We start from the raw sequence: 190,409 nt of genomic DNA on the forward strand, positions 1-190,409 counted from the left end.
CGCCGACGACTTCGCCCGCTCGCATCCCGCCGGTGCGCTGGGCCGCCGCCTGCTGCTGCACATCGCCGACGTCATGCACACCGGCGACGCGGTGCCCCGCGTGCCCGCGGATGCGACCGTCAGCGAGGCCCTGGCCGAGATCAGCCGCAAGATGCTGGGCATGACCGCGGTGGTCGACGGCGACGGCCGTCTGCTCGGCCTGTACACCGACGGCGACCTGCGCCGCAGCCTCGACGCCGGCATCGACGTGCGCGCGACGCCCATCGCCGAGGTGATGACGCGCAGCCCGCGCACCATCGGCGCGGACGCGCTGGCCGCGGAAGCCGCGCAGCTGATGGAGGCGCACAAGATCGGCGGCCTCGTGGTCGTGGACGAGGTGGGCCGCGTGGTCGGCGCCCTCAACATTCACGACCTGTTGCGCGCACGCGTGGTGTGATCCCGCGTCCATGCGCCCCACCGACCGCCCCGCCCCGTCCCCCGAAGTGCTCGCGCGCGCCGCGCGCATCCGGCTGGCCTGTTTCGACGTCGACGGCACCCTGACCGACGGCCGCCTGTACATCGCCGCCGACGGCACCGAGACCAAGGCCTTCCACGTCCACGACGGCCTGGGCCTGTCGCTGCTGAAGCGCGCCGGCATCACCGTGGCCTTCGTCACCGCGCGCACCAGCCCCGCGGCCGAGATCCGTGCCCGCGACCTCGGGGTCGAGGCGCACACCGGCATCCGCGACAAGCTCGCCTGCGTCGAAGGCCTGCGCGCGCGCCTGGGCCTCGCCGCGGACGAAGTGTCGTTCATGGGCGACGACCTCACCGACCTCGCCGTGCTGGCCGCCGCAGGGCTCGCCGCGGCACCCGCCGACGCGCAGCCGGCGGTCCTGGCGCATGTCCACTGGCAGTCCGTCCACCGCGGCGGCGAGGGCGCGGCGCGCGAATTCTGCGAACTGGTGCTGGCCGCGCGCGGCGGCGCGGGCGTCGACGCCGCCGGAGCCCGGCAGTGAACTGGCGCGGCGTGCTCATCCTCGTGCTGCTCGCGGCGGCGATCGCCAGCGGCTGGTCGGCCTGGCGCCAGGGGGCCAGCGTGGAAGAGACGACGGTCGCCAGCGACCGCTCCGACTACGTGCTCGAGGACTTCGAGCTGGTGTCGCTCGACGACGAGGGCCGCGAGGCCTTCACGCTGCGCGCGCCCTGGCTGCAGCGCGACCCCGCCGATGAAACCCTCGCGCTGCGCGAGCCCGTGTTCCTGCTGCCTGAAGAGGGCGGCGAATACTACTGGGACCTCCGTGGCGCCACCGGCTGGATCAGCGCCGACAGCAGCGAGATGCGGCTGGAAGGCGACGTGGTGGCGGTGTCCGACCCCGCCGGCGACCGTGCGATGCGCATGGAGACCGACGCCCTCCAGGTGTTCCCGGAACAGCGCCGCGCGCGCACCGACGCCGCCGTGACCATCACCCAGCCCGGCACTACAATGCAGGGCACGGGCATGGAAGCCGATCTGGCCGGCAAGCGCTTCCAGCTCACCTCCAAGGTCCACACCCGCTATGTCCCCACGCGCCGCTAGCCTCACCACGCTCCTCGCCCTGGCCGCGGCCCTGGCGGCCGCGCCCGCCTGGGCGAAGTCGAGCGACCGCAACCAGCCGATGGACCTCACGTCCAACACCCAGGACTGCATGCTCGCCGACGACGGCGGCCCCTGCGTGTTCGCCGGCAACGTCCGCATCGTGCAGGGCACGCTGGACGTGCGCGCCGCCAAGGCCGACGTCCGCCGCGGCGGCGGCGACATCCAACGCGTGATCCTCACCGGTTCGCCGGTGCGCCTGAAGCAGCAGCTCGACGACGGCGGCACGATCGACGCCAGCGCCGCCAACGTCGACTACGACCTGCAGACCGAGACCGTGGTCTTCACCGGCAACGCCGAGATCAACCAGCCCGGCCGCGGCACCATGGCCGGCGGCCGCATCGTCTACAACATGGCCACCGGCCGCGTGCAGGGCGGTGGCCAGGACGGCGGCCAGATCCGCACCCGCATCCTGCCCAAAGGCGCCAAGGCCGACCAGGGCGGCAACTGATGCTGGTCGCCGAGGGTCTCCGCAAGAGCTACCGCCAGCGCGAGGTGGTGCGCGAGTTCGGGCTCACGCTCGACGCCGGCGAGGTGGTGGGCCTGCTCGGCCCCAACGGCGCCGGCAAGACCACCTGTTTCTACATGATCGTCGGGCTGGTGCCGGCCGATGCCGGGCGCATCGTGCTCGACGGCCGCGACATCACCGGCGAGCCGATGTACCGCCGCGCGCGCCTGGGCGTCGGCTACCTGCCGCAGGAGCCGTCGGTATTCCGCAAGCTCAGCGTCGCCGACAACATCATGCTGGTGCTGGAGCTGCGCGACGACCTGGACCGCAAGGGCCGCGAAGCCGAACTCGCCTCGCTGATGGACGAGCTGCAGATCACCCACGTCGCCGGCCAGGCCGGGGCCAGCCTGTCGGGCGGCGAACGCCGCCGCGTCGAGATCGCCCGCGCGCTGGCCGCGCGCCCGCGCCTGATCCTGCTCGACGAACCCTTCGCCGGCGTCGACCCGATCTCGGTCGGGGAGATCCAGCGCATCGTCCGCCACCTCAAGAACCGCGGTATCGGCGTGCTGATCACCGACCACAACGTCCGCGAGACCTTGGGCATTTGCGACCGCGCGTATATCCTCAACGATGGCGGCGTGCTCGCGCAGGGGGCTCCGGACGCGCTGCTGGCCGACCCGGACGTGCGCCGGGTGTACCTCGGGGACTCCTTCCGACTGTAAGCCGGGGGCGCGTCCCCGCCGACAGGGGAACGTCGTGAAGCCTCGTCTTCAGACATCGCTGGGACAGCAACTGGTCCTGACGCCGCAGCTGCGCCAGGCCCTGCACATGCTGCAGCTGTCGATGCCGGAGCTCGAGGCCGAGATCAACGACGCGGTCGAAAGCAACCCGCTGCTGGAGTGGGACGACGCGCCGACGCTGTCGACGCCCGGCGAAACCCGCGACGCCGACGGCGACGCCCCCGACGCGCACAGCGACGCTCGCTCCGAAGCGCACGACGACCATTGGGACGACCACCGCGACGCGGCCTGGGCCGAAAGCGGGCGCGGCGGCGGCGAGGATCCCGACGGCGACGCGTCCGAACGCATCGCCCAGTCCGAGACGCTGCGCGACCACCTGTCCTGGCAGCTCAACCTCAGCCACCTCTCGCCGCGCGAACTGGCGATCGGCGAAGCGCTGGTCGACGCCATCGACGACGACGGCTACCTTCGCGAGCCGCCATCGGCCATCGCCGAGGCGCTGGCGCCCGAGCTGGAATGCAGCGACGCCGAGATCAGCCTGGTGCTGAGCCGGGTGCAGGGCCTGGACCCGACCGGCGTCGGCGCGCGCGACCTCGGCGAATGCCTGCTGCTGCAGCTCGACGCGCTGCCGCCGGAAACACCGGCCCGCGACATCGCACGGCGCGCGGTCTCGACCCTGATCGAACGCCTGGCGCGGCTGGGCGAGGCGGGCGTGGCCGACGCCCTGGGCTGCAGCCACGAAGAGGCCGCCGCCGCGCTGCAGCTGATCCGCGGGCTCGATCCGCGCCCGGGTGCCCGCATCGGCGGCATGCCGCAGGACACCTACGTGGTGCCCGACTGCGTCATCACCCGCCAGGGCGGCATCTGGAAGGTGTCGCTGGCCGGCGGCCGCCATTCCCGCCTCACCATCCACCGTGGCTACGAACAGATGCTGCAGCACGCCGCCGGCGCCGACGCCGGCTACCTGCGCGGCCGCCTGCAGGAAGCGCGCTGGCTGCTGAAGAACATCGAGGCCCGCGGCGAGACCCTGCTCAAGGTGGTGCACTGCCTGGTGCGCGAGCAGTCCGGCTTCCTCGAGTTCGGCGCCAAGGCGCTGCGCCCGCTCACCCTGCGCGAAGTCGCCGCACAGATCGGCATGCATGAATCCACCGTGTCGCGCGCGGTGGCGCGCAAGTACGTGCACACCCCGCGCGGCACCATGCCGCTGCGCGCGTTCTTCGCATCGGGCATCGACACCGGCGGTGGTGGCGAAGCGTCGAGCACCGCCATCCAGGACATGATCCGGCGGATGGTGGAGGCCGAGGATCCACGCAAGCCGCTGTCCGACGCGCGCCTGGCCGAGCGCCTCAAGGAGGGCGGCGTGCCGGTCGCGCGGCGCACCGTGGCCAAGTACCGCGAGGCCCTGAACATCCCGTCCTCGCACGAGCGCGTGCGCATCGCCTGACTGCCGGCTGGACGCTTCCCGCCCTCCGGGGGCTGGGTTAACCTGTCCATGACATCCCCCGCATCGCCATGCGCGATGCTGTGGACCCCACGAGAAAGGAGGTTGCGATGCTCATCGAGACCCACGGCCAGCAGATGGACGTCACGCCCGCGCTGCGCGACTACGTCGAGACCAAGCTGGGCCGCCTGTCACGCCTCTACGATCCACCGCTGCAGCTGCGCACCCAGCTCAGCGTCGACAAGCCCGACCACGTCGCCGAGGCGACGGTCAGCGTCGCCGGCAAGACCCTGCACGCCGACGCCCGCGCGGTCGACATGTACGCGGCCATCGACCTCCTCGCCGACAAGCTCGACCGCATGCTGGTGAAGGAGAAGAAGAAGATGATCGACCAGCATCGCCGCGGCGGGAACCCCGTGCGCGACGGCGAGTTCGGCTGACGCACCAGAAGGGGGAGCCACATGCCGTACACCGACCTGCTCACGGCCGGTCGCATCGTGCAGGTCGTGGAGCCGGGCGGTCGTGACCAGGTGCTGGACGCGGCCGCCCGCCTGCTCAGCGGCGGCTCCCCGGACTGGACCCAGGCCATCGGCGACGGCCTGCGCGCGCGCGAGGCGATCGGCAGCACCGCCATCGGCCGCGGCGTCGCCATCCCGCACTGCCACAGCGCTGCCTGCAGCGCGCCGGTCGCGGCTTTTTTGAGGCTGGCCGCGCCGGTCGATTTCCGCGCCCATGACGGCTGTCCCGTCGACCTGGTGTTCGCGATGGTCGTGCCCCAAGGACAGGCGCAACAGCACCTCGACACCCTGTCCGAGCTCGCCGGCCAGTTCGCCGATGCGGGATTTCGCGACGCGGTCCGTGCCGCGCGCGACATCGCCGCGCTGCGCGCGCTGCTGCTGCGCCTCGACCTGCCGGGGGCACGCAGCGCATGAACGCGGCGATCACCGCCCGGGAGCTCTTCGAGCAGCTGCGCGGACGCCTCGGGCTGCGCTGGATCGCCGGACAGGCGGGCGCCTCGCGCCAGCTCGAAGCCGTCGACACCGTCGCCCGCCGCCCCTCGCTGGCCGGCTACCTCAACATCATCTATCCCAACAAGGTGCAGATCCTCGGCACCGAGGAACTCGCCTGGCTGGACGGCCTGGAGCCGCGGCAGCGCTGGGAGACGCTGGAGAAGATCCTGCAGTTCGGGCCGCTGGCGCTTGTGGTCAGCAAGGGCCAGCCCTGCCCCGAGGACCTGATCGAGATGGCGGAGGAATCCGGCATCGCCCTGTGGTCGTCGCCACGCCGCGGCCACGAGCTCTACAACGTGTTGCAGTACCACCTCGCCGGCGCGCTGGCGCGGCGGACCACGCTGCACGGGGTGTTCATGGAGATCTACTCCATCGGCGTGCTGATCACCGGCGAATCCGGCACCGGCAAGAGCGAGCTCGCGCTGGAGCTGGTCACCCGCGGCCACCGCCTGGTCGCCGACGATGCCCCCGAGTTCGCGCAGATCGCGCCCGACGTGCTCGACGGCACCTGCCCGGAGCTGCTGCAGGACCTGCTCGAGCTGCGCGGCCTGGGCGTGCTCAACATCCGCGAGATGTTCGGCGACACCGCGGTGAAACGGAACAAGTACCTGCGCCTGATCGTGCACCTGGCGCGCCCCGAGGACAGCCGCGAGTCGCGCGATGCCAGCGGCATGGTGCGGCTCACCGGCGACCTCGGCTCGCGCCGCGTACTCGATCTGGACGTGCCGATGATCACCCTGCCGGTGATGCCCGGCCGCAACCTCGCGGTGCTGACCGAAGCCGCGACCCGCGTGCACATGCTGCGCGCCAAGGGCGTCGATCCGGCCGCCGCCTTCCTCGCCCGCCACTCGCACTTCCTCGAACGGGGCACGCCATGAACACGACCGGCAACGGCGGCACCGGCAACGCGCTGGTCATCGTCAGCGGCATGTCGGGCAGCGGCAAGACCGTCGCGCTCAACACCTTCGAAGACCTCGACTTCTACTGCGTCGACAACCTGCCGGCGGAGCTGCTGCCCGAATTCGTGCGCAGCGCCACCCATCCCGAACGCGCGTCGCAGAAGCTCGCCGTCGGGATCGACGTGCGCAGCCGCGGCGACCTCGCGAACCTGCCCGAGTGGCTGTCGGCGGTGGGCGCGCTGGGCTTCGACCCGAAGCTGGTGTTCTTCGACACCGCCGACAACGTCCTGCTCAAGCGCTATGCCGACACCCGGCGCCGGCACCCGCTGACGCGCCTGGGCCTGGCGCTCTCGGACGCCATCGCGCTGGAACGCCAGGTGCTGCGCCCGCTGCGGCAGCTGGCCGACGTCACCATCGACACCAGCGACCTCAACGTCCACCAGCTGCGCCATCGCGTGCTGACCGAGCTCGGGCTGGCGATGGACTCGTCGCTGTCGCTGCTGTTCGAGTCCTTCGCCTACCGCCGCGGGCTGCCGCCGGACGCGGACTTCGTGTTCGACGCCCGCGCCCTGCCCAATCCGCACTGGGATCCGCGCCTGCGCCCGCTGTCGGGCCGCGACGGGCCGGTGCGCGAGTACTTCGAGGCGCCGGAACAGGCCGACGTCGCCGCGTTCCTGGGCCAGGTCAACGCCTTCCTCGACGCCTGGCTGCCGCGCATGGACTCGTCCACGCGCAGCTACGTGACCGTAGCCTTCGGCTGCACCGGCGGCCGCCACCGCTCGGTCTACCTGGCCGAGGCCGCCGCGGAACACGCCCGCAGCCGCGGCTGGAGCGAAGTCGCCACGCACCACCGCGAACTCGACTGAATCCGCCGACGCCGGCCGCAACGCGCACGCGGCGCTTCCGGACCGTCATGCCGCTCTGCTAGTTTGTGCCGATGGCCGTCGGAATCCTGCTCGTCACGCATCTCGGAATCGGCACTGCGCTCGCCGCGGTGGCCGGCCGGCTGCTGGGCACGCTGCCGTTGAAGGTGGAAGTGTTCGAGATGTCCTACGACGCCGACCCCGGCGCGGCCCTGCCCGCCGCCAGCGCCGCGCTGCGCCGTGCCGATGGCGGCGACGGCGTGCTGGTGCTGACCGACCTCTACGGGGCCACGCCGGCCAACCTCGCCGCGCGACTGGCGCAGCTGGGCACGCCGGTCCGGCGCGTGTCCGCGCTCAGCCTGCCGATGCTGCTGCGGGTCCTGAACTATCCCGAGCTTCCGCTCGACGCGCTGCCCGCGGTGGCGGCGGCCGGCGCGCGGAACGGAGTGCTGCACGATGACGCATGAGGTGGGCCGGCCATGATCGAACGCGAACTGCTCGTGTCCAACCGGCTCGGCCTGCACGCGCGCGCCACCGCGAAGCTGGTGCAGCTGCTGTCGGGCTATGACGTCAACGCGACCCTGACCGCCAAGGGCCGCGAGATCAACGCCAAGAGCATCATGGGGGTGATGCTGCTCGCGGCCGGGCACGGCACCGCGGTGACCCTGCGGGTCGAAGGCGGCGACGAGGCCGCCGCCGCCGACGCCGTCTGCGCCCTGTTCGAGCGGCGATTCGACGAGGACAGCTGATGCGCCGGCTGTACCCCGGCCACGGCGCATCGCGGGGCAACGCCCTGGGCCGAGCGCGCGTGCGCCAGCCGCATGCGCTGGAAGTCGCCGAGGAGCGCATCGCGCCACACCAGGCCGCGGCCGAGGTCGCGCGCCTGCACGAGGCCATCGACACGGTGCGGGCCGAGCTGCGCGACCTGCGTTCGCGCCTGCACGGCGCGCTGGCGCACGAGGTCGGCGAGTTCCTCGACCTGCACGCGCTGCTGCTCGACGATCCGGAGCTGCTGCAGGGCCTGGATGGTCTGATCGCCAACGAGCTGCACGGCGCCGACTTCGCGCTGCGCGTGCAGCGCGACCGCCTGGCCGCGGTGTTCGAAAGCATGGACGACCCCTACTTTCGCAGCCGCGTGGAGGACATCGACCACGTCATCGGCCGCATCCACTCGGCGCTGCACCGGCACGACGCGCAGGTCACCGGCGTCGCCGGCGAGATCCTGGTGGCCGACAGCCTGGCGCCGTCCGAGATCGCGCGCCTGCACACGCGCGGCGTGCTCGGCATCGTCACCGCGGGCGGCAGCATGCTCTCGCACACCGCGATCCTGGCGCGCAGCCTGCACCTGCCGCTGGTGGTGGGCTCGCCGCAGGCGCTGACGCAGGTCAACGACGGCGACGTGCTGATGATCGACGGCGCCACCGGGCTGGTGATCGTCGATCCGGACGCCGACGACCTGCGCGCCCACCGCGAGCGCGTGCGCGAGGGCAAGCGCGAGCGCCGCCAGCTGCACCGGCTGCGCCGCGAGCCGTCGCGCACCGTCGACGGCGTCGACATCCGGCTCTATGCCAACGCCGAGACCCGCGAGGACGTCGCCGAGGCGCACGCGCTGGGTGCGGCGGGCGTGGGCCTGTACCGCACCGAGTTCCTGTTCCTGCAGCGCGACGAACTGCCGTCCGAGGAGGAACAGTTCGTCGCCTATCGCGACCTCGTGCTCGGCATGACCGGGCGCATCGCCACCATCCGCACCCTCGACATCGGCGCCGACAAGGCCGACGGCAGCGGCCTGGCCCTGCCATACGAACCCAATCCAGCGCTGGGCGTGCGCGGCGTGCGCCTGGCGCTGCGCCGGCGCGAGGTGTTCACCAGCCAGCTGCGCGCGATCCTGCGGGCCTCGGGCTACGGGCCGATCCGCATCCTGCTGCCGATGGTGGCGCGCCGCGAGGAACTGCTGGCGGCGCGGCGCCTGGTGCGCACCGTCGCCACCCGCCTGCGCCGCGAAGGCCACGCGGTCGCCGACGGCATCCCGCTGGGCGCGATGATCGAGGTCCCGGCCGCGGCGATCGCATTGCCTGCGATCATCGACCTGGTCGACTTCGTCTCCATCGGCACCAACGACCTGGTGCAGTACCTGCTCGCCGCCGACCGCGGCAACGACGCCCTGGCCGATCTGCACAGCCCGCTGCACCCGGCCGTGCTGCAGCTGCTGCACCAGGTGATCACGACGGCACGCACGCACGGCCGGCCCGCCGCGGTCTGCGGGGAAATGGCCGGCGATGCGCTGTTCACGCCGCTGCTGCTGGCGCTGGGGCTGGAGGAGTTCAGCCTGCATCCCGGCAACCTGCTCGAAGTGCGCCGTGCGATCCGCGCGCAGGAGCTTGCTGCATTGCGCACGGCCGCACCGGCGCTGCTGCGCGCGCGCGACCAGGCCGGCATCGAACGCTGGCTCGCGGCGGTGGCGGCGGCCTGATCGCCGTGCGCGGGGTGTGCAGCAGCGTCGGCGCGGGCGATAATCCGCGCATGAACGCCTGACCCTGTCGCGCTGATGTCGCGCGACGCGCTCCTCGGAAGCATTCCATGGCCGAAGCCGTCCGCCACGACAAGACCGCGCGCCAGCTGCGCCTGCTCTCCGATGCGCTCGACAGCGGCCGCCTCGGGCCCGTCCGCCGGCTGATCAACACGCTCGCGCCGGCCGAGATCGGCAACCTGCTGGAATCGCTGCCGCCCGACCGCCGCATGGTGGTCTGGGGCCTGGTCGACGCCGAGGACGACGGCGAGGTGCTGGTCCACGTCGGCGACGAGGTGCGCGAAAGCCTGATCGCGGACATGGATCCCGACGAGCTGGTCGCGGCGGTCGAGGACCTCGACATCGACGACCTCGCCGACCTGGTCGAGGACCTGCCCGAGGCCGTCACCGGGCAGATCCTGCAGTCGATGGACCGCGAGAACCGCGAGCGCCTGGAGCAGGCGCTGTCCTACGAGGAGGACACCGCCGGCCGCCTGATGAACCCCGACGTGGTGACGGTGCGCGCCGACACCACGGTGGACGTGGTGCTGCGCTTCCTGCGCCTCAGGGGCGAACTGCCCGAGAACACCGACCACCTGTACGTGGTCAACCGCCGCCACCAGCTGCTGGGCTGGGTGGCACTGCAGAAGCTGGTGACCAGCGAGCCCGGGGTGCCGATCAACAAGCTGATCGACGACGAGCTGACCGCGATCCACGCCGCCGAGTCGGCCGAATCCGTGGCCCGGCAGTTCTCCGACCATGACTGGGTGTCCGCGCCCGTGGTCGACGAGGGCAACGTGCTGCTGGGCCGCATCACCATCGACGACGTCGTTGACATCATCCGCGAGCAGGCCGAGCACCAGGCGCTGGGCGCCGCCGGCCTGGACGAGGACGAGGACCTGTTCTCGCCGGTGAAGCGCGCGGTGCGCGGCCGCATCGTGTGGCTGGGCGTGAACCTGGCCACCGCGTTCCTGGCGGCGGCGGTGATCGGGCGCTTCGAGGCCACGATCGAGAAGATCGTCGCGCTTGCGGTGCTGATGCCGATCGTCGCCGGCATCGGCGGCAATGCCGGCATGCAGGTGCTGACCCTGATGGTGCGCGGCCTGGCGCTGGGCCAGGTGGGCGCGAGCAACGCCGGCGTGCTGCTGTGGAAGGAAGTGCGGGTGGCGCTGATCAACGGGCTGCTGATCGGTGGCTTCGTCGGCCTGGTGGCGTTCGCGTGGTTCCAGGACTGGCTGCTCGGCGTAGTCATCACCGCGGCGCTGGTGATCAACTTCTCCTGCGCGGCGCTTGCCGGCGTGCTGGTGCCGCTGGCGATGAAGCGCGCCGACGTCGACCCGGCGGTGGCCGGCGGCGTGGTGGTGACCGCAGTGACCGACGTGGTCGGCTTCTTCAGCTTCCTCGGCCTGGCGACCGTCATCCTGCTGCGCTGAGCGCCGGGCCACGCCTCGTTCCTGGTTCCTGCGCCTCCTGCGTTCCCCGTGCTTCTGTAGGAGCAGCTACAGCTGCGACCGGCCACGGACCCCGGCTGCGATCACGGGCCGCCGCATGCCGGGGTCGCAGCTGTAGCTGCTCCCACGGAAAATCAGGACGCGGGAAACGGGGAGGGGCGCGGGATCGCGGATCACGCCAGCAGGGCTTCGAGCACCGCCATGCGCACGGCCACGCCGTTGGCCACCTGCCTCAGCACCAGCGACTGCGGGCCGTCGGCGACCTCGTCGCTGATCTCCACGCCGCGGTTCATCGGCCCCGGGTGCAGTATCACCGCGTCCGGCGCGGCGCGGCGCAGGCGCGCGGCGGTGAGGCCGTAATCGCGGTGGTAGGCCTCGAGCGAAGGCACCAGGCCCTCCTCCATGCGCTCGCGCTGCAGGCGCAGCATGAACACCGCGTCGACCCCGTCGAGCGCGGCATCCAGGTCGCCCCCGACGCTGCAGCCGGCCAGGGTGGCGTCGTCGGGCAGCAGGCTGGCCGGGCCGCAGGCGCGGATCTCGCCGATGCCCAGCGCGCGCAGCGCGTGCAGTTCCGAGCGCGCCACGCGCGAGTGGCGGATGTCACCGACCACCGCGACCTTCAGCGCGCCGAAGTCCGCGCCCTTGGCCTGGCGCAGGCTCAGCACGTCGAGCAGGCCCTGGGTCGGGTGCGCGCTGCGGCCGTCGCCGGCATTGACCACGGCGGTCCCGGGCTGCGCGGAGGCGGCCAGCATCGCCGCGGCGCCGTCCTCGCGGTGGCGCACGATGAATCCGCGCACGCCCATGGCCTCGATGTTGCGGAAGGTGTCGAGCGCGGTCTCGCCCTTGCTGGTCGACGAGGTCGAGGCGTCGAAGGCCAGCACGTCCGCGCCCAGCCGCTGGGCGGCGCGCTGGAATGACAGCCGCGTGCGCGTGGACGGCTCGAAGAACAGGGTGCAGGCCGCGACCCCGGCCAGCGCGGTGCGCGGGTCGGCGGCGCCCTCGCCGTCGATGAAGGCCTGGGCGCGGTCGAGCAGCGCCACCAGGGTCGCGCGCGGCAGGCCCTCGAGGGTGAGCAGGTGGCGCAAGCGGCCGTCTTCGGTGGTCTGCAGGCTCATGCGGAAGCGTCGTGCGAAGGTGGATCGGGGTCGATGGCGACGGCGTCGGCGGGGGATGCCAGCCAGCGTTCGACGATGATCGCCGCGGCCACGGCGTCCAGCGCGGCGGCGTCGCGGCGGCGGCGGCGGCCCTCGGCTCGGTCGACGGCGAAGCGCTGCGCGGCCTCGACCGAGCTGGAGCGCTCGTCGACCATCACCACCGGCAGCCGGAAGCGGCGCACGAGTTCGCGCGCGAAGGCGCGGGCGCGCTCGCGGATCGGCTGGTCGCCGCCGTCGAGGGTCATCGGGTCGCCGACCACGCAGCCGTCCGGACGCCATTCCTTCAGCAGGCGCTCCACCGCAGCCCAGTCGACGTGGTCGGCGTGCACATCGACCACGGCCAGCGCGCGCGCACCGTGCCCGAAGGCGCTGCCCACGGCCACGCCGATGCGGCGTGCGCCGACGTCGAAGCCGAGCACGGTGCCGTCGGCGCGGATCGTGGCCATCAGGCGTGCCCGGCGTAGCCCGGCATGTGCGCCATGTCGACGCCGATGCGGCCGGCGGCGGCCTGCCAGCGCGACTCCAGCGGCAGCGCGAACAGGATCTCGCCGTCGGACGGCACCGTCAGCCAGCTGTTCTCGCCCAGCTCGGCCTCGAGCTGGCCGGCGCTCCAGCCGGCGCAGCCCAGGGCCACCACGACCCGGGCCGGCCCTTCTCCGCGGGCCATCGCCTCGAGCACGTCGCGCGAGGTGGTCACGCGCAGGTCCTCGGCGACGCTGAGGCTCGACTCCCAGTCGCGCGCACCGTCGTGGATCACGAAGCCGCGCTCGGGATGCACCGGGCCGCCGGCGAGCACCGGGGTGGCGCACAGCGCGGCGTCGTCGCAGGCGATGCCCATCTGCGCGAAGATCTCGCCCAGGGTGTAGTCGGAGCGGCGGTTGACCACCACGCCCATGGCGCCGCCGGCGTCGTGCTGGCACAGCAGCGACACGGTGCGCTCGAAGTTCGGGTCGGCCAGCGACGGAAGCGCGACCAGCAGCTGGTTGGCGAGCGGTGTGGGCTGGGCGGACATGGCGCCATTCTAGCCAGTGCCGCGGCATCGCGCCCGGCCGCGGCTACCATGGCCGCCACGCCAACGCCGCGAACCCGCCATGTCGACAGCCACCGAACTCCCGCGCAACGAACGTGCCTTCATCGTGCTGCTCGCCGTGCTCCAGGGCGGGCTGATGTACCTGGCGCAGAAGGGGCACGCGGCGGGCTGGTGGCCGTTCGCGGCGCTCGGCGGACGGGTCTGCTGGTACAGCCTGGTGCTGGCGGTGCCAACGATGATGGCGCTGGGCGTGGTGCGCCTGCGCGATGCGCGCTTCTGGCAGCACGCAGCGGGCACGGCGCTGGTCGTTGGCGGGCTGGCGGCCTGGGCGGCCTGGAACGCCACCGGCGGCCCGGCCGTGCAGGCGGACAGCGTGCTCGGGCCCTTCGGCGCCTCGCTCGCCATCGGCCTGTTCGTGGCCCTGCCCTGGCTGCAGTGCCGCCTGGCGCATGGCCGCTGGCGCGCGCCCTATGCCTGCCTGTTCGAACACGCCTGGCAGAACACGCTGACGCTCGCCCTCGCGGCGCTGTTCACCGGCATCTGCTGGCTGGTGCTCTACCTGTGGGGCGCGCTGTTCGCGCTGGTGAAGGTCGAGTTCTTCCGCGAGCTGTTCCGCGAGGATGCCTTCGTGCATCTCGCCACCGGCGCGATGGCGGGCCTGGGCGTGCTGATCGGCCGGACCCAGCACCGCGCGGTGATGGTCGCGCGCCAGGTGCTGTTCGCGATTTTCACCGGGCTGCTGCCGCTGCTGGCCTTCATCGCCGCGCTGTTCGTGGCCAGCCTGCCCTTCACCGGCCTGGAGCCGCTGTGGGAGGTGCGCTCGGCGGCCGCGACCCTGGTGACCGTGGTCGCGCTGCTGGTGGCCTTCACCAACTCGGTGCTGCAGGACGGCGAAGGTGCCCGGCCCTACCCCGCCTGGCTGCGCCGCCTGGTCGACGCCGGCCTGGCGCTGCTGCCGGTGTATGCGCTGCTCGCGCTGTACGCGCTTTGGCTGCGCATCGACCAGCACGGCTGGACCGCCGACCGGGTCTGGGCCGTGCTGCTCGCGCTGGTCGTCGCCGGCTACGCCTTCGGCTATGCCTGGGCGGTGCTGCGCGGCCGCGACGGCTGGCTGTCGGCGATCCGGCCGGTGAACCGCGTGATGTCGCTGGCGGTGGTGGCGCTGGCGGTGCTGGCCAACACGCCGCTGCTGGATCCGCACCGGATCAGCGTGTCCAGCCAGCTGCAGCGCCTTGCCGACGGGCGCACCGCACCGGACGACTTCGACCTCGAGTGGCTGCGTTTCGACAGCGGCCGGCGCGGTTGGGAGGCGACGCTGGCGCTGCGCGCGCATCCGGCCTGGGCGACGGATCCGGAACGGCTGGCGGAACTCGAGCGCCTGCTCGCCCGCCAGAACCGCTGGGGCGACTGGCGGGCCGACGCGCCCGCGGACGCGCCCGAGCGCGACGCGGCCTCGCTGCGCGCACAGGTGCGCCTGGCCGAGGGCGCCGTCGCACCCGGGGATGACTGGTGGAACGCGCTGGCCGCGGGCATGGGCGAACGCAACTGCGCCGCGGCCTCCGACGACTGCATCCTGCTGATGCCCGAGCTCGACGGCGACGGCGCGCCCGATCCGATGCTGTGCACGCTCGGCAACGGGCCCGGCGCCTACTGCGTGATCCATGCGCGCGGCAAGGACGGCACCTGGGCGCCCGCCGCATGGTTCGAACTCTGGCCCGAAGGCAGGTCGGAACAGGCCTGGCGCCGCGCGCTGCGCCAGGACCTGCTGGCCGGACGCGTCGAGCCCATGCCACGCAGCTGGCCCGACCTGCGGATCGGCGACGGCAACCGGCGCCGGCTGGAGATCATCGAAGACGACGCGGACGCGCCCGGGACCAGGTAGCCGTCCGTGCCCCTGCGGACCGCTCGCGTGCCGCCGATCCGGCGGCGCCCGGCTCAGCCCAGGCCGAACCGGACCTCGTCCGCCGTCGGCACCCGCACCGCCAGCACCTCCAGTTCGGCGCGCACGCGGCGCCCGGCCAGCGGATGGTTGCCATCGACGGTGATCGTGTCCGCCGCCACTGCCGTCACCACCACGTCGAGCGGGCCCTTCGCGGTCGTGGTCTCGAGGCGGTCACCCACCTTCGGCTCCGTGGCCGCGCGCCACATGCTGCGCGGCAGGACCTGCACCAGCGCGTCGTGCCGCGGGCCGAAGCCGTCCTCGGGCGGCACCACCACCTCGAATCGCTCGCCGGCGCTGCGCCCTTCCAGCGCCTGCTCCAGCCCGCGCGCGATGCCACCGGTGCCGTGCATGTAGGTCAGCGGCTCGTGGCCGCGGGTGCTGGTGATGGGCGCGCCGCTGTCGGCGTCGGTCAGCGTGAAGTGCACGGTGGCGATGCGGCGGTCTGCAATGTCCATCGTCGGCGGGATCCTCGGCGGGTATCGCCGCATCCTCGCCAGCGCGCCGCGCGCGCGCAAGCCCGCAGGCGCGGCGACGTGACCGGATTCGCAGCCGCGGTGCCGCGCCCGCCGTCGATGCCCGCCACGGCAGGCGGCCCGCCCGCCGGAAACACGAAGCCCCGCGCGTGCGGGGCTTCGTGCGTGGACCGGATGCGCTGGCGTGATCAGCCGGCGACGGCGGCTTGGTAGCGGCGCTCGACCTCGTTCCAGTCGACGACGTTGTAGAACGCGCCGATGTAGTCCGGGCGACGGTTCTGGTACTTCAGGTAGTAGGCGTGCTCCCACACGTCCAGGCCCAGGACCGGGGTATTGCCCGAGCCGATGCCCTTCATGAGCGGGTTGTCCTGGTTGGCGCTCGACTCGACCGAGAGCTTGCCGGCCTTGTCGACCGACAGCCAGGCCCAGCCGCTGCCGAAGCGGGTCAGCGCGGCCTTGGTGAAGGCTTCCTTGAAGGCCTCGAAGCCGCCGAGGTCGCTCTCGATGCGCTCGGCCACCTTGCCCACCGGCTGGCCGCCGCCCTCGGGCGACATCACCGTCCAGAACAGGGAGTGGTTGGCGTGGCCGCCGGCGTTGTTGCGCAGCGGACCGCGCTTGTCCTCGGGCAGCGCGTCGAGGTTGGCGATGATCTCCTCGGCGGACTTGTCGGCCCACTCGGTACCTTCCAGCGCCGCGTTGGCGTTGTTGATGTAGGTCTGGTGGTGCTTGGTGTGGTGGATTTCCATCGTCTGCGCGTCGATGTGCGGCTCGAGCGCGTCGTACGCGTAGGGCAGCTTGGGCAGGGTGAACGCCATGGCAGGTCTCCAGTGGTGGATGTATCGGCCCGCCATTGTCTCCCGCGGCAGGTAAAAAGTGCGCAAAAGGAAAGGTTCTCCCCAACCGAGGGGAAGAACGCGGCGGGGCATCGCGGTGCTTCTACGCGTGGCCTGCTGATGCAGGCCGCCGGAAAGGTGGTCGTGCTGCGGTGCGATGCCTGCTGCCGCTCATGTCCCCCGGCTGCGGCCTGCGGCCACAGCCTCCTCCTTGACTTCCCGTCAGCAGGCATCGCACCGCAGTCCGGAACAGTGCCGCCGGTCCAAGGATGGTGGAAGCGTCGCCCCCGGAGCCGCTGGAGAAGGGCAGAACGTTGACGCGCCTCGCGGCTCACGCAAGGGCCAATAGCCCACGCCGCGTTTTTTCCAACGGCCCGCCGGGGCCTTGCACGCTTCGGCGCGTGGCCTGCTGACGGGAAGTCAAGGAGGAGATGCCGGCCCCTGTGGGGCCGGCATCGGGGGACATGAGCGGCAGCAGGCCATGCGTCGAAGCGCCGCGATGCCCCCACCCCCACCCGCGCTCTTTCCCTCAGCCGGGAGAAGAACCAGGGAAAAGGGCGCCACGCGGGCGCCCTGTCCTGGACACGCGAAACGCTGCGTCTCAGGTGACCTCGGCCACCTCGACCCCGTCCAGGCCCTGCGACAGCGTGCGCGCATCGCCACCCTGGGCCAGCTTGATGCGCAGGCGCACCTCGTTGGCGGAGTCGGCGTAGCGCAGCGCGTCCTCGTAGGAGATCTCGCCGGCCTGGTAGAGCTCGAACAGGCTCTGGTCGAAGGTCTTCATGCCGAGATTGGTCGACTCCTTCATGACCTCCTTCAGCTTGTGGATCTCGCCGTCGCGGATGTAGTCCTGCACCAGCGGGGTGCCGAGCATGATCTCCATCGCCACCCGGCGGCCCTTGCCGTCGGGCGTCGGGATCAGCTGCTGCGCGACCACGCCCTTGAGGTTCAGCGACAGGTCCATCAGCAGCTGGCCGCGGCGGTCCTCGGGGAAGAAGTTGATGATGCGGTCCATCGCCTGGTTGGCGTTGTTGGCGTGCAGCGTGCACAGCACCAGGTGGCCGGTCTCGGCGAAGGCGATGGCGTGGTCCATGCCCTCGCGGGTACGCACCTCGCCGATCATGATCACGTCCGGCGCCTGGCGCAGGGTGTTCTTCAGCGCGTTCTCCCAGCTGTCGGTGTCGATGCCGACCTCGCGCTGGGTGATGATGCAGCCGTCGTGCTTGTGCACGAACTCGATCGGGTCCTCGATGGTGATGATGTGCCCGGTGGAGTTCTGGTTGCGGTAGCCGATCATCGACGCCAGCGACGTCGATTTACCCGTGCCGGTGGCACCGACGAAGATGATGATGCCGCGCTTGGTCATCGCAAGCGTCTTGATGATTGGCGGCAGGTTGAGCTCTTCGATCGACGGGATCCGGGTTTCGATCCGGCGCAGCACCATGCCCACCTGGTTGCGCTGGTAGAAGCACGACACGCGGAAGCGGCCGACGCCGGACACGCCGATGGCGAAGTTGCACTCGTGGGTGCGCTCGAACTCCTCGCGCTGCGGCGGCGTCATCACGTTCAGCACCAGGTCGCGCGCCTGCTGCGGGGTGAGCGGGTTCTGGGTGATCGGCGAGATCTTGCCGTGGACCTTCATCGACGGCGGCATGCCGGCGGTGATGAACAGGTCCGACGCCTTCTGGTGCGCCATCAGCTTGAGGTAGGAGGTGAAGTCGATGGCGCTCATGGAATGCTCCGGTTACTCGAACAGCCGCTTGTCCTTGGCATAGTCCTTCGCCTGCGCGCGCGTGATCATGGCGCGCTTCACCAGGTCCTGGAGGTGCTGGTCGAGCGTCATCATGCCGTGCTGCTGGCCGGTCTGGATCGCCGAATACATCTGCGCGACCTTGTCCTCGCGGATCAGGTTGCGGATGGCGGGCACGCCGACCATGATTTCCCAGGCCGCGGTGCGCCCGCCGCCGACCTTCTTCAGCAGCGCCTGCGAGATCACCGCGCGCAGCGACTCCGACAGCATCGAGCGCACCATCGGCTTCTCGCCGGCGGGGAACACGTCGATGATGCGGTCGATGGTCTTGGCGGCCGACGAGGTGTGCAGGGTGCCAAACACCAGGTGGCCGGTCTCGGCCGCGGTGAGCGCCAGGCGGATGGTCTCGAGGTCGCGCAGCTCGCCGACCAGGATGTAGTCCGGGTCCTCGCGCAGGGCCGAGCGCAGCGCCTCGTTGAAGCCGTGGGTGTCGCGGTGCACCTCGCGCTGGTTGATCAGGCACTTCTGCGCGGTGTGCACGAATTCGATCGGGTCCTCGATGGTGAGGATGTGCCCGTACTCGTTCTTGTTGATGTGGTCGACCATCGCCGCCAGCGTGGTCGACTTGCCCGAGCCCGTGGGGCCGGTGACCAGGATCAGGCCCTGCGGCTGGTCGATCAGCTCCTTGAAGATCCGCGGCGTGCCGAGGTCCTCGAGCGTCAGCACCTCGGACGGAATGGTGCGGAACACCGCGCCCGCGCCGCGGTTCTGGTTGAAGGCGTTGACGCGGAAGCGCGCCAGGCCGGCGATCTCGAACGAGAAGTCGACCTCGAGGAACTCCTCGTAGTCGCGGCGCTGCTTGTCCGACATGATGTCGTAGACCAGCGCGTGCACCTGCTTGTGGTCGAGCGCCGGGATGTTGATCCGGCGGACGTCGCCGTCGACGCGGATCATCGGCGGCAGGCCTGCGGACAGGTGCAGGTCCGACGCCTTGTTCTTGACTGAAAACGCCAGAAGTTCGGCGATATCCATGCATGCTCCCCAGCGGCAGTGCAAGTTGTTGTCGAGACGCCGGACCGGGTCGCGGCTGGCGCCAGAGTACTCCCCGGGGGCAGTATAGCCCCGTATCCGCGTCACAGAACCAGCGCGGCAGGAGGAGCTGGCAGATGCCGACGGGACCCCTCGCGCGCGTCCTCGACTCGATGGAAAACGCGGCCGCCGACGTGGCGCGGCCAGCGCCGCGCCTGGTCGCCGTGGGCAAGACCCGCTGCGCCGGCGAGATCGCCGCGCTGGCCGCGGACTGGGCGCGGCTGCGCCCGGGCGCCACCCTCGCCTTCGGCGAGAACTACGTGCAGGAGGCCGCGGCCAAGGTCGCCGCGCTGGACGGCAGCGGTATCGAATGGCACCTGATCGGACACCTGCAGTCGAACAAGGCGGCGCAGGCCGCGGCGCTGTTCGACTGGGTGCAGTCGGTCGACCGGCCGAAGCTGGTCGCCGCCCTGGCCGCGGCGCGCACGGAGTCGCGGCCGCCGCTGAACGTGCTGGTCCAGGTCAACGTCGACGGCGAGGCCGGCAAGCATGGCTGCGCGCCCGGCGACGTCCCGGCGCTGGCGGCGGCGATCGCGGCGCAGCCGCGGCTCGCGCTGCGCGGGCTGATGGCGATCCCCGAACCGCATCCGGACCTCTCGCGACGCCGCGAGGCCTTTGCCGCCATGCGCGCGCTGCACGAGGCGCTCCGCGCCGACCATCCCGGCGCCGACACGCTGTCGATGGGCATGAGCGCGGATTACCCGGAGGCGATCGCCGAGGGCGCGACCATGGTGCGGATCGGCACCGCGCTGTTCGGGCCACGCGCGAAGGCCTGAACCGGCCGCGACGTCGCCGGCGGCGACGCAAGGCCTGGAGGCGTTCGCGGGCACGGCCCACCCGGGCGACAATGCCGCCCTGTCCATCCAGAGAGGCCGCGCCATGCCCCGTCCCGCATCCACGTTGGAAGACACCACCGCCTTCATCGGCGGCGGCAACATGGCGCGCAGCCTCGTCGGCGGCATGGTCGCGCGCGGCGCCGACCCCGCCGCCATCCACGTGGCCGAACCCGTGGACGCGCTGCGCGAGGCGCTGGCGCGCGACTTCGGCGTGCGGGTGCATGCCGACGCCGGCGACGCGGTGGCGGGCGCCGGCACCTGGGTGTTCGCGGTCAAGCCGCAGGTGATGCGCACGGTCTGCGAAGGCCTGGCCGCGCGCGCGGGCGACGCCCGTCCGCTGGCGGTGTCGATCGCCGCCGGCATCACCACCGCGCAGCTGTCGGCGTGGCTGGGCGGCGACGCCGCGGTGGTCCGGGCGATGCCCAACACCCCGGCCCTGCTCGGCGCCGGCGTCACCGGCCTCTACGCCAACGCCGCCGTCGACGCGGCCGGGCGCGAACGCGCCGCTTCGCTGCTGTCGGCGACCGGCGAGACCGTCTGGATCGCCGACGAAGCGCTGATGGACGCGGTCACCGCCGTCTCCGGCAGCGGGCCGGCGTACGTCTTCCTGCTCGCCGAGGCCATGGAGGACGCGGCCCGCGCCCAGGGCCTGCCCGCCGACGCCGCGCGCACGCTCGTGACGCAGACCCTGCTCGGCGCCGCGCGCATGCTCACCGAAGCCGGCGAGCCGCCGGCCGGACTGCGCCGGCGCGTGACGTCTCCGGGTGGCACCACCCAGGCCGCGATCGAGGCCTTCGAGGCCGGCGGCCTGCGCACGCTGGTCGCCGAGGCGATCGCGGCCGCGACGCTGCGCGGCCGCGAACTGTCCGCCGCCAACGACTGAGGCCGCGCCTCAGTTCTGGTTGATGCCGTAGCGTCCCGGGCCCAGCAGGGCGATCGCCACCGCGGTGCCGAGGAACATGCCCTGCAGCTCCAGCGCCCAGCCGCCCTGGCCGTTGAGCTGGTCGAGCTGGCCCATGTGCGCCAGCACGATGGCGACGACCATGTTGATGGCCACCAGCACCGCGCCGATGCGCGCGTGGACGCCGAACACCAGCATCAGCGGCGCCAGCACCTCGCCGATCAGCACGCCATATGCCAGCACGCCGGGCAGGCCCGCCGCCTCGACCATGCCTTCGATGCCCGACATGCCGCCGCGCAGCTTGGCGATGCCGTGCAGCAGGATCAGAACGCCGAGGGTCACCCGCAGCAGCAGCTTGCCGAGGTCCTGCATCGCAGCCTGGTTCATGTCGCGCTCCCCGCATCCGTGGTCGAGGCGGCGATGATGACAGAGGAGGTGGTCGCAGCTGTAGCTGCTCCCACAGAAGCAGCCGCCCCGGCCGTAGGAGCAGCTATAGCTGCGACCGACTCCCCCGCTCCGCTGCGCCTCCGTCCCGCCGCGCCGCCCAGCCGTGGACGATGCCGGCCAGCGCCTGCACGCCATCGGTCAGCGCCGCGGGCCCCGGCTGCAGGATCAGCGGCGACTTCACCTCGTGCAGCTCGCCGTCGCGCACCGCCGGGATCGCGTCCCAGCCCGGCCGCGCCGCGACCCGGTCAGGGCGGAACTTCTTGCCGCACCAGGAGCCGATGATGATGTCGGGCGCACGCCGCACGACCTCGCCGGCGTCGGCCAGGATGCGCTGCTTCGCGAGCGGCTCGGCCGCGTGCTCGGGGAAGACATCGTCGCCGCCGGCGATGCCGACCAGCTCCGAGACCCACCGGATGCCGGTGATCGGCGGGTCGTCCCATTCCTCGAAGTAGACGCGCGGGCGCCGCGACAGCGTGGCGGCGCGCGCTGCGACCTCGTCGAGCCCGCGCTGCAGCCCGTCCGCGTACGACTCCGCGCGCGCCGACGCACCGACCAGGGCACCCAGCCGGCGCACGTAGTCGAGGATGCCGTCGACGCTGCGATGGTTGCTGATCCACACCTCCACGCCCCGGCGCACCAGCTCGGCGGCGATGTCGGCCTGGATGTCGGAGAAGCCGATCGCGAGGTCCGGCGCGAGCTTCATGATCTCGTCGATCTTCGCGCTGGTGAAGGCGCTGACCTTGGGCTTCTCCTTCCGCGCCCGTGGCGGGCGCACGGTAAAGCCGCTGATGCCGACGATGCGGTGGTCCTCGCCGAGCGCGTACAGCGTCTCGGTGGGCTCCTCGGTCAGGCAGACGATGCGGCGCGGGCTGCGAAGGGGCGTCGGTGCCACCGCACTCACGGATACAGCATCCGCTTGCTGCAGTCGCCGGCGAGGTCGCGCTCATACAGCCAGCGCTCGTGCCAGCGGTATTCGGCGGCGTACCAGAACTCGATGCGCTCGGGATCCACGCGCAGGCCGGTCCAGCGCGGCGGGCGCGGCACCTCGCGGCCCTCGAACTCGCGCTCGGCCTCGGCCAGGCGGCGGTCGAACTCGTCGCGCGACTCCAGCACCTCCGACTGCAGCGAGGCCCAGGCGCCAAGCTGGCTGCCACGCGGGCGGCTGGCGAAGTAGGCGTCGGCCTCGGCCTCGTCGACGATCGCGACGCCGCCCTCGACGCGTACCTGCACGCCCAAGCGCACGCGCGGCCAGTGGAACAGCAGCGCCGCCCGCGGATTGGCCTTGAGCTCGCGGCCCTTGCGACCGTCGAGGTGGGTATAGAAGACGAAGCCGCGCGCGTCGTACGCCTTCAGCAGCACCGTGCGCAGCGAGGGCCGGCCATCCGGCGTGGCGGTGGCGAGCTGCATCGCCGTGCGGTCGGGCTCGCCCGCGGCGAGGGCCTCGTCGAACAGGGTGTCGAAGGTCTGCAGGGCTTCGGCGTACAGGTCGTGCATCGGCAGGGGTGCTCCGCTGGGTTCCGGTGCGCAGGCCGGGCCCGCGCCTGGGCTATCGTGCCCGGATGGCGACGCGCTTGCACACACGGGGCTTCGATGCGCGGCTCGTTTCGGCGGTCCTCGACGACGCGCTCACCGCCGGCGCCCGCGTCTACGGCATCAGCGGCCTGCAGGGCAGCGGAAAATCCACGCTGGCCGCGCAGGTGGCGGCCGAAGCCGGCCGCCGCGGCCTGCGCTGCGCGGTGCTGTCGATCGACGATTTCTACCTGCCGCGCGCGGAACGCATGCGCCTGGCGCGCGACGTGCACCCGCTGCTGGCCACGCGCGGCCCGGCGGGCACGCACGAGGTGGCGCTGGCGATCGGGATCCTCGACGCCCTGCGCGCCGGCGAGGGCGCCGCGCTGCCGCGCTTCGACAAGCTGGCCGACGACCGCCTGCCGCGCACGCAGTGGCCGCGCGTGGACGGCGCCGACCTGGTGCTGTTCGAAGGCTGGTTCCTCGGCACGCCCGCCGAGGACGCATCGGCGCTGGACGCGCCGCTCAACGCGCTCGAGCGCGACGAGGACGGCGACGGCCGCTGGCGGCGCTGGTGCAACCGGGCGCTGGCCGATGCGTATCCGGCGCTGTGGCGCCGCATCGACCGCCTGCTCCTGCTGCAGGCGCCGTCGTTCGAGGTCGTGCCCGGCTGGCGCCGCGAGGCGGAGCGGGCGCTGGCCGCCGCGCGCCCGGGCATGCCGTCGATGGACGATGCCTCCCTCGACCGCTTCGTGCAGCACTACGAGCGCACCAGCCGCCAGGCGCTGCGCACGCTGCCGGGCATCGCCGACCGCGTCGTCGCGCTGGATGCGCGGCGGCGGCCGGTCCCGCCCGGCGGCCTCAGTCGACCACGAAGCTGATCCGCAGGTTCACCCGCCACTCGGTGATGTTGCCGCCGCCGTCAGTGACGACCTTGGTTTCGTTGATCCACGCGCCCTTGATGTTCTTCACGCTCTCGGCGCACTTCGCGAGTCCCTTGCGCACCGCGTCCTCGACGCTGGTGGGCGAGGAGGCGTTGATTTCGATGACCTTGGCAACCGACATGACGTGCTCCTTGTTTGCTGGCGCCGCCCACCCGGGCGGCAGGAACGCGCATGCTGGGCGACGCGCCGTTAAGTTGGCGCATCGCCGCCGCGCCGGGCTGCTAGCATCGTCGCGCTCCCCCGATCGAAACCTCCGCGCCATGACTCCAGCCCGCCACCTCGTGCTCGTCGGCCCCATGGGCGCCGGCAAGACCTCGATCGGACGCTGCCTGGCGAAGCTCTTCGGGCTGCCCTTCGTCGACAGCGACCACGAGGTCGAACAGCGCACCGGGGCCACGGTCCCGACGATCTTCGAATGCGAGGGCGAGGCCGGCTTCCGCGCGCGCGAGCGCGAGACGCTGGCGACGCTGCTTGCAGGCCCGGCGGCGGTGCTCGCCACCGGCGGCGGCGCCGTGCTCGATGCCGGCACCCGCCGGCTGCTGGCCGCGAACGGCTTCGTGGTGCACCTGCACGCGGACGTGCCGACCCTGCTCGAGCGCCTCGCCCGCGACCGCAGCCGTCCGCTGCTCGCCGCCGGCGACCGCGAGGCGACGCTGCGCCGCCTCGCGTCCGAACGCGACCCGCTGTACGCCGAAGTCGCCGACCTGGTCTTCGACACCGCTCATCTCGCTCCGGCCGAGGCGGCACGCCAGCTCGCGAGCGAGCTGGACCGATGCTGGCAGCCCTCGCACGGCCGCCCGGTGGCGACGGAGCCCGCGGCATGAGCGCACGCCAGCGCATCGACGTCGGCGGCGCCGCGCCCTACGCCATCCACATCGGCCCGGGCCTGCTGGCCGACGGCGAAGCGCTCGCCGCACCGCTCCGCGGCCGCCAGGCGCTGCTGGTCAGCGACAGCCACGTCGCGCCGCTCCATGCCGACGCGGTGCGCGGCGCACTCCTCGCCGCGCGCCCGGACGCGCGCATCGACACCTTCGTGCTGCCGGCCGGGGAGGCCGCCAAGACCCTGGCCGGGTTCGGCGACGCCATCGCCGCCCTGGCCGCGCTCGGCGCCACCCGCGACGCCTGCGTCTACGCCCTCGGCGGCGGCGTGGTCGGCGACCTGGCCGGCTTCGCCGCGGCCTGCTGGATGCGCGGCATCGACTGCGTGCAGCTGCCGACCAGCCTGCTGGCCATGGTCGACTCCTCGGTCGGCGGCAAGACCGCGGTCGACCTGCCCCTGGGCAAGAACCTGGTCGGCGCCTTCCACCCGCCACGTGCGGTGTTCGCCGACACCGCCGTGCTGCGCAGCCTGCCCGACCGCGAGCTGCGGGCCGGGCTGGCCGAGGTGCTGAAGTACGGCGCCATCGCCGACGCCGGCTTCCTCGACTGGCTGTCCGGACGCGCCGGCGCGCTGCTGGAGCGGGAGGACGCGGCGCTGGCCGGGGCCATCGCGCGCAGCTGCGCGCACAAGGCCGCGATCGTCGAGCGCGACCCCTTCGAACACGGCGAGCGCGCCCTGCTCAACTTCGGCCACACCTTCGGCCACGCCATCGAGACCGCACAGGCCTACGACGGCCTCAACCACGGCGAGGCCGTGGCGGTGGGCATGGTGCTGGCCGCGCGGCTGTCGGCGCGCCTCGGCCATGCCAGCGAAGCCGATGCGGATCGCCTGCAGGCGGTCCTGGAACGCTTCGGCCTGCCGGTGGCCCTGCCCGCGGGCCTCGACCCGGACGCCCTGCTCGCGCACATGCGCCTGGACAAGAAGGCCCAGGCCAGCGGCCTGCGCTTCGTGCTGTGGGACGGCATCGGCCGCGCGCGCGTGGTTGCCGGCGTGCCCGCGGACGCGGTGCTCGCGGTCCTGCGCGGCGCCTGAGGCCCCGGACGGGCCGGTGGCGTAGAATCAGCGGTCCATGCGCCTGCTCCTGCAACAACGCCCCGATGGCCACGAAGCCCCGCGCTTCGTGCAGCTGATGCTGCAGCCCGACCTTCTGGGGGGCTGGACCCTGCTGCGCGAGACCGGGCAGATCGGCGGCCGCAGCAGCGTGCGCCGCGAGCAGTTCCTCGACCAGGCCTCGGCCATCGCCGCGCTGGAACAGGCGCGCGACCAGCAGCTCAAGCGCGGCTTCCAGCTGATGTTCGCGCAGGGCGCCGACGCCGCGCGCCGCTGAGCGCGCGGCGCCACCCACTTCGATACAGGACCAGAGACTTGTCGCAGACCCTCCGCAATGACCGCTTCCTCCGCGCCCTCCGCCGCGAACCCGTTGACTGCACGCCGGTGTGGCTGATGCGCCAGGCCGGGCGCTACCTGCCGGAGTACCGCGCCACCCGCGCGAAGGCCGGCAGCTTCATGGCGATGGCGACGAACCCGGAGCTGGCCTGCGAGGTCACCCTGCAGCCGCTGGAGCGCTTCGAGCTCGACGCCGCGATCCTGTTCTCCGACATCCTCACCATCCCCGACGCCATGGGCCTGGGCCTGCACTTCGTCGACGGCGAGGGCCCGAAGTTCGAGCGCCCGGTGCGCGACGCGGCGGCGATCGCGAAGCTCGGCGTGCCCGACATGGAAACGGAGCTGCGCTACGTGATGGACGCGGTGCGCGTGATCCGCCGCGAGCTCGACGGCCGCGTGCCGCTGATCGGCTTCTCCGGCAGCCCCTGGACGCTGGCCTGCTACATGGTCGAGGGCGGCGGCAGCAAGGACTTCGCGCGCATCAAGGCGATGGCGCACAACGACCCGGAGGCGCTGCACGCGCTGCTCGAGGTCAACACCAGGTCCGTCATCGCCTACCTCGCCGCGCAGCGCGCGGCCGGCGCCCAGGCGCTGCAGGTGTTCGACACCTGGGGCGGGGTGCTGTCACCGGCGATGTACCGTGAGTTCTCGCTGCCCTACCTCGAGCGCATCGCGCGCGAGCTCGAACGCGGCGAAGGCACGGAGCGCACGCCGCTGATCGTGTTCGGCAAGGGCAACGCCGCCTACCTCGGCGAGCTGGCCGGCATCGGCGCCGAGGGCGTGGGCGTGGACTGGCTGATCGACCTGGGCGACGCCGCCCGCGTCACCGGCGGCAGGGTCGCGCTGCAGGGCAACCTCGACCCGACCACGCTCTACGGCTCGCCCGACGCCATCCGCCGCGAAGTGCGCCGCGCGCTCGACAGCTACCGCGACGGCAACGGCGGCTCGCGCGAAGGCCACGTCTTCAACCTCGGCCACGGCATGTCGCCGGGCATGGATCCGGAGCACGTGCGCGTGCTGGTGGACGAGGTGCACGCGTACAGCCGGCGCTGACCGGCCCCCGGCACAGCCGGGACCGACGCCCGGACCAGGCCGGACCGCGACGGCGCGGGCCTGCGCACGCCACGCCTATCGGCCGTCATCCACCTGCGTGCGCAGCGCATCGATCGTCGCGCCCAGCATCGCCGCGGTCACCGGCTTGCGCAGGAAGGCGTCGAAGCCGGCCTCGCGGGCCAGCGGCTCGGCTTCGGCATCGGCGCGGGCGGTGACCGCGACCAGCGGCGCAGAAAAGCCGCCCGCGCGCAGCTGGCGGGCCAGCGCCATCCCGGTGATCCCGGGCAGGTCGAGGTCGAGCAGCGCCATGTCGAAGCGCGTGTTCGCCACTTCGGAGAGCGCCGCCAGCCCATGGGGCACGTGGGCCACGTCGTGGCCGAGCGCGCGCAGCAGGCCGGCGACGACGTCGGCGACGGTGGGGTCGTCCTCGACCAACAGCAGCGACAGCCCGCCCCCGGCGGCCCGCGCCACGGCGCCGGCGGGTTCCTTCGGGGCGGCCGGCGGAGTCGACTCCGGCAGCGGCAGGTCGAGGGTGAAGTCGGTGCCCTGCCCGGGCGTGCTGTCGAGCTCGATGCGTCCGCCCATGGCCACCGCGAGCTCCTGGCAGATCGCCAGCCCGAGCCCGCTGCCGCCGTAGCGCGCCGCGGTGCGCGCGCCGTCGGCCTGTTCGAAGCGGCGGAACAGATGCGCCTGCTGCTCCGCGTTGAGGCCCGGCCCGGTGTCCGAGACCACCAGGCGCACGCCGCCGCTCGCGATCGGCGCGGCCTGCAGCGACACGCTCCCGGATTCGGTGAACTTCACGGCGTTGCCGAGCAGGTTCAGCAGCACCTGGCGCACGCGGCCGGGATCGCCGAGCAGCCATCGCGGCGTGTGCGCGTCCACGTGCCGGCGGAACGCCAGCCCGCGCCTGCGCGCCAGCGGTTCGACCAGGCCGGCGACTTCGTCCAGCAGCTCCACCAGGTCGAACGGCTGCGCGACCAGCTCCAGCTTGCCGGCCTCGATGCGCGCGAGGTCGAGCGCATCGTTGACCAGCCGCATCAGGTGCTCGCCGGCGTGGCGGATGGCGTCGGCATAACCGCGCTGGCGCGGATCCAGCTTCGTGCCCAGCAGCAGCTCGCTCATGCCGAGCACGCCGGTCATCGGCGTGCGCACCTCGTGCCCCAGCGTGGCGAGGAAGCGCGTCTTCGCCAGCGAGGCCTGCTCGGCGAGCTCGCGCTTCTCCTCGTTGAGCTGCCAGGCATGGCGGCGCTTGAGCCGCAGCCGGTAGGCATGGGCGCCCCACAGCAGCAGCAGCGCACCGGAGACCGCGTACACCACCATCGCCAGCGGCGATGTCCACCACGGCGACTGCACGTGCAGCTGGATGACCTGGGCCGGGGTCCACTCGTCGTCGGCGGTGCGCGCCTGCACGTGCAGCCGGTACGGTCCCGGCTCCAGGCGCGCGAACACGCGCTCGCCGGCCGCGCCCGTCTCCACCCAGCCCGGGTCGTAGCCCTCCAGCCGGAAGCGGTAGCGGTGCGCGTGGGCGTCGGTGAACGAGAGCAGGCGCGCCACCACGCGCAGGTCGCGATCGTCGTGGCGCAGCGACAGCCCGGACTGTGGCGAGAGCGCGATGCGCTCGTCGCCGCGGCGCAGGTCGATCGACTCGATCGCCAGCGTCGGCATGCGCTGGCTCCACTCCACCTGCTGCGGATGGAACAGCAGCAGGCCGTCGGCGGTGCCCGCGGCGATGTAGCCCTGCGTGGACATCGCCACCGGGAATTCGCTGAACTCGTGGCTCGGCAGCCCGTCGCGCACGCCGTAGGTGCGCAGCCGCCCGGCCCCGGGATCGAAGCGCACCAGCCCGCGGACGGTGGTCAGCCAGACGATGCCGGCCGCATCGACCACGATCCCGCCCGGCGCGACCATCGGCAGGCCGTCCGCCTGGCCGACCCGCTGCAGCGGCTGCAGCGAGGCGCCGTCCCAGCGCCACGACGACAGCTCGCCGTACCCCGCCAGCCAGACCGTCCCGTCGCCGGCGATGGCCGCGCTGTAGGCGGCCGCGCCGGGCGCACCCGGCACCGGCGCGAAGACCCTCGCGCCGTCGTCCCAGGCCAGCAGGCCGGCCGACGTCGCCGCCCAGATCCCGCCATCGGGGGCCAGCAGCAGCTGCTCGATGCCCGTGGTCGCGTCCAGTCCGCGTCCGGTGCCGCGGTCGATGGTGTCGAGCACGCGCCCCCCGGCGTCGCGTAGCTGGATGCTCTGGTGGCTGGCCAGCCACAGCGTGCCGTCGCGCTGCTCCACGAACTGGGCGATGCGGCCGACCGGCGCGGCGTCGTCGCTGCCGTCGGCAAGCCAGCGCTGCTGTCGGCCGCTGCTTGGATCGAAGCGCACCAGGTGGTCCTGGCAACCCAGCCACACCTGGCCGTCGCGCGTCTCGACCACGCCGGTGATGAACAGCGTGCCGCAGGCGGAGGCCAGGCGATGTTCGACGCGCCCGGTCTCGGGATCGAGGTGGTCGAGCACGCCGCCGCTGCCGACCAGCCAGAGGCCGCGCCCCTGCCCGGCGGTGGACGGCGCGGCGCTGTACACGAAGGCGTTGGCCAGCGACGCCGGATCGCCCAGGCGCCGCTGCAGCACGGTGAAATTGCGCCAGTTCGCCGGCAGGTGCCACAGGCCGGCGTCGGTGCTCGCGAACCAGAGCCCGCCCTCGCGGTCCTCGTAGGCGCTCGACCAGGCCGGACGCACCAGCCCGCGGCTGGTGGTGCTGTACAGCGGGACGTTCGCGACGCGCTCGCCGTGCACCCAGGCCAGGCCGCTGCGCGTGTCCAGCCAGCGCGCGCCCTGCGCATCCTGCAGCAGCATGTTGAGCGCCCGCCCGCCCAGCACCGGATCGTTCCACGGCAGGGATTCGATGCGGCCGTCGGCATGGCGCACCCGGCCCTCGCCGTGGATGCCCATCCACAGGCTGCCGGCGTCGTCCATGGCCAGGCCGTCGACCATCAGCGTGCCGAGCAGCTCCGCCGGCAGCCGCGCGAAGCCGTCCCCGGTCCAGCGCGCGACGCCGCCCTTCGTTCCCACCCAGAGGCTGCCGTCGCGGCGGTCCACGACCAGGTGCGAGACGCCGTCCGACGGCAGGCTGTCGGGGTCGTCGGGATCGTACCCGTAGCGCCGGATGCGGCCGTCGGGCGACAGCCGGTGCAGGCCCCCGTCGGAACTCCCGAACCAGATATCGCCGTCGGGCGTGCCGTTGACCGACCAGATGTCGTTGCTCGCCATCTCCGGCCGCGTCGCACGGTCGTACCAGGTGAAGTGCTCGCGGTCGACGTCGAGCATGGCCAGGCCGGAGGTGGAGGTACCGATCCAGACGCGGTCGGCGGCGTCGACGTGCACCGACCAGACGAAGTTGTCGCGCAGCCCCTCGCCCACCCGCCAGATGCGGAAGCCGACGCCGTCGTAGCGGGCGAGGCCGTCGCGGGTGGCGATCCACAGGTAGCCGCGGCGGTCCTCCGCCAGCGCGTTGACGCGGTTGGAAGGCAGGCCGTCGAAGACGCTGATCTGCCGCGGCTGCGGCAGCTGCGGCATGGAAGTAGCGGCCACGCCCGCCGGCAGCCACAGCAGGCACAGCAGCAAACAGGTCCACCAGCCCCGCATCGAACTCCCCTCTCGCCCGCGTTGCCGATGGCATCCCGCGCCCCGCCGGCATCGTCGCAACGCCGCCGGGCCGGCGCAAGCTGCGCCACCGGAGCCCGGGCACTAGAATCGGCCGGACGCCCTGCCGGGCGCTGCAGGGCAACACCATGCGAGCCCACGGATCCCGTCTCCGCCTTTTCTCCATGGGCGTGCTGTGCGCGGCCCTCGCCGCCTGCGGCAGCGCGCCGCCGCGCCCCTTGCCCGCGGCCGACGGGCCTGCTCCGCTCCTGCCCGTGCCCGCTCCCGGTGCCGCGGTCTATTCCCTGGACCCGGTGCACACGCGGATCGCGATCGCGATCGACCACGCCGGATTCTCCAAAGCCATCGGCACCGTGTCCGGGACCACCGGCACCCTGCACCTGGTGCCGGACTCCTGGGAGGGCGCGCAGGTCGTGGCGGACATCCCGCTGTCGCGCCTCGACTTCGGCGACGGGGACTGGAACCGCGCGGTGGCGGCGGCCGGCCTGCTCGACAGCGGCCGCCATCCGACCGCGCGCTTCCGTTCGCTCCGCGTCGAACCGCTCGACGCCACGCGCGCGCGCATCCACGGCGAGCTGACCCTGCGCGGCACCACCCGCGAGGTCGTGCTCGAAGCCGTGCGCAACGGCCAGCGCCGGCATCCGCTGCCACCGTTCCGCCAGACCGCGGGATTTTCGGCCACGGCCACGCTCAGCCGCGCGGACTTCGGCAGCACCGCCTGGGGATCGGTGATCGGGGACGCGGTGGAGGTGCGGGTCGAACTGGAAGCCAGCCGCTGAGGGATCAGCCGAGGAAGCGTTCCAGGGCCGCGACGTCGAAGGGCCAGCCCAGTTCGCGCCCGGCACCGTCGCGCAGCACCGGCACCCGCTCGCCGTAGCGCGCCTCCAGCGCCGCGTCGCCGTCGATGAACACGCTCTCGAACTCGGGCGCGCGTGCGGCGGCGAGCACCTCGAGCGCGAGGTCGCAGAGGTGGCAGTCGTCGCGCTGGAACAGGACCAGGGGCATGCGCAGGGAACTCTCCGTGGGCGGCGCGCAGCGCGGGCGCGCGCGGGGCGGCGGCTATCATAGGCGCATCCACCAGCCTCCCCCTGGAACGCCATGGCCGTCAGCACGTTCGACCTCTACAAGATCGGCATCGGGCCGAGTTCCTCGCACACGGTGGGACCGATGCGGGCCGCGGCGCGCTTCGCCGAGCACTGGCTCGACGAGTCCGGCCGCCTGGGCGACGTGGTCCGCATCCGCGCCGAGGTCTTCGGCTCGCTGGCGCTGACCGGGCGCGGCCACGGCACCGACAAGGCGGTGCTGATGGGCCTGGAAGGCCACCACCCCAACAGCATCGACCCCGACATCATTCCCTCCGCGCTCGAGCGCATCCGCGGCGAGAAGCGCATCCGCCTGCTCGGCCGCCATCCGGTGGCCTTCGACGAGAAGCGCGACCTGGTGATGAACAAGCGCCAGAAGCTGCCGCACCACACCAACGGCATGCGCTTCACCGCCTACGACGCCAATGACGAGGTCATCGCCACGCGCGACTACTACTCGGTCGGCGGCGGCTTCGTGGTCAACCAGGACGAGGCCGCGGAGGACCGCATCGTCGCCGACACCACGCCGGTGCCGTATCCGTTCAACAGCGGCCGCGAGCTGCTGGCGCAGTGCGCCGAGCACGGGCTTTCGATCGCCCAGCTGATGATCGCCAACGAGCGCTCCTGGCGCAGCGAGGACGAGGTCCGCGCCGGTCTGCGCGAGATCCACGACGCCATGCAGGGCTGCATCCAGCGCGGCATCGCCAACGGCGGCACCCTGCCCGGCGGCCTGCGTGTCTCGCGCCGCGCGCCGGCGCTGTATGCCGAACTCTCCGAGCGCCCCGAAGCCGGGATGCGCGACCCGCTGACCACGCTCGACTGGGTCAACCTGTACGCGCTGGCGGTGAACGAGGAGAACGCCGCCGGTGGTCGCGTGGTGACCGCGCCCACCAACGGCGCTGCCGGCATCCTGCCCGCGGTGATGCGCTACTACGAGCGCTTCTGCCCGGGCGCGAACGAGCAGGGCGTGTTCGACTACCTGCTCACCGCCGCCGCCGTCGGCATCCTCTACAAGGAAAACGCCTCGATCTCCGGCGCCGAGGTCGGCTGCCAGGGCGAGGTCGGCGTGGCCTGCTCGATGGCCGCCGCCGGCCTGACCGCCGCGCTCGGCGGCACGCCCAGCCAGATCGAGAACGCGGCAGAGATCGGCATGGAGCACAACCTCGGCCTGACCTGCGATCCGATCGGCGGCCTGGTGCAGATCCCCTGCATCGAGCGCAACGCCATGGGTTCGGTGAAGGCGATCAACGCTTCGCGCATGGCGCTGCGCGGCGACGGCAAGCACAAGGTCACGCTCGACGAGGTCATCAAGACCATGCGCGACACCGGCCGCGACATGCAGGACAAGTACAAGGAAACCTCGCGCGGCGGCCTGGCGGTCAACGTCATCGAGTGCTGAGCGGGCCTCCGGCGCAATCCGTGCGGCCGGCGGCCACGCAGTCCGCGCGATTGTGCTTGAGCGCCAGGTCGCGGCCGACCTCGTAGCCCAGCCACGTCGACAGCACGAAGATCACGGCCACCATGGCGGCGATCCGCGTGCTGCGGCGCGCGAGGTAGTCGCGCGCTTCCGGGGTCTTGCCCGACAGCAACGCCACCGGCACTCCGAAGGCCCCGGCCAGGGCCTCTGCGACGCGCCTGGACGCCACGCCGCTGGCCTCGGCGTTTTCGAGGACCCCGGGTTCCAGGCCTGCGCGGGCGGGAAGCCCGGCCCGCGTCCAGCCGCGGTCTTCCAGTAGCCGCGTCAGCTGCCGGGGGTCGAGGACGATGTCGTCCGGGAGGGGGGCGTCGTGCATGGGTCACCTGTCCTGGCTGGAGGGAACCGCGATGTCCGCATGCGGGGCATGAGGGAACCACGCCGAGACCCGGACAGCCACACGACAACCACACGACAGTCCTTTCAATTCAATGCGTTGCGGCGACACGCGGGCCGCTTCGGGATCAGCGGCAGTCCGTACGGCCTGCCGCGATGCAGTCCTCCCGGTCGGCCTTGTCGGCGAAATCCCGCCCCACCAGGAAACCGACCAGCAGCGACAGCAGGAACACGATGGCCACGCCCACCACGATGATCGCGGTACGGAACTCCTGGTCCGCGGGCGGTGTGCCCGGCGCGGTGTCGCTCGCCGACCCGGCCGACCGGGGGGCGTCGGGATCCTCCATGCACAGCTCGGCCGGCGTCACCTCCAGCGCCGCGGCCAGGGCCATCCGCGTGTCCAGCGAAGCCCCGCCGCCAGTTTCGACGCGCTGCACGGTGCGCACGCTCAGGCCGGCGACCTCGGCCAGCTGCTCCTGCGACCAGGCGCGCCGCTCGCGCAGCGCGCGCACGGCGGCGGGATCGATCTTCATCGGGGTCGGTCATCCAGGGATCGGACCGCAATTCTGCAACACGTCGTCGAGCAGCGCCGCCGCGGTGACCTCCGCGCCGGCCCCCGGGCCGCGGATCACCAACGGCTGCGCCTGGTAGCGACAGCTCGTGATCGCCACGACGTTGTCCGTGCCGGTCCCGCTGCAGAGCGGATGCGACGGCGGCAGGGCCTGCAACCCCACGCTGGCGCCGCAGGCGTCCACGCGACCGACAAACCGCAGCTGCGTTCCGTCGCGCCGCGCCCGTGACAGCCGCGCGTGCATTGGCACGTCCAGCGCCGCGAGTGCATCGTCCACGTCCCCTGCCCTCGCGGCGGCAAGTGGTGCGGGCAGCAGCGGATCCAGCCGCACCTGCTCCGCATCCAGCGCGAAGCCGGCCGCACGCGCCAGGATCAGCAGCTTGCGGCGCACGTCCTCGCCGGACAGGTCGATGCGGGGATCCGGCTCCGCATAGCCGAGCGTGCGCGCCTCGCGGACCAGCGCCGAGAAGGGCTGGCGACCGTCGTGGCGATCGAGCAGCCAGGCCATCGAGCCCGACAGCACGCCCTCGACCGCCTCGATCCGGTCGCCGCCGGCCACCAGCGCCCGCAGGCTGCGCAACAGCGGCAGCCCGGCACCGACGGTGGCCGCGTCGCCGTGGCGCGCACCCGAAGCCGCCGCGGCCTCGGTGATGGCCTGCGCGCGTGCAAGGCCGGCGCCGGTGCCCAGCTTGTTGGCGGTGACGACGTGCACGCCACGCCACAGCCATTCCGCGTGCCAGCCGGCCACGGTGTCGCTGGCGGTGGCATCGACCAGGATGTCGCCGCGCTGCAGGCCGACCGCCTCGACCCACGGCGCCCAAGGACCGCTGCGCGGCGGCGCCGCGCGGACGCCGGCCAGCGCCGCGGCCGGGTCCTCCACCGCATCCTCCCGCAGCGCCCGCGAGTTGGCGATCCAGGCGAACCGTGGCAGCGCCACGCCCATGGCACGCAGCCGCGCGCAGCGCGCCACGAAGGCGGTCCCGACCACGCCGGTGCCCAGGAGCGCGAGGCGCGGCATGCGGCGCGGTTCCAGCACCGGGACCGGTGCCCGCCGCCCTGCGCCGGCCAGCGTGCTGACCACGCTCATGCGTCCAGCCCGGCCAGCACGGCGCAGGCGGCGACCGGGCTGGCATCGCCGGCCGCGGGGGATGCTGCTTCGGCACGCGCCAGTGCATCGGAGACGTCCGCCAGGAGGTCCGCACAGGCCTCGATGCCGATGGACAGCCTCAGCAGGCCCTCGGGAATACCGGCCTTCGCGCGCGCGGCGGGCGTCATCGCCGCGTGCGTCATGGTGGCGGGGTGTGCCACCAGGCTTTCCACGCCGCCCAGCGACTCGGCCAGCGTGAAGCAGCGCAGGCCACCGACGAAGGCGCGCATCGCGTCCTCGCCCCCGCGCAGCTCGACGCTCAGCATCGCGCCGAAACCGGCCTGCTGGCGCGCGGCCACGGCGTGCCCCGGGTGGGATTCGAGTCCGGGCCAGTACACCCGCGCCACCGCCGGGTGCGCGTCGAGATGGCGCGCGATGGCCTCCGCGTTCTCCTGGTGCACGCGCATCCGCGCATCGAGGGTGCGCAGGCCGCGCAGCGCCAGGAAGCTGTCGAAGGGCGCGCCGGTGATGCCGAGGGCGTTGGCCCACCAGGTGAAGCGCTGGTGCAGTTCGGGCGTCGCCGCCACCACCGCGCCGCCGACCACGTCGCTGTGGCCATTGATGTACTTGGTGGTCGAGTGCAGGACCGCGTCGGCGCCGAACGCGATCGGGGTCTGCAGCGCAGGCGACAGGAAGGTGTTGTCGACCGCGACCAGCGCGCCGGCCCGGTGCGCCGCCTCGACCACGAAGCGCAGGTCGGTGATGCGCAGCAGCGGGTTGGACGGCGTCTCCACCAGCACCAGCTTCGGCGGCTGCGCCAGCGCCGCGGCCAGCGCGCGCGGGTCGGTCAGGTCGACGGTGGCCAGTTCGAAGTGGCCCTTGCGCGCCAGCGCGTCGAACAGGCGCCAGCTGCCGCCGTAGGCGTCGTGCGGTACCAGCACGCGGTCGCCCGGCTCGAGAAGCGCGTGCAGCAGCAGCGTGACCGCCGCCATGCCGCTGGACGTGACCACGCCGCCCGCGCCGCCCTCGAGCTCCGCCAGCGCCTCGCCCAGCAGGTCGCGGGTCGGATTGCCGCTGCGGGTGTAGTCGTACTCGCGCTTGCCGCCGATGCCATCGAAGCTGAAGTTCGACGACAGCACCAGCGGCGGCACCACCGCGCCGAAGGCCGCGTCGTGGTCGATGCCGGCGCGCACGGCGCGGGTGGCCGGCGCGGGCCCGCGGTAGACGGCGCTCATGCCGCCACCTCCGCCGCCAGGGCATCGCGCAGGATGGCGTCGAAGCGGCCGTCGTCCTTGAGGAAGGCGTCGTGGCCGTGCGGCGAGCGCAGGACGCGCAGCCTGGCGGGTCCGGCCAGGCCTTCGACCAGGGCCACCGCCTCGGACAGCGGCACCAGCGGATCGCCTTCCACCGCGACCACGGTGGCCGGCACGTCGATGGCGGCCGGATCGACGCGATGGATGTCCAGCGACTCCGACAGCCGCTGCCAGGCCACCACCGGCGTCTTCGCCACGAAGCGCGCGCCGGCGGCGTCGAGATAGTCCTCGGCGGCCACGCGGACGCGGCCGTTCACCACCTCGGCCGGCGCGTCGAAGCGCTCGGCGAAGCCGTCACCGCTGCGGTAACCGAGCATCGCGAACTGCCGGGCCAGTGCCAGGCCCTGGCCGTCCGCACACTGCAGTTCGCCCAGCGCCACCGCGCGGCGCTGCAGGGCACGCCACGCCGCCGCCCATGGATGGGCGCGGTGCGCGCCGCTCACCGCCACCAGCCGTTCCAGCCGCGTCCCATGCCGCGCCGCGAACTGCAGCGCCACCGCGGCGCCGTAGGAATAGCCGACGAAGGCGCGCAGCCGCGCGATGCCCAGCGCATCGAGCAGCACCGCCGCGGCATCGGCCTGGTCGGTGGTGTCGATCACCGCGTCGAGACCCCCGTCGGCGCCGACGTGGTCGAAGGCCAGCAGGCGCAGGCGTGCCGGGTCCAGCGCGCGGCCTTCCCCGACCACGGCCCCGGCCCAGCCACGCTCCGGGAACGTCGCGCTGGCTGCGAGGTGGCGACTGGCGGAAATGCCGCCGGACACCAGCACGACCGGTGCGCCTTCGGGACCTGCGAGTTCGTAGGCCAGGCGCAGCGGGCGGCAGCCGGCATGGCGCATGGGCAGCACCACATCGACCTGCCCGCGCACGGCGGGATGGCCGCCGCCGGCTGGAGCGGCGATGGAAGGTGGCACGGCGGCGTCCGCCTGCGGGTCGCATGCGGACGGGATCACGGTGGAGGAGAGGGCGCGGTCTTCGAGGCTCATGGCGATATCCGGAGGAGGACAAGGCCATCGATGCCGCGGGGCATGCCGGTGCGATGGGCGTCGCCCGACGGCGGCGACGCGACGGGAACCGCCACGTGGGCGGTCCTCGGCCATCTTCCGGTGGACACACAGGTCCCCGCAGGACTTGGCACAGCGAACGGGGCTTGCGCCCCATCCAGTTGCCCCGGCGTCGTCGGGCCTGTCCCTCGGCCGGTCTCGATGGATGGCGTGCAGGTTGGCAGCGCCCGCGACGATTGTCAATCGCTTTATCCGGATAAAGCGATTGATCAGTTCCCGGCGCCACGGGCGCCCGCCGACCTCCCGCGGACGCGCCCGCGGCCGCATAATCCGCGCATGTCGAAATCCATCCTTGCAGCGGCGCTCGCCCTGGCCGTCGCCGGCTGCGCCAGCACCTTCCTGCCCGCGTCCTCCCCTCCTTCCGCCACCGTCCCGGCTTCGAACCTGGTGGCCGAGGCCTGGGTCTCCCCCGAGCTTCCGGACGAAGAACTCGATTCGATCGCCACCTGGGCAGACGGCGACGGCGGCACCCTCCTGCTGGCCACGGGCAAGTCGACCCACCGCCTGGCGCTGTTCGATGGCGACAGCGGCGCGCCGCTGCGCACGGTCGGCGCGCGCGGCAAGGCCCCGGGCGAGTTCACCCGGCCCAACGGCCTGGCCGTGTCCGGCAACATGCTGTTCGTGGTCGAGCGCGACACGCCGCGCGTACAGCTGCTGTCGCTGCCCGACCTCAGGCCCCAGGCCTCCTTCGGCGGCGACGAGCTGCGCGCGCCCTATGGCATCTGGCTGCGCGAATCCGCGCACCGCGAACTCGAGGCCTTCGTCACCGACAGCTTCATGTACGGCGAGCGCCATGACGTGGTCCCGCCGGCGGAGGAGCTCGCCCAGCGCGTTCGCCGCTATCGCCTGCGATTCGACGACCAGGGCCACCTCGACGCCACCTACGCCGGCTCCTTCGGCGAGACCGACGGCCCGGCACGGCTGAACATGGTCGAATCGATCGCCGGCGACCCGGTGCACGACCGCCTGCTGGTGGCCGAGGAGGACCGCACCAGCCCCTCCAACCTGCATGTCTACGGCTTCGACGGCGGCTGGAGCGGCCGCAGCCTGCCCGAAGGCACCTTCGCCGGCGAGGCCGAGGGCGTAGTGCTCTGGGCCTGCAGCGCGCGCAGCGGCTACTGGCTGGCGGTGGACCAGCAGGCACCGCTGACCTGGTTCCACCTCTTCGACCGCGAGACGCTCGCCCCCGCCGGCAGCTTCCATGGCGCGGTGACCGCGAACACCGACGGCATCGCCCTGCATGCCGCGACCACGCCGCGCTTCCCCGGCGGCGTGCTGTACGCGGTGCACGACGACCGTGCGGTGTCCGCCTTCGATCTGCGCGACATCGCCAGGCAGTTGGACCTGGATCCCGCCTGCGCGGACTGATCCGTGCGTGCCCGTCCTCTCCTCAGGGTGCGGTCAGCCGGCTTCGCCCTGGCGGTGGCGATCACCGTCGCGGCCCTGGCGGTCGCGTCGCCCGCCCTCGCAGCGGACGACGGCCCGGCACCGCTGGCGCGGCTGGACATCGTCGACCGCGGGCAGGGTCCGGAAGCCTGGGCGGAAAACCTGCTGTCGGGTCCGATCGAAGTGGTGCTGCGTTCCATCGGCCCCGCGCCCCCGGCGCAGCCGGCGCTGCCCGCACGCGCCACGGTCCCGGCTCGCGCGCGGGTGCTGGTCAGCCGCATCCAGCGCGCCGATGCGCAACTCGTGCTCGAGGTCGTCCCGGGGCATCCCGGCGCGCGTCCGCTCGACGTGGAGTACGCCTGGCCGCTGGGAACGCACGTGCTGCGCGTCGGCCAGGGCTGGGGCGGCGTTTTCAGCCACCGCGACGACGAGAACCGCCATGCCGTCGACTTCGCCGTGCCCGAGGGCACGCCCGTGCTGGCGGCGCGCGACGGCGTGGTGATGCAGGCCGAGGCCCGCTTCGCCGGCGGCGGCCTGCGCTCCACCGACGACACCGCCCGCGCCAACTTCATCCGCATCCTCCACGACGACGGCACCATGGCCCTCTACGCCCACCTCGCCCCGGGCGGCACCAGCGTCGCCGCGGGCGACCGCGTGCGCCGCGGCCAGCGCATCGGCACCTCGGGCAATACCGGCTACAGCGGCGGCCCGCACCTGCACTTCGTCGTCCAGGCCAACCGCGGCCTGCGCCTGGCCTCGATCCCGTTCCGGATGTTCGGCCCCGGCGGGATCCTGCGTTTCAGCGAGACTGCGGCGGGCGTGGAGTAAGGGCAAAAGATTTGCCACGGATGACGCGGATGGGCGCGGATTTACACGGATAAAGCAGAAGAGACGAAAAAGCGTCTTTGGCCGCGGATCTGCGCGGATCTGCGCCGATTGCGCGGATCCGGGCAAGGTGCCTTTGCCGCAGGGTCGCAGGGCTGGAGGGGGTCATGGCGTGGAGCACCCTTCGCCCTGGCTTGATCCGCGAAAATCCGTGTCATCCGCGTCATCCGCGGTAAAACGCCCGCCCTCACTCCCGCCGCAGCCCTACAGCCCCCCGTATAATCCCCGGCTTCCCCGTAGAGTCCCGGCGCCAGCGCGGCGGGTATCGCCATGCCCGACGTTGCCGCCGAAGCCCGCCGCCGCCGCACCTTCGCGATCATTTCGCACCCCGACGCCGGCAAGACCACGCTCACCGAGAAGCTGCTGCTGTTCGGCGGCGCGATCCAGATGGCCGGCTCGGTCAAGGGCCGCAAGGCCGCGCGCCATGCCACGTCCGACTGGATGAAGCTCGAGCAGGAGCGCGGCATCTCGGTCACCAGCTCGGTGATGCAGTTCCCCTACGGCGACCACATCGTCAACCTGCTCGACACCCCCGGCCACGCCGACTTCGGCGAGGACACCTACCGCGTGCTGACCGCGGTCGACAGCGCGCTGATGGTGATCGACGTCGCCAAGGGCGTCGAGGAGCGCACGATCAAGCTGATGGAGGTGTGCCGCATGCGCGACACGCCGATCATGACCTTCATCAACAAGCTCGACCGCGAGGGCAAGGACCCGATCGAGCTGCTGGACGAAGTGGAGACGGTGCTCGGCATCCAGTGCGCGCCAGTCACCTGGCCGATCGGGATGGGCAAGCGCCTGAAGGGCGTGGTGCATCTGGTCAGCGGCGAAGTGCACCTGTACGAGCAGGGCCGCAACTTCACCCGCCAGGATTCGACGATCTTCGCCTCGATCGACGATCCGCAGCTCGAGGCCCGCATCGGCGCGCAGATGCTGTCCGAGCTGCGCGACGAGCTGGAGCTGGTGCAGGGCGCGAGCCATGCCTTCGACCTCGACGAGTACCGCGCCGGGCGGCAGACGCCGGTGTTCTTCGGCTCGGCGGTGAACAACTTCGGCGTGCAGCCGCTGCTCGACTTCTTCGTCAGGCACGCGCCCTCGCCGCAGCCGCGCGAGACCACCGGGCGCGTGGTCGCCGCCGACGAACCGAAGCTCAGCGGCTTCGTGTTCAAGATCCAGGCCAACATGGACCCGCAGCACCGCGACCGCGTCGCCTTCATGCGCGTGTGCTCGGGCCGCTTCGAGGCCGGCATGAAGGCCTTCCACGTGCGCAGCGGCAAGGAGATGAAGCTCGCCAACGCGCTGACCTTCATGGCCAGCGACCGCGAGATCGCCGCCGAGGCGTATCCGGGCGACGTGATCGGCATCCACAACCACGGCACGATCTCGATCGGCGACACCTTCACCGAGGGCGAGCAGTTCACTTTCACCGGCATCCCGAACTTCGCGCCCGAACTGTTCCGCCGCGCGCGCCTGCGCGACCCGCTGAAGCTCAAGCAGCTGCAGAAGGGCCTGGAACAGCTGAGCGAGGAAGGCGCCACCCAGTTCTTCCGCCCGCTGATGTCCAACGACCTGATCCTGGGCGCGGTCGGCGTGCTGCAGTTCGACGTCGCGGCGTACCGCCTCAAGGCCGAGTACGGCGTGGACGCCATCTTCGAACCGGTCGGCGTGGCGACCACGCGCTGGATCCGCTGCGACAGCGAGAAGAAGCTGGAGGAGTTCCGCGAGAAGAACGCCATGAACCTCGGCCTCGACGCCGCCGGCGAACTCGTCTACCTCGCGCCGAGCCGCGTGAACCTGCAGCTCGCGCAGGAGCGCTGGCCCGACGTCCGCTTCGACGCCACCCGCGAGGCCGCGCACACCCGCCCGGAGGGATGATGACGCTTCGGCCGCGGTAACGCCCGCGTATGGCATGATCGTGGCGTCCTCCCCCGGGATTCCACCGTGACCGCGATGAGCCTGCGCGAAAAGCGCGAGGAGCTGGCCAGTGCGCTGACGCACGGGCTGGGCGCGACGGCCGCACTGGCCGGCGGGGCAGTGCTGGTGACGCTGGCGGCGGTCTTCGGCAATGGCTGGCAGCTGGGCGCGGCGATCGTGTTCGGCATCACCCTGCTCATGCTCTACCTCGCGTCGACGCTGTACCACGCCTTCCAGCATCCGGTGCTCAAGGGCCGGCTGAAGGTGTTCGACCACTGCGCGATCTACCTGCTGATCGCGGGCACCTACACGCCGTTCACCCTGGTCGGACTGCGTGGCCCCTGGGGCTGGGGACTGTTCGCCGCCATCTGGACGCTGGCGCTGGCCGGCGTGGTGTTCAAGCTGTTCTACACCGGGCGGTTCAAGCGCCTGTCGACGCTGGTCTACGTGGCGATGGGCTGGCTGGTGCTGGTGGCGATCAAGCCGGTGCTGGCCGCGCTCGATGCCTGGACCTTCGGCTGGCTGATCGCCGGCGGTGTGTTCTACACGCTGGGCACGATCTTCTACCACCGCGAGTCGATCCCCTACTCGCATGCGATCTGGCACCTGTTCTGCATCGCCGGAAGCGTCTGCCACTACGTCGCGGTGATGGCGCAGGTCACGCTGCCGGCCTGAACGGCGGCCATCACGTTCACTGCTGTTTTACCGCGTTCGCGGGAGGCTGGCCTCCGCATTCCACCGGAGCCGGCGCATGCCGACGGAGCCCACTTCCCCAGCCGGCCCGCGCGCCAAGGCGCTGCGGGCCATGCGGATCCATCCATGGCGGACGGCCACGGCCGTTGCGGCGGTCGCGCTGATGGTGCTGGTGCTGCTGTGGGACTGGAACTGGTTCAAGGGCCCGATCGAACGCATCGTCTCGGCGCGCACCGGCCGCAGCTTCGACATCGGCGGCGACCTCGACGTCGACCTCGGCCGCACCACCATCGTCCGCGCCGACCGCCTCGCGCTCGGCAACGCGGACTGGTCCGACAGCCCGGAGATGGCGACCACCGACCGCCTGGAGTTGCACGTCCGCGTATTCCCGCTCCTGGCCGGCCGTGTGCACATTCCGGAACTGCGCCTGGCCAGTCCCGACCTGCTGCTGGAAACCGGCGACGAGGGCGGCAACTGGATCTTCGAGGGCATGTCCGGCGAGGGCGAGGGGCCGCGCATCGACCACCTGCAGATCGACGCCGGCAGGCTGCGCTTCATCGACGCCGGCCAGCAGACCGACGTGGATCTCGCGGTCGCCAGCGAGGACAGCGGGGACCCGTCGTTGCGTCCGCTGTCGCTGCACGGCGACGGCCACTGGAAGGGCGAGCCGTTCGAACTCACGGGCGCGGTCGCGTCTCCGCTCGCGCTGCGCGAGACGGAGACGCCCTACGCCATCGACCTGCGCGCCTCCGCCGGCGCCACCCGCGCCCACGCGCGCGGCGCGATCACGCGCCTCCTCGGCCTGTCCGCCTTCGACGTCCAGATGGCGCTGTCGGGCAAGGACCTGGAAGACCTCTACCCGCTGCTCGGCATCGCGCTGCCGCACACGCCGGCCTACGAGCTCGACGGCCGCCTGGTCCGCGACGACGCGGTCTGGCGCTACGAGGGCTTCAACGGCAAGGTCGGCGACAGCGACCTCGCCGGCACCGCGAAGATCACCACCGGGCGCGAGCGCCTGCTGTTCGAGGGCGACCTGCGTTCGAAGCGGCTCGACTTCGACGACCTCGCCGGCTTCGTCGGCGGCGCCCCGGACAGCGGTGCCGGCGAAACCGGCAATGCCGAGCTCGAAGCCGAGGCGGCCGAGCGCGCCGCCGAGGGCAAGCTGATCCCGGACACGCCCTACGAGCTGGCCAAGCTCCGCACCATGGACGCCGACGTCCGCTGGAAGGCCGGCCGCATCGAGGCGCCCGGCTGGCCGCTGGACGACATGGACGTCCACATCCTGCTCGAGGCCGGCCTGCTCAGGCTCGATCCGCTGGACTTCGGCGTGTCGGGCGGCCGCATCCGTTCCACCGTGCGCATGGACGCGCGACAGGACACGATCCAGACCCATGCCGCAATCCGCGCGCGCGGCCTGGAGATCGGCCGGCTCTTCCCGGACGCCGAACTGGCGCGTGACGCCGTGGGACGCATCAGCGGTGACGTCGACCTGGCCGGCACCGGCAATTCGGTGGCGCGCATGCTGGCCACCGCCGATGGCGCCGCGACGCTGGGCATGGGCCGCGGCGCGATCAGCAACCTGCTGCTCGAACTCGCCGGCCTGGATATCTACGAGGCGCTCAAGTTCCTGCTCGGCAAGGACCGCAAGGTGGCGATCCGCTGCGCCTTCGGCGACTTCTCGGTGCAAGACGGCGTCATGGCCACCCGCGCCCTGGCCTTCGACACCGAGGACACCATCATCGTCGGCGAGGGCACGGTGGATTTGGGCGAGGAGCAGCTGGACCTGGTGCTGAAGCCCCGGCCCAAGGACCGCAGCATCCTGGCGCTGCGCTCGCCCCTGGTGATCGACGGCAGCTTCCGCGATCCGGGCTTCCGTCCCGACATGGGGCGGCTCGGCCTGCGCGGCGCGATCGCGCTGACGCTGGCCAGCATCACCCCGCCGGCTGCCCTGCTGGCGACGCTGGAGCTGGGCCCGGGCGAGGACAGCAACTGCGGCGGCGAGTACGCGCAGTAGCGCCGCGGCGCGGTCAGGAGGTGATGTAGCGCTGCAGGTGCTCGAGTTCGCGCTGCTGCTCCTCGATCACCGCTTTGACCAGGTCGCCGATCGAGACCAGCCCGACGACCTCGTCGCCGGCGACCACCGGCAGGTGCCGCACGCGGCGCTCGGTGACCAGCTGCATGCAGGCCTCGGCCACGTCGTCCATGCGCACTGTGGCGACCTCGGCGGTCATGATGTCGCGCACCGGCGTGTCCTTCGAGGAACGCCCTTCGAGGACGATCTTCCTGGCGTAGTCGCGCTCGGACACCATCCCGGCCAGCCGCCCGCCGGGCTCCAGCACCACCAGCGCACCGATCCCCTTCTCCGCCATCAACCGGATCGCGTCGATCACCGCCGCATCCGGCCCGATCGCGAAGACCTCAGGGCCCTTGGACTCCAGCAGTTGCCTCACCGTACGCATCGCAGCCTCGCTCGCTCGTGGGTGGCGTGGCCGAGCATACCCCTTCGGCCGGGCGCCAGCTGTCGACGAGATAGAGCGGACGCTGCTTCGACTCCTCGTACAGGCGCCCCAGGTACTCGCCGATCAGCCCCAGCGCCACCAGCTGCACACCGCCCAGGAACAGGATCACCGCCATCATCGTCGGCCAGCCCGCCACCGGGTCTCCCCAGAACAGCGCCTTGACGATGATCCACAGGCCGTAGCCGAAGGCCACCAGCGCGGTCGCCACGCCGGCGTAGGTGGCCATCCGCAGCGGCGCGGTCGAGAAGCTGGTGATGCCTTCCAGGGCGAAGTTCCACAGTCGCCAGGCGTTGAACTTGCTGCGGCCGGCCAGTCGCGGCTCGCGGCGGTAGGGCACGGCGATGCGGTTGAAGCCGATCCAGCCGAACAGGCCCTTCATGAAGCGATGGCGCTCGCGCAGCTCGCGCAGCGCCGCCAGCGCGCGCGGCGACAGCAGCCGGAAATCGCCGGTGTCAGTGGGCACGGGCGTCTTCGACAGCCGGTGCATCACGCGGTAGAAGCCATGCGCGGAGGCGCGCTTGAACCAGCCTTCACCCTCGCGCGCCAGGCGCGTGCCGTGGACGTCGTCGTAACCCTCGCGCCAGCGCGCCACGAACCGCGGGATCAGCTCGGGCGGATCCTGGCCGTCCGCGTCGAGGATCAGGGCGGCGCCATCGACGACGCGGTCGAGGCCGGCGGTCAGCGCCGCCTCCTTGCCGAAGTTGCGCGACAGCCGCATCAGCGAAACGCGCCGGTCGGCGGCGGCGAGCGACCGCAGCACCGCCCAGGTGTCGTCGGTGCTGCCGTCATCGACGTAGAGCACGCCGCCATCGACGCGATCGCCCGCGGCCATCGCATCGAGGACGGTCGCGAGGCGACGATGCAGTTCAGGCAGCGACTGCGCCTCGTTGAAGGCGGCCACCACCACGGTGAGACGATCGCGGGTCATCCTGCAATCCTATCGTGGCCGGGGTCACTCCAGCTGCCGCAGCCAAGCCTCCCCGCCGAGGTTGCGCATGTTGCGCTGGATCCACTGCGCGCGGCGCTGCACCCAGGGACCGGGCCGGTGGGCGCTGTAGCGTCGCGGGTTGGGCAGCACCGCGGCCAGGCGCGCGCTTTCTCCGGCCGTCAGCGCCGCGGCATCCTTGCCCCAGTAGCTGCGCGCGGCAGCCTGGGCGCCGTAGATCCCGTCGCCGAACTCGGCCACGTTGACGTAGACCTCGAGGATGCGCTGCTTCGGCCACAGGGCCTCGAGCAGCAGCGTGTACCAGGCTTCGAGGCCCTTGCGCACCCAGCTGCGCCCGCTCCACAGGAACAGGTTCTTCGCCAGCTGCTGGCTGATCGTGCTGCCGCCGCGGACGCGGCCGCCGCGGGCGTTGTGCTCCAGCGCGCGCTCGATGGCCTCCAGGTCGAAGCCGCGGTGGCGGGCGAAGTTCTGGTCCTCGGCCGCCACCGCCGCCAGCGGCAGCGACGGCGCGATGTCCTCGAGGTCGCGCCAGTCGTAGGCGACGCGGAAGCCGGTGTCGCCGGCCCGCAGCGCCTCGAACTGGCGGATCGCCATGAACGCGCTGAAGGGTGGATCGACGAAGCGCAGCGCCAGCACCTGCACGACGCTCAGCAGCGCAAGCAGCAGCGGCAGCTTCCACAGCCAGTGCCAGCGGCGGCGCCCACGCCTAGACGCGGCAGCCACCGGTGCCCCTGCATGCTTGTCCACGGCGCCCGCCATCCCCATCTCCAGCATTCGCCGACCGGCCGAAGCGCGATTATCCAGCCCCGGCGCACCATCACAACGCACACGGATCCCGAATGAGCCACGACGCCGACGCCCGCGACCACCTCACCCGCTTCCTGCTGCCGCGCGCCGGCGTGCGCGGGGTGCACGTGCACCTGGGCGAGACCTGGCAGGCGATCGCCGCCAGCGACGACTATCCGCCCGGCGTCCGTGCGCTGCTCGGCCAGGCGGCCGCGGCGTCGGCGCTGTTCACCGGCCACGTCAAGGTCGACGGACGCCTGTCGGTGCAGCTGCGCGGTGAACACGCGCTGCGCACGCTGTTCGCCGAATGCACGTCCGAAGGCACGCTGCGCGGCATCGCCCGGACGGCCGGGGAAGGCGACGACGTCGACGGCCTCGCGTCGCTTGGCGACGACGCGGTGCTCGCGATCACCATCGAGGGCGCCGGCATCGGCAACCGCGAGGCCACGCGCTACCAGGGCCTGGTGCCGCTGGACGCGCCCGATCTCGCGGGCGCGTTCGAGGACTACTTCACCCGCTCCGAACAGCTTCCGACCCGGATCCTGCTGGCGGCCGGCGACGACGCCGCGGTCGGCCTGATGCTGCAGAAGCTGCCCGCCGACCACGGCGACGACGACGGCTGGGAGCGCGCCGGGGCGCTGTTCTCCACCCTGGGGACCCGGGAACTGGCGGACACGCCCGCCGCCGAGCTCCTGCACCGCCTGTTCCACGAGGAATCGCCGGAGGAGGTGGGCGGACGCCCCCTGGCTTTCGGCTGCTCCTGTTCGCGCCAGCGCGTCGAGGCGATGCTGGAATCACTCGGCCGCGCCGAGGCGGAAGCGGCGTTGGTGGAAGGGACGGCCACCGTCCGCTGCGAGTTCTGCGGACAGGCCTACCGGTTCGACGGCGCCGACCTCGACGCGCTCTTCACCGACGCCAGGCGTCCAATGGCGGCCCCGCCGGGCCTGCAGTGACGGCGGCCGGGGATTGTTAAAGAAACATAAACGCACTAGAGTCACGCCTACGATCGGGCGGAACTTCCGCCTGTCCAAGGGGTCTACCAGCAGGCCATGAAGCCGCGTCTCGCCAAGCTCTCGCTGTCCCTGCTCCTCGCCTTCGGCGTGGTCGCGGGTGCGCATGCGCAGACACCGGCGGGCAAGCGCGACCAGGCCGTGCTGCCGGTGTGGAACCAGTCCAGCGGCAAGGTCGAGGCCCTGCTGCTGCTGGAACCGACGGGCCCGGGCTCGACGACCGGGTTCGACGGCAACGCCCTCGACGCCGCCTTCGGCATCGATGCCGGCAACTCCCTGGGCGTCTTCTGCGACCGCAAGACCGGACTGGCAAGCGCGCTGGGCAACCTGGCCAACAACTGCATGCTCGCGAGCTTCCAGGACGGCGCCGGCAAGCGTACGGGCGGGACCGCGGCGTTCAGGGCCGGCCACAACACCCGCGTCGGCGTCAATGCCGGCAGCGGCAGCGGCACCCTTCCGGCCTGGCTCGCGCCGGGCCAGCGCGGCGCCGCTGCCGCCACGGTCGACGTCAACGACCTGACCGTCTTCGCCCGGCACAACATCGGGCGCGAAGGCATGGTGTCGATCGCCGGCACCATGGCCAAGGCCACCCTGGTCACGCCCGCCGAGGCCACCCATCTGGGCATCGGTGACGCCTGGACCTCGCGCAGCCTGAGCATCGGCGGCGGCTACGGCCGCTTCAGCGCCAACATCGTCGGCCACGTCGTCGAGACCCCCGGGCAGCCCAACTGGGAAGGCCTGGGCCTCGGCCTGACCTGGCGCACGCCCTGGAGCGGACAGCTCACCGTGGGCGCCGACAACCTCGTCACCAAGGGCCGCAATCCCTTCGCCCCGGCCACCAGCGGCCGCGACGACGAAGGCACCGTGCCCTACATCCGGTACGAACAGGACCTCTAAGTCCTTATTTTTCATGGGTTTCCGCTCGGAAATCCATGATTATTAACAACACTTTAATTTTTGCTCCGGCAGGGCTACTATCGGCAACGGCCCTGCCGGGCTTGGTGTCGACCTTGACGCCACCGGTGGGCTCCCATGGGAATTACCCAAGACTCACTTGGAGAGAGAAGAGATGACCCTTAAGACCACCAAGCTCCGCGACGCGATTTCCTTCGCGCTCGTGTCCGGTGCGACCGTGATTGCCGGTACCGGCGTCGCGTTCGCGCAGGACAGCTCGGAACAGCAGGCCACCACCCTCGACCGCATCGAGGTGACCGGCTCGCGCATTCGCCAGGCATCGGCGGAAACCTCGCAGCCCGTCGTCGTCATCGACCGCGAAGAGCTGCAGAAGCAGGGCCTCACCAGCGTCGTCGACGTGCTGCAGAACCTGACCTCGGCGGGCTCGCCGGCGATCTCGCGCGGCGACGTGCTCGCGTCCGGCGAAAACGTGGGCGGCTACTACGTCGACCTGCGCAACCTCGGCGCCTCGCGCACCCTGATCCTGGTGAACGGCAAGCGCCTCGGCTCGAACACCACGGGCCTGCAGGACCTCAGCCAGATCCCGATGTCGGCGATCGAGCGCGTCGAAGTGCTGAAGGACGGCGCCTCGTCGATCTACGGCTCCGACGCCATCGCCGGCGTGGTCAACGTCATCACCCGCAGCCGCTTCGACGGCGCGGAAGCCAATGTCTACTTCGGCCAGTACAGCGAAGGCTTCGGCGACATCACCAGCGGTGACTTCACCCTGGGCGCGAGCTCGGACCGCGGCGGCGTCACCATGAGCGTCGAGTACTCCAAGGAAGAGCCGATCTGGGCCCGTGACGTGTGGTACTCGAAGGACGGCAGCCTCGGCCCCGACTTTCCCGGCGCGGGCTGGAGCCCGGTCAGCCAGAACGGCTCGTTCTGCGACCCCTGCTCGCCGGCCGCTGCCGCCCGGTGGTGGACGCTGATCCCGGGCATGGACCCGACCGATCGCGCCAGCTACCAGCTGCACACCGCCGCGTTCAACGCCAACAGCAACGAGGCGATGATGGCCCGCACGGGCATCGAGCGCCGCTCGATCTTCGTCGCCGGTGACTTCGACGTCACCGACAACGTCCGCTTCGTCGCCGACGCGCTGTACAACCACCGCACCACCACCCAGACGGTCGCGGGCTATCCGTTCCAGTCGCTCGCCTTCGGCATCCCGCTGTCGGCCGACAGCGTCTTCAACCCCATGCCCGGCGAGGACCTCATCATCCGCCGCCGCCTGTGGGAAGTGCCGCGCACCACCGAGAGCAGCCTGAGCACCTACCGCCTGACCTCGGCGTTCGAGGGCGTGTTCGACCTGGGCGAGACCTCCTGGAACTGGGACGCCGGCGCGACCTGGAACCGCAACGAGATGGTGAAGGTCGGTCGCGGCGACGCGAGCCTGCCGGCGCTCGAGGCCGCCATGGGCCCGTCGTTCATCAACGGCAACAATGAAGCCCAGTGCGGCACGGTCGACGACCCGATCGCGTTGGGCATCAACTACGGCTCCGGCGAGTGCACCCCGTGGAACCCGCTGCTGCCGTTCGGCGTGGGTGGCGCGAACTCGCTGAGCGACCCGGCGGTCCAGGCCTACCTGTTCCCGTACTACCACGACCGCGGCCTGACCGAGACCACCACGTACTTCGCCAACCTGGCGGGTACCGTGGTCGAGATGCCGGCCGGTCCGCTGGGCGTGGCCGTGGGCGTCGAGCACCGCAAGGAAGAGGGCACGTTCGTGCCGGACGCGTTCGCCCAGGCGGCGCTCCACACCGGCCTTCCGGCTGCGACCACCGCCGGCCAGTACTCGCTGGACGAGGTCTACCTCGAGCTGAACGTGCCGCTGCTGAGCGGTGTCGCCGGCGCCGAAGAGCTGTCGATCAACGTCGCCAGCCGCTACTCGGACTACGACACCTTCGGCGACACGATCAACAACAAGTTCGGCCTGACCTGGCGTCCGGTGGAGGGCCTGCTGGTCCGCGCCACCTATGCCGACGGCTTCCGCGCGCCTTCGATCGACAACCTGTACGGCGGCGTGGGCGGCAGCTTCGAGTCCTACATCGATCCCTGCGGCTCGACCGGTCCCGGCAACGTCGCGGGCGGCCCGGCCTGTACGGCGGCTGGCGTCCCGGCGGACTACGTCCAGCTCGGCCAGGGCCTTGTGCCCTGCGTCCAGTTCCCTTGCCAGACCCCGGACCAGTTCCTGTCCGGATCCAACGACAAGCTGACCCCCGAAGTGTCGACCAGCAAGACGGCCGGCATCGTGTGGAGCCCGGAATTCGTGGACGGCCTGGACTTCTCGCTTGACTGGTACCAGGTCGAGATCGAGAACCTTATCGCCTCCGACAGCGTGTCGGACATCCTCGAGGACTGCTACCTCCGCAACATCCCCGAGCGTTGCTCCACCATTGTCCGCAACCCGGAAACCGGCCACATCACCTCCCTCGCCTTCGGCCTGACCAACAAGGGCCGCCTGGAGACGGAAGGCTGGGACTTCGGCGTCCGCTACCGCATGCCGGAGACGGCGGTCGGCCAGTTCGGCATCGACTGGCAGACCTCGTACATCAGCGACTACCGCGTGTGGGCGAACAACAACTCCGACACCGTGCCGTCGCCTTCGACCTCGTTCGCCGGTACCTTCCGCACCCGCTCGAACGCGACCCTCGACTGGTCGTACGGCGACTTCGGCGCAAGCTGGACCTCCCGTTACTACTCGGGCATGAAGGAAGGCTGCGTGTCGCTGGATCCCGGCATGTGCAACAACCCGGACTACATCGCTCCGGACGTGCCGGATGGCTACCCGCTGCGTGAGGTGGGTTCCAACACGTTCCACGACGTCCAGTTCCGCTGGACTGCCCCGTGGAATGCCACCGTGGCCTTGGGCGCCAACAACGTGACCGACCATCGCGGTCCGATCATGTACACGTCTCCCAACAACCAGTTCGCCTACTACGGCGGCTTCGACATGGGTCGCGTGATCTACATGAAGTACCAGCAGCGCTTCTGATAAATCGGCACTGCAACTGCGACAGGACCACGGCCCCGAAAGGGGCCGTGGTTTTTTTGGTTCTTCTCCCAAGTGAGGGATCGCGCGCTGCGCTGGTCCTTGGCGCGTGCCGGCGGGAGGGTTGGTCGTGCTGCGGCGCGATGCCCCCGCCTGTGTTCCCCTCAGTTGGGAGAAGAACCCAAAAAAAACGGCCCCGCATGGGGCCGTTTTTCTTCCGTAAGGATCCGCCCTGGTCAGCGCGGCGGCAGGATTTCCTCCGGGACCCGCCCGAGTGATTCGAAGAACCCGGCCAGTTCGCGCCACTCCTCCGCATAGCCCGCCTCGTCGACCTCGAGCAGCGCCTCGATGGCCCCCGGATCGAGCCCGAGCCCCGACAGGTCCAGGTCGCTGGCCGTGGGCACCCGCCCGATCAAGGTGTCCCGCGCCCCCGCCGTGCCTTCGAGCCGACCGATGATCCATTCCAGCACACGCAGGTTCTCGCCGAAGCCAGGCCACAGGAAGCGTCCGTCGGCGTCCTTGCGGAACCAGTTGACGTGGAAGATCTTCGGCAGCTGAGCGCTCGGCCGGTCGAAGGACAGCCAGTGCGTGAAGTAATCGCCGAAGTGGTAGCCGCAAAACGGCTTCATCGCCATCGGATCACGGCGCACCACGCCCACTTGCCCGGTCGCGGCCGCGGTCGTTTCGGAGGCCATCGATGCGCCCACGTGCACGCCGTGCGCCCAGTCGCGCGCTTCGAACACCAGCGGCACCAGGGACGCGCGGCGGCCGCCGAACACGATCGCGCTGATCGGCACGCCCTGCGGATCCTCGGCATGCGACGAGAAGGTCGGGCACTGCTTCGCGCTCACGGTGAAGCGCGAGTTCGGGTGCGCGGCCGGGCCGCGGGCCGGGTCGAAGTCGCGCCCTTGCCAGTCCTTCGTCGGCACGCGCTTGTCCAGGCCTTCCCACCAGGGCTGGCCGTCGTCGGTGGTGGCGACGTTGGTGAAGATGGTGTCGCGTCCGATGGTGTGCAGCGCGTTGGGGTTGGACTTCTCCGAGGTGCCCGGAGCGACGCCGAAGAATCCGGCCTCGGGGTTGATCGCCCACAGCCGGCCGTCCTCGCCCGGATGCATCCAGCAGATGTCGTCGCCGACCGTCCACACCTTCCAGCCCTGCTCGCGGTAGGACTCCGGCGGGATCAGCATGGCCAGGTTGGTCTTGCCGCAGGCGCTCGGGAAGGCCGCGGCGACGTAGTGCACCTCGCCCTGCGGGTTCTCGATGCCGACGATAAGCATGTGTTCGGCCAGCCAGCCCTCCTGGCGCGCCTGGTGCGAGGCGATGCGCAGGGCGTGGCACTTCTTGCCCAGCAGCGCGTTGCCGCCGTAGCCGGAGCCGTAGGACTTGATCACCAGCTCTTCGGGGAAATGCATGATGAAGCGGCGGTCCGGGTCGAGCTCGCCGGTGGAGTGCAGGCCGCGCACCAGCGGCTTGCCCTCGGCGCCCTCGCGCTCGATCCGCGCCAGCGCCGCCGCGCCCATGCGGGTCATCAGGCGCATGTTGGCGACGACGTAGGGCGAGTCGGTGATCTCGACGCCGCAGCGCGCCAGCGGCGAGTCGATCGGGCCCATGCAGTAGGGCACGACGTACAGGGTGCGCCCTTCCATGCAGCCCTCGAACAGGGCGTCGATCTTCGCGTGCGCCTCGGCCGGGGCCATCCAGTGGTTGTTCGGGCCGGCGTCCTCGCGCTTCTCGTGGCAGACGAAGGTCAGGTGCTCGACGCGGGCGACGTCGTCGGGGTGCGAGCGATGCAGCACGCAGCCGGGATGGGTGTCCTGGTTGAGCGGCAGCAGGGTGCCGTCGGCCATCATGGCCTCCTGCAGGGTGTCCGCCTCGGCGTCGCTGCCGTCGCACCAGACCACGCGGTCGGGGCGGGTCAGCGCGGCGACCTCGTCCACCCACTGCTGCAGGGACGCAAGCCGGGTGCCGGGCGTCGCATTTGCGCCCTGCTGGGGAACTGCATTCATGTCTCGCGCCTCCGGAGTGCGCTGTTTTCAGGCTGGACCCGCAATTCTAGCCAGCGGGTCCCCTGCCGCCGTGCTGCATCGCGTCATCCAGCGGCGCGGGAATGCCGTTCAGCGCGGGACCAGGGTGTCCATCAGGTGTTCGACGTACTCGTCGAACTCCTCCTGCGGCATGCGCGCCTGGTGCAGCTGCAGGTTGAGCTGCAGGAAGCCGACGTAGGCGGCATAGGTCAGGCGGGCGCGGTGGCGGGCGTCGGTGCGCCCGAGCCCGGCCTGGCGGAACGAGGCCGTGAGGTAGTCGAGCCGGCGCTGCGAGACGCGGCCGATCACGGGCAGGACCGCCGGGTGGTCGGGCGCCTTCAGCAGCGCGCTGTAGACCACGTGCGACTTGAACTCGCGCGCGACCATCTGGAACAGCGAGCGCAGGCGCTCGGCGGGATCGGCCACCGTCTCCAGCTTGCCGAACAGCTCCTGCTCCTCGAACGCCTCCCAGCGCTCCAGCGCCGCCTGCAGCAGCGCGTCGCGCGAGGGAAAGTGCCAGTAGAAGCTGCCCTTGGTCACCCCGAGCCGCCGTGCCAGCGGTTCCACCGCGAGCGCGGCGACACCCTGTTCGGCGATGAGGTCGAGCGCGGCCTCGGCCCAGTCCCCGGCGCTGAGCCGGCTGCGTTCGCCCTTGGCGGCGGTGGTCTTCATGCAGGCGAGTGTATCCATACGCATGGGTGCGGGACAGCCTTGGTGCCCGCGTTGACAGGCCGCGGGCCGCGTGTCCATACTGCTCCGTATGGGCCAGTCCGGCGGACCCGTGCCGCAAGGCGGGTACACACTGGCCTCCACCAGCCAAGCGGGCGCAATGCCCGCGGAGACATGCCATGAGTATCGTCGTCCCCTTCCTCGTCCTGCTGCTGGTCGGCGCCTTCGCCGCCTACCACCGCATGCGCCTCGCCACCTGGGCCGCGATCACCGCCGCGGCGCTGGCCGCCTGCTGGCTGCTGGGCGCGAACCGCGCGGCCACCATCACCGCGATCGTGCTCGCGGCGCTGGTCGCCGTGCCGCTGCTGCTGCCCTTCCTCCGCAAGCCGCTCATCACCGCGCCGCTGCTGACCTTCTACCGGAAGATCCTGCCGCCGCTGTCGCAGACCGAGCGCATCGCACTGGAGGCCGGCTCGGTCGGCTTCGAGGGCGAGCTGTTCTCGGGCGCGCCGGACTGGAACGTGCTGATGTCGCAGCCGAAGCCGGAGCTGACCGCCGAGGAGCAGGCCTTCCTGGACGGCCCGGTCGAGCAGCTGTGCCGCATGACCGACGACTGGGACATCACCCACGTCCGCGCCGACCTGCCGCCGGAGCTGTGGCAGTTCATGAAGGACAATCGCTTCTTCGGGATGATCATCCCCAAGGAATACGGCGGACTTGGCTTCAGCGCGCTGGCGCACCACAAGGTGATCCAGAAGCTGGCATCGATCTCCAGCGTGGTCAGCTCGACGGTCGGCGTGCCGAACTCGCTGGGCCCCGGCGAACTGCTGATGCACTACGGCACGAAGGCGCAGAAGGACCATTACCTGCCGCGCCTCGCCAACGGCACCGACGTGCCCTGCTTCGCGCTCACCGGCCCCTTCGCCGGCTCCGACGCGACCTCCATCCCCGACTTCGGCATCGTCTGCAAGGGCGAGTGGGAAGGCGCCCAGGTGCTGGGCGTGAAGCTCACCTTCGACAAGCGCTACATCACTCTCGCCCCGGTGGCCTCGCTGATCGGCCTGGCCTTCCGCATGTACGACCCCGACGGCCTGCTGGGCGACGTCCGCGACATCGGCATCACCCTTGCGCTGGTGCCGCGCGGTGTGGAGGGCATGGACGTGGGCCGCCGCCACTTCCCGCTCAACTCGCCGTTCCAGAACGGCCCGGTGCGCGGGCACGAGGTGTTCGTGCCGCTGAGCCGGATCATCGGCGAGGAGAACGGCTTCGGCGAGGGCTGGCGCATGCTCAGCGAGTGCCTGTCGATCGGCCGCTCGATCACCCTGCCCTCCACCGCCAGCGGCGGCGCGAAGATGGGCGCGGTCACCACCGGCGCGTATGCGCGCATCCGCAAGCAGTTCGGCCTGTCGGTCGGCCGCTTCGAGGGCGTGGAGGAAGCGCTGGCGCGCATGGGCGGCAAGGCCTATGCGATCAGCGCGCTGTCGCAGGCCACCGCGGCCGCGGTTGACCGCGGCGACGTGCCGGCGGTGCCGTCGGCGATCGCCAAGTACCACTGCACCGAGATGGGCCGCGAGGTCGCCAAGGACGTCATGGACGTGATCGGCGGCAAGGGCATCATCCTCGGGCCGCGCAACTTCGCCGGGCGCGCCTGGCAGGCCTCGCCGATCGCGATCACGGTCGAGGGCGCCAACATCATGACCCGCAGCCTGCTGATCTTCGGCCAGGGCGCGATCCTCTGCCATCCCTGGGTGATGAAGGAGATGAAGGCCGCGCAGGACCCGGACGAGCGCGCCGGCGTAGACGCGTTCGACCGCGCGCTGTTCGGCCACATCGGCTACGCGATCTCCAACGCCGTGCGTTCGGTATGGTTCGCGATCACCGGTTCGCGCTTCGGTGCCGCCCCCGGCGACGACTACACGAAGCGCTACTTCCGCCGCCTCAACCGCCACTCCGCCAACCTGGCGTTGATGGCCGACGTGTCGATGCTGATGCTCGGCGGCAAGCTGAAGTTCAAGGAGTCGCTGTCGGGCCGCCTGGGCGACGTGCTGAGCCATCTGTACATGGCCAGCGCGATGCTCAAGCGCTATCACGACGAAGGCGCCCCGGCCGCGGACCAGCCGCTGCTGGCCTGGGCCTACCACGACAGCATCCACAGGATCGAAACCGCGCTCTCCGCGGCGCTGCGCAACTTCCCGATCCGTCCGGTGGGCTGGCTGATGTGGGCGTTGATCTTCCCGCTGGGCCGCCGCGCGGTGGCCCCGGGCGACCGCCTGGGCCACCGCGTCGCCGCGCTGCTGATGTCGCCCAACGAGGCGCGCGACCGCCTGGCGCGCGGCGTGTTCACCACGCCCGGCGCGAACAACCCCGCCGGCCGCATCAACAGCTATCTCGCCGCCGCGGTGGCCGCCGAGCCGGTCGAGCGCAAGTTCCTCAAGGCGCTGAAGAACAAGGGCATCGAGGCGCTCGATTTCGCCAGCCAGCTCGACGAGGGCGTGCGCGAGGGCTGGATCACCGCCGAGGAGCGGACCCAGCTGGAGGAGCTGCGCGCGATGACGCTCGACACCATCTCCGTCGACGACTTCGACGCCCACGAGCTGCGCGCGGCGACGTACTACGAGCGCTACCGCCCCGACGGAACCCGCGAGGCGGCCTGATCCGGAACACACCCCGAGGGCGCCCGACCGGCGCCCTCGTCATGTCAGGAGAACGCCATGGCCGCATCCATCCTCGACATCCACCGCCGCGCCACCCGCTGGCCCTGCGGCGGCTGGCTGTTCTCGAAGCTGGTCTGCCTGAAGGCGCCCTACTTCGCCAGCATCTCGCCGCGGATCGAGCGCCTGGAACCCGGGCGTTGTGAGGCGAGCCTGCGCCACCGCCGCCGCGTCACCAACCACATCGGCAGCGTGCACGCGATCGCGCTGTGCAACCTCGCCGAGCTTGCCGGCGGGCTCGCGACCGACGCCAGCCTCCCGCCGTCCATGCGCTGGATCCCGAAGGGCATGGAGGTTGAGTACCTGAAGAAGGCCATGGGCACGATGCGCGCGGTGGCCATTCCGGAGGCGGCGGTCGTGGAGGCCGCCGAAGGCTACGCGCTGCCGGTCGCGGTGACGGTCACCGACCCCGCGGGCGAAGCCGTGTTCCGCGCACGCATCTCGATGTGGGTTTCGCCCAAGCGCGCCCGGCCATGAGCACGCAGGCGCTGCTCCTGCTGTGCGCCATCCACAGCCTCGGCTTCGCCCTGTTCCACCTGGCGTTCTGGACCCTGTTCAAATGGCCGCGGACGCTGGCCGCCACCACGTTGCCCAACCGCGCGATCGTGCAGATCGCGAACGTGCAGCTGGTCTGGGTGTTCCTCCTGGTCGCCGTGCTGTGCCTGCTGTATCCACGCGAGCTGGCCGGCACGCCGCTGGGCCGCGCCTTCCTGCTCGGCATGTCGGGGTTCTGGGCATTGCGCCTGGCCACCCAGTTCGCGTGGCTGCGCGTCCACCATCCGGTGGTGCATGCGCTCAGCCTCGCCTTCGCGCTCGGTGCGATCGTGTTCGCGCTCGCGGCATCTGCCGCATAGGGCTGCCCGCGCACGGCGTTGCGGAACCACGGTGCCGCTGCGCCGAAGCCCGCCTTCAGCGACTCACGTCGGCCTGGGGGGCGCATGCGCAGGCTCCGTACGCGGGTCGTGCGGGAGCGTGCGCTCGGCGCGCACCACGCGCCATGCGCCGAACGCCATGCCCAGGGCGATGCCCAGCCCGGCCAGGAACACCATGCTCGACCCCAGCGTGGCAAGCGCCTTGTGCACCCAGACGAAGGTGAGGTCGCCGCCGCGGTACACGGCGGTGTCGATCACGGCCTTGGCCTTGTAGCGCTCCTCGCGGTCGACGCGCGTGTACAGCGTCTCGCGCGCGGGCTTGGCCAGGGAGAACTCGCTGGCGCGGGTCACGATCTGCACGATCGCCACCAGCATCGGCAGCGGCGAGGCCGACAGGGCCGCGAAACCCAGCATGATCGCGAACGCCGGCAGCAGCAGCAGCGGCGCGATGCCGTAGCGCTGCAGCAGGAAGCGCGTGAGCAGCAGCTGGATGGCGATGGTGAGGCCGTTGATCGCCCAGTCGAGCATGGAATAGAAGGCCGCCCGCTCCTCGGCGGTGGCAAAGGCGGCGCGTACGATCCGCGCCTGCTCGTTGTACAGCAGGGTGCCCACGCCGACGCCGAAGAACATCAGCAGCGCCAGCGCGCGCAGCAGCGGCCGCTGCCACACCAGGCGCAGGCCGGCCAGCATCGAGCCGCCCATGGCCCGGCCGTCGGCGCCACCTCCCTGGCTGCGCTCGCGCGCCAGCGCCCAGGGCCGCAGCTTCATGATGCAGAGCAGGCAGATGCCGAGGAAGCCGGCCGACACCAGCAGCAGGTTGGCCACGCCCACCGGCTCGACCAGGAAACGGGTGATCGCCGGGCCGACCAGGGCGCCGACCGTGCCGGCGGCGCCGATGTAGCCATAGAGCTGCTTGGCGTTCGCGTTGTCGAACACGTCGGCCATGAAGCTCCAGAACACGGTCACCGCGAACAGGTTGAACACCGCCACCCAGACGAAGAACGCCGCGCCGCGGCCGGGGATCGCGCTGTCGAAGGCCCACCAGAAGCCGAACAGGCAGGCGATGAAGGCCAGGTACACCGCCGGCAGGAACACCCGCCGCGGGAAGCGCGACACCAGCGCGCCGTACAGCGGCTGCAGCACGACCATGGCGATGAAGGTGGCGGTAAAAAGCAGCTGCAGGGTGAACTCGCCGAGCTCGACGCCGAAGCGCTCGCCCAGCGCGATCAGGCCGCGCGGGAACACCGCGGCGGCATCCGACGACGCGCCCATGGCGTCGCGCACGGGGCGCAGCACGTAGTAGCCGCAGAGCAGGCTGAAGAAATACAGCATCGCCCACCACAGCGGCGGCGCCGCGGACAACGCGGCCCGGAAGCGCCCCAGGCGCCGGTGGGCGCCCGCCTGCTCGCTGATCATCAAACCGATGCCTTCCGGTTGCCGCCCATCGCTGGCGGCACGTTATCCGATCGAAGGCCGCCGCCGCCACCTCGCCGTCGGGAACACAGCGTGGCCCGGGCGCTCAGGCAGCTTCCAGCCCCGGCGGCAGCGGGCAGTGCAGCACGCCGCAGATGGTGCGCAGCAGTTCGGATTCCGCCACCGAGATGCGGCCGTCATGGCTGGCGGCGGCAGTGACCGCCTCGACCATCAGCTGCTTGGCCAGCGGCTCGAGCGCGTCGAGCGCCGGCCAGACCTCGTCGAGCGCGAGTACGCCATTGGCCGGCGGCGCGTAGGGCAGGTGGTCGCGTGGCAGCACCCGCTGCAGGCCGGCGAGGTAGGCGCGCTGCGCGGCCGCGGGATCGCCTGGATTGCCGGCGTGGGCTACGACCGCGAGCAGGGTCGCGAACTCCCCGCGCACGTTGCCGGGCTTGCGCCGGCCGAAGCGCGCGTGGCGCGCCGGGTCGAGCGATTCGCGCAGCTGCACCTCGAGCAGGCGCCCCAGGCAGTACTCGAACAGCGACACCCGGCCGTCGCAGTGGACGATCGCGTGCACGGTGTCGAGCAGCGTCTCCAGCTCGGGGCGCGGTCGGCGGCGCAGCACGGGGAAGGCGAGCGCAGCCAGAGGCAGGCGCTGCATCGGGTGCAGCAGCTGCAGGTCGCCGCCGTGCAGGGCCAGCGCCTCGCGGGCGACCTCGTCGCCCATGCGCGCGGTGATCTCGGGCAGCTGCCGCCCGCGCAGTGCCGCCTCGTCGTCGAGCAGCAGGCCGAGCACCATCGGCACCACCGCCTCGCGCGACTGCGCCAGGGCGCGCAGCGCGGGCGGCATGGCGTGCACGATCGCATCGGCCCGTCGATAGTCGTCGGCCTCGGGGCTGCCGACCTGGGCGGCCACCATGGGCGGGGTGACGTCGAGCCGCGCGTCGCGGGGAGGCAGCGGCGCGGACTGCGCGTCCAGGCCCATCATCCGGTCTTCCTGCAGGCCCGAGGGCGGGGTCAGCGCCCATTGCCCGCGCAGCCGCTCCAGCTGTTCGCTGCGGAAGCCCGGTTCCAGCGCCTGGATGCGCTCGAGGATCGGCGGATGGGTGGCGAACAGGCCGCTGAAGCCGACGCCATCGCCGAACAGCATGTGGCTGGCCTCTTCGGCATCCGCGCGATCGCTCAGGCGCGAGCCATCGGAGAGTCCCGCGATCTTCTTGAGCGCGCCCGCAAGGCCCGTGGTCTGCCGGGTGAACTGCACCGCCGAGGCGTCGGCCAGGCGCTCGCGCGAACGGCTGACGCTGGCCTTGATCATGCGACCGAAGAACATGCCGATGCTGCCCACCACCAGCGCCACCAGCGCGGCCACCATCACCGCGGCGGCGTTGCGGTCGCGGCTGCCGCCCAGATACAGCACCTTGCGCCCGATCAGGCTGATCATGAGGATGCCGAACAGCACCCCCATCAGGCGGATGTTGAGGCGCATGTCGCCGTTGGCGACGTGGCTGAACTCGTGTGCGATGACGCCCTGCAGCTCGTCGCGATTGAGGCGGTCGAGCGCGCCGCGGGTCACCGCGATGGCGGCGTCGCTGGGCGAGTAGCCGGCGGCGAAGGCGTTGATCGCCGACTCGCCTTCCATCACGTAGAGGCTTGGGACCGGCACGCCCGAGGCGATCGAGATCTCCTCGACCACGTTGCGCAGCCGGCGCAGCGAGGCGTCGCTGGTGTCGTGCGGCACCGGCGTGCCGCCGAACTGCAGCGCGACGGCATCACCGCCGCCGCGCAGCGACGCCAGGCGGTACAGCGAACCGAGTCCGATCACCGCCAGCGTGGCCAGGGTGGTGAAGGCCAGCAGCGGCCAGTTCGTGCCCGCCACCAGCAGCACCGCCAGGTCGATCGCCAGCACCATGCCGGCCACCGCCAGCGCGAACAGCACCACGAGGCGGGTGCTGCTGCGGCGCGCCCTGGCCTGCTGCTCGAAGAAGTCCATCGAGCGTCAGAACTGGACCTTGGGCGCCTCGCGGACCTCGGCCTTGTCGGCCGGGATCTCCAGCAGCGCCGCGGCGTCGAAGTTGAACATGCCAGCGAGGATGTTGGACGGGAACACCTCGCGCTTGTTGTTGTAGGCCATCACCGAATCGTTGAAGGCCTGGCGGGCGAAGGCGACGCGATTCTCCGTGGAGGTCAGCTCCTCGGTGAGCTGCATCATGTTCTGGTTGGCCTTGAGGTCCGGATAGGCCTCGGCCACCGCCAGCAGCCGTCCGAGCGCGCCGTTGAGCATGCCCTGCGACTGCGCCAGCTCGGCCATCGCCGCCGGATCGCCGGGGCTGGCCTTGGCCGCGGCCAGGCCGGACACGGCGGCGCCGCGGGCGGCGATCACCGCCTCCAGCGTCTCGCGCTCGTGCTTCAGGTAGCCCTTGGCGGTCTCCACCAGGTTCGGGATCAGATCGAAGCGGCGCTGCAGCTGCACATCGATCTGGGCGAAGGCGTTCTTGAAGGCGTTGCGGGCGGTGACGAGGCCGTTGTAGATGCCGACACCCCATCCGATCGCGACCACGATCACACCCACAAACACGAGCAGGATCAGCAAGCTGGACATCAAAGCTCCCCTTGTTCATGCAATTGCGGAAGCAGGGGCATATGATCACCCCGCAGTCGCAGCATACGCAGGGGATACGCCCGATGAAAGACGCAGCGCGCACGCCTCGCCGCCTCCTCCTGGGTGCCGGCCTGTTCGCATGCCTGACACCGATGGCGGTGGGCACGGCGGCCCAGTCGGACCTCCGCTGGGAGCCGTCCTCCGGCGCGCAGGCCCCGCCGGCAGCCACCGCCGCCGTGGCAACCGGCCCCTCGCCGCTCCTGGCACCCGGCACGAAGCCGATGCCCCTGGCCGATGGCTTCGACGTGGCGCGCTTCGAAGCGATGGCGCAGGCGGTGGTCGCCAACCAGCGCGTGCCCGGCCTGGCGATGGCCATCGTGCACAAGGGCGAGGTGCTGAGCGCACGCGGCTACGGCATCACCGACGTCAGCAACGCCGAGCCGGTCGACGCGCACACCGTCTTCCGCCTGGCGTCGCTGTCCAAGCCGTTCGCCGGCACGATCACCGGGCTGCTGGTGGCCGAAGGCTCGCTGCGCTGGGACAGCCACGTGGCCGACTTCATGCCGGCGCTGCAGCTGGCCCGTCCGGACGCCGCCGCCAGGCTGACCGTCGCCGACGTGCTCAGCCACCGCGTGGGCCTGGGCCGCAACACCTACGACCGCGACATCGAGCGCAACGCCGACTACCGCAGCCTCGTGCAGCGGCTGGCGAACGCGCCCATGACCTGCGATGTCGGCGACTGCTACAGCTACCAGAACGTGGCCTTCAGCCTGGTGGGCGACGTGGTGTCGGCGGCGTCAGGGCAGTTCTTCAGCGAGGCGGTGACCGGACGCATCTTCAAGCCCCTGGGCATGGACGACGCGAGCTACGGCCTTGAAGGCATCCAGGCCAGCCCGCGCTGGGCGAAGCCGCACGTGCGTGCCGGCGGCGGCTGGCGCTCGCTGATGCCCAAGCCCACCTACTACCGCGTCGCGCCGGCCGCCGGCGTCAACGCCAGCATCAGCGACATGGCGCAGTGGCTGATCGCACAGTCCGGACGCCGGCCCGACGTGCTGCCGGCGCCGCTGCTGGCGACGCTGCATCAGCCGCTGGTCTCCACCCCCGGCGAGATGCGCAGCTCCGGCTGGCGCCGCCAGCGGCTGGGCGATGCCGGCTACGCGCTCGGCTGGCGCGTCTATGACTATTCCGGACACCGCGTGGTGTTCCACGCCGGTGCCGTCCAGGGCTACCGCGGCCTGATGGCGATGATGCCGGAGCGCGACCTCGGCGTCGTGGTGCTGTGGAACGGCGAAAGCAGCCTGCCCACCGGCCTGCTGCCGACCATCCTCGACAGCGCCATCGGACTGGCTCCGCAGCACTGGCTCGACGTCGATTTCGATGACGTCGAGGACCTCATGCTCGCCAACGCGGCCGAAGACGCCAGTCCGGTGCATGGCGCCGGAGCGGCCGCGGCCGGCAGCGGCAGCGGCGGCAGCGCGGCGTCCACCGCCAGGCCGGAGTAGTTCCCGCCCGGGCACACGCCCGGATCGACACGTCCCCGCCTCCAACGAAAAACCCCTCCCCCCGCCTGGGCTGCGGGAGAGGGGCCTGATTGACGGCTGTCGGGGTTGCTTACATCAGCGGCGCGGGCGCGGCCGGAATGGAGACGACCGGAGCCTTGGCCTTGCGGGGCGCGCGCTTCTTCGCCGCCTTCTTGGCGGTCTTCCTGGCGGCCTTCTTCGCAGGTGCCTTCTTCGCCGCCTTCTTGGCGGTCTTCTTGGCGGCCTTCTTGGCGGGGCTCTTCCTGACGGCCTTCTTCGCGGCCTTCTTGGCCGTCTTCTTCACGGCCTTCTTCGCGGTCTTCTTGACGGCCTTCTTGGCGGTCTTCTTCACCGCCTTCTTCGCCGTCTTCTTCACGGCCTTCTTGGCCGTCTTGCGGGTGGTCTTCTTCGCCGCCTTCTTGGCGGTCTTCCTGGTGGCGGCCTTCTTCGCCGTCTTCCTCACGGCCTTCTTGGCGACCTTCTTCTTCGCAACCTTCTTGGCGACCTTGCGCGGCGCTGCCTTGCGCGCGGCCTTCTTGGCGGTCTTCTTCACCGCCTTCTTGGCGACCTTCTTCTTCGCGACTTTCTTCGTGGCCATGGGATGGCTCTCCTCGTCAGTGGGACTTGCAGGTACTACTGCCCAGTACGAAACACATCGCGGGTATCGGACCCGCGATCAACCGACGACGCGCTGGGCGCGTCGCACCGGATCCTGTGCCCGGGCCATCCATGCCCGTCGTCATCCGGAAGCGCGAACGCTCCCGCCGTGCCGGTCCCTCGGCACTAAAAAACCCGCTGCGCATCGCGCCGCGGGTTGCTCGCATCCACTGGCCTGGAGTTTTCGCGGGGAAGACAACGCCTGAGTCCACCATGTCGACCATCCGGGCGGAGGACTGAGTTGTATCGCGCGTTGTTGTCCGGGTCGCACTCACTCGCTTCTGTGGCCACGTCTTGTTGGGCGAAACCTAATCACGGTTTTTTTTGCTGTCAACACCCTTCGTCGCGTGCTCGTCACGCCGCGTCGCGCGACGAGCGGCCGCGACGACGACTATCGCGCGCGTCAGCGCGCATCGATGCCGGACGATGCAACCCGCGCACAACAGAGTGCCGTTGCCAAATGGCTTGTTTTAAGTGCTTTGCGCTCAAACGCACCGCATGCGCGCGGCACGCGCCCGATCATCCACGGCACCACCCGTGCCGGTGCGCGTGACGACCCGAGTGTTGGAAACAGACGTGCGGAGAATGCGCGACGCGATGCTTCGCATGCGTGCCCGAAGCTCGATTTGCGCGAAAGTGCGCGAAGCTTCGCGACGGCTGCGGCGTCCGGAAACGCGAACGCCGGGCAGTGCCCGGCGTCCGTTTCGACCATGCCGCGCAGTGCGCGGCGAACGGTGCGATCAGCCTTCGTCTTCGACCAGCGCCGCATAGGCGTCGGGATCGAGCAGGTCGTTCGCCTGCTCCGGTTCGCTCGCCTCGATCACGAACAGCCAGCCTTCGCCGAACGCGTCCTCGTTGATCGTCTCCGGCTTGTCGGCCAGCGCGGAATTGACCGCGACGATCGTGCCCGACATCGGCGCGTAGATGTCGGAGGCGGCCTTGACCGACTCCACCACCGCGCAGGCGTTCCCCGCTTCGACGCTGTCGCCGACGCCGGGCAGGTCGACGTAGACCAGGTCGCCGAGCAGGCCCTGGGCATGGTCGGAGATGCCGACGGTGACCTTGCCGTCGCCTTCGACTCGGGCCCACTCGTGGGACTTCATGAACTTCAGGTCGCCAGGGATGTCACTCATGTCTGCTGCTCCGGGATCGCCGTGGTTGGGAGGTGGGGGACTAGTGTAGCCAAGCGCCGTGCCGGTGGATCAGATCCCCTCGCGCGGCTGGCCGTCGCGGACGAAGGGCCAGGCCACCACGCGCACCGGGACCTCGCGGCCGCGGATGTCGACGCGCACCTCGCCGGGCTCGCCGGCCGGGATCCGGGCCAGCGCGATCGACTTGCCGATCGTCGGCGCGAAGGTGCCCGACAGGATCTCGCCCTCGCCGCTGCCGGCAAGCACCTTCTGGCCGTGGCGCAGCACGCCCTTCTCGTCCATCACCAGGCCGACGACCTGGCGGGCATCGCCGCGCGCCTGCTGGGCTTCGAGCGCGGCGCGGCCGTTGAAGTCGCGGCCTTCGTCCAGCGAGACCGTCCAGCCGAGCCCGGCCTCGTACGGCGTCGCCGACTCGTCCATGTCCTGGCCGTACAGCGGCAGCCCCGCTTCCAGGCGCAGCGTGTCGCGCGCGCCCAGGCCCGCCGGCTTCACCCCCGCGGCCACCAGCGCGTCCCAGAACGCCACCGCGTGCTCTTCCGGCAGCGCGACCTCGAAGCCGTCCTCGCCGGTGTAGCCGGTGCGAGCGATGAACAGCGGGGCACCATCGCCCGAGCGCGCGTCGCGGCTGGCGAAGCGGCCGAGCTTTTCGATCGCGGCGCGGTCGTCCGCGTGCAGCAGGTCGATCACCTTGTCGCGCGCCTGCGGACCCTGCACGGCGATCATCGCCAGGTCGTCGCGCACGCGCACGTCGATGTCGAAGCCCTCGGCCTGGGCGTTGATCCACGCCAGATCCTTGTCGCGCGTGCCGGCATTCACCACCAGCCGCTGGAAGTCGTCGCCCAGGTGATAGACGATCAGGTCGTCGATCACCCCGCCCTGCCCGTCGAGCATGCAGGTGTACAGGGCCTTGCCCTGGACCTTGAGCTTGTCGATCGAATTGGCCAGCAGCCTGCGCAGGAACTCGCGCACGCGAGCGCCGTGCAGGTCCACCACGGTCATGTGCGAGACGTCGAACATCCCGGCGTCGCGGCGCACCGCGTGGTGCTCCTCGATCTGCGAGCCGTAGTTGATCGGCATGTCCCAGCCGCCGAAGTCGACCATCTTCGCGCCGAGCGCGCGGTGGGAATCGTTGAGGATCGTTTTGCGGGTCACGGCGGGCGGGCTCCTGTGGGCGGGCCCGCCATTATCGCCGACCGAAGCCCCCGCCTGCTTGCAGGAGCAGCTACAGCTGCGACCCCGGCACGCGACAAAGGACGGTCGCAGCTATAGCTGCTCCTACAGGCGGGCCGCAGGCGACAGCCGGACCGCAGGCCGGGGGCAGCCGGGACGCAGGCCGGGGCGACGCGACGGCTGTGGGCCTCAGTCGACCGCCTGGACCTCGAGCACCATGCCGTTCGCGGCGATGATCCGCACGCGCGTTCCGGCCTCCAGCTCCGGCCCGCTGACCAGCCAGTAGGCGTCGTCGATCTTCACCCGGCCCTGGCCTCCGCTGATCGCCCGGTCGAGCGCGACCACGCGCCCGACGTGCTGCTCGGCTCGCCGGTTGAGCAGCGGGCGGTCACTTGGCCGCTCGCGGCGGCGGCCCCACTTCAGGTAGGCGAGCACCGCCACCACGCTCAGCGCCACGAACAGCACCACCTGCGCCAGCACGCCGAGCCCCGGAAACAGCAGCACCAGCAGCCAGACCACCGCCGCGGCGATGCCCATCCACAGCAGGAAGGCACCCGGGATGAAGGTCTCGGCCGCGATCAGCACCAGTGCGATCGCCGCCCAGGCCGTGGTGTTCATCGTCCAGGCCATGGCCTCAGCCCCCCGATCGCGCGGGGTCGGTGCGCCTGCGGGTCTCGACCTGCTGCTTGCCCAGCGCCTCCTTCGCCAGCTCGGCGATGCCGGCGATCGAACCGATCACCCCGCTGGCCTCCATCGGCATCAGCACGAACTTCTGGTTGGGGCCCGTGGCCAGTTCCTTGAAAGCCTCAACGTACTTCTGCGCGATGAAGTAGTTGATCGCCTGCACGTCGCCGGCGGCGATCGCGTCGGACACCATCCGCGTGGCGTTGGCCTCGGCCTCGGCCAGGCGCTCGCGGGCCTCGGCCTCGCGGTAGGCGGCTTCCTTCTGGCCCTCGGCCTCGAGGATCGCGGCCTGCTTCTCGCCCTCGGCGCGCAGGATCTCCGACTGCCGCGTGCCCTCGGCCTCGAGGATCACCGCGCGACGGTCGCGCTCGGCCTTCATCTGCCGCGCCATGGAATCGACCAGGTCGCGCGGCGGCTGGATGTCTCGGATCTCGATGCGCGTGACCTTGATGCCCCACGGGTTGGTGGCCTGGTCGACGACGTTGAGCAGCTGGGCGTTGATGGTCTCGCGGTTGCTGAGCGATTCGTCGAGGTCCATCGAGCCGATCACGGTTCGGATGTTGGTCTGCACCAGCGCGATCGTGGCGACCTCGAGGTTGGCGACCTCGTACGCGGCCTTGGCAGCGTCCAGCACCTGGAAGAACACCACGCCGTCGACCTTGACCACCGCGTTGTCCTTGGTGATCACGTCCTGCGAAGGCACGTCGAGCACCTGCTCCATGACGTTGACCTTGCGGCCCACCGCCTGCACCACCGGGATCAGCAGGTGCAGCCCCGGCGAGAGGGTGTGGGTGTACTTGCCGAAACGCTCGACGGTCCACTCGAAGCCCTGCGGCACGATGCGGACCATCTTGAAGAAGAACACGATGAATGCGACCGCGAGCACCGCGGCGATGAAGGTCCCTCCGCCCATGTCATACCCCTCCCTGCCAGTGGTTTGGAGTATAGACGCGACCCGGGCGGCGACTGTGACCGCCCAGACCGGAATCGCAGGGCTCAGCGCGCGGTCGCGACCGTCTCCGCGGGCACGTCGTCCACCCACTCCGCGAACGCGGCGTCGATGTCGGCGTCGGGCACGGCCTTGCCCGCCTCGACTTCGGCCGCCTGGGTGAACAGCGGCATGATCAAGGCCATGCCGTCAATCTTCGTCTTCAGGTGCAGGCCACGGCCGTCCTCCAGGAAGGCGTCCCAGCGCGCGCGCACGCGCTCCCAGTAGCCGGCGGTCGCCTTCCAGTAGTCGTGCGCCGGGGTGAAGTCGACGTCGGTGTCCTTGCGGTAGTCGTTGAAGCCGTACTCGCGGGCGATGGTGCGCTCGGTGGAACCGTCCGCGGCGCGCACGGTCTTGGTGTTGTCCTGCTCGTGGGTCCAGCCGCCGGGCACGATGGTGTGGCGGTTCTCCACGTTCATCGCGTTGTAGTCCTCGCGCCTGGTGTATTCGCGGCGCGGGAGCGGGCGCCAGGTGCGGTCGGAGGTCCAGGTGGCGACGCCGTACTTGTGGTTCCACTTGCCGGTGCCGCAGTAGCGCGGCGCATCGCTGACCTCGTAGACGCACTGCGTCCAGGCGCCGCGGGTCTTCTCCGGCGGCAGCGGGCGCACGCGCCAGGTCTGGTCGGTGCTGAACTCGAAGCGCTGCGTGGCCTCGTACGTCCAGTCCTGGCGCCAATGCTTGGTGACGTGCCCGCTTTTCGGGTCGACCAGGATGTGCTGCAACACGATGCGCCGCGGCGTGCCGTCGGCTCGCGCGCTGTCCTCGACCAGGATCACGACTTCGCTGCCGCCGCTGCGCTGCGCCGGCGCGCGCTCGTAGCCCGGCGCAAGCAGCACGGTTTCGTCGAAGGCGAAGTCGACGTCGTATTCGCCGAGCATGGCCAGGATCGCCTTGCGATCGGCGGCCGGGTCGGCGCCGCGCGCCGCCTCCTGGGCGGACGCGGCGCCGGCCAGGCCCGCGAGGAGGATGAGGATGGTGGCTTGCGGTTTCATGCTTGCGCTCCGGGGATGGGCCTGAAAAGTGGAATGACGTTGTTCGCGGCACGCGCCGGCAGGCGATGCACCGTTGCGGGCCGCTGGCGCTGGTCGCGCAGACGGCGATCGCCCTTGCTCACAGAGATGGAGATGGCGTCGGCATCGAGGCGCTCGCCGATGCCTCCGGACCGCGGCGCAAGGGTGGCGGCCGGCAGCCGTGCCGACATCTCCTCCCAGGCCAGGAAGTCGGTGTCGGGCAGCAGGCACAGCCGCCAGCAGCAGCAGCGGCCGTCGCGGTCGAAGAACACCACCTGCTCGCGCAGCCCCTCGCTGTCCGGGCCGCTGCAGGTGCAGGCATGCACCGCCTGCGACCAGCCGGCCAGTTCACAGCCCTGCTGCGCGCGGTACAGGCACAGCACGGCATCCAGCGCGGACAGCCCCGATGGCAGCGGCAGGGCCATGGCTACCACTCCACCGAGAAGTTGACGGCGAAGTTGCGGCCCGCCGCGCTGTAGCGGTCGATCGTCGCGCTGCTTCCGGACACCAGCGGCAGCGCGCCGGCATTCCAGTACTTGCGGTCGGCGAGATTGAACACGCCGACGTCGAAGCGCGCGCCCGGCGCGAAGTTCCAGTGCGCGTACAGGTCGAGCACGGCGTGGCCCGGGCTTTCGAATTAGGTGCTGCCCTCCGGCGCCTCGGGCAGGCGGTCGCGCCTGCCGGCGAAACGGCCGGCGAGCTCGGCGCCCCAGCGTTCGCCACGCCAGGCCAGGCCGAGGCTGGCGGTCAGCGGATCGACGCCCTCCAGCGGCTGCCCGCTGGTCTCGTCCTCGCCGCGCGACCAGGCCACCGAAGCGCGCAGCGACCGGCCGTCCCAGGCCGGCGACAGCTGGCCGAAGTCCACCCCGGCCTTGAACTCCACGCCGTGGATCTCCGCCTCGGACACGTTGCGCGACTGGAACACCATCAGCCCCGCGTCGTTGAAGCCGACGAAGGCCATGGACTCGATGAAGTCGTCGTAGCGGTTGTAGTAGCCCGACAGGCTGGCGTAGACGGCGTCGCCGTTGTAGCGCAGGCCGGCCTCGAGGCCGTCGCTGGTCTCCGGCCTGAGGTCGGGGTTGGCGATCGCGGTGTAACCGAACATCACGTTGGTGAAACCGATGTTGACGTCGCTGTAGGGCGGTGCGCGGAAGCCGCGGGAATAGCCGCCGAACAGCGACCAGGGACCGCTGAAATGCCAGACCGCGCCCAGCTTCGGCGACACCTGGGTCTCGGTGAGGTCGCTGGCCACGAAGCCGGGGTTGTCCTCGGCGAAGATCGCGTCGATGTCCGGTTCGAGCTCGTAGCGGTCCACGCGCACCGCGGGGATCAGCCGGAAGCTGCCGTCGGCGAAGCTGATCTCGTCCTGCAGGTACAAGGCGGCGGTGGTGGTGCGGCTGCTTGGAAAGTCGCGCACCGGGAAGACGTCGGGCAGCATCACCGGCGTCTCGACCCCGGTGAGCGGGAAGATGCGCAGGCCGTCGCGCTTCTGCCGGGTGCGGGTGCGCGAGATGTCCAGGCCATAGGCCAGGTCGTGGCGCACGCTGCCGGTCTCGATGCCCTTGCGCAGGTTCAGCTGCAGGCCGTACACGCGCTGGTCAAAAGTGAACTCGCGCTCGCGGATGTCCGCGAGCGTCGGCGGGGCCAGGGTGCGCTCCTCGACCGTGTGCTGCGTGGTCTCGCTGTCCTGGCGGTAGACCTGCCAGTCGAGGCTGTCGGCGAAGCCGGCGCCCACGGCATCCATTTCGTGGCCGAAGGACAGCCGCGCACGGGTCTGGTGGTCACGCGCGAGCACCCGGTCGTTGTCGGCGCCGGTGAGCCCCTGCCGCCCGCGCGCGGTGTACATGTCGGTATCGGCGCTGTCCTCGTTGCCCTCGACGGTCAGCCGGAAGCGCTGTTCGGCATCGGGCGCGAACATCAGCTTGGCCAGCAGGCTGCGGCCATCGCGGTCCTGGGGATTGGGGCGCGTGCGCCGATGGGCCATGACCCCGTCGACGACGGTCTGCTCGACGTCGTCGTTGCTGCCCTTGTTGTCCGGCTCCTTGCCCTGGCGGTGGCCAACGGCCACCAGCCCCGACCAGCGGTCGCCGCCGAAAGCCGCGGTGGCACCGCCGGACAGGCCCTCCCAGTCGCTTTCGTAGCCCATGCGGATGCCGAAGTAGGCATCCTTGCCTTCCGCGAGGTAGTCCGACGGGTCCTTGGTGATGAACGACACCACGCCGCCCAGCGCATCCGAGCCGTACAGCGAACTGCCCGGCCCGCGCACCACTTCAGCGCGCTTGAGCGTGTCGAGGTCGACGAAGTTGCGGTTGGCATCCGAGAAGCTGCCGATCAGGAAGGCGTCCGACACCGCGATGCCGTCGGTCTGGATGCGCACGCGGTTGCCGCCCAGGCCGCGGATGCGGATGTCGCCGATGCCGTAGCGGCCGAAGCCGGTGCCGACGGTGATGCCGGGTTCGTAGCGGAAGAGGTCGGCGAGGTCGCGCACCAGCAGCTCGTCCATGCGCTCGCGGTCGATGACGTCGACGGTGTTGGGCACGTCGGCGACGACGCGCGCGGTGCGGGTGGCGGTCACGACCACGCGGTCGAACTCGACCGCGGCCTGCGCGGACGCGGCGGTGGCCGGGGTGGCGCCGGCGGGCGCGTCGGCGGCCGGGACGGAGGATTGCGCCTGCGCGAACGCGGGCAGCAGCAGGCCGAGGGCCAGGAAAAGCCGGATGGGTCGCATGGGAACTCGCTGGGGTGGCGCGGCGAGCTGGCGACCGGCGGGGCCGGGGGTGCTTGCAGCCGGAAATCCGGTGGTGGGTGCCGCGGCATCGCGGCGGCGCGGGCTACTTGGTGAGGATCAGCTTGTCGTTGCGCGTGTGCCGCAGGCGGTAGACCTCGTTGCCGTGGCGGATCAGCAGTTCGCGCTGGCCGTGCAGGAGGCGGGCGCTGTCCACCTCACTGGCCTGGGCGAAGGGCGCGGCGTGCGCCACCGGCGACGCCAGGTCGGCCGCGGTCTCGAAGCTGGACGGGTGGGCGTGGGAGGCAAGCATGGCGGGCACCTCATCAATAGGAGATGCCGATGCTAATGATTCTCATTTGCCTGTCAACAGGCAGGTGCTCAGGCCGCCGCAATCGCCTCCGCGCGGCTCCAGGCACCCTCGTCGAGCCGGCCCGCCAGTTCCAGCGCACCAAGGTTGGCGCGCAGCTGCTCCACCCGGCTGGCGCCGAGGATCACGCTGGACACGTGTGGATTGCGCAGGCACCAGGCGATCGCCAGCGCCGCGGGCTCCACGCCGAGCCCGGCGGCGAGGGCGGCGAAGCGCCGGGCGCGCTCCAGCAGCACCGCGCCTTCGTCGCCGGCGAGGCGTTCGCGCATCCAGGCCTCGCGCGCCGCCCGCGATCCGGCCGGAACGCCATCGCCGTACCGCCCCGCCAGTACGCCGGATGCCAGCGGCGACCACACGGTCAGGCCCAGGCCGAGTTCGGCGTACAGCGGCGCGTATTCGAGCTCCACGCGCCGGCGGTGCAGCAGGTTGTACTGCGGCTGCTCCATCGTCGGCGGCTGCAGGTGGTGGGCGCGCGCGACCGCATGCGCCTCGCGCACCAGCGCCGCCGGCCACTCCGAACTGCCCCAGTACATGACCTTGCCCTGGCGCACCAGCGCATCCATCGCGGCCACCGTCTCCACGATCGGGACCTCGGGATCCGGGCGATGGCAGAAGAACAGGTCCAGGTAGTCCACGCGCAGGCGCTTCAGCGCGGCGTGGCAGGCATCGTGCAGGTGCTTGCGCGACAGTCCGCGCTGCAGCGGCAGGGGCTCGGCCGCCGAACCGAACATCGCCTTGCTCGACACGGCGTAGCCGTCGCGCGGCAGGCGCAGGTCGGCGATCACGTCGCCGAGCATGCGTTCGGCCTCGCCGTGCGCGTAGTTCTCCGCGCTGTCGAAGAAGTTGACGCCATGATCCCAGGCGGCCGCCACGAGGTTGCGGGCCTCGGCGCGCGGGATGGCGCCGCCGAACGTGGTCCAGGTGCCGAACGAGAGCGCGGACAGCGCGAGGCCGGAGCTGCCAAGCCTGCGGTATTCCATCGTCGACGGCTCCATCGCGCTGCGGGACCCGCAGTCTACGCGTGCCCGCCGCGCTATCCTCCCCCGCAGGGACGGGAGCACGGACGATGCACGCCAGCGACGGCGGAATCCGCGACACGCTGCGGCGCCTGCTGGCGCCGCCGGACCAGGTCATGCGCAGGCTGGGCGCCGGCGGTGAACGCCTGGTGGCGCGCGTGCGGCTGCTGCTGTCCGTGCTGGCGCTGCCGCTGCCGCTGCTCGCCGCCACCACCGGCGCAGCGACGGGCGGCATCCTCGCCTCCCTCGGCGCGGTGGTGTTCGCCAACGCAGTGGCGCTGGGCTGGCTGGTGCTCGCGCGCAACCCGCGGCCCTGGCTGTCCTACGCATCCTGCAGCTGGGACATCAACCTGGTGACCGCCGCGCTGGTGGCATGCGCGCTGCGCGATCCGGCACTGGCAACCGGCGGCATGGCGGCGTGGCCGTTCTACCTGCTGGTGGTCTGGTCGGCCGCGCTGCGCGCCGATGGCCGGCTGACGCTCTACGCCGGCGGCCTCGCGCTGCTGCAGTACGGGGTGTTGGCGCTGGCGGTGCACATGGGCGACGCGCGGCCCGACGCCACGCTTGCGACGCTGCCCGACGCGACCGGCATCTCCGTCCGCCTGCTGCTGCTGGCGCTGGCCACCGGGCTGGCGGCGGTCGCCGTGCGCCACATGCAGGCGCTGGTGGAAACCTCCGGCCACGACGCCCTCACCGGGCTGCCCAACCGCGCCTGGCTGCTGCAGCGCATGCCGCACGTCTTCGCCAACGCGCGCAATTCGGGCGCGTCGCTGACCCTGGTGCTGCTCGACATCGACCGGTTCAAGCGCGTCAACGACGAGGCCGGGCCGCAGGCGGGCGACCGCGCCCTGCGCCACATCGCCTCGACCATGGGCGAGATCCTGGCCGACAACGAATCCCTGGCGCGGATCGGCGGGCAGGAGTTCGTGATGCTGCTGCACGGCCCGGCCGGAAGCGCCTGGGAGCGCCTGGACCGCCTGCGCCGGACCCTGGTCGAGCGCCCGTTCCTGCCCGAGCGCGGCCAGGACGCATTCGCCTTCACCTTCAGCGCCGGCCTCGCGGCCTGGCCCCAGGACGGCAGCAGCACCTCGAGCCTGCTGGGCTGCGCCGACCGCCGGCTCAAGTGCGCCAAGGCCGCCGGCGGCAACCGGATCGTGGCCCGCGACGCCTGAGCGCGGTTGCCCGCCCCGGCGCCCTGCACTACGCTGCCCCGTCGCCGCGCACCTGCGGCAGGTCCAGGGGATCGGCTCCACGATGGATGTTCTGACTCGGATCGGCTTCGGCCTCTTCGGCTTGGCCGTGCTCATCGGCATCACCTGGCTGTTCTCCAACAACAAGGGCCGGGTCGACTGGAAGCTGGTCGGCACCGGCATCGTCCTGCAGATCACGTTCGCGGCACTGGTGCTGCTGGTGCCCGGCGGGCGCGACGTGTTCGACTGGCTCGGCCAGCTGTTCGTGCGCGTGCTCGGCTTCGTCAACGCCGGCTCCGAGTTCATCTTCGGCAGCCTGATGGACGTCAACACCTACGGCTTCATCTTCGCCTTCCAGGTGTTGCCGACGATCATCTTCTTCGCCTCGCTGATGGCGGTGCTGTACCACTTCGGCGTGATGCAGATGGTGGTGCGCGCCATGGCCTGGGCGATCACCAAGGTCATGCGCGTTTCCGGCGCCGAGACCACCAGCGTCTGCGCCAGCGTGTTCATCGGCCAGACCGAGGCGCCGCTCACCGTGCGCCCCTATATCTCGCGCATGACCGAGTCCGAGCTGATCACGATGATGATCGGCGGCATGGCGCACATCGCCGGCGGCGTGCTGGCGGCCTACGTCGGCATGCTCGGCGCCGGCGATCCGGCGCAGCAGGCCTACTACGCCAAGCACCTGCTCGCCGCCTCGATCATGGCCGCGCCGGCGACGCTGGTGATCGCCAAGATCCTGATCCCCGAGACCGGCGAGCCGCTGACCCGCGGCACGGTCAGGATGGAGGTCGAGAACACCACCAGCAACGTGATCGACGCCGCCGCAGCGGGCGCCGGCGACGGCCTGAAGCTCGCGCTCAACATCGGCGCCATGCTGCTGGCCTTCATCGCGCTGATCGCGATGATCAACGCGCCGCTGACCTGGCTGGGCGAGGTCACCGGCGTGGCCGCGGCCATCGGCAAGCCCACCGACCTGGCGGCGATCTTCGGCTATGTGCTGGCGCCGCTGGCCTGGCTGATCGGCGTGCCCTGGGCGGACGCCGGCACCGTCGGCTCGCTGATCGGGCAGAAGGTGGTGATCAACGAGTTCGTGGCCTACCTGCAGCTTGCCGAGATCGTGAACGGCCGCGTCGACGGCGTCAGCCTCAGCGACGAGGGCCGCCTGATCGCGACCTACGCGCTGTGCGGCTTCGCCAACTTCAGCTCGATCGCCATCCAGATCGGCGGCATCGGCGGGCTCGCGCCCGACCGCCGCCAGGACCTGGCGCGCTTCGGCCTGCGCGCGGTGCTCGGTGGAACCATCGCCACCCTGATGACCGCCACGATCGCCGGCGTGCTGACCCACATCGGCGCCTGAGGACGCGGGATGTCGCGCGTCGTCGTCGCCGGCTCGTTCAACGTCGACCACGTCTGGCACTGCGCCGCGCTGCCGCGCCCGGGCGAGACCCTGGCCGGCGAGTACTCCACCGGCCCCGGCGGCAAGGGCTTCAACCAGGCCGTGGCCTCGGCGCTGGCCGGTGCCGACACCACCTTCGTCTGCGCGCTCGGTGACGACGATGGCGGGCGCCTGGCCCGCCGTCTGGCCGCCGCGCACGGCATCGACCTGCGCGCCCAGGACAGCGAAGCCGCCACCGGCACCGCCGGCATCTACGTCGACGACGATGGCGCCAACAGCATTGTCATCGGCCCGGGGGCGAACGCCGCGCTGTCGCCGGACTTCGTGGCCGCGCAGGGTGAGGCGATCGCCGCCGCCGACGTGGTGCTGGCGCAGCTGGAATCGCCGCTCGATGCCATCGTCGAAGCGCTGCGCCGGGCCCGCGCCCACGGCGCACACACCGTGCTCAACCCGGCACCGGCCAACGCCCCCTGCAGCCGCGAGCTGCTGGCGGTGGCCGAAGTGCTGACGCCCAACGAGACCGAGTTCGCCGGCCTGCTTGCGCGCCACTGCGGCGGCGACATCGAACCCGGCACGCTCGCGCGCATGGACGAGGAGCACCTGCACCGGCTCTGCCGCACCCTGCTGCCTCGCGGCACCGTGGTCCTGACCCTGGGCGCCGCGGGCTGCTTCGTCTCGCACCGCGAGGACAGCCTGCACGGCGACGAAAGCCCGCACTACCGCTGCCCGGCGGCCAAGGCGGACGTGGTCGACACCACCGGTGCGGGCGACGCCTTCAACGGCGCGCTGGCGGCGTCGCTGGCGCGCGGGGCGGCGCTGCCCTTCGCGACCCACGTGCGCTACGCGACGCGCTACGCCGCGCTGTCGACCGAGCGCGCGGGCGCGGCAGCGTCCATGCCGCGGGCCGACGAGGTCGCCTCGCGCTTTCCCGACGCCTGAACCGCGACCGCCGCCAACGCGCCCGGGTTCACTGCCGACTCATGGCGGGCACGCCACCGTGCGCGGTCGATGAACGATGACCGCGGAGACGCCCGTGAAGCCTGCCCTGATCGCCACCGCCACGCTGGCCCTGCTCGCCGCCTGCACGGCGGATCCACGTCCCACACAGGACTCCGGGGCCCGTCCCGGCGCCCCCGGGGCCGCGGCATCCCCCGACCTTCCGGCGGCACCAGGCCCCGCACCGGCGCCGGAGCCGGCACTCCCGCCCGAGGCGGAACCGGACACGCCGCGCGGCTGGCATGCCGTCGTGCTGCCCGCGCACCGCGCCGTGGTCGACGACGCCGTGGCGCGGGCCACGGCCGCGGCCACCGGCGACGACGAAGGCTCGCACCACGCCCGCGTGCTGCTCGAGTGCGCGCGCGAGCCGCTCCAGCCCGGCGACATCGGCGGCGCCTGGCGCGTGCGCTCGATCCAGGTCACCGGCGGCCAGGGCTTCGTCTATCCCTACTTCGACGCCACCATCGACGCCGATGGCACCGGCGACGCCAGCTACCGGTTCGCCAAGACCAGCGGGTCGCAGCGGCGCAGCGGGCGGCTCTACCCGATGGACGGCGCGGGCTTCGTGTTCCTTGGCGCGCGCACGGTGAACGATGAATCGCCGCGCCGCTACAGTGGCGTCGCCACGCCCGGCACGACCGTGCCCGGCGAGCACGACAGCGCCGGCCGGCTGCTCCGGATCGGCCCGCGCGAGCTGCTGATGGTGCTGGACGCGGAAGGCGACCGCTTCGAGCTGTACCACCTCCGGCGCTGAGCGACGGCCGGCGCACGCCGGCCCGCCGCACCGCGATCGGCGACAATGCGCGCATGCGCATCGGCTCCCACGACATCGCCCCCAACGTCGTCCTCGCGCCCATGGCGGGCGTGACAGACAAGCCGTTCCGGCTGCTGTGCAAGCGCCTGGGCGCGGGGCTGGCGATGTCCGAGATGACCATCTCCGACCCCAGGTTCTGGGGCACGGAGAAGTCGCTGCGGCGGATGGACCACGCCGGCGAACCCGACCCGGTCGGCGTGCAGATCGCCGGCACCGAGCCGGCGCAGCTGGCCGACGCCGCGCGCCACAACGTCGACCAGGGCGCGCGCATCATCGACATCAACATGGGCTGCCCGGCGAAGAAGGTCTGCAATGCCTGGGCCGGCTCGGCGCTGATGCGCGACGAGGCGCTGGTGGCGCGAATCCTGTCGGCGGTGGTGGACGCGGTGGACGTGCCGGTGACGCTGAAGATCCGCACCGGCTGGGCCGCCGGCCAGCGCAACGCGGTGGCGATCGCGCGCATCGCCGAGGACAGCGGCATCCAGGCGCTGGCCGTGCACGGCCGCACGCGCGACCAGCACTACACCGGGGTCGCCGAGTACGACACCATCGCCGAGGTGAAGTCGCGGCTGCGCATCCCGGTGCTCGCCAACGGCGACATCGACTCGCCCGACAAGGCCGCCGCCGTGCTGCGCCACACCGGCGCCGACGCGGTGATGATCGGCCGTGCGGCGCAGGGGCGGCCGTGGATCTTCCGCGAAGTCGCGCACTTCCTCGCCACCGGCGAGCTGCTGCCGCCGCCGACACTGCAGGAGGTGCGCGACATCCTGCTCGGCCACCTCGAAGCGCTGCATGCCTTCTACGGCGAGCCTTCCGGCGTGCGCATCGCGCGCAAGCACCTGGGCTGGTACGCGAAGGACCGACCCGAGAACGCGGCTTTCCGCGCGGTGGTCAACCGCGCGGAGACCGCACGCGAGCAGCTGGAACTGACCCGCGACTACTTCGACGCGCTGGCCGCCGACCCTGCTCCCCGGCTGCCGTCGGCGGCCTGAGCACGACCCGCAACGCAGGAACCCCGGGCCGGGGCCCGGGGTCCGCCACGATTCCACGGAACGGCCGGCGACGTCGCGCGTCGCGCGGCCGCCTGCTCAGGCGACGACCCTGAAGCGCTCCGCGTCGTCGATGAAGGTCTTCTCCGCGAAGGGCGCCTCGTTGGAGCCGAACGGCATCTGCGCGCGCAGCTTCCAGCTTTCCGGGATGCTCCATTCGCGGGCCGCGGCCTCGTCCACCACCGGGTTGTAGTGCTGCAGGCTGGCACCGATGCCGGCCTCGGCCAGCGCGGTCCAGGTCGCGAGCTGGGCCATGCCGGTGGAGTGCTCCGACCACACCGGGAAGTTGTCCGCGTACAGCGCGAACTGCTCCTGCAGGCCCTTCACCACGTCCTGGTCCTCGTAGAACAGCACCGTGCCGACGCCGGCGGCGAACGAGGCGAGCTTCTGCTCGGTGCCGCCAAAGGCCTCGGCCGGCACCAGCGGGCGCAGCGACTCGCGGACCAGCTCCCAGAAGCGCTCGCTCTGCGCACCGAACAGGATCACCGCGCGCGAGGACTGCGAGTTGAACGAGGACGGGCTCCAGCGGATGGCCTCCTTGATCAGGGCCTCGATCTCGGCCGGGGACTGGCTCAGGTTCCTCCCAAGGCTGTACTGGCTGCGGCGCTTGCGCAGCGACTGGATGACGGGATTGTTCATGGGGCTCTCCGGGGTTCAGAAGCGGACGCGCCCCATGATATTGACTGCATCAATGATGAAAATATTCACTCAAATCACTGATTGTTCCATTCAAGAAACAATAGCGGCCATGCATTCCCGAACCCGCCTGCCCGGCCGGCTTCAGCACGACTGGGACTGGCAGCCGTCCGGCCCCAGCTCGACCCCCGGGTCGAAGATGCGCGCCCAGACCACCGGCAACTGGCTGCGCATGCCGGCCCAGTCCAGCGACAGCTGCCTGGGCGCCACCCCGTGCCACTGCGCGCCCCCGTCGCGCTCGGCCACGACGAAGTTGAAGCTGTAGTCCGGCTCGCTGCCCATGCGCAGGTCACTGACCACCAGCTCGCCGTCGATCTCGCTGGCGCGCATGAAGCCGTGGTTGAACCAGGCCAGGCGGGCGACGGCGGGCACCTCGGCGGCCGCGGCCAGCGCCTCGACGTCGGAGGCATGCGGCTCGAAGCGCATCGGCCCCTCGTCGGCCGCCACCGAGCGGAAGCCCTCGACATAGCCGTCCGGCGTCATCGCCACCACCCGCCACAGCAGGGTGTTGAACGGCGTCGGCACCGAGAAGCGCGGGGCATCGTCGAGACCCATCGCCGCGAGTGCCTGCCCGGCGTCGCGCTCGACCATGGACTTCGCCGCCAGCGACCAGCCCAGGTAGGCCGTGCTCAGCACCAGGCCCGCGGCCAGTGCGCGCTGCGCGGCCACGCGCTCGCGCAGTAAGAAGGCCGCGATGCAGGCCAGCAGCAGCCAGACCGTGTACAGCGGGTCGATGATGAAGACGCTCGACCACATCACCGGCTTCCACGGCAGCGGCCACAGCAGCTGGGTGCCGTAGACGGTGAAGGCGTCGAGCAGCGGATGGGTCAGCAGCGCGAGCTGGATCGCCCAGAACCAGCGCTTCGGTGACTCCGCCACGCGCCCGCCGCGACGCCGGAAGAAGGCCCAGAGCAGCCAGCCCACCAGCGGCAGCACGAACAGCGAGTGGCTGAAGCCGCGGTGCAGGGTCATCAGCGCGACCGGGTCGTCGGTGAACAGCGCGATGGGGAGCGAGTCGAGGTCGGGCAGCGTGCCGAGCGCGGCGCCGGCCAGCAGTGCCACACGGCGATGTTTCGGCGGCGCGATGGCGGCGGCGACGGCGCCGCCGAGGACGATCTGGGTCAGGGAATCCATGTGCGAATGCTAACCCAGCGACGGATGTGGCCATGGCCGTGCGCCGGCATCGGGCCGCCCGCGCAGCCACCTGCGTTCAGGCTGCTCCGTGCTCAGGCAGCCTCGGACAGCACGGGCTCCGGCGCCGCGACGGTCGCTTCCCGTCGCGCAGGCGCCAGCTCCGCCAGCACCTCTCCGCGGTGCGACAGCAGGCGCAGCGTGCCGTCGGGCTCTTCCACCAGCGCGGTCAGGCTCTCCACCCAGTCGCCGTCATTGGCATAGATCAGGCCGTCGCGCTGGATCAGCGCGGCGCGGTGGATGTGGCCGCAGACGATGCCGTCCAGGCCGCGGCGGCGGACATCGTCGAAGCCCGCCTGCACGAAGCGTTCGATGTAGCGCTCGGCGGCGCTGCTGCGGCGCTTGAGGAACTCCGACAGCGACCAGTAGCGCAGCCCCAGCTTCTGGCGCGCGCGGTTGAGCCACTTGTTGCCGCTCAGGATCCGGTAATAGAGCCAGTCGCCGAACTTCTCCTGCAGGCTGCCGAAATGGGTGATGCCGTCGTAGTCGTCGCCGTGGACCACCAGCAGGCGGCGGCCGTCGGCGGTGGTGTGGATGGTGCGGCGGCGCACCTGCATCGCCGGCAGCGCCAGGCCGCAGAAGCGGCGCGCCGGACGGTCGTGGTTGCCGGGCACGTAGACAATGGTGGTGCCCGCGTGGCGGAGCGCGTGCAGCGCCTCGACCACCCGATTGTGCGCCGCACTCCAGCTCGCCCGCCGCTGCGCCAGGTACCAGAGATCGATGATGTCGCCGACCAGGTACAGGCGCTCGCAGCGCAGGCCTTCCAGGAAGGTCGCCAGCTCGGCCGCGTGGCAATGACGCGAACCGAGGTGGACGTCGGACAGGAACACCGCGCGGCGCGGCGGCGGCGGGGGAACGCTGGTGACGCTCTTCATGCCTGCTCTCCTTCGCGGCGCAGCCAGCGCCGGGCCTTCTGCGGACGGATGCGGTGCAGGTCGACCTCGACCAGGCCGTCGATCGAATCGCTGAACGCGGGATCGACGCCGAAGGCGAGGAAGCGCGCGCCGCCGGGCTCGCACAGCTCGGTGTACTGGCGGTACAGCGTGGGCACGCTGGCGCCGTGCGCGGCGAGGTTGGCCTTGAGCACGCCGTAGGCGGTGGTGGCGTCGAGCGCGCCGAAGCACGGCGGCGCGGCGAAATATTCGAAGGGGCGGCCGGGCGTGGCCAGCGCCTCGCCGGCGCCGTGGTAGCGCTGGTAGTAGGCGACCAGCTGCTCGCGCGCCTCGCGCGGCAGCGCACCGCTGATCGACACCGCGCCGAACAGGTAGCGCAGCCGCGGGCGCGCGGCCAGGTAGGCGCCGATGCCCTGCCACAGATAGTCAAGGCTGCGCCCGCCGCGGTAGTCGGGCGCGACAAAGCTGCGCCCGAGTTCGAGACCCTCGGCGATGCGCGGGATGGCGTCGTCGGCGTAGCGGAACAGCGAGGCGGTGTAGAGCCCGTCCAGCCCGCGCCGCGCCAGCGCTTCGCTGCCACGCGCCACCCGGTAGGCACCGGCGATGCGCGAGGCGGCTTCGTCCCAGAGCAGGATGTGCTCGTAGTGCGCGTCGTAGCCGTCGAGGTCGCGGGCCTGGCGAGTGCCCTCGCCCACGCTGCGGAAGGCGATCTCGCGCTGGCGGCCCAGCTCGCGCAGCAGCGGCGCCTCCAGCGCGCGCGGGCCCTCGAAGCGGGCGAGCAGGATCTGCTTGCCGTCGCCGGTCTCGCCCAGGCGCTCGCAGCCGGCGATCGCCGCGCGCACCTGCGCCGCCGGCAGCGCCGGCGCGATCGGCGCCATCCCGGCCACGCGCGCCTCGCTGCGGCGGCCGATGGCGTACAGCGTGCGCCGCACTTCGCGCAGGACTTCGGCAGTGTCGGCATCGGGCGCGATCGCCTTCGGCCAGCCCACGCGCAGGCGCAGCGGCCGCTGGCGGCGCGCGAACATCTCGCGTGCCAGCAGCGCGGTGGCCGCCGGCTTGTACAGCGCCGAGACCCCGTAGAACAGCGGCGAATTGCGCGCCTCCACCCGCACCGGCAGCACCGGCGCAGAGGTCGCGCGGGCGAAGCGCAGGAAGCCGCGGCGCCAGCGGCTGTCGCGCACGCCGCCCGGGCCCAGGCGCGAGACTTCGCCGGCCGGGAAGATGATCACGCAGCGCTCCTCGCGCAGGGCGCGTTCGATCGCCGCCAGGCTGTCCGCGCCCACGCGCCCGCCGAGGATGCGCACCGGCAGCATCAGTTCGCCCAGCGGCTCGACCAGCGACAGCAGGTCGTTGGCGACGATGCAGGCATCCCGGCGCACCCGGCCGATGCAGTCCAGCAGCGCCAGCGCATCGAGCGCGCCGGAGGGATGGTTGGCGACCACCAGCAGGCGCCCGCGCGACGGGATCCGCTGCAGCTCCTCGGGATCGACCTCGTAGCGCAGCTGCAGGAAGTCGCGGGCGGCGGCGACGAACTCGAAGCCGCGCAGATGGCCATGCGAGGCGAGGAAGTCCTCGATGCGGTCGAAGCCCGACCAGCGGCCGATGCCGCGCAGCAGCGGCCGCGCCAGCCGCGCCCGGCGGCCGCGGAACCAGTGCGGCCAGCGCTGGTGCAGGTGTTCCTCAAGCCGTGGCATGTGTCCCCGGACGTTCCCCTCGTCTGGGACTGCAGCGTGCGCCGGCAGCGCGACAGCCGGGTTTCGGATTTGCGGCGGCGCAGTGACAGCCGCCCTGATGGCCATCGGCCGGCCCCGGCGCCGCTCGCCTGAACGGTCCGCGGGCTGCACAATGCGCCTGCGCCCCCGCCCGTGTATCATGCGCGCCCATCTTTTCATCCGAATCAAGGGATATAAGGCCGATGTCCAGCACCCTGTTCACCTCCGAATCGGTTTCCGAAGGCCATCCGGACAAGATCGCCGACCAGATTTCCGATGCCGTGCTCGACGCCATCCTCACCCAGGACAAGGGCGCACGCGTGGCCTGCGAGACCATGGTGAAGACCGGCGTGGCAATCGTCGCCGGCGAGATCACCACCAGCGCCTGGATCGACCTCGAGGCGCTGACCCGCAAGGTGATCCTCGACATCGGCTACGACTCCTCGGACGTCGGCTTCGACGGCGCCACCTGCGGCGTGCTCAACCTGATCGGCAAGCAGTCGCCGCACATCGCCCAGGGCGTGGACCGCAAGAAGCCCGAGGAAATGGGCGCCGGCGACCAGGGCCTGATGTTCGGCTACGCCACCAACGAGACCTCGAGCTACATGCCGGCCGCAATCCATCTGTCCCACCGCCTGGTGGAGCAGCAGGCCAAGGTGCGTAAAAAGAAGAACTCGCCGCTGCCGTGGCTGCGCCCGGACGCCAAGAGCCAGGTCACCCTGCGCTACGAGGATGGCGAAGCCGTCGCCATCGACGCGGTGGTCCTGTCCACGCAGCACGCCCCGGGCGTGAAGCAGAAGGACCTGATCGAGGCCGTGCGCGAGGAGATCCTCAAGCCCGTGCTGCCGGCCAAGTGGCTGCACAAGGGCACCAAGTTCCACATCAACCCGACCGGCAAGTTCGAGATCGGCGGCCCCGTGGGCGACTGCGGCCTGACCGGCCGCAAGATCATCGTCGACACCTACGGCGGCTGGGCCCGCCACGGCGGCGGCGCGTTCTCGGGCAAGGACCCGTCGAAGGTCGACCGTTCGGCCGCCTACGCCGCGCGCTACGTCGCCAAGAACGTGGTCGCCGCCGGCCTGGCCGACCGCTGCGAGGTGCAGGTGAGCTACGCCATCGGCGTGGCCGAGCCGACCTCGATCTCGGTGACCACCTTCGGCACCGGCAAGGTGTCCGACGAGGTGATCGAGAAGCTGATCCGCAAGCACTTCGACCTGCGCCCGTACGGGATCATCAAGATGCTGGACCTGGTGCACCCGATCTACCAGCGCACCGCCAGCTACGGCCACTTCGGCCGCAAGCCGCAGGAGATCAGCTACACCGACGCCGCCGGCAAGCAGCACACCGCCACCGCTTTCTCCTGGGAGAAGACGGACAAGGCCGAAGATCTGCGCAAGGCCGCGAAGCTGTAGGAGCGCCCTCGGGCGCGATGGCTCGATCCATCCCTGCCGACATGAAACGGGCCGCGAAAGCGGCCCGTTTCATTACCACCGGACGGCCGGCATCGCCAGCCGGTCTTCCGCGTCGAATCCAGGGGCGGTGCGCATCAACGCTTCGCGCCCCTACACGATCCATCAGGGATGGCGCGGCGCCTCCTTGACGTGCTTCTCCAACCACGCATCGGTCTCGGCCAGCATGTGCAGGATCGACTCGCGGGCGCGGTAGCCGTGCGACTCCTTGGGCAGCATCACCAGGCGCGCGGTGCCGCCCAGGCCTTTCATCGCCGCGAACAGGCGCTCGCTCTGCATCGGGAAGGTGCCGGAGTTGTTGTCCTCCTCGCCGTGGATGATGAGCAGCGGCTCGTTGATCTTCCCGGCGTGGACGAAGGGCGACATCGCCTGGTAGGTGTCGGTGGCCTGCCAGTAGTTGCGCTCCTCGGCCTGGAAGCCGAACGGCGTGAGCGAACGGTTGTAGGCACCGCTGCGCGCGATGCCGGCGCGGAACAGGTCGGAGTGCGCGAGCAGGTTCGCGGTCATGAAGGCGCCGTAGGAATGGCCGCCGATGGCGATGCGGTCGCGGTCGGCGACGCCGCGCTTCACCACCTCGTCCACCGCCGCCTGCGCACTGGCCACCAGCTGCTTCACGTAGCTGTCGTTGGGCTCGGCGTCGCCCTCGCCCACGATCGGCATGGTCGGGCCGTCGAGCACCGCGTAGCCGCGCGCGAGGTAGGCCAGCGGGCCCCAGTAGCTGATGCGGTTGAAGCGGTGCGGCGAGCCGCGCACCTGGCTGGCGGCGTCGGCGGATTTGAACTCGCGCGGATAGGCCCACATCAGCATCGGCAGCGGGCCGTCGCGCTTTGCGTCGTAGCCCGCGGGCAGGTAGAGGTCGGCGGTGAGTTCGACGCCGTCGTCGCGGGTGTAGCGGATCTGCTCCTTGCTGACGCCGCGCAGCTCCGGCGTGGGGTGGGGGAAGTCGGTGAGGGCCACCGGAGCCGCATCCGTGCTGGTCGTGCGCAGCAGCACCTGCGCCGGCTCCGTGGGCGATTCGCGCGTGGTGAGGATGCGCGAGGCCTCGGCGTCGAGCAGCGCGAACGGCGCCTCGTACCAGGGCGCCTGCGAGTGGAACAGGCGCTCGGTCGCCCCGGTCGCCAGGTCCTGGCGATCGAGGAAGGGACGGTCGCCTTCGGCCGATGCGCCGTCGCCGATGCGATAGATGGTGTCGCCGTCGCCGGTGGTGAGCAGGCGCGCGAAGCCACGTTCGTCCAGCCGCATCACCGGGGTACCGGGATCGGCGTAGCGGTCCTCGTAGGACGCTTCGCGCAGCAGCACCGGCTCGGTGCCGGCGTCGGGCGCCAGGCGCCACTCGCGCAGCCGCCGCGTTTTCCACCAGGATTCGGTGAGCAGCGCCAGTCCGCCGTCGCCCCAGCGCACGCCGCCGAAGCGGGTGGAAAGATCCGCCAGCACCCGCGGCTCGCCGGTGAAGGGCGCCGCGTGCGCGAACACGCGGTCGCGCACCGCCACGTCGCGCGCGGGATCGCCACCATCCTGCGCTTCCGCCCAGACCAGGGTGGCCGGCACGTCCGAACGCCAGGCGATGCGGCGCACGCCGGTGGCGACGGCATCGTTGCCGGTCGGCAGGCCTTCGACCAGCGGCAGCGTCGCCACGGTGTGCAGCAGGCGGCCATCGAGGTCGATGACGTCGATGCGGCGCGGGAAGCGCGAGTACGGCACGGCATAGGAGAACGGCCGCTCCAGGCGCTGGCGCAGCAGGTGGCGGCCATCGGGTGACACCGAGGCACCGACGTACAGCTCCGGCGTACCGATGGCGCGCACCGCGCCGTCCAGGCCCACGCGCACCAGCTGGCTGGTCATGTAGTACGCGAACAGCGCCTCGTCGTGCGGATTGGCCAGCAGGTCCTGATAGGTGCGCAGGCTCTGCACCTGGCCGCTTCCGCGCGTCTCCTGGATGTTCGGCCCGGTCGGCACGCCATCGTCGGCGGGCGGTGCGCCCTGCCCCTCCGGCCGCACCAGCGCGATCAGGCCGCTGCTGTCGGGCAGCCAGTCGAAGCCGCTGCCGGTCACGCTGCCCAGCGGGCGCTCGACCAGGCGGCGGGCCCGGCCCTCGGCCACGTCCACCAGCCACAGCTCCACGCGGCCGGCGCGCGGATCGACGTGGCTGAAGGCGATGTGGCGCTGGTCGGGCGACCACTGCAGCGATGCCAGCGCCAGCGGCTGCGGCAGGCCCTGGATGCGGCGCTCGGCGCCACCATCGACCTCCTGCAGCCAGAGATCGTCGATGAAGCTGAAGGCGCTGGCCGAATGCGTGCGCGGGTGGATGCGCAGGCCGGCGAGCTTGAGCTCCGGCTGGGCGACCACGTCGATGCCGGGCAGCGCCGGCACCCGCATGTAGGCGAGCAGGTCGCGATGCGGCGACAGCGACAACCTCGGCACCGAAGGTGCATCGACGATGGCGCGCAGCGCGGGCGCGGGCAGGCGGTAGCCGCCGGCGCTGGCCGCGGCTGCAGCGTCCGTCGCTGGCGGCTGGTCACGGGCCTGGGGGGCGACCGGCGGAAGCGCGAGGCAGGCCAGCAGCAGCGGCGCTGCGAGATGTCGGAAAGTGTGCGTGGACAAGGCGTGGTTCCTGCTCGGGACAAACCCCGAGCCTAGCCCGCCCGCACCGCGCGGGGACCGTGGCGACGGTCATGGTCGCCACGGTCTGCAGCGTCCTTGGGCTCAGCTGCCGTGCACGGTCACCGTGCCGGGCAGCTGCACGTAGTTGCCGTCGGCGTAGTTGCCGTCGGCCGAGCTCGAGATGTTGAACAGGCGCTCGGCACTGCCATAGTCGGAGCCGCCCATGTTGCGCGCGAGCGCGATCGCGAAGTCGAACGTCTTCACCGCATTGCCGTCGTAGTCCTGGGTGAGGACGCGCAGGTCGAAGTCCATCCCCCCAGAGGCCTCCAGCGCCTTCTCGGCATGGTCCTGCAGTTCGGCCATCTCCGCTTCGGTGTAGGTGATGGTGACGGTGTCGCCAGGCTTCACCGGGCCATCCTGCGCCTTGTCGACGTCGCCGGTCTGGGCGGCGTTGATCAGCTGCGAATTGCTCTCGTCGACCTTGATCGTGTACGCGTACTCGCGATCGCCCATGATCTCGTTGCCCTCGGCGTCGAACGACTGGGTGAGGGTCATCGGCACGTTGCCGCTGTACTGCAGGTTGACCGTGCGCTCGGCGGTGCCGTCGGGATAGGTGGTGACCACCGAATCGCCGGTGTTCTGCGCACCGTCGATGCCCAGCTCCAGCGGGCCGAGCTTCACGTCGACCTTGGCCTGCGACGAATAGTCGAGCTTCTCGATGGTCTTCACCTCCGACACGCCCGGGCCGTTGTCGGCCGGCATGTTGCCGTTGGCGACGTAGTCGTTGTAGGCGGCCAGGCCTTCCGGCGTGGACAGGTCGAACTCGGCGGTCTTGAGCGTGGCGCCGCTCAGGCTGGTGTCGTTGCCGAGCATCACCTTGACCTGCTCGAAGTCCAGGCCCACGCCATTGTAGGCGCTGATGGCCTCGGTCGGGCCTGCGGTCACGCGCACGGTGTCGGCACCGGTCTTCTCGACCAGCAGGCTGGTGCCTTCCTCGGTGGTCACCTTGGTCTCGGCGGCGACGTTGCGGAAGGTGGCCTTGAATTCGTTGCTCGCGTAGTTCGAGCCATCGATCTTGATGACCGTGCCGGTCGGCATCGTCGACGGGTCGAACGGATTGACGCTGGCGAGGTCGGTGGTCTTCGCCGCCTGCTCCGGCATCGATACCTCGTAGGACGCCTTGATGCCCTCCGTGTGGCCGTACTCCAGGCCGGCCTGCTTGACGTCCACGCCCGCGTTCAGCGACATCGAAATGTCGCTGGACACGCTGTAGGTGGTCACGCCGTTCTCGGTCTTCTCGCCGGTGACGACGGTGCTGCTGCCATCCATGCCGAAGCTGATGCCGACGCCCTTCGAGTTCTTGACGCTCTCGCTGAAGCCGCCGTTGGCAGTCAGCGAAACCGTGCCCTCGTCGGGATCGACCGTGACGCTGCCGCCCGCGGTGGTGCTGGTGGTGGTCTTGTTGCCGTCCGCGTCCGTGGTGGTGGTCTTGTCGGTCTTCTTCCCACCCGCCGTGACCCCGTCCTCGGACACGCCGACGCTGGCTTCGTTCTTCGAGCTCGTGCCGTTGGCGTCGGTTCCGGTCTTGGTCTCGTCCTCGCCGGTGACCTTGGCCGAACCGCCGCCCGCGTCGTCATCGGTGGCCGCGGCCGCTGGCAGGTTCAGCTTGTCGCCGGGATAGAGGGTGTCCGGATTGGTCAGCTGCGGATTGGCCCCGATCAGCGCCTGCGGCGTGGTGTCGTTGGCCCTGGCAATGCTGTCGATGGTCTCGCCATGCTGGACTTCGTGCTGCTTCGGCGGCGGCGGCGGGGGCGGCGGCGGCGGGAGGGGCTGCTGGTATCCGATCGCATTGACGGTCATGGGGGGGGCTTCCGGCGCAGTGTGGGATGGCGTCAGGTTAGGGGCTGTCGCCGGTGCTCTACACCCGGTCCAACCCTAGGTCGAGCGTGCCGCGGCGCGTGGACGGGGATCGCCCGGCCGTGGCGTTATATAATTCGCGGTCCGCCGAGGGGCGCTGCGATGGGCCGGCTTCGATGGAGCCTTCCCACCAGGCTCGGCGACGAACACCCCAACGGCGCCCGGTTCCCCACCCCGACCCCTCCCCGAGCGGGAGCGGGCGCAGAAACCGGAGCTTCCCGATGAACGCCGTTGCCAAGACCAGCCCTGAACGGGCATTTTCCACCGAGGGCGACTACAAGATCGCCGACATCTCCCTGGCCGACTGGGGCCGCAAGGAGATCGACATCGCCGAGCACGAGATGCCCGGCCTGATGTCCATCCGCCGCAAGCACGCCGCCGAAGCGCCGCTCAAGGGCGTGCGCGTGACCGGCTCGCTGCACATGACCATCCAGACCGCGGTGCTGATCGAGACGCTCAAGGACATCGGCGCCGACGTGCGCTGGGCCTCGTGCAACATCTTCTCCACCCAGGACCACGCCGCCGCGGCCATCGCCGCCACCGGCACGCCGGTGTTCGCCTGGAAGGGCGAGACGCTGGAGGAGTACTGGGATTGCACGCTGGATGCGCTGAGCTTCCCCGACGGCAACGGCGGCTTCCTCGGCCCGCAGCTGGTGGTCGACGACGGCGGCGACGTGACGCTGCTGATCCACAAGGGCTACGAACTCGAACAGGGCGACGAGAGCTTCGTCAACAGCCCGTCGGGCAGCCACGAGGAGCAGGTGATCAAGAACCTGCTCAAGCGCGTGGCCAAGGAGCGCCCGGGCTACTGGACGAAGGTCGTCGCCGACTGGAAGGGCGTGTCGGAAGAGACCACCACCGGCGTGCACCGCCTCTACCAGCTGGCCCAGGACGGCAAGCTGCTGGTGCCGGCGATCAACGTCAACGACTCGGTCACCAAGTCGAAGTTCGACAACCTCTACGGCTGCCGCGAGTCGCTGGCCGACGGCCTCAAGCGCGCGCTGGACGTGATGCTGGCCGGCAAGGTGGCCGTGGTCTGCGGCTACGGCGACGTCGGCAAGGGCTGCGCGGCCTCGCTGCGCGCCTACGGCGCCCGCGTGATCGTCACCGAGATCGACCCGATCTGCGCGCTGCAGGCGGCGATGGAAGGCTACGAGGTCGCCACCGTCGAGGACACCCTGGGCGAGGCCGACATCTATGTCACCACCACCGGCAACAAGGACATCATCCGCGTCGAGCACATGACCGCGATGAAGGACCAGGCCATCGTCTGCAACATCGGCCACTTCGACAACGAGATCCAGGTCGATGCGCTCAAGGCGCTGGCCGGCGTCGAGATCGTCAACATCAAGCCGCAGGTGGACAAGTACATCCTTCCGAACGGCAACGCCATGTTCCTGCTCGCCGAGGGCCGCCTGGTGAACCTGGGCTGCGCCACCGGCCACCCGAGCTTCGTGATGTCGAACTCCTTCGCCAATCAGACGCTGGCGCAGATCGACCTGTGGGCGAAGAAGGACGAGTACGCGAACAAGGTCTACATCCTGCCGAAGCTGCTCGACGAGGAAGTCGCGCGCCTGCACCTGGAGAAGATCGGCGTGCGGCTGACGAAGCTCACGAAGGAACAGGCCGACTACATCGGCGTGTCCGTCGAGGGGCCGTTCAAGCCGGAGCACTACCGCTACTGAGCCGCCTTCGCCGCTCCCTCGGGAGCGGCGCGGTGTGCCGGCGGCCAGGTCTGGCCGCGATGCAGGAAGGGCGTCCCTCGGGGCGCCCTTCCTGCGTTCCGGGGGCCCGCCGCCGCCTCGCGACGCCTCCGCTTCCACCGCGCCGTCCGGTCGCCTCCGGAGAATCCGTACACATCTATCGCGATAAAGAGATATCATCACCCCGTTCCCGATGCCACGGCCGCCATGATCCCGATCAGCTTCGAGTTCTACCCGCCGAAGAACGACGAACAGCGCGCGCAGCTCGGCCGCACCGCCAAGCGGCTCAAGGCCTGGTCACCCGAGTACGTGTCCTGCACCTTCGGCGCCGGCGGCTCGACGCTCAGCTACACCGGCGACACCGTGCGCGCGCTGATCGACGACCACGGGCTGGACGCCGCCCCGCACCTGTCCTGCGTGGGCGGCACGCGCGAGGAGCTGGCGGCCCTGCTGCAGCGCTATCGCGAACACGGCTGCGGCCGCATCGTCGCGCTGCGCGGCGACCTGCCCTCGGGCATGGGCCATCCCGGCGAGTTCCGCCATGCCGCCGACCTGGTCGCCTTCATCCGCGCCGAGCACGGCGACTGCTTCCACATCGAGGTCGCCTGCTACCCGGAAACGCACCCCCAGGCCGAGGACGCGCTGGCCGACCTGCGCCACTTCAAGGCCAAGGTCGACGCCGGCGCGGACGGCGCGATCACCCAGTACTTCTACAACGCCGACGCCTATTTCCGCTTCGTCGACGAGGCCCGCGCGCTCGGCGTCGAGGTTCCGATCGTCCCGGGCATCATGCCGATCTCGAACTTCAGCCAGCTCAAGCGCTTCTCGGAGGCCTGCGGCGCCGAAATCCCGCGCTGGCTGGGCAAGCGCATGGCGGCCTACGGCGACGACATCGACAGCATCCGCGAGCTCGCCGGCGATTTCGTCGCCGGCCTGTGCCGGCGCCTGGTCGAAGGCGGCGCCCCGGGCCTGCACTTCTACACCCTCAACCTCGCCCGGCCAACGGTCGCGGTGCTCGAACGGCTGGGCTGACGCCGCATCCGGCGCGCCGGCGGGGCACCACTCGCGGTACCCTTGGCCGATGCCGTACCCGCGCCACCCCGTCCTGGCCGCCTCGCTGCTGGCGGCGGTGGCGACCGCCCTCCTGCTGCCGGCACCCGTCGGGGCCCAGGTCCGCCGCTGCACGACGCCCGACGGCGGCACCGTGTACACCGACCGCAGCTGCGCCACGCTGGGCGCGGTCGAGACCCGCCCGAACGCCGACGGGGGCCTGTCTCCGGGCTCGGCGCCGCGCTACCGCGGCGGCTGCTCGCGGCGCCTGCAGGACCTGGTCTTCGAGGTGACCTCGGCGATCGACGCCCGCGACACCAACTGGCTGGCGCGGAGCTACCACTGGGCGGGAATGGGCCATCGCAACGGCTATGCGGTGCTGGAGCGGCTGGATGCGATCGCGCGCCGCCCCCTGCTCAACGTCACCGCGCTGCGTCCGGCGCGGACCATCGTCGTCCCGTCGCCGGAAACCGCACCAACCGCAGCCGCCGCCCCGGCCGGTCCGGCCCCGCTGTCGGCGCTGGTCACCGGGACGGCCGCCAGCTCCCTGGCACAGCCCCCGGCTCCGCCGGCGCCGCGGCGGCCGGTCGCGCTGCGCATCGACCAGGTGCTGTCAGACGGCGTCACGCCGTCCACCACCACCTTCGGCCTGCGCCGGCACATGGACTGCTGGTGGATCTCGCTCTGAGCCGCTGCGGCACAATGGCGGTCCACCGCAGCGGAGCAGCGCCATGCAGTACCCCGAATGGATCTGGCACAACGGCGGCATCAAGCCCTGGGCCGAAGCCAACACCCACGTCATGTCGCACGGCCTGCACTACGGCTCGTCGGTGTTCGAAGGCATCCGCGCCTACGCCACCCCCGGCGGCAGCGCGATCTTCCGCCTGCAGGACCACACCCGCCGCCTGTTCGCCTCGGCGCGCATCTACGACATGGCGATCCCGTACACACCCGACGAACTCGACGCCGCCTGCCACGAGGTGGTGCGCCGCAACGGCCTGCGCCAGGCCTACCTGCGCCCGGTGGCGTGGCGTGGCCTCGGCGGCTTCGGGCTGAGCGCGGAAACGCCGATCGACGTCGCGGTGGCGTCCTGGCACATGGGTCCCTACCTCGGCGACGGCGCGCTGACCGAAGGCATCGACGCCTGCGTCTCGAGCTGGCAGCGCTTCGCGCCCAACACCATCCCGGCCGGCGCCAAGGCCGGCGGCAACTACCTGTCCGGCCAGCTGGTCGCGCGCGAGGCGCGCCGCCTGGGCTTCGGCGAAGGCATCGCGCTGGCGTCGACGGGCCTGCTCAGCGAAGGCGCGGGCGAAAACCTGTTCCTGGTCTTCGACGGCGCCCTGCACACCACGCCGGTGAGCGCCGCGCTGCTCAACGGCATCACCCGCGACTCGATCATCCGCCTGGCGCGCGACGCCGGCATCGCTGTGGTCGAGCGCGACCTGCCGCGCGAGTACCTGTATCTCTGCGACGAACTGTTCATGTGCGGCACCGCCGCCGAGATCACCCCGATCCGCTCGGTCGACGGCCGCCAGGTCGGCGCCGGCCGCGCCGGACCGGTGACCCTGCGCCTGCAGGAGCTGTTCTTCGGGCTTTTCGACGGCCGCACGCCCGATCGCCACGGCTGGCTGGAGCCGCTGCGCGACTGAGCCCGTGGCCGGAGCGGGTCAGCCGGTCCCGGCCTCGTCGTCGTCGACATCGAAGCGCAGCGTGGCCACCACGCCGCGCTCCGCACCGGGCACCACGCGCACCCGCCACTGGTAGAGGCGGCACAGCCGGCGCACGATCGACAGGCCGATGCCGCCGCCGTGCGTGTGCTCGGCGTGGCTGCCGCGATAGCCGCGCTCGAACAGGTGCGCGGCATCCTCCGCGCTCAGGCCCGGCCCCGAATCGACCACCTCGACCGAGCGCTCGTGCAGGCGCACGACCACCCTGCCCGCGGTGGTGTATTTCACGGCGTTGCCGATCAGGTTGCCCAGCGCCACCGAGACCGCCGCTTCCGGCGCATCCACCACCAGCCGGCCGGGCTCGCCTTCCAGACAGAGCTCCAGCGCCTTGGCGCCGAGCTGCGGGCGATGCGCGTCAAGCAGCTGTTCGGCGACGCGGTAGACATCGGTGTTGCCGTGGCCGCGCTCGGCGCGCGACAGCAGCAGCAGTGCGCTGATCAGGTCGGTGCACTGCGCCTCGGCGCGCTGGATGCGCTGCAGGCGCACGAGCGTCTTGTCGTCCAGCCCGGGGCGCGACAGCAGCAGCTCGACCGCGCCCTTGATCACCGCCAGCGGCGTGCGCAGCTCGTGGCTGACGTCGGCGTTGAACTCGCGGTCGCGCTGCACGACCTCGGTCAGGCGCGCGGCGTAGTCGTCGAGCGCGGTCGCCAGCTCGCCGACCTCGTCGTCGGGGAAATGCGGCGCCAGCGCCACCGGGCGCGCGCTGTCGTCGGACGCGCCCAGCAGGTTGGCCAGCTCCGACACCGGCCGCATCACGCGCGAAGCCGACCACCAGCCGATGATCCCGGCGAGCACGGTGAACAGCACCACCGCCGCGATCAGGATCAGCTTGATGCGCGCGCGCACCTCGGCGGTGCTGGTCATGTCCTGGGCGACGAAGAACCAGTAGTCCGGATCCTTCTTGACCACCAGCCGGTAGACGAAGGGCTCGCCGTCCTCGATGCCGTTCATGTTGTAGACGCCGGATTCCAGCGGGATCCAGTCCGCCTGCGCGTTGTGCCACTTGTCTGGGCCGAAGACATAGGCGCGCACGCTGCCCAGCGGCGACAGCTGCGCGGTCTGGTCCTGGTAGAAGCGCTCGGCGTAGTCGTCGAGGTTCTCCTTCAGTACCGTGCCGACGGCCTGGTCCTCGACCACCGCGCCGACGTAGGCCGCGGCGATCGCGAACATCGCCGTCAGGCCGAGGCCCAGCAGGGCGAACGACAGGATGATGCGGCTGCGCAGCCTGCGGCGGTACCGACGCCGCCCGAGCCCCCTGGGCGCGGGCGGCGCCGCGTCAGCTTGAGGCATCGGGCGCGGCGATGCGGTATCCGATGCCATGGCGGGTCTGCACGAGCTGGGTCGGGAACGGCTTGTCGATCACCGCCCGCAGCCCGTGGATGTGCACGCGCAGGCTGTCGGAATCCGGCAGCTCCTCGCCCCACACGCGGGTCTCGAGCTCCTGGCGCGTGACCACCGCGGGCGCGGCCTCCATCAGCGCCTGCAGGATCTTGAGCGCGGTGGGGTTGAGCTGCACCAGCTTGCCGGCGCGCCGCACCTCGAGCGTGTCGAGGTTGTACTCGAGGTCGGCGACCTCGAGCACGCGGGTCTGCACGCCCTTGCCCCGGCGCGACAGCGCGTTGAGCCGGACCTCGACCTCCTGCAGCGCGAACGGCTTGATCAGGTAGTCGTCGGCGCCAGAGTCGAAGCCGGCGAGCTTGCTGTCGAGGCTGTCGCGCGCGGTGAGCATGAGCACCGGGGTCTGCTTGCGGGCCTCGTTGCGGAGCTTGCGGCAGACCTCGATGCCGTCCATGCCCGGGAGGTTCAGGTCCAGCACCACGGCGTCGAAGTCGTGGACCACCGCCAGGTGCAGCCCGGTCACGCCGTCGGCGGCGAAGTCGACGGTATGGCCGCGGTCCTCCAGGTAGTCGCCCAGGTTCGCGGCGATGTCCTGGTTGTCTTCGATCACGAGTATGCGCATGCATGGATCCTGTGGTTGGGCCGGACGATGGACCACCGCGCCGGGCGCGCGTTCCCTTGTGCCGGCCGATTCTTGCACACCTTGCCCGACCGCCCGAGATGCGGCGTGCACCGGACAGAAAGCGGCCCGGGCAACGAGTGTGCCCGGGCCGAACGTAGTGCCCCGATGACCGCGATCCACGACTGGCTGGAGAGTTCAGATGACGCCGGAAGGATTTCGGCGGGCCCACTCTGCGGGGAGCACGATTAAAGAGGCGTTAAACACCGCGTTAATCTTTCGTTCGCGCGCGACGTCTCACGCGGGTCCGGGATTTCATCCCGCCGCCCGTGGCGCCGGCCGCAACGAATTCGACGATCAGGCCGGCAACATCGACGCCCGTGGAACGCTCGATGCCCTCCAGCCCTGGCGAGGCGTTCACCTCCAGGACCAGCGGTCCGCGCGCGGACAGGATCAGGTCGACTCCGGCCACGCCCAGCCCGAGCACCCTGGCCGCGCGCACGGCGACCTCGGCCGCCCCTGGATCCAGGTCGAACGCCTCGGCCACCCCGCCCCGGTGCAGGTTGGCGCGGAAATCCCCGTCCGGTGCCTGCCTGCGCATGGCCGCGACCACCCGGTCGCCGACCACCAGGCAGCGGATGTCGGCGCCGCCGGCCTCGGCGATGTACTCCTGCAGCAGGAAGGTGGCGTACAGCCCGCGCAGCGCGTCGACCACGCCGCGCGAGGCGGATGGTTTCTCGGTCAGCATCACCCCGCGGCCCTGGCTGCCCTCGGTGAGCTTGATCACGTGCGGCGGCGGGCCCAGCATCGCCAGCAGGTCGTCGGTGTCGTCGGGATTGTCGCCGAACACCGTCACCGGCATGTCGATGCCCTGCACCGCCAGCAGCTGGTGGCAGCGCAGCTTGTCGCGCGCCGCGGCGATCGCCGCGGATGGATTGGGCGTATGGCAACCCATCAGCTCGAACTGGTGCAGCACCGCGTTGCCGTAGCGGTTGATCGAGGCCCCGATGCGCGGGATGACCGCGCCATAGCCCGCCAGCGACTGCCCCTTGTAGTGGAGCGCGAACCCGTCCTTGCCAATGCGCATGTAGCAGCGCAGCGGATCGAGCACGCGGACGCTGTGCCCGCGCTGGCGCGCCGCCTCGACCAGGCGGCGGGTGGAGTACAGCCGGGTGTTGCGCGACAGGATCGCGAACTTCATGGGCGGTCGCCGGCGGGATTACGGTGCCAGCTTCGAGGATGCGTCGAGGTACCTGCGGCCCTGCGCGCGCACGGTGTCGACCTCGAAGCGCTCGGACGCGACATGGACCGCTTCCAGCGCCTCCGCCATGGCGTCCACCTCGGAGTCGATCTTCTCCAGCGCGTTCTCGAGCGTGTAGGTCAGCTCGTGGATCTTCGCGGTGTCCTCGGGACCCAGCTCGTCCTTGGCCAGGATGGCCTGCAGCTGCGCGTTGTACGTGGACAGGTGCGCCAGCGCCTCGTCCAGCGTGGCGGCCCGCTCGCCTTCGAAGTGGTCGGGACGCTCGTCCGCATGCGCGGCGCCGGACAGCCCCAGTGCGAGCACGGGCGCGACGATCAGGAGGGTCGGGTGCTTCATGGTCATTCCTCGGACGGCTAAACCGGGAATGATAGAGAAGCCCATCGAAGGCCGCATGCATGCCAGCTGCACGCAGGGCCTTCCGGAAATGGAGCGGGCGATGGGAATCGAACCCACGCTAGCAGCTTGGGAAGCTGCAGTTCTACCATTGAACTACGCCCGCGCGAGGCGGCCAGTCTAGGACGGGGCCACCGGATTTGGCAACGCCGCGCAGCCGCATGGCCGCGCGGCGTCGCTTGCTCAGAACCCCGCGCCGATGCTGGCGAACACCATCGAATGCTTGCCGCCCTTCTGCCCGCTGTTGACGCTGGCGCCGATGTCGGCGTCCAGGCCGAACAGCTTCGTGCGCGCGCCGAAGGTCAGCGTGGTCCAGGACTGGTCGTACTCCACCCCGGGCACTGCATATGGCAGCGAGCCCGTGATCGACTGCGAGCGCGCGAAGGCCTGCGCGGCCTCGTCCTCGAACTCCCGGTCGATGGTCAGGCGCGCATACGGCGCCAGGGTGTCGTGGATGGCGTAGGACAGCTGCCAGCCCGCGCTGCCGACCGTCGAGTCGAACTCCTGGTCGAGATAGGCCAGCGAGGTCGACAGGCCGGGATCGCTCTCGGCAAAGCCGTCGACCTCGACCCGCTGCGCGACCACGCCGATCACCGGGCCGTGGCGCAGGGCGCCCTCGCCGAACTCCCAGCCGCCCTGCACCGCAAGCGCCAGGCTGCTGCCGTCGGTGGAGCCGCCGTGGGTGCGCAGCGCCGGGCCCAGCGGCACCTGGCGCTCGATGTCGAAGTCGAGGCTGGTGTAGCTGAGCTGGGCGTTGAGCCAGCCACCCGACTCCGCGGACCAGCCGATGTAGCCGCCGATCGAGGCCTCGGACTGGTCCCAGTTGCCGCGGCGGCTGCCCCAGTCGTTGCCCTGCACGCCATAGCCGATGAAGCCGCCATAGGCCAAGCCGTCGCGGCCCCAGTCCATGCCGACCAGCAGCGCCGGGCCGGTGCCGTCGTAATGGTCGCCGTGGGCATAGCGCTGGAAGTCGCCGCGCAGGTCGGCCCACCAGCGCGCGCCCTCGGCGTCGCCGCGGTTGCTGACCTGCGCGCCGACGCGCTGGGCGCGGTTGCGTCCCGTGGCCGCCGCCGAATGCGGCAGCACCGCCATCTGGCGTGGGCCCTCGATGGCGGCGATGGCCAAGTCGGCCAGCGCCACGTGCGCGCCGCTGGCCGGGTGCACGCCGTCGGCGAACAGATAGGTCTGCGGCGCGTCGGGGCTGACCAGGCTGGTGGGGTTGCAGGTCAGCGACTGTGCGGTGATCTGCGGCATGCAGGCGGTGCCGGTGACGTTGGCGATCCCGAACTGCGCCGGATCGGCGGCCACCTCGCGCAGGAAGGCGAAGGTGTCGACCGGGATCACGGCCAGGCCGTTGCTGGCCAGCGTGGAGAACAGGGCCTGGTTGTAGCCGGTGGCCAGCGCGGTGCCCTGGGCGGCCGCGGCCGGGCCCTGGGCGCGGAACGACGGCGTCAGGCCGAGGTCCGGGATGTTCGGCACCAGCACGTAGCGCGCGCCGGCCGCCTGCAGGCCGCCGATGATCCCGACCTGCGCGCCCACCGCGCCGCCGATGATCGCCTGGGCATTGCCGGGATCGGTGGTGACCGCGAACAGGTCGTTGGCGCCGCCCCAGACCGTGTACAGCGCGTCCGGATCGGCCCGGCCGCCGTTGGCGGCGAGGTAGCCCGCGGCCTGGGTGGCCAGGGAGGGCGTGAAGCCCAGCGCACCGGTGACGTCGACGCCGTTGCGCGCGCCGCCGGCGGCGTGGTTGTCGCCGGTCTGGCCGTTGCCGTTGGGGCGCGCCTGGGTGCCGTAGTGCTCGGCCAGCCACTGCGACCACACCAGGCCCGGGTTGGTGGTGAACTGGCCGGTGACCGCCTGCACGTTCGGCGGCAGCAGCGGCCGGAAGTAGCCGGCGTCGGTCAGGCTGTCGCCGAAGAACACCGTGCTGGAGAACGGCTGGTCGTGGGCGGCGGCGGGCAGGACCGCAAGCGCCAGGGCGGCGGCAAGCGCGGTGCGGACGGTACGGGACTTCGACATGGAGGCTCCTCTGCGATGGACCATCCGGGCGCAGGGGCGCCGGACAGCGACCGGGCATCGTTCCACGCCGCGGCGGCCGCGCTCAATGTGCACTGCGGCATGCGCATGCATTCCCGGCGCTGGCGGGCGACAATGTCCGCCATGGACATCATCCTCAACGGCGAGCCGCAGGCCCTGCCCGGCCCCTGCACCGTGCTCGCACTGCTGGAATCCAGCGGCCTGGGCGGGCGCAAGGTCGCGGTGGAGGTGAACGGCGCCATCGTGCCGCGCAGCCTGCACGCCGAACACGCGCTGAAGGACGGCGACCGCATCGAGATCGTGCACGCGCTCGGGGGCGGCTGAACGGCGAACTTGCGCAATAATGGCGCAATGACCAGCCAAGACATCCACGGCGACGACAGCCTCGTCATCGCCGGCACGCGCTACCGGTCCCGCCTGCTCACGGGCACGGGCAAGTTCAAGGACCTCGACGAGACCCGCCGCGCCACCGAGGCCGCGGCGGCGGAGATCGTGACCGTCGCCATCCGCCGCACCAACATCGGCCAGGACCCGGGCGAGCCCAACCTGCTCGACGTTCTGCCGCCGGACCGCTACACGATCCTGCCCAACACCGCCGGCTGCTACACCGCCGAGGAGGCCGTGCGCACCCTGCGCCTGGCCCGCGAGCTGCTCGACGGCCGCAAGCTGGTGAAGCTGGAAGTGCTGGGCGACCAGAAGACCCTGTACCCGGACGTGGTGCAGACGCTGAAGGCCGCCGAGCTGCTGGTCGCCGACGGCTTCGACGTGATGGTCTACACCTCCGACGACCCGATCCTGGCGAAGCAGCTGGAGGAAATCGGCTGCGTGGCGGTGATGCCGCTGGCCGCACCGATCGGCTCGGGGCTCGGCATCCAGAACAAGTGGAGCCTGCTGGAGATCGTCGACAACGCCAAGGTGCCGATCATCGTCGACGCCGGCGTGGGCACCGCGTCCGACGCCGCTGTCGCGATGGAGCTGGGCTGCGACGGCGTGCTGATGAACACCGCCATCGCCGGCGCGCGCGAGCCGGTGCTGATGGCGCACGCGATGAAGCTCGCCGTCGAGGCCGGCCGCGCCGCCTTCCGCGCCGGCCGCATCCCGCGCAAGCGCTACGCCAGCGCCTCGTCGCCGGTCGACGGCCTGCTCGGCTGATGACGCCCGACGCCCCCGCTCCCATCGCTGCCCCCGCCGCTGCCCCTGCCTATGTAGGAGCAGCTACAGCTGCGACCCCACACCCCGGCGACCAGAACCGGTGGCGGCGTATCGGCGGCATCGCGGGTCGCAGCTGTAGCTGCTCCTACAGGGGCGGGGGTGGGAACCTTGGGGATTTCGGGGCATGACGGATCCGTTCTCCAGCCCGGGTTCCAAGGCGCCGCCGAAGCCTTTCACGGTCGAGGACGGCGTGCGCCGGGTGCGCAGCTTCGTGCTCCGCCAGGGGCGCTTCACGCCGGCGCAGCAGCGCGCCTTCGACGCGCTGTGGCCGCGCTTCGGCCTCGACTACGCCGGCACCCCGCGCGACTTCGACGCCGCCTTCGGGCGCGCCGCGCCGCGGATCCTCGAGATCGGCTTCGGCAACGGCGAGGCGCTGCGCTTCTCGGCGGCGAACGATCCCGGCCGCGACCACATCGGCATCGAAGTGCACGCGCCCGGCGTCGGCCGCCTGCTCAACGCACTGGCCGAGGACGGCAGCGACCACGTCCGCCTCTACCACCACGACGCCGTCGAGGTGCTGGAGAACGAAGTCGCCGACGGCAGTCTCGACGAGGTCCGCATCTACTTCCCCGATCCCTGGCACAAGAAGCGCCACAACAAGCGGCGCCTGGTGAACCCCGCGTTTGCCGCACTGCTGGTGCGCAAGCTCGCGCCCGATGGCCGCTTGCACCTCGCCACCGATTGGCAGGACTATGCGGAGCAGATGTGGGACGTGCTCGACGCCACGCCGGGACTCGCCAACCGCGCCGGCCCGCGCGGGCACGTGGCGCGGCCGGACTGGCGGCCTCAGACGCACTTCGAAAGCCGCGGCCAGCGCCTCGGCCACGGGGTGTGGGACCTGCTCTACGACAGGGTGCCCGACGACGGCAGGCCCGACGCCACCACCGGGGACTAGACGCAGGACATGGAGACGCTGGCCCTCACCACCGACATGAAGCTCGTGCTCGGGCTGGTCGCGCTGGTGATGGTGCTGTTCCTGTTCGAGCGCGTGCGCGCCGACCTCGTGGCGCTGGTGGTGCTGGTGGTGCTGGGCCTGACCGGCCTGGTCGCGGCCGAGGACATCTTCAATGGCTTCTCGTCCAACGCGGTGATCAGCATCATCGCGACCATGATCCTCGGCACCGGCCTGGATCGCACCGGCGCCCTCAACCGGCTGGCGGCCTGGCTGCTGCGGCGCTCGAAGGGCGCGGAGAAGCGGCTGCTGCTCTACACCTCGGCGATCGCCGGCCTCAACTCGTCGTTCATGCAGAACCCGGCGGTGATGGCGCTGTACCTGCCGGTGGCCTCGCGCCTGGCCTCGCGCACCGGCCTGCGGCTGTCGCGCTTCCTGCTGCCGATCTGCGCCGCGATCATCATGGGCGGCTCGCTGACCATGGTCGGCAACTCGCCGCTGATCCTGCTCAACGACCTGATGGTGGCGGCCAACGCCAACCTGCCCTCCGGCGTGGCCACGCTCGAGCCGCTGCCGATGTTCGCGCCGCTGCCGATCGGCCTGACGCTGCTGGTGATCGCACTGGCCTACTTCCACTTCTTCGGCGACCGCCTGCTGGGGGGCGGCGGCGAAAGCGACGGCAGCGTCACGCCCGCGCGCACGCAGAGCTACTTCGCGCGCGCCTACGGCATCGAGGGCGACGTGTTCGAACTCACCGTCAGCGCCGACAGCCCGCTGGTGGGCATGGCCCTGGGCGAGGCGGAAACCCTGCACGGCGCCCCGCTGCTGCTGGCGCTGAAGACCGGCAACGACTCACGCCTGGCGCCACCCGGTGACGCCCGGATCTGGGTCGGCAGCGTGATCGGCGCGATGGGCCCGCGGCAGCAGGTGGCCGACTTCGCGCAGAACAACATGCTGCGCATGTCCACGCGCCTGCGCGAGTTCGGCGACCTGTTCAACCCCAGCCGCGCCGGCATCTCCGAAGCCGTGGTGCCGCCGACGTCGAAGTTCATCGGCAAGAGCGCCGCCGAGCTCGCGATGCGCAAGAACTACGGCATCAGCCTGCTGGCGGTGAACCGCGACAAGGAAGTGCTGCGCGACGACGTCCGCAACCTGCCGCTGCGCGCCGGCGACATGCTGGTGCTGCACAGCATCTGGCAGGACCTGGCGCAGACCGCCGCGAACCGCGACTTCGTCGTGGTCACCGACTTTCCCAAGGGCGAGCAGCGGCCGCACAAGTTCAAGGTGGCGATGGCGATCTTCGCCGTCACCATCCTGGTGGCGCTGGGTTCGGACCTGCCGACCTCGATCGCGCTGATGACCGGCGTGGCCGGCATGCTGGTCTGCGGCGTGCTGAAGATGGACGAGGCCTATTCGGCGATCAGCTGGAAGACGGTGTTCCTGATGGCCTGCCTGATCCCGCTGGGCTGGGCCATGGACACCAGCGGCGCCGCGGCCTGGATCGCGGGGCACACGATCGAGGAGCTGCCTGATGGACTGCCGGTCTGGGTGATCCAGTTCACCGTGGCGGCGCTGACCTCGGCGTTCTCGCTGGTGATCAGCCACGTCGGCGCAACCATCGTGATGGTGCCACTGGCGATCAACCTGGCGCTGGCGGCCGGCGGCGACCCGACCGCGTTCGCGCTGGTCGTGGCGCTGGCGGCCTCCAACAACCTCGTGACCGCCTCGAACCCGGTGGTGTCGATGGTGACCGGCCCCGCCGACTACTCGGCGCGCGACCTGTGGCGCGTGGGCAGCGCGCTGTCGATCGCCTACCTGGTGGTGGTGGTGGCGATGGTCAACCTGATCTTCTGATCAGGCCAGCCAGACCGCGCCATCGCGCACTTCGACGGCCACCGCGCGCAGCGACTCGCCGCGGCAGGGCCCCGCCTCGCAGACGCCGCCGGCGGTCTCGAAGCTGGCGCCGTGCACCGCGCACACCAGCAGCCCCTCCTTCGACACCAGGAACTTCCCCGGCGCCCAGTCCAGGCGGCGGCCGGCGTGCGGACAGACGTTGAGCCAGGCGCGCACGGCACCGCCGGCATCGCGGTGCAGCACCAGCGATTCCATGACGCCGTCGACCGGCCCCTCGGCCTCGGCGAAGCCGCCGGCAGGCAGGGCGTCGAGCGCAAGCAGCGGCGCTGCGGAGTCGCCGGTTAACACTTCACTTACAACTTCTGCCGCCATCGGTCCGATACTCACCCATCACCAAGTCTTCACATTCTGGCACCACCGCATGATCAACCGCACCTTCCGCAGCGCCCACGCCCGCTTCGATGCCAGCCAGTTCGGCGCCCTGTTCGCGCCGCGCAAGCCCAGGCACCCCCTGGCGCGCGTGGCCGTGGGCCTGCTCGGCCTGGCGCTGCTGGCCGTGCTGCTCGTGGTCGGCGTCGTGGTCGGCACCGCGATGCTGGCGCTTGGCCTCGCGCGCCGCCTGCTGAGCCGCCGCCCCGCGGCGCAGGTCCGCCCGGGCAGCATTGTCGACGCCGAGTACCGCGTGGTCGACAAGCCGGCGCACACCCTGCCCTACTGAGCGCCCCGCGCTTTCCGGAGCCCCCGATGACCGACGTGATCCCCGCGCCGGAGCCGATCCGCGTGCCCGTGCGCGGTGGCGGCCATTTCCCCGTGCGCCGCGTGTACTGCGTGGGCCGCAACTTCGCCGACCACGCCCGCGAGATGGGCGCGCAGGCGCCGGCATCGAAGGCCGAGCGCGGCAGCCCGGTGTTCTTCTCCAAGCCCGCCGACGCCATCGTGACCGGCGGCGAAGTGCGTTACCCGCCGGCCACGGCCGACCTGCACCACGAGGTCGAACTGGTGGTGGCGCTGGGCCGAGACGCGCCCGACGGCGTGCTCGACCCGGCCGACGCGCAGGCGCTGGTGTTCGGCTATGGCGTGGGCCTCGACCTCACCCGCCGCGACCTGCAGGCGGCGGCCAAGAAGGCCGGCCTGCCCTGGGACACCGGCAAGGGCTTCGACGAATCGGCGCCGATGAGCGAGCTGGTCCCGGCCGCCGGCATCGGCGAGCTGGCTCCGCGGCGGCTGTCGCTGCGCGTCAACGGTTCCGAGCGCCAGGCCGCCCCGCTGTCCGACCTGATCTGGGACGTGCCCGACATCCTGCACGAACTCTCGAAGCTCTACGCGCTGCGCGCCGGCGACCTGGTCTTCATGGGCACGCCCGCGGGCGTGGCCGCGCTGTCGCCGGGCGATGCCTGCGAGGCGCGCCTGGACGATGCGATCGTGCTGCGGTGTCGGATCACGCCGCCACGCGTGTAGGCTAGCCCCTCCACCATCCACTAAGGAAACCCCGATGGGCATGATCAGTGAATTCAAGGAATTCGCGATGCGCGGCAACGTCATCGACCTCGCCGTCGGCGTGGTCATCGGCGCGGCCTTCGGGAAGATCGTCACCGCCCTGGTCGACAACGTGATCATGCCGCCGATCGGCCTGCTCATCGGCGGGGTGGATTTCTCCGACCTGGCGATCACGCTGAAGCAGGCCAGCGTCGATGCCGCGGGCGAGGTGGTGCCCGCGGTGGAAATCGGCTACGGCACGTTCCTCAACGCCCTGATCCAGTTCATCATCGTGGCGTTCGCGATCTTCATGATGGTCAAGGCGATCAACCGCCTCAACCGCAAGGAAGAGGCAGCGCCGGAAGCGCCCGCCGAGCCCAGCGAGGACGTGCTGCTGCTGCGCGAGATCCGGGATTCGCTGAAGCGCTGAAGCGCCGGGACCCGAGCGCCTCTTCTTTCCCCTGCCCGCGGGGGAAGATGGCCGAAGGCAGATGGGGGCAGTCCCGCGGAAAAGCCCCGTCAAGGAACCCCGCATTCTTGCGGGGTTCTTCTTTTGAAGGCTTGCGGCAAGCTTCGCGCCCATCCCCTGCGATGCGGGGACTTCCCCGCAGCCGGTAGAAGGGAGCGCTGGAGGTGGGGCTTGCTAAGCTGCGGGCTCCCTCAGATGCAGCGGAGCGCCATGCGCCTGGTTCCGATGTTGCTCGCGGCGGCGATCGCCGCTGTCGTCCACCTTCCCGCCGCCGCCACCGTGGCTGCCGAGGCCGCCAACACCCCTGCCGCCAGCGTCGCGCCCGCCGCGCCCGAGACCCGCATCAGCGACGCCTCGATGGCCGTCGCGGCCCAACTGCGCGAGACCGCGCTGGCCAGCAGCCTGGCCTGGGACATCACCGAATCCCTGACCACCGAAGTCGGCCCGCGCCTGGCCGGCAGCGAGGCCGACGCACGCGCGGTCGAATGGGCGAAGGCGAAGTTCGCCGAACTCGGCTTCGACCGCGTCTGGACCGAGCCGGTGACCTTTCCGAAGTGGGTCCGCCGCAGCGAGCGCGCCGAGGTGCTGGGCGCGAACGCGCAGCCGCTGGCGCTGACCGCGCTGGGCGGCAGCCCCGCGGGCACGATCGAGGCCGAGGTGGTGCGCTTCGCCGACCTCGCCGCGCTCGAGGCCGCGCCGGCGGGCTCGCTTGCCGGCAGGATCGCCTTCGTCGACTACCGCATGGAGCGCGCCCGCGACGGCAGCGGCTACGGCCCCGGTTCACGCGTGCGCAGCCGCGGCCCCTCGGCGGCGATCCGCGCCGGCGCCGCGGGGTTCCTGATGCGCTCGGCGGGCACCGACTCGCACCGCAATCCGCATACCGGCATCACCCGCTTCGACGAAGGCCTGGAGCCGGTGCCGTCCGCCGCGCTGGCCGTGCCCGACGCCGACCAGCTGGCGCGCCTGCTCGCGCGCGGCCCGGTGCGCCTGCGCCTGGCGCTCGACTGCGGCTGGGACGGCGAATACACCTCGCAGAACGTGATCGGCGAGATCACCGGAAGCCGCCACCCCGACGAGGTCGTGCTGATCGGCGGCCACCTCGACTCCTGGGACCTCGGCACCGGCGCGGTCGACGATGCCGCCGGCGTCGGCATCACCATGTCCGCCGCGGTGCACATCGCGCGGCTTCCGCAACGCCCCGCGCGCAGCATCCGCGTGGTCGCCTTCGCCAATGAGGAGCAGGGCCTGCACGGCGGTTTCGCGTATGCGGACCAGCACGCCGGCAACGTGGCCCGTCACCAGCTGGTGGCCGAAAGCGACTTCGGCGCCGGCCGCATCTACGGATTCGGCACCGGCGCACCGGCACACGCGAAGTCGGCCGAAGCGCGCATCGCCGAAGCGCTGGCGCCGCTGGGCATCGAACACATGCCCGGCGAAGGCAGCCCGGGGCCGGACGTCATCGGCATGGCGCGCAAGGGCGCCACCTGGGCCTGGCTCGGCCAGGACGGCAGCGACTACTTCGACCTGCACCACACGCCCGACGACACGCTCGACAAGATCGACCCGGAAGCGCTGGCACAGAACGCCGCGGCGTATGCCGTCTTCGCCTACCTGGCGGCGGATGCGGACGGCGACTTCGGCAGCGCGCCGGTGGCGGCCGGCGCGGATTGAAGAGTCTTTTTTGCCGCGGATTTGCGCGGATGCGCCGCGGATTTGCGCGAATGGAGCAAAGGCTTTTGCCACGGATGACGCGGATTTCGCGGATTTACGCGGATCTGGCCGAGGCGGGATTGTGGCTCGGAGCCCATCCAACCAACTCGCCAAAGGCCATTCATGGAAAAAGCCTTACAGCGCCTGATGCAGACCATGGCCGCAGACTGATCCGAGTAAATCCGCGAAATCCGCGTCATCCGTGGCAAAGCTTTTCCGCTTTTTCCTCCGCCCTGCTCTATCCGCACAGATCCGTGGCAAAGCTTTTCCAGACCGCAGCCCCTCTACAGCGCGACCTGCCACCAGCGCGCGAGCAGGACGGCGGTCGCGGCGGCGACGTTGAGGCTTTCGACGGCGCCGGTGCCCGGGATCGACAGCTGCAGGTCGCAGGCTTCGGCCAGTGCCGGTGACATGCCCTCGCCTTCGTTGCCCAGCACGTAGACCAGTCTTTGCGGCAGTTCGGCCGCGAAGGCGTCGTCACCGCCGCGCACCACGGTCGCGGCCAGGCCGAAACCGGCGCCGCGCAGCTGGGCGATGGCGTTGTCCTCGCGGCCCAGGCGCACCAGCGGCACCGCTTCGGCGCCGCCTTCGGCCACGCGCGCGGCGGCGCCGGAGAGCTGCAGCGGCGAGTGCTTCGGCAGCAGCACGGCCGCGCCGAAGTTGGCGGCCGAGCGCAGGATCGCGCCGAGGTTGTGCGGGTTGCCGACGCCGTCCAGCCACAGCGCGCAGGCCGGGCCCTCGCCGAGGTCGCGCAGCCACGCGGTCAGCGCCTGCGGCGCCTCGCGCAGCACGTCGGCCACCACGCCCTCGTGGTGGCTGCTGGCGGCGAGCCTGCGCAGATCGTCCTCCTCCACCACCCGATAGCCGACGCGGTTGGCCACGCACCACTTCAGGAGCGGCTGCAGGCGCGGGATCATCGCTTCGGCCAGGTACAGCTTGCGGATCGCCTCGGGGCGGCGCGCGAACACGGCCTGCACGGCGTTGAAGCCGTGCAGGCGGATCTCGTCGGTGGAGCCCGCCTTCGCCATGTCAGTCCTTCCTGCGTTCCCAGAAGGCCGCATTGCGGATCCCGAGCGATACGGGATCGAACTCCGGGTCCTTGCCTTCCTTCTTCTGTCGCTCGTAATCACGCAGGGCCAGCAGTGCCGGCTTCTGCAGGATCAGGATGGCGACGATGTTGAGCCAGGCCATCAGCCCGACGCCGATGTCGCCAAGCGTCCACGCCGCGCCGGCGGAGCGCACGGAGCCCAGGACCACGGCGAGCAGGATGAACACGCGCAGCGCCAGCGTCATCCACGGACGATGCACCTTGCGGTTGATGTAGGCGATGTTGGTTTCTGCCATGTAGTAGTAGGCGATGATCGTGGTGAAGGCGAAGAACAGCAGCGCCAGCGCCACGAAGCCCGCTCCGTACCCGGGCATGACCGATTCCACCGCGGCCTGGGCGAAGCCCGGCCCCGCTTCGATGCCGGGCAGCGCCTCGACCAGCATGGCGCCCTCGGGCGAGGCCACGTTGTACATGCCCGTGGACAGGATCATGAACGCCGTCGCCGAGCACACCAGCAGCGTGTCGACGTAGATCGAGAACGCCTGCACGTAGCCCTGCTTGGCCGGGTGCGAGACCTCGGCGGCGGCGGCGGCATGCGGACCGGTGCCCTGTCCGGCCTCGTTGGAATAGATGCCGCGCTTGACGCCCCATTCCACCGCGAGGCCCAGCATCGCGCCGAAGCCGGCCTCCATGCCGAAGGCGCTGCTGAGGATCAGCGAGACCATCGCCGGCACCTGCTCGGCATTGAGCACCATGATGACGAAGGCGACCAGCATGTAGGCCAGCGCCATGAACGGCACCACGAACTCGGCGAAGCGGGCGATGCGCTTGACGCCGCCGAAGATGATGAAGCCCAGCGCCAGCACGACGCCGGCGGCGGTGACCGTGGGCGGCACGCTCCAGGCATTGTCCATGCCCGCGGCGATGCCGTTGGCCTGCACGCCGGGCAGGAAGAAGCCGGTGGCGACGATGGTGACGACCGCGAACAGCCATGCGTACCACTTCTGGCCCATCGCCTTGTCGATGAAGTACGCCGGGCCGCCGCGGTAGCGCCCGTCGTCGTCCTTCTCCTTGTAGATCTGCGCCAGGGTCGACTCGATGTAGGACGTGGACGCGCCGAGGAAGGCCATCACCCACATCCAGAACACGGCGCCCGGCCCGCCGAAAGCGATCGCCGTGGCGACGCCTGCGATGTTGCCGATGCCCACCCGGCCCGACAGCGAAATGGCCAGTGCCTGGAACGACGACACGCCGGCCTGCGAGGACTTGCCCGAAAGCAGCAGCCGGATCATTTCCGGCACGTGGCGCAGCTGCATGAAGCGGGTGCGGATCGAGAAATAGAGGCCCGCGCCGAGGCAGAGCGCGATCAGCGCCTTGCTCCAGATGAGGCCGTTGAGGGTGGCGAGGAACTCGTCCAAAGGCTGGCTCCGGTGATGGGTTTCAGTGCACCGGCACCAGGACCTCCCCCGACCGGAACCCGCCCGATTCTCCACGATCCGGACGCCAGCGCGAAAGGGCCGCCGTCCGGCGGCCCATGATTCAGGCGTGTCCGCCCACCGGCGGCACCTCGCGTTCCTGGCGCTCCAGCTCGTGCGCGACCGCCTGCGGCGAGCGCGTGAACGGCGCGAACAGGGTGTAGAACGCGGGCACCACGAACAGCGACAGCAGGGTCGAGAACGCGACGCCGGCGATGATCACCACGCCGATGGTCGCGCGGCTGGCCGAGCCTGGTCCGCCGGCGAGCACCAGCGGCAGCGCGCCCGCCGCGGTCGCGATCGCGGTCATCAGGATCGGACGCAGGCGCACGGTCGAGGATTCGACGATGGCCTGGGCCACGCTGCGCCCTTCGTCGCGCAGCTGGTTGGCGAACTCGACGATCAGGATGCCGTTCTTGGCCGCCAGGCCGATCAGCATCACCACGCCGATCTGGCTGAAGAGGTTGAGCGTGCCCCCGGTCAGCGCCAGGCCGATCAGCGCGCCCAGCACCGCCAGCGGCACCGTCAGCATGATCACGAACGGATGCACGAAGCTCTCGAACTGCGCCGCCATCACCAGGTACACCACCAGAAGCGCCATCGCGAAGGTCAGCAGCACTGCGCCGCCGGCCTTGGTGAACTCGCGGCTCTCGCCCTTCCACGCGACCTGCGCATAGTCGGGCAACTCGGCGCGCACCACCTCGTCGAGGAAGGCCAGCGCCTCGCCCATCGGGTAGCCCGGCGCGAGGCCGGCGCTGATGGTGATCGCGCGCATGCGGTCGAAGCGGTTGAGGCTGCCCGGCTCGGCCAGTTCGCTGAGCGTCACCAGGTTCGACAGCGGCACCAGTTCGCCGCTGCGCGAACGCACCTCGATCGCGGCCAGGTCCGCCGGCTCGGCGCGGCCGTCGCGGCCGGCCTGCACCACCACGTCGTACTCCTCGCCTTCCTGCACGAAAGTGGTGACGCGGCGGCCGCCCATCATCGTCTCCAGCGCGCGGCCGATGTCGGTGACACTGACGCCGAGGTCGGAGGCGCGCACGCGGTCGATGTTCACGCGCATCTGCGGGCGGGTCTCCTTGTAGTCGGAGTCGACCGAGAAGAAGCCGGGGTGCTCTTCCATGCGCTGCATGACGACGTCGCGCCACTGCGCGATCTCGGCGTACTCGGGCCCGCCCAGCACCATCTGGATCGGCTGGCCGCGGCTGCCGACCAGGCCGCCGCCCACGCGCGGCTGCGCCTGCACGCCGCTGAGCGTGCCCAGTTCGGCGCGCAGCGAGTCGGCCACCTCGGCCGTGCTCTGTTCGCGCTTGTCCCAGTCTTCGAGGAAGACGATGACGTTGCCCGAGTGCATTTCCTCGCTCGCGCCCCAGCCGCCGGGCGCGCGGGTGTTGTAGCGGCGGATCGCGCTGCCCTCTTCGGCCACGCGGCGGGCGAAGACCTTCTCGACCTCGCGCACCTGCTGCACGGTGTAATCGAAGCCGGCGCCCTCGGGCCCGATGATCGACACGAAGAACGAGCCGCGGTCCTCGGCCGGCGCCAGCTCCGACGGCACCAGGCGCATCAGCCCCCACGCGGCCGCGAGGCAGGCGGCCATCACCAGCAGCACGCCGCCGGCCACCCTGGCCGGGCGCGCGCCCGACATCGCCTCGAGTCGGCGGCCATAGGCCGTGGTCACCGATTCCAGGCGCGCATTGAACCAGCGGTTGACCGGGTTCGACTTCTCCTCGCTGTGCGGGCGCACCATCTTCGAGGCCATCATCGGCGTCAGCGTCAGCGCGACGAAGGCCGACAGCGCCACCGCGCCCGCCAGCGCCACCGACAGCTCGCGGAACAGGCGCCCGGTGTTGCCCTCCATGAAGCCCACCGGCAGGAACACCGCCACCAGCACCGTGGTGGTGGCTATCACCGCGAAGGCCACCTGGCGCGTGCCGCGCACCGAGGCCACCAGCCGCGGCTCGCCGAGGTCGACGCGGCGCTGGATGTTCTCCAGCACCACGATCGCATCGTCCACCACCAGGCCGATGGCCAGCACCAGCGCCAGCAGGGTCAGCAGGTTGATCGAGTAGCCGAACACCAGCAGCGGGATGAAGGCCGCCAGCAGGCAGACCGGCACCGTCACCGCCGGGATCAGTGCCGCGCGGAAACTGCCCAGGAACAGCCAGATCACCACCAGCACCAGCGCCACCGCCTCCAGCAACGTCCAGTACACGCGCTCGATCGAGGCCTCGATGAAGACCGTGTCGTCGAAGGCCACGAAGATGTCGGTGCCCTCCGGCAGCGACTTCTGGATCTCGTCGGCGGCCGCGCGCGCGGCACGGGTCACGTCCAGCGCGTTCGCGGTCGAGGTCTTGACGATGCCCAGGCCGATGTTGGGCTGGCCGTTGCTGTGGTAGTACGCGCGGCGCTCGGCCGAGGCCAGCTCGATTTCCGCCACGTCGCCCAAGCGCACCACGTAACCGTCGGCGCCCTTGCGCAGCGGCATGGCGGCGAAGTCGCGCGGCTCGACGTAGCTGCGCTCCACGCGCAGGGTGAAGTCGCGGCTGCCCGACTCCAGGCGGCCCGCCGGCAGCTCGACGTTCTCGGCGCGCAGCACGGATTCGATGTCGTTGGCGGTGATGCCGCGCGCGGCCATCGCCGCGCTGTCGAGCCACACGCGCATCGCGTAGCGCTGGCGGCCGCCGATGCGCACCTGGGCCACGCCGTCCAGGCTCGACAGGCGGTCGACGATGTAGCGGTCGGCGTAGTCCGACAGCTGCAGCGTATCCATCGTCGTCGAGCTCATGTTGAGCCAGATGATGGTGTCCGAGTCGCTGTCGGCCTTCTCGACCTCGGGCGCGTCGGCCTCGTCGGGCAGGCGATCGGCGACGCCGCTGATCGCGTCGCGGACGTCGTTGGCGGCGGCCTCGATGTCGCGGTTCAGGGTGAACTCCAGGGTCACCGACGAGCGCCCGTTGCGGCTGCGCGACTGGATGGTCTCGATGCCCTCGATGCCCGACAGCGCGTCCTCGAGCACCTGGGTGATGCGGGTCTCGACCACCGCGGCCGAGGCGCCCGGATAGTTAACGTCCACCGACACGATCGGCGGGTCGATGGCCGGCAGTTCGCGCAGGGTCAGGCGCGAGAACGCCATCACGCCGATCACCATCAGCAGCAGGCTCATCACCGTCGCGAAGACGGGCCGCTTGATCGAGAGGTCGGACAGCAGCATGGCTCAGCCCCCGCTGGCTTCTTCGGTGGTCTCGCCGGTGTCGCCGTCGGCGCCGCTGCCGGCCTCGACGATGCTGCCGCCCGGGCGCAGCTTGCCGGTGCCGTCGACCACGATGCGGTCGCCTTCCGCCAGGCCCGCGGTGACCTCGGCCTGGCCGGCCACGCGCGAGCCGATCGCCACCGTCACCTGCTCCACGGTGTCGTCGGGACGGACGCGATAGACGAAGGTGTCGCGGCCGACCTGGACCACGGCGATCTCGGGCACCAGCAGCGCCTCGCGCTCGGCGCGCTCGAGCTCGATCTCCAGCAGCATGCCCGGGCGCAGCAGGCGCTCCGGATTGGCGAAATCGGCGCGCACGCTGAACGCGCGGCTGGCCGGATCGACGCGCGAGCCGACGTTGCTGACCACGCCCTCGAAGCCGCGCCCGCGCCAGGCCGTGCTGGTGCCGGTGATGCGCTGGCCCACCGCGACGTTGGCCAGCTGCGCTTCGGGCACCGGGAAATCGACGTACACCGACGACAGGTCGTCGAGGGTGGCGATGACGGTGCCGGGCGTGATCAGCGCGCCCGGGCTGACCTGGCGCACGCCGAGCACGCCGCCGAACGGCGCGCGGATGGTGCGGTCGGCCAGGTTGGCCTGGATCTGGCGCACCTGGGCCAGCGCGCTGTCGCGGGTGGCGCGCTGGGTGTCGAGGGTGGCGCTGGCGATCAGCTGCTGGTTGGCCAGCTCCTGCTGGCGCTTGAGCATGCGGTCGGCCTCGTCCGCGGTCGCGCGCGCGGCGGCGAGCGCCGCCTGCTGCTGCTGCCCGCTGAGCGTGACCAGCGGCGCCCCGGCCGCGACCACGTCCCCGCTCTCGAAGTGCACGCGCTCGACGACCTCGCTGACCTTGGCCGTGACCTCGACCGATTCGCGGGCCTGCACCGTGCCCAGGGCGCGGATGCGGTCGTTGAACGGGCGCACGGCGACGGTCGTGGTCGTCACCACCGCCGCCGCCGGCCCGCCGCCGCCCGGACCGTCCTCCCCGGCCGAGCAGGCGGCGAGGGCCAGGGCGAGCAGGGCGGCGCAGCAGGCCTTGCGGGCGAACCGGGGGGTGGGCACGGCGTGGGGCATCGGGGAGTCGGTGGGGTCGGCAGGTGAAGCCGGTGATTCTATCGACCGCCCGTGTCGGCCTCGTGTGCCATCAGGCCCGGGCGCGGGACGCCGCGTTGCGGTCAACCGCTGGCGCGCCCGTGCGTTACGGCGCACTCTGGAATGCGTCCCTCCCCACACCAGGACGACGTTCATGATCCACGACAGCATCCTCGACACCATCGGCCGGACCCCGGTGGTCCGCCTGAACCGCATCGCGCCGGAAGGCGTGTCCATCTACGCGAAGGTCGAATCCTTCAATCCCGGCGGCTCGGTGAAGGACCGGCTGGCGCTGGCCATCATCCTCGACGCCGAACGGCGCGGCGTGCTCAAGCCGGGTGACACCGTGGTCGAGGCGACCTCGGGCAACACCGGCGTCGCGCTGGCGATGGTCTGCGCCGCGCGCGGCTATCCCTTCGTGGCCACCATGGCCGAGTCCTTCTCGGTCGAGCGCCGCAAGCTGATGCGCGCCTACGGCGCCCGCGTGATCCTGACCCCGGCCGCCGAGCGCGGCACCGGCATGGTGAAGCGCGCAAAGGAGCTGGCCGACGAGCACGGCTGGTTCCTGGCCAGCCAGTTCGCCAACCCGGCCAATCCCGCCTGGCACCGCAACACCACCGCGGCCGAGATCCTGCAGGACTTCGCCGGTCGCAGGCTGGACCACTTCGTCAGCGGCTGGGGCACCGGCGGCACCCTGACCGGCGTGGGCGAGATGCTGAAGCTGGGGCGCCCGGAGGTCGAGGTCGTGGCCGCCGAGCCGGCGGTGGCGGCCCTGCTCCAGGGCGGGGAGTTCACCCCCCACAGGATCCAGGGCTGGACCCCGGACTTCGTGCCCGAAGTGCTCAACCGCGAGGTGGCCAACCGCGTGCTGTCGGTCAGCGACGACGAGGCCATCGCGACCGCGCGCCGGCTGGCGGCGGAGGAAGGCATCTTCACCGGCATCTCCGCCGGCGCCACGGTGGCCGCGGCGCTGCAGGTGGCGAAGGACGCCGCACAGGGCGCGGTGATCCTGGCGATGCTGCCGGATACCGGCGAGCGCTACTTCTCCACCCCGCTGTTCGAGGGCGTGGCCGAAGGCAGCGACGACGACTGGCTGGCCGGGCTGCCCTGAGCCACTCGCGGGGACCGGCCGGAAACAAAAAGGGCGGCCGAGAGGCCGCCCCTTTCCGGGTCCTGCGGGAAACCCGCTCAGCCGCGGGTCCACTGCCCCAGCGCGGCCAGGCCGTTGGCCTTGGCGCGCTCGTACACGGTGGCCTGGGCGGCGGCGTAGTTGCCGGTCAGGTCCTGCGACCACAGCTTCAGCGCCGCCGACTGCATGGCGCGGCCGTAGGAGAACGACAGCGGCCACGGGTTCGGGCCCATGCGGTTCATCGCGTCCAGGTGCGCGGTGGCGTCGTCGTCGGACTGGCCGCCGGACAGGAACACGATGCCCGGCAGGATCGCCGGCACCGCCGACTTCAGGCACATCAGGGTGGCTTCGGCCACTTCGTCGACGCTGGCCTGCTCGTCGCAGTCCTTGCCCGGCAGCACCATCGAGGCCTTCAGGATCGTGCCTTCCAGCGCCACGTTCTGGTTGTACAGGGCGTCGAACAGCGCGCGCAGGGTGACCTCGCTGACCTCGTAGCAGGTCTCGATGTCGTGGTTGCCGTCCATGATCACTTCCGGCTCCACCATCGGCACCAGGCCCTGCTCCTGGCACAGCGCGGCGTAGCGCGCCAGCGCGTGGGCGTTGGCCTCGATGCAGGTGCCGGACGGGATGTCGTCGCCGATGTTGATCACCGCGCGCCACTTGGCGAAGCGGGCGCCGAGCTTGTAGTACTCCTCCAGGCGCGCGCGCAGGCCGTCCAGGCCCTCGGTCACCACCTCGCCCGGGAAGCCGGCCAGGGCATGGGTGCCCTTGTCGACCTTGATGCCCGGGATCATGCCGTTGTCGGCCATGTACTTGGCGAACGGCACGCCATCCTTCGTCTTCTGGCGGATGGTCTCGTCGAACAGGATCGCGCCGCTGATGTACTCGTTGAGCTTCGGCGTGGACAGGAGCAGCTCGCGGTAGGCGCGGCGGTTCTCCTCGGTGTTCTCGATGCCGACGCCGGCAAAGCGCTTGGCGATGGTGCCGGTGGACTCGTCGATCGCGATGATGCCCTTGCCCGGGGCGACCATGGCGAGGGCGGTTTCGGCAAGCTGTTCGATGCTCATTCGTCTGATTCTCGGGCAGGCGGCAGGGCCGCACATTATAGCCGCGCTTGCCGGGCATTGGCCCGCCTGCTCCCCCCCGCCCCACCCCCACACTGTAGGAGCAGCTATAGCTGCGACCCGGCCCGACGCCCTCCACTGTAGGAGCAGCTATAGCTGCGACCCGGCCCTGCCTTGACGCAGGTCGCAGCTATAGCTGCTCCTGCAGTGCATTTGCGGGTCAGGGGGAGGTGCGGGGTCAGAGGGTGCCCAGGCCCTGGGCGGCGCCGTCTTCGCCCACCTGCAGCAGGCGCAGGGTGTTGGTGGCGCCGTGGGTCTCCATGGTCTCGCCACTGGTGAACACCACGCGGTCGCCGGACGACAGCAGGCCGGCGGCCACCAGCAGGCCGAGGGCGTCGCGCGCGGCCTCGCGCGCGCCCTGGCCGCGGCTGTCGTGCGCCATCGGGAACACGTCGCGCATCAGGCTCATTCTGCGCCGGGCGCCTGCGTGGCGGGAAAACGCGTAGATCGGGGCGCTGGAGCGGAAGCGCGACAGAAAGCGCGCGGTGCCGCCGGACTCGGTCATGGCCACGATCGCGGCCACGCCGATGTGCTCGCTGAGGAACATTGCCGCCATCGCGATCGCCTGGTCGGCGCGCTGCAGGCCGCGCTGGGCCTGCTCGAAGTCGGTGTCGTGCTCGAACTGGCGTTCGGCGCCGACGCAGACCCGGCTCATCGCCTGCACCGCGGCCACCGGCCAGGCGCCCGCGGCGGTCTCGGCCGACAGCATCACCGCGTCGGTGCCGTCGATCACCGCGTTGGCCACGTCCAGCACCTCGGCGCGCGTGGGCATAGGGCTTTCCACCATCGACTGCAGCATCTGCGTGGCCGTGATCACCACCCGGTTGCGGGCCAGGGTCTCGCGGATGATCTTCTTCTGGATGCCCGGCAGCTCCGCGTCGCCGATCTCCACGCCCAGGTCGCCGCGGGCGACCATCACCACGTCGCTGGCGTCGATGATCTCGCCCAGGTTGGCGATCGCCTCGGCGCGCTCGATCTTCGACACCAGCGCCGCATCGCTGCCGTGCGAGCGCGCCACGCGCCGCGCTTCCTCCATGTCGGCCGCGTTGCGGCAGAACGAGACCGCGATGAAGTCGACGCCGATGTCCGCGGCCACCCTGATCAGCTCGCGATCGTGGTCGGTGATCGCGCCCAGCGACAGGCCACCGCCCTGCTTGTTGAGTCCCTTGCGGTCGGACAGCACGCCGTCGTTGAGCACCACGGTCCGGATGGTCGCGCCGTCCACCGCCTGCACCCGCAGCTGCACCATGCCGTCGTCGAGCAGCAGCACGTCGCCGGGGGCGACGTCACCGGGCAGGCCGAGGTAGCTCACGCCAACGCCGGTGGCATCGCCCGGCGCGGCGCCGGTGCGCGCGTGCAGGTCGAAGCGCTCGCCGGCACGCAGCTGCACGCGGCCCTCGACGAAGCGTTCGATGCGGATCTTGGGCCCCGGCAGGTCGGCGAGGATGCCGACCTCGACGCCGGCGCGCGCCGCGGCCTCGCGGACCTCGCGCGCGCGGCGGACGTGGTCGTCGGGGACGCCGTGCGACAGGTTCAGGCGTACCGCGTTGACGCCCGCGCGCACCAGCTCGTCGAGCACGCCGGGCGCATCCGTCGCCGGGCCGAGGGTGGCGAGGATGCGGGTACCGCGGCGGTATTCGGACATCGGAGGGCTCGCGCTCGGCTGCTGGGAATGCCCCATGCTAGCCGAGCGCAACGCCGTGCGGCAGGCGCCGCGGCGCGCTTCGCGCACTCAGCCCGCGCGCTGCTCCAGCGCCGCGACCGCCGGCAGCTCCTTGCCTTCGAGGAACTCGAGGAAGGCGCCGCCGCCGGTGGAGATGTAGGACACGCCATCGGCGATGCCGTACTTGTCGACCGCGGCCAGGGTGTCGCCGCCGCCGGCGATCGAAAACGCCTTCGAAGCGGCGATCGCGCGCGCCAGCGCCTCGGTGCCGCGGCCGAAGGCGTCGAACTCGAACACGCCCACGGGCCCGTTCCAGACCACGGTGCCGGCGTCGGCGATCATCGCCGCGTAGCGCTTCGCGGTGTCGGGGCCGATGTCGAGCACCAGGTCGTCGTCGCCGATGGCATCGACCGGCTTGACCGTGGCCGGCGCGTCGGCGGCGAAGGCGGTGGCCACGACCACGTCGGTGGGCACCGGGATGTCGGCGCCGCGGGCGCGGGCCTCGGCCATGATCTTCTTCGCGGTCTCGACCAGGTCGGCCTCGTACAGCGACTTGCCGACGCCGTGGCCGGCGGCGGCGATGAAGGTGTTGGCAATGCCGCCGCCGACGATCAGCTGGTCGACCTTGCCCACCAGCGAGGACAGCAGCTCGAGCTTGGTCGAGACCTTGGAGCCGGCCACGATCGCCAGCATCGGCCGCGCCGGGTCCTGCAGCGCACGGCCCAGCGCGTCCAGCTCGGCCATCAGCAGCGGGCCGCCGGCGGCCTGCGCGGCGTGGCGGATCACGCCGTGGGTCGAAGCCTGGGCGCGGTGCGCGGTGCCGAAGGCATCCATCACGAACACGTCGCACAGCGCCGCATAACGCTTCGAAAGCGCTTCATCGTCGGCCTTCTCGCCGGCGTTCATGCGGCAATTCTCGAGCAGCACCAGCTGGCCGGGGGCGACGTCGACGCCGTCGAGGTAGTCGCGCACCAGCGGCACCTCGCGGCCGAGCAGCTCCGACAGCCGCGCCGCCACCGGCGCCAGCGAATCGGCCTCGCTCCAGGTGCCCTCCGTCGGGCGGCCCAGGTGCGACATCACCATCACCGCGGCGCCGGCGTCGAGCAGCGCGCGCAGGGTCGGCAGCGAGGCCAGGATGCGCTGGTCGGAGGTCACGCGGCCCTCGGCCACCGGCACGTTGAGGTCCTGGCGGACCAGCACGCGCTTGCCGGCAAGGTCGAGGTCGGTCATGCGTAGGATGGACATGGGTTCGGGCCGCCGGGAGTCAGGGGGCGCCATTGTCGGGGTGGGCGGCGCGGGATTCAAACCTGCAAGGAGCGCTGTCCGGGCCGGGCTCGGGTGTGCATAGGCAGGAAACGCGCGGCTGTGTGGAGTGAAGATGTTCGTTTTCGGGGAGAGGCGTGTCACTGCGAGGAGGATACGGACCGGCGCATCAGCCCGTGCCGCATTCGCGGCCCGGTCCTGCCCGGCGCAGCGCGCCGGGCGTTCGCGTGGGCTGCGCGGCAGTGCCGCGCGAGCAGCCCCCGCTCACCCATGGCTGAAGCGCCTACCGCGCACGTCCTTGTGCGCTGTCCATATCCCCCTCGCAGCGCCCCGCTTCGCGAGTCTGGACGTCGCGACTTCGACAGGCGGTGCGATCCGTCGCAGCGCCACTTTACGAAGCCCTGGACAGGGCTTACGGAGTGGTAGCAATCGCACGTGCGGTTATCATCCGTCCGGCTCGCACTGGTAGGCCGCGAGCGCTATCGACCATTGAGGCACGGATTGGACAACGCACTGAAAGACGCCCTGAAGGCGGTTCCGGGGGTGGACGAGGCGGTCGGCCTGGTGCGCTACCTGCAATACCGGCAGGCCCTTCGCAACGCCCTGGCATCGGAGCCGCAGGCGTCCGACCTGCCGCCTCCCCACCTGAGATACCGCGTCCACCGTTCGTTCGACATCGCGGAGTACGTGGCCACCGGACGTGACGTCGCATCCTCGATCAGCAACGCCTTTGCAGCCGCAGGGCCGACGCTTCACGGGAAGGACGTCCTCGACCTCGGTTCTGGACCCGGACGGGTGGCACGCTGGTTGAAGGACCTGCATCCCACGATGCGGCTGACCTGCGTCGACATCGATGACGAGGCCGTGTCCTGGGGACAGGAGCACGCGGCCGACATTGCACGATTCCTCCGCGGCGACCCGCATCCCCCGAGTGCATTTCCGCCGGGCACCTTCGACGCCGTCTACTGCATCTCGCTGTTCACCCATCTCGACGAGCCGATGCAGGATGCCTGGCTCGGCGAAATCCGGCGCCTCCTCAGGCCGGGCGGCCTGCTGCTGGCGACCACGCACGGCGAGTTCGCCACCGGATCATGCAGCGAAGAGGAACTCGAACGGCTCCAGCGCCACGGCATCGTATTCCGGACTACCCGCAAGCGCCGCATCAAGCTGGATGGATTGCCCGGCTTCTACCAGACCACCTTCCATACGCGCAATTACGTCGAGGCGCACTGGTCGAACACGCTAGAAGTGGTGGCGTACCTGCCTGGGGGCATCCAGCGGCACCAGGACACCGTCCTCCTGCGTCGGCCCGCGGACTGATCTCCAGCACCGGTGGCCGATGCCGCGCTCGGTCGGCTCGACCCGAAGCCGATATCGGTCGTGCGGGAGGTGGATGGCGAGGGGAGTGCGGAGAGTGGACCAGGGATGGTCCACGCCCCCGCTTCCAGCCATGGATGGCTGGCGGCGGGGCGGAGCACTCCCCTCGCCAGCCGCCTCCCGCGGCGCGCGCCCGCTCGAAGAGACAGCGTCGCGCCGCGTACGCATTCGCCCGGAAATCGTCCGGACAAAAAAAGGCCCCGCATCAAGCGGGGCCTCGGGTCTCATGCCGCAGGTGCGCGCGCTTATTCGCGATACCCGGAATCATCCTTGTTGTGGATGATCCAGATGAGGTTGCCGCCGCTGTCCCAGCCTTGCCCGCGAACACCAGCCGGCCCTGGCCCTTGTAGGCCATCTCGTAGCGGTGGCGGTCGGAGCCGAAGTAGAACGGGATGAAGGCCTTGCCGGTGACGTAGACGCCCTGGTCGGTGGGCTCGCCGATGATGTCGGTCACCTGCTTCATCGGCATGCCGATCTGCAGCTGGGTGAACTTGCTCCCGGGCGCCGGCTTGCCGGTGATCTCGCCCTCCCAGTCGTTGAGGCCCTTCACCGTCTCGCCGTAACCCGCCTCGACGGCGGCCGAATCGGTCACTTCGCCCTCGGCGTTCATCCAGGCCGGCGTGTCCTTGGCCTGCGCCCCGCGGCGCGCATCGGCATCCCCGGCCACGAACAGGCCGGCGCCGACGAACACCGCCGCGGCGGCGCCCACTCGCATGGTGCTGTGCATTGCAGTTTCTCCCTGTGGTGTCGCCCCAGCCCCCGCGGCGTCGCCGCGGATCTCCCCTGCCGCGGACCCTGGAGCTGCCAGCCCGCGACGTGGCGGATTCTCCAACGCGGCGCACGGACGGCGCAACCGCGGCGCGCTCAGCCGCTGCGGCGGCGGAACAGCAGCCAGGACACGGTGAGCATCAGCAGCGGCGGCAGCGCGTAGGCGATGCGGTAGTCGAAGCCGTACACCGCGGCGAGCTTCGCGACCTGGTTCTGCAGCATCCAGAAGCCCAGCGCGAACACCACGCCGATGAACAGCCGCCTCCCCAGGCCGCCACTGCGCAGCGAGCCGAAGGCGAACGGGATCGCCGCCAGGCACAGCGCCAGCACGTTGACCGGGTAGAACCAGCGCGCCCAGTAGTGCTCCTCGTACTCGCTGGCGTCGAGCGCGTTGCGCTTGCGGTACTCGATGCCCTGGGCCAGTTCGCGCGCGGACATGTAGCGCGGGCGGAACGCGCCGCCGGCGCTCGCGGCCAGCGCCGCCGCATCCAGGCGTGATTCCCAGCGCTCCTCGTCCACCCGCACCTCGGTCACCGCGCGCTCCTCGAAGCTCACCCGGCGCACGTCGCGCAGCAGCCAGCCGCCGCTGCGGTGTTCGGCCAGGCCGACGTTGGCGATCGATTCCAGGCGGCCGTCGGCATCGAACTCGAACATGCGCACGTCGTTGAGCTCGAGCCAGGCCTCGCCGCCCTCGGCGCGCTCCTGGCCGTCGCGGGCGTTGAGGAAGGTGTTGCCCTCGCGCGCCCAGAGGCCCGAGTACTGCGCCACGATCACGTCGTTGGAGCGCGCGGCGGCGCGCATGGCGTCGGCGCTGCGCTGCGCGCCCGGCCCCAGGGTCTCGCCGCTGAGCATCATCAGCGCGGTCAGCAGGGCCAGCGGCGCCGCGACCGAGAGGCTCAGCCGGGGCCGCGACACGCCCAACGCGCGCAGCGCGGTCAGCTCGGAGGTGGCCGCCAGCTGGCCCAGGCCCATCAGCGCGCCGATCACCGCCGCGGTCGGGAACATGGTGTAGGCGCGGCGCGGCAGCGTGTAGGCGACGTATGTCAGGCCGCTGACGAAGCCGTAGTTGCCCTGCCCCATGTTCTTGACCTCGTCGGCCGCCGCCAGCACGGCATCGAGGCCCACCAGCACCGTCCAGACCAGGAGCACGGTGGCGACCACGACGCGCGCGACGTGGAGGTCGTGGATCTTCGGGAAGGGCATCATCGCGCCGCCTCCGCGCCGCGGCGCCGGCGGGGCACGGCCACCTGGCCGTCGCGGAAGTACATCCAGGCCCCGAACGCCAGCAGCGGCAGCACCAGCCACCACAGCCCCAGCGCCGACGGCAGCTTGCCGTCCTCGATCCAGCGGGTGCCCAGGGACATGAAGTTCATCGCCACCACGTAGCCCAGGAAGCCCAGGGCGATGCGGCTGTAGCGCGCCTGGCGCGGCGGGCTGCGCGCCAGCGGCACCGCGAGCAGGGCGAAGGCCAGGGCCAACAGCGGCGGCGCGATGCGCGCATGCAGCTGGGCGCGGGCCTCGACCCTCGGGTCGGACAGCAGGGCCAGGGTGGTCGCGTACTCCGGATTGTCCTCGGCGGCCCGGGTCTGGGCATCGGGCAGGCGCAGCTCGTTGCGCTGGTAGCGCATCATCCGGAAGTCGAGGCCTTCGCCCAGCGGGCCTTCGACGCGGAAGCCCTCGCCGAGGTCCAGGTAGCGCTCGGCGCCGTCCACGGTCAGCAGGCCGGTCCGCGCGGTGGTGACGTCCATGCGGTCCTCGTCGTGGCGATAGACGAACACCCGGCCCAGGGCCGAGCCCTCGCCGGACATCGCGCCCACGTAGACCACGCCGCCACCGCCGGGCAGCTCGACGAAACGGCCCGCCTCCAGGCCGGCCAGCAGCAGGTTGCGGTTGCCCTCGGCCACCATCCGCTGCGAATAGTCGTTCGCCCACGGGCCCAGCCACAGCGAGCAGGCCGCGATGAAGCCCACCACCGGCAGCACCAGCATCATCACCGGGCGCAGCAGCCGCCGGGGCCCGACGCCCGTGGCCACCAGCACCGGCATCTCGGAGTCGCGGTACAGCCGGCCCACCGCCAGCAGCAGGCCCAGCATCAGGCCCAGCGGCAGGATCAGCGGCAGGTAGTTCAGCACCATCAGGCCCAGCTGGGACAGCATCAGGCCGGCCGGGACGCGGCCGCGGGCGATGTCGCCGAGGACGTCGGCGAACACGCCACCCAGGCTCACGATCATCAGGACCACCAGGGCCGCGAAGGTGGACTGGGCGAATTCGCGGAACAGGTAGCGGTCGAGCTTCGGCATCCGGGGGCGGCCTTGCATTAGAATCGGGGGTTCGTCCATACACCGCCAGGGCCGCGCCGGGACACGGGCGCTGCGGCGCAATGCCGCATTCTGGACCGCGGATTGTAAGGAACACTTCACGCCAAACCCCAGTACAGGACCCCATGACCCTCGAATTCGCCCTGAACAACGCCGCCCCCGCCACCGCCGACGTCGACTGCGTGGTGGTCGGCGCCTGGACCGACAAGACCTTCACGCCCGCCGGCCGCGCCCTCGACGAGGCCAGCGCTGGACGCCTGACGGCCCTGGCGGCACGCGGCGATGTCGACGGCGCCCCGGGCAAGGTCGCGATGCTGCACGACGTGCCCGGCGTCACCGCGCCGCGCGTGCTCGTGGTCGGCCTGGGCGAGCCGGGCAAGTTCGCGGTGCCGCAGTACCTGAAGGCCATCGCCGATGCCGTGCGCGCGCTCAAGACCGGGCCGGTGCGCTCGGCGCTGCTGAGCCTGGCCGAGGTCGAGGTGCCCGGCCGCGACGCCGCATGGGCCATCCGCCAGGCCGCGATCGCCGCCGACCACGCCGCCTACCGCTACACCGCCACCCTGGGCGAGAAGAACCGCAAGCGCGGCGAGAAGGGCCTGGAGCGCCTGGAGATCGCCGGCGCCGACGCCACCGCGCTGGCCCAGGGCCAGGCCATCGCCGCCGGCGTCGCCTTCACCCGCGAGCTCGGCCACCTGCCGCCGAACATCTGCAACCCGGCCTACCTGGCGCAGCAGGCGCAGGAATTCGCCGCGAAGTTCGACAAGGCCTCCTGCGAGGTGCTCGAGCGCGAGGACATGGACAAGCTCGGCATGGGCTCGCTGCTGGCCGTCGCCCGCGGCTCGGCCAACGCGCCGAAGCTGATCGTGCTGAAGTGGAACAACGGCGGCGACGCCCAGCCCTACGTGCTGGTCGGCAAGGGCATCACCTTCGACACCGGCGGCGTCAACCTGAAGACCCAGGGCGGCATCGAGGAGATGAAGTACGACATGCTCGGCGCCGGCTCGGTGATGGGCACCTTCGTCGCGGCCGCGGGGCTCGACCTGCCGGTGAACCTGGTGGTGGTGGTGCCGGCGGTGGAAAACGCCATCGACGGCAATTCCTACCGTCCGTCGGACATCGTCACCAGCATGTCCGGCAAGACCATCGAGGTCGGCAACACCGACGCCGAGGGCCGCCTGATCCTGTGCGACGCGCTGACCTATGCGCAGCAGTTCAAGCCGCAGGCCCTGGTCGACGTGGCCACGCTCACCGGCGCCTGCATGGTCGCCCTGGGCAGCTTCGCCACCGGGCTGATGACCAAGCACGACGACCTCGGCCAGGAGCTGCTGGCGGCCGGCGAAGAGGTCTTCGACCGCGCCTGGCGCCTGCCGCTGTGGGACGAGTACCAGACGATGCTGGATTCGACCTTCGCCGACGTCTACAACATCGGCGGCCGCTGGGCCGGCGCGGTGACCGCGGGCTGCTTCCTGTCGCGCTTCACCGAGGGCCAGCGCTGGGCGCACCTCGACATCGCCGGCAGCGCCAGTCACAGCGGCAAGAACGGGCTGGCCACCGGCCGCCCGGTCGGCCTGCTGTCGCAGTGGCTGCTGGACCAGGCCGCACAGTAAACCGCGCGGGGCCGGCCCCGCCTTCGTCCGCGAAGGCCGGCCGGTCCCCGGCGTCGACCCGGGATTCCTGCATGCGCGCCGATTTCTACCTGATCGCCAAACCCCGCTTCCGCGACGAGCCGCTGCTGCTGGTCTGCGAGCTCGCGAAGAAGGCGCTGGCCGCCGGCCAGCCGATGCTGGTGCTGGCGCGCGACATGGCGCAGGCCGAGCAGCTCGACGACCTGATGTGGTCGTTCGACCCGGACGCCTACGTGCCGCACCAGATCGCCGGCGCCGGCTTCGACGACGAGGGCGACGACGGCGGCGAGGACGAAGCCGACGTGCTGATCGCCCCGCCCGAGGCCGACGTTCCGCTGCGCCCGCTGGTGCTGAACCTGCGCGACGCGGCGGTGGAAGGCGCGTTCCAGCGCGTGCTGGAAGTGGTGCCCGCCGACGAGTCCGCGCGCGGGCCGCTGCGCGAACGCTGGACGCAGTACAAGGCCCGCGGCCTGGACCTGAAGAAGTACGACATGTAACCGCCCCCTGGCCGGGGCACGCACAGGGCCTTGCCCGGCGCCCGGCTTCCCGGTCGCGGACATGTCCGCTCCTACAATCGACCTTCGAGCAAACGACCCCACCCGCCATGACGACCGAATTCGCCACCGGCTACGACCCCAGGTCCTTCGAATCCCGCCTCTACGCGCAGTGGGAGTCCAGCGGCGCCTTCGCGCCCGCCGGCGACGGCCCGGCCTACAGCATCCTGCTGCCGCCGCCCAACGTCACCGGCACCCTGCACATGGGCCATGCGTTCCAGCACACGCTGCAGGACGCGCTCATCCGCTACCACCGCATGCGCGGCTTCCGCACGCTGTGGCAGGTGGGCAGCGACCACGCTGGCATCGCCACCGAGATGGTGGTGGCGCGCAACCTCGACCGCGAAGGCCGCGGCGAGACCCGCGACTCGTTGGGGCGCGATGGCTTCATCGAGAAGGTGTGGGAGTGGAAGGGCCAGTCCGGCGACACCATCGAGCGCCAGATGCGGCGCATGGGCGCCTCGGGCGACTGGTCACGCAGCGTGTTCACCATGGATCCCGGCGCCTCGAAGGCGGTGGTCGAGGCCTTCGTGCGCATGCACGAGGAGGGCCTGATCTACCGCGGCCAGCGCCTGGTCAACTGGGACCCGGTGCTGCAGACCGCGATCTCCGACCTGGAAGTGGTGAGCGAGGAAGAGGACGGCCACCTGTGGTCGATCCGCTACCCGCTGGCCGACGGCCGCAGCTACGAACACGTCGAGCGCGACGCCGAGGGCAACGAGACCCTGCGCGAGACGCGCGACTACCTCGTGGTCGCCACCACGCGCCCGGAGACCATGCTCGGCGACACCGCGGCCATGGTGCACCCCGAGGATCCGCGCTACGCCGCGCTGACCGGGGCCTTCGTCGAGCTGCCGCTGACCGGCCGCCGCATCCCGGTGATCACCGACGACTACGTCGACCGCGACTTCGGCACCGGCGTGGTCAAGGTCACGCCCGCGCACGACTTCAACGACTACGCGGTGGGCCAGCGCCACGGCCTGCCGATGATCAACGTGCTGACCGCCGACGCCAGGATCGTGTCCGGCGACGACGCCATTCCGCTGCACTACCGCGGCATGGACCGCTACGAGGCGCGCGAAGCGGTGCTGGCCGACCTCACCGCGCAGGGCCTGCTGCTGGAGGCGAAGCCGCACAAGCTGCAGGTGCCGCGCGGCGACCGCACCGGCCAGGTGATCGAGCCCTGGCTGACCGACCAGTGGTTCGTGCGCATGGACGGACTGGGCGCGCGCGGGCTGGAGCTGGCCGGCGGCAGCGACGCGGCCGACGGCCAGGTGCGCTTCGTCCCCGGAAACTGGATCAACACCTACCGCCACTGGCTGGGCAACATCCAGGACTGGTGCATCAGCCGCCAGCTCTGGTGGGGCCACCGCATCCCGGCCTGGTACGGCGAAGGCGGCGAGATCTTCGTCGGCCGCGACGAGGGCGAGGCGCGCGCGAAGGCCGACGCCGCCGGCTACACCGGCGCGCTGTCGCAGGACTCCGACGTGCTCGAGACCTGGTTCTCGTCGGCGCTGTGGCCCTTCAGCACCCTGGGCTGGCCCGACGCGGAGTCGATGGCCGAGCGCGGCTACGAGGAATTCCTGCCGTCCAGCGTGCTGGTCACCGGCTTCGACATCATCTTCTTCTGGGTCGCGCGGATGATCATGCTGAGCGACCACCTCACCGGCGAGCTGCCCTTCCGCGACGTCTACGTGACGGGACTCGTGCGCGACAAGGACGGCCAGAAGATGTCCAAGTCGAAGGGCAACATCCTCGACCCGCTGGACATCATCGACGGCATCGCCCTCGACGACCTGGTGGCCAAGCGCACCGCCGGCCTGATGCAGCCGAAGATGGCGGAGAAGATCGCCAAGGCCACGCGCAAGGAGTTCCCCGACGGCATCCCCGCCTTCGGCGCCGACGCGCTGCGCTTCACCATGGCCGCGCTGGCCGGCCCCGGCCGCGACATCAAGTTCGACCTCGCCCGCGCCGAGGGCTACAAGAACTTCTGCAACAAGCTGTGGAACGCGACCCGCTTCGTGCTGATGAACACCGAAGGCGCGGCGGCCATGGCCGGCGCGCCCGCCGCGCGCACCGCGCCCGAGCAGTGGATCCTCGCCCGCCTCGCCGCCGTCACCGCGGAGGCCGAGGCGCACTTCGCCAGCTACCGCTTCGACCTGCTGTCGCAGTGCCTGTACGAGTTCGCCTGGAACGAGTTCTGCGACTGGTTCGTGGAGCTGGCCAAGCCCGCGCTCAACGGCGGCGACGCCGAGGCCGCCGCCAGCACCCGCCACACCCTGCTGTTCGTGCTCGAGCGCCTGCTCTGCCTGCTGCACCCGCTCACGCCCTTCGTGACCGAAGAGCTGTGGCAGCAGGTCGCGCCGCGGCTGGGCATCGCCGGCGGCAGCATCATGGCGCGCGCCTACCCGCGCAGCGAAGACTTCGCGGGACAGGACTTCAGCGCGGCCGCCGCCGACATCGAATGGCTGAAGGCGATGATCTCCGCGCTGCGCCGCATCCGCAGCGAACTGGGCGTGTCGCCGGCGAAGGCCGTGCGCCTGCTGGTGTCCGGCGGCAATGCCGACGATGCCGCGCGCATCGAACGCTTCCGCTCGCAGCTGGGCTTCCTGGCCAGGGTCGAAGGCATCGAGGCCATCGCCGGCGACCCGCCGCCGGCCGCGGCGGCGCTGGTCGGCGAGTTGAAGCTGTTCGTGCCGCTGGAAGGCCTGGTCGACCTCGACGCCGAGCGCGCGCGCCTGGACAAGGAGCTCAAGCGCGTGGCCGGCGAGCTCGCCAAGTCGAAGGGCAAGCTCGCCAGCGAAACCTTCGTCGCCAACGCCCCGGCCGCCGTGGTCGAACAGGAGCGCACCCGCCTGGCCGACTGGACCGCCCAGCACGAGGCCCTGGCCGCCCAGCGCGCCCGGCTCTGACCGAAGCGCGGGTCCGTGGAGGGTCCGCGCTGCGGGCGCCACGGTGGAAAAAAGCTCTTGCCACGGATGAACGCGGATCACGCGGATTTACGCGGATAGAGCAATGAACTCCAACGGTTGGGCGGGCTGACCCGAAAGGTGCCGCTCGACCGTGACTGGTCGGCGCGGGCCGTCTCGTCATATGGTCGCGGTATCCACGCGGCCGTCCCGGCCCAGTGCCGCACCCCGCCAGCTCTGCTTTTTATCCCGGCTGCCTTCCACATCCTTGCCTCGAACAGATCCGCGTAAATCCGCGTGATCCGCGTTCATCCGTGGCAAAAAAGCTCTTAATCCCCCAACAGCTCCATCGCCATCACGATCGCATCCTCGCGGCCGTTGTTGTCGGCCGGGTAGTAGCGCGGGCGGCGGCCGATTTCGTTGAAGCCTTCATCCTGGTACAGCGCGATCGCCGCCGGGTTGGACGGCCGCACCTCCAGGAACACGCGGCAGGCGCCGCGGCCGCGGGCGGCCTGCACCATCGCGCGCAGCAGGATGCGGCCGTGGCCGCGGCCCTGGCGGGCCGGGTCGACGCAGACGTTGAGCACGTGGGCCTCGTCGGCCGCCACGCTCAGCACGCCGTGGCCGATGAACGCCCCGCCCTCGAGCAGCACCCAGGCGGGATAGCCGGCGAACAGGCAGTCGCGGAAGATCCCGATCGACCACGGCCAGGGATAGGCACGGCGCTCGACCACCATCACCGCGTCGAGGTCCTCGACGCGCATCGGCCGCATGACCGGACGCACCGCGTCGGCCACCGCCGCGCTCACGCCTGCGCGGCTCCGCGGCGCAGCGCGCGCAGGCGTGGCCACAGCGCGCGCTTGGCCGAGGGGTCGGCACGCAGCGCCGCCAGCGGCGGCAGGCCGCGCAGCAGTTCCGCGGCGTCGGCGGACTCCGGCCCGCGGCCGGCCGCGCGCAGCAGCGCGTGCGCCAGTGGGTCGTCGGGCACGATGTCGGCGGCCCGGGGGGCGCGCGCATAGACGCGGTGGCCCAGGGCCTCCAGCACCTCGCGCTGCCACGGATCCCAGGCCAGGGCGGCCATCACGCACCCGCCGCGCGGCGACCGCGCAGGCGCCACAGCCACAGCGCCGGGCCCGACAGCGCATACACGCCGAGCACCGCGAGCAGCGTCTTCGGCGGGTCGATCCACAGCGCGATCAGCGCCGCCACCACCAGCAGCAGCGCGAAGAACGGCACCCGGTCAGAACCCGGCCCGCTGCCGCTGCCCTTGAAGCTGGTGTAGCGGAACTGGCTGACCATCAGCAGGCCGCTCGCCACGGTGATCGCCAGCGCCACGTAGCGCAGCGCCTCGCCGCTGAGGTCCAGGCTGTGGAAGGTCCACACCGAACTGGCCATGATGCCGGCCGCCGCGGGGCTGGCCAGGCCGATGAACCAGCGCTTGTCGACCTTGCCCACCTGGCTGTTGAAGCGCGCCAGGCGCAGCGCCGCGCAGGCCGCGTACAGGAAGGCCGCCAGCCAGCCGACCTTGCCGAGAGTGGCGCCGTCGAGCTTCATCGACACCAGCGACCAGTGGTACATCACCAGCGCCGGCGCCATGCCGAAGCTGACCAGGTCGGCCAGCGAGTCGTACTGCACGCCGAACTCGCTCTGGGTGTTGGTCAGCCGCGCCACCCGGCCATCGAGGCCGTCGAGGACGGCGGCGACGAAGATCGCGATGCAGGCGGCTTCGGTGCGCCCCTGCGAGGCGGCGATGATCGCGAAGAAGCCCGCGAACAGTCCGCCGGTGGTGAACAGGTTGGGCAGCAGGTAGATGCCGCGGCCGCGCCGTGGCTTGGGGGGCAACTCGTCCATCCGGCAAGTGTACCCGGCGCGGTGGCGCCCGCCCGTCCGTGGGCGCGGTCACGGACGGGCACCGCGACGCTTGCGCCCACCCGCCCCCGGTGCTGCAATCAGCGGCCACCGCCCCCCAGGCAGGAGTCATCCATGCACCGCTTCGTCCTTGGCGCCGTCCTGGCGTTCGCCGCTGTCCCGGCCCTCGGCCAGCAGACCGCCGGCGAGGTCTACAAGTGGACCGATGCCAACGGGGTCACCCACTACTCGCAGACGCCGCCGGCCAGCGGCAAGTTCGAGCACCGCCTGATCACCTCCTCCGGGGCCACGGCGCCGACGACGGTGGAGGCCGCAGCCGAGGCGCCTGCCAACCCGCAGTGCACGGCCGCGCGCGCCAACCTCACCGCGCTCCAGGCCGAAGGCGACGTGATGCAGGACAGCGACGGCGACGGCAAGCCCGACCATGTGCTCGACGCCGAGCAGCGCGCCAACCAGCTCGCGCTGGCCCAGGCCGCGGCCAAGGCCTACTGCACGCCCTGACCCGGCACCCGGGCGTCGCCGTGCAGACCCGCTGGGCCGTCGTTGCCGGACTCGCCGCCGGGGTCGCGGTGGCCTGGTGGTTCGCGCGCGAAGCGCCGGAGGCCGCCGCCGCGAAGCGTGAGCGCGCGGAGCAGGCGGCCGCGACCGGCTTCGAGGATTCCCGCCCCGTGCTGTACCGCTGGACCGACGCCGCCGGCGTGCTCCAGGTGACCCAGGATCCGCCGCCCCGCGGCACGCGGTACGAGAAGGTCGACGTCCAGCCGCGCGACGGCATCGAGGTCGACGGCCGCCGGCAGTAGCCCGGGCGGGCGCCGCGGCCGGCGCGTGCTGCATGGCACAATCAGCGGCCGTGCCAAGACGATGATGCCGCCGATGCGCCTGTCGCAGTTCCACCTCCACACCGAAAAGGAAACCCCCGCCGAGGCCGAGCTGGCCAGCCACCGGCTGATGCTCAGGGCCGGCATGATCCGCAAGCTCGCCGCCGGCATCTACACCTGGTCGCCGCTGGGCCTGCGCGTGCTGCGCAAGGTCGAGGCCGTGGTGCGCGAGGAGATGAATGCCGCCGGCGCGGTCGAGCTGCTGATGCCGTCGATCCAGCCGCGCGAGCTGTGGGAGGAGACCGGGCGCTGGGAGAAGTTCGGCGGCCAGCTGCTGAAGATCCGCGACCGCAAGGACGCCGAGTACGCCTACGGCCCCACGCACGAGGAGGTCATCACCGACTTCGCGCGCCAGGAGCTGTCGAGCTACCGCCAGCTGCCGGTGACCTTCTACCAGGTCCAGGCCAAGTTCCGCGACGAGATCCGCCCACGCTTCGGCGTGATGCGCGCGCGCGAGTTCCTGATGAAGGACGCCTACTCCTTCGACGTCGACGCCGAGGGCATGGCGGCCTCGTACGCGAAGATGCATGCCGCCTACACCCGCATCTTCACCCGCCTGGGGCTGCGCTTCCGCGCGGTGCTGGCCGACACCGGCGCGATCGGCGGCGACGCCTCGCAGGAATTCCACGTGCTGGCCGACTCCGGCGAGGATGCGATCGCCTGGTCGGACACCGGCCGCGACGATGCCGAGGGCTACGCCGCCAACGTCGAGACCGCGCGCTCCGCGGCCCCGGGCCCGCGCCCGGCGCCGGCCGAGGCCATGCGCGAGGTCGACACGCCCACGCAGAAGACCTGCGAGGCGGTGGCGGAGCTGATGGGCATTCCGCTTGCACGCACCGCGAAGTCGGTGGCCGTGGTCGGCCAGGATGCCGAAGGCCGGCCGCAGTTCGTGCTGGTCCTGGTGCGCGGCGACCACGAGGTCAACGAGATCAAGCTGGGCAAGGTGCCGGGCCTGGCCGACTACCGAATGGCCACCGAGGCCGAAATTCTCGAACACCTCGGCAGCGAGCCCGGCTTCCTCGGTCCCGTCGCCCCGGCGAAGCCGGTGCGCGTGGTCGCCGACCTGGAGGTCGCGGCGATGGCCGACTTCGTCGTCGGCGCCAACCGCGTCGGCGCGCACATCGCCGGCGTCAACTGGGGCCGCGACCTGCCCGAGCCCGACACCGTCGCCGACATCCGCAACGTGGTCGAAGGCGACCGCGCCGAGGACGGCGGCACGCTGCGCCTGATGCGCGGAATCGAGGTCGGGCACATCTTCCAGCTCGGCCGCAAGTACGCCGAAGCCATGGGCTGCACCGTGCTCGACGCCGCCGGTAAGGCCGCGGTGCCGATGATGGGCTGCTACGGCATCGGCGTGTCGCGCATCGTGGCCGCCGCGATCGAGCAGAACCATGACGACGCCGGCATCGTCTGGCCGCAGGCGATGGCGCCCTGGACGGTGGCGGTCTGCGTCATCAATCCGAAGAACGACCCGGCGGTGGCCGAGGCCGCGGCCGCGCTGCACGACGAGCTCGCCGCGCGCGGCCTCGACGTGGTGCTCGACGACCGCGGCCTGCGCCCGGGCCCGATGTTCGCGGACATGGAGCTGATCGGCATCCCGCACCGCGTGGTGGTATCGGGGCGCGGCCTCGAAGCCGGCACCTTCGAATATCGCGCCCGCACCGCGGCCGAGGCAGAGCACCTCGACCGGGATTCCCTGCTGCAGCGCCTGGGCGCCTGATCCGGAATACGCGCGGGATTATCAATCCGTGGCGCGGCGCATTTTACGGAGTGCGCCGCGGCCGATTAACATCGCGGCGTCGCCGATAATCGGCGCCATCACACTGCAAACCACCGGAGACCGCATGTCCATCGACCTCAACACCCTGTCGGCCAGGGAGCTCGACTCCCTGATCACCAAGGCGAAGAAGCGCAAGACCGTGCTCAAGAAGCGCAAGCCGATCACCACGGTGCGCGCACGCCTGAAGGCGGCGGCCGCGGCCGAGGGCTACACCATCGCCGAGCTGTTCGGCGGCGCGGCCGCGACGGCGGGCGATGCGCGCGCCACGAAGGCGCCGCGCGCCCCGCGCAAGACCAGCGGCATCAAGGTGCCGCCGAAGTACCGCAACCCGGCCAATCCCGAGCAGACCTGGACCGGCCGCGGCAAGCAGCCGCGCTGGATGGCCGAGGAAGTCTCCAAGGGCAAGAAGCCCGAAGACTTCCTGATCGCCTGATCCATGCCCCCGCTCCGGCGGGGGTTTTTCTTTGATTCTTCTCCCGGATCGCGAAACGGGTTGGACCCGCCGTAGATGCAGGGGGGGATGACCAGAGCCGGCCATGGATGGCCGGCGGCCGGAAGTGGGAGCAGGACAGCGCAGATTCCGGCTGGTCATCCCCCCTGCATCCGCGGCGGGCACCGTACTTCCCATTCCAACCGTTGCGTCTGAATCGCCGCCAGCGCCGCTCGGCCGCCTATCGGACGTCAGAGGTTCCGCCGCGCCGGCAGCAGCAGGTTGCCGAAGATCAGGCCGGCCACGATCGACAGCAGGATGTTGATCACCGCCATCGCCGCGCTCTGGCCCGCGGCCATGTCCTGCTGCTGCACCGAAGTGATCAGCGTGCGCACGCTCGCGCTGCCGGGCACCATCAGGATGATGCCCGGCACGCGCACCACCGCGCCCGGACGCCAGGCCCAGCGCGCGTAGCCGTTGCCGGCCGCCGTCACCACCAGCGCCGCCAGGAAGATGCCGAACTCCGCGCCCCAGGCCAGCCCGGCCTTGCGCGACACCAGGTAGCCCGTGGCCGCGGCCAGCGCCACCAGCGGCCAATCGCGGCCCTTCGCCCGGAACAGCACCGCGAAGGCGATCGACGCCACCGCCAGCGCGCACCATTCGACCCAGTCCGGCTGCGGCCGCCAGGCGCGCACCTGCGGCTCGATGCCCAGCATCTCCATGCCGACCATCGCCACCATCGTGCCCACCGTCAGCATGATCATCGTCGCCACCGCGCCGGCGAAGCGCGCGGTGCCCGACATCAGGTGCTGGCTGGTGAGTTCGTTGACCGCGTTGGTGAGCGCCAGGCCGGGCATCAGCACGATCAGCGCCGAGATGATCACCGTGTTGAGGTTCAGCGGCGCCACCCAGGCCGCCACCATGATCGTGATCGCGGCCGCCACCATCGCGCTGACCGCGTCGCTGGCCTCGCGCAGGCGCGGCCGCGTGCGCGCCGCGACCTGCAGCAGGCCGATGACCAGGCCGACCATCGCCGCTGTGCCGATGTCGAGCCACGGCAGCCGCAGCAGGCCGCCGATGCCGGTGGCGGCCAGGCCGAAGCCCAGCACCTGCATCACGTTCTGGCGGCGGGTCAGCGGCCGGTCCAGTGCGCGCAGCGCGGCATGGCCTTCGGCCAGCCCCATGCGCCCCTCGAGCACGTCCTCGGCGATGCGGTCGACGTCACACAGACGGCCGAGGTCGTTCTCGCCCGGCGGCATGCGGATCACGCGCGTGGCGTCGCCGTCGCCCGGCGGACGCATCGGATCGCTGAAGGACAGCACCATGCCGGTCGGGTTGGTCCAGGGCTCGCATTCCAGCCCCAGGCGCTCGGCCACCGCCTCCAGCGCGCCTTCCAGGCGCGGCGACGTGGTGCCGTAGGCATGCAGGTGCTCGGCCAGCTCGACCATGAAGGCGATGCGGGCGGCGTAGGCTTCCTGGGGAAACGGTCGCGACATGCGCAAAGGATGGCACGCGCGATCGACCCTGTGTTCGGTATCCTCGGCACATGCCCGCCGCCGCCTCCAGCACCCCGACGCTCGCACTCGACGACGGCACGCTGCGCCTGGCGGGCCACTGGACGCTGGACCAGGCCAGCGAGGTCGCTTCGGCGCTCGCGGCCGCGTCCGGCGGTGCAACCGCGATGGACGCGACCGGCATCGCGCGCCTGGACACCATGGGCGTGCTCCAGCTGCTGCGCTTCGCGCACCGCCACGGCCTGGCCGACGACGCGATCCGCTACCGCGACGAGCACATGCCGCTGGTGGCGGCGATCGAGGACGTGGCCGACGACCGCCCGAAGAAGCGCCGCGAATACGGCGTCGCCGCCGCGCTGGCGCGCCTGGGCGAGACCATGCACCACAACGGCCGCGAGATCGTGGCCCTGGTGAGCTTCCTCGGCGAGAACCTGGTCAAGCTCGGCCGCATCGCGCGCGCGCCGGGGCGGCTGCGCGTCACCTCCACCGTGCACCACATGGAGCAGGTCGGCCTGGACGCGATGCCGCTGGTCGCGCTGCTGTCCTTCATGGTCGGCGCGGTGATCGCCTTCCTCGGCTCGACCATCCTGGCCGACTTCGGCGCCACGATCTTCGTCGTCGAACTGGTGGGCATCGCCTTCCTGCGCGAGTTCGGCGTGCTGCTGACCGCGATCCTGCTCGCCGGCCGCACGGCCAGCGCGTTCACCGCGCAGATCGGGATCATGGTCACCCGCGAAGAGGTGGACGCGGTGCGCACGCTGGGCCTCGACCCGATCGAGCTGCTGGTACTGCCGCGGCTGCTGGCGCTGCTGGTGATGCTGCCGCTGCTGACCTTCATCGCGATGATCGCGGGATTGCTGGGCGGCATGGCGGTGGCGGCGTTCGAGCTGGACGTCCCGCCGCAGGCCTTCGTCACGCGGCTGCACGACACCATGGAGCTGCGCCATTTCTTCGTCGGCATGTCCAAGGCGCCGGTGTTCGCGCTGGTGATCGGGCTGATCGGCTGCCTGGAAGGCCTGCAGGTGCAGGGCACCGCGCAGTCTTTGGGCGAACGCACCACCTCCAGCGTGGTGCAGACGATCTCGCTGGTGATCCTGCTCGACGCCTTCGCCGCGATCTGGTTCATGCAGGTGGGCTGGTGAGCGCGGACGCGACGCCGGCTGTCCGCGTGCGCGGCCTGGCCAACCGCTTCGGCGCCCAGGTGGTGCACGAGGGGCTCGACCTCGACGTGCGCCAGGGCGAGATCCTCGGCGTCGTCGGCGGCTCGGGTAGCGGCAAGTCGGTGCTGATGCGCTCGATCCTCGGCCTGCGCACGCCCGACGGGGGCACGATCGAGGTGCTGGGCGTGGACGGCCTCGCGCGCGACGACGCCAGCCGCCTGCACATCGAGCGCAACACCGGCGTGCTGTTCCAGGACGGCGCGCTGTTCTCGTCGCTGACCGTGGGCGAGAACGTCGAGGTGCCGCTGAAGGAGCACCACCCCGGCCTGCCCGACGGCCTGCGCCGCGAGCTCGCCCTGCTCAAGGTCAAGCTCGCCGGCCTGCCGGCGGATGCGATCGACAAGCTGCCCTCGCAGCTGTCGGGCGGCATGCGCAAGCGCGCGGGCCTGGCGCGCGCGCTGGCGCTGGACCCGCCGCTGCTGTTCCTGGACGAACCCACCGCCGGGCTCGACCCGATCGGCGCGGCGGCATTCGACACCCTCATCCTCACCCTGCGCCAGGCACTGGGACTCACGGTGTTCATCATCACCCACGACCTGGACACCCTGTACGCTATCTGCGACCGGATCGCGGTGATCGCCGACCGCAGGATCGTGGCCACCGGCCCCCTCGAAGAGATCGAACGCCTCGACCACCCCTGGGTGCAGGAGTACTTCAACGGCCCGCGCGGCCGCGCGGCACGAGAGGCGGGCGAACGCGCCGCCGTGGAGCCCTGATCGCATGGAAACCAAGGCCAACTACGTCCTCATCGGCGCCTTCACCCTGGCGGTGGCGGTGGCCATGCTGCTGTTCGGGCTGTGGATGGCGAAATACTCCAGCGACCGCAGCTGGCAGGCCTACCACGTCGTCTTCAACGAACCGGTCACCGGCCTCACCGAAGGCGGCACGGTGCAGTACAACGGCATCGCCGTCGGCACCGTGGACTCGCTGTCGCTGGCGCCGCAGGACCCGCGCCGCGTGGTGGCGCGCATCCGCGTCAGCGCCGACGTGCCGGTGAAGGTCGACACCCGCGCCAAGCTGTCGATGACCGGGCTGACCGGCAGCACCTTCATCCAGCTCACCGGCGGCAGCCCGGAGGCACCGCGGCTGACGGTGCGCGGCGACGAGGACATCCCGGTGATCCTGACCGAGGCCTCGGCGCTGCAGAACATCGCCGACACCGCCAACCGACTGGTGGCGCGGCTGGACGAAGTGCTGAGCGACGAGAACGTCGCGCGCATCGCGGCCACGCTGGAGAACATCGAAGGCATGACCGGCGCCGTGGCCGGCCAGCGCGAGGACCTGGCGGCGCTGATCGTCAACGCGCGCATGGCCAGCGAGAAGCTGGTAGAGGCGGCCGACACCTCCAACCGGGCGATGGAAGGCATCGACCGCGAGCTGGTGCAGAAGCTGCCCGGGATGGTGTCGCGCCTGGAATCCACGCTGGCACGGATCGACTCGGCGGCGGGCAACGCCGACGCGATCCTCGGCGAGAACCGCAACGCCATCAACAGCTTCGCCAACGACGGCCTGGCCCAGCTCGGCCCGACGCTGGCCGAACTGCGCTCGCTGGTGCGCGACCTGCGCAGGATCAGCGACCGCTTCGATGCCAATCCCGCGCGCTACCTGCTCGGCCGCGAGGCGCCGAAGGAGTTCGAACCCGAATGAAGCCGACCATCCGCCCGCCGGCCGCTCGCGTGCCGTCAATCCGCATCCTCCACCTCGCAGGCCTCCTGCTTCCGCTGATGCTCGGCGCCTGCTCGATCCTCGGCGCCGGCGACCGCGAACCCGGCACGATCTATTCGCCGGCACCGCGCCTGCAGGCCGACCCGGCGTGGCCACAGGTCGACTGGCAACTCGCGGTGAACCCGCCGTCGGCTCCGCGCACCGTCGACACGTTCCGCATCGCGGTACGGCCCGTACCGGGCGAGCTGCAGGTTTACGCCGGCGCGAGCTGGGCGCGCGCGCCAACCGACATGGTGGAGGACGCGATCCTGCGCACGCTCGAAGACTCGGGCAAGGTGCCTGGCGTGGCCCGGCGCGGCAGCGGCGTCGCGCCCGACTACCGCCTGCTGCTGGACCTGCGTCGCTTCGAGGCCGACTACGCCGGCGGCGACCGTCCGCTCGCCACCATCGAACTGCACGCCAAGCTGCTGCACGCGCGCGAACAGGGCATTGCCGCCTCGCGCACCTTCACCATCGCCGAGCCCGCGGCCGCCACCGACGTCGGCAGCGTGGCCGAGGCCTACACCCGCGCGCTGGAGACGCTCGGCCGCGACGTCGCCGGTTGGACGCTGCAGGCCGGCGAGGCCCACGCCGCCCGCCAGGCACCCTGACATCCAGCAGCCGCAGGAGCAGCTGTGTAGGAACAGCTACAGCTGCGACCCGCCCCCACGATGATGCAGTCGCAGCTGTAGCTGCTCCTACATGCAGGGACGCTTGGCCGGGGCGGTTTGCCGCACGCGGCCACACCCGCGACAATCCGTACTTTGCCGAATGGGCCCGCCCGCATGAATCCGCAAGCCGACCCCAACGCCACCATCGAGATCCCCGAGCCCGAGCGCGACGTGATGGAGTACGACGTCGTCACCGTCGGCGCCGGCCCGGCGGGCCTCGCCTTCGCGATCCGGCTGAAGCAGATGAACCCTGACATCTCGGTCTGCGTGATCGAGAAGTCGAGCACCATCGGCGCCCACATCCTGTCCGGCGCGGTGATCGAACCCGGGCCGCTCGACGCCCTGCTGCCCGGCTGGCGCGACAACCCGCCCCCGGTCTGCGTGCCCACCACCGAAGACGAGCTCTGGTACCTGACGAAGGACGGCGGCCGGAAATTCCCGGTCGTCCCGCCGGGCATGCGCAACCACGGCAACTTCATCGTCAGCCTGGGCGCGATGTGCGCCTGGCTGGCGCCGCAGGCGGAGGCGCTGGGCGTCGAGATCTACCCCGGCTTCGCCGCCGCGCAGACCCTGCATGCCGACGACGGCACCGTCATCGGCGTGCGCATCGGCGACATGGGCGTGGCCCGCGACGGCTCGGAGAAGCCCGGCTACACCGCCGGCATCGACATCCACGCGAAAGTGACCGTGCTGGCCGAAGGCGCGCGCGGGCATCTCACCAAGCGCCTGGTGAAGCGCTTCGACCTCGACGCCGGCAGCGACCCGCAGGCGTATTCGATCGGCATCAAGGAGCTGTGGCAGCTGCCCGCCGGCCGCGCCACGCCCGGAAAGATCGTGCACTCGCTGGGCTGGCCGGCCGACCCGTCCACCTACGGCGGCAGCTTCCTCTACCACTTGGAGAACGACCAGGTGGCACTGGGCTACGTCAGCGGCCTGGACTACAAGGATCCGGAATTCCGGCCCTGGGAAGCCTTCCAGCAGTGGAAGAACCATCCCACGGTGAAGCCGCTGCTCGAGGGCGGCAGCATCCTGTCGGCCGGCGCGCGCGCCATCGTCACCGGCGGCTGGCAGTCGCTGCCGAAGGTGGAGATGCCCGGCGCGCTGCTGATCGGCGACACCGCGGGCCTGCTCAACGTGCCCAAGATCAAGGGCACCCACCAGGCGATCCGCAGCGGCATGCTCGCCGCCGAGCACCTGGCCGGAAGTGCGCTCGCGCCGGAAGGCTTCGACGCGAAGCTGCGCGACTCCGACGCCATGCGCGAGCTGCGCGCGGTGCGCAACGTCAAGCCCGGCTTCAAGAAGGGGTTGTGGTTCGGCCTGGCCAACGCCGCGCTGGAAACCGCGCTGGGCGGCCGCACGCCGTGGACGATGAAGGTCACGCCGGACTGGTCCTCGCTGGAAAAGCTGGGCGAATACGACTCGCCCGATCGCGGCTGGGGCCCGCGCGAACTCGCCCCGCGCGACCGCCTGGCCGGCGTGTACTTCGCCGCCACCGAGCACGACGAGGACCAGCCCGTGCACCTGCTGGTGCACGACACCGAGGTCTGCGTGACCCGCTGCGCCGAGGAGTACGGCAACCCCTGCACGCGCTTCTGCCCGGCCGGCGTCTACGAGATCGTGGACGACCCCGACGGCCCCGCCGGCACCGGCAAGCGGCTGCAGATCAACTCGGCCAACTGCGTGCACTGCAAGACCTGCGACATCAAGGATCCGTACGAGATCATCACCTGGGTGACGCCGGAGGGCGGCGCCGGGCCGAACTACCAGAACATGTAAAATCACGGGTTTCCGATCTCCCCCAAGGACGCACCGCAACGATGAAGATCCTCGTCGGCTACAAGCGAGTGGTGGACTACAACGTCCGCATCCAGGTCAAGCCGGACGGCTCCGGCGTGGTCACCGAGGGCGTGAAGCTCTCGGCCAACCCCTTCGACGAAATCGCGCTGGAAGAGGCCCTGCGCCTGCGCGACAAGGGCATCGCCACCGAGGTCGTGGTCGCCACGATCGCGCCGGCCGACGCCCAGGCGCACCTGCGCAATGGCCTGGCGATGGGCGCCAACCGCGCCATCCATGTCGTCACCGACGCCGGCCAGGAGGTCCAGCCGCTGGCCGCCGCGCGCGCGCTGCTGAAGCTGGTCGAGAAGGAATCGCCGGACCTGGTGATCCTCGGCAAGCAGGCCATCGACGACGACGCCAACCAGACCGGCCAGATGCTGGCCACGATCTGGGGTCGCCCGCAGGCAACCTTCGCCTCGAAGCTGGACGTCGCCGACGGCAAGGCCACGGTGACCCGCGAGGTCGATGCCGGCCTCGAGACCCTCGAGGTCGACCTGCCCGCCGTGGTCACCACCGACCTGCGCCTTAACGAGCCGCGCTTCATCAAGCTGCCCGACATCATGAAGGCCAAGTCCAAGCCGATGGAGTCCATCGCCTGGGCCGACCTGGGCGTCGAGGCCGGGGCCGGGCTCAAGACCACGCACCACGCCGCGCCGGCCAAGCGCAGCAAGGGCGTGATGGTGAAGGACGCGGCCGAGCTCGTGGCCGCACTCAAGGACAAGGGGCTGCTCTGATGGCCAAGGTACTGATCGTCGCCGAACACCTGGACGGCAAGCTCAACGGCTCCACCGCCAAGTGCGTCACCGCCGCGCAGGCGCTGTCGCCCGAGGCCATCGACGTGGTGGTGTTGGCCGCCGACCCGGCCGCCGTGGCCGCCGAAGCCGCGCAGATCGCCGGCGTCGCGCGCGTGCTCACCGTCGCCAACGACGCCAACGCCAACGCCATCGCCCAGGTGCTGGCGCCGCAGGTCGCGAAGCTGGCCGCGGGCTACAGCCACGTCTTCGGCCCCAGCTCGACCTTCGGCAAGGACCTGATGCCCTGCGTGGCCGCGCTGCTCGGCGTGCCGCAGGTGTCGGACCTGATGAGCGTGGAAGGCGAGTACACCTTCAAGCGCCCGATCTACGCCGGCAACGCCATCGTCACCGTCGAGGCGCCGGCCGGCCAGACCGTGGTCGCCACCGTGCGCACCGCGTCGTGGAAGGAAGCCGGGACCGGCGGCAGCGCCAGCATCGAGGCCGCCAGCGTCGACGCCGCCCTGCCCACGCACACCCGCTTCGTCGGCCTGGCCGCCGGCAGCTCCGACCGCCCCGACCTGCAGGGCGCGAAGCGCGTCGTGTCCGGCGGCCGCGGCGTGGGCTCGGCCGAGAACTTCGAGGTGATCTACAAGTTCGCCGACAGGCTGGGCGCCGCCGTGGGCGCCTCGCGCGCCGCCGTCGACGCCGGCTACTGCCCGAACGAGATGCAGGTGGGCCAGACAGGCAAGATCATCGCGCCGGAGCTGTATGTCGCCATCGGCATCAGCGGTGCCATCCAGCACCTCACCGGCATCAAGGACGCCGGCACCATCGTCGCCATCAACAAGGACGCCGACGCGCCGATCTTCGGGATCGCCGACATCGGCCTGGTGGGCGACCTGTTCCAGGTGCTGCCGGAGCTGGAAGCGGCGCTTTGAGCGAAGCCCCGCACGCCGTGCCCGGCATCGGCCGGGTCGTGCTGTGGGGCACCTGCGATACCGGCAAGCCACGCGTGCGCATCCTCCTCGAGGGGCTGCGCGCGCAGGGTGTCGAGGTCATGGAAATCCGCGCCGACCCCTGGCGCGGGATCGAGGACAAGAGCCAGGTCCGGGGCATCGGACGCTGGCTCGGCCTCCTCGCCAGGGTCGCCATCGCCTATCCCAGGCTGGCATGGGCCTACCTGCGTGCCCCCGCGCACGACTGGGTCCTGCTCGGCTATCCGGCGATCCCGGACATCTTCGTCATCCGCCTGCTGGCGTGGCTGCGCGGCTCGCGCATCGCCATGGACTGGTTCCTGTCCGCCTACGACACGATCGTGCTGGATCGGTGCCTGGTCCCGAGACGCCATCCGCTGGCCTGGCTCGTGTACGCGGCGGAATGGCTGGCGGTGCGCCTTGCCGATGCGCCCTTCATGGACACCGCCGCGCATGCGCGGCGCATGGAATCGGTGTTCGGGCTCGCCCACGGGCGCTGCGGCGACGTGCCGGTCGGCGTCGAGAGCGCCGCGTTCGATCCACGCGCCGCCCGCCCCGGTCCCGGACGCCAGGCCGATGCGCCCACGCGCGTGCTGTTCTACGGCCAGTTCATCCCCCTGCATGGCAGCGGGACGATCATCGGGGCGGCCCGCCTGCTGCGCGACGCCAAGGTGGACTGGCACATCGTCGGCCGCGGCCAGGAGGCGCCGCGCATCCGCGCGATGGTCGACGAGCAACCCCTGCCACGCCTGCGCTGGGACGACTGGGTGCCCTATGCCGGGCTGGTCGATGCGATCTCGGCGGCCGACATCTGCCTGGGCATCTTCGGCACCTCTGACAAGGCCGCCAGCGTGGTTCCCAACAAGGTCTACCAGGTGCTGGCCGCCGGCAAACCCCTGGTGACGCGCGACTCGCCGGCCATGCGCGACCTGCTGGGCGACGGGCTCGACGACGTCGCGCTCGTGCCGGCCGGCGACGCCGCGGCGCTCGCACGCGCGATCCTGGCATGGAGCGCCGGCCCGCCCCGACCCGACCCGCGCCGCGCCGCGATCATCGCGTCAATCCGGCCCGCCGCCGTCGGCGCACGCCTCATCGACCTCCTCGGTTCGCGCCGGGCAAGCAAGTAGACTGGCGCGCTGGCGGCCCATCACTGGATGCGATCGATGAAGACGTATGGAATCCTCGGCCCCGCGGCACCCGAAGCAGGCTGGGTGCCGGCGCCCCGCTACCTGCTGCGCCGGGCAAGGATCCTGCGCCGGCTCGAAGGGCTCGCGCCCACGGAAGCACTCGAGATCGGCTGCGGCGCCGGCGTCCTCTTGCACGAACTGACCGCCCGGGGCTTCCGCTGCACCGCGCTCGAGAGTTCCCCCGACGCACGCCGCCTGGCGGGGCAGCTGGCCGCCGACGCGGGCATCGACATCCGCTTCACCGAGGCCCCCGGGGCCGACTGGACCGGGCGCTTCCCGCTGCTGATGGCCTTCGAGGTGCTCGAGCACATCGAGCACGACCGCGAGGCGCTGCTGGCATGGCGGTCCTGGATGCCGGCCGGCGGCACCCTGCTGCTGTCGGTGCCGGCGCACATGTCGAAGTGGAACCCGTCCGACGTCTGGGCCGGCCACTTCCGACGCTATGAACGCGCGCAGCTTGCGGCCCTGCTGCGCGAGTCCGGCTTCGAGCCGGAAGCCATCGAGTGCTACGGCTTCCCGCTGGCCACGGTCTCCGAGAAGCTCACCGCGGGACGCTACGCGCGCGCCAGCAAGCCCGGCGACGACGCCACCGTCGAGGGCAAGCAGGCCAATTCGCACCGCAGCGGCATCGATCGCGGCCACGTGATGAAGTGGTTCCCGCTGATCAACAATCCGCTGGGCAAGGCCGCGATCGGCATGGCGGAGCTTGCGCAGCGCCCGTTCCTGTCCACTGAACTCGGCAACGGCTACCTGGTGAAGGCAACGGCGCGATGAAGCAGGCGCTCCGCCTGCTGGGGATCGCGATCGCGATCGCCGCCGGCGTCTACTTCGTCCGCCACGCGATCGGTGCCTTCGGAGCGCTGCAGGCATCCAGCCTCTCCCCGGGGCGCCTCCTCGGCGCGCTCGTCGTGATGCTGCCGGCCTACCTCGTGGCGGTCCCGCTGGCATCGGTCATGTGGGGCGCGCTGCTCAGGGCCATGGGCGTGTTACTCCCGCCGGCGCGGGCGTATGCGATCGTCGCGGTCACCCAGTTCGCCAAATATCTTCCCGGCAACGTGGCCCACCACGTGGGGCGCGTCGTGGTCGCCCGGCCCTTTGGCGGTGACGTGGCGCGGCTGTCGTTGTCGCTCGTCTATGAAAACCTGCTCACTGCGCTCGCGGCTGCGCACCTGACCGCGCTGCTGGTGGTGCTGCGGCCCGTGCCCGCGCTCGAACCCTACCTGCCGACGGCGTGGCGTCCGTGGCTGCTGCTCGCGATCACCCTGGGCGCCGCGGCCGGCTTCCTGATGCTCGGACTGCTCGTGGCCAAGGTGCAACAGTGGCGCGGCGCTCCGGAGGGACCTAAGGCGGCGGTGCGTCCACCCGGGCCGGCGACGCTGCTTGGCGCCTATGCGGTCGCGGTGACGAGCTTTCTGGTGGTGGGCCTCGGGTTCACGGCGATGGCACCGGTGGTTTCACCGGGCGTCGGGTTTCCGTATCTCAGCCTCTGCGGTGCCTTCGCAGCCGCCTGGGTGATCGGACTGCTGGTGCCCGGCGCCCCGGCAGGGCTGGGCATCCGCGAAGGCGTGCTGCTGGTGCTGCTTGGGGAGACGATGGCCACGGGAGACGCTGTCATGGTCATCGCGATCCTGCGCGTGGCCACCACCCTTGGCGACCTGATCCACTTCCTGGCGGGGAGCGCGATGATGCGGCGTGGACGCGGGCCCGGGAGCGGGCGCGACGGCCCGCTCCCGCTGCGCTAGCCATGTTTCACGGCGCGACCTGCCAGGTCATGTCGGAGACGGTGGCCACCGAGATCGTGTCGCTGGAGTTCGCGCTGCGCCAGATCGTGTTGCGGCCGGTGCTCATTTGCCTCCAGACCAGGTCGGCGCGGCCGTCGCCGTCGTAGTCGCCACTGGCCACCACGGTCCAGGGGCCGCCAACGCCGGGGACGCCGATCTGGGTGGCGGAATTGCCCGACCGCCACAACGCGTTCCGGCCGGAACTGGGCTGGCGCCAGAACAGGTCGGCGCGGCCGTCGCCGTCGAAGTCGTCGACAGCCTGGATCTCCCAGCCGAGGCTGACCGTCGACAGCGCATTGCTGGTCGCGGAGTTGCCGGACAGCCAGACCGAGTTCTGTCCTGTCGAAGCGTTCCGCCAGACGATGTCGTCGCGGCCGTCTCCATTCACGTCGCCGACGCCGGCGACCCGCCAGGTCAGGCTGAGCGGGACGATAGGCTGCTGCGTAGCGGCATTGGCGGACAGCCAGATCGCGTTGCGCCCGTTGCCTGCGTGGCGCCACAGGAGGTCGGCACGTCCGTCACCATTGAAATCACCCGCGCCGGCGACCGCCCACGCGGCCGTGCCAACGCCGGCCATTGCGATGGTGTCGCTGGCGTTGCCGCTCCGCCAGATCACGTTGCGACCGCTCGAGGGGTGGCGCCAGGCGATGTCGTCACGGCCGTCGCCGTCGAAATCGCCGATGGCCACCGGCTGCCATGCAACCACCACGCCCGCGATCGCCTGCTGCGTGGTGTTGTTGCCCGACAGCCAGATGGCGTTGCGGCCATTGCTCGACTTGCGCCAGAACAGGTCGGAGCGCCCATCGCCGTTGAAATCGCTGCGCGGGTCCTGCCCGGCCGTCGACCTGAACCCCGCGATCAACGGCGCAGTCTCGCGCAGGCTCCGCGCGTTGTCCGCCTGGTTGGCCACGCCGCAGGCGCGGCCGCCGCAATAGGTCGACTGCGGGTTGGAGAAGATCCGATAGGCGGTCTGGCCGTCGTCGCCGTAGGCCATCACGGTGTGGAAGTTGCCAGTGGTCGGGGTCGTCTTGTAGCCGAAGGAGTATGGATAGCGCCCGTAGTCGACGCCGTCGGTGTCGGTCGCCGACTCCCTGTCGTGCTGCGACCCCATGTTGTGGCCGAGTTCGTGGACCAGGGTTTCGTCGACGCAGAAGTGCCCGTTGCTCGGCGCCTGCATGCCATTGGAATCACTGATCACCGAATAGCCGAACCGCTCGTGCGACTGGGTGATCTGCGTCTGGTTGCCGCCGATCAGCCAGGCGATGCCGCAGCCGTTGTGCTCGGGGTCGCGAAGGCTGCGCACCAGCGACACCAGGTCCGCGCCGTGGGTTTCGCGCGCATTGCGCAGGGGACGCAGCGATGCCGGGATCGTCACCGCCGTCTGGCCGTTGCTGCCGGTGAGCTGTTCGAGCGCGGTCCTGTTGCTGCCGGTCTCTGGATAGTTGACCTGCAGGGTGCCGGCCAGGCGCAGGGTGACCGCGACGCTGCTGTTGGCGAAGGTCTGGTTGCCGACGGTCACGATGTGGTTGAGGCGCGTCAGTGCCTGCGAGGTGCCGCCGAGCATGCTGACGAAGCCCGGCGTATAGCCGAGCAGCACGTCCACGGTGGTGCCGGCCGCCACCTGCACGGGCAGATCGCCAGTACCCACCTGCGGCGCCGAATCCAGCGCCGCGGACACCAGTGAAGCCGCGGCCACGCCGTCGTCGACGTCCAGTTCGGGCGCAACGAGGAAGTCGGGGCCCACGGCACCGGCGCGGATCCGCTGCTGCAGCGACGAGGCCATGCCGCGGTCGGTGGTCGCCACCCAGGTCTGGCCGGCGTTGGTGGTCAGGCGCAGGGAGCCGCCCTGTCCATCCGGCACCACGCCGAAGACGGCGTGCTCGCCGAAGGTGAGGATGGCGTCGACGCCGTTGGCGTCGCGACCGATCCAGCTCCAGTCGCCGCTGCCATGCTCGACGTGGCGCTCGTACTGCAGCGCCACGCGGCCTCCGTCGGGAGCGGTCAGGTAAAGGGTGCCGCTGGCGATCGCGTCCAGCGCGTGCGCCTCGCTGACGCGGGTGGGATAGAACGTGTGCGCGCCGTTGCGACGTGGCGTCCGCACGCTGTCATAGGACACCAGGTCGCCGCGGTCGGGAAAGGCGGCGATGGCATCCGCGCCGCGCACGGCCGCCTGTGATCCGTGGTCGGGACTGCCCGCGTGGATGGCGACGGGGAGCCTTGGCGCGCCCGCGGCGGCGGCGGCGAGCGCCGGGTCGACCGCATCGGTGCCGGTCTGGGACGGTACGGGTGCGCATGCCGCGAGGATCACGGCAAACGCGGTGGCTAACAGGAAAGGGGGGGAGTGGCGAGAGGCCATGGCGCATGCTCCGCGGACGGGGACCCCAGAGACTACGCCTCCCCGCGCGCCTGTGCCGGGGGGCCCGCGTGAACGCAGGCGCAGCTGCCCGCGGCGCCCGGCGCCCCCCGTTCAGGCGGCCGTGAAGGGCACGCCCGTGCGTTCCTGCAGCGCCGCTTCGTCCACGCCTTCGGCGGCCTCCACCAGCAGCAGCCCATCCGGCGTGACGTCGAACACGGCCAGCTCGGTGATGATCCTGCTGACCACGCCCACGCCGGTCAGCGGTAGGGTGCACTCGGGCAGGATCTTCGGATCGCCGTGCTTCGTGCAGTGCTCCATCAGCACCACCACGCGCTTCACGCCGGCCACGAGGTCCATCGCGCCGCCCATGCCCTTGACCATCTTGCCGGGCACCATCCAGTTGGCCAGGTCGCCCTTGTCGGTCACTTCCATCGCCCCGAGGATCGCCAGGTCGATGTGGCCGCCGCGGATCATCGCGAAGCTGTCATGGCTGCCGAAGTAGCTGGCACCCTGGCGCGCCGTCACCGTCTGCTTGCCGGCGTTGATCAGGTCGGCGTCGAGTTCGTCCTCGGTCGGGAAGGGGCCGATGCCGAGCAGGCCGTTCTCGCTCTGCAGCCAGACGTCCACGCCCTCGGGGATGTGGTTGGCCACCAGCGTTGGCAGGCCTATGCCAAGGTTGACGTACATGCCGTCGGAGAGTTCGCGCGCGGCGCGCTGCGCCATCTGGTCGCGGGTCCAGGCCATCACTTGCCTCCTTCGCGCACGGTGCGCTGTTCGATGCGCTTCTCGGGCGAAGCGTTGACCACGATGCGGTCGACGTAGATGCCGGGCAGATGGACCTGGTCGGGATCGATGTCCCCGATCTCCACCAGCTCCTCGACTTCGGCCACGCAGACCTTGCCGGCCATCGCGCAGGCGGGGTTGAAGTTGCGCGCGGTCTTGCGGAACACCAGGTTGCCGGCACGGTCGGCCTTCCAGGCCTTGACCAGCGACACGTCGGCGACGAGCGCGGTCTCCATGACGTAGTGCTTGCCGTCGAATTCGCGGGTTTCCTTGCCCTCGGCGACCACGGTGCCGTAGCCGGTGGCGGTGAAGAACGCCGGGATGCCGGCACCACCGGCGCGCAGGCGCTCGGCCAGGGTGCCCTGCGGGTTGAACTCGAGTTCGAGCTCGCCGGCGAGGAACTGGCGCTCGAACTCCTTGTTCTCGCCCACGTAGGACGAAATCATCTTGCGGATCTGGCGGGTGGCCAGCAGCTGGCCGAGGCCGAAGCCGTCGACGCCGGCGTTGTTGGAGATGACCGTGAGCCCCTTGGTGCCGGAATCGCGCAGCGCGGCGATGAGCGCTTCGGGGATGCCGCAGAGGCCGAAGCCGCCGACGGCGAGGGTCTGGTTGTCGGCCACGAGGTCGGCCAGCGCGGAGGCGGCGTCGGGCCGGACCTTGCCGGAATTCCGGGTTGCTCCTGGAGACATGCGCGAGAATCCTCTGGGGGTGCGTGTCTCCATATTCTAGTCAGGTCACATCCGGCACGCCTTGGACCTTCGGGCAGTCCGCGCCCGCTCCGCCGCGAAAGCCTATGCAACAATATGAAGCCGCGGGCCAGTGGGACGGGAAGCAAAAGCCGCATGAAGCTGATCATCCAGATTCCATGCCTCAACGAGGCCGGAACATTGGCCATCGCCGTGCGCGCCCTGCCGCGTGAAGTCGACGGATTCGACACGGTCGAGTGGCTGGTGGTGGACGACGGGTCCACCGACGGGACGGCCGAACTCGCCCGGACACTCGGGGTCGACCACGTGGTGCGCCATCCGGTCAACAGGGGGCTGGCGACCGCCTTCATGACCGGCCTCGACACATGCCTCCGCCTGGGTGCCGACGTGATCGTCAACACCGATGCGGACAACCAGTACGAAGCGCGCGACATCCCCAAGCTCACCGCCCCTATCCTGTCCGGCGAGGCGGACATGGTCATCGGTGGCCGGCCGATCGCGGAAACCGAGCACTTTTCCTGGATCAAGAAGAGCCTCCAGCACCTCGGCAGCTGGGCCGTGAGGATCGCCAGCCGGACCAGCGTCGCGGACGCACCCAGTGGCTTCCGCGCGATCTCGCGCGAGACCGCGACGCGCCTCAACGTGTTCAATCCATACACCTACACGCTGGAAACGATCATCCAGGCCGGGCTGAGCAACATGAGGGTGCTGTCGGTTCCGATCGGCACGAACGAGGACCTGCGTCCGTCGCGGCTCGTGAAAAGCATCCCGAGCTATGTCCGCCGTTCCCTGATCACGATTGTCCGGGTCTTTGTCACGTACCGGCCGCTCTACTTCTTCATGTGCATCGCGGCCGCGTTCACCCTGCCCGGCATCATGATCGGCCTGCGTTTCGTCCATGCCTACCTGACGGGTACGGGCGGCGGCCACGTCCAGTCGCTGATCCTCGCGGCCCTCTGCATCATGCTGGGCGCACTGGCGATGATGTGCGGCCTGCTTGCCGACCTGATCGCGACCAACAGGAAGCTGCTCGAGCGCATCAACGCCCGGCTCGCGCAGAGCACCCTCGCCGGGATCGGGCCCAGGTCCGGCATCGATCCGGAAGAACGCCCGTGAACCGCTCCCCGCGCGTTGACCCTGGCTTGGCGACCGCCAGGGCGGCGCCCTGCCGCTGATGCGGATCGCAGCTGCCCCTCCGGGCCGGACCGGTGTCGGCATGCTGCCGCGGGCCGTCGCATTGCTGCTTGGATTCCTGTTCCTGCTCACCGTCTCGCGCGTGCTGCCGCAGATGGCGCCGAGTGCCCTCTACGTCCTGAGCGATGCCACCTTCGCGGAGTGCTTCTCCAGTGCACGGTCGCTGGAGCTGACGGGCTGCCCGCATTTCGGCTTCCCGCATGGTGCACCGCAGACCTTCGGCCTTCCGGTCAGCTATGCCGCGTCGCTGCTCGCCCGGGGGGACACGGTCGCGCTGGGCAGCGTCCTCCTCGTGTACGCGGCGTTCCTGGCGGCGGCCTACGTCGGCAGCATCGTCCTGTTCCGTCGCTTCACCACCAGCATCTGGCTGGCACTGGCGGCGTCGCTGCTGTTCCTGTGCTCGATCACCGTCAACAAATTCATGGAGTACGGGCCACTCGGGCTGGGCCTGTCACTCCTGCCTGCCTACTTGGCGGTCGACCTCTGGCTGCTGGATGCGCTGTTGAAGCCGACGCGACGCCGGATCGCCTTGCGGTTCGTCCTCGTGGTCGCGGTCCGCTGCCTGGCAATCTTCCTCGACGGCTACTCGTTCCTCTTCAGCTGCGCCCTGGGTGCGGGCTGCATGCTGCTGGCGCCCCTGATCCAGCGCAGGCCCAAGGTGGCCCTGGCTGGCGTGGTGCTCTACGCCATGGCGTGCGTGGTCGCGGCCATCGCCTATCGCGGCTTCATTCCCCCGGATGCCCTGGGCGCGACCGGACTGGACGGATTCCGTGCGCAAGGCGTGGACCTGTATGGCCTGGTCTCGCCGCAGGGCGACAGCATCTACCACCGTCTGTTCGGCTGGGGCGGCGACATCGATGCACTCCGGACCTACAGCGACGGCGCCAGCCTCGCCGGGAACTTCCTCGGGATCACGTGGCTGGTCGCCCTGGTCGTACTCGCAATCCAGGCGATACGGCGCAAGCGCCCCGTCGCCACCGCCGCGGTCGCGGTTCCGATCCTGCTCGCGGGCCTCGCGGCGGTCATCCTGGCGATGGGACCCTCCCTCAAGTACAAGAGCTTTCGCGACACGCCGTCCGCAGGCTTCACCGCCAGCCACTACAGCATGCCGGAAGCCGCGGCCGTGATGGCATTACCAACGGCCTGGGTCTATGGACTGCCGGGCATCAAGACCGCCCGGTCACTGGCACGCTGGCTGGTGGTCACCCGGCTCGCGTTGGCGTTGCTGGTACTGCTTGCCGTGGTCGCGCTCCGCAACGACGGGCGACCGTACCTGGCGGCCGCACTCATGGGCCTGGCGCTGTTCGAGATCCTCCCCGACCTCGGCTCGGATACGAGGCGGGGACACGTGGCCTACGGGCGCGCCTGGACGCTCAACTACGATTACGTCGCCTCCCTGGAACGACAGGTCTCCGCGTCGGAGCGCGTGCTTTTCCTGCAGCTGCACCCGGACGCAGGCAGCAATCCCTATGTCGTCAACACCCTGTGCACGCGCGCCCGCCTGTTCTGCTTCAACACCGGGGGCGACAAGAACATGGTGATGGCGCGCCGCCAATGGCCCGTCGATGTGCAGGACGCCATGGGGAACCGCGAGCGTGCCGACGCAATCGCGAGGCTGTTCGATGCCTCGATGATGGATGTCGTCGTCGTCCCGTTCTTCGATCTCCGCGCCGCCGCCTATTCCGAGCGCCGCGCGGCGGTCGATATCGAGCTGGTGGTGGAGCGTGCAAAGGCGCTCGCCAGGGCCTCCGGGACGCGACTGCAGCTCGGGGAACGCTTCGCAACGCTGCGACCCGACCGGCGGAAGTCCCATGACGCGTCGCGCAGCTGTGGCCGTCCCTGCTGGCGGGCATGGCCGGACATGCAGATGCCAGTGCCGAACTGGGGTCCGCGTCGCACGGTGGCCGGGGGGGAGATCAATCCACAGCCCGATGGCCGCTCACTCATGTGGGTCAGCGTCGCGGATTCCGACCGCGACATGGCGCTGGCGATCGGCGACAGGATCCTGGCGACCGACTCGACCAGTTCGCTGCTCTCCGCGAGCGTGCCCGCGCCCATGCGCGAGGCGTTCATACCGGGTGCGCGATATCCCGTATTCCTGATCGACGCCGGAAGCGAGGAGAAACTGCTGCTGGGCTACCTCGACATCGAAGGACCGACGCCATGAAGCGTCGCGTAATTCTCTTCCTCACCGCCGCCTGGCTGCCGGCGGGCTGCGTCGACCGTCCACCGGAGCCCGGAATACTGGAGCCCCCCCGCTCCATCCGTGCGCCTGCCGCCACCGCCCCCACACCCGGCGAGCCGCTGGTCGTCACGGCGCCCCATTCGTGCATGGACGGAGCGTCCGCGCAGATCGCGTGGTCGGTCGACAGTCCCGGCATGGTGGACATCTGGGTCTCCGGGCCCGGATCAGGAGAGGCAAAGCTGTGGAGACGGGCATCCCCCCGCGGACAGGCCTCGACCCCGCCCTGGGCTCGCGACGGCATGATCTTCTCGCTTCGAAGGGCCGAGTCGGGCGAGGTGCTCGCCGAGGCGACGCTGGACTGCTACTGAACGCAGCCCGGCGCGGTGCAGGCGCGGATGACGGTGAAGCCCGACGCGGCCCGGATGTCCAGTCCCGCGCCCCCGAACGCGGCATCCACGGCCTCGGCGATGCCGGCCGCATCCGGCACGTCGTCCGACCATGGGTACACCACGAGGCGCAGGTCGAAATGTGGCACCACGACCACGTCGACGAGACCCTTGCCGAAGGCCTCCCGCACGTTCCTCGATACCTCCCGGCGCTCGATCGCGGCCCGGATCTCGTCGGGCCAGGCCGCACGGATGGCATCCGATGCCTTGTCGCCTCCGGTGTTGTAGCAGTGCGCGCGGGCCAGCGCGCAGAACGTGTCTGCCGCGAATTCGTTGCCGCTGGCGCCCTCGTGCATCTGCAGCAGCAGCACCCGTTCGCCCGGCTGGACGAGTCGCGCGAACTCCCCGCCGTGCACCCGGTACACCTGGTCGGCGCGGTCACTCGCCGCCCGGCTTTCCTCGCCGACCAGGCGCGGATCAGGCATCGCTTCGAACAGCGCGAACGCCGCAAGCGCCACGGCCGGCCACCGCTTGCCTGACCGCCACAGGACGACGAGGGCAAGCAGTGTCACCGTCACCAGCGCCAGGCGTGCCAGCACCTGCCAGCGGCCAAGCACGCGCGCGTTGCGGATGCCCGGAACGGCCTGGTAGATCCAGCCGGAATGCAGTCTTGCCGTCGCGGCGGCCTCGGGCATCAGATAGGCGCTGAAAGCGAGCGCGCTGACGCGGGTGTGGTCGTGGCGGAAATCGTTGAACTTGAGCGACGGACCGAGCGACAACAGCGTGGCCGCCAGGCCGGTGAGGAGGATCGCGCACGGCAACAGGCCGGGACGCCGTGCCCGCCGGGTAGCGATGGCCCACGCCAGAAGTCCGGCCGAGACCATGGCGGAGTAGCCGACGAACATGCCCAGGAGGCTGGCGCGTCCTCCCCAGGAATTCTCGGGCTGGATGTCGAGGCCCAGGCCCAGCGCACCGTACAGGCTCTGCGACTGCATCGGTGCCAGCATCGTCAGCACGTCCACGCCCGCGCCGCGGAAGAAGTCGACCGGCATCACAGCAAGGCCGCCCGGCAGGTAGCGGGCGTAGATCCAGGCTGCCAGACCGGTGCAGGCGACGTGCGTCACGAGCGCCAGCACCGCGGGCAGGCGCGAACCGCCGCGCGGCAACAGCACTGCCAGCCCCAGGTAGGCGGTCGACAGCACCGCGGCGAACAGGAACGAATAGCCGTCCAGGAACAGCGCGAAGACGCGTACTCCGGCCACCAGCGCCGCCAGGGCGGCGGCGCGCCCGCGGCGTCCCGCGCGCAGCGCATCCAGCAGCAGCACGTCCAGCAGCAGGTAGCCCGGAATCAGAGCCAGCCCGAGCTGGAGCGCGGCGAACGAGGACTGCTGCTGCAGCGCGGGTGCGAGCAGGTACAGACCCGCTCCCAGGACACCCGCCACCCGGCTGCCGGACACCCGCCGGAACAGCAGGGCGGCGAGGACGAAGGCCAAGCCGACGATGCCCGCATACACCGTGCGCACCTCGCCGGGAGAGACGACGCCGTCGCTGGCGAACAGCGACGCCGCGAGCAGGTTGACCGGCAACCCGAACGGCCGCGGGGCACCCCGGGGGTATCCGAAGCCAAGGCAGCCTTCGCCGCCGGCCGCGCGCGTGTCGTGCAGGCACTGGGCGTAGGCGGCATCGCCGATCATCGCCTGGGCATGCGGCAGCTGCCCGGGCAGCAGCTTGTAGGCGGCCAGCACTGCAAGCAGGAGAACGAGCCCCAGCCCCCAACACGCCGGGGCGCCCATGCGCCGCCACTGTCCCGTACCCCGCTCGTCCACGCCGCCCCCCTCGTACCGCCGCCTCAGTCCGACGTGCCAGTGCCATCCAGGATGTCGCCCACCACGCGCGTCAGCGCGGCGCGGGAGTATCCCTGCTCGACGAATGCGAGGCCGGCCGTGGACACATCGCGCCATAGCGAATCGTCGGCCAGCAGCGATGCGATGCGTCCCGCCATCGCACCAGCGTCATCGATCGCGGGCAGGAAGCCGCCCGCGGCACCAAGCCCCTGGACGCCGGTGGACGTGGTCACGCACGGCACGCCGTGGCGCAGCGCCTCCAGCACCTTGCCCTTCATGCCGCCGCCGAAGCGCAGCGGTGCGATCACGACGCGCGAGCGCGCATACCAGCGCTCCAGCGCGTCGTCGCTGACGAATCCGGTGACCTCGATGTCGTCCGACGCAAGCGCAAGCACCTCGTCGGTCGGGCTCGACCCGACCAGGGCCAGGCGCACGCCAGGCCGCATGGCCCGCAGCAGCGGCATGACTTCGCCGACGAACCAGACCGCGGCATCCACGTTGGGCGGGTGCCTGAAGCCCGCCACGAACAGGATGTCCCCGCGGCCCTCGGGCGACATGCTCCCGGGTGCCGGCAGGTCCTCGTAGCCATAGAGCGGCGCGGTCAGCGCGCGCCCAGCGGCGCCCTCCCGCGCCAGCCAGTCGGCGACATGGCGGGTCTCCTCCACCGAGGGATAGACGATGGCCTCCGCCTTGCGCCACATCCGGTGCTCCATGTCGCGCAGGCTCGCCAGCATGCCGTGGTCCACCCCTTCCGGGTCGACCCTGGCCTGCTCGAGCATGCGCAGGTGGTGGATGTCATGGCCGTAGTAGACCAGTCGCGCCCCCGGGGCATGCCGGTGCACCGCATCCACGAACTGCACCGCGATATGTGGCCGGCTCAGCACCACGGCGTCCAGCTGGTCTCCGTGGGCGGAGATCCAGTCCTCGAAGCGTCCACTCCACTCGTTGCCATAGAGCACCTCGATACCCATGCGCTGCAGCACCGGCGTGTAGGCCGGATGCCGGTGCAGGTTCTCCGGCCAGAACTTCACATTGCAGCCCAGCGACACCAGCACCTGCAGGAACTGGAACATCGCCTTCGATCCCGCGTCGCGGTCGGGCTCGGGAACGTAGTGGTCGACCACGAGGACGGTGCGCCGCCCGGCGCTGCGGTCGCGCGCCGCGAACACGTTCACCGCATTCGGGAAGTGCTCGCGCTCGAGCGCCGTCCGCCAGCGCTCGCGGAACTTGCCGGCATTCACAACCTGGAAGGCCTTCACCCCCGAGCCGGTGTCGGTACCGCTGGAAACACCCTCGTAGTGCACAACCACCGACTCCGGCTGCAGGTAGGTCTTCAGGCCCGCGGCGCGGATGCGAAACGCCAGGTCGGTGTCTTCGTAATACGCCGGCACATAGAGCTCATCGAAGCCACCGAGCCCGTCGAACACCGCCTTGCGCAGGAGGATCGATGCGCCGGACACATAGTCGGCCTCCTTGAGGTAGTTGTATTCCGGGCGCTCCGGATCATCCAGCCGGCCGTAGTTCCAGGCGCTTCCGTCCGACCACACGATGCCGCCGGCTTCCTGCAGGCGTCCGTCGGGATACACCAGCTTCGACCCCACCATGCCGGCATCGGGTCGCGCGTCGAAGACGTCCAGCAGCCGGTCCATCCAGTCCGGAGTGACCTCGGTATCGTTGTTGAGGAAGTGGACGAACTCGCCGCGCGCCAGCGAGGCGGCGTGATTGCAGGACCGCAGGAACCCGAGGTTGTGCGCGTTGACGTGGTATCGCAGCCCCGGCACGCCGGCCAGCAGCGCCATGTCCTCGTCGCCCGAGGCATCCTCGGCCACGATGATCTCGAACGCACAACCCGGCGGATGCCGCATGATCGAACGGAGGCACGTCACCGTGCACGCGAGGTTGCCGTAGGTCGGGATGACGATCGAGACCCGGGGATGGTTGAAGGCGGGAAACGCCAGTCCTTCCACCAGGGCAGCGGGCGCGAGGGCACGGCGGTCGCCGGACGGCACGGTGTCCGGCACGGTGTCCGGCGCGGCCACGCGCAAGGGCCTGCGCGAGGTCATCCTGGCCCGCGCGTTGCGCAGCGATTCCCGCACGCCTTGCCAGTCCCCCCGCAACAGGCGGGCCGCGAACCGGAGCGGTCGCGTGAGTGTCCAGGAGCGGGACGCGATGAGCTGCGCCAGCTCGCTGGCAAGGGCGTTCGAGCGCGCCGCCTGGGCAGACGCCGCATCGCGGGCACTGTCGCGCTCGAGATGCGCATCAACCAGTTCGGCCTGCTGTCGGGCGATCTGCGCGTTGGCCTGCCCGAGCTCGTGATCGAGCCTCAGCGCCCACGCCGTCTTCTCCTCGAGATCGGCTTGGCCCTGCGCGATGCGTGCCCGTGCGTCCGAAAGCTCGCCGTCGAGCGCGAGCGCCCACGCCGTCTTCTCCTCGAGGTCGGCCTGGCCCTGCGCGATGGCAGCCCGCGCGTCCGCAAGCTCGCGGTCGAGCGCGAGCGCCCACGCCGTCTTCTCCTCGAGGTCGGCCTGGCCCTGCGCGATGCGTGCCCGCGCGTCCGCAAGTTCGGCGTCGAGCACGAGTGCCCATGCCGTCTTCTCCTCGAGATCGGCCTGGCCCTGCGCGACGCGAGCCCGCGCGTCCGCAAGCTCGCCGTCGAGCGCGAGTGCCCATGCCGTCTTCTCCTCGAGATCGGCCTGGCCCTGCGCGACGCGAGCCCGCGCGTCCGCAAGCTCGCCGTCGAGCGCGAGCGCCCACGCCGTCTTCTCCTCGAGGTCGGCCTGGCTCCGGACGATCGTGGCACGGGCCGCGTCCAGCTCGGCGTCCAGCCGCCGGCTCCATTCCGAACGTTCGTCGCGCTCCGCTTCGAGCACCGACTGGCGATGCCGGAGCGCCCGCCCCTCGGCCGTCCCCTCGGCAAGGGCGGCGGAGAGGACCGTGCCGGTCGCGTCGGCCGGCACGCCGATGATGTCGTAGACCTCCGGCGCGTCGATCGTGAACCGGTCCACTTCGCGCCAGGTCACCGCGTCGAGCAGCAGCACGGTGCCGGTGGCAACCGCCGAAGCGGTCGCGACGTTCCGGCTCGCACTGAGACCCACGCAGACCAGCCCGGCGTCGAACAGCAGGCCACGCGTGTAGCCCTCGAACGCATGCCTGTGCACTTCGCGACCGCCGTCGAACGCACGTACCGCGCCGGTCTCGGAATCGCAGAGCCACAGCAGGCCGTCATGGCTGACGAGCGAATGCGGCTGCGAAAGTCCGTCCACCACGACGTCCTGCGTTTCCAGGTCGATCACCCGTCCCGCCCCGCGCGTGCGCCCCTTGTAACCACGATGGGTTTCGAACGCGCCGAAGATCGAAGCCAGCAGGCGGCCCCGGTGCATGACGATCGAGTTCACGTGGACCGAATCCGGCTCACCCGGCAAGCGCCAATGGTGCTCCTCGCGCAGCGCGGCATCGAGCCGGACGACGCTGTTGTCCATCGTCCGCACCACGTGCAATGCGTCCCCGATCCAGCGCAGGTCGTGCAGGTCTCCGGCCCCGCCGCCCAGGTCGTGCACGCGCAGTCCCTCGCGACCCGCGATGCGGAGGAGGCTGGCGTCGGACGCCTGTCGCGCCCATGCGAATCCGCCCGGCATGGCCGTGATGCCAACCGTATCCACCACGCTGACGCAGCGAGCGGCCTTCTCTCCCTGTCCGCGCAGGAAGAGCCCGCCACCGTTGGGCGCTGATACGAGGAGCTGCATGCCGGTGTCGCTCATGCCTGCTCCATCCTGGCACCGGGATCGACGCGGATATCACAGGCCAGGTCGACATAGCCGCTGGCACGGGCCTGGTCGCCGAGCACGGTCAGGATCACGCCGTCGACGCGGCGGTCGAGGGCGACGATCTCGCCCCCACCTTCCACGTAACGCGAAACGCCCATCCCGAGGAAGTACTGCCCCGGGAGCAGGACGCACCGCATGTCGAAGGCCACGACCAGGACCTGGCCCGCGTCGCAGGCGTACAGCCCCTGCGCCGCCATGATCGTGTTGCTGCTGTAGACCTGCAGGCCGTCGACGGTGCGCACATGCATGCCGAACACCAGGCGGTCGACCGCGGCCCGGAACACATAGCGCGCATGGACAGTGAACGGCGCACCCGGCGCGAGCACCGGGCCGGTCTCGGACCCGGAGACGATCATGAAATCGGCCAGCAGTGCGCGGCCGTCGCCCAGGCGCGTTTCGGCGCGGTTGTAGCCGGCGCGCGTCGCGAACAGGTCGCGGCTGCCCCCCGCCAGCAGCTGGGCCCTCGGGTCCCCGGCGGGGAGCAGGTCGTCCTTCGCGGCACCGGGCGCATCGTGGCCGGAATCCGCGGGTTGGCCCGCGACCAGGCGGGCGTCCACCGCTGCCGCGGCATCCATACCGTCCGGCCCGTGCGTGCCGAACAGGCACTTCATGTACTCGCGCACCGCCTGGCCGCAATCGCCATCGAACAGCATCCGGCCCTCTTCCAGCAGGATCGCGCGGTCGCAGAGCTGGACGAGCAGCCCGGTGGAATGGGTCACCAGCAGCAGGGTGCAGCCGCGCTCGCGCAATTGCTCGATGCGTCGGTAGCACTTGCGCTGGAAATAGACGTCGCCCACCGCGAGGGCCTCGTCGACGATCAGCACCTCCGGATCGGAATGCGCCGCGACCGCGAACGCGAGGCGCACGAACATGCCGCTGGAATAGGTCTTGACCGGCTGGTCGATGTGTTCGCCGATTTCGGCGAACGCCAGGATGTCATCCAGCCGGGCCTCGATCTCGCTCCGGGTGAGACCGAGGATGCTGCCGTTGAGGAAGACGTTCTCGCGGCCGGTGAACTCCACGTTGAACCCGGCACCAAGCTCCAGGAGGGCTGCCACGCGCCCACGCACCTCGACCGTGCCGGCGCTGGGTTGGAGGGTGCCGCAGACGACCTGCAGCAGCGTCGATTTCCCGGACCCGTTGCGCCCGACGATGCCGACGGCCTCGCCCCGGCGTACGTCGAAGCTGATGTTGCTGAGCGCCTGGAAGTCCGCGGCCCTGCGCGTCCCCGGGACCACCAGCTGCAGCAGCCGTTCGTGCGGACGGTCGAACACGGGATAGGACTTGGACACTCCACTGACGCGGATCGCGGGCTCAGAGGACATCGGCGAATCCCCGACTGGTGCGCTGGAACCACGCATGCGCCGCGAACATCGCGACAAGGCCTGCGAGAGCGAACAGGCCCAGCGCCGACCAGTCCGGCTGCCGCCCCCACAGCGCGACGTTGCGCGCCTGGTCGATGAAGAACGTGAGCGGGTTGAGCTGGAACAGCAGCTGGTAGCGTTCAGGCACCGCCTGCACGGGCACGATGGCGGACGACAGGAAGAACATCGCCGTCGCCACCACCGGCGTCACCTGGGCGATGTCGCGCAGGTAAACGCCCAGCGACGACGTGACCCAGCACACGGCCACGGTGAGCATTGCCAGCGGCGCCAGCACCAACGGCAGCAGCAGCACCAGCGGCGACAGCTGGCGGTATACGAAGAAGCTGAGCAGGCAGAACACCAGCACGTTCATCGCCAGGTGGAACAGTGCCGACAGCGCCATGGTCCAGGGCAGGATGTCGAGCGGGAACACCACGCGTTTGACGTAGTTGGCGTTCTCCAGCATCAGCCGCGGCGAACGCGTGAAGCATTCGGCGAAGAAGCCGTGCACGAAGATGCCAACGAAGATCACCAGGCCGAACTCCGCGTGCGTGTCGCCAGCCTGCGGCCAACGTCCCTTCAGGATGCTGCCGAAGGCGACCGTGTAGACCACCAGCATCAGGAACGGGCTCAGCAACGACCACAGCATGCCGAAGCTCGCGCCGCGGTAGCGTCCGAGGATCTCGTTGCGGACCAGCTCCCGGGTCAGGTTCCGGTGTCGGCCGAAGGCCGCGAACGGATTGCGCGAACGCATCAGCTGCCCCGGCGCGCTGGAGGCCAACAGCGGCCCGCGGTCCACCATGTTCAGGCCTCCAGAAGTCGTCGTGATCCGGCGAAGTGTAGCAGCGGCCAGGCGGCGGCCAGCGGCCCAGGCGATTCACAGGTCGACTCCCCGCCCGCTAGAATCGTCGCTTTCCGCCGTCCCCCGGGGATGCAGGGCAACGATGAAGACCCTCGTCGGCTACAAGCGAGTGGTGGACTACAACGTCCGCATCCAGGTCAAGCCGGACGGCTCCGGCGTGGTCACCGAGGGCGTGAAGCTCTCGGCCAACCCCTTCGACGAAATCGCCCTGGAAGAGGCCCTGCGCCTGCGCGACAGGGGCATCGCCACCGAGGTCGTGGTCGCCACGATCGCCCCGGCCGACGCCCAGGCGCACCTGCGCAACGGCCTGGCGATCGGCGCCAACCGCGCCATCCACGTCGTGGTCGAGGCCGGCCAGGACGTCCAGCCACTGGCCGCCGCCCGTGCCCTGCTGAAGCTGGTCGAGAAGGAATCGCCGGACCTGGTGATCCTCGGCAAGCAGGCCATCGACGACGACGCCAACCAGACCGGCCAGATGCTGGCCACGATCTGGGGCCGCCCGCAAGCGACCTTCGCCTCGAAGCTTGAGATCGCCGACATCGGACTGGTCGGCGATCTGTTCCAGGTGCTGCCGGAGCTGGAAGCGTGCCTCCAGGCCTGAACGGGCTCGCGAAGCCAGCTCCCGAACTGACGGTCGTCAGCCCCGTCTACGGCTGCCGCGGTTGCCTGGAGGAACTGGTCGACCGTGTCTCGGCAGCTGCTGGAACTGCGGTGGCCTCCTGCGAAATACTGCTGGTCGACGATGCGAGCCCCGACGACGCCTGGTCGCGCATCGAGGAACTGGCGCAAACACATCCCGAGGTGCGCGGGCTGCGCCTGTCGCGGAACTTCGGCCAGCATGCAGCGATCAGCGCCGGCCTGGCGCACGCCACCGGGCGCATGATCGTGGTGATGGACTGCGATCTGCAGGACATCCCGGAGGAAATCCCCGCCCTGCTCGCCGCGCTGGGCCAAGGCGTGGACGTCGTGCTCGCCAGCCGCACCGAGCGCCAGGACAGCATCCTGAAGAAGGCGAGCTCCCGCACGTTCTACCGGCTGCTCGGCTGGCTGACAGGCAGCGTCTACGACCCGACCACGGCCAACTTCGGCGCCTACTCGCGCAAGGTGATCGATGCGGTGAACGCGATGCCCGAGGCCGACCGCTTCTTCCCGCTGCTGGTCCGATGGACCGGATTCAGGAGCGCGCTGGTTCCGGTCGAGCACGGCAGGCGCACCGAGGGCCGCAGCGGCTACAGCCTGCGGCAGCTGCTGCGCCTGGCCACCAACGTCGCGCTCTCCTTCTCCGACAAGCCGCTGCGGCTGGTGGTGAAGATGGGACTGGGCTTCGCCGTGCTGTCGCTGTGCATCGTGGCTATGGCCGTTTTCAAGTACGCGGCAGGCGACATCGCAGTGGCCGGCTTCACCAGCATCATCGCGTCGATCTGGCTGGTGGGCGGCGCGATCGTGTCGAGCATCGGCATCGTTGGCCTGTACGTCGGCAAGCTGCACGGACAGGTCAAGAACCGGCCCAACTACATCATCGCGGAAGACACCGGGGACCGGCCGTGACGCAAGCGACAGCCAGGGTGCTGGAGCTGTCCGATACCGAATCCCGGCGCTTCGGTCTCCGGATCGCACGCGGAGTGGTGCCGGCGGGCGCCACGGCAGCCCAGGTGCTCGAGGACATCCTCGCATTGCGCCCGGAGGTGGCGATCTTCCGCTGCAACGCAGGCAGCAGCCAGCAGGCCACCTCCCTGGCCGCGGCCGGGCTGGTGCCGATCCACGCCGACACCCTGGTCTACTACCGGATCGCGCTCGACGCGCCGCCGGTGCCGGGCGACGATGTCGCAGCCGGCAACGACCCCGCTGTCCGCCCGGCGACCACCGACGACGGACAGGCGCTGGTCGCCATCGTCCGCCGCAGCTTCGCCGGCTATCGCAACCACTATCACGCCAACCCACTGTTCACCGCCGAAGCCATCCTCGAAGGCTACGTCGAATGGGCGCTTGGGCACGTCATCCACCCCGGTCCGTTCCAGGACACCTGGGTCTACCGCGATGGCGACCGGGTGCTCGGCTTCGCCTGCTGTCGGCGCGCCGCCGATGGATCGACGGTGGACATCGTCCTCAACGCCGTCGATCCGTCCTCGGTCCGCCAGGGCTGCTACGGCCGGCTGCTGAAATCCATGGTCGCGCACTACCGTCGGGCCGGCATCGGCGCGCTGGAGATCTCGACCCAGGTCTGGAACTACGGCGTGCAACGCATCTGGGCGCGCACCGGCCTGGTGATCGACCGCGCCTACGACACCTGGCACGCCAACGTGCCACACGAATTCATATCGAGGGGCCAGGCATAGCGCACTCGACCTTCCCTTCCAGACCGGCCACGATGCACCAGCCTGCATGCGTGCCGGCGCGTCCCCTCCTCGACTGGACAACCACCTGCCACGTCCCCGCCCTGCCGAAGTCGCGGCACCGTCCTGATGGAAACGTTCATGCAAACCGCATTCCCCTGGCTCATGGTCGCCGCCACCATCCTGTTCACGATCTATGGCCAGTTGGTGATCAAGTGGCAGGTCATGCTCGAGCGCACTCCGCCGCACCCGATGCTGGAGGGGCTTCCATCGCTTGTGCAGCTGCTGTTCCGCCCATGGATCATTTCCGCGCTTCTCGCTGCATTCCTGGCCTCCATGTGCTGGATGTTGGCGATGTCGCGCCTGGAGCTGAGCCGCGCCTACCCGTTCATGGCGCTCAATTTCATCCTGGTCGGCTTCCTGGCCGTGCCGTTCTTCGGCGAGGCCATGACCAGGCCGAAGATCATCGGCCTGCTGTTCGTCATCATCGGCTTGGTCATCAGCAGTCGCGGCTGACGGCGGCGACCGCAGCTCGTATCGAACCTCCATCAGGGCCCCATAGATGATCCCTTTCAACAAGCCGTACATGACCGGCCGCGAAATCAAGTACATCGAGAAGGCCCATGCAGAGGGCCATCTCTCGGGGGATGGCATGTTCACCAAACGCTGCCATGCCTGGCTGGAGCGGAACACCGGCTCGAAGAAATCGCTGCTGACGCACAGCTGCACGGCGGCCCTGGAGATGAGCGCCCTCCTCCTCGACCTGCAGCCCGGCGACGAAGTGATCATGCCTTCGTTCACGTTCGTTTCGACCGCCAACGCCTTCGTGCTGCGGGGCGCCATTCCCGTGTTCGTCGACATCCGGGCCGACACGCTCAACATCGACGAAACGCTGATCGAGGACGCCATTACCGAAAGGACCCGTGCCATCTGCGTGGTCCACTACGCCGGCGTCGGCTGCGAAATGGACAGGATCCTGGAGATCGCCAACCGCCATGGCCTCAAGGTCGTCGAGGATGCCGCCCAAGGCGTCATGGCCACTTACAGGGGGCGTCCGCTTGGCAGCATCGGATGCCTGGGAACCTTCAGCTTCCACGAAACGAAGAACGTGATTTCGGGCGAAGGCGGCGCACTCCTGATCAATGAGCAGGAGTACTGCGAGCGCGCCGAGATCATCAGGGAAAAAGGCACCAACCGCAGCAGGTTCTTCCGCGGCCAGGTGGACAAGTACACCTGGATCGACGTGGGCTCGTCCTACCTGCCCAGCGAGATCGTGGCGGCGTTTCTCGCAGCGCAGCTCGAAGACGCCGGATCGATCACCCAGCGCCGCCTGGCCATCTGGGATCGCTACCACGCGTGGGCGGCCCCGTTCGAACGTGATGGCAGGCTCCGGCGCCCCGTCGTTCCAGCGCACTGCCAGCACAACGCCCACATGTACTACCTCCTGCTTCCGTCCCTCGACCATCGCAAGGCGTTCCTGTCGTCGTTGAAGGCCCTCGGCGTTGCCGCGGTGTTCCACTATGTCCCGCTGCATTCCACGCCGGCCGGGCTGTCGGCGGGACGCCCCCATGGCGACCTGCCGGTCACCGACCGGACCAGCGATTGCCTGGTGCGGCTCCCGCTCTGGCTCGGCGTGGAAGAGCATCTCGAGCGGATATTCGCCGCCTGCGAACAGGCGCTGAGGGACGCCGAGTCCGGTCACGCGCCGTCGTGACCCGGTCACCCGGAGACCAGCGCATGCGGGTCATGGTTGCATTCGGGACCCGGCCGGAAGCCATCAAGATGGCTCCGGTCGTCCGAGCGCTCGCCCGCCACGGATCATTCTCGGTCAATGTCGTCGTGACCGCCCAGCACCGCGGCCTGCTCGACCAGGCGCTGGACGTGTTCGGGATATCCCCGGACCACGACCTCGACCTCATGCAGGCCGAGCAGGGGCTCCCTGACCTGACCTCTCGGATCCTCCTCGGCATGGCTCCGGTGATCGAAGCCCAGCGCCCCGACTTCCTGCTGGTGCACGGAGACACCACCACCACGCTGGCCAGCTCGCTCGCGGCCTTCTACGCGAAGGTGCCGGTCGGCCACGTCGAAGCCGGCCTGCGCACCGGAGACATCCGCGCCCCGTGGCCGGAAGAAATGAACCGAAGGCTCACCACCGCGTTGTCGGAACTCCACTTCGCACCGACGGAGGCGTCGCGTGACAACCTCCTTCGCGAGGGCATCGCCGGCTCCAGCATCCACGTCACGGGCAATACCGTGATCGACGCCCTCCTCCTGATGGACCGCAGGCTGCGCGAGGACGGATTGCTCCGGCAGGCGATGGAACAGCGGTTCCCGTTCCTGGATCCCGACAAGCGCCTCGTTCTCGTGACCGGACACCGGCGGGAGAATTTCGGCGACCGCTTCGAAGCCATTTTCGATGCGCTCGTGCGTCTGGCACAGAGGCAGGACCTGCAGATCGTCTACACCGTGCATCCCAACCCGGCTGTCTCCGGACCGGCGACGCAACGCTTGGCCGGATGCGCAAACATCACCCTGGCGGAGCCGCAGGACTATCTTCCCTTCGTGTTCCTGATGCAGCGCTGCAGCATCATCCTGACCGACTCTGGTGGAATCCAGGAAGAGGCACCCTCGCTCGGCAAGCCGGTCCTGGTCATGCGGGACACCACCGAACGGCCCGAAGCCGTCTCCGCCGGCACTGCACGCCTGGTCGGCGCCGACCCCGACCGTATCGTCGAGGAGGCGCTTGCCCTCCTCGACCGGCCCGACCATTACGCAGGCATGTCGATGGCCCACAACCCCTTCGGCGACGGGAACGCGTCCGGCCGGATCGCCTCCGCGCTGGCCGACTGGATGCGCCGCCGTGGCTGAGACCGGGAGCCACCGCGCCTGCCGGCTCGACCTGATCGCCGGCACCCGTCCGAACCTGGTGAAGCTCGCCCCCCTCCGGGCGGAGCTTTCAGCCAGCCCCTGGTGCGATCCGGATGTCGTGTTCCTCGAACAGCACACCGCAGGTGCGTTGAGCAGCGACGTGATGGCCGACCTCGGGATCGACCCACGCCGCATCCACCGCATTCCTCTCGGGGAAGGCGGGAGTGGCCAACGCCTCGGGGACATGATCACCCGATACGGTGAGCACGTGATGGTCCGGGAACCGGACCTGGTGATCGTATTCGGCGATGTCGACGCGACGCTTGCCGCGACCATCGCGGCAAAGCGCAACGGATATCCGGTCGCGCACGTGGAAGCGGGGCTGCGCAGCCGCGACCGCAGGATGCCCGAGGAACTCAACCGCCTGATGGTCGACGCCATCGCGGACATGTTCTTCACGACCACCGCCGAGGCATCCTCGACGTTGCAGTCCGAAGGCCAGGATCCGGCGCGGATCCATCTGGTCGGGAACCTGATGATCGACTCGCTGCATCGCGGCCTCGACCTCCCTGCGGGTCGCCGGCATGCGGAAGCGCTCGGCCTCACGCCCGGGGAATTCATCGTCGCCACGTTCCATCGTCCGTCGAACGTCGATGACCGCCAGTCGCTGGAGAACGTCCTGGACGTGCTTGGACAGGCAGCCGAGCGCCTTCCCGTGCTGCTGCCTCGCCACCCCCGTACGGCGGCGGCGCTGGAACGCCACGGCCTCGGGGACCGTATCGGAGCCATCCCGGGGCTGCACCTGACCTCTCCCATCCGGTACCGCGAATTCATTTCCCTGGTCGCGGCCGCGCGGCTCGTGATCACGGATTCGGGCGGAATCCAGGAAGAAACCACCGTCCTCGGCATTCCCTGCCTCACCTTCCGCGAGAACACCGAGCGGCCGGAAACCATCACGCACGGCACCAACCGGCTGGTCGACATCGCCAATGCCGGCCGATACCTGGACGAAGCGATCCAGGCGCCGCCCGCGCCCCGCCCGGAAATCCCGCTCTGGGACGGCCGATGCGCCCAGCGCATCGCTGCAGTCCTGGAAGCATGGTGGGCACGATGAACCCCCATCCGCCCGCCCGCCGGGGCGGCCTCAGGGCGATTGTCGCCAGGCTGGCCCGCGAGCTTGGCAACCTTGCCCCGGACACGGTGCCCAATGCCGCGTTCGCACGAAGCGCCCACGCTCCCCTGGCGGCACAATCGGCCGCGCTGGGCGAGACCCCCCTCGTCAGCGTCGTCATGACCTGCCACGACACCGAGCGCCATCTCGACGATGCCGTAGGGTCGATCCTGCGGCAAAGCTGGAAGCACCTCGAACTCATCGTGGTCGACGACGCGAGCCAGGACGGCTCGCTCGCGCGCCTTCAGGCGCTCGGCGCGCAGGATCACAGGGTGCGCATCATCCCGCTGCCCGGGAACGTTGGCACCTATCGCGCCAAGAACACCGGCATCCACAGCGCACGGGGAGACATCCTGGCCTTCATGGACAGCGATGACACCTGCCATCCCGAACGGATCGTGCAGCAGCTGGAACTGCTCCGCAGGCCCGGCATCGTGGCATCCACGTGCAACTACGTCCGGCATACCGACACCGGGGACATAATCCTGAACCGCGGGCTCCGCGAGCGCCGGGCGCTGATCAGCTTGATGATCAAGCGGGAGGTGATCGATGACATCGGCTGGTTCGACTCCGTCCGCACCTCGGCGGACGACGAGTTCTTCGAACGGATCCGCCACGTGTACGGAAACGACGCCGTTGCCAACGTGGACCAGGCCCTGTACTTCGCCCTGAGCCGGGAAGGTTCGCTGAGCACTTCACCGGGCACGGCCGTGGACCTGTCCACCACGCCGCTGGATGGTGGGCCGTCACCGCTTTCCGCCGCCCGGCAGGCCTACGTCCAGTCGTACCTCGCGTGGTACAGGCACCTCGGGGCGGCTGGCATGCGCCCTTACATTCCACGTACCCTCGCCCACGGGCGGCCCTTCCCGGCCGCCCCTTGCCTGACCCGATGAAGAAGGAACGAGAAACGACGTGAGTAGCATTTCCCGTACGTTTCGCCGGGCAGTCGCCTGGCTGGCGGAGAGCTCGATCGCCGCCTCGCACCTCCTGCTTGGAGCGGGCGTCGCCCTCGGCGTCCTGGGGACGTACAGGTACGCCAGCGACCATTTCCAGATGGATTCATTCGGCGCGACCGGCCTGCTGGTCGCGGCCCTGCTCATCGCACTGGCCGTGGCCGGCAGCATCGGATCGATCCACCTGGCCAAGCGCCGCACGCCCCTGGATCCGCGCATCTTCGTACCGGCCGTGCTCCTCGGTGGACTCGCCATCCACCTGGTCCTGGTCGCCACGATCAAGCCGCAATGGGGAACCGACTATCTCCGCTACTGGGAGTACGCCCAGGAACTGATCAGGCGCGGGGAGTACAGCGGGCTGAACGCTCCCTACTATTCCCGCAGCCTGTTCATTCCCTATCCCATCATCAGGATTTTCGGCCCCGAGGCCACGCTTGTCCTGAAACTGGTCAACGTTGTCCTGCTCGGCGCGATGCAGTTCATCGTCTACGACATCCTGCGCAGGATCAGGAGCCACCAGGCCGCGCAGGCCGGCAGCCTGATCCTTCTCCTGGCCCCGCTGCCGGCATACGTCACCCTGATTCCGAGCCACGACCTCTGGGGCACGTTCTTCCTCACGACCACCGTCTGGCTGGCCGTCTGTGCAATCGATGCCTCCAGGAGGCGGCCGGCACGCTGGTGCCTCTGGGTGGCACTCGCCGCGGCGGCTGGCGCCATCGCCTTCCTGACCGAAGTGCAGCGGAACATGGGGCTGATCTTCTGCGTCGGACTCCTTCTCGCGGCCAGCCTTGATTGGGCCGCGCACGCATCCCGGGGGTATGCAGACGGCTCCCGGCATCCACGCCAGTCGCTGCTGGCCGTGTGCATCGCGGCACTCTGCCTCGCGGGCTTCGTCGGCGCCAGCCTGGCCGACCGGAGCCTGAAACTGAATTCCGAAGCCCGTCCCATCCTGACCAACATGAAATTCGCCGCGAATGGCGGCGGCATGGGCAACGGGAAAAGTGACTGGTTCGCCCGCTTCAGGGATCGCTTCATAGACAAGCAGGCCTCGGCCGAAGAGGCCAGGGACTTTGCACGCTCCAGCGCGCTGTCGAGTTGGGCGCTCCAGCCCGCGGACAGGGCGACGCGCCTGGCCGTACATGCGTCGCGCCTCTTCAGCATGACCTACCCACGGGACTGGAACTGGGTGCTGCGCAAGCCCGAAGGACGGTCCGAAGCCACCAGGCAGGCCCTGATCTTCTATGCCGACGCCTTCGGCCTGGCATTCGGACTCCTGCTCGTCTTTGCCATCGCGAGGCTCGCAAGCTGGAGGCGCCCCGCACCGAGCGTGGTCAGCGCATTTTCCATGCTGCTGGTGGCGGTTTCGCTCATCCTGCTGCTCGTGTTCGAGAACAAGCCCTACAACATCTTTCCGATCTGGATCTTCGGTGCGCTGGCCATCGGCCTGGCATTCTCCGCAGGGCACCGGGACACGGCTGCTCCGCTCCGCGCACCTGGACTGCTGTCGAATCCCGGACTCGGCGGAGGCATCCTGATCGCTGTCGCAGCCCTGGTACTGCCCTTCGCTGTGAGGGGCGCCTATTCCGTCGCCGACGGACGCCTGCTGTCGGACTGGACGTTCGAGGCGATACAGCAGGAGTCACCCGTGAACCCGCACTGGGCTGCGGAACTGGTTGGCGCGCGGCCCGAGGCATTCGACGCGCACGCCTACGACCCGGACACCCTGGGCCAGAACTACATCAGCCAGTCGGGCGAGGACGGGGACCGGATCCGCAGGTATGCCGGCGACGCCGTGACCCGGATGCAGTTCCCGGCCCCGGTGCGCAGCGGCGACTCCCTGCACATGTCCACACCCGTCTGCACCGGCCGTTCGGGGCGGACCCGGCTGGAGTTCTTCATTTATTCCCCGGCCTCCCTCTCCGCGGACGATGCCGATTTCACCCTGGACATCACCAGCGATGGCAGGCAATCCCCCGGCATCCGCATCCCTCTCGAGGGAAGGAACTTCCAGCGCTTCGTAGTCGACCATGCATTCGCGGGGGGCGCATGCCATGTATTCTCGCTGCGCCTGCATGCGAACTCGCCCGGCTCCCTCGATGGAACGGATCATGGTCCTTTCATCGAGGTCTGGATGCCAAGGCTGATCCACTGAGTGATGGGTTCCCGCGGTTGCCGGGCCTACGCTCCCTGGCGGTCCGACACCCACGCCTTCAGCGCCGAATCGTCGCCCATGGCCTCGATCCCGTAGTCCTCCAGCTTTGCCATGAAGTACGGCCGCAGGTGGTCCGGAACATACCTGATCGAGTCCTCGTACCACTTGTCGACCCAGGAAATATTCTTGTCGATCCGGTCGAGTACCGGATGACTGAGCGTTCCCGTCCGCACCGACCACAGCAGCGACGGCAGCATGGGGATGATGTCGTTCGACAGCTTGAGCTCGGACTCCCTGCAGGGCGGGATGGCATGGCCCTGCAGCGCGTTCTTCCGGTAGCACTTCATGCAGTCGTTGCAGGGCTTCCCGTCGGTGCCCCTCATGCAACCCATGGCGAACCTGTTCTCCTGCGCGATCCTGGTCGTCACGACTTCGCTCATTCCCGCACACGGGGCGCAGTAGTACAGGCCCGCGGCTTCGAACCTCCGCTGCAGGCCCGACAGGTCACGCGCCCTGTACTTCGTGCCGTGCCCCCCGGCGCCGTAGAGATACAGGGTTTCCAGCACGTTCCCGTCGGCCACGGTCCCGAAGTCGTAGTAGTCCGCGAACAGGATGGCCGTCACCATGAAGGCGCCCGTGCCGTAGAAACCGTGCTTCCTGCCGAAGGTCCCCGCGAGCTCGTCGCTGTTGGTCAGTACTGAAACACCCCCCACTTCGTGTAGCGCAAGCAGCGCGTTGTCGAACCTGTGCAACTTGCTGGGGTTGGCGACGCGGGTATAGATGGGCGTCGGATCGGGCAGCAGGTAACAGGCGGCCGTGGAGTCGCATCCGCCCGAATAGGCCAGGCCCACCTTGGTGCCGAAAGGCCTGGGACTGATCCCGCCACCCTCGCTCCCACGCTCTCCAAGCCCGGACACCAGCAGGTATTCGGCAAGGGCCAGCAACGCGGGATGCGGCAGTTCGAATCCCGCGGGAACCTCCCACCAGAGCAGCTTCCTGGGGTGCCTGAAGCACAGCCTGCCGTGTTCAACCTGCCACATGGGTTCCTCAGTGCTTACCACTTCCGGCTCCGGCATCAGCGCTCCACTGCCTTGAGGATGCGCTCGATCTTCTCCTCCAAGGGAATCGCCAGGGTCTGCGCATAGGTCGCCGTGAGGTGGTGCGTATCGCGCCACACGAACACATTGCCAACGACCGGCTCGCACAGCTCGGCTCCGCAGATGTAGTCGGTCATGTCGACGAGCAGGGCACCCGGATGGTTCTCCGCGGCGATCACCAGCGGGTCGACCGGCGGGATCGCGGCGTTCCTCGGATGGGCGCATCCCACCGATGTCGCCCCGGCAGCGGCCATGCATTCGGTCGGAAGCGGCTTCATCCGCGGCGTGTCGCGGATGGCAATCACCGACGCTCCCCCGCGCTCAAGGTCCTGCCACAGGGCCGTGATCCATCCCGCGACCTGTCGCGCACCCTCCGCCCTGCCCTCGTGCAGGTTGGTCAACGATCCCCAGGAATGCGCGAACACGACCACGTCCGGCGCATGGGCGATCACCTGCTCGATCGCACCCCGGTTCCAGTCGATGCACGACTGCATCTGGTCGGTCAGCCCGGCATCCAGACCAATGCGGGCCATGGGGCAGGCCGACTTGGTGATCGCGGTCAGCCTCCAGCCCCTGCGTTGCGCGATGACGTCAAACGCCGGGATCCAGTGCACTGCGTGGGAATCGCCGACGATCACCATGTGCCGCTCCCCTGCCTTGTTCCCGTACCGGCACTCGCGCACCTCCGGATCGGTCAGGCTGGCGATGCATCCATCACGATAGGCCAGCGACTGGTCCTTGGTCGCCTGCAGCGGCTGGGGGAGGAAGGGAACCGAGGGGTCGTAGAGGACGCCCGCGAAGATCGCCATCGCGCCGGGGTGGGTTGCCTCTTCCACGGCCGCTCCAGCGCCGGTCTCCGTGCGCAGGCGCACCTGGTTGAGCACGAACAGCGCCGAAGCCACGCTCCAGGCGATGCACGCGGCGGCAAGGGCGAAGGCGGCCAGGCGCTTCGGGCTCGGGAAGCCGGGCTCCCGGAACCTGTCTTCGACGAGGTACTTGGACTGGTGCGCGAACGCGGTCGAGACCGCGACCACGATCACTCCGTCGATGATGCCCAGGTCCCGGCCGGAGATCTCCTGGTAGAAGATGACCACCGGCCAATGCCACAGGTACAGCGAATAGGAGATGTCGCCGAAGTACTGGAACGGACGCGTCTTCAGCAGCGCATAGGCGCCCCAGCGGGATTGCCCCGACACGAGCACCAGCGCCGCACCAACCGTAGGCAGGGCCGCGTGGTAGCCGGGGAACACGGTGCTGGTGTCGAAGGTCGCCGCTGCCAGCACGATCGCCGCGATCCCCAGGTAACCCGCCGCCAGCTTCGCGCGCTCCGGAAGCCCCTGCCAGCGGGTGAACACCGCGAGCGCACCTCCGATCGCGAGTTCCCAGGCCCTCGTCGTGGTCGCGAAGTAGCCGAAGCCCGGGCTCTTCGCGGTGACGTGGATCGAGTGCAGCAGCGAGAGCAGGCCGATGCCAACGACCAAGGCGCCGAACACGAGGCGCGGGCGGTTCCTAGCCGCCGGAAGCCACCATGCCATCGCGAGCAGGAGCGGCCAGACGATGTAGTACTGCTCCTCGACCGACAGCGACCAGTAATGCTGCAGTGGGCTCGGAGCAGATTCCAGGGCGAGGTAGTCGACCGAATTCGCGACCAGCCACCAGTTCTCGAAGTACAGGGCGCTGGCAATGATCTCGTGCGCCGTCCCTTGCCAGCGGACGACGGGGAGTACCGAGATGCAGGTGGCGACCGCGACCAGCACCAGCGTCGCTGCCGGCAGGAGGCGCTTGATGCGCTTCACGTAGAAGTCGAGGACCGAGACCCTGCCATTCCGCTCGGCGTCGCGCAGCAGCAGTCCGGTGATCAGGTATCCGGAAATGACGAAGAAGACATCGACGCCGACGTACCCGCCCGGCAGCGCCGTCGGCCAGACATGGAAGACCAGGACGACGAGCACCGCGATGGCGCGAAGACCCTGGATCTCCGGCCTGAAGCCACCCGCGCGAGCTGTCATCCTGTCCGTTCCGGATCCATGCAGAGACAGGCAGCCATTGCCGCTCCTCGTGCCACCCTGCCCGTATCAGTCAACCGACTGGCGGATGTAGAGCGAAGAGGTGGCCGCCGGGTCGTTGAGCGGCGGACCGGCCTCGGCGGACCGGATCAGGGCGCTGATCGACTCGCCCCCCGCCTTGCGATAGGCCAGGCGGATGCCGTTCCCGTCCACGAGTCCCTTGCGGGTCGTGAAGCCGGCTTCCTCGAATACCTGCGTGGCATGCGCGTCGGTTTCCTCTGCCGTGGCTCCCAGCATTTCGACGAACACCTGCCTCTGCTTGGTCCCGTCCTCGAGCGTGCGGATGCGGTCGTAGCGGATGGAGGCCGCACTCCGCTGCGCAAGGCTCTCAAGTGCCTGGTCGAACTGGTCGGCTGGGGCGGGCTTGCGCGCCGACTGCTGCGTGCCGGCCTGCAGGCTGGGCGCCTGGCCCTGGCCCGCCGGCTGCGCCGGCTGCGCCGGCTGGTCTGCGCCGCACGCGGCGAGGGCAAGGGAAACGCTGGCGAGGACGATGAATTTGCGCATGATGATGATTCCGGCTGGAAGCTGCTTGGAGGAAAACACACGGAGGCCCCTGGAGGAGCGCGATTCTATCAGCGGGTACGTTCCACCAGCGCCCAGACCGCAGCCAGCTGCCCCGGCCCGTATCTTTCCCTGGCCCACTCCGCCGCGCGCTTCTGCAGGCTCATGTACGCGGACGGGGCTTCCCAGGTGCGGGTCACCAGATCGGCCAGATCCTTCGGCTCGCAGTACAGCGCCGCGTCGCCGAACATCGGCTCCCAGTCCGGCGCCAGGACGGGAACGCAACCCGCGGCCATCGCCTCCACGATGTACCGGGACTGGCTGTCGTCCGCCCGCCCGCCATGGTGGTGGGTATAGAAGTCGCACTGGGCGTAGAACACGAACCTTGCGACTTCGGATCCCGAAAGCAGGCTCCAGTTGCCGACCTCCTCGTTCTCGAGGTAGCTGCCCAGGCCACTCTTGGGATCCACCAGGAAGCGCATCTGGATGCCGGAACCTGCGAGGAACGCGATCCGGCGTGCTTCCCTTCCCTTGGGAAGGGTGTCGTTCGCGCCATGCAGCACCCGGCCGACCACCGGGCCATCCACACCCCTCTGGCCCGAAGGCGCGACCGCCAGGTCATCCACGATCGAATGCGGCCAGCGCACCGGCGAAATGGCGCGCCTGGAGACGACGGCCTCCAGTTCCACGGCGACCTGGTCGTTCGTCGCGATCCAGGCCGGCTCCACGCCGAACATGTGGAAGCAGTTCGTCGCGCACTCGGCGGCGTTGAAGTGGAACAGGCGGTCCTCGCCCCGCCCCGCATGACGGGCCACGATGACCGCGGACCCAACGCTCAACTCCGCCGCGTGGGGGAGCGGGAACTGGAGGATGGACGGGTCGCGCACGACCAGCGTCCCGATCGTCGTCCTGTCGGAATAGAGCACCTCGTCGACCACTTCCTTCTGCAGCAGCTCCTCGATCTCGATCTCGAACGGCTCGATCTCCCGGAGGGACAGGTTCCGGTACGACTCGAGATGCAGCACCCCGACCTTCATCCCCGCCCGGACCGCGGCCACCGCCTCGTGCCCGACGTTGATCTCGGGGCCTGCCGAGGCGCGGAAGTCGGCGACGAACACCATGTCGTAGTAGGACCGCTCCGTGACCTCTTCGCCGCCTTGGTCGATGATGAAGCGCTTGGGCAGCCTGAACGTGCGGCGATCCTGCCGGATCTCGAGGCGTCCGTCGCCGCCCAGCAGTTTCACCTGCCGGTGCCAGGTTTCGTAGCTCCGGCGGTAGAACGCGCGTGACGGATGCCTCCAGCCAGGCTTGAACTCCGCCCGGGACAGGCTCCCCGGCCGCAGGCGGATCAGGGCGAGGGGCTGCTGCAGGACGCGATGCGCATCGTCTCCGAATGCCATCCTGATCCGCAGGGCGAACTCCGTGTCCGCGCCCTTCCTGGACGCGTCGAAGTACCCGATCCGCCCCCGCACCCGTTCCACCTCGAACATCAGCGACGAAGCGTTTTCCCGGTCCGGCATCACGCCCGGGAAGTTGACGACGAGGTTGTCGTCGCACCGGTAGGCCATGCTGGCGGTGGAGACCAGGCGCGCATCCTCCTCGAGTGCCCTGACCTGGAACTCGATGCGCTGGGGATGCGCCCAGTCGTCCGAGTCATGCACCGTGAAGTACCTGCCCCTGGCCTCCTGCAGGCCCCGGTTGCGCGCCACGTAGGTGCCGCGGTTCTCCGCCTGCCGGATCAGCCGGATCCTCGGGTCGGAAGCCGCCACCTTCTGCAGCAATGGCAGGAACTGGTCCGGGGAGGCATCGTCGATGAGCAGTATTTCCAGGTTCCTCCAAGTCTGCAGCGTCACGGACCGGACCGCGGACTCCAGGCCCTCGTCCGGGCACCAGCTCGAGACGACGACGGTCACGAGTTCGCCATCGGGCACCGGCGCCAGTGGGATCGTGGCGAGGCGGTCGAACGGATGGCTCGGCTGCTCGCCCTCGCCTTCGACCAGGATAGCCGCGACTCCCGAACGCACGAATCCCCTGTTGATCAGTTCGAGCCAGCGGCCTTCGTCGGCATGCGGGCTGTCGATGAAAGGGTTGCACATGTCGGCCTCGAGGAACTGCCGGTCGACCTCCTTCAGCCGCAGACTTCGCATCGCCTTGTCCAGGCATTCCCAGTCGCGCAGGTAGAAGGCGAGATCCGCCATCAGCTTCCCGTGCTGCAGGTCCAGGCTCGCGATCCCCTGCACGTCGACCAGCGCCCTGTACAGCGTCAGCGCATTGATCCTGTCGTCCGGAAGGAGTGCCTGGAGGGCGACCACCCTTGCCAGGCGCCGCGCGAGCCTGGGCTCCAGCGAGGCGAACACCGGACGGACCGTCGCGCCATCCCTGCTGCTCCTCATGATCCCAAGACAGGCACGGATCTGTTCCCATGTCATCGATCCACCGGATGCCATCGCCGCCAGCACGTCGCGCCCGGCGATGGATCCGGTGCGGAGGATGGTGCGGTCGATCTCCCTGACGAACTGCCGTGACTCGTACAGACGCACGTAGTCCCGGATCGGCTGGGAGATGCAGGCTGCAGGAAGCCCTCCCCCCGCGCCCCGCGGCAAGGCCTTTGCGGGCTGGCCCTTCTGGGCGGGGACGGCATGGATGATCCGCTCCTCGGCGCCGTGGATCTCCGCCGACATGCGGGAATGCAGGATCCGCGCCCTCCGCGCCGCAACCGCGGCGATCGCGAGCACGGCAAGACCCAGGAGCGCGAGCGACACACCGGCAACGCCGTCCAGGCCCTGCATCGATGCCCAGGCGAACACCGCGGCGGCGGCGATGCCGACGAGGAGGATTCCAAGCTCCGACGCGACCCACGCCCGCCGCGCGGCCGGGACGAATCCCGACAATGTCATGGATCTTGCCTTCATCGGGCTGCTGCCTCCTTGCCGGATGGATCCTCGGGAGCGCCAGGCAGGTAATCGAAGGCCATCGTCCGCTCGGAAATCATCCGGGGATTGGCAAGGCCCGGGTTCTCACGGCGCCAACGTTCGACAACCATCTGCTCGTCCTCGCGTCCCGCGTCGTCGAGGAGGACGAGCGCGCCGGGGAGCAACCGGTCGCGCATCAGGGGCAGCGCCGGATACCTTGCCAGCGGGCCGTTCGAACTCGGTGGCCCATCCACGACCAGCATCGAAATGTCCCTCAGATCCGCGAACGACTCCTTCCCATACCAGTCGAATGCTTCATCTCCAACCTGGCAGGCTTCCAGCGGGGCCAGGCGGATTTCCGCGACATCCCGCAGACCGTGCGCATCCAGCACCGAGTTGCCGGGCCCCGCGAAGCGTTCGAGGTGTTCGAGCGAGACCAGCCGCCCGGCCCCGACCCTGCGTAGCGCGTGGCCGATCCATGCGGTCGATGTGCCGCTTCCACACTCCACGACCAGGCCGGGCTTTCGGGCCAGCACCTCGTCGACGATCGCCAGCATGGTGACGGGCTCCATCGCCCAGCCCTTCGCGATGCCGCCGAGCAGGGGCATCGTGGCGTGCAGGTCGAACAGGCGGTAGAGCTGCATCAACGCCTCGGCCTCCTGCATCGTTCCGTGCTGGATCCTGGCCAGCGCGCGATGTGCCAGCTCGTCAAGCCTGCTGGTGTTGCCGAGGAAGGCGCTGGCTTTGGAAGCGACCTCGTCAGGAAGTTTTCCGATGTCGCGGATGACCTGCCGCATGAGCCTTTCTCCGGTCTCCCTGCCCGGAGCCATCGACGCCTGCAGCGCCTCCACCATCTGTCCTGGCAAGGCCTCTGCGGCCGCCTCGACCGTGCGCCGGGGCGCGACCTCGATATCCCTCCGCAGGTCGACCATCGACGCTTCGATCGTCCCCGACCTGCCCTGCAGGCTCGCTACTTCGGCCCGCAGTTCCCTGATGCCGTCCGACAGCAGGGTCAGGGCCTGCCCCGCATCCTGCAGCTTGGCAAGCTGCTCCCGGTGGGCCATTTCCAGGTCCCGGAACGACCTGAGGACAAGCCCGCTGTTTTCGGCCGATGCCCGCCTGAATTCATCGAGGTGCGCGACCATGCGGTGCTGCATGGAACCCGAAAGCTGTTCGACTGCCGAGGACAGCGTGGCCAACCGGAACCTCAGGCCCACGACCAGGCCCGCGACCACGACGATCAGCACCGCCACCCCCAGCACCAGCGCATCGGTCCTCTGCAGGACGAGGCCCGCGACGATGAGGCCCGTTGCCGCAAGCGCCACCAGCCCGCCCGCCAGCCTGCGCACCTTCTGCATGTTCATTCCGGCACTCCCGCAGTCCCATCCGGCCCGTCCGCCGGCGTCGCGGCAGAGGGCATGCACCAATCGATCTCTTTCGCGACGATGTCGTCGATGTCGCTTTGCATTCTCACCCGCCTCGCGGCGGCCGCCGACATGCGTTCGAACAGCGCCGGATCGGAAACGATCGAGAGGATTCCCTCAGCCATCGCATCGGCGTCTTCGTCCGGTGCCAGTATGGCGCAGGCCTCGTCGACGAATTCGGGGACCGCACCCACGGCATTGGTGACGGGAACCAGGCCGCTGGCCATCGCCTCGTCGCGCGCGACCCCCTGCGTATCCCCACGGGTCGGGACCAGGAATATGCCGTACTCGGCATGGAGTCCGGCCAGTTGCTCATGGTCGAGGAACAACCTCAGGAGGTGGACGTTCGGGAACCGGCGCAGCGCGCCGAAGTTGTCCTCGAACAGCGGCCCATCGCCGACCAGCATGAACTTCATCCGGTCGAAACCTGGCCGCGACGAGAGGATGTCTATCACGCGCGCGGCGACGTCATTGGCGTAGACGCGGGAATGATGGGGCCTGGCCAGCAGTATGTTGAAGCGCTGCCCGGGAGGCTTCGGCCGGTAGCGGAACATCCGGATGTCGACCGGATTGTGGATGACCTTGCAGAGGTCGCCCGGAAGGTCGATGCCGATGTCCTCCCGGACCTGGTTCGCGAACGCCTGCGACACGAACACGAACCGGAGGCACGCCGGCGGGTTCGCCATCACTTCCTTCCAGAACCGGGTCCTCCGGTCGCTGACCCCGGCGGCGGCTTCCCTCTCGGCCTCGGTCGTGAAGTTGAACCGCCTCCGGTGCCAGGGCTGTATGTCGGAGCCGTGCAGCCAGACCACCGTCCTGGTCCTGGCGGCCGCCTCCTCGATGCCCGTCCACATGTCCTGGTCCAGGAAGTGCACCGCGATCGCGCGGTGGCCGGACATCCGCAGCGTGGCGCGCAGGGCCTCCGGATCGCAGATGCGCACCTGGACGCCATCGTATTCATAGCTCGACGGCGAGAGCGTGCGGCTCAGCCACACGACATCGACCCCGAGCCCCCGCTCCAGATAGGCCTTCACCCGCCGGTGGACGAACGCATTGCGATACAGCGCTTCGCGGGACGGGTACTGGTTCACGACCACCAGCAGTCTGCCGGCACCCGGCATCACGACCGGCATCGCGGTCGCGTGCGAGAGGTGGAGACCATCGACATAGGCGACCACGTTGCCCCTGACGCGCATGGAGAACCGGTAGTGCGACGCAGCCTCCGGCGGCGTGGATGAAATGTTCACCCCGGCCGGCAGCAGCGTGTCCGCGAGGATGGCGCCGGCGCTGTCCAGCGTCTCCACGCGCAGCTCGTATGCCGGGACCGGCACGGCGGCAAGGCAGGCTTCGAGCCGCCCGTCCCGCTCGATCGCGGCCCTCGCGATGCTCCTGGACTTGACCACCACGTCCTGCCGGGCCGGCAGCCTGCCCACCAGCTCCAGCCTCCCGCCACGTGGCACCAGCGACACCAGCGGCGTCTGCGCGGCCCCGTCGAACAGCGTCGCGAGTTCGGCTCCGGTCAAGGCCTCCCCCGGTGCGGTCGGGATGTCGTCCGACGCGGGCATCCGCTCCGTGAAGTCGCGGAGTCCGGACATCGTCCAGCCGGTCCGGGACGGAGCCGCCGCCATGGCCGGAGGACGGTCGCTGCCCGCACCACCCTCGACATAGGACATGCCATCGACCGACAGCAGGCCCTCGCCCTCGAGCTCCAGCCTGTCGAGTCCGTCCAGGAGTTCGCGGACCTTGCCACTCCACGCCGACGCCGGGAACAGCGCGCGCCTTGCCGCAAGCCGGTCGACCTTGCGGTTCTCCAGCTCCGGGTTCACCAGGGCCACGTGCCCGCCTTGGATCACGCCGTATGCCGCCTTGCCCACGACATCGCCCTGGCCGAAGGAAAGGGAAAGCAGCAGGTCGAGCAGGTAGAACTCCCCATGCAGGTCCGCGGGATGCCATGGTGCGATCCATTCCGTCCCGACGATGTCCTCGAGCCGGAGATCCAGCGCCGCCGCCGACAGCCTTTCGAAGCCGTCGGGGAGCGCAAGTCCGTCAGGAGCATCGACCCGGGGGAGCACGCTCACGCCCTGCTGCGAGGCGACCATCGCGCACAGCCTCTGGAGCTCCACCTGGTCGCGGACGCGCGCCACCACGACCACCTCGCGCCGCGGTGCGACCAGCTCCGTCCCATGGGTGTGGTGGATGAGCACCCGCAACCGCTCCTCCCAGCAATGTTCGAGCAGCACCTTGCGCAAGGCCGCCTGCCGGCGCGCGCGGAAGGACTCGTGCCCGGGATCCTGCAATTCGGCATAGGCTTCGCGCAGGATCCGGTCCCCGTCGTCCGTCGACACGACCAGGTCGCCGAACATGCTGTCCAGCGCGCTCGAATAGTTGCTGTAGACCGAGGTCCCGGTCCCGATCAGCTCCAGTGCCCGCCTCGCGAACATGGTTGGCGACTGTTTCACGGTATTCATCGTCAACCCGATCCGGTAGCTCCTGTAGAGCTTCGGCGTCTCTGCATAGGCGATCGCAGGCCGCAGGAAGGACAGGTAGCGGTCGGGATACCGCTGGTCCGGCTCCATCGAACCGGTGTTCCTGTCGAAGATCGCGAACGGCCCCGCAAGGGACAGCGCGTCGGCCAGGTTCATGAAGTCCCTGCAGCGATCCGGGTGCCGTCCATACCAGGCACCGGCGAAGAAGCTCCCCTCCACCCGCACATCCCCGGCCTCGCGTATCGGGTGGTGGAGGCGCGGCTGCAGCGCGAAAGGCAGCGCGTGGACCCTCGGGTGCGACAGCTCGCGCCTGTAGCGGGGAATCATCGCCGCATCGGTCGTGAACACGACGTCGCACAACCGCGCCACGTCCAGGAACGCCTCGAAGTGCAGCGGATCCTCCTTGTTCCAGAACACCGTCGGAATCCCGAGCGCCCTGCATTCGCCGATGATCGCGGCCACGTCCGCGCCGCAGGACTGGACCCTTCCGCGCCACTCCCCGGACACGCCTTCCCAGGCGGACTCGACGAACAGCAGGTGCGGCAGCGGGGCGACGATCTGCTGCCGCCAGGTGTCTGGCGCGAGCAGGACGAGGTCGCACTCCGGAGCAAGGTTGTCCGCGGTGAACCTGTCGCAGATCGCCGCCACCCGCAGGTCGCGGCGGGACTCGGGCAACCCCACCGCCGGTCGCGTGAGCTTCCGCCCCGGGGCTTCCCCCGGCCGTTCCGCCTGCGTCCGGGTCGCGCCCCCGTTCGTCGACGGTCCGGCCCCATGGCCTTGCGCAGCCGGCGTCCCTGCGGCAACCCGCGCGCGCCGCCACTGCATGACGATGCGCGACAGGTCGATGGGCAACGCCAGCATCGCCCGCGGGGACCTGGCGGCATCCACGAGCAGGCGCCCGAGACGGTAGGCCGTGCTTCCGCGCAGCGTGTCCAGTTCGGCCGCGAGCAGCGAACCGCCCGAGGATTCGACCGCTTCCTTCTGGTCACGGAGCGCTTCCTCCGCGCGCCGCACGCGTCTGAGGAGGTCCAGTCGATCCGCTTCGTCCGTTCCAGCCCCGGTGCGGGGCCCGTTCTTCAACATGCTCCGGCTCCGCTCAGGTTCAGGCCGCCGGCTTGGCGAACCCGTCGCGGAGGCTCTTCTGGTAGGTGGCCAGGATTTCCTCCACGCCACCGAGCGCCACCAGGCGCCCGCCCTCCAGCAGCATGGCCCGGTTGCAGACGTTCCTCAGCAGCGAAGCATTGTGGCTCGCCAGGACGATGATCTTCGCGTTGTCCACCCGCGCCCGGATCCTTTCCTTCGCCTTCTTGATGAAGGATGCGTCGCCGGCGCCCAGCCATTCGTCCATGATCAGGATCTCGTTCTGCATCGCCGTCGCAAGCGCGAACCCGAGCCTGATCCGCTGGCCCGATGACAGGGTCCGCAGGCGATGGCCCGCCTTCTCCTCCAGTTCGGCGAATTCCAGGACGCCTCCCGCGATCGATGCCGCCTGCGCGGGCTTCAGCCCCATCGCGATGCCGCGGAGGATGATGTTCTCCACCAGCGTCGCCTCGGAGTTGAAGCCCAGTGACAGGTTCAGCAGCGCCTGCCGGCTGCCGCCGACCTCGAGTACGCCTCTTGTTGGAGGGTATGCACCGACCAGTATCTTCAGGAGCGTGGACTTCCCCGCCCCGTTGCGGCCGATGAGGGCGACGCGATCTCCTTCTTCGATATCGAAGCTGATGTCGTCGAGGGTCGTCCTGAGGATCCTGCGGGGAGGCTGGAACGCCGCCCTCAGGAACAGGCCGGCCGTCGCCCGGACGCCGCCCTGTTCCTGCGTGTAGAGCGGGAGGTCGAGCCCGATATGCCTGGCGCGGATGTATGCGGTCATTTCACACCCAGATTGGCACGTAACGCGCGAACCTTCGATACACCAGGATCGCCGCGGCCCAACCAACGACCAGCATGATCGCGAGGTACGCGTAGGTGAGTTTCTCGATGGGCTCGCCGAGCAGCGGCGCGCGCACGATCTCGACGAGGTGGAACAGCGGGTTCACGCGCGCGATGCTTCCCCTGAGGGAACCCGCGGGAATCTGGTCCGCCCGCCACAGGATCGGCGTGAACAGGAAGGCGAACATGAGGATGCTGCCGACCAGCTGGTTCACGTCCGGAAGGCGCGCCCCGAGGACGGCGACGATCGCGCCCATCCACGCGATGTTCGCGAGCACGACCAGCAGCGCGGGCACGAGGAGCAGGAGCCCCACCGCCTGGAAGTCCGGACTGAGGGCGAGCGCGACGCCGATGACCGGTGTCGCGAGCAAGGTGTAGAAAAGCGCCTTGGCCACCACCCTCAGGATGTAGTCCGTCAACCTCACGCGCCCGTCCAGGATGAAGCTGGCATGCCCGGCGCACGCCGTGCCCGCCTCGCTCAGCGACACCGTGACCAGGCGGAAGAACACGTAGCCCAGGCCCATGTGCGGGATGAACTCGAGCGCGTCGTAGCCCTGGAGTATCGCGAAGAACCAGCCCACGCCGAACGTGTAGAGCAGCGACGGGAGGAAGGCCCAGAACAGCCCCAGCCTGGAACGCCGGTACTTCGTGACCAGTTCCAGCCACGTCGCATAGATCCAGAACTCGGGGGAGCGGAGGCTGCCCGCGTAGTCGCGCAGGAGCGAACGACTCATTCCATCGCCTGCGCCAGGTCCGCCTGCAGGTCGGCCATATCCTCGACGCCGACGCTCAACCGCACCAGGTTGTCCGTGATCCCCAGGCGCGAGCGGATGTCCGCGGGCACCGACGCGTGCGTCATGATCGCGGGATGGTTCACTAGGCTCTCGACGCCGCCCAGGGACTCCGCCAGCGCGAACAGCGCAGTGCGCTCACAGAAGCGCTTCGCCGCTTCCGGCCCGCCCTTGAGGTAGATCGAGACCATGCCGCCGAAGCCGTCCATCTGACGGGCCGCCAGCGCATGCTGCGGATGCGAGGCCAGGCCCGGGTACACCACCTTCTCGATCGCCGGATGCGCCTCCAGCCACTCCGCCAGCGCCATGGCGTTCTCGCAGTGCGCCTTCATCCGGAGATGCAGGGTCTTCAGGCCGCGCAGGGCGAGGAACGAATCGAAGGGCCCCTGGACCCCGCCGATGGAGTTCTGCAGGAACGCCACCTTCTCGGCCAGCTCCGGGTTGTCGCCGACCACGGCGATTCCACCCACGATGTCGGAATGGCCGTTGAGATACTTGGTGGCCGAATGCACCACGATGTCCGCGCCCAGCTCGAGCGGACGCTGGATGACGGGTGAGCAGAACGTATTGTCGACCACCACCAGCAGGCCGTGCCGGCGGGCAATCGCCGCGATCTGTGCGATGTCCACCAGCTTGAGCAGCGGATTGGTCGGGGTCTCGATCCAGACCATCTTCGTTTCGGGCCGGATCGCGGCCTCGAACGCCGCCGGATCGGCCATGTCCACCCAGCTGGCATCCAGTCCGGCGCTGCGGCGACGCACGCGCTCGAACAGGCGGTAGGTACCGCCGTAGACATCGTCGGTGGCGATCACATGGCTGCCGGCGTCCAGCAGCTCGAGGATGGTCGAGCTCGCCGCCAGCCCCGAGGCGAACGCGAAGCCGCGGCTGCCTCCCTCGAGCTCGGCCACGCAGCGTTCGTAGGCGAAGCGGGTCGGGTTGTGGCTGCGCGAATACTCGAAGCCCTGGTGCTCCCCGGGACTGGATTGCACATAGGTCGAGGTCGCGTAGATCGGCGTCATCACCGCGCCAGTAGCCGGATCCGGGGCCTGGCCGGCGTGGATCGCCAGCGTGCCCAATCCTTGTCTCGTCGCCTTGCCGGAGTTGCCCATGCGTCTGCCTGCGATCCAGTGAACCGAACCCGTGATTCTACCACTCTGCCCGGGAGCCCCCGACGGGCCGCCCGCATACCTCCATGAGGACGCGCTCCACCCGCCGGGCCAGCGCCGTCCAGCCCCATGCCGCCACCGGCCCCGGAGCCAGGTCGAATTCCTGCCCGAGCCGCCCGGCACGGACCAGGCCCGCGAGCCCGTTGACGGCCGCGGTGACCGCATCGCGCTCGCCGGCGCAGGCCACGCCCCGCCGCAGCTGCCCCAGCAATTCACCCACGGCGTCCCCCTCGCTCGCCTGCAGATGCAGGATCGGCCGGCACGCGCCGAAATACTCGTAGACCTTGCCCGGTATCTGGGCAGGGTCGGCATTGGCGATGTTCACCAGCACGTCGGCGTCGCGCTGCAGGTCGAGCAGGCGACGATGCGGCACCCGCCCGAGCAGGCGCAGCTGGCCCGGATGCGCGGCAGCGAGATGCACCAGCCATCCAGGCACGTTGCCGGACGCGATGTTCAGCCGGACGCCGCGGGTCTGCAGCACGCCCTCCACCAGCGGACCCGGATCGCGGAAGACATAGAAGCTGCCGGCATACAGCAACTCGACCGGCCCCTCGTTCCGCTGCGCGCGCTGCGCCATTGGCACGGCGCCGAGGCGGTCGTCGAAGCCCTGCGGCACGACGCTCACCGGGACCGCATCACCGTGGCGCTGGCGCATGAGCTCGCGGGTCTCGACGGTCGTGACCAGGACATGGTCGGCCCCGCGCAGGGCCTTGCGCTCCAGGGCGAGCGCCTTCCTGCGCCAGCGCGTCGGCGTATAGGGCGCCAGCACGGGATCTCCCAGGTCGGCTACCCAGCTCAGCCCCCGCGACTTCGCCCGCAAGCCCAGCAGGAGCGTGGTCGCCGGCTCGTGCGAGGTGAGCACGACATCCGGATGCAACCGGTCCAGGAGTCCCGGCAAGGCGCGCCTGGCCGGTCGCGCCCATTCGCCGCGAAGGTCGGGGAAAAGCAGCCACGACACCGCGTCCTGGAAGCCCTCCATCAGCTTCCCCTTCCAGTTCAGCCGCGGCGGCTCCACTGGCCCGAGGTCCGCGAATGCATCGCCCACGACGGCGCCGTCGTCGGCCGAGGCCATTCCGCCCACCGTATCCACCGGCCTTCGGCGCTCCAGCTTCGCCAGCAGTCCGCGCACCCATCCCGGGTGGATCCTGTGCACCTGCAGCCCGGCCTCCGGCGCCGGCAGCCCTCCCGCCCCTTCGTCACCGATATCCGGCGCAAGGACGTGGACGTCGTGCCCCGCCGCGGCCAATCGATTGGCGAGATAGGCCCAGCGCAGCGACTGTGGCGACGGACTCGGCGGAAACTCGTAGGCGATCAACAGGATGCGGAGCCTGCGAGTGTCGCGCTCGCCGTCGCCTTTCACTGCACCCGCCTCCGCAGCCAGTTCAGCAGGTCGATGCGGGTGATCAGGCCGAGGAAACGGTCGCCGTCCATGATGATCGCCACCTTGCCGGCATCGAACACCGGCAGCAGCGATTCCACCGTCGACTTCACGTCGAGGACCTCGAGCTTGCTGACCATCGCCGTCGACACCGGGTCGCGGAAGCGCTCCTCGTTGCCGTACACATGCATCAGCACGTCGGACTCGTCGAGGATGCCGGCCAGGCGCTCGCCATCCATCACCGGCAGCTGCGAGATCTCGTACAGCTTCATGCGCTGGTAGGCGGTGACCAGCAGGTCGTCCGGGCCCACCACCACGGTGTCCTTCTGGCTGTAGGGCCGCAGGATCAGGTCGCGCAGGTCGCCGTGCTGCTCGCGCTCGATGAAGCCGTTGTCGAGCATCCAGTAGTCGTTGTACATCTTCGACAGGTACTTGTTGCCCGTGTCGCAGACGAACACCAGCACCTTCCTGGGCTCCGTCTGCTCGCGGCAGTACTTCAGCGCCGCGGCCAGCAGGGTGCCGGTGGACGAGCCACCGAGGATGCCCTCCTTCGCCAGCAGCTCGCGCGCGGCCAGGAAGCTCTCCCGGTCGCTGATCGCATAGGCCTTCTTCACCCGGCTGAAGTCCGAGATCGACGGCAGGAAGTCCTCGCCGATGCCCTCCACCATCCAGCTGCCGGACTTCTCGCTCAGCGTGCCCTCGTTGATGTACTCGGCGAGGATCGAGCCGACCGGGTCGGCCAGCACCATCTCCACCTCCGGGGCGTGCTCGGCAAAGCATCGCGACAGGCCCGACATCGTGCCGGAGCTGCCGCAGCCGAACACCACCGCGTCCACGCCGCCGGCCTCGGCCATCTGGCGCAGGATCTCCGGCCCGGTGCCGGTCTCGTGCGCGGCCGGATTGTCCGGGTTGCCGAACTGGTTGATGAAGTAGGCACCGGGCGTCTCGCTGGCGATGCGCGCGGCGAGGTCCTGGTAGTAGTCGGGATGGCCCTTGGCGACGTCGGACCGGGTCAGCACCACCTCGGCGCCCATGGCCTTGAGGTTGAAGATCTTCTCCCGGCTCATCTTGTCCGGGACCACGAGGATCAGCCTGTAGCCCTTCTGCTGCGCGACCAGGGCCAGGCCGATGCCGGTGTTGCCGGCAGTCCCTTCGACCAGGGTGTCACCCGGCTTGATGTCGCCGCGCCGCTCGGCCGCCTCGATCATGCTCATGCCGATGCGGTCCTTGATCGACCCGCCCGGGTTCTGGCTTTCGAGCTTGAAGTAGAGCTCGCAGACGCCGGCGTCGAGATGGCGGGCGCGGACGATGGGCGTGTTGGCGATGAGTCCGAGGACGGAATCGTGGATGGTCATGCGGCACTGCCTGTCGGGCGGGAGAGGCCGCGATTATCGCATCGCCGCAGCACTCCGGCCCCCGCTGCCACAGTGGTGGCGCGGGCGGCGGCGACCGACGAGGATGGCGCCGCCGCCCGCGACAGCCGGTGCTGTCACATGGGGGTGGGGGAGTCGGGAATCAGTGGGCCAGCGCCTGGTACATCACCGACAGGCGGTCCTTGGCGGCAAGTTTCTCGCGCTTCATCCGTGCCAGCGTGGTGTCGTCGATCGGCAGCACGCCGAGCTCGGCGTCGAGCACCTTCTTGTCGAGCTCTTTGTGGTGGTGATAGAGCTGCCTGAACTCGGGGTTGGCCTTGAACAGCGCGTCGAGTTCCGCCTGGGGTTGCCCTTCGAACATGGAGACCTCCTTCAGCCTTGGCCCGCGCATGCGTGCCGCGCGGGCATGCAAAAACGCCCCGGGCCTTGCGGCACGGGGCGCATCGTGGGGGATGGCGTGCGACGGGCTCCAGACACCCTCCCTCGGGAGCGTCCGCGGGGGCTTGCCCGCGGCGACCGTCCCGCTGGAGTCGCTGCATTCCGTCACGTGACCTCCCTTCTCAGGGGCGGCTCCGCCATTGGCGGAAACCGCCTCCGGAATCGACCCTACTCCTCCGTGACAGGGCGGGCAAGGGTCCAGCCGGCCCCTGCCTGAACACCGTCGCGGGAGCGGCCGTGCGCGGCCTCCAGGCTGGCGGAGGCTAGTCTTCCAGGGACTTCAGCAGCTCGGCTTCCTGGCGCTTGAGCTCGGCTTCGCGCTGGCGGGCGGCACGCAGCCGCTCGGCCTGCGACTTCGCCACGTCGTCGAGCACACCCTCGGCGCGCTGGCGGGCCCCGGACTCCATTTCGGCCTCCAGGCGCAGGCGCTCGGCCTCCTCGGCCTGGATCTGGGCCTGGATGCGCAGGCGCTCGGCCTCGGCGCGCGCCCGCGCGGCATCCTGGCGGCTGGCCTCGACCAGCAGCTCGCTGCGCTCGCGGTCCAGCCGGTCGATCTGGCGGCGGGCGAGCCCGGTGGCAGCGGCGATCTCGGCGGTTTCCACGCGCCATTCCGCGACCTGGCGGGCATCGGCCTTCGCCTGCGCGCCGCGGGTCCCGGCCAGGGCGTCGAGCGCCTGGCGCGCACGCAAACGCTCGTAGGCGGCCAGCGGGGCGCGCTCGGGATCGGCATCGAGCGCCTGCAGGCGGGCCTGCAGCGGCGCACTGCCGTCGTCCGCATTCCGCGACTGCGCCAGGGCGGCACCGGGGACCAGCAGGGTCGCGATCATCACGGCGTGGATGGTGCGGCTCATCGCGGATCCTCCATGCCCAGGCGCTGGCGCAGGGCGGCCACCTCGCTGCGGCGCTGCAACAGCGTCGCTTCGGCCTGAGCCTGCTCGCTGCGGGCGCTGGCGAGGTCGGCCGAAGCTTCCGACAGCGCGGCCAGTGCGCGCGCGTCGCGCTCCTTGCCCACCGCCATCGCGGCCTGGGCGCGGCTGAGCGCGGTGCGTGCCCGCTCGAGGTCGTCGACGGCGTATTGCTGGGCGTCGGCGGCGTCGGCCCGGGCCACCGCCTGCTGGGCGGCCGAGAGTTCGGCGGTCGGCGGCGGAAGGCTGGCACAGCCCGCCAGCGCCAGCGCCGGAACGAGACATGCGCCATGCAGGCGCCAACGGAAGTGTGCGAAGCTTGTGCGCATAGGGGGCCGCCGCGGATTGGGGAACGCACGGCCATTGTCAACAGCATCCGTCCGGATCGCAATCGCCGGGGCTGCGCTACTGGGGAATCCCGCGAATGGACATCGGCTACTTCCTGAAGCTGATGACGGAAAAGAACGCCTCCGACATGTTCCTGACCACCGGCGCGCCGGTGTACATCAAGGTCGAGGGCAAGCTCTATCCGCTCGGCAACACCGGCCTGCCCGCGGGCATGGTCAAGAAGATCGCCTACTCGCTGATGGACGAGGGCCAGGTGCCGCAGTTCGAGCGCGACCTGGAGCTGAACATGGCGCTGTCGCTGCAGGACTCGGGCCGCTTCCGTGTCAACGTGTTCAAGCAGCGCGGCGAGGTCGGCATGGTGATCCGCGCCATCCGCAGCACCATCCCCTCGATCGAGGAGCTGCAGCTGCCGCAGGTGCTGAAGGAGATCATCATGGCCCCGCGCGGCCTGGTGCTGATCGTGGGCTCCACGGGCTCCGGCAAGTCGACCACGCTGGCCTCGATGATCGACCACCGCAACAGCACCACCTCGGGCCACATCCTCACCATCGAGGACCCGATCGAATACCTGCACCGGCACAAGAAGTCGATCGTCAACCAGCGCGAGGTCGGTCTCGACACCCACGCCTTCCACAACGCGCTGAAGAACGCGATGCGCGAAGCGCCGGACGTCATCCTGATCGGCGAGATCCTGGATGCGACCACGATGGAGGCGGCGATCGCCTTCGCCGAGACCGGCCACCTGTGCCTGGCCACGCTGCACTCGAACAACGCCGACCAGACCATCGAGCGCATCCTGAACTTCTTCCCCGAGGCCGCTCACAAGAACGTGCTGATGAACCTGGCGCTGAACCTGCGCGCGGTGGTCAGCCAGCGCCTGGTGGTGGGCACCGACGGCCGCCGCATGCCGGCCACCGAAGTGCTGATCAACACGCCGATGATCCGCGACCTGCTGCGCCGCGGCCAGGTGCACGAGATCAAGCAGGCGATGGAGGAGTCCCTGGAGGAAGGCATCGAGAGCTTCGACCAGTGCCTGTTCCGGCTGTACAAGGAAGGCCGCATCGAGCGCGAGACGGCGCTGCGCGCGGCCGACTCGCGCGACGGCCTGGACCTCAAGTTCCGCCTGTCCGAGGGCGGCGACGGCGAGCACGACCCGTACGCGGACGTGTTCGACACCGGCCACGCCTGACCGCCAGCTGCCCCTGACTGCCGGCCGCCCCTGACTGTTGGCCGCCCTTGACCGCCGGCCGCCCCTCCCCTGTAGGAGCAACTGTCTTTTGATCAGGCGGGGGTTGGCTGCCACTGCCCGCCATCCCTGAGCATGGCGTTGATCTGCCCA

Annotated in this window: 166 protein-coding genes, 1 tRNA gene, 4 pseudogenes and 2 riboswitches (1 of these 173 only partly in view); of the genes and pseudogenes, 86 read left to right on the forward strand and 85 right to left on the reverse strand. The window is 70.5% G+C overall.

Annotated features, from left to right (window positions below; all coding sequences use genetic code 11):
• The 14 genes from IE168_RS08170 to mgtE form a co-directional block, all read left to right on the forward strand.
• Positions 1-436, forward strand: partial view of a KpsF/GutQ family sugar-phosphate isomerase gene (locus IE168_RS08170; protein ID WP_189497056.1) — the 3' portion only. 569 nt of this gene lie to the left of the window's left edge; only the last 436 of its 1,005 coding nucleotides appear in the window; the start codon falls outside the window, past its left edge; it ends in the stop codon at positions 434-436.
• Between the two features lie 10 nt (positions 437-446).
• Positions 447-995 (forward strand): KdsC family phosphatase, encoded by a 549-nt coding sequence (locus IE168_RS08175; RefSeq protein ID WP_189497058.1) that lies wholly within the window; start codon positions 447-449, stop codon positions 993-995.
• Positions 992-1,555, forward strand: a complete 564-nt coding sequence (gene lptC, locus IE168_RS08180) for an LPS export ABC transporter periplasmic protein LptC (protein ID WP_189497059.1) — start codon at positions 992-994, stop codon at positions 1,553-1,555. The genes IE168_RS08175 and lptC overlap by 4 nt, the downstream gene beginning before the upstream one ends.
• Complete coding sequence (lptA, locus tag IE168_RS08185) at positions 1,536-2,063, forward strand: lipopolysaccharide transport periplasmic protein LptA (protein ID WP_189497061.1); 528 nt, start codon at positions 1,536-1,538, stop codon at positions 2,061-2,063. Before lptC ends, lptA begins: the two co-directional genes overlap by 20 nt.
• The gene (gene lptB, locus IE168_RS08190; RefSeq protein WP_189497064.1) at positions 2,063-2,782 is read left to right on the forward strand and encodes an LPS export ABC transporter ATP-binding protein; all 720 of its coding nucleotides are present in this window, start codon (positions 2,063-2,065) and stop codon (positions 2,780-2,782) included. Before lptA ends, lptB begins: the two co-directional genes overlap by 1 nt.
• 34 nt (positions 2,783-2,816) lie before the next feature.
• Positions 2,817-4,244, forward strand: a complete 1,428-nt coding sequence (locus tag IE168_RS08195) for an RNA polymerase factor sigma-54 (protein WP_189497065.1) — start codon at positions 2,817-2,819, stop codon at positions 4,242-4,244.
• 107 nt (positions 4,245-4,351) lie between these two features.
• Complete coding sequence (hpf, locus tag IE168_RS08200; RefSeq protein WP_189497067.1) at positions 4,352-4,681, forward strand: ribosome hibernation-promoting factor, HPF/YfiA family; 330 nt, start codon at positions 4,352-4,354, stop codon at positions 4,679-4,681.
• Positions 4,682-4,702: 21 nt separating this feature from the next.
• Positions 4,703-5,173 carry a PTS sugar transporter subunit IIA gene (locus IE168_RS08205; RefSeq protein WP_189497070.1) on the forward strand — a complete coding sequence of 157 codons (471 nt, stop codon included), beginning with the start codon at positions 4,703-4,705 and terminating at the stop codon, positions 5,171-5,173.
• On the forward strand, positions 5,170-6,129 hold the full coding sequence (hprK, locus tag IE168_RS08210; RefSeq protein WP_189497072.1) for an HPr(Ser) kinase/phosphatase: 960 nt from the start codon (positions 5,170-5,172) through the stop codon (positions 6,127-6,129). Before IE168_RS08205 ends, hprK begins: the two co-directional genes overlap by 4 nt.
• Positions 6,126-7,016 carry an RNase adapter RapZ gene (rapZ, locus tag IE168_RS08215; RefSeq protein ID WP_189497074.1) on the forward strand — a complete coding sequence of 297 codons (891 nt, stop codon included), beginning with the start codon at positions 6,126-6,128 and terminating at the stop codon, positions 7,014-7,016. Before hprK ends, rapZ begins: the two co-directional genes overlap by 4 nt.
• Positions 7,017-7,087: 71 nt before the next feature.
• Positions 7,088-7,480 carry a PTS sugar transporter subunit IIA gene (locus IE168_RS08220; RefSeq protein ID WP_189497076.1) on the forward strand — a complete coding sequence of 131 codons (393 nt, stop codon included), beginning with the start codon at positions 7,088-7,090 and terminating at the stop codon, positions 7,478-7,480.
• Positions 7,481-7,492: 12 nt separating this feature from the next.
• Positions 7,493-7,762, forward strand: coding sequence for an HPr family phosphocarrier protein (locus IE168_RS08225; protein ID WP_189497078.1), 270 nt, complete (start codon positions 7,493-7,495; stop codon positions 7,760-7,762).
• Entirely contained in the window at positions 7,762-9,483 is a 1,722-nt protein-coding gene (gene ptsP / locus IE168_RS08230) for a phosphoenolpyruvate--protein phosphotransferase (protein WP_189497080.1), read from the forward strand. The genes IE168_RS08225 and ptsP overlap by 1 nt, the downstream gene beginning before the upstream one ends.
• Positions 9,484-9,590: 107 nt before the next feature.
• Positions 9,591-10,952, forward strand: coding sequence for a magnesium transporter (mgtE, locus tag IE168_RS08235; RefSeq protein ID WP_189497082.1), 1,362 nt, complete (start codon positions 9,591-9,593; stop codon positions 10,950-10,952).
• Between the two features lie 191 nt (positions 10,953-11,143).
• Here mgtE and IE168_RS08240 read toward each other — a convergent pair whose 3' ends face one another.
• The 3 genes from IE168_RS08240 to IE168_RS08250 are packed head-to-tail and all read right to left on the reverse strand — an operon-like array spanning position 11,144 to position 13,136.
• A complete protein-coding gene (locus IE168_RS08240; protein ID WP_189497084.1) occupies positions 11,144-12,085 on the reverse strand; it encodes an aspartate carbamoyltransferase catalytic subunit in 942 nt (313 codons plus the stop codon).
• The gene (gene ruvX, locus IE168_RS08245) at positions 12,082-12,570 is read right to left on the reverse strand and encodes a Holliday junction resolvase RuvX (RefSeq protein ID WP_189497086.1); all 489 of its coding nucleotides are present in this window, start codon (positions 12,568-12,570) and stop codon (positions 12,082-12,084) included. The genes IE168_RS08240 and ruvX overlap by 4 nt, the downstream gene beginning before the upstream one ends.
• On the reverse strand, positions 12,570-13,136 hold the full coding sequence (locus IE168_RS08250) for a YqgE/AlgH family protein (protein ID WP_189497088.1): 567 nt from the start codon (positions 13,134-13,136) through the stop codon (positions 12,570-12,572). Before IE168_RS08250 ends, ruvX begins: the two co-directional genes overlap by 1 nt.
• Positions 13,137-13,215: 79 nt before the next feature.
• Here IE168_RS08250 and IE168_RS08255 point away from each other — a divergent pair, with 79 nt between their 5' ends.
• Complete coding sequence (locus tag IE168_RS08255; RefSeq protein WP_189497091.1) at positions 13,216-15,036, forward strand: DUF4153 domain-containing protein; 1,821 nt, start codon at positions 13,216-13,218, stop codon at positions 15,034-15,036.
• A gap of 53 nt (positions 15,037-15,089) precedes the next feature.
• Here IE168_RS08255 and IE168_RS08260 read toward each other — a convergent pair whose 3' ends face one another.
• The 4 genes from IE168_RS08260 to IE168_RS08275 form a co-directional block, all read right to left on the reverse strand.
• Positions 15,090-15,551 carry an FKBP-type peptidyl-prolyl cis-trans isomerase gene (locus tag IE168_RS08260; RefSeq protein ID WP_189497093.1) on the reverse strand — a complete coding sequence of 154 codons (462 nt, stop codon included), beginning with the start codon at positions 15,549-15,551 and terminating at the stop codon, positions 15,090-15,092.
• Between the two features lie 206 nt (positions 15,552-15,757).
• On the reverse strand, positions 15,758-16,384 hold the full coding sequence (locus IE168_RS08265; RefSeq protein ID WP_189497096.1) for a superoxide dismutase: 627 nt from the start codon (positions 16,382-16,384) through the stop codon (positions 15,758-15,760).
• A 619-nt stretch (positions 16,385-17,003) separates the two neighbouring features.
• Positions 17,004-18,134, reverse strand: coding sequence for a PilT/PilU family type 4a pilus ATPase (locus IE168_RS08270; protein ID WP_189497114.1), 1,131 nt, complete (start codon positions 18,132-18,134; stop codon positions 17,004-17,006).
• Positions 18,135-18,146: 12 nt separating this feature from the next.
• Positions 18,147-19,184, reverse strand: coding sequence for a type IV pilus twitching motility protein PilT (locus IE168_RS08275; protein WP_189497116.1), 1,038 nt, complete (start codon positions 19,182-19,184; stop codon positions 18,147-18,149).
• A 134-nt stretch (positions 19,185-19,318) separates the two neighbouring features.
• On the opposite strand from IE168_RS08275, the gene IE168_RS08280 reads away from it, so the two are divergent.
• Both IE168_RS08280 and proC read left to right on the forward strand, forming a co-directional pair.
• A complete protein-coding gene (locus tag IE168_RS08280) occupies positions 19,319-20,017 on the forward strand; it encodes a YggS family pyridoxal phosphate-dependent enzyme (protein WP_189497118.1) in 699 nt (232 codons plus the stop codon).
• A 103-nt stretch (positions 20,018-20,120) separates the two neighbouring features.
• Complete coding sequence (proC, locus tag IE168_RS08285) at positions 20,121-20,960, forward strand: pyrroline-5-carboxylate reductase (protein ID WP_189497120.1); 840 nt, start codon at positions 20,121-20,123, stop codon at positions 20,958-20,960.
• A 9-nt stretch (positions 20,961-20,969) separates the two neighbouring features.
• Here the strand turns inward: proC and IE168_RS08290 are convergent, their stop codons facing one another.
• The 3 genes from IE168_RS08290 to pdxH form a co-directional block, all read right to left on the reverse strand.
• Complete coding sequence (locus tag IE168_RS08290) at positions 20,970-21,365, reverse strand: DoxX family protein (protein ID WP_229823262.1); 396 nt, start codon at positions 21,363-21,365, stop codon at positions 20,970-20,972.
• Positions 21,366-21,468: 103 nt separating this feature from the next.
• Positions 21,469-22,326 (reverse strand): cobalamin-binding protein, encoded by an 858-nt coding sequence (locus tag IE168_RS08295; protein WP_229823276.1) that lies wholly within the window; start codon positions 22,324-22,326, stop codon positions 21,469-21,471.
• Positions 22,323-22,919 carry a pyridoxamine 5'-phosphate oxidase gene (pdxH, locus tag IE168_RS08300; protein ID WP_189497122.1) on the reverse strand — a complete coding sequence of 199 codons (597 nt, stop codon included), beginning with the start codon at positions 22,917-22,919 and terminating at the stop codon, positions 22,323-22,325. Before pdxH ends, IE168_RS08295 begins: the two co-directional genes overlap by 4 nt.
• A gap of 65 nt (positions 22,920-22,984) precedes the next feature.
• On the opposite strand from pdxH, the gene IE168_RS08305 reads away from it, so the two are divergent.
• The gene (locus IE168_RS08305; protein ID WP_189497124.1) at positions 22,985-23,815 is read left to right on the forward strand and encodes a kinase; all 831 of its coding nucleotides are present in this window, start codon (positions 22,985-22,987) and stop codon (positions 23,813-23,815) included.
• Here IE168_RS08305 and IE168_RS08310 read toward each other — a convergent pair.
• Entirely contained in the window at positions 23,796-23,999 is a 204-nt protein-coding gene (locus IE168_RS08310; protein WP_189497126.1) for a dodecin family protein, read from the reverse strand. The two genes, IE168_RS08305 and IE168_RS08310, sit on opposite strands and share 20 nt — an antisense overlap.
• A gap of 139 nt (positions 24,000-24,138) precedes the next feature.
• On the opposite strand from IE168_RS08310, the gene IE168_RS08315 reads away from it, so the two are divergent.
• From IE168_RS08315 to hemE, 4 genes are read left to right on the forward strand one after another with little or no spacing between them, the layout of a single operon-like run.
• Positions 24,139-24,702, forward strand: coding sequence for a shikimate kinase (locus tag IE168_RS08315; protein WP_189497128.1), 564 nt, complete (start codon positions 24,139-24,141; stop codon positions 24,700-24,702).
• Positions 24,699-25,790 (forward strand): 3-dehydroquinate synthase, encoded by a 1,092-nt coding sequence (gene aroB, locus IE168_RS08320; RefSeq protein ID WP_189497130.1) that lies wholly within the window; start codon positions 24,699-24,701, stop codon positions 25,788-25,790. The genes IE168_RS08315 and aroB overlap by 4 nt, the downstream gene beginning before the upstream one ends.
• A gap of 37 nt (positions 25,791-25,827) precedes the next feature.
• The gene (locus tag IE168_RS08325) at positions 25,828-26,085 is read left to right on the forward strand and encodes a WGR domain-containing protein (protein WP_189497132.1); all 258 of its coding nucleotides are present in this window, start codon (positions 25,828-25,830) and stop codon (positions 26,083-26,085) included.
• 38 nt (positions 26,086-26,123) lie between these two features.
• The gene (gene hemE, locus IE168_RS08330; protein WP_189497134.1) at positions 26,124-27,197 is read left to right on the forward strand and encodes a uroporphyrinogen decarboxylase; all 1,074 of its coding nucleotides are present in this window, start codon (positions 26,124-26,126) and stop codon (positions 27,195-27,197) included.
• Between the two features lie 75 nt (positions 27,198-27,272).
• Here hemE and IE168_RS08335 read toward each other — a convergent pair whose 3' ends face one another.
• Complete coding sequence (locus IE168_RS08335) at positions 27,273-30,830, reverse strand: sensor histidine kinase (RefSeq protein ID WP_189497136.1); 3,558 nt, start codon at positions 30,828-30,830, stop codon at positions 27,273-27,275.
• 272 nt (positions 30,831-31,102) lie between these two features.
• Here IE168_RS08335 and IE168_RS08340 point away from each other — a divergent pair, with 272 nt between their 5' ends.
• Complete coding sequence (locus tag IE168_RS08340; RefSeq protein ID WP_229823278.1) at positions 31,103-31,627, forward strand: YceI family protein; 525 nt, start codon at positions 31,103-31,105, stop codon at positions 31,625-31,627.
• A 4-nt stretch (positions 31,628-31,631) separates the two neighbouring features.
• Here the strand turns inward: IE168_RS08340 and IE168_RS08345 are convergent, their stop codons facing one another.
• Positions 31,632-31,853: a glutaredoxin family protein gene (locus IE168_RS08345; RefSeq protein WP_189497140.1), complete on the reverse strand. Its 222-nt coding sequence runs from the start codon at positions 31,851-31,853 to the stop codon at positions 31,632-31,634.
• 93 nt (positions 31,854-31,946) lie between these two features.
• On the opposite strand from IE168_RS08345, the gene IE168_RS08350 reads away from it, so the two are divergent.
• Positions 31,947-33,329, forward strand: a complete 1,383-nt coding sequence (locus IE168_RS08350; protein ID WP_189497142.1) for an L-serine ammonia-lyase — start codon at positions 31,947-31,949, stop codon at positions 33,327-33,329.
• On the opposite strand, the gene IE168_RS08355 is transcribed toward IE168_RS08350, so the two are convergent.
• From IE168_RS08355 to metX, 5 genes are all read right to left on the reverse strand, one after another.
• The gene (locus IE168_RS08355; RefSeq protein ID WP_189497144.1) at positions 33,316-33,723 is read right to left on the reverse strand and encodes a hypothetical protein; all 408 of its coding nucleotides are present in this window, start codon (positions 33,721-33,723) and stop codon (positions 33,316-33,318) included. The two genes, IE168_RS08350 and IE168_RS08355, sit on opposite strands and share 14 nt — an antisense overlap.
• Before the next feature lie 145 nt (positions 33,724-33,868).
• Entirely contained in the window at positions 33,869-34,273 is a 405-nt protein-coding gene (locus IE168_RS08360; protein WP_189497146.1) for a helix-turn-helix domain-containing protein, read from the reverse strand.
• Positions 34,274-34,282: 9 nt separating this feature from the next.
• Positions 34,283-35,329 (reverse strand): homoserine dehydrogenase, encoded by a 1,047-nt coding sequence (locus IE168_RS08365; protein WP_229823315.1) that lies wholly within the window; start codon positions 35,327-35,329, stop codon positions 34,283-34,285.
• A gap of 65 nt (positions 35,330-35,394) precedes the next feature.
• Positions 35,395-36,633 carry a cystathionine gamma-synthase gene (gene metB / locus IE168_RS08370; protein ID WP_189497151.1) on the reverse strand — a complete coding sequence of 413 codons (1,239 nt, stop codon included), beginning with the start codon at positions 36,631-36,633 and terminating at the stop codon, positions 35,395-35,397.
• Entirely contained in the window at positions 36,630-37,694 is a 1,065-nt protein-coding gene (gene metX / locus IE168_RS08375; protein WP_189497153.1) for a homoserine O-succinyltransferase MetX, read from the reverse strand. The genes metB and metX overlap by 4 nt, the downstream gene beginning before the upstream one ends.
• A 107-nt stretch (positions 37,695-37,801) precedes the next feature.
• A riboswitch (SAM riboswitch) is annotated at positions 37,802-37,920 on the reverse strand.
• 128 nt (positions 37,921-38,048) lie between these two features.
• Here metX and IE168_RS08380 point away from each other — a divergent pair.
• From IE168_RS08380 to IE168_RS08400, 5 genes are all read left to right on the forward strand, one after another.
• Complete coding sequence (locus tag IE168_RS08380) at positions 38,049-39,140, forward strand: NHL repeat-containing protein (protein ID WP_189497155.1); 1,092 nt, start codon at positions 38,049-38,051, stop codon at positions 39,138-39,140.
• 27 nt (positions 39,141-39,167) lie between these two features.
• A complete protein-coding gene (locus IE168_RS08385; protein WP_229823281.1) occupies positions 39,168-39,986 on the forward strand; it encodes a M23 family metallopeptidase in 819 nt (272 codons plus the stop codon).
• Between the two features lie 327 nt (positions 39,987-40,313).
• Positions 40,314-41,918: a peptide chain release factor 3 gene (locus IE168_RS08390; RefSeq protein ID WP_189497157.1), complete on the forward strand. Its 1,605-nt coding sequence runs from the start codon at positions 40,314-40,316 to the stop codon at positions 41,916-41,918.
• A 75-nt stretch (positions 41,919-41,993) separates the two neighbouring features.
• Entirely contained in the window at positions 41,994-42,632 is a 639-nt protein-coding gene (gene trhA, locus IE168_RS08395) for a PAQR family membrane homeostasis protein TrhA (RefSeq protein ID WP_189497159.1), read from the forward strand.
• A gap of 76 nt (positions 42,633-42,708) precedes the next feature.
• Positions 42,709-44,664 carry an AsmA family protein gene (locus tag IE168_RS08400; protein ID WP_189497161.1) on the forward strand — a complete coding sequence of 652 codons (1,956 nt, stop codon included), beginning with the start codon at positions 42,709-42,711 and terminating at the stop codon, positions 44,662-44,664.
• A 13-nt stretch (positions 44,665-44,677) separates the two neighbouring features.
• On the opposite strand, the gene IE168_RS08405 is transcribed toward IE168_RS08400, so the two are convergent.
• From IE168_RS08405 to mtgA, 3 genes are read right to left on the reverse strand one after another with little or no spacing between them, the layout of a single operon-like run.
• Positions 44,678-45,109: a CBS domain-containing protein gene (locus IE168_RS08405; RefSeq protein ID WP_189497163.1), complete on the reverse strand. Its 432-nt coding sequence runs from the start codon at positions 45,107-45,109 to the stop codon at positions 44,678-44,680.
• Positions 45,069-46,097 (reverse strand): glycosyltransferase family 2 protein, encoded by a 1,029-nt coding sequence (locus tag IE168_RS08410; protein ID WP_189497165.1) that lies wholly within the window; start codon positions 46,095-46,097, stop codon positions 45,069-45,071. Before IE168_RS08410 ends, IE168_RS08405 begins: the two co-directional genes overlap by 41 nt.
• 24 nt (positions 46,098-46,121) lie before the next feature.
• Positions 46,122-46,880, reverse strand: coding sequence for a monofunctional biosynthetic peptidoglycan transglycosylase (gene mtgA, locus IE168_RS08415; protein WP_189497412.1), 759 nt, complete (start codon positions 46,878-46,880; stop codon positions 46,122-46,124).
• Between the two features lie 74 nt (positions 46,881-46,954).
• Here mtgA and hslO point away from each other — a divergent pair, with 74 nt between their 5' ends.
• The 3 genes from hslO (at position 46,955) to IE168_RS08430 (ending at position 51,860) form a co-directional block, all read left to right on the forward strand.
• Positions 46,955-47,854, forward strand: coding sequence for an Hsp33 family molecular chaperone HslO (gene hslO, locus IE168_RS08420; RefSeq protein ID WP_189497167.1), 900 nt, complete (start codon positions 46,955-46,957; stop codon positions 47,852-47,854).
• 96 nt (positions 47,855-47,950) lie between these two features.
• Positions 47,951-48,808 (forward strand): XOO1806 family protein, encoded by an 858-nt coding sequence (locus IE168_RS08425; protein WP_189497169.1) that lies wholly within the window; start codon positions 47,951-47,953, stop codon positions 48,806-48,808.
• Positions 48,809-48,980: 172 nt separating this feature from the next.
• Positions 48,981-51,860, forward strand: coding sequence for a TonB-dependent receptor plug domain-containing protein (locus IE168_RS08430; protein ID WP_189497171.1), 2,880 nt, complete (start codon positions 48,981-48,983; stop codon positions 51,858-51,860).
• Between the two features lie 233 nt (positions 51,861-52,093).
• On the opposite strand, the gene IE168_RS08435 is transcribed toward IE168_RS08430, so the two are convergent.
• Together IE168_RS08435 and IE168_RS08440 are read right to left on the reverse strand one after the other, a co-directional pair.
• Complete coding sequence (locus IE168_RS08435) at positions 52,094-53,863, reverse strand: phosphoenolpyruvate carboxykinase (GTP) (RefSeq protein ID WP_189497173.1); 1,770 nt, start codon at positions 53,861-53,863, stop codon at positions 52,094-52,096.
• A 108-nt stretch (positions 53,864-53,971) separates the two neighbouring features.
• Entirely contained in the window at positions 53,972-54,577 is a 606-nt protein-coding gene (locus IE168_RS08440; RefSeq protein WP_386659749.1) for a TetR/AcrR family transcriptional regulator, read from the reverse strand.
• A 152-nt stretch (positions 54,578-54,729) separates the two neighbouring features.
• On the opposite strand from IE168_RS08440, the gene IE168_RS08445 reads away from it, so the two are divergent.
• The 3 genes from IE168_RS08445 to IE168_RS08455 are packed head-to-tail and all read left to right on the forward strand — an operon-like array spanning position 54,730 to position 58,115.
• Complete coding sequence (locus IE168_RS08445; RefSeq protein ID WP_189497178.1) at positions 54,730-57,204, forward strand: acyl-CoA dehydrogenase; 2,475 nt, start codon at positions 54,730-54,732, stop codon at positions 57,202-57,204.
• 57 nt (positions 57,205-57,261) lie between these two features.
• Positions 57,262-57,738 carry a hotdog fold domain-containing protein gene (locus IE168_RS08450; protein ID WP_189497180.1) on the forward strand — a complete coding sequence of 159 codons (477 nt, stop codon included), beginning with the start codon at positions 57,262-57,264 and terminating at the stop codon, positions 57,736-57,738.
• On the forward strand, positions 57,735-58,115 hold the full coding sequence (locus IE168_RS08455; RefSeq protein WP_189497182.1) for a hypothetical protein: 381 nt from the start codon (positions 57,735-57,737) through the stop codon (positions 58,113-58,115). Before IE168_RS08450 ends, IE168_RS08455 begins: the two co-directional genes overlap by 4 nt.
• Positions 58,116-58,178: 63 nt before the next feature.
• Here the strand turns inward: IE168_RS08455 and IE168_RS08460 are convergent, their stop codons facing one another.
• The 3 genes from IE168_RS08460 to IE168_RS08470 all read right to left on the reverse strand — a co-directional run bounded on the left by IE168_RS08460 (position 58,179) and on the right by IE168_RS08470 (position 62,145).
• Complete coding sequence (locus IE168_RS08460) at positions 58,179-59,546, reverse strand: NTP/NDP exchange transporter (protein ID WP_386659808.1); 1,368 nt, start codon at positions 59,544-59,546, stop codon at positions 58,179-58,181.
• Between the two features lie 106 nt (positions 59,547-59,652).
• Positions 59,653-61,536 carry a M48 family metallopeptidase gene (locus tag IE168_RS08465; protein ID WP_189497186.1) on the reverse strand — a complete coding sequence of 628 codons (1,884 nt, stop codon included), beginning with the start codon at positions 61,534-61,536 and terminating at the stop codon, positions 59,653-59,655.
• A 6-nt stretch (positions 61,537-61,542) separates the two neighbouring features.
• The gene (locus IE168_RS08470; protein ID WP_189497188.1) at positions 61,543-62,145 is read right to left on the reverse strand and encodes a LemA family protein; all 603 of its coding nucleotides are present in this window, start codon (positions 62,143-62,145) and stop codon (positions 61,543-61,545) included.
• 83 nt (positions 62,146-62,228) lie between these two features.
• On the opposite strand from IE168_RS08470, the gene IE168_RS08475 reads away from it, so the two are divergent.
• On the forward strand, positions 62,229-63,647 hold the full coding sequence (locus IE168_RS08475) for a serine hydrolase domain-containing protein (protein ID WP_189497190.1): 1,419 nt from the start codon (positions 62,229-62,231) through the stop codon (positions 63,645-63,647).
• A 109-nt stretch (positions 63,648-63,756) separates the two neighbouring features.
• Here the strand turns inward: IE168_RS08475 and IE168_RS08480 are convergent, their stop codons facing one another.
• The 11 genes and pseudogenes from IE168_RS08480 to IE168_RS08530 all read right to left on the reverse strand — a co-directional run bounded on the left by IE168_RS08480 (position 63,757) and on the right by IE168_RS08530 (position 73,400).
• Complete coding sequence (locus IE168_RS08480) at positions 63,757-64,263, reverse strand: hypothetical protein (protein WP_189497192.1); 507 nt, start codon at positions 64,261-64,263, stop codon at positions 63,757-63,759.
• Between the two features lie 462 nt (positions 64,264-64,725).
• Entirely contained in the window at positions 64,726-65,034 is a 309-nt protein-coding gene (locus tag IE168_RS08485; protein WP_189497195.1) for a hypothetical protein, read from the reverse strand.
• A gap of 28 nt (positions 65,035-65,062) precedes the next feature.
• A complete protein-coding gene (gene gcvH, locus IE168_RS08490; RefSeq protein ID WP_189497197.1) occupies positions 65,063-65,455 on the reverse strand; it encodes a glycine cleavage system protein GcvH in 393 nt (130 codons plus the stop codon).
• Between the two features lie 69 nt (positions 65,456-65,524).
• Complete coding sequence (gene gcvT, locus IE168_RS08495; protein ID WP_189497199.1) at positions 65,525-66,625, reverse strand: glycine cleavage system aminomethyltransferase GcvT; 1,101 nt, start codon at positions 66,623-66,625, stop codon at positions 65,525-65,527.
• A gap of 207 nt (positions 66,626-66,832) precedes the next feature.
• Positions 66,833-67,273 (reverse strand): NfeD family protein, encoded by a 441-nt coding sequence (locus IE168_RS08500; protein ID WP_189497201.1) that lies wholly within the window; start codon positions 67,271-67,273, stop codon positions 66,833-66,835.
• Positions 67,274-67,277: 4 nt separating this feature from the next.
• The gene (locus IE168_RS08505; RefSeq protein WP_189497203.1) at positions 67,278-68,240 is read right to left on the reverse strand and encodes an SPFH domain-containing protein; all 963 of its coding nucleotides are present in this window, start codon (positions 68,238-68,240) and stop codon (positions 67,278-67,280) included.
• A gap of 83 nt (positions 68,241-68,323) precedes the next feature.
• Entirely contained in the window at positions 68,324-69,307 is a 984-nt protein-coding gene (locus IE168_RS08510; protein WP_189497205.1) for a DUF6607 family protein, read from the reverse strand.
• Entirely contained in the window at positions 69,304-69,750 is a 447-nt protein-coding gene (locus IE168_RS08515) for a hypothetical protein (RefSeq protein ID WP_189497207.1), read from the reverse strand. The genes IE168_RS08510 and IE168_RS08515 overlap by 4 nt, the downstream gene beginning before the upstream one ends.
• Before the next feature lie 2 nt (positions 69,751-69,752).
• Positions 69,753-72,053, reverse strand: a pseudogene (locus IE168_RS08520) (TonB-dependent hemoglobin/transferrin/lactoferrin family receptor).
• Positions 72,054-72,156: 103 nt separating this feature from the next.
• Entirely contained in the window at positions 72,157-72,363 is a 207-nt protein-coding gene (locus tag IE168_RS08525; protein WP_189497210.1) for a hemin uptake protein HemP, read from the reverse strand.
• Positions 72,364-72,431: 68 nt separating this feature from the next.
• Positions 72,432-73,400, reverse strand: a complete 969-nt coding sequence (locus IE168_RS08530; protein WP_189497212.1) for an aldo/keto reductase — start codon at positions 73,398-73,400, stop codon at positions 72,432-72,434.
• Positions 73,401-73,486: 86 nt separating this feature from the next.
• On the opposite strand from IE168_RS08530, the gene IE168_RS08535 reads away from it, so the two are divergent.
• The 5 genes from IE168_RS08535 (at position 73,487) to dusB (ending at position 78,830) form a co-directional block, all read left to right on the forward strand.
• The gene (locus tag IE168_RS08535; RefSeq protein WP_189497214.1) at positions 73,487-74,608 is read left to right on the forward strand and encodes a GGDEF domain-containing protein; all 1,122 of its coding nucleotides are present in this window, start codon (positions 73,487-73,489) and stop codon (positions 74,606-74,608) included.
• Between the two features lie 82 nt (positions 74,609-74,690).
• Positions 74,691-75,989 (forward strand): NupC/NupG family nucleoside CNT transporter, encoded by a 1,299-nt coding sequence (locus tag IE168_RS08540; protein ID WP_189497216.1) that lies wholly within the window; start codon positions 74,691-74,693, stop codon positions 75,987-75,989.
• A gap of 9 nt (positions 75,990-75,998) precedes the next feature.
• The gene (locus IE168_RS08545) at positions 75,999-76,967 is read left to right on the forward strand and encodes a ribokinase (RefSeq protein WP_189497218.1); all 969 of its coding nucleotides are present in this window, start codon (positions 75,999-76,001) and stop codon (positions 76,965-76,967) included.
• A 94-nt stretch (positions 76,968-77,061) separates the two neighbouring features.
• Positions 77,062-77,778 carry a DUF4893 domain-containing protein gene (locus IE168_RS08550; RefSeq protein WP_189497220.1) on the forward strand — a complete coding sequence of 239 codons (717 nt, stop codon included), beginning with the start codon at positions 77,062-77,064 and terminating at the stop codon, positions 77,776-77,778.
• A gap of 53 nt (positions 77,779-77,831) precedes the next feature.
• On the forward strand, positions 77,832-78,830 hold the full coding sequence (dusB, locus tag IE168_RS08555) for a tRNA dihydrouridine synthase DusB (RefSeq protein WP_189497222.1): 999 nt from the start codon (positions 77,832-77,834) through the stop codon (positions 78,828-78,830).
• Between the two features lie 96 nt (positions 78,831-78,926).
• Here the strand turns inward: dusB and IE168_RS08560 are convergent, their stop codons facing one another.
• From IE168_RS08560 to olsF, 4 genes are all read right to left on the reverse strand, one after another.
• Entirely contained in the window at positions 78,927-79,526 is a 600-nt protein-coding gene (locus IE168_RS08560; protein WP_189497224.1) for a nitroreductase family protein, read from the reverse strand.
• 141 nt (positions 79,527-79,667) lie between these two features.
• Positions 79,668-80,717: a metal-dependent hydrolase gene (locus tag IE168_RS08565; RefSeq protein WP_189497226.1), complete on the reverse strand. Its 1,050-nt coding sequence runs from the start codon at positions 80,715-80,717 to the stop codon at positions 79,668-79,670.
• Between the two features lie 92 nt (positions 80,718-80,809).
• Positions 80,810-81,649: a UDP-2,3-diacylglucosamine diphosphatase gene (locus tag IE168_RS08570; RefSeq protein ID WP_189497228.1), complete on the reverse strand. Its 840-nt coding sequence runs from the start codon at positions 81,647-81,649 to the stop codon at positions 80,810-80,812.
• Entirely contained in the window at positions 81,646-83,361 is a 1,716-nt protein-coding gene (gene olsF / locus IE168_RS08575) for a bifunctional ornithine lipid synthase OlsF (protein ID WP_189497230.1), read from the reverse strand. Before olsF ends, IE168_RS08570 begins: the two co-directional genes overlap by 4 nt.
• A gap of 221 nt (positions 83,362-83,582) precedes the next feature.
• Between olsF and metK the strand changes: the two genes are divergently transcribed.
• Positions 83,583-84,791, forward strand: a complete 1,209-nt coding sequence (gene metK / locus IE168_RS08580) for a methionine adenosyltransferase (protein WP_189497232.1) — start codon at positions 83,583-83,585, stop codon at positions 84,789-84,791.
• Positions 84,792-84,953: 162 nt separating this feature from the next.
• Here the strand turns inward: metK and IE168_RS08585 are convergent, their stop codons facing one another.
• Together IE168_RS08585 and IE168_RS08590 are read right to left on the reverse strand one after the other, a co-directional pair.
• A complete protein-coding gene (locus IE168_RS08585; protein WP_189497234.1) occupies positions 84,954-87,449 on the reverse strand; it encodes a S9 family peptidase in 2,496 nt (831 codons plus the stop codon).
• A gap of 102 nt (positions 87,450-87,551) precedes the next feature.
• Positions 87,552-89,309, reverse strand: a complete 1,758-nt coding sequence (locus IE168_RS08590) for a LysM peptidoglycan-binding domain-containing protein (RefSeq protein ID WP_189497236.1) — start codon at positions 89,307-89,309, stop codon at positions 87,552-87,554.
• A gap of 140 nt (positions 89,310-89,449) precedes the next feature.
• Positions 89,450-89,536: riboswitch (S-adenosyl-L-homocysteine riboswitch) on the forward strand.
• Between the two features lie 51 nt (positions 89,537-89,587).
• Here IE168_RS08590 and ahcY point away from each other — a divergent pair.
• The 4 genes from ahcY to IE168_RS08610 all read left to right on the forward strand — a co-directional run bounded on the left by ahcY (position 89,588) and on the right by IE168_RS08610 (position 93,768).
• Positions 89,588-91,051, forward strand: a complete 1,464-nt coding sequence (gene ahcY / locus IE168_RS08595; RefSeq protein WP_189497238.1) for an adenosylhomocysteinase — start codon at positions 89,588-89,590, stop codon at positions 91,049-91,051.
• A 225-nt stretch (positions 91,052-91,276) separates the two neighbouring features.
• Complete coding sequence (gene metF, locus IE168_RS08600) at positions 91,277-92,101, forward strand: methylenetetrahydrofolate reductase [NAD(P)H] (RefSeq protein ID WP_189497240.1); 825 nt, start codon at positions 91,277-91,279, stop codon at positions 92,099-92,101.
• 49 nt (positions 92,102-92,150) lie between these two features.
• Positions 92,151-92,807, forward strand: a complete 657-nt coding sequence (locus IE168_RS08605; protein ID WP_189497242.1) for a hypothetical protein — start codon at positions 92,151-92,153, stop codon at positions 92,805-92,807.
• A 43-nt stretch (positions 92,808-92,850) separates the two neighbouring features.
• Complete coding sequence (locus IE168_RS08610) at positions 92,851-93,768, forward strand: branched-chain amino acid transaminase (protein ID WP_189497244.1); 918 nt, start codon at positions 92,851-92,853, stop codon at positions 93,766-93,768.
• An 18-nt stretch (positions 93,769-93,786) separates the two neighbouring features.
• Here the strand turns inward: IE168_RS08610 and IE168_RS08615 are convergent, their stop codons facing one another.
• The 6 genes from IE168_RS08615 to IE168_RS08640 all read right to left on the reverse strand — a co-directional run bounded on the left by IE168_RS08615 (position 93,787) and on the right by IE168_RS08640 (position 99,476).
• Positions 93,787-95,136: a sensor histidine kinase gene (locus IE168_RS08615; RefSeq protein WP_229823284.1), complete on the reverse strand. Its 1,350-nt coding sequence runs from the start codon at positions 95,134-95,136 to the stop codon at positions 93,787-93,789.
• The gene (locus IE168_RS08620) at positions 95,123-95,806 is read right to left on the reverse strand and encodes a response regulator transcription factor (RefSeq protein ID WP_189497249.1); all 684 of its coding nucleotides are present in this window, start codon (positions 95,804-95,806) and stop codon (positions 95,123-95,125) included. The genes IE168_RS08615 and IE168_RS08620 overlap by 14 nt, the downstream gene beginning before the upstream one ends.
• Before the next feature lie 268 nt (positions 95,807-96,074).
• Positions 96,075-97,004 (reverse strand): 30S ribosomal protein S6--L-glutamate ligase, encoded by a 930-nt coding sequence (rimK, locus tag IE168_RS08625; RefSeq protein WP_189497251.1) that lies wholly within the window; start codon positions 97,002-97,004, stop codon positions 96,075-96,077.
• An 18-nt stretch (positions 97,005-97,022) separates the two neighbouring features.
• Positions 97,023-97,400, reverse strand: coding sequence for a DUF6746 family protein (locus tag IE168_RS08630; protein WP_189497254.1), 378 nt, complete (start codon positions 97,398-97,400; stop codon positions 97,023-97,025).
• 89 nt (positions 97,401-97,489) lie between these two features.
• Positions 97,490-97,563: transfer RNA gene (locus IE168_RS08635), tRNA-Gly, on the reverse strand.
• Positions 97,564-97,640: 77 nt separating this feature from the next.
• On the reverse strand, positions 97,641-99,476 hold the full coding sequence (locus IE168_RS08640; RefSeq protein WP_189497256.1) for an autotransporter domain-containing protein: 1,836 nt from the start codon (positions 99,474-99,476) through the stop codon (positions 97,641-97,643).
• 141 nt (positions 99,477-99,617) lie between these two features.
• On the opposite strand from IE168_RS08640, the gene thiS reads away from it, so the two are divergent.
• From thiS to IE168_RS08660, 4 genes are all read left to right on the forward strand, one after another.
• Positions 99,618-99,818 (forward strand): sulfur carrier protein ThiS, encoded by a 201-nt coding sequence (gene thiS, locus IE168_RS08645; RefSeq protein WP_189497258.1) that lies wholly within the window; start codon positions 99,618-99,620, stop codon positions 99,816-99,818.
• Positions 99,819-99,845: 27 nt separating this feature from the next.
• Positions 99,846-100,646, forward strand: a complete 801-nt coding sequence (locus IE168_RS08650) for a thiazole synthase (RefSeq protein WP_189497260.1) — start codon at positions 99,846-99,848, stop codon at positions 100,644-100,646.
• A gap of 184 nt (positions 100,647-100,830) precedes the next feature.
• Entirely contained in the window at positions 100,831-101,601 is a 771-nt protein-coding gene (gene trmB, locus IE168_RS08655; protein ID WP_189497262.1) for a tRNA (guanosine(46)-N7)-methyltransferase TrmB, read from the forward strand.
• Positions 101,602-101,610: 9 nt separating this feature from the next.
• Positions 101,611-103,452 carry an SLC13 family permease gene (locus tag IE168_RS08660; RefSeq protein WP_189497264.1) on the forward strand — a complete coding sequence of 614 codons (1,842 nt, stop codon included), beginning with the start codon at positions 101,611-101,613 and terminating at the stop codon, positions 103,450-103,452.
• On the opposite strand, the gene IE168_RS08665 is transcribed toward IE168_RS08660, so the two are convergent.
• Positions 103,453-103,824 carry a Rieske (2Fe-2S) protein gene (locus IE168_RS08665; RefSeq protein WP_189497266.1) on the reverse strand — a complete coding sequence of 124 codons (372 nt, stop codon included), beginning with the start codon at positions 103,822-103,824 and terminating at the stop codon, positions 103,453-103,455.
• Positions 103,825-103,873: 49 nt separating this feature from the next.
• On the opposite strand from IE168_RS08665, the gene IE168_RS08670 reads away from it, so the two are divergent.
• The 4 genes from IE168_RS08670 to IE168_RS08685 all read left to right on the forward strand — a co-directional run bounded on the left by IE168_RS08670 (position 103,874) and on the right by IE168_RS08685 (position 107,068).
• Complete coding sequence (locus IE168_RS08670; RefSeq protein ID WP_189497271.1) at positions 103,874-104,170, forward strand: hypothetical protein; 297 nt, start codon at positions 103,874-103,876, stop codon at positions 104,168-104,170.
• A gap of 26 nt (positions 104,171-104,196) precedes the next feature.
• Positions 104,197-104,910, forward strand: a complete 714-nt coding sequence (locus IE168_RS08675; RefSeq protein ID WP_189497273.1) for a fumarylacetoacetate hydrolase family protein — start codon at positions 104,197-104,199, stop codon at positions 104,908-104,910.
• Positions 104,911-104,944: 34 nt separating this feature from the next.
• Entirely contained in the window at positions 104,945-105,358 is a 414-nt protein-coding gene (gene mscL, locus IE168_RS08680; RefSeq protein ID WP_189497275.1) for a large-conductance mechanosensitive channel protein MscL, read from the forward strand.
• A 249-nt stretch (positions 105,359-105,607) separates the two neighbouring features.
• The gene (locus IE168_RS08685; RefSeq protein ID WP_308430347.1) at positions 105,608-107,068 is read left to right on the forward strand and encodes a M28 family peptidase; all 1,461 of its coding nucleotides are present in this window, start codon (positions 105,608-105,610) and stop codon (positions 107,066-107,068) included.
• Positions 107,069-107,391: 323 nt separating this feature from the next.
• Here IE168_RS08685 and IE168_RS08690 read toward each other — a convergent pair whose 3' ends face one another.
• The 4 genes from IE168_RS08690 to IE168_RS08705 form a co-directional block, all read right to left on the reverse strand.
• On the reverse strand, positions 107,392-108,168 hold the full coding sequence (locus IE168_RS08690; protein WP_189497277.1) for a TrmH family RNA methyltransferase: 777 nt from the start codon (positions 108,166-108,168) through the stop codon (positions 107,392-107,394).
• Entirely contained in the window at positions 108,137-109,573 is a 1,437-nt protein-coding gene (locus tag IE168_RS08695) for an alanine/glycine:cation symporter family protein (protein ID WP_189497279.1), read from the reverse strand. The genes IE168_RS08690 and IE168_RS08695 overlap by 32 nt, the downstream gene beginning before the upstream one ends.
• A 121-nt stretch (positions 109,574-109,694) precedes the next feature.
• Positions 109,695-112,838: an efflux RND transporter permease subunit gene (locus IE168_RS08700; RefSeq protein ID WP_189497280.1), complete on the reverse strand. Its 3,144-nt coding sequence runs from the start codon at positions 112,836-112,838 to the stop codon at positions 109,695-109,697.
• 3 nt (positions 112,839-112,841) lie between these two features.
• Positions 112,842-113,948: an efflux RND transporter periplasmic adaptor subunit gene (locus IE168_RS08705; RefSeq protein WP_189497282.1), complete on the reverse strand. Its 1,107-nt coding sequence runs from the start codon at positions 113,946-113,948 to the stop codon at positions 112,842-112,844.
• A 172-nt stretch (positions 113,949-114,120) separates the two neighbouring features.
• Between IE168_RS08705 and cysK the strand changes: the two genes are divergently transcribed.
• Entirely contained in the window at positions 114,121-115,077 is a 957-nt protein-coding gene (gene cysK, locus IE168_RS08710; protein ID WP_189497284.1) for a cysteine synthase A, read from the forward strand.
• Positions 115,078-115,154: 77 nt separating this feature from the next.
• Here the strand turns inward: cysK and IE168_RS08715 are convergent, their stop codons facing one another.
• From IE168_RS08715 to IE168_RS08725, 3 genes are all read right to left on the reverse strand, one after another.
• Positions 115,155-116,162, reverse strand: a complete 1,008-nt coding sequence (locus IE168_RS08715) for a class I fructose-bisphosphate aldolase (RefSeq protein ID WP_189497291.1) — start codon at positions 116,160-116,162, stop codon at positions 115,155-115,157.
• A gap of 235 nt (positions 116,163-116,397) precedes the next feature.
• Positions 116,398-117,864, reverse strand: a complete 1,467-nt coding sequence (gene pyk / locus IE168_RS08720) for a pyruvate kinase (protein ID WP_189497293.1) — start codon at positions 117,862-117,864, stop codon at positions 116,398-116,400.
• A gap of 87 nt (positions 117,865-117,951) precedes the next feature.
• A complete protein-coding gene (locus IE168_RS08725; protein WP_189497295.1) occupies positions 117,952-119,127 on the reverse strand; it encodes a phosphoglycerate kinase in 1,176 nt (391 codons plus the stop codon).
• A 519-nt stretch (positions 119,128-119,646) separates the two neighbouring features.
• Here IE168_RS08725 and IE168_RS08730 point away from each other — a divergent pair.
• On the forward strand, positions 119,647-120,465 hold the full coding sequence (locus IE168_RS08730; RefSeq protein WP_189497297.1) for a class I SAM-dependent methyltransferase: 819 nt from the start codon (positions 119,647-119,649) through the stop codon (positions 120,463-120,465).
• Between the two features lie 302 nt (positions 120,466-120,767).
• On the opposite strand, the pseudogene IE168_RS08735 reads toward IE168_RS08730, so the two are convergent.
• The 3 genes and pseudogenes from IE168_RS08735 to lptF all read right to left on the reverse strand — a co-directional run bounded on the left by IE168_RS08735 (position 120,768) and on the right by lptF (position 123,590).
• A pseudogene (locus tag IE168_RS08735) lies at positions 120,768-121,195 on the reverse strand (hypothetical protein).
• Between the two features lie 191 nt (positions 121,196-121,386).
• Positions 121,387-122,496: an LPS export ABC transporter permease LptG gene (gene lptG / locus IE168_RS08740; RefSeq protein ID WP_189497300.1), complete on the reverse strand. Its 1,110-nt coding sequence runs from the start codon at positions 122,494-122,496 to the stop codon at positions 121,387-121,389.
• Complete coding sequence (gene lptF, locus IE168_RS08745) at positions 122,493-123,590, reverse strand: LPS export ABC transporter permease LptF (RefSeq protein WP_189497416.1); 1,098 nt, start codon at positions 123,588-123,590, stop codon at positions 122,493-122,495. The genes lptG and lptF overlap by 4 nt, the downstream gene beginning before the upstream one ends.
• Before the next feature lie 143 nt (positions 123,591-123,733).
• On the opposite strand from lptF, the gene IE168_RS08750 reads away from it, so the two are divergent.
• The 3 genes from IE168_RS08750 (at position 123,734) to IE168_RS08760 (ending at position 128,699) form a co-directional block, all read left to right on the forward strand.
• A complete protein-coding gene (locus IE168_RS08750) occupies positions 123,734-125,215 on the forward strand; it encodes a leucyl aminopeptidase (protein WP_189497301.1) in 1,482 nt (493 codons plus the stop codon).
• Positions 125,216-125,286: 71 nt separating this feature from the next.
• The gene (locus IE168_RS08755; protein ID WP_189497303.1) at positions 125,287-125,730 is read left to right on the forward strand and encodes a DNA polymerase III subunit chi; all 444 of its coding nucleotides are present in this window, start codon (positions 125,287-125,289) and stop codon (positions 125,728-125,730) included.
• A 107-nt stretch (positions 125,731-125,837) separates the two neighbouring features.
• On the forward strand, positions 125,838-128,699 hold the full coding sequence (locus IE168_RS08760; RefSeq protein WP_189497304.1) for a valine--tRNA ligase: 2,862 nt from the start codon (positions 125,838-125,840) through the stop codon (positions 128,697-128,699).
• Between the two features lie 326 nt (positions 128,700-129,025).
• Here IE168_RS08760 and rimI read toward each other — a convergent pair whose 3' ends face one another.
• Genes rimI through pssA form a run of 3 tightly spaced genes read right to left on the reverse strand, consistent with a single transcriptional unit; the run spans position 129,026 to position 130,547 of the window.
• A complete protein-coding gene (gene rimI / locus IE168_RS08765; protein ID WP_189497418.1) occupies positions 129,026-129,469 on the reverse strand; it encodes a ribosomal protein S18-alanine N-acetyltransferase in 444 nt (147 codons plus the stop codon).
• 32 nt (positions 129,470-129,501) lie between these two features.
• Positions 129,502-129,777: a hypothetical protein gene (locus tag IE168_RS14525; RefSeq protein WP_229823290.1), complete on the reverse strand. Its 276-nt coding sequence runs from the start codon at positions 129,775-129,777 to the stop codon at positions 129,502-129,504.
• Complete coding sequence (pssA, locus tag IE168_RS08775) at positions 129,777-130,547, reverse strand: CDP-diacylglycerol--serine O-phosphatidyltransferase (RefSeq protein WP_189497306.1); 771 nt, start codon at positions 130,545-130,547, stop codon at positions 129,777-129,779. The genes IE168_RS14525 and pssA overlap by 1 nt, the downstream gene beginning before the upstream one ends.
• Positions 130,548-130,679: 132 nt before the next feature.
• Here pssA and IE168_RS08780 point away from each other — a divergent pair, with 132 nt between their 5' ends.
• The 4 genes and pseudogenes from IE168_RS08780 to IE168_RS08795 all read left to right on the forward strand — a co-directional run.
• Complete coding sequence (locus IE168_RS08780; protein WP_189497307.1) at positions 130,680-131,066, forward strand: DUF4124 domain-containing protein; 387 nt, start codon at positions 130,680-130,682, stop codon at positions 131,064-131,066.
• A gap of 20 nt (positions 131,067-131,086) precedes the next feature.
• Positions 131,087-131,365 (forward strand): DUF4124 domain-containing protein, encoded by a 279-nt coding sequence (locus tag IE168_RS08785; RefSeq protein ID WP_189497309.1) that lies wholly within the window; start codon positions 131,087-131,089, stop codon positions 131,363-131,365.
• A gap of 73 nt (positions 131,366-131,438) precedes the next feature.
• Positions 131,439-133,163, forward strand: coding sequence for a proline--tRNA ligase (locus tag IE168_RS08790; protein ID WP_189497312.1), 1,725 nt, complete (start codon positions 131,439-131,441; stop codon positions 133,161-133,163).
• A 124-nt stretch (positions 133,164-133,287) separates the two neighbouring features.
• Positions 133,288-133,653: pseudogene (locus IE168_RS08795) on the forward strand (H-NS histone family protein); the annotation flags it as partial.
• Between the two features lie 251 nt (positions 133,654-133,904).
• Here IE168_RS08795 and IE168_RS08800 read toward each other — a convergent pair.
• Positions 133,905-135,149 (reverse strand): threonine/serine exporter family protein, encoded by a 1,245-nt coding sequence (locus IE168_RS08800; RefSeq protein ID WP_189497316.1) that lies wholly within the window; start codon positions 135,147-135,149, stop codon positions 133,905-133,907.
• A gap of 50 nt (positions 135,150-135,199) precedes the next feature.
• Between IE168_RS08800 and IE168_RS08805 the strand changes: the two genes are divergently transcribed.
• From IE168_RS08805 to IE168_RS08850, 10 genes are all read left to right on the forward strand, one after another.
• Entirely contained in the window at positions 135,200-136,309 is a 1,110-nt protein-coding gene (locus IE168_RS08805) for an MlaE family ABC transporter permease (protein WP_189497318.1), read from the forward strand.
• Positions 136,306-137,103: an ABC transporter ATP-binding protein gene (locus IE168_RS08810; protein WP_386659782.1), complete on the forward strand. Its 798-nt coding sequence runs from the start codon at positions 136,306-136,308 to the stop codon at positions 137,101-137,103. Before IE168_RS08805 ends, IE168_RS08810 begins: the two co-directional genes overlap by 4 nt.
• Before the next feature lie 4 nt (positions 137,104-137,107).
• The gene (locus tag IE168_RS08815) at positions 137,108-138,034 is read left to right on the forward strand and encodes an MlaD family protein (protein ID WP_189497320.1); all 927 of its coding nucleotides are present in this window, start codon (positions 137,108-137,110) and stop codon (positions 138,032-138,034) included.
• Positions 138,035-138,111: 77 nt separating this feature from the next.
• A complete protein-coding gene (locus IE168_RS08820; protein WP_229823329.1) occupies positions 138,112-138,702 on the forward strand; it encodes an ABC-type transport auxiliary lipoprotein family protein in 591 nt (196 codons plus the stop codon).
• A gap of 174 nt (positions 138,703-138,876) precedes the next feature.
• Positions 138,877-140,538: an electron transfer flavoprotein-ubiquinone oxidoreductase gene (locus IE168_RS08825; RefSeq protein ID WP_189497324.1), complete on the forward strand. Its 1,662-nt coding sequence runs from the start codon at positions 138,877-138,879 to the stop codon at positions 140,536-140,538.
• A gap of 41 nt (positions 140,539-140,579) precedes the next feature.
• Positions 140,580-141,332: an electron transfer flavoprotein subunit beta/FixA family protein gene (locus IE168_RS08830; protein WP_189497327.1), complete on the forward strand. Its 753-nt coding sequence runs from the start codon at positions 140,580-140,582 to the stop codon at positions 141,330-141,332.
• Positions 141,332-142,270 carry an electron transfer flavoprotein subunit alpha/FixB family protein gene (locus tag IE168_RS08835; RefSeq protein WP_189497328.1) on the forward strand — a complete coding sequence of 313 codons (939 nt, stop codon included), beginning with the start codon at positions 141,332-141,334 and terminating at the stop codon, positions 142,268-142,270. Before IE168_RS08830 ends, IE168_RS08835 begins: the two co-directional genes overlap by 1 nt.
• On the forward strand, positions 142,267-143,433 hold the full coding sequence (locus IE168_RS08840; protein ID WP_189497330.1) for a glycosyltransferase: 1,167 nt from the start codon (positions 142,267-142,269) through the stop codon (positions 143,431-143,433). Before IE168_RS08835 ends, IE168_RS08840 begins: the two co-directional genes overlap by 4 nt.
• A gap of 36 nt (positions 143,434-143,469) precedes the next feature.
• Positions 143,470-144,267, forward strand: coding sequence for a class I SAM-dependent methyltransferase (locus tag IE168_RS08845; RefSeq protein ID WP_189497332.1), 798 nt, complete (start codon positions 143,470-143,472; stop codon positions 144,265-144,267).
• A complete protein-coding gene (locus IE168_RS08850; RefSeq protein WP_189497334.1) occupies positions 144,264-145,235 on the forward strand; it encodes a lysylphosphatidylglycerol synthase domain-containing protein in 972 nt (323 codons plus the stop codon). The genes IE168_RS08845 and IE168_RS08850 overlap by 4 nt, the downstream gene beginning before the upstream one ends.
• Positions 145,236-145,242: 7 nt before the next feature.
• Here IE168_RS08850 and IE168_RS08855 read toward each other — a convergent pair whose 3' ends face one another.
• The 3 genes from IE168_RS08855 to IE168_RS08865 all read right to left on the reverse strand — a co-directional run bounded on the left by IE168_RS08855 (position 145,243) and on the right by IE168_RS08865 (position 149,102).
• On the reverse strand, positions 145,243-147,582 hold the full coding sequence (locus IE168_RS08855; protein ID WP_189497336.1) for an FG-GAP-like repeat-containing protein: 2,340 nt from the start codon (positions 147,580-147,582) through the stop codon (positions 145,243-145,245).
• Between the two features lie 159 nt (positions 147,583-147,741).
• Positions 147,742-148,374: a CoA transferase subunit B gene (locus IE168_RS08860; protein ID WP_189497338.1), complete on the reverse strand. Its 633-nt coding sequence runs from the start codon at positions 148,372-148,374 to the stop codon at positions 147,742-147,744.
• Positions 148,374-149,102 (reverse strand): CoA transferase subunit A, encoded by a 729-nt coding sequence (locus IE168_RS08865; protein WP_189497340.1) that lies wholly within the window; start codon positions 149,100-149,102, stop codon positions 148,374-148,376. The genes IE168_RS08860 and IE168_RS08865 overlap by 1 nt, the downstream gene beginning before the upstream one ends.
• Before the next feature lie 153 nt (positions 149,103-149,255).
• Between IE168_RS08865 and IE168_RS08870 the strand changes: the two genes are divergently transcribed.
• From IE168_RS08870 to IE168_RS08880, 3 genes are all read left to right on the forward strand, one after another.
• Positions 149,256-150,236 (forward strand): glycosyltransferase family 2 protein, encoded by a 981-nt coding sequence (locus tag IE168_RS08870; RefSeq protein ID WP_189497342.1) that lies wholly within the window; start codon positions 149,256-149,258, stop codon positions 150,234-150,236.
• Positions 150,237-150,336: 100 nt separating this feature from the next.
• Positions 150,337-152,481: a hypothetical protein gene (locus IE168_RS08875; protein WP_189497344.1), complete on the forward strand. Its 2,145-nt coding sequence runs from the start codon at positions 150,337-150,339 to the stop codon at positions 152,479-152,481.
• A complete protein-coding gene (locus tag IE168_RS08880) occupies positions 152,478-152,867 on the forward strand; it encodes a hypothetical protein (RefSeq protein ID WP_189497346.1) in 390 nt (129 codons plus the stop codon). The genes IE168_RS08875 and IE168_RS08880 overlap by 4 nt, the downstream gene beginning before the upstream one ends.
• Here IE168_RS08880 and IE168_RS08885 read toward each other — a convergent pair.
• From IE168_RS08885 to IE168_RS08900, 4 genes are read right to left on the reverse strand one after another with little or no spacing between them, the layout of a single operon-like run.
• Positions 152,861-154,678 (reverse strand): hypothetical protein, encoded by a 1,818-nt coding sequence (locus tag IE168_RS08885; RefSeq protein WP_189497348.1) that lies wholly within the window; start codon positions 154,676-154,678, stop codon positions 152,861-152,863. The two genes, IE168_RS08880 and IE168_RS08885, sit on opposite strands and share 7 nt — an antisense overlap.
• A gap of 56 nt (positions 154,679-154,734) precedes the next feature.
• Positions 154,735-158,487 carry a glycosyltransferase gene (locus IE168_RS08890; RefSeq protein WP_189497350.1) on the reverse strand — a complete coding sequence of 1,251 codons (3,753 nt, stop codon included), beginning with the start codon at positions 158,485-158,487 and terminating at the stop codon, positions 154,735-154,737.
• Entirely contained in the window at positions 158,484-159,878 is a 1,395-nt protein-coding gene (locus tag IE168_RS08895) for an ABC transporter ATP-binding protein (protein ID WP_225218196.1), read from the reverse strand. The genes IE168_RS08890 and IE168_RS08895 overlap by 4 nt, the downstream gene beginning before the upstream one ends.
• Positions 159,868-160,719: an ABC transporter permease gene (locus IE168_RS08900; protein ID WP_225218195.1), complete on the reverse strand. Its 852-nt coding sequence runs from the start codon at positions 160,717-160,719 to the stop codon at positions 159,868-159,870. Before IE168_RS08900 ends, IE168_RS08895 begins: the two co-directional genes overlap by 11 nt.
• A 142-nt stretch (positions 160,720-160,861) precedes the next feature.
• Here IE168_RS08900 and IE168_RS08905 point away from each other — a divergent pair.
• From IE168_RS08905 to IE168_RS08945, 9 genes and pseudogenes are all read left to right on the forward strand, one after another.
• A pseudogene (locus tag IE168_RS08905) lies at positions 160,862-161,317 on the forward strand (electron transfer flavoprotein subunit beta/FixA family protein); the annotation flags it as partial.
• A gap of 47 nt (positions 161,318-161,364) precedes the next feature.
• Positions 161,365-162,327 carry a glycosyltransferase family 2 protein gene (locus tag IE168_RS08910; RefSeq protein WP_229823293.1) on the forward strand — a complete coding sequence of 321 codons (963 nt, stop codon included), beginning with the start codon at positions 161,365-161,367 and terminating at the stop codon, positions 162,325-162,327.
• The gene (locus IE168_RS08915) at positions 162,324-163,115 is read left to right on the forward strand and encodes a GNAT family N-acetyltransferase (RefSeq protein WP_189497354.1); all 792 of its coding nucleotides are present in this window, start codon (positions 162,324-162,326) and stop codon (positions 163,113-163,115) included. The genes IE168_RS08910 and IE168_RS08915 overlap by 4 nt, the downstream gene beginning before the upstream one ends.
• 126 nt (positions 163,116-163,241) lie before the next feature.
• Positions 163,242-163,628 (forward strand): EamA family transporter, encoded by a 387-nt coding sequence (locus tag IE168_RS08920; protein WP_229823295.1) that lies wholly within the window; start codon positions 163,242-163,244, stop codon positions 163,626-163,628.
• A gap of 46 nt (positions 163,629-163,674) precedes the next feature.
• Positions 163,675-164,826: a dTDP-4-amino-4,6-dideoxygalactose transaminase gene (gene rffA, locus IE168_RS08925; RefSeq protein WP_189497356.1), complete on the forward strand. Its 1,152-nt coding sequence runs from the start codon at positions 163,675-163,677 to the stop codon at positions 164,824-164,826.
• A gap of 23 nt (positions 164,827-164,849) precedes the next feature.
• Positions 164,850-165,980 carry a non-hydrolyzing UDP-N-acetylglucosamine 2-epimerase gene (wecB, locus tag IE168_RS08930; RefSeq protein WP_189497358.1) on the forward strand — a complete coding sequence of 377 codons (1,131 nt, stop codon included), beginning with the start codon at positions 164,850-164,852 and terminating at the stop codon, positions 165,978-165,980.
• On the forward strand, positions 165,973-167,094 hold the full coding sequence (gene wecB, locus IE168_RS08935; protein WP_189497359.1) for a non-hydrolyzing UDP-N-acetylglucosamine 2-epimerase: 1,122 nt from the start codon (positions 165,973-165,975) through the stop codon (positions 167,092-167,094). Before wecB (IE168_RS08930) ends, wecB (IE168_RS08935) begins: the two co-directional genes overlap by 8 nt.
• Positions 167,091-168,044: a glycosyltransferase family 2 protein gene (locus IE168_RS08940; protein ID WP_189497361.1), complete on the forward strand. Its 954-nt coding sequence runs from the start codon at positions 167,091-167,093 to the stop codon at positions 168,042-168,044. Before wecB (IE168_RS08935) ends, IE168_RS08940 begins: the two co-directional genes overlap by 4 nt.
• A 19-nt stretch (positions 168,045-168,063) precedes the next feature.
• Positions 168,064-170,256 (forward strand): glycosyltransferase family 39 protein, encoded by a 2,193-nt coding sequence (locus IE168_RS08945; protein ID WP_189497363.1) that lies wholly within the window; start codon positions 168,064-168,066, stop codon positions 170,254-170,256.
• A 26-nt stretch (positions 170,257-170,282) separates the two neighbouring features.
• Here the strand turns inward: IE168_RS08945 and IE168_RS08950 are convergent, their stop codons facing one another.
• The 14 genes from IE168_RS08950 to IE168_RS09015 all read right to left on the reverse strand — a co-directional run bounded on the left by IE168_RS08950 (position 170,283) and on the right by IE168_RS09015 (position 189,051).
• Positions 170,283-171,296 carry a DUF6395 domain-containing protein gene (locus IE168_RS08950; protein ID WP_189497365.1) on the reverse strand — a complete coding sequence of 338 codons (1,014 nt, stop codon included), beginning with the start codon at positions 171,294-171,296 and terminating at the stop codon, positions 170,283-170,285.
• Positions 171,297-171,331: 35 nt separating this feature from the next.
• Positions 171,332-173,362, reverse strand: coding sequence for an acyltransferase family protein (locus IE168_RS08955; RefSeq protein WP_189497367.1), 2,031 nt, complete (start codon positions 173,360-173,362; stop codon positions 171,332-171,334).
• 66 nt (positions 173,363-173,428) lie between these two features.
• Positions 173,429-173,923 (reverse strand): hypothetical protein, encoded by a 495-nt coding sequence (locus tag IE168_RS08960; protein WP_189497369.1) that lies wholly within the window; start codon positions 173,921-173,923, stop codon positions 173,429-173,431.
• A 68-nt stretch (positions 173,924-173,991) separates the two neighbouring features.
• Positions 173,992-176,832 (reverse strand): glycosyltransferase, encoded by a 2,841-nt coding sequence (locus IE168_RS08965; protein WP_189497371.1) that lies wholly within the window; start codon positions 176,830-176,832, stop codon positions 173,992-173,994.
• Positions 176,829-178,196 (reverse strand): class I SAM-dependent methyltransferase, encoded by a 1,368-nt coding sequence (locus IE168_RS08970; RefSeq protein ID WP_189497373.1) that lies wholly within the window; start codon positions 178,194-178,196, stop codon positions 176,829-176,831. The genes IE168_RS08965 and IE168_RS08970 overlap by 4 nt, the downstream gene beginning before the upstream one ends.
• On the reverse strand, positions 178,193-181,825 hold the full coding sequence (locus IE168_RS08975) for a glycosyltransferase (protein WP_189497375.1): 3,633 nt from the start codon (positions 181,823-181,825) through the stop codon (positions 178,193-178,195). Before IE168_RS08975 ends, IE168_RS08970 begins: the two co-directional genes overlap by 4 nt.
• Positions 181,826-181,844: 19 nt before the next feature.
• The gene (locus IE168_RS08980) at positions 181,845-182,612 is read right to left on the reverse strand and encodes an ABC transporter ATP-binding protein (protein ID WP_189497378.1); all 768 of its coding nucleotides are present in this window, start codon (positions 182,610-182,612) and stop codon (positions 181,845-181,847) included.
• A gap of 1 nt (position 182,613) precedes the next feature.
• Positions 182,614-183,405, reverse strand: coding sequence for an ABC transporter permease (locus tag IE168_RS08985; RefSeq protein WP_189497380.1), 792 nt, complete (start codon positions 183,403-183,405; stop codon positions 182,614-182,616).
• Positions 183,402-184,571, reverse strand: coding sequence for a cystathionine gamma-synthase (locus IE168_RS08990; protein WP_189497382.1), 1,170 nt, complete (start codon positions 184,569-184,571; stop codon positions 183,402-183,404). The genes IE168_RS08985 and IE168_RS08990 overlap by 4 nt, the downstream gene beginning before the upstream one ends.
• A 37-nt stretch (positions 184,572-184,608) precedes the next feature.
• Positions 184,609-185,988 (reverse strand): glycosyltransferase, encoded by a 1,380-nt coding sequence (locus IE168_RS08995; RefSeq protein ID WP_189497384.1) that lies wholly within the window; start codon positions 185,986-185,988, stop codon positions 184,609-184,611.
• The gene (locus IE168_RS09000) at positions 185,985-187,361 is read right to left on the reverse strand and encodes a pyridoxal-phosphate dependent enzyme (RefSeq protein ID WP_189497386.1); all 1,377 of its coding nucleotides are present in this window, start codon (positions 187,359-187,361) and stop codon (positions 185,985-185,987) included. Before IE168_RS09000 ends, IE168_RS08995 begins: the two co-directional genes overlap by 4 nt.
• A 160-nt stretch (positions 187,362-187,521) precedes the next feature.
• A complete protein-coding gene (locus IE168_RS09005) occupies positions 187,522-187,740 on the reverse strand; it encodes an HP1242/YdcH family protein (RefSeq protein WP_132998966.1) in 219 nt (72 codons plus the stop codon).
• 340 nt (positions 187,741-188,080) lie between these two features.
• Entirely contained in the window at positions 188,081-188,668 is a 588-nt protein-coding gene (locus IE168_RS09010) for a hypothetical protein (protein ID WP_189497389.1), read from the reverse strand.
• Positions 188,665-189,051, reverse strand: coding sequence for a DUF4398 domain-containing protein (locus IE168_RS09015; RefSeq protein WP_189497391.1), 387 nt, complete (start codon positions 189,049-189,051; stop codon positions 188,665-188,667). The genes IE168_RS09010 and IE168_RS09015 overlap by 4 nt, the downstream gene beginning before the upstream one ends.
• 95 nt (positions 189,052-189,146) lie before the next feature.
• On the opposite strand from IE168_RS09015, the gene IE168_RS09020 reads away from it, so the two are divergent.
• Complete coding sequence (locus IE168_RS09020) at positions 189,147-190,259, forward strand: PilT/PilU family type 4a pilus ATPase (protein WP_189497393.1); 1,113 nt, start codon at positions 189,147-189,149, stop codon at positions 190,257-190,259.
• Positions 190,260-190,409 lie beyond the last annotated feature (150 nt).

The sequence above is a fragment of the Luteimonas padinae genome, from assembly GCF_014652935.1.
GTDB classification, from domain to species: Bacteria; Pseudomonadota; Gammaproteobacteria; order Xanthomonadales; family Xanthomonadaceae; genus Luteimonas; species Luteimonas padinae.

Coding starts and splice junctions, on each gene's coding strand:
- proC (WP_189497120.1), top strand. CDS start 20,121: ATGCCCCGTCCCGCATCCACGTTGGAAGACACCACCGCCTTCATCGGC.
- IE168_RS08900 (WP_225218195.1), bottom strand. CDS start 160,719: ATGGTGGACCGCGGGCCGCTGTTGGCCTCCAGCGCGCCGGGGCAGCTG.
- IE168_RS08445 (WP_189497178.1), top strand. CDS start 54,730: ATGAGTATCGTCGTCCCCTTCCTCGTCCTGCTGCTGGTCGGCGCCTTC.
- IE168_RS08500 (WP_189497201.1), bottom strand. CDS start 67,273: ATGGCCTGGACGATGAACACCACGGCCTGGGCGGCGATCGCACTGGTG.
- IE168_RS08380 (WP_189497155.1), top strand. CDS start 38,049: ATGTCGAAATCCATCCTTGCAGCGGCGCTCGCCCTGGCCGTCGCCGGC.
- IE168_RS09020 (WP_189497393.1), top strand. CDS start 189,147: ATGGACATCGGCTACTTCCTGAAGCTGATGACGGAAAAGAACGCCTCC.
- IE168_RS08305 (WP_189497124.1), top strand. CDS start 22,985: ATGGCGACGCGCTTGCACACACGGGGCTTCGATGCGCGGCTCGTTTCG.
- IE168_RS08225 (WP_189497078.1), top strand. CDS start 7,493: ATGATCGAACGCGAACTGCTCGTGTCCAACCGGCTCGGCCTGCACGCG.
- metF (WP_189497240.1), top strand. CDS start 91,277: ATGATCCCGATCAGCTTCGAGTTCTACCCGCCGAAGAACGACGAACAG.
- IE168_RS08205 (WP_189497070.1), top strand. CDS start 4,703: ATGCCGTACACCGACCTGCTCACGGCCGGTCGCATCGTGCAGGTCGTG.
- IE168_RS08920 (WP_229823295.1), top strand. CDS start 163,242: ATGGAAACGTTCATGCAAACCGCATTCCCCTGGCTCATGGTCGCCGCC.
- IE168_RS08885 (WP_189497348.1), bottom strand. CDS start 154,678: ATGGGCGCCCCGGCGTGTTGGGGGCTGGGGCTCGTTCTCCTGCTTGCA.
- IE168_RS08250 (WP_189497088.1), bottom strand. CDS start 13,136: ATGTCCGCCCAGCCCACACCGCTCGCCAACCAGCTGCTGGTCGCGCTT.
- IE168_RS08860 (WP_189497338.1), bottom strand. CDS start 148,374: ATGGCCTGGACCCGCGACCAGATGGCGCAGCGCGCCGCGCGCGAACTC.
- IE168_RS08670 (WP_189497271.1), top strand. CDS start 103,874: ATGATCAACCGCACCTTCCGCAGCGCCCACGCCCGCTTCGATGCCAGC.
- IE168_RS08425 (WP_189497169.1), top strand. CDS start 47,951: ATGAAGCCGCGTCTCGCCAAGCTCTCGCTGTCCCTGCTCCTCGCCTTC.
- IE168_RS08715 (WP_189497291.1), bottom strand. CDS start 116,162: ATGAGCATCGAACAGCTTGCCGAAACCGCCCTCGCCATGGTCGCCCCG.
- IE168_RS08405 (WP_189497163.1), bottom strand. CDS start 45,109: ATGCGTACGGTGAGGCAACTGCTGGAGTCCAAGGGCCCTGAGGTCTTC.
- IE168_RS08355 (WP_189497144.1), bottom strand. CDS start 33,723: ATGCACGACGCCCCCCTCCCGGACGACATCGTCCTCGACCCCCGGCAG.
- mgtE (WP_189497082.1), top strand. CDS start 9,591: ATGGCCGAAGCCGTCCGCCACGACAAGACCGCGCGCCAGCTGCGCCTG.
- IE168_RS08475 (WP_189497190.1), top strand. CDS start 62,229: ATGAAAGACGCAGCGCGCACGCCTCGCCGCCTCCTCCTGGGTGCCGGC.
- metB (WP_189497151.1), bottom strand. CDS start 36,633: ATGAGCGCCGTCTACCGCGGGCCCGCGCCGGCCACCCGCGCCGTGCGC.
- mtgA (WP_189497412.1), bottom strand. CDS start 46,880: ATGGGGATGGCGGGCGCCGTGGACAAGCATGCAGGGGCACCGGTGGCT.
- IE168_RS08360 (WP_189497146.1), bottom strand. CDS start 34,273: ATGAAGATCGATCCCGCCGCCGTGCGCGCGCTGCGCGAGCGGCGCGCC.
- IE168_RS08865 (WP_189497340.1), bottom strand. CDS start 149,102: ATGTCTCCAGGAGCAACCCGGAATTCCGGCAAGGTCCGGCCCGACGCC.
- IE168_RS08290 (WP_229823262.1), bottom strand. CDS start 21,365: ATGAACCAGGCTGCGATGCAGGACCTCGGCAAGCTGCTGCTGCGGGTG.
- aroB (WP_189497130.1), top strand. CDS start 24,699: ATGAGCGCACGCCAGCGCATCGACGTCGGCGGCGCCGCGCCCTACGCC.
- IE168_RS08755 (WP_189497303.1), top strand. CDS start 125,287: ATGCGCGCCGATTTCTACCTGATCGCCAAACCCCGCTTCCGCGACGAG.
- thiS (WP_189497258.1), top strand. CDS start 99,618: ATGGACATCATCCTCAACGGCGAGCCGCAGGCCCTGCCCGGCCCCTGC.
- ahcY (WP_189497238.1), top strand. CDS start 89,588: ATGAACGCCGTTGCCAAGACCAGCCCTGAACGGGCATTTTCCACCGAG.
- IE168_RS08480 (WP_189497192.1), bottom strand. CDS start 64,263: ATGGCCACGAAGAAAGTCGCGAAGAAGAAGGTCGCCAAGAAGGCGGTG.
- IE168_RS08845 (WP_189497332.1), top strand. CDS start 143,470: ATGAAGACGTATGGAATCCTCGGCCCCGCGGCACCCGAAGCAGGCTGG.
- IE168_RS08705 (WP_189497282.1), bottom strand. CDS start 113,948: ATGCCCCACGCCGTGCCCACCCCCCGGTTCGCCCGCAAGGCCTGCTGC.
- gcvH (WP_189497197.1), bottom strand. CDS start 65,455: ATGAGTGACATCCCTGGCGACCTGAAGTTCATGAAGTCCCACGAGTGG.
- hslO (WP_189497167.1), top strand. CDS start 46,955: ATGAGCCACGACGCCGACGCCCGCGACCACCTCACCCGCTTCCTGCTG.
- IE168_RS08850 (WP_189497334.1), top strand. CDS start 144,264: ATGAAGCAGGCGCTCCGCCTGCTGGGGATCGCGATCGCGATCGCCGCC.
- IE168_RS08435 (WP_189497173.1), bottom strand. CDS start 53,863: ATGAATGCAGTTCCCCAGCAGGGCGCAAATGCGACGCCCGGCACCCGG.
- lptB (WP_189497064.1), top strand. CDS start 2,063: ATGCTGGTCGCCGAGGGTCTCCGCAAGAGCTACCGCCAGCGCGAGGTG.
- IE168_RS08780 (WP_189497307.1), top strand. CDS start 130,680: ATGCACCGCTTCGTCCTTGGCGCCGTCCTGGCGTTCGCCGCTGTCCCG.
- trhA (WP_189497159.1), top strand. CDS start 41,994: ATGAGCCTGCGCGAAAAGCGCGAGGAGCTGGCCAGTGCGCTGACGCAC.
- IE168_RS09005 (WP_132998966.1), bottom strand. CDS start 187,740: ATGTTCGAAGGGCAACCCCAGGCGGAACTCGACGCGCTGTTCAAGGCC.
- IE168_RS08815 (WP_189497320.1), top strand. CDS start 137,108: ATGGAAACCAAGGCCAACTACGTCCTCATCGGCGCCTTCACCCTGGCG.
- IE168_RS08260 (WP_189497093.1), bottom strand. CDS start 15,551: ATGGACATTGCAGACCGCCGCATCGCCACCGTGCACTTCACGCTGACC.
- IE168_RS08175 (WP_189497058.1), top strand. CDS start 447: ATGCGCCCCACCGACCGCCCCGCCCCGTCCCCCGAAGTGCTCGCGCGC.
- IE168_RS08675 (WP_189497273.1), top strand. CDS start 104,197: ATGACCGACGTGATCCCCGCGCCGGAGCCGATCCGCGTGCCCGTGCGC.
- IE168_RS08660 (WP_189497264.1), top strand. CDS start 101,611: ATGGAGACGCTGGCCCTCACCACCGACATGAAGCTCGTGCTCGGGCTG.
- IE168_RS08315 (WP_189497128.1), top strand. CDS start 24,139: ATGACTCCAGCCCGCCACCTCGTGCTCGTCGGCCCCATGGGCGCCGGC.
- IE168_RS08270 (WP_189497114.1), bottom strand. CDS start 18,134: ATGAGCGCCATCGACTTCACCTCCTACCTCAAGCTGATGGCGCACCAG.
- IE168_RS08640 (WP_189497256.1), bottom strand. CDS start 99,476: ATGTCGAAGTCCCGTACCGTCCGCACCGCGCTTGCCGCCGCCCTGGCG.
- IE168_RS08685 (WP_308430347.1), top strand. CDS start 105,608: ATGCGCCTGGTTCCGATGTTGCTCGCGGCGGCGATCGCCGCTGTCGTC.
- IE168_RS08610 (WP_189497244.1), top strand. CDS start 92,851: ATGCAGTACCCCGAATGGATCTGGCACAACGGCGGCATCAAGCCCTGG.
- IE168_RS08970 (WP_189497373.1), bottom strand. CDS start 178,196: ATGAACATGCAGAAGGTGCGCAGGCTGGCGGGCGGGCTGGTGGCGCTT.
- metX (WP_189497153.1), bottom strand. CDS start 37,694: ATGAGCCTCGAAGACCGCGCCCTCTCCTCCACCGTGATCCCGTCCGCA.
- IE168_RS08255 (WP_189497091.1), top strand. CDS start 13,216: ATGTCGACAGCCACCGAACTCCCGCGCAACGAACGTGCCTTCATCGTG.
- IE168_RS08890 (WP_189497350.1), bottom strand. CDS start 158,487: ATGAGCGACACCGGCATGCAGCTCCTCGTATCAGCGCCCAACGGTGGC.
- IE168_RS08545 (WP_189497218.1), top strand. CDS start 75,999: ATGTCGCGCGTCGTCGTCGCCGGCTCGTTCAACGTCGACCACGTCTGG.
- IE168_RS08335 (WP_189497136.1), bottom strand. CDS start 30,830: ATGCGGGGCTGGTGGACCTGTTTGCTGCTGTGCCTGCTGTGGCTGCCG.
- IE168_RS08895 (WP_225218196.1), bottom strand. CDS start 159,878: ATGTCCTCTGAGCCCGCGATCCGCGTCAGTGGAGTGTCCAAGTCCTAT.
- IE168_RS08790 (WP_189497312.1), top strand. CDS start 131,439: ATGCGCCTGTCGCAGTTCCACCTCCACACCGAAAAGGAAACCCCCGCC.
- IE168_RS08880 (WP_189497346.1), top strand. CDS start 152,478: ATGAAGCGTCGCGTAATTCTCTTCCTCACCGCCGCCTGGCTGCCGGCG.
- IE168_RS08870 (WP_189497342.1), top strand. CDS start 149,256: ATGAAGCTGATCATCCAGATTCCATGCCTCAACGAGGCCGGAACATTG.
- hprK (WP_189497072.1), top strand. CDS start 5,170: ATGAACGCGGCGATCACCGCCCGGGAGCTCTTCGAGCAGCTGCGCGGA.
- dusB (WP_189497222.1), top strand. CDS start 77,832: ATGCGCATCGGCTCCCACGACATCGCCCCCAACGTCGTCCTCGCGCCC.
- IE168_RS08410 (WP_189497165.1), bottom strand. CDS start 46,097: ATGACCCGCGATCGTCTCACCGTGGTGGTGGCCGCCTTCAACGAGGCG.
- IE168_RS08620 (WP_189497249.1), bottom strand. CDS start 95,806: ATGCGCATACTCGTGATCGAAGACAACCAGGACATCGCCGCGAACCTG.
- IE168_RS08535 (WP_189497214.1), top strand. CDS start 73,487: ATGCACGCCAGCGACGGCGGAATCCGCGACACGCTGCGGCGCCTGCTG.
- ptsP (WP_189497080.1), top strand. CDS start 7,762: ATGCGCCGGCTGTACCCCGGCCACGGCGCATCGCGGGGCAACGCCCTG.
- ruvX (WP_189497086.1), bottom strand. CDS start 12,570: ATGGCCACGATCCGCGCCGACGGCACCGTGCTCGGCTTCGACGTCGGC.
- IE168_RS08835 (WP_189497328.1), top strand. CDS start 141,332: ATGGCCAAGGTACTGATCGTCGCCGAACACCTGGACGGCAAGCTCAAC.
- IE168_RS08975 (WP_189497375.1), bottom strand. CDS start 181,825: ATGTTGAAGAACGGGCCCCGCACCGGGGCTGGAACGGACGAAGCGGAT.
- cysK (WP_189497284.1), top strand. CDS start 114,121: ATGATCCACGACAGCATCCTCGACACCATCGGCCGGACCCCGGTGGTC.
- IE168_RS08725 (WP_189497295.1), bottom strand. CDS start 119,127: ATGTCCATCCTACGCATGACCGACCTCGACCTTGCCGGCAAGCGCGTG.
- IE168_RS08525 (WP_189497210.1), bottom strand. CDS start 72,363: ATGCTTGCCTCCCACGCCCACCCGTCCAGCTTCGAGACCGCGGCCGAC.
- IE168_RS08310 (WP_189497126.1), bottom strand. CDS start 23,999: ATGTCGGTTGCCAAGGTCATCGAAATCAACGCCTCCTCGCCCACCAGC.
- IE168_RS08515 (WP_189497207.1), bottom strand. CDS start 69,750: ATGGCCCTGCCGCTGCCATCGGGGCTGTCCGCGCTGGATGCCGTGCTG.
- rapZ (WP_189497074.1), top strand. CDS start 6,126: ATGAACACGACCGGCAACGGCGGCACCGGCAACGCGCTGGTCATCGTC.
- olsF (WP_189497230.1), bottom strand. CDS start 83,361: ATGCCACGGCTTGAGGAACACCTGCACCAGCGCTGGCCGCACTGGTTC.
- lptA (WP_189497061.1), top strand. CDS start 1,536: ATGTCCCCACGCGCCGCTAGCCTCACCACGCTCCTCGCCCTGGCCGCG.
- IE168_RS08830 (WP_189497327.1), top strand. CDS start 140,580: ATGAAGATCCTCGTCGGCTACAAGCGAGTGGTGGACTACAACGTCCGC.
- lptG (WP_189497300.1), bottom strand. CDS start 122,496: ATGATGCCCTTCCCGAAGATCCACGACCTCCACGTCGCGCGCGTCGTG.
- IE168_RS08940 (WP_189497361.1), top strand. CDS start 167,091: ATGAACCCCCATCCGCCCGCCCGCCGGGGCGGCCTCAGGGCGATTGTC.
- IE168_RS08700 (WP_189497280.1), bottom strand. CDS start 112,838: ATGCTGCTGTCCGACCTCTCGATCAAGCGGCCCGTCTTCGCGACGGTG.
- IE168_RS08275 (WP_189497116.1), bottom strand. CDS start 19,184: ATGGATATCGCCGAACTTCTGGCGTTTTCAGTCAAGAACAAGGCGTCG.
- IE168_RS08955 (WP_189497367.1), bottom strand. CDS start 173,362: ATGACAGCTCGCGCGGGTGGCTTCAGGCCGGAGATCCAGGGTCTTCGC.
- rimK (WP_189497251.1), bottom strand. CDS start 97,004: ATGAAGTTCGCGATCCTGTCGCGCAACACCCGGCTGTACTCCACCCGC.
- IE168_RS08605 (WP_189497242.1), top strand. CDS start 92,151: ATGCCGTACCCGCGCCACCCCGTCCTGGCCGCCTCGCTGCTGGCGGCG.
- IE168_RS08665 (WP_189497266.1), bottom strand. CDS start 103,824: ATGGCGGCAGAAGTTGTAAGTGAAGTGTTAACCGGCGACTCCGCAGCG.
- IE168_RS08220 (WP_189497076.1), top strand. CDS start 7,088: ATGGCCGTCGGAATCCTGCTCGTCACGCATCTCGGAATCGGCACTGCG.
- rffA (WP_189497356.1), top strand. CDS start 163,675: ATGATCCCTTTCAACAAGCCGTACATGACCGGCCGCGAAATCAAGTAC.
- metK (WP_189497232.1), top strand. CDS start 83,583: ATGTCCAGCACCCTGTTCACCTCCGAATCGGTTTCCGAAGGCCATCCG.
- IE168_RS08345 (WP_189497140.1), bottom strand. CDS start 31,853: ATGCCCCTGGTCCTGTTCCAGCGCGACGACTGCCACCTCTGCGACCTC.
- IE168_RS08760 (WP_189497304.1), top strand. CDS start 125,838: ATGACGACCGAATTCGCCACCGGCTACGACCCCAGGTCCTTCGAATCC.
- mscL (WP_189497275.1), top strand. CDS start 104,945: ATGGGCATGATCAGTGAATTCAAGGAATTCGCGATGCGCGGCAACGTC.
- hpf (WP_189497067.1), top strand. CDS start 4,352: ATGCTCATCGAGACCCACGGCCAGCAGATGGACGTCACGCCCGCGCTG.
- trmB (WP_189497262.1), top strand. CDS start 100,831: ATGACGGATCCGTTCTCCAGCCCGGGTTCCAAGGCGCCGCCGAAGCCT.
- IE168_RS08990 (WP_189497382.1), bottom strand. CDS start 184,571: ATGGGCAACTCCGGCAAGGCGACGAGACAAGGATTGGGCACGCTGGCG.
- IE168_RS09000 (WP_189497386.1), bottom strand. CDS start 187,361: ATGACCATCCACGATTCCGTCCTCGGACTCATCGCCAACACGCCCATC.
- IE168_RS08280 (WP_189497118.1), top strand. CDS start 19,319: ATGCCGACGGGACCCCTCGCGCGCGTCCTCGACTCGATGGAAAACGCG.
- wecB (WP_189497358.1), top strand. CDS start 164,850: ATGCGGGTCATGGTTGCATTCGGGACCCGGCCGGAAGCCATCAAGATG.
- IE168_RS08440 (WP_386659749.1), bottom strand. CDS start 54,577: ATGCGTATGGATACACTCGCCTGCATGAAGACCACCGCCGCCAAGGGC.
- IE168_RS08265 (WP_189497096.1), bottom strand. CDS start 16,384: ATGGCGTTCACCCTGCCCAAGCTGCCCTACGCGTACGACGCGCTCGAG.
- IE168_RS08430 (WP_189497171.1), top strand. CDS start 48,981: ATGACCCTTAAGACCACCAAGCTCCGCGACGCGATTTCCTTCGCGCTC.
- IE168_RS14525 (WP_229823290.1), bottom strand. CDS start 129,777: ATGGCCGCCCTGGCCTGGGATCCGTGGCAGCGCGAGGTGCTGGAGGCC.
- IE168_RS08965 (WP_189497371.1), bottom strand. CDS start 176,832: ATGAAGGCAAGATCCATGACATTGTCGGGATTCGTCCCGGCCGCGCGG.
- IE168_RS08350 (WP_189497142.1), top strand. CDS start 31,947: ATGGCCGTCAGCACGTTCGACCTCTACAAGATCGGCATCGGGCCGAGT.
- IE168_RS08565 (WP_189497226.1), bottom strand. CDS start 80,717: ATGGATTCCCTGACCCAGATCGTCCTCGGCGGCGCCGTCGCCGCCGCC.
- IE168_RS08530 (WP_189497212.1), bottom strand. CDS start 73,400: ATGGAATACCGCAGGCTTGGCAGCTCCGGCCTCGCGCTGTCCGCGCTC.
- IE168_RS08980 (WP_189497378.1), bottom strand. CDS start 182,612: ATGACCGCATACATCCGCGCCAGGCATATCGGGCTCGACCTCCCGCTC.
- IE168_RS08825 (WP_189497324.1), top strand. CDS start 138,877: ATGAATCCGCAAGCCGACCCCAACGCCACCATCGAGATCCCCGAGCCC.
- IE168_RS08510 (WP_189497205.1), bottom strand. CDS start 69,307: ATGAAACCGCAAGCCACCATCCTCATCCTCCTCGCGGGCCTGGCCGGC.
- pyk (WP_189497293.1), bottom strand. CDS start 117,864: ATGTCCGAATACCGCCGCGGTACCCGCATCCTCGCCACCCTCGGCCCG.
- IE168_RS08650 (WP_189497260.1), top strand. CDS start 99,846: ATGACCAGCCAAGACATCCACGGCGACGACAGCCTCGTCATCGCCGGC.
- pdxH (WP_189497122.1), bottom strand. CDS start 22,919: ATGCACGACCTGTACGCCGAAGCCCTGCAGACCTTCGACACCCTGTTC.
- IE168_RS08540 (WP_189497216.1), top strand. CDS start 74,691: ATGGATGTTCTGACTCGGATCGGCTTCGGCCTCTTCGGCTTGGCCGTG.
- pssA (WP_189497306.1), bottom strand. CDS start 130,547: ATGGACGAGTTGCCCCCCAAGCCACGGCGCGGCCGCGGCATCTACCTG.
- IE168_RS08800 (WP_189497316.1), bottom strand. CDS start 135,149: ATGTCGCGACCGTTTCCCCAGGAAGCCTACGCCGCCCGCATCGCCTTC.
- IE168_RS09010 (WP_189497389.1), bottom strand. CDS start 188,668: ATGAGCCGCACCATCCACGCCGTGATGATCGCGACCCTGCTGGTCCCC.
- IE168_RS08470 (WP_189497188.1), bottom strand. CDS start 62,145: ATGTCCAGCTTGCTGATCCTGCTCGTGTTTGTGGGTGTGATCGTGGTC.
- IE168_RS08615 (WP_229823284.1), bottom strand. CDS start 95,136: ATGCCTCAAGCTGACGCGGCGCCGCCCGCGCCCAGGGGGCTCGGGCGG.
- lptF (WP_189497416.1), bottom strand. CDS start 123,590: ATGCCGAAGCTCGACCGCTACCTGTTCCGCGAATTCGCCCAGTCCACC.
- IE168_RS08750 (WP_189497301.1), top strand. CDS start 123,734: ATGACCCTCGAATTCGCCCTGAACAACGCCGCCCCCGCCACCGCCGAC.
- IE168_RS08950 (WP_189497365.1), bottom strand. CDS start 171,296: ATGTGGCAGGTTGAACACGGCAGGCTGTGCTTCAGGCACCCCAGGAAG.
- IE168_RS08960 (WP_189497369.1), bottom strand. CDS start 173,923: ATGCGCAAATTCATCGTCCTCGCCAGCGTTTCCCTTGCCCTCGCCGCG.
- IE168_RS09015 (WP_189497391.1), bottom strand. CDS start 189,051: ATGCGCACAAGCTTCGCACACTTCCGTTGGCGCCTGCATGGCGCATGT.
- IE168_RS08485 (WP_189497195.1), bottom strand. CDS start 65,034: ATGGTCGAAACGGACGCCGGGCACTGCCCGGCGTTCGCGTTTCCGGAC.
- IE168_RS08465 (WP_189497186.1), bottom strand. CDS start 61,536: ATGGACTTCTTCGAGCAGCAGGCCAGGGCGCGCCGCAGCAGCACCCGC.
- IE168_RS08450 (WP_189497180.1), top strand. CDS start 57,262: ATGGCCGCATCCATCCTCGACATCCACCGCCGCGCCACCCGCTGGCCC.
- IE168_RS08875 (WP_189497344.1), top strand. CDS start 150,337: ATGCTGCCGCGGGCCGTCGCATTGCTGCTTGGATTCCTGTTCCTGCTC.
- IE168_RS08560 (WP_189497224.1), bottom strand. CDS start 79,526: ATGAACAATCCCGTCATCCAGTCGCTGCGCAAGCGCCGCAGCCAGTAC.
- IE168_RS08985 (WP_189497380.1), bottom strand. CDS start 183,405: ATGAGTCGTTCGCTCCTGCGCGACTACGCGGGCAGCCTCCGCTCCCCC.
- IE168_RS08365 (WP_229823315.1), bottom strand. CDS start 35,329: ATGCCGCGCCTCGCGCTCCTGGGCACCGGCGTGGTCGGGACCGCCTTC.
- IE168_RS08570 (WP_189497228.1), bottom strand. CDS start 81,649: ATGAAGAGCGTCACCAGCGTTCCCCCGCCGCCGCCGCGCCGCGCGGTG.
- IE168_RS08820 (WP_229823329.1), top strand. CDS start 138,112: ATGCTCGGCGCCTGCTCGATCCTCGGCGCCGGCGACCGCGAACCCGGC.
- IE168_RS08505 (WP_189497203.1), bottom strand. CDS start 68,240: ATGGGCGGAGGGACCTTCATCGCCGCGGTGCTCGCGGTCGCATTCATC.
- IE168_RS08390 (WP_189497157.1), top strand. CDS start 40,314: ATGCCCGACGTTGCCGCCGAAGCCCGCCGCCGCCGCACCTTCGCGATC.
- IE168_RS08455 (WP_189497182.1), top strand. CDS start 57,735: ATGAGCACGCAGGCGCTGCTCCTGCTGTGCGCCATCCACAGCCTCGGC.
- IE168_RS08805 (WP_189497318.1), top strand. CDS start 135,200: ATGCCCGCCGCCGCCTCCAGCACCCCGACGCTCGCACTCGACGACGGC.
- IE168_RS08400 (WP_189497161.1), top strand. CDS start 42,709: ATGCCGACGGAGCCCACTTCCCCAGCCGGCCCGCGCGCCAAGGCGCTG.
- IE168_RS08240 (WP_189497084.1), bottom strand. CDS start 12,085: ATGAGCCTGCAGACCACCGAAGACGGCCGCTTGCGCCACCTGCTCACC.
- IE168_RS08325 (WP_189497132.1), top strand. CDS start 25,828: ATGCGCCTGCTCCTGCAACAACGCCCCGATGGCCACGAAGCCCCGCGC.
- IE168_RS08690 (WP_189497277.1), bottom strand. CDS start 108,168: ATGCGGCCTTCTGGGAACGCAGGAAGGACTGACATGGCGAAGGCGGGC.
- IE168_RS08630 (WP_189497254.1), bottom strand. CDS start 97,400: ATGAAGCACCCGACCCTCCTGATCGTCGCGCCCGTGCTCGCACTGGGG.
- rimI (WP_189497418.1), bottom strand. CDS start 129,469: ATGCGGCCGATGCGCGTCGAGGACCTCGACGCGGTGATGGTGGTCGAG.
- IE168_RS08590 (WP_189497236.1), bottom strand. CDS start 89,309: ATGACCGTCAATGCGATCGGATACCAGCAGCCCCTCCCGCCGCCGCCG.